This is a genomic window from Flavobacterium pectinovorum, from assembly GCF_022802975.1.
GTDB classification, from domain to species: Bacteria; Bacteroidota; Bacteroidia; order Flavobacteriales; family Flavobacteriaceae; genus Flavobacterium; species Flavobacterium pectinovorum_B.
The window spans coordinates 288,357-519,042 of sequence record NZ_JAFEVZ010000001.1 but is presented as its reverse complement, the minus strand read 5'-3'; the positions used below and the strand labels follow the sequence as shown (position 1 = coordinate 519,042).

The following is a 230,686-nucleotide window of genomic DNA, read 5'->3' as shown; positions in this document are numbered from 1 at the left end:
AGATTATGGATATGCTGAAACATTTACTACAGGTACCTACGGAGATGGAAATGCTTCAATGGCTGCTGCCAGAATTGCAAATCCGAATTACCAATGGGAGGTAACTAAAAAATTTGAAGCGGCATTGGATCTTGGTTTTTTTAATGATCGTCTTTCTTTTACAGCGGCTTTCTATAGAAATGTTTCAGGAAACCAACTGGTTGATGCACCGCTTAGTTCACAAACTGGATTTGAGACCTTTCAGGCAAATTTTCCTGCAAAAGTTGAAAACAAAGGATGGGAATTTACTCTAGCAACAACAAATATAAAAACAAAAAACTTCAATTGGTCTACCTCTTTTAATTTCTCGACCAACTCTAATAAATTACTATCATTCCCAGGGATAGAAAACACAGCTTATTATTCAAGGTATTTGATAGGAAAACCTTTAGCCAGTATCTATTTGTATCACTTTACTGGTGTTAATGAAAAGGGCGAGGCTCAAGTTGAAGATGTAAATGGAGATGGATTTATTAGAAGTAATTTTGCCGCTAATGGGAATGGAGACAGACAATATTACGGAAATTCTTATCCTAAATATTATGGGGGAATATCAAACACTATTAGTTATAAATCATTTTCCCTTGATTTTTTATTCCAATTTGTGAAGCAAAATGGAAGAAGTTTTATGACATCAGTGGCTGTACAGCCGGGATATGTATACGGACTGGCAAATTATCAAGTTGATGAATACAATGATTATTTAGCGCAGGGAAACATCTTAAGTTCTTCCTATCAAAATAGTTTCTTCGATTATATAGGATCAAATGCTTCTATGGTTGACGCTTCTTACATCAAATTAAAGAATGTAAGTGCATCGTATACTGTTCCATTGAGTGAAAAGATGCAGAGAGCCATAAAGAACTTACGACTTACAATTCAAGGGCAAAACTTAGTAACCTTTACCAAATATAAAGGATTTGATCCAGAAACCCCAGGATTGGCATTGCCTCCTTTGCGTACAATAACATTTGGAACTCAGTTTACATTTTAAATCTAGAAACATGAAAAATAAATCTAAAAAATATACTTATATCTTTTCGTTTTTTCTTTTAATAGGACTAACGAGTTGTGATGATATGCTTGAAGCTGAATTGCCAATTAATCAATTGCCTTCATCAGTTATCTTCACTTCAGAACCTACTGCAGAAGCGGCAGTAAATGGAATTTATAGTAGTATGGTAACTGGTACTTATTACAGTTCTATACATTACATTCCCGGACTAACATCAGATGAACTGATTCCTAGTAATCCAACTGTTAACAACACCATTTATGTGACCAATGAGATTTTGGAAACTGATGGTTCTATTGGTTCTATGTGGACTGAGTTTTACAAAACTATTTATAATGCCAATATGGCAATAAGAGGTATAAGTCAAAGTAACACTCTTAGTCCTACAAAATCAGCTGCCTGGATTGCAGAGGCTAAGTTTTTGAGGGCCTTTTCTTATTTTTACTTAACTAATATCTGGGGGGATGTCCCTCTAATGTTAACTACAGATGTTGATCAAACAGCCCTGGCTCCTCGTACAAATCAAACGGAAGTTTACAATCAAATTATTCTTGATTTGACAGATGCAGCAAAAGACCTTCCTGCTGACTATGATAATTATGATCAGGAAAGAATTAGAGCAACAAAGTGGGCAGCCGAAGCCTTATTGGCAAGGGTTAATCTTTATTTAGGAAGATATAATGAAGCATCAACTTTTGCCAGTTCAGTAATAAATGAGACTGGAACTTTCAAGATGGTTACAGGGTTAACAGCTAATAATAGCCCCTTCATTGCAAATAATACAGAGTCAATATTACAAATTCCTTATTCTAATATGGTCTTTGCTTATGAAGGAGCTGCTTTATTTACTTCAGCAGGAAGTTATCTGTTAAGAAAAGGAAATGCCCTTTTTGAAACAGGTGATGATAGAAAAACCAAGTGGACAATCGATATTAGAAATAGAGCTGGCGTATTTTTAGGAATTGCACCCAATAAATATAAAAATAACTTTAGTGATTCTCCTTCAGAACGCTCAACAGTACTTAGATTAGCAGAATTATATCTGATAAGAGCCGAAGCCAGAGTGAGATTAAATGATTTTACTGGCGCTCAGGAGGATATTAATGTAATACGAAATAGAGCTTTATTGCCATCTACTACACTAACTGATCCAACACAATTGTTAGCCTTAATTTCTTTGGAAAGAGAACGTGAACTTTTTGCAGAATTCGGTCACAGATGGTTTGATCTTAAAAGAAGCGGAATGATTGATCAGGTACAAAGTGCTACAGCTGGCAAAATATGGAGCCCAACGGATAGCCTATATCCAATTCCAGAAAATGCAAGACGCTCTAATCCATTTTTAACCCAAAACACAGGTTATTAATATTAATCAAACTCATATTTAAATTAAAAAAAGAACAAGGATGTTGTTATACAAAACATCCTTGTTTCTTATAAAATTACTATGGAAACAACAATTGTAAGAGTTGAGAACTTGTCACATCAATACAGTAAGGATTGGGCAATACAAAATATCAGTTTTGAGATTAAAAAAAACAGGATTTTAGGTCTTTTAGGATCTAATGGTGCCGGAAAATCAACTACAATGAATATTCTTTGCGGGGTTTTAAACCAGACTCATGGAAATATATTTATTGATGGAATCAACCTCAAGGAAAATCCTGTGGAAGCTAAAAAACTTATTGGATTTTTACCTCAAACTCCGCCATTACATCTGGATTTAACGGTGAACGAATATTTAATTCACTGCGCAGAGCTACGTCATGTAAAAAAAGAAGATTTAAAAATTGCGGTTGAAAGAACAAAGGAACAATGCGGAATCTCCCACTTCAGCAATCGTTTAATTCGCAATTTATCCGGAGGATACAGACAACGTGTTGGTATTGCTCAGGCAATTATTCACGAACCAAAACTGGTAGTTTTAGATGAGCCTACAAACGGATTGGATCCCAATCAAATTTTAGAAGTCAGAAATTTAATCAAGAAAATCGCTAAAGATAAAGCCGTAATATTTTCTTCGCACATTCTGTCTGAAGTTCAGGCAACTTGCCAGGACATCAGAATGATTGAGAACGGACACATGGTTTTCTCCGATACGCTGGATGCTTTCAACAATTATATAGAAGCTGATAAATTGACTGCAAGTTTTGAAAATCCGCCGGAAATTGCTGCATTGACAGCCATTGCTGAAGTTTCTCATGCCGTATACCTTTCCCCTAAAAAAGTACAAATTACTTTTAATGGTACACAGGAAGTTGCTGAAAAAATTGTAGCCCTTAGTGTTACTAATAACTGGAAATTACGCGAGATTCAATTCGAAAAAGTATCATTGGATGAAATTTTCGCTCAGTTATCTAAAAAAGCGCCTTCTAAAAATTCTACTCTATCTTAAAAATAAACAAATGAAAACAATATACAGAATAGCTAAAACTGAACTCAACACGATGTTTTATTCGCCGGTTGCTTGGGTAGTTTTAGTCATATTTTCAATCCAGTCCAGCTGGAAATTCTTTGACACTATTGAACGATTTGAAAGAGCACAAAAAATTGGAGAAAATATCGATGATTTGTCAAAAATCATTTTTTCAGGGTTTAGCGGATTGTACACTGAACTTCAAAATTATTTGTATTTGTACGTACCACTTTTGACAATGGGATTGATAAGCCGTGAAATCAACAGCGGATCGATCAAACTTTTACTTTCTTCCCCAATAAAAATTAAAGATATCGTACTGGGAAAGTATTTAGCTATTGCAGCTTATTGTTCCTTATTTATTGCAGTATTAGGCCTGCAGGTCGTTATTGCTTATTTCTCTATTGACCATTTTGATTTAAAATTTGCCATATCGGGACTTATCGGATTGTATCTACTGGTTTGTACCTATGCTGCAATTGGACTTTTCATGTCTTGTCTGACTTCTTATCAGGTCGTTGCAGCCATTAGCACCCTGGTGGTATTGGCAGGTTTAAATTTCATCGGAAAACTATGGCAGGATGTTGAGTATGTAAAAGACATTACCTATTTCCTATCCATAGCAGGTCGTGCCAATGAAATGCTTGAAGGTCTTATTATCAGTAAAGATGTATTTTATTTTATTCTGGTTAGCAGCCTTTTTATTGGACTGAGTATTTACAAACTACAAACAGGCAGAGATGCCCAGACTGCTTCCAAACGAGTTTTAAAATATACTGCCTTGGTAAGTATTATTTTAGCAGCCGGATATATCAGTTCGCGTGCACCCCTTACATTGTTTCATGATATGAGCCGCACCAAAAGCCGCACACTTACGCCAAACAGCTTAAACATAGTTGAGAAAATGGATGGGCCAATTAAGATTACCACTTATGTAAACTTACTGGATATCAACTATTTTACATTTCTGCCTGCTTACCGAAATTATGATATGGCCAGTTTTGAGACCTATACCCGCTTTTTACCTCAAATAGAAATGGAGTATGTGTATTATTATGATACTTCAAACAACGAAGCTTTATATGCACAAAATCCGGGACTAAACGACAAGCAGCTTGCGGAAAAGATGATCGAGACACAAAAGATTAAAATCGATAAGTTATATACTCCTCAAGAGATAAAGAAAATTATTGATTTAAAACCGGAACAAAACCGAGTGGTTCGAACAATAGAATACAACGGAAAGAAAACATATTTAAGAATGTTTGATGATATGTTTAAAGCGCCAAGCGAAAAAGAAATTTCAGCAGCCTTAAAACGTCTAATTGTGCAGGCTCCTAAAATTATTTTCGCAACAGGAAATATGGAACGCAGTATTGAGAAAAAAGGAGATCGAAACTACAAAATAGGATTTAATGAAATATCATTTCGATATTCTCTAATCAATCAGGGATTTGATGTTGCAGCAGTAGATATTAATGCGCAGAATATTCCTGAACAAACAACCGTTTTAATAATTGCCGATCCAAAAACACAATTAAGCCAGGGAGCTGTTGACCGTATTACCAAATATATTGACCAGGGAAAAAATTTAATTCTTCTGGCAGAACCGGAAACCAATTCGGCACTAGCTGCAATCACAGATAAATTAGGTGTAAGTTATACCAAACAAGCTCTGGTTCAGGAAAGTGAAACTAATGCTCCTAATTATTTAGTAACTGATTTTGCAAAAAATATTGATCCGAAAAATTTTAAACTAAGTCAAAATATAAATAGTAATCCAATTCCATTTTTAGGAAGCAGTGGAATCAAAATCACTAAAGATGCAGGATTTAAAGTTACGCCGCTTTTAAAAACGAATAATCAGCCTGCATGGGAATCTCAATCGGGCATTACTTCAATTTCAAACGAACTAAAAAAGCAACCTTCTTTAACAGCTGTTCCTTTAGTTGTGGCCTTAACGAGAAATATTAACGGAAAAACCCAAAAAATAATTGTTGCCGGAGATGCTGATTTTATGGGCAATGCCGAATTAAGCCGAGGGGGCTCAGGAACATTTCAATTTTTCACTGATATTTTCAGTTGGTTCAGCAATTACGAATTCCCAATTGATACCACACGACCGAAAAATACGGATAATAAAATCACTACAAACGCGAATCAGATTTTTATCAATCAAATTCTCTTCATCGGTCTATTTCCTTTGTTGATTATTTTAATTGCTGCTTTTATACTAATAAGAAGAAACAGAAGATAAAAATCCCCCTTTGTTGTCGTTGAAAAGGATATTCGATCTGTTTTTGCCCCAATCAAAAAACACCCGAATTGATTTTTTAACGACAACCATTGGATAAAAAAATAAAAAAATGACTAAAAAAAATATCATCTTTGGGATTCTGCTGCTGTCGTTTAACGGTGTGTTTTCGCAATTCAAAACTAACATTCCTCTGGATGAAAACGTAACGACGGGAAAACTAAAAAACGGATTAACGTATTATATCCTGCACAACGAAGAACCTAAAGACAGAGCCAGTTTTTACTTTGTTCAAAATGTCGGTGCCATACTCGAAGACGACAATCAAAACGGATTGGCACATTTTCTGGAACACATGGCTTTTAACGGTACGGAACATTTTAAAGGAAAAGGAATCATTAAAATGCTGGAAAAAAACGGCGTAAGTTTTGGTAAAGATATCAATGCTTATACCGCTCAGGACGAAACGGTTTATAATGTAAGCGGTGTTCCTGTTACTAACGAAAAACTAATCGATTCTACGCTTTGGGTACTGCACGACTGGTCTGGATCTCTTTCTTTGACAGATGCTGAAATCGATGCGGAACGAGGCGTAATCAGAGAAGAATGGAGAACCAGACGAAACAGCGATTTTCGTTTAAAAATGCAGACGGATCAGGTGGTTTACAAAAATTCAAAATACAGTAAAAGAGATGTTATTGGTGATTTGAATATCATCAACAATTTTAAATATGCTGAATTGCGTAATTACTATAAAAAGTGGTACAGACCAGATTTGCAAGCTGTTATTGTAGTAGGAGATATTGATGTGAAAGCCATAGAGCAAAAAGTCAAAACGATATTCTCCGATATTCCACTGGCCAAAAAAGCAGCCGTGAGAACCTATTCAGATATTCCAAAACACGATGAATTGTATTTTGCAACCGCTACTGATAAAGAAGCTTCATCGACAGTTATCAGCTTAAAATATATTTTAGACGAACCTTTAGAGAAAGACAGCATTATTACACGCAAAAATGTAATGAACTCTTTTTACACGAGTATCTTAAACAATCGTTTTAGAGAATTAATCTTAAAGAATCAAAGTTCAAGTTTAAATTTAAACAGTTATTTTGAACCTGTTTCCAGATTAAATACGTCTTACAATATTTCAGCCAAATCCAAAAAAGGAAAAACGCTGGAAGCTTTTCAAGAAGCCTACACAGAAGCAGAACGTGTAAGACGTTTTGGTGCTGCACAATTAGAATTAGACCGGACTAAAAAGCTTTTTATAAGTTCATATGATGATTTTCTCAGCAATAAAGATAAAGTTGATAATGACAACTGGGCCGATAAACTGACAAATTACTTTTTGAAAGCCAAGCCTTTTCTTTCTCCCGAAGATGATTATAAACTCATTGTCGGGATCATAAAAAGTCTTTCGTTAGAGGAATTAAATAGTTATATAAAAACCATTCAGGTACCAACCAATCAAATTATTACCGTAACAGGTTCTGATCAGGATAAAAGTAATTTCCCTACTAAAGATGACGTTGTAAATACAATGAAAAAGGTCGAAAGTATGACTTTAGAACCTTATACAAAAAAAGAGAACAACACACCATTAATAGATAAGGAATTAAAACCTGCCGCAATCAAAAAAACATTTGATGTGGAAGGAATAAAAGAGGCTAAAGGATATATTTTAGAAAATGATGCAAAAATAATTGTATTGCCAACGACTTATTCCCAAAATCAGATTATCTTCTCGGCTTTTTCTAAAGGTGGAAAATCATTGGTAAAAACAGAAGATTTAGCTTCGGCAGAAGTTGCAACCACAATTGCGAGATCTTCAGGGTTAGGTAATTTTGACAACATTGGTTTAAAAGAAAAACTAACCGGAAAAGTGGCTCAGATTGCTCCTTTTATTGGCGACAATACACAGGGATTTCAGGGTGGCTCAAATAAAGCCGATTTCGAAACCATGCTGCAATTGCTTTACCTTTCTTTTGAGTCGCCACGTTTTGACCCAAACATTTTTAATATTCTAAAAGAGCAATATAAAAACAATTTAGAGAATATTAAACAAGACAACGAAAACACTTTTAAAGATGCCATTGAATTAGCAAATTCCAATAACAACCCGCGTACGTTTATATTCAATGACAAATTCCTAGAAAATATCGATCTAAAAAAAGCGGAAGACATTTACCATGACCGCTTTAAAAATGCTGCCGGTTTCACCTTTATTTTTGTTGGAAATATTCCGGAATCCGCTTTAGCACTAATTCAGAAATACATTGGAAACCTAAATTCTAATCCGGCTTTAAAAGAGAATTTTGTCGATCATAATATCGGGCCTGCAAAAGGAAAAACAGTTATTCATTTTAAACGCCCAATGGAAGTGGCCAAAACAACCGTTTATCTAAGCTTGGCAGGAAAAATGGAATACAGCAAGGAGAATTCAGTTGGAATGTATATTATTGGCGAATTGCTATCGAAACGTTTCCTGCAGACTATTCGTGAGGAAGAAGGCGGAAGTTATGGCGTTAATGTGGGTGGAAATTTAGAACCGATTCCATCGCCTCGCTTTGATCTTTCTTTGACTTTTGACAGCAATCCGGATAAGGAAGAAAAATTAATGCAGATTGTATGGAAAGAATTAAATGATTTAAAATCAAATCCGGTTAGTGCAAATGATCTGGAGGACATTAAAAAATCTTTGCTAAAACTCAGGGAGGAATCAACTAAAACCAATTCTTTCTGGAATAATACAGTTTACGAAAGCAGCTTAAATCAGACTCCTTTTTTACAGGATGACGAATATAAAAATTTAATTTCCAGAATTAACCAAAAAACTATTCAGCAATTAAGTAAGCACGTCTTGGATAGTTCTACAAGTGTCGAGGTAATTATGAGCCCTGATAACCAAACAGGAAAATAAGAACTTTAGACCTCATTTTTTTTATTTTAATTAGTCATTAAAGGTTGTCTTTCCCAGACAGCCTTTTTTGCTAATTTTAAAAGTTGAACATAACAATTACAAAAGAGTAAAATAGTAATGTAATTAATGCTTTTACAGACACTTAATCCCTAATGCATATTTTTTGTACCTTAGCTAAGCAAAGAATTCAAGAAATGAATTCACAGCTATATATACCGCTTTATGAGAGAATTTTTAAAACAAAATATCAAAAAACATATTTCACTTTCAGACAATGAAACTGATCAGTTTTGCAATTTATTTCATCAGAAGCTAATAAAGAAAAAAAGCTTTTTGCTGCAACAGGGAGAAATCTGTAAATTTGAAGGTTTTGTCACCAAAGGTCTTTTTCGGGTCTATTATAATGACAAAAACGGCTTTGATCAGATACTTTATTTCGCAGCAGAAAATTGGTGGATTACAGATATTGACAGTTTTACCAATGCATCTCCCTCACAGCTTTTCATACAAGCACTTGAAGATAGTGTGGTCCTTCTGATTTCAAAAGACGACAAGGAATTTGCTTATAAGAATTTGCCTCAAATAGAAAAACTTTTCAGGGTAATGACCCAAAAGACGCATGTTGCCCTGCAAAGAAGAATGATAAATAATTTGAGTAAACCTGCCGAGGAGCGCTATATGGAATTTATAGAAAAATATCCCCAATTAACCCAACGCCTATCCAATATACAAATAGCTGCCTATCTTGGAATTACTAACGTTTTTTTGAGTAATATCAGAAAAAAAATTGCCCATAAATAATAATTAAGCTGATCATTTATTAAAATAGTTTAATGTATTTGTGGTTCACTCATTATTAACTTTGTATCAAAGAACTAAAGATCAAAAAAGATGAAACTTATTTATATAATGGACCCGCTTTGCGGTTGGTGTTATGGAAACATAGTAAATACGCAAAAAATTTATAACAAATATAAAGATATACTTGACTTTGAACTCCTTCCTGCAGGTATGTGGACCGGTGCAAATACCCGGAGCCAGTCAAAAGCAATGGCGCAGTATTTTAAAAAACATGACCTGCAGGTAGAGCAAACTACTGGAACTGAATTTGGAGAAGATTATTTCATATTAATTGAAGATGAAAATATAGTTTTGGACAGTGAATTACCTTCAAGAGCAATTGTTGCCGTTAAAAAATTATGGCCTGAAAAAACTGTCTCATTTACTGCTGAAGTCCAAAAAGCAAGGTATCTGCACGGAAAAGATTTGAATTCAAATCAAACCTATTTACAAATTTGTGATGACCTAAAACTCGATATAGAACAATTTATTGAAGCCTTTCATTCCGATTTTATCAAAAAGGACACTCTGGAAACATTTGAACAGGCCCGGCAGTATGCTACTTCCTATCCAACCTTGTTGCTTGAAATAAAAAATAAAAAGTTTATTTTAGAACAAGGCTATGCAGGTTTTGAAACTATCGTTGAGAGAATTGAAAAACTGATTTATTAAACTAGTTTAAAGGTTTTATAGGTTTGATTGAACCACCTTTGTAGTATTAATTTTAAACAATATAAAAGATGAAAAAAGTAATTTCTGCCTTATTTTTAATAACATTAATCTCATTTAATATGGAAACACAAGCACAAAATTTCAAAATCATAGAAGCAAATAATCTGAAACTGGAAGTCTTCAACGCATCAGAAAACAGCTTTGGTGTAGCATCAGTAATTGTATCAGGAAAAACAGATGCTGTTTTAATTGATGCACAATTCACTCTTGCAGACGCGGAAAAAGTAGCAGAACTGCTTAAAAAATCAGGTAAAAAGCTTACTACGATCTACATTTCACATGCTGATCCCGATTACTATTTTGGATTGGAAATATTCAAAAAATATTTTCCAGATGTAGTTGCTTATGCTTCACCTGCATCAGTAGAAGCTATCAAGGCTACAGCACAAAAAAAATTAGACGTTTGGGGAGAACGATTGGGTAAAGCCATTACATCAAATGTTGTTTTGCCACAGGTTTTAAAAGGAAACAGCATCGAATTAGAAGGACAGCAACTAGAAATCATTGGTTTGGATGAATTCCCTAAAAAGACCTTTGTTTGGATTCCTTCTATCAAAGCGGTTATTGGCGGGATTAATGTCTTCGGAACTACTTTTAATCTTTGGATGGCTGATGCACAAACCCCAGAAGCTCGCAAAAGTTGGATTACGGTTTTAGATAAAATCTCGGCTTTGAAACCTGAAATTGTAATTCCTGCTCACGCCAATTCCAATTCTCCATTTGATATTACTACTGTAAATCATACCAAAAGTTATATTCAATTCTACGAAGAAGCGTTGAAAACCAACAAAACTTCTGAATCTTTGATCAAAGCGATTAAAACAAAATATCCAACACTTACTTTTGAGACAGCCCTACAAATAGGTGCAAAAGTTAACACAGGTGAAATGAAATGGTAAAACTAAGAATTCTGATAAACCTGGCATTACTTATTGTATTGTCAGGTTGTTCTTTAAACAAAAACAACATGACAAATCTCGAAATTGTAAAAAGCACTTATGAAGGCAAGACTTCAGAAGAAAATGGACAAAATCTGGCTAAGTATGTAGCTGAAGATATTTCCTGGACAGAAGCCAAAGGTTTTCCTTATGCAGGGACTTATATTGGTTTGGAAAACATAACTAAAAATGTTTTCAGCAGATTAGGAAGTGAATGGATTGATTACAAATTCACGCCTGAAGATTATGTTGCCAGTGACGATAAAGTTGTTGCTTTTGGTACCTATACAGGTACCTATAAAATAACAGGAAAACCTGTCGTGGCCAGAGTGGCGCATGTTTGGAAACTCAAAGACGGAAAAATCGTGAGTTTTGAACAGTTTGTAGACAGCCAAGTTGTAAATGATGTAATGAAATAAAACCAGCGTTTTTTTGTATATTTGTATTGGCTTAATTTAACAACCAAAACAATGCACGAAAATCTTTTATCTTATATCAATAGGCACTCCCCTACACCACTGACAAAGGATGAAGAAGCCTTAGTTATAGCAACTTTTCAACCCAAAAAGTTTAGGAAAAAGCAGTACTTTCTACAAGAAGGTGATGTGTGCAAATATGCAGGTTTCATTGTAAAAGGGGCAATGAGGCAATATCGGGTAGATGAAAAAGGAGCAGAACATATCGTACATCTGTTCATAGAAAACTATTGGGCAAACGACCGAGAGAGTTCCACTATGCTTACTGCTTCAAAATACAATATTGATGCTTGGGAAGATACAGAAATACTGGTTATAACAAGAGCCGAAATGCTGGATTTGATGAGTAAAATACCTGCAATGACAGAAATGATCCGTTTAATGGATGAAAGAAATGCCATTGCCAATCAACGCAGGCTAAATTCCACTCTTAGTAATACGGCAGAGAAACGGTATGAAGAATTTGCGACCAATCACCCACAGTTCATTCAACGCTTCCCGCAACATCTCATTGCTTCTTTTTTGGGTATAACCAAAGAGACACTGAGCAGAATTAGAAAACAAGCTTTGAAATAACTTTAAAATTTAATTTTTTATAAAACCGTTGATAAATATCAACGGTTTTTTTTATCATATCTCATTGTCAGAAGGCTTTATATTGATGCAACTTTGCCTTATCAGAATCAATAAAATTATAATAAAAAATAAAACAATGAGTTATTTATCAAAAATGTCAAAAACAGTTGTTTTCCACGAGGCTGGAAAACCGGAAGTATTAAAAGTTGAACAATTGGAAGTCCCGGCTCCAGGTCCGCAGGAAGTAAGGATTCAGGTTAAATCAATCGGAATCAACAGAGCTGATGCGATGTATCGTCAGGGAATGTATATTGAAAACCCTGTTTTCCCTGCTAAGCTAGGCTATGAAGCAGCAGGAATAATTGAAGCGGTAGGCACTGATGTCACTAATTTAACAGTAGGTGATGTTGTAAATGTCATTCCCGGATTTTCATTACATAATTATTCCTCTTACGCTGAATATATCCTTATGCCGTCTTATGCAGTACATAAATACCCAACCAACTTATCTTATGATCAGGCAGCATCTTTATGGACAAGTTACTCAACAATGTACGGAATGATAGTCCATTCAGGAAAATTAAAATCAGGAGAATTTGTGGTTATCAATGCAGCTTCAAGCAGTGCTGGTCTCGCGGCCATTCAAATAACAAATTATGTTGGGGGAATCTCTATCGCCTTAACCACTTCGCCAAAGAAAAAAGAGGCACTATTGAAAGCAGGTGCTTCCCATGTTATTGTAACATCAGAAGAAGATATAGCTGCCGAGGTTTTAAAAATTACAAACAATATTGGTGCGCATCTTATTTTAGACCCGGTTGTAGGGGCTAAATTCAGTAACCTTTTAAGCTCGGTTGCTGAAAACGGGAGAGTATTTGTATACGGTGCACTGAGTCACGAACCCGCCGTTTTTCCTGCGTTTGAGGTTATGCTCAAAACACCAACAATTAAAGGATATTCTGCAATTGAAGTTTTAGGCAATATGGAAGTGTTAATGCAGGCCATTGCTTTTATTGATAAAGGTGTCGCAGAAGGAAAGTTGAACCCGATTATTGACAAAATATTTAATCTGGATGAAATTGTTGTCGCTCACAACTATTTAGAGTCAAACCAGCAATTTGGAAAGATTGTAGTAAAAATATAGTTAGCTCGCTACAACTAAAGAATTGATTTTAACCTTCAGATAAACTATAAACCGTTGCCAATAGCAACGGTTTTTTATAATTCATTAGACAAGCCTTGCTTTTGATTCCTTTTATAAAAACTTAAAATTCACCTTCTTGCTTCTAAATATTGAAAATCTAAGATAACCATTACTCAGTTCTCTATACAATAATTTAAAGTAAATATCTTCCTTTTTAACATCACATCAAAATATTGATAAATATCAATGCTTTTTTTTATCAAATCTCATCGCTTCAAGACTTACCTATAATGCAATTTTACAGTATAATTTTTTGGTAAATAACATTAAAATTAAGCATTATGGAAGTTAAAAAATATCAGTATTATGCAGGAGGGATCTGGCGAGATGCAGAAAACGGAAGAACCTTTGATGATCTTGAACCCTATACTGGAAAAGTATTTGCGAAAGTTGCGGCAGGCGGTAAAAAAGAGATGCAGATTGCACTTACTGCAGCTGCAGAAGCATTTCCTGCCTGGGCTGCTACTACACCAGCACAAAGATCTGAACTATTATTCAAAGCAGCGGCAATTATCAAAAGACGACGCACGGAAATTGCTGAAATCCTGGCCAAAGAAACTGGAAGTACGATTTCATTTGCCACATTTCAGCAGGATCTTCTTGCTCAAAGTCTGGAAATGGGTGCAGGATGGGCATATGAAAATAAAGGAGAAGTATTGCAGAGCAATGTACCGGGTTCTTTTTCAATTGGTTTACGCAGGCCTCTAGGTGTTGTGGCAAGCTTTACTCCCTGGAACGGTGCCAGCATACTTTCCTGGAGAACCGTAATTTCTCCTTTAGTAGCCGGTAATACAGTTGTGGTAAAACCATCGGAATATGCGCCAATTTCTGCGGGCCTAATGATTGCCGAAATTGCGGAAGAAGCGGGATTTCCCCCTGGTGTAATTAACGTTGTAACACATGCACCGGGTGAAGCTGCAGAATTATCCGATGCCATATTTGAAGATTCCAATGTAAGGGTAATCAACTTAATTGGCGGAATAAAAACAGCAAAATACCTTGGAGAGCGTGCTGGGAAAACTTTAAAAAGGACGGTTTTTGAATTAGGAGGCTACAACCCTATGATTATATTGGATGATGTTAATGTAGATGATGTGGTTAAAGCAGCGACTTTTGGATCCTTCTTTCATCAGGGACAAATTTGCATGAATACCCGAAAAATCATCATACAAAGAAAAATCTATGATGAATTTCTTGAAAAATTTATTGCCAGAACCAATTCACTGCCTTTTGGCGACCCAGAGGATCCTAAAACCATAATCGGACCGCTTATCAACCAGGCTGCAGTTGAAACGGTAAACGAGCGTATTAAGGATGCCGTGAACAAGGGAGCTAAAATTCAGGCGGGTGGTTATAATAAAGGCCTGGTTTACCACCCTACTATCTTAACGGACGTACCTTATGATGCCATTGCATCAAATGAAGAAACATTTGGTCCTTTGGTAATTGTAGAGCCAGTGGATACAATCGAAGAGGCTCTGTCCATTGCCAATCGTACTTCTTACGGTTTGGTTTCCTCAATCTTTACCAATAACACTTATAAAGCTTTTGAACTGGCCCCTCAAATCCTCCATGGTGTGGTAAATGTTAATTCACCAACCGTAAACGAAGAAACACATGCACCGATGGGTGGTGTTAAAGATAGCGGATGGGGACGAACAGGCCCTCACAGTATAGAGGATTTTAGTGAGCTGGTATGGATAAACTCACGAAGCACCTCCAAGGAATATCCTTTTTAATGAATTAAATACTTCGTTAACAAAATAGCAGGATTGCTATTTTGTTAACGTTTTTTAAATTAATAATTATGAGCTTAACTATCGATACACATAATCATATGCTGCCCAATTTTTTCTTTGAGGCAACCAATGAAAAAGGAAAACCTGTTGGCGGTTCCAAACCACAGGAATGGACAACCGAAAAATCCCTGGCATTTATGGATCAAATGGGAATTGATATTGCCGTTACCTCCATCAGCACCCCGGGAATACAATTACAGGACAGGAATACTTCAAAGGAACTGGCAAGAAGATGTAATGATTTTGCAGCCTCGCTCATCAGGCAGCATCCTAAACGTTTTGGCGCCTTAGCCAGTGTTCCGATGCCCGATCTTGATGATGCAATTACCGAAATAAGATATGCACTGGATGTATTGAAATTAGACGGCGTGGTGCTTTTTACCAATTCACAGGGTATTTACCTTGGTGATAAACGGATGAAACCTTTGTTCCAGGAATTACAAAAACGAAAAGCAACGGTCTTTATCCATCCAAATCCTTCTCCGGACCCGATTGCCCATACACTTGGTATTACCGATAATCTTATTGATTTCCCCAGTGATACTACCAGGGCTATCGCCCAGATGCATTATGGGGGTACTTTTGCAGAAACTCCCGATGTAAAATATGTTTTATCACACGCAGGGGGAACTGCTCCTTACCTGGCCGGCAGATTTGCCATAGTGGACGAAATGGAAATAATGGGAGACAGTTCCCTTACCGGTACCTTCGCAGAAACCTTCCGCCGTTTATATTGGGATACCGCACTGGCGTGGACCGATCCTGTTATCAATCATCTCAGTGATATTGCAGGTTTGGATAAAGTGGTATTCGGAACTGATTTCCCTTATATACGCAGTGACCTGGCCTTAAAAGGGAAACAGAAAATAGAAAGCAACCCTAATTTGTCCGTAGCCGAAAAATTTCAGATTTTTAGTGGTAATGCGCTTAAATTATTCCCAAGACTTACCTCCCTTTATAAGCAGTAAAGACTGAATTGTAAATTAAAATTTGATTAAGAAACAATAAAATACTATGAAAGATCAGGAGAAAATAGCAATTGCAAAACAATATTTTATCAAAGCAGATCAAGGCAGTCCCGAAATCCTTGATTTATTTCATCAGGATATCGAATTATATTTTCCAAAATTCGGATTTGGGTATGGAAAAGACTCGTTTCTTGAAATGATAAAAGGGTTTGAAGGAAGTCTGGAATCGATACTGCACGATTATGATCAGTTGCATTTTATGCTATCGGGGGATTTCCTAATTGTAGAAGGAACCTCAAAAGGAACAATTGACGGAAAATCATGGGAAGGCGGAAAAACAGCAGGTGGCCGTTTTTGCAACGTATTCAGATTTCGGGACAATCTAATAGCTAGTGTACACGTTTATCTCGACCCGGACTATACAGGAGAAGATCAGGCACGATTCCGATGGGGCAAGAACAATAAATGGTAAACTTTAAACCGTTGACATTTATCAACAGTTTTATTTATCATATCGCATCGTTTTAGAACTCCTTTACAATGCAACTTTGCCTTATCAAATTAATTACAAATAAATATCAAAATTTAAACAATAATGGAAAATTCAAAAAACATCCCTGCAACTCAATTACTTCGCAATACTTTAGATAGATTTCTTGCCAAAGACATGAAAGGCTGGTCAGAACTTTGTGCTGATGACGTAGTAGCAGAATTCCCTTTTGCCCCTGAAGGATCTCAGGCAAGGTTCGAAGGTAAAGAAGCTCTTTACGCTTATTTGAAAGACTACCCTAATTATATAGATGTAAAATCGCTGCCAACTTTAAAAATCTACAGTACTGATGACGTGAATGTTGCCATTGCAGAATGGAGTGCCTCAGGTGTTGTAATAGGTAATGGCAATCCATACGAAATGAGCTATGCAACTTTTGTAACTTTCCGCGACGGTTTGGTTGTAAATTACCGTGAATACTGGAATCCACAAGCATTTCAAAAAGCAATGAGTGGTGGGAATTTTGCAGAATAACAATTCAGATTAAAAAAAACGTTGATAATTTTCAACGTTTTTTTTAATCTATTGCATTGCAGCAAGGTGAAAAATGCAGCCCCGCCTTATAGCCAAAGATACTTTGACAGATAATGTGCCAACGGACAATTTTACAGCAATGCTACTGAGGATCAAACCAAAGGAAGTCTCCCTTGTGAAAAAAATGCGGTATTTATTGATATCGTTTAACAAAAGTGACTTACAAATAGTCATTTAAAACAAAGAATATAAAATGAAAGTAATTGTATTTGGAGCCACCGGATTAGTGGGCAAACAAATTGTAAAAGAGAGTTTAAAACTTGGAAATGAAGTAACCGTTTATACCCGACAAACTGGATTCCCAATTAATGGTGTAAAAATCATTTCGGGAGAATTAGACGATGAAAGTAAAATTGCAGAAATCATTAAGGATTATGATGCAATAGCCTGTGCTATAGCCAATAGAGATCTTGAAGATCCAACACAGGTTCTAACACCATTTGTAAAATTAGTTACCAAGCACATTTCAAAAGAACAAAGATTCATTGTAGTGGCTGGTTCGGGTTTGACACTTTTAAATTTTAATACCTTAAGAAGAGACTTGCCAGGACAGCCGGCATTTTTGAAAAATCCACGAGCGGATCATTGGGATGCTTACACTTATCTTGGAGCTATAGATGTCAATTATTTAGTGGTGTGCCCAACAATGATTATTGAGGGCGATTCTGATGGTAATTATCTTTTTGAAGAAAAATATTTCCCCAAAAGCGAAAGCAAAGAGATCTTTGCAGGTAATGTGGGACATTATATTGCGAAAGAGCTTAATGAGCAAAGTTTTAAACAAACAAAAATTGGTCTTGTAAACAAGGGGTAATCATAATAACTTCTTTAAATAATTTAAAACCGTTGACATTTTTATATCAACGGTTTTTTCATGAATTAAATATTAAAAAATTAGGTATGACATTAACTTTTTAACTAGCAATCTTTTGATAATTGATCATAAATTTCACCCCACTCTGCCATAGCCTCCAGGACAGGTAGTATCATATCATGAAAGTGCTCCAGGGGGTGGCCCTCCGGCTGGCTTTGAATTATCTTCGGGCAGCGGGACAAACTCTTTATTATCTGTGGGAGGCAAAAGAATCCGCCCCTGTTTCCAGTCTTCCTTGGCTTGTTCGATCCGCTCTTTTCGGCTCGATACAAAGTTCCACCAGATGTAACGATCTCCTATATGCTCACCCCCCAACAACATTAAAGTGGTATTTCCCTTTGCAATGAGCAAAGTATCAGCACCCTTGGTAAACACCAATAACTGCCCTTCGTGATAGGTAACACCCTGAACTTCAACACTACCTTTAGCAATGTATGCACCTCTTTCGCTATGTTCCTTAGGCATTGCAAACGGGGTACCATGGTCAAGCACAACGTGCAGGTAAAACAATGGCGAACTGGTTTTAACGTGACTTGTTAATCCATAAGCGTCACCAGCTATCAAACGCATCCAAATACCCTTGTCGGTAAAAATCGGTAATTCTTCTGCCGTATAGTTTTTGAATGACGGATCTGCTTCCTCGTCTTTTTCAGGAAGCGCTACCCAGGTTTGAATCATTTCAAGCCCGCCACCAGCAAGTATTGCAGGGTCTTCAAAACGTTCGCTATGGGCTATGCCTTTCCCAGCAGTCATCCAGTTTACCTCTCCGGGCTTTATTAATTGCTCCACACCAAGGCTATCCCTGTGCGTTAGATTAACATTGCCCCCAAGTAAATAACTTACCGTTGATAGGCCAATGTGAGGGTGCGGCAATACATCTAAATTGGTGGTTGCCGGCACGCTAATGGGGCCACCATGGTCCATAAAGATGAAAGGCCCAAGCATTCTCTTTAATCGAAATGGAAGAATGCGTTTTACGGAAAATCCGGGGCTTATTATCGCCTGTCGGGAATCTATAACTGTCTCAATCATATTATATTTATTTAAAAATTAAAGTTACCACCAAAGACTTGCTTAAAATGATGATAAATGATAATTAAATCTGTTGATTTTCATCAACAGATTTAATGCAATTTTATTTTTTAATAAACTCACTATCCACCCTTATATTTACTTTATCTCCTATAAAAGAGGGAAGGAATTTGGGTCCGATGCCAAAATCAGAACGTTTTAAACTTCCTGTTAATTGAAAACCTGCAGATGTTATTTTGTTCAGTGGGTTTTCAGCCGTACCTCTAAACCATAAATCCATTGTTACAAGCTTTGTAATACCGTGGAGGGTTAGATTCCCTGCCAGCTTGTATTTATTTTTGCTGATTTTCTTTATGGAGGTGCTTTTGAAAGTCATTTTTGGATATTTTTCTACTTCAAAAAAGTTAGCAGACCTTAAATCATCGTCCCTCATTTCCACTTCTGTATTAATGCTTGCAACGTCTGTAGAAAGTTCAAAAACCGCATCACTAAAATCTGCCTTGCCAGTAGTGATGGTTACATCAAATTTCTTGAATAGCCCTGCTACATCAGATATGCCAAGGTGCGTAACGCTAAAAGTTAATTTTGAGTGATACGGATCTACCTTCCAAGTGTTTTGTGCAAAAAGCTGCGTGCTTAATAACGCAACTATTAAAATTGACAATAACTTTTTCATAATTAAATTCTTTGATTTTTGTGTATTGATTCTAAAAAATAATGCATCATCCAAGGAATGAATGCTCTATCTGCAATGTTAGTTGTTAATAGCCTCCAAAATATTTTAGTGGTGACCAAGCCGGAAGTATTGCTGGTAATTTTGGAGCCAGGTTACTGTAATTTCCTGTACCAAAAACTACTCTGCCATCAACAACTGTTAGCGTAGAAGAAATGGTTTTTATTTCATCTTCCGGTATTGTGAAATAGTCTTTATTTAACAATACAAAATCCGCCAGATTACCCGGAACGATTTTACCCATTTCATTTTCAGTTTGCTCAAACCAAGTTGGTCCATAAGTAAACAATTTAAGTGCTTCTTCTCTTGTTAAACGGTTGTCTTTTGCCAGTATTTCAGTTCCTGATACCGATTTCCCAGTAATCATCCAGCTGATACCAACCCACGGATTGTAGGTAGATGCCCTAAATGCGTCGGTGCTCATAGTAAGCGGTATGCCACTGTTTACAAGCTCTCTCAATCTGGGTGTATATAATGCTTTTTCAAGCCCATAAGTCTTAATAAATCCTTCACCGTGAAGTGCCATTTTCGTATCAAGCGAAATACCACCACCTAATTTTTTCACTCTGGCTATATTTTCAGGTGTAATTGTTTCTGCGTGTTCTATGCTCCAACGCAAACCGTCCAAAGGTGTCTTTTTATTGATATTTTCCAAGGCATCTAAAAATGGCGTAATATTTTCATTGTAACTGATGTGCATACGAAAAGGGATTCTTCTCTGTACAAGCTTGGTTATATCTTTTTCGATGTAATAACGCATCGTGTCCTTATCAATAATAATTGCTGGTCGGTCGAAATTTTCGTGGTCGTGCAGTTCCAACCTCAATACTTCGCCTGTACCTTGATACTCGTGCCCGTGTGCCATTGTGGGGTGCAGGTTCTCTCCCGGACTTACGGGCGATTTTTTTGTAATTGCATTAATCTCTGCATCTATCAAAGATGGACTTGTTACATCTCCAAATTGAAGGTCGATAAAAGGAAACCTTAGGTTCAACCTATTTTCACGAGCCAATATATCTATCTGGCTGTGCCCTTGTGGAAATCCAATCATACTGGCGGCATCTACGGCAGAAGTAACACCAAAGCGGTTCATATCGTTTATTGCATAAATGAGTGAATTCAATTGTTCTTCGTCATTAGCCTGTGGCACCATAACTTCAAATGAAACAAAAAAGAAAGTATTGCCTCGTATTACACCAGTATAATTGCCTTTTTTATCTTTTTCAAGCTCCGTTCCCGGCACGGACGGAAAACGGCTGGTTCCTATTCCAAATGCCTTCATAGCCAAATCGTTTAAATATGCCCTGTTGTATGCGTATTGCACGATCGCTGGTCTGTTCGGAACCGCTTTTTTAATCTCTTCTATCGTTGGAAATCGGTTTTCCTTGAACTGGTAGGGCGACCATCCACCAATTACTTTTATCCATTGCCCTTCAGGGGTTCTTGCTGCTTGCTCGGTCAGCATTTCCAATGCCCGCTTCAAGGTTGGCACACCATCCCACCTTACCGTATAGTTGTAACTTCTCTCATTCAGCACGTGGGTGTGGGCATCATTTATACCGGGTATGAGTCGCTTTCCGCCAGCATCTATTAATTTTGTATTGTTGTCTTTTAGAATGAGAATTTCAGCATCGGTTCCTACGGAATAAATCCTTCCTCTTTTAACCGCCAACGCAGAAGCTTCAGGCTGTGAAAGACTTCCCGTAATTATTTTGGCATTAAATACAATCATATCTGCACCTATAAAAGGTTGCGGTGACTGTGCTCTACTACTTGCAATAAACATAATAGCTATTAAAATACTTATTTTTTTCATAATTTAAATTTGTAGTTGTGATTAATAAAGTTCGAATTTAGATAGAATATTATCTGTTAATTCTATGGGTTACAAAAAGAATAGTACTTCTCTTTGCAATAGTATATCGTTTATTTAATATTATAAGGTAAGTTTGTTTATTGTTAAAATAGTAATGAAAATTATAAACTTATAAACTTATAAAAATGAGTAACCTATCAGATGATTTTGAAGAGTGCCAAAAAATACGCGTAGCATTGAATGATACACTTACTGTCATTGGTGGGAAATGGAAATTACCTTTAATAACCGTTTTGCTTAAGGACGGGAAAATGCAGTTTAATCAACTGTCTCGTTTATTAGGAATTTCTCCCCGTATATTATCTAAAGAATTGGCAGAACTTGAAATTAATATGCTAATAATCAGAGAAGCTAAAAATACTAAACCTATTACTGTTGAATATTCTATTACAAAGTATTGTGAATCGCTTGTAGATATAATATTAATGCTTAATGACTGGGGCAAAAAACATAAAGAGACGCTCAAGCAAGGGACTAAATGAGATAAAATAATACTCAATATATTCTGACGATATTGCAAGTACAGTTTTATCAATTCAATAACATCTTTAATGCTTCGGAAATTTTTCTCACACAATTCCTTTGACAAAATATCAATGGTTCGCCTTTAAGCTATAGAATTTGAAAATGAAATTAGGAAATAACCAAAAAATTAAACGAACTTAAAAAGAAAAGCAGTCGCTGATGTCCTGCAACTGCCATATCTTATTTGCTGCCTATGTTATCCGTAATTAGATGAACTTGTCCATCTTCTTAAATGCATTGCACAACTTCGTCTAATTCAAAACGGAATTTTGGATAAGCAGCTTGGTGCATCAGATCATTTGTATCAGCATAGCCTACCGTAACAGCAAACAACGGAGCATATCCTTCTTGTGATAATATCTGTTTATAGGCTTTTCTGTCAATCCCCTCCATTGGCGTAGTATCAAGCCCCATACTTATGCAGGCACTCAAAAAGTAGCCTAAAGAAAGATAAACCTGATTTTCCATCCACGCTTTTGTTGCCGCATCACCATTCGATTTTATCATTGTTTCATAAAAACCCGTCCGCCAAGCTTCGGGCAAAATGGAAATATTGCGTTTTTCGAAATGCCCAATATCTTCCATTACACTAAACACGACTAAAAGACCGGCATCGTTAATCGAATTTTCATTCGAATAAGATTGAGAAGCCAATTCTCTTTTTCTTGCTTCGTCCGTAACAAATGTAAACTTCCACGGTTGACTGTTAATTGAAGACGGACTTAACCGTATAATTTCTTTCAAATCCTCAATTTGCTCTTCTGAAATTTTTTTAGTCGGGTCGTACTTTTTGGTTGCGTATCTACGTTTCGCAAGATCTAAAAACCTCATAATTTTAAAATTTTGATTAAACTATACTTCTTATCATCATAAAACCAGACATAGCATTTTAAACTGTAATAACGCTCAAGAACGATAGTAAATTAAAAACCTATTCTTTATTAAGAAATACGTACAGTGATTTTATTTTTCCGTTTTCAAAAACAACAATGTCTGTACCTGTTGCCACCGGAGGAGCGCCCTCTGGACCAACACCCCACTCTAACTTGCCAATATTGTTATTAATGACAATTGGTTTTAACTGTATAATAGAGAAAACCGGAGGAAGACCATTTAATGTTTTACTTATTTTATGATTCACATCCTCATATCCTGTAAATTTTTCACCAACTTCAAATAAGTCAATATCTTTCGCATATACTCTTTCAATAGCACTAGCCCTAAGTGTTTCGTTACGTTGGTTCCAAATTTCGTTTAAATGCTGAACCAGTAATTGTTCTAATGTATTTTCCATTTTGTTTTATAATGATTTGGTTTAATAACCAATGGTAAATGGTTTGCCTACAAATTGCTGATTATTGATTTCATCAACCAATGCCATCGCATAATCTTCGAATGAAATATTGCTTGATCCGTTTTCGTCTGCAACCAGATTAGTAGTTCCTAATCTAAATTTACCTGTGCGTTCGCCAGCCTGAATCATTGCCGCAGGATTAAAATAGGTCCAATTTTCCAGTCCTGAAGTTTCATATAATTTCTGAACTTCGCCATGTGCAAAAATCGAAGGCTTATATTCTTCCGGGATATTTTTCATTATATCTTCAACATCCAACATTCTTACACCTGGTGCCACCTCATTATTGGTACCTCCGCCAACTGCAATAATTCTTGTTTGCGGTTGTTCCTTCAAGGCATTAATAAGGTTTTGATGCGCTTGTTTAAACTGCTCAGGCGTTAATCCTGCGTAAAGTGATATTGCAGATACAACAACATCTTTACCAGCTATGAGTGAAGGTAATTCTGTCCCGTTCAGCAAGTCGCCTTTAATTACTGTTAAATTTGGATGTTTTAATTCTAGCGCCTCTGGTTTACGTTGTACTGCCGTTACTTCGTACCCTTTATTTAAGGCTTCGTTTAAAATTCTTTGCCCAATATTACCCGTTGCTCCAATTAATAATACTTTCATAGATTTTTACTTTTATTTGATTTTTAATAATACAAAGTTATATTTGCACTATTATAAAAACAAGTACTAACCAAAAAGTAAGTGTGAAATGGCAAAGAGAAAAGAAAATTCAACCAATAGCTTGAACAATAATGTGCTTACTAAATGCCCTATGTCCTTTACCATCGAAATGATTGGAGGGAGATGGAAAACTATAATTCTATATCAACTTCGAAATGAGCCATTGAGATTTGGGCAACTAAGAAAAATATTGATATTAACTACAGAGAAAATGCTGGCTCAACAACTAAAACAGTTAGAACTTGATGGTTTGGTTGTCAGAGATGCAAAAGAAATTATTCCTCCACACGTAGAGTATTATTTGTCCGAAAAAGGTAAAACATTACTACCTGTATTGGAGGCTATGGCAGAGTGGGGTAAAGTTCATAATCAATTATCAAAAGAATGTTAGTTTAAAAAGTTATTACCGGATTATGATTGATAAAAAAAACCGTTGACAAATGTCAACGGTTTTTTTTATCATATCGCATCGTTTTAAGATATGCTTCTGTCGCAATTTTACATTATAAAACAAACAAATAGCTAATCTTCTAAAAACAACAAAAAATGAACAAGAATAAAATTATTTATTGGACTACAACTGGAATTATTACAGCCATGATGCTTTTCAGTGCATTCGGGTATTTTACCAACGCTGACATGAAAGCGGCATTTGTGCATCTAGGTTTCCCTGATTATTTCAGAATTGAACTTGGAGTCCTGAAAATTTTAGGGGCTTTGGCCTTAATCCTGCCAATAGTTTCGGCTAAAATTAAATCCTTTGCCTATTTCGGATTTGCCCTTACCTTTATTACTGCATTTATTGCACATACAGCCAGTGGTGACCCAATTTCTGTATCTTCTGCACCAATAATCTTTTTAGTGCTTTTGGGTATATCTCATTATTACGCAGATAAAATTTAAGTAATGAAATCATCACTAACAAAGAGTTTGCGCAAGCAATCATTTGTAAATATAAAGACGACCCACATTAGCAAAGCACATTCAAACATGGTCGATCAAAAAATAAATCCGACACCTATGAAAAAGGAAACCAATTTCTCAACAAAAGGAAATAAAACAGACCTTGGCCCCTTGGTTATTAATCGAATGTTACCCAATCGATTTGCAAAAAAAGTTGGTCCTTTTGTATTCATGGATTATGTAGCTCCTGCCATTAAAGAAACTATTACAAAAAAAGGCATGGGTGCACATCCGCACAGGGGCATTGCTACACTCACCTATATCCTTGAAGGCGAGGTGGAACATTTTGACAGTGCAGGCAATACGGGAAAAATATATTCGGGCGGTGCACAATGGATGAAAGCTGGTAATGGAATAATGCACGATGAAAATTTTAATTACGACTCTCAAACAAATAGTAAAATTATTCATGGCCTGCAGTTATGGATCAACCTGCCTGCAAAAAACAAAGCAGAAGATCCTGCACACATAGCCATACAGGCGGAAGAAATTCCTAAAAAAACATTGCTTCAGGATGCTGGCTGGATAAAAGCAATTGTAGGGGACTATGAAGAATTAAGCTCGAAAATCCCGAATTATTCCCAGCAGTTTCTCTATCATATACATTTGGAGGCTCACAAAAATTTTTCCATCAATTTGACTGATGATATCGAGGCTGCTGCTTTTCTGACTACCCAAAATGCAATACTAAACGATTCAGAATTTCAAGCGGGCGAGTTGGTAGAATTTGGCAGAAAAGCAGGAGAAATTGAAATAAAAAACGCTTCTAAAAAGTCTGTTGATATAATATTGCTTGGTGGAGAGCAATATACCGAACCTATGATATCGGAAGGTCCCTTTGTGATGAACAGTAAAAAGGAAATAATCCAGGCTTACAGGGATTTTTATGATGGTAAATATGGTAAAATTAAATTTACAATGTAAAATAATTAACTCTTAATAAAAAAACAGGAAATTTTTAGCATTCGCAGCAAGAAACAGCAGCGCCTCAATCAACAAAAAATTGTAAGCCACACCATAATAATCATAGTGTTGAAATTTTGGTTTTAAATGAGTATGAGATACTATTGTTTAACGTGGATAAAACAACAAAAACAGGAATGCCGCAATTGGCACTGGACTTTGCTAAAAAGATAGATGAAGGTGATCTGCTGATTATTTCTCTTGCAGAAAAAAATGGAGTCTACAGTACTGCTTTCAAAAATATTTATAATTGGATTTCGGTTATTCCCGGGCGAAAAGCATTTGGGGACAAACATGCTTTTGTTTTGGCTACTTTGCCAGAAAGAAGAGATGGGGCTGGTCCTTGGCAAAACAGGTATTCGAAACCTGGCATTACAGCTCAGTGGAATTCGCATTAAAAAAGATATATATGTTGGTATTATTAACATTACAGAGAGAGAGAGAGAGAGAGAGAGAGAGAGAGAGAGAGAGAATACTGCCCGAAAGTATTACCCATTCTCTTTAATTGCTTGCAGAAAAATTCTGGATTTTAAATACTCATAGAACTGTAATAGAAGAAACTTATTAAGAATATAAATACTTGAAACATTAAAAAAATGAAATTATTACAAGCAATTAAAATCGGTGATTTATCACTAAAGAATAGCATGGCAATGTCACCGATGACCCGTGCACGCGCCAAAAATGATGGAACAGTAAACGAATCAACCATTCTTTACTATACACAAAGGGCAAGTGCAGGACTTATCATTTCAGAAGGATTAAACATTTCTGAGCAGGCCATTGGAAGTCCTTACACTCCGGGTATTTACACAAAAGCTCAAATAGAAAGCTGGAAAAAGGTCACAGATGCTGTCCATAAAAACGGGGGTACAATTTTCGCACAGCTTTGGCATACCGGTCGTGTTAGTCATTCGGCAGATAAAAATGGCCAATTGCCTGTTGCCCCTTCAGCCCTGGCTATTGCAGGACAACAACATTTTTCTTCACAAGGTCCAAAAGATTATGAAGTTCCAAGAGCATTAGAGACTGCAGAAGTAAAACAAGTTATAATAGACTACAAAAATGCTGCCTTAAATGCAATTGAAGCAGGTTTTGACGGTGTAGAATTACATGCGGCGACAGGATATCTGCCAAACCAGTTCTTAGCGGAAAGTTCTAATATTCGTATAGATGAATACGGCGGTAACATTGAAAATCGCAGCCGCTTTATTTTGGAAGTTATGCAGGAACTAACAAAAGCTGTTGGAAAAGATAAAGTAGGCATTAAATTATCCCCAAGTATTCCTTATAATAGTATTATAGAAAGCGAACCAATAGCCGTTTATTCTTATGTGATAAACGAATTAAACAAGTTGCCTTTGGCTTATATACATTTAATGAATCCTCTATTTCTACCTGAAGAAGGTTTTGACCAATATCCTAAAGATGTAATGGGAACATTGGGTACCTTAACCAAACACTTATTAATTGCCAATGCCGGATATACCCGTGAATCAGGTGAAAAGGAATTGGAAAATGGTATCGCTAAAATGATTTCCTATGGGGTATCATTTATTGCTAATCCTGATTTACCAAAACGATTTGAACTCAACGAACCATTAAATGAACCCGATCGTGCCACATTTTACGGAGGCACTCAAAAAGGGTATACCGATTATCCAAGTTTATAACAATAAAAATTAATAAATGAAAATACTTCATATAATATCAAGCCCAAGAGCGCAAGCTTCCTTTACTATTCAATTAGGTGAAGCTATTATAAAAAAACTGGTCTCTAAAAATAATAACGCTTCTGTTGTGATTCGAAATCTTAATATAGACCCACTACCCTATATTCTTGACAGTACTATTGAATCTTTTAATACACAACCTGAAAACCGTTCTGCTGCGCAATTGGAAGCCGTCAAACTTTCCGACAGTACCCTTGGGGAACTAATTGAAGCTGATGTAATTGTTATTGGTGCGCCAATGTATAATTTTGGGATTCCGGCAGTCTTGAAAAGTTGGATTGATCATCTTGCCAGAGCTGGCGTCTCTTTTAGTTATACAGCTGATGGGCCAGTTGGTTTAATTCATGGAAAAAAAATATTTTTAGCTATCGGAACAGGCGGCGTTTACAGCGAAGGTGATTATAAAGCACTAGATTTTATTGAACCTTATCTAAAAACATCTTTGGGCTTTTTTGGAATGACCGACGTGACTGTATTTCGTGTCGAAGGGGTTTCTGTTTCATCTCTCAAAGAAAATGCAATGCAAATTGCTCTTGAAAAATTAAATGTTTTAGATTAATAAACGATCATGGTACTCAAAATTGAAAACTCATTATTTATATATACATATATATAAAGAGGATTAAGCTATGCTTATAGCTGGTGCTTTACAAAAAAGACAGCCGTTTAGAAATCATTTAGATCTATAACAAAGGTCAGAGATAAATCTCTGGCCTTTGTCATGTATTTATAACTCATTTGGCTGTTACTTCTTTTCGATATTCAATCCCCCAAATAGCAAGCTGTTCAATAACAACCTTAAATTTCTGCCCATATTCTGTAAGTTCATACTGAACAGTTAAAGGCTTAGTGTCTAAGACTGTCCTTTTTAAAAGCTGATTTAATTCCATATCCTTTAATTCTCGGCTAAGCATTTTACCCGACACTCCTTTAACCTCTCTCAAAATATCGGAATACCTTTTTTTATTAAAACAAAGTACAGCTATGATAGGAATCTTCCATTTTCCGTTAAGTACATCCATTGCATCATGAGCTCCCCTAATGACCTCTTTACAACCCTCATCTTCTATTTGATATTCATTCATATATCTGGTTGGTTACCTGATTGTAACCAATACTTTATGTTACTAATAGAACAAAAATAAAGTAATTTAATTTAGATTTGCTTTAAAAAATTAAAGTTAATGTTTAATTTATCACAAACATTATTGATTCCTTTTTTTAGCCAAAAACAAGAACTTAAAAAGTCCGTTCAATATTAATCAATTCAATATTATTGATTATCAAGTATAAATTATAATTAAAAAAGAGATGAAATTAATTTATGTAATAGAGAAAACTTGCCTCTGGTGCATTAAATTTGTTACTCTTAACAAACAATTGAGGACAAAAGCCATTTTAATAAACAGATTCCTTAAAAAGAATCATTCGCACTCAATTAAAAGCAGGTATATAAAAAAACTGTTTGTATCCAACAATACAGGAATCCCCAGCCATTCTCTTCTAACTGAAAAAAGATATTCTAATGTAGCTTTTACAACAAAGTCATGACTCATTGCATGAATCTAAAAATCAGATTGATGTTATTATTTTTTAAAGCAGTTCGTATAGTACCCAAACCTGAATAATCAAATAAAAAATTTAAATTCTAGAATTCTGTAACACCATTTTAATTTAATTATCAAATCAATGCACGAAAATCTTTTATCTTACATTAACCAATATGTTTCTTTGCCGCTTACAGACGAAGAAGAAGCACTGATTGTAGCGAACTTTCAATTCAAAAAATTGAGAAAAAAGCAATACTTCTTACAAGATGGCGATGTATGTAAATATGCTGGCTTTATTGTAAAAGGGGCAATGAGACAATATCGTGTTGACGACAAAGGAGTAGAACACATTGTGCATCTGTTCGTTGAGAACTATTGGGCAAACGACCGCGAAAGTGCCACTATGCTGACACCCTCAAAATACAATATCGATGCTTGGGAAGATACCGAACTCCTTATTATTACAAGAGCCGATATGATGGATTTGATGGAAAAAATACCTACACTTGTAGAAATGATGCGCCTAACGGATGAAAGAAATGCCATTGCCAACCAACAAAGATTAAACTTTACCCTTAATAATAGCGCTGAGAAACGCTACGAAGAATTTGCAGGCAACCATCCAGAATTCATCCAAAGATTTCCACAGCATCTTATCGCTTCTTATTTGGGCATAACCCGAGAAACCCTAAGCAGGATAAGAAAGCAGGCAACAAAATAGCATAGGACTTCTTTTTTTATAAAAACCGTTGACAAATGTCAACGGTTTTTTTTATCATATAGTATCGCTTTAAAGCTCCATAACGATGCAATTTTGCCTTATCAGAATTGATTAAAAAACAACTTTAAAAATGAAAAATTTAAAAATAATTGTATTAGTGGCATTAGCAGTGTTTGGTACAACAGTAACTGGACAAACAAAAAAACCAAAAACTTCAAACAAAGTACCCGCTACCGAGCTTCTTCGCAAGAGTTTAAACACCTTTCTAGCCAAAGATATGAAAGGATGGTCAGAACTTTGTGCCGAAGATGTTGTGGCTGAATTCCCTTTTGCCCCTGAAGGCATGCAGGCACGATTTGAAGGTCGTGAGGCTCTTTTTCAATATTTAAAAAACTATCCTAGTTATATTGATGTAAAATCGCTGCCAACATTGAAAATCTATCCTACCGACGATGCAAATGTTGCCATCGCGGAATGGAGTGCATCTGGAGTTGTAATAGGCAATGGTAATCCCTATGAGATGAAGTATGCTACTTTTGTAACTTTTCGCAATGGCCTTATTGTAAACTATCGTGAATACTGGAATCCACAAGCTTTTCAGAAAGCAATGACTGGTGGCAGTTTTGATAAAAAATAACTTCAGTTTAAAACAATATATAGTAACCATGTCAATAAAAATCATTGATAAAAGTCAATAATTTTTATTATCAAATCGCACCTCTTTTTAGGTTTCTTATTTCTCATTTTTACACTATTCAACTAAAAAAAAATATTATGAAAAATTCAAATAAAAGTACTGCTGATTATGATTTTATCATAGTAGGTGGTGGTTCAGCAGGAGCCGTTATGGCTTCTCGTTTGAGCGAAAATATCAGCAAAAAAATTTTATTAATAGAGGGAGGGAATGCTTATCCGGCCTGGGACTACCCGGATGCTATTTCAAGTGCTGATAATCCTGGTGGAGATGCAGCTCATAACTGGGGATTTCAATCAGAGCCTACTTCCTACGGGAATAAAATAGATCTTCCCAGAGGAAAAGTCCTGGGAGGAAGTTCTGCCATTAATGGTGCAGTTGCTTTGCGCGCACGTCCTGAGGATTTTAAGAAATGGAATCTTCAAGGATGGTCTTTCGAAGAAATGCTTCCCTATTTTAAAAAATTAGAAAAAAGTGATTCAGGAGATAAAGAACTCCATGGATTTGACGGGCCTTTGCCCGTTCGCCAGCTCCTTAGAAGCGATTTAACTTCAGTTCAAAGAGCATTTGTAGATTCAACAATTAATATAGGCTACAAGGCTGTTGAAGATTTTGATAGCGCCCAGGCGAATGGCGTTGGTCCTTACCGAATGAATGTGGTAAATGGTGTACGTGTAAATACCGGCATGGCATATCTTTCAAATGAGGTGCGTGAACGCAAAAATCTTACCATCTTATCACAATCTATAGCTGACAGGGTTTTGTTTAATGGAACAAAAGCAATCGGTATACTTTTAGCCAATGGAGAGGAATTTTTAGCAAATGAGATCATTCTTTCAGGAGGCACTTATGGAAGTGCAGCAGTATTGTTAAGATCGGGTATCGGGCCCAAAAGTCAATTGGAAAAGCTCGGTATACCTTTAATTGCAGAACTTCCTGTTGGGGAGAACGTAAAGGACCACCCTTTTCATTATGCCGCTTTCGCTTTGCACAAAGAAATGGTAGAAACTAAATCACCTCCTATTGCAGCTAAATTATGGACCTCAGCATTTGATTCATCAGAACTGGATATTCATATCACAGCTACCCATCTTTTTCCCGATGAATACAGCCCTACACAAATGGGGTTCGTTTTAGGTGTGGCAGTTACTACCCCGCTTTCAAAAGGAAAAGTTTGGATTGAAACCAAAGATCCAAATATAAATCCAAAGGTAGACCTGAATTTTCTTGATGATAAAGAAGATACCAGAAGAATGATCGAGGGTGCTAAGATAGCAAGACGCATTGCCGCGGCAGCACCTTTTTCTAAATTCATTCACTCGGAAATTGCACCAGGAATTACAGTGCAGACAGATCAGGAACTGGAAGTAGCCATCAAACAAAACATAGCCAGCTACGCCCACCCTACAAGCAGTGCACCAATGGGAGATCTAAATTCTAAAGAGGCAGTTGTTGATTTACAAGGCAGAGTACATCAGGTAGAATCACTAAGGGTAGTTGATGCTTCAATTTTCCCAGACATCATTTCGGCAGCTACCAATATAACGGTAATTGCTGTTGCAGAAAAAATAGCAGAAAAAATAGCTCAGCAAAATGGATAATAATCAATTGAATAAAACAGCTAACCTGACAAGAGTCAAAGGTTATAGTTTGGATACAGAAATAGCAGAGGCAATGTCAAATTTTGCCGATCAACATCCTCCCGGAGAATTTCCGCAAAAGGGCGACTGGCAAATATTAAGAGAAACTCTAAATGGATTTTATGCAAATTTAAGTCAAAACTTCCCATTCCATCCAGAGGTTAGCACCAAGGATTTTAACATCAAAACAAGTACGGGCAATGAGATTAAAGTGCGATGGTACATCCCTCCGGGAAAAGTAGCTTCCGGATCAGCAATTGTTTATGTACATGGCGGTGGCAGGGTCTCCGGATCATTGGAGTTGTACGATCGGATTGTTTCACATTTTGCATATCAATCAGATGTTCCATTTCTTTCTGTGGATTATCATCTTGCTCCGGAAGTACAGGGTGATGCACAGGCTGAAGAAGTTTTTAGTGCTTTAACCTGGCTAAAAAAACAAGCTGTTGCTCTGGAAATAGATGAAGACAGAATTGCTGTTATGGGCGACAGTGCAGGTGGTGGTATTGCAGCTGCAGTGGCTATTTTGGCACGTGACCGTAAAGTTCAGTTGTCACATCAAATCCTGATATATCCTATGTTAGACGATCGAATAATTACTCCTGATGAGCGATTATTACCTTTTGCAGTTTGGACCTATGATAACAACTATACAGGATGGACCGCATCGCTTGGTGAAGACCGAGGAAAAGATGGAGTTTCTGCTATAGCTTCGCCTGCACGTCTTACTGAATTTAAAGGTTTGCCACCGACTTTTATTTCTGTAGGTGATCTGGATATTTTTCGCAATGAGAATTTAGAATATGCCGGTAAATTAGCAAAAGCAGGTGTTCCAATTGAGTTTCACCTGCATCAGGGAGCTCCGCATGGTTTTGAATTTATAGCACCTGATGCTAATGTTTCCAAAAGAGCAATGGCTGACTATATCCGTATTATAAAGTCGGTTTAAAATGTAATTTTCTAATGAATGGAAAATGAATAAAAAATAAAATTATGACAACATCAATAAAAAGAGTGGCCCTGATCACAGGAGCATCTACAGGTATGGGCCGTGCATTTGCAATTCGTTTAGCTAAAGATGGAATTGCGATAGCCGTTAATTATATAGGAGATCCTGAACAAGCTGAGGCAGTAGTAAAGGAAATTAGGGAGGCAGGGGGTACTGCCGTTGGATTTGCGGCAGATGTTAGTAAAGTGGATGCTATTGTCCAACTTTTCAATGACGTTGTCAAAGAATTTGGAGGTATTGATATTGTAGTGGCTAATGCTGGTATAGGAATAATGGGAATCCCTATTATTGATGTTACCGAAGAAGACTTCGACCGTATTAATAGCGTAAATTATAAAGGAACCTTTTTTGTAATGCAACAAGCGGCCAAACATGTTCGCAATGGCGGCCGTATTATTCAGATATCCTCAACAAGTTCTCTTTATCCAGCTGCCGGCCTTGGTATTTATTCACCTAGTAAAGCTCCTGGTAAAGTAATTACTGAAATCTTAGCACAAGAACTTGGTTCTCGCCAAATATCTGTAAATAGTGTTTTTCCCGGACCAACTAAAACTCCATTAATGGAAAAAGAAGTATCAAAAGAAGAATTAGAACGCATCGGAACAACAATGAACTTAGGCAGAATGGGAGAACCGGAAGACATTGCCGGTGTAGTAGCATTCCTTGTTGGCCCTGAAGGCGGTTGGATAAACGGACAACAAATAATTGCCAATGGTGGTGGTAGAATTTAACTTTTAATAAAAAAATAATATGGAAATTGGAATAGACAGTTTTGCATCTGGCACAATTAAAAATGCCGTTGATGGAGCAGATATACTCGAAGATTTATTAACACGAATAGAACAGGCGGATCAGGCAGGTCTTTCCAGTTTTGGTATTGGAGAACACCATCGTGGAGAATTTTTTGATTCAGCACCAGCCGTAATTTTGGCGGCTGCAGCCGCTAGAACAAAACAAATTAGATTAACCAGTGCCGTAACTGTTTTGAGCGCTGCCGATCCAGTGCGGGTTTTTCAGGAATTTGCGACTCTTGATCTTATTTCTAGAGGAAGAACAGAATTAGTTGTAGGAAGGGGTTCGTTTACAGAATCATTTCCTTTATTCGGATTCAATCTTCAGGATTATGATGCCCTTTTCTTGGAAAAATTGGAATTGCTAATCCAAATTCAAAATAATGAAAAACTGACTTGGTCAGGAAAGTTCAGAGCTCCTTTAAACAATCAGCCTATATATCCAAGACCGTTTCAAGATACATTGCCTTTATGGATTGGTGTTGGCGGTACTCCTGCATCCTTTGTAAGAGCAGGTAGACTAGGATTGCCACTAATGATTGCCATTATTGGTGGTGAAACAAGACGATTTCGAGGATTAGTTGATATGTATCGAGAAGCGGGAAGAGAAGCAGGACACTCTCCGGAACAATTAAAAGTAGGCATTCATTCTTTAGGTTATGTTGCTAATGACAGACAAAAAGCTTTTGCTAATTATTATCCTGGCTACGCCGAAACGGTTACCCGAATAGGAAGAGAAAGAGGCTGGCCACCAATGACAGCGGGGCATTTTGAAGCCCAAGTGGGTAAAAATGGTGCTTTATTAGTCGGCGAACCAGAAGAGGTTGCAGATAAAATTATTCGATTTAGTGAAGATTTGGGAGGAGTTTCCAGATTTACTTTCCAGATGGATAATGCAGGTTTAACACATTCACAATTAATGGAATCTATTGAATTGATTGGAAGTAAAGTGATTCCATTAGTAAATAATTATAACAACTAAAAATGAAAAACAGATTAGAAAATAAGGTATGTATTATCACAGGAACTGGAGGTAGTATTGGACGTGCCGCGGCAATCCGTTTTGCGGCAGAAGGAGCTTTGGTGGTTGGTTGTGATTATAATAGCGATGCTGGTCAGAAAACATTAGATTTAATCTTGGCATCCGGAGGCAGTATGATTTCCCTTCACCCAGCCGATTTGACAAAGATAGAAGAGTGTAAAAAGTTAGTAGAACTTGCCATACAAACATACGGACGTATCGATGTACTTTTCAACAATGCTGCAATGGCGCACTTCAACTGGATTGAAGATATTAGTGAAGACGAATGGCATATGAACACCCGTGAAGAGGTTGATTTGGTATTTTTCTTGACTCAATCGGCGTGGCCATATTTAAAGAAAAGTCACGGCACAATTGTAAATACGGCTTCACTTTCGGGACACAGAACATTTAAAACGTTGGGTGCCCTTGCCCACGCAACCGCCAAGATGGGAATTATTGGTATGACAAAACAATTGGCTATGGAAGGTCGTGAACACGGAATGAGAGCCAATTCGATTTCGCCAGGTGTAATAGAAACTAACCAAACGCAGGAACAACTTAAAGATAAAGAATGGGCAGATTATATGATAGGAAAAACATTAGTTAGCCGTCTTGGTAAACCTGAAGAGGTTGCAAATACTGCCTTATTTCTGGCTTCAGATGAAAGTTCTTTCATAACAGGTGTTGATATTAAAGTTGATGGAGGAATGTCTATCTGGTAAAAAAACAAGTACAAAATAGTAAAAAAATGACAAACAATTCAGGTAAAATAGTCTTATTAACAGGTGGAAGCCGTGGACTTGGAAAACAGTCAGCCTTACAATTGGCAAAAAGTGGTTTTGATGTTATCATTACATTCCAATCCAGCAAAGAGTCCGCCCAAGAAGTAGTAAAAGAAATCAGATCCTTAGGCATGAAATCCTCAAGCCTGCAATTGGATTTAGAAAAAGTAGGGACTTTTGATGGATTTGTTTCCAGCTTAAAGGAAATTTTGGAAAAAGATTTTGGAAAAAATAAAATAGATGCATTAGTAAATAATGCCGGGACAGGGCATTATGCACCAATTGCAGAAACTACTGAAGAAGCGTTTGATGCAATGTCTTCCATTCATTTAAAAGCTCCATTTTTTCTTACTCAAAAATTACTTCACCTGATTAACGAAGGGGGAACTATTGTAAACACATCTTCTGGTTTAGCAAGATTTAGTTATCCAAATTACGCTGCGTATGCTATTATGAAAGCCGGTATTGATGCTTTAACCCGTTATCAGGCATTAGAATTTGGTCCTTTAAAAATCAGGGTCAATTCCATAGCCCCAGGAGCCATTGAAACAGATTTTGGCGGTGGAGCCGTTAGGGACAATAAAGCACTTAATGATATGATAGCTGGTAATACTGCACTAGGAAGAGTTGGTATACCTGATGATATTGGAAGCGTTGTTGCCTTTTTGTGTTCGGATGATTCCAAATGGATAAATGCACAAAGAATTGAAGTCTCCGGTGGGATTCACATCTAAGATCTAATATACGGCAAAGTCAGAAGTGTCTTTGCTGTATTTATAAATAATCAACACGGACTAAATTTCAGGTAGTAAAAGCATTTCTTATCAAATGGATTCCCTATTAACAAAGAATTACACAGGATATTTATTCCTTTTTAAATTTCAGTTTTATGATTAAGAATTATAAATATTTAAGCCCTTTTAAAATTTTAATTTCTTTTCACAAATTAATTGAAGGATTAGAACAAACAGCATTATCCGATATTGAGCATAAATCCAGTCATGCCAAGGGCATATTAAATCAAATACAGGATAAACCTGATTTTATTGCAGGTATTGATAATCTTGACCTAATTGAAAATAATCAGGAATTAATAAAAGATTTGCTAGATGACCTGTTCCCGGAAGCATTAACTCATAACGAAATAAAAGCAGCTACTCTGCCTTTTTACGATATTACATTTAATTACTCCGAGCGATTTAAAAAAATTTTAAACGATGCAGGAGTTTCTTTTGACTTCAGTATTAGAAATATGGATGAAGACCAGTTCTACATCATGAACTGTACGCTCATACTAAATGCCTACTACAACCAAAATATTGATTTTGGCCAGCCAATATTCTATGACATTCCTGATAAAAATGGTGTTCTGAAACATTATAAAATATTGTACAATGCTGACTTTTTAGAAATATATCCAACAGAAAACACCCGGTTTTTAACCCATACTGACATCGTAGAATTAATCGATAATTATGATAAAATCGATTTGTGGAAAAAAGCTTTCCCTTATAATTCATGGTTTTTAAAAGGTTTTGCCATACTGTCATTAGTAGATGTAACCATTGAAAATGCCGTTTCAAAACTAAAATCCAACTTACTGAAAACCGATGTGGAAAAATCAAAACTTAACGATAGTTTTGAGTCCCTTTTCAGATCAGTTTTTAAGGTTCCCGATTTAAGAATAGGTCTAACTTTCTATGATCAGGATGAAGCTTCTTTTATAAGACCTCCTTTCAATCAAGGTAATTTGAACAGCTTTTTGCTATTAGATGTTAAGTCCGAAAATTATGAAAATATACCTTACCGATGGCCTTTTGAGAGTTTAATAAAAAGTAACAAGCCTTTTGTAATTCCTGATGTTTTAGAATTTGCCAAAACAAAAGAAAATTATCAATTTGGAGAACATTTGCTGAGCCAGGACATTCAAAGTTTTGTAGTGGTACCTGTCATCAAAGACAATAAATTGTTGGGATTATTTGAATTGGCCTCTCCAACGATCAGGGCTCTAAATTCTGTTAATGCCACCAAGCTGGAAATGATCTTGCCTTATATATCAGAGACTATTGAGAAGAGTAATGCTGATATGGTAAATCAATTGGAGGCTATTATTCAAAATGAATATACTTCAATTCATCCCAGCGTTTATTGGAAATTCAAAAAAGAAGCCAAAAATTATTTCTATTCCAATACTCCCCTTAAAGATTATACTTTCAAAGAAATCATATTCAAAGAGGTTTATCCATTATATGGGCAAATAGATATTAAGAGTTCTTCGGAAAATAGAAATAATGCCATCGTAAGTGATTTGAAAAAACAGATCATTGAAATTATCAGGATAATTGAAATGGTGAACATTGATAAAAAAATGGGAGTTATCGACCAAAAAAAGTTTGAGCTGGAAAACTTTTTATTAGAACTGGACCAACCCCTTAAAAATAATTCTGAACAAAACATCCACTATTACATAGAAACTGAAATTCACTCTATCTTAAAAAGCGCTGAATCCAATCCAAAAACAAGAACACTTGTAAGTCAGTATCTCAAAAAATTGGATCCAAAAACAGAAATGTTCTATCAGACGCGAAAAGATCTTGATGATACTATAATGACTATCAACAAGCAGCTCACTAGCCTATTGGATGAGAAACAAACCAATGCACAAAATATTTTTCCTCATTATTATGAACGCTTTAAAACTGATGGTGTGGAACACAATCTATACATCGGAGCATCCATAGAACCAAATAAAGTTTTCGATACTATGTATTTGCACAACCTGAGGCTTTGGCAGCTGGAAACACTTTGCAAAATGGAATTAGAGCATCATAAAATAAAAAGAACCCTACCATATAATCTTGATGTAACCTCACTTATTTTAGTATTCTCCTCTCCTATTTCTGTTCGTTTCAGAATGGATGAAAAACGCTTTGATGTAGACGGAGCCTATAATGCAAGATACGAAGTAGTAAAAAAAAGAATTGACAAGGCATTGGTAAGAAATTCAGACGAGCGCATTACTGAAAAAGGAAAAATAACAATCGTTTATTCAAATTTTAACGAAGAAAAAGAATACATCAAGTATATCAAATTCTTACAGCATAAAGGTTTACTGGAAACTAATATAGAGAAATTAGATGTCGAAAATCTGCAAGGTGTCTCGGGTTTAAAAGCCCTTAGGGTTAAAATAAAACATAACGACAATATCCTATTGATCGAAGCTCAGGTATTTATAGAGGCACTTTTCAAAGAAAGATTAGACTCAAAATACTCCTATCATAATCTGGAACACACAAAAAATGTTGTTATGGGTATTGAAACCATTTGCAATGCCGAAAAAATAGATCAAACAAAAACAGATATACTCCTTTTGGCAGCCTGGTTTCATGATGCCGGTTACATACATGGAGTTGAAGATCATGAAAAAAACAGTATCAGGATTGCCTTGGATTTTCTATTGGAAAAAAACATCTCGGATAACATTCAGCAAAAAGTAAGTGATTTAATTTTGGCAACCACATTTAATCATACTCCTAAAAACCAACTTGAAAAAATAATTAAAGATGCTGACAATTCACACTTGTCCAGCCAAAATTATCCAGAATCATTAGTGCAGCTAAGAGCCGAATGGGAAAACACGACGGACAGGAAATATCTTGATACAGAATGGTATAACCTCAATATTGAATTTCTTAAAAAACATCAGTATTACACAAAATTTGCACAAAAAGAATGGCAAATTTTAAAGGAAGAAAACCTAAGTTTAATTGAAAAAAAACGGCTAAATCAATTGTAGTATGAAAGAAAGTGGACCTGAAAATGATCAGTTAGAAAAATCATTTTTAACAGAAAATGATAAAAAAATCAAACAACCAAAATTAGAAAAATCAGGTAAAGGTATTGATACTATGTTTCGTATTACACTTAGCAATCACAATAATTTAAGCCGTTTAGTAGACAATAAAGCTCATATCTTATTATCTGTAAATGCTATAATCATTTCTATCTCGCTTTCAAAGATTATTCCAAAACTGGACAATCCGATAAATGTAAATTTAGTCATACCAACATTAATTTTAATTGTCTCCAGTGTAGCTTCAATGGTATTTGCTATTCTGGCCACCAGGCCTAATGTCACAAAAGGCAGTTTTACAAAAAATGAAGTAAAGGAGAAAAAGGTAAATCTTTTGTTTTTTGGAAATTTTTATAAAATGCCTTACGAAGATTATAATTGGGCAATGAATGAATTAATCAAAGATAGTCAGTATATATACAATTCTATGATTAAAGATTTATATCATCTGGGAATAATCCTGGAAAAAAAATATCGATTATTGAGAATCACCTACAACATCTTTATGCTGGGAATTTTTATTTCTGTTCTGGCTTTTCTAATCGCTTTCAAATTTAGATAACAAAAAATAATTATGAGAATACACCCACTCCAATATCTTTTGATAGTAGCATTGCTAATAGAATCATGTGCTACTCTTAAACCACAATACAGTTCTTCCAATACTCAGCAGGAAATTTATCCAAATGACAAAAAATTAGTGCATACTTTTTTTCTTATTGGAGATGCAGGCAACGGTTTGGTAAGCGATAGTATACATCAATCAAATGCACTGGCAGAGAACTTAAAAACAGCCTCAAAAAATAGTACATTGCTTTTTTTGGGCGACAATATTTATCCGGCCGGACTGCCTGAAAAAGAAGACAATAAAGGAAATGAGGCCAAGAAAAAACTGCAGGAACAAATTGATATAACCTCTTCTTTTAAGGGAAAAACTATTTTTATTCCGGGTAATCATGATTGGTACAGCCAAGGTGTTCAGGGACTAAAAAGAGAGCAGGAGTTTGTAGAAAAACAACTGGGTAAAAAATCATTTCTGCCTAAAAACGGCTGCGCAGTAGAGACGGTAGATATAAGCGATGATATCGTGCTGATCATTGTCGACTCGCAGTGGTATATAACCAATTGGGATAAGGAGCCGACCATAAATGAAGATTGTGACATAAAAACAAGAGCTGCTTTTTTAGACGAATTTAGAAGTGAAATTAAAAAAGCAAGAGGAAAAACAACCTTTGTTGCCATTCATCATCCTATGTTCAGCAATGGCCCTCACGGCGGTCAGTACTCTTTTAAAAGTTATTTAAAACCATTTCCTGTTTTAGGAAGTGCAAAGAACTTAATACGGGAAACCAGCGGTATTGCCAATGCCGATATACAGAATAAATTTTATAATGAATTAAAAAAGAATTTAGTCGCTGCAGCCCAACAGAACGATAAGGTGATTTTTATTTCAGGTCATGAACACAGTCTGCAGTATATTGTTCAGGATAATCTGCATCAAATCATCAGCGGCTCGGGTTCAAAAACCTCAGAAACCAGAAATAGAAAAGGAGGCAGGTTTTCTTATGGAGTAAATGGCTATTCGATCGTGGATGTTTTTGATGACGGATCTTCATTTGTACGCTTTATCAACAGTAATAACAGTACAGTGGTTTACCAGTCATGTGTTTTAGAACCTGATACCAAAAAACAGGACAGAACATTTGAATCTAATTTCCCTTCCCAGGTCAGCAGCTGTATATATGATAAAAAAGCAACTGATAAATCCAGCTTTTATAAATTTTTGTGGGGAGAAAAATACAGAGATCTTTACAGCATTCCGGTAACTGTAAAAACAGCAGATCTTGATACGCTTCTGGGCGGACTGACACCGGTTAGAAAAGGCGGCGGAAATCAGTCTAAAACACTGCGGTTAAAAACCAAAGACGGAAGGCAGTATGTGATACGGGCAATGAAAAAAAATGCCAGCCAATTCATTCAGTCCAGTTTTTTCAAAGATCAATATGTAGAGGGTAAATTTAAAAACACAGCCTCAGAAAGTTTTATAATGGATGTTTTTACAGGTTCTTATCCTTATGCTCCATTAGTAATACCCGCACTTTCTGAGGCAATAGGAGTTCACCATCTAAATCCAAAATTGTATTACATACCTAAACAAAAAGCATTAGGCGATTTTAATGACGAATTTGGAGATGAATTATACATTTTGGAAGAGCAGGCTTCAGAGGGTAATATCGAGCTTACAGATTCTAATTTCACCGGTAATGTAATTAGTACGGCAGACCTTTTATTAGAACTACATTCAGATGAAAGTAAAACAGTAGACGAAGCGGCTTATATCAGGGCACGATTATTTGATATGCTCATTAATGACTGGGACAGGCATCAGGACCAATGGAGATGGCTGGAGTTTAATGAAAACGGGAAAACCGTTTTCAGGCCATTGCCCAGAGACCGCGATCAGGCTTTTTCTAAAATGTCAGATGGCTTTATTTTAGGGGCTGCCGTAAAATTAATACCGCCGGCAAAACTACTGCGAAAATACAGTGAAGACTTAAAAGATGTCAGAGGTTTTAATATAGAGCCCTATCCGCTTGACATGGCCTTTATAAAGGCGGCAGATAAAACTATCTGGGACAAACAGGTCCGTTTAATACAAAATAATCTGACCAGTGAGGTAATCGAAAATGCTTTTCAAAACATTCCAAAAGAAGTCAATGATCTAACTACTGCATCTATAAAGCAGCTGCTTTTGGCAAGAAAAGATAACCTGCAGAAAATAGCAGACCGGTATTTTAAATTAGTAAACAAGTATGCTGTTATAACTGCAACCAACAAAGATGATTTCATCACAATAGAATGCGGAGATAGTACCATTGTATCTGTATTCAGAAAAAAGAAAAATGACGTTAGAGAGCTGTCCTTTCGTAAAATTTACGATCCTAAACTCACTAAAGAACTCTGGATTTACGGACTTGACGATAAAGACAATTTTGAAGTTACCGGTAAGAGCAAAAAAATAAAAATTCGTCTTATAGGCGGGCAGAACAATGATGAGTTTATCGTGGAGAATGGCAAAAATATATACATCTACGATTATAAAACGAAAAAGAATACGATTGAAAACGTAGAGAATGCTAGTGTAAAATACAGAGATGACTATAATGTAAATACATATGATTATAAGAAATTAAAACTCAATACCAATCAAATTATTCCACTTCTAGGTGCAAATCCGGATGATGGATTAAAAATTGGGCTGAATGATATTTATACGGGCTATGGTTTTGAACGAAATCCTTTTACGGCAAGACACCAGTTTAAGGGAGCTTATTATTTTGCAACCAATGGATTTGAGCTGGGTTATAAAGGAGAATTTGCTAATGTAATTGGAAAATTTAACCTTGTAATTGAGTCTGATTTTCAAAGTGCCAATTTCAGCCAGAACTTTTTTGGATATGGTAATGAGACTCAAAACAATGACGATATTTATGGCCTAGACTACAATCGCGTAAAAGTACGGAAATTTGGTTTTGCACCGTCACTGGTATGGAGAGCAAATGGCGGTGGCGATCTCGCATTTGGCTTATCCTATAAATCAGTAGAAGTAGATGATACAAAGGGCAGATTTATTGATAACAACAGCGAATTACCCAATACAATTTTTCAAAAAAATCAGTTTGCAGGAATCAATTCAAAATATCAATTTGAAAATTACGACAATAAAGCCTTTCCCACTATAGGAATGAAAACAGCTTTAGAAGTTGGTTTTATCTCAAGTCTTGAAAATAGCAAAAGAAATTTCGTCTATATAATTCCCGAAGTGAGCTTTAATCATAAACTGGATTCCTCGGGAAAATTAGTACTGGCTACGCAAATAAAAAGCCACATTATTTTCAATGATAATTTTGAATTTTATCAGGCCGCTTCCATTGGTGGTAATAACGGCTTGCGAGGGTTTAGAAACGAACGTTTTACAGGACAGCAATCCTTATTTCACAATACTGACATAAGGTATACATTCAGCAGTATGAAAACAACACTTATCCCAATACGATTAGGTATTTATGGGGGTTTTGATTATGGAAGGATTTGGATAAAAGAAGATAATTCTAATAAATGGAACAATTCTTACGGCGGTGGGTTTTTTATCAATGGAGTAGAATTACTCACAGCAAATCTTGGCGTGTTTAATTCTATAGATGGCCTAAGGGTCGCTTTTGCCTTAGGTTTTCAATTTTAAAACCTAATAAATACTTACCATATTCTATCATAGATGTAAAAGGAAGTTGATTTCTCTCAATCATTTAATTAATAAAATAAAAACAATGCACAATACTATAATTCCTTCAGAAATTTCCTGGCTTTCTTTCAACAGCTGCATTTTAGATGAAGCTGCTGACAAGAATAATCAACTGTATGAGCGCATTAAATTCTTAGCCATTCATTCTTCCAATTTAGATGAGTTTTTCAGGGTAAAAGTCAATAAATTACTGGGAGACTCACAAAAAAACGGCAGACTATTGCACCAAATTTTATCAGAAGTTAAGCAGCAACAAAATAAATTCGGGATGATTTGGAAGGATACTATATTACCTGAATTAGCAGAGAATAAAATAGTTTTTTATGAAAATCAGGAAATTATAAACGAGCATTTAACGCAAATCGAATATTATTTTAAGAGTATTATATTGTCCTATATTCAGGTCATTTATATTTCACAAAACAATCCAAAACCTTATTTCCTGGATAACAGAGGATTGTATTTGCTGGTAAAACTAAAAGATACCAATGAAAGGTTTAATTATGCTTACCTGAATATTCCTTCGGACAAAATCGAACGTTATCAACTTTTAAACAGTTTAGAAGATACCCACTATATTATTTCTATTGACACCATTATCAAGAAATGTCTCTCCTTTATATTTCCCTTAGAACAAGTTGTCAGCTGCAATGCTATAAAATTAAATCGGGACGAAAACTATAGAATTGAAGATGAAACTTCGGGGGATTTAATTGCGAAAATTAAAGCGAAAATTGAGCAGAGAAAATCTGGCTCCTCGACACGGTTTCTCTACGATTTTAATATGGATCATGAAACTGTTTTAGTTTGTAAAAAAGCATTTGGGCTTCGGGAAAATGAGATGGTTGAAGGAGGCAGCCATCATAATCTCTTTGATTTGTTTAAATTTCCAAATCCGGTAAAACCAAAACTTCAAGATCAAAGTTACCCTGCTTTAAAGCATCTGGCTTTTGAGAATAACACCTCGATTTTTGAAACCATTGACAAGCAGAGCCAATTAATTCATTTTCCATACCAATCCTATTATTATGTACTGCAATTCTTTAATCAGGCTGCAATTCATAAAAATGTTACCGAAATAAAAATTACCCTATATCGTATCTCCTCACAATCATTGATAGCCAATGCACTGATAAGTGCTGCAAAAAACGGAAAAAAAGTGACCGTTTTTGTAGAAGTAAAAGCCAGATTTGATGAAAACAACAACTTGTTCTGGTCCAAAGAGATGAAAAAAGCAGGCATTAAAATTATTTACAGTATGCCTAATTTAAAAGTTCATGCCAAAGTGGCGATGGTTACAATGAAAAACAAAGATGGCAAAAATAAGTTTTACAGTTACTTATCGACTGGTAATTTTAATGAAACCACTGCCAGTATTTATTCTGATTTTGGTTTTTTTACTTCTGAAAAAAAATACACAACCGATTTAAAAAAAGTATTCCTGTTTTTAAAAACCAAGGAAAAAGCAAAAATGGTAAAAACCCTTTTGGTAGCTGGTTTTAACATGAAAGACGGCATTATTGATCTGATTGAAAATGAAATAAAAAACAAGAAGGCAGGAAAAGCAGCGTCAATACTACTAAAAGTAAATGGAATTGATGAAAAAATAATTATCGCTAAACTTATAGAAGCGAGCCAGGCTGGCGTTGAGATAACACTATTAGTACGTGGAATATGTACGCTGTTGCCTGGAATTAAAGATCAAACCGAAAACATAAAAATCTATCGTATTGTAGATATGTTTTTAGAGCATGGCAGAATTTACAGCTTTGCAAATGATGGAAAAGAAAAAATCTATTTATCATCTGCTGACATGTTGGACAGAAACTTAAACAGAAGAATTGAAGTCGGTTTTCCATTAAAAGAAGAAGAACATATAAAACAGATAAAAACAATACTTAAACTTCAGTTAGAGGATAATTCAAAAAAAAGAACAATAAATGACCAAGGATTTAATGATCCTATTCATATAGACAAAAACAACATTAGACGCTCTCAATCGGAAATTTACCACTGGATTGCACAAAACAACAAAAGTATAGTCTAAACTTCAAGAAATCATCTGCTGGTTTTCTTGAATGTAAAAATTGAGTGCTTGCTAATTCCAGATTTTTCAAATAAAAAAATAATTATAAACCAAAATAATGATCGCCTTACTACTTTATCCGATTTCATTAATCCCATTAAGAATTTTATATATTTTCTCAGATCTATGCGCTTACCTTCTTTATACTTTATTTAAATATCGTCGTAAAGTAGTGGCTGAGAATATTGCTAATTCATTTCCTATCCTAAGTACCTTTGAAAAAAAGGATATTGAAAAAAAATTCTACAAAAATTTCTGTGATAATTTTATTGAAACGATAAAACTGCTTTCAATGTCCCCAAAAAAACTGCAATCCCATATAACAGCAGATTACTCTGAGCTGAAGAAGGTCTTGGAAAAAAATCAAAATTGTCACATTTATCTTGGTCACCAATTCAATTGGGAGTGGGCAAATGCACATATTGCTTCTGCTTTTAAAAATGAAAATATAGTAGTGGCTTATAAACCTTTGAAAAATGCAATGGCCAATGATTTAATGCTGACAATCAGAAATCGTTTTGGATCAAAAATGGTATCTTCAAAAAATATGAGAAGAGATTTAAAAGCCTTTTCAGACAAACGCCATGTATTGATTTTAGTTGCAGATCAGAGCCCCAAGATTCCCGAAAAAAGTTATTGGACTTCGTTTTTATCGCAAAGAACCGCTTTCTTGAGCGGCACAGAACTCAACACCGCACATGATAGGACAACAAGTCTTTTTGCAAAGATAGTTTCTACGCAAAGAGGCCATTATAAATTTGTTCTCGAACCGCTTTTTGATTTTTCAAAAACATATGATACCGGCATTATTACAAAAGTTTTTGCAGAAAAACTCGAAAATGCCATTGTTTTAAATCCTGAAAATTATCTCTGGAGTCATAAACGCTGGAAACACATTTACAAAAATGAATATAAAAAAAGATGGCTGAATAAATCCGTTAAAGCACAAATAAATATTTAAAACATCTCCTAATCCATAATTGACAAGTGGGCAATTTAATTACAAAAGCAAAGCCATCATGAGAGAATCTCTAAAAAAATATATCGAGAGTCATATTAATTCTTCCTCAGCAGAAATTGATTCATTCTGTAATTTATTTCAATTGAAAGAAGTTAAGAAAAAATGCTGTTTATTAAAAAAAGGTGAAATCTGTAAATTTGAAGGTTTTGTAGTTAAAGGAATTTTCAGAATCTACCATATTGATAATAAAGGGGCTGAACAGATTCTTTATTTTGCATTGGAAAACTGGTGGATCACCGATATTGACAGCTTTACTAATGAGAAACCATCCGAGTTTTATATTCAAGCCCTTGAGGATAGTGTGGTGCTAATAATATCAAAAACAGATAAGGAATTCGCTTATCAAAGCATCGCTCAGATTGAAAAGTTATTTAGGATAATGACACAGAAAACCCTGGTTGCGCTGCAAAGAAGAATGATCGATAATTTAAGTAAAACAGCTCATCAGCGCTATATTGATTTTACTGAAAAATTTCCAATACATTACAGGCTTTCCAATCTTCACATTGCTTCATATCTTGGTATTACCCGAGAATTTCTAAGTAAAATAAGAAGTAAAATTGCTATTGAGAAATAAATGGAATGTTATAATAATTTTAGTCCACACCAGGCTTTACATGTCCATTTTTCATAACCGTGGAACAAGCTTCTTTTTTAACTATATCGAAGTATTGGCAGTGCATCCAATGCCTCTACTCTATTTCCTCGAACCCTAGCATTTACTATAATTCCTTGCTTTTAAGTTTTTTTTGCATTGTGAACTTCCAAAAGTCTGTTTCATTGAAAATCTCCAATTATAATCAATTGCATTGGCATTTGTAAAAGTCTATGAAAGAAAAGGAATATACCTAATTTAGTTCAAGTATATTCCTGATCAGAAACTGATATCGTAATCTATATCATACAATGCATCTGTTATTTGTATACTTTAGATTCCTCCGGTTAGAGATATCATAAATTCACCTGCTTTTTTAATTGCATCCCTGCCTTCAGGTAGCATTGAATGCCATAAAGGGAAATTATGAATCATTTTCGGCCACACTTCGAGTCTTACATGGACACCTGCCATAACAGCGTTGTGCGTAAACGTTAATGATTCGCTGAGCATTACTTCGGCTTCTCCAACTATTATATACATCGGAGGAAGACCATGAGGATCTGCATAAATAGGAGAAGCTAATGGAAGTTTTGCGTTAGAACCACCTAAATAAGCTGCTGCTTGTGTCTGAATACCCAAAAGGCTAACCACAGGATCAATACCTTCCCTAGTAGTATAAGTTTCACCACTCTGACTTAAATCAATCCATGGAGAGATTGGTATCCCTCCTGCAGGCAAAGGTACATTCCGGTCACGTGCAAAAAACATTAAATTGATAGTAGCATTTCCACCTGCAGAATCACCAGCAATTATTATTTTTTTAGGATCATAACCCTGGTCTAACAGCCACAAATATCCATCAAAAATATCTTCTAGAGGCTGTGGAAAAGGATACTCCGGTGCTAAACGGTAATCTATGGCAAACGTTTTCATTTTACCAGCTCTTCCAAGTTCACTTATCTCACCACGATGTGTTTCCGGACTTCCAAAGAGAAAAGCTCCTCCATGAATATAATATAAAACATGAGTATCGCGGGCTTCTGGTGAGATTGTCCATTCTCCTTTTATATCTCCTACAGCAACTGTTTCATATTTGATATCGTCCGCTACTGGTAATGTAGCGTACATTTTATTAGCCTGAATACGCAATTCAGGGATTGATGCATCAAAATCAAGATAAGTTTTGAAATAATTTCGAGCAATTTTAAGTTCCTTATACATGCTTTTATAATTAAATTTATAATAGCACAAAGTTCTGAAGGAAAAGGAGCTATATGTTAGGACATAATGGTCGACTATTGGTACTTTTTGTTCCAAACATGGAAACAGCTTTTATTTGTTTAGATATTTTTTAAACATCGATTTACGGTATTCGGTCGGAGAAAGTCCTTCTTGCTTTTTAAACTGACGAGAAAAATAGGAAAAATCCTTGAAACCAAGTTGTTCACTAATGTCCCCTACAGGAAGGTTACAGTAAACCAACATCCGTTTTGCTTCTGTCAATCCACGATCGCGAACCATAACACCTGCAGTTTTACCTGTTAAATTTTTAACGATCTTATTGAGATAGTTGGCAGAAATGTTTAGTTTGTCTGCATAAAATGCCAGATCTGCTTCTTCAGTATAATATTGCTCTATTAACTTTTTGAACTTTTTGTGAATTTGTACATGGAATGAATCCGATATATCTGTATGTGCTTTACTCATTAACCTCTGAATTCGATTAAGTAAAACTAGTAGCAATCCATTAATTATTAATGGTACTTTTACTTCTCTGTTTAACTCTTCAGTAATTGGATCAACAATCGCTCTGAGTTCATCTTTAGCATTTTCATCTAAACATAAGTATGGTTTGGTAAAACTTTCTTCCAAAAATGTAAGTTCAAAAATGGACTCTTGTGTCTGATGTGTCAGCAGAAATTGCTCTGTGAAGGAGATACTATATCCTTTGACCTTTTCCGGTGAACTTAATAAATGAATTTGCCCCGGTGAAGTTATAAGTAGGGTACCTGTTTCAATATGGATATCGTGATAATCTATAGTGTGAGTAAATGTCCCCTCAGTCACCCAGATTAATTCGTAAAAATCGTGTTTGTGCGGCCATTTTAAATCTTTAGGCCATGATAGATTTTCAAATCGTTCTAATTTAAATAAGTTTTCAATTTTTTTATCTGAAGAAAAATCCTCAATCCTATATGTTGGAATCATATCATGTTATAAAATTGTAAAACAAAGATAATCAATTTGAGTTATAGCACTTACAATATTATGTAATCGAAAATGAATTAAAATAGTTCTAAAAAATAACTTCTAAAGACTTCTAAATCTATCTCAACTATATTATTTTTTTTCTTTAAACCTTCTAAGCTGTTTATGGTCAACGTCAGTCCCATAAAGTAATATTTATTTAGTAAAATTAAAAGTATGGGATTCTCAGGCTCTTTTTATTTTAGACTTTAGGATAGTCGTAAAAAAAAGATGAATTAGTTCACATTTTTTGTAATATTTTATACACAAATTTGAAAATTATTTAAACCCAAATTTTTAATTATGAAAATGAAATCTACATTCTCGGTGTTCCTACTAACACTGATGTTCGGTTTTGCAAGCTGCAATAACGAAGAGACTGCTACCCAAAACGATCAAAGCAGTACAGTACAAACCACTACCGGACTTACGGCCAAAGTAGGCAATTGTGACCAAGTTCCCGGCTGGGCATCGCAAAACGGAGGAACCACAGGAGGCGGCAATGCCGCTGAAACCGCGGTTAGCACTTATGCACAGTTAAAGGCCGCAGTTGAGAGCAAAACTGTAAAAGTGATTAAAGTTACAGGTACTATCAGTATTACAACAAGATTAAGTCTAAAAGATCAGACTGGTAAGACAATTTACGGTACCAGCGGTGCTAAATTGGTATCTACCGATCAAACTAAAGCAAACTCAGGCATTATAAGTATTGCAAGATGCCAGAATCTTATCATCAGAAACCTGATTTTTGAAGGACCGGGAGCTTATGATGTGGATGGCTGGGATAGTGCCGTTATTGACAGCAGCCAGAACGTCTGGGTAGACCACTGTGAATTTAGAGATGGAGTCGACGGAAATTTAGACATCAAAAACCAATCTAATTATATTACGATCTCTTATACCAAATTCAACTACCTCAAAGCTCCAAGAGCTGGTGGTTCAGGAGGATCGGATGATCATAGATTCTCTAATTTAATAGGATCTGGTGACAATCGTCCACAAGATCGTGGAACATATAAAGTTACCTTTGCTCGCTGCTGGTGGGCTAGCGGCTGTAAAGCCAGAATGCCAAGAGTTCGATACGGTCAGGTGCATATCATCAATAGTTATTTTAACAGTTCAGCTAGTGCTCAGTGCATTATGGCTGGTCAAGAATCCAGTATTCGTGTAGAAAATAATGTATTTGAAAATGTTAACACACCAATTGATTTAATGGCAGGATATACCGCCGTAACGGCAGTAGGAAATATTTTTACCAACACTACCGGAAATACAGCAGGAAGTAATACCGCATTTACCCCTCCTTATTCGATAGTAACTTTGGATGCATCGGTAGTAAAGGCAGATATTTCTGCTGGAGCAGGAGCTACTTTTTCGGGAAATATTTGTGGTTCGTTTTAATAAGCAATATCTCTAAAAATAGAGCTGCCTTCTCATGGCAGCTCTATTACACTAAAGATAAACACTTTAGTCATGAAAAAATGAAACTTCAATATCAAAAAACAATAAACCTACTACTCCCCTATTTTCTATCAAATACTATTTCTTAACTTCAGTAAAGTCTTAAATTTATACTATTGTTACATTTTATCACTACTTATTTTTTATTAACAAAAAATTAGCATTAATATATGTATATACAAATATAGTATAGAGTATATTTGTATATACAAATTATAAACTTACTGCCATGACAATTGAAGAGGTTATAAAAAGTACAGTTATGATAAATAATGAGAAAAAAGTTATTCTGAATATTATGTACACACAAAATTTGATTCAGGATCATTTCAACGAGTCCATAAAACCATATGCTCTATCGGAAGAGCAATATAACGTATTGCGTATATTGAGAGGCCAAAAAGCAAATCCTGCCAATATGCGTGTGATACAGGAACGTATGCTAGCAAAAACAAGCAATACGACAAGATTAGTAGATAAACTATTATTAAAAAATCTTGTTACAAGAAATGTTTGTTTAGGTAACCGAAGAAAAATAGAAGTAGCAATAACACAAAAAGGATTGGATCTGTTAAAAGAATTAGATCCAAAAATACATGAACACGAACGTTATTTTGCAAAAAACATAAGTTCTGAAGAATTAGAAATATTAAACACATTACTGGAAAAATACCGAACCTAACAAAATAATAAAATATGAGTACACTCTTAGAAAATCAAAATTGGAGATATGCAACAAAACAGTATGATGCAACCAAAAAAATATCAGAGACAGATTTAAATACTATTAAAGAAGCTGTCCGATTAAGCGCTTCTTCATATGGCTTACAGCCATACAAAGTAATTATTGTTGAGAATCCAGACATTAGAGAACAATTGAAAGTTGCTGCTTATGGTCAGACTCAAATTACAGATGCTTCTCAACTATTCATTTTTGCAAATGACTTAAATATTGGCGATGAAGCTATAAGCAATTACATCAATAATATCAGCCAAACTAGAGGTGTTCCTGTTGCTGCTTTAGCGGGATTCAGTGATATGATGAAAGGAGCAATAACTAATTTGCCAACAGATACAAGAAACAATTGGTCAGCTAAACAAACTTATATTGCTTTAGGTAACTTACTAAGCGCTGCTGCTGAATTAAAAATTGACGCAACTCCAATGGAAGGTTTTAATGCAGCTGCATTCAACGAAATTCTAGGTTTCGATAAATTAGGCTTAAACGCTTCTGTTATTGCCACTGTAGGTTACAGACATGAAGATGATGATACGCAACATTATAAAAAAGTTAGAAAATCACAAGAAGAATTATTTATTACACTATAATTATTATTAATCCAAAATCAAATCTTAAAATTTAAACATGAAAAATTTAAAAACTATTGCAATAGCATTATTCATAGCAGCAGCTAGTATTTCAGTAAATGCTCAAACTAAAAAAATCGACGTTAAAGCATCTACTATCAAATGGGTAGGTAAAAAAGTAACTGGAGAGCACTCTGGAACTGTAAACTTTAAAGACGGAGCTGTAGTTTTCAAAGGAAAAAAATTAACCGGAGGAAGCTTTACAGTTGATATGACTTCATTAACTGCAACTGATTTAACTGGTGAATACCAAGGAAAATTGAATGGTCACTTAAAAGCTGACGATTTCTTTGGAACTGATAAATTCCCAACTGCAAAATTAGTTTTCAAAACTATCGGAGCTAAAGCAACTGACGTTTACACTGTAACTGCTGATTTAACTATCAAAGGAATCACTAAACCTGTAACTTTTGATATTACTGTAGCTGGAAACACTGCTACAACAGCTTTCAAAGTTGACAGAACTAAATACGATATCAAATACAACTCTGGTAACTTCTTTGAAAACTTAGGAGACAAAACTATCAATGACGATTTCGAATTGACAGTAGCTTTAAAATTCTAACATTTAAGAATTAGCGATTATATAAAAAACAAAAACAGTCTCATAATGAACATGCCCCAAAAAGTTAGATACTATTTGGGGCATTTTTTATGGAAAGAAAAAGTTAAGTATGATTATGCATTCAATCAAATTGTAAACTCGATAAATCTTTAATTTCTGTCGTTTCTAATTATCCTGATGAATGTTATCAAAATATAGGTTATTGATCATACTATGTATATAAATTAAATATAGAGAAAAGTAAAAACATCACCTCGAATTTTAATTCTCATAATAGTTTCAGTATTTAAAAAAATCTAAATTGAATCAATTTTCATATATTTAATAAAACAAATGTCATGGAAACATCATCAGTAATTTTTGACAAAATTCTCCGAAAACTCGCTGAAAATTATAACAAGAGCTACACTTTAGAATTTAACAATTTTAGTAAATCCATTTGTAATGTTCAGAAAAAAATTGCGAGATAAATCCGCTGAAAGACAAAATCAAGCAAACATACTAGATGAATTAATATTGCTGAATGATATGGGTTATATTTTTTTAAATTCAGATACGACGAAAGCTTTATAACCATAAAAGGTTTAATCAAAATCAATAATAAGGTTTTTTGTAATTAACTTTTTAATCTAAACAAAAAAATAAGAGATGTGGGTAAATGTAAAGATTTGAAAAATTGAAGAGTTATCTCAAACAATAAATTTGTTTTAAATATATTTAAATATTTCAATAATTAATACATTTATGACAATAGCAAAAGTGAGTTTATAATAAAGATATCTTTAATAAAATCTAAACAAAAGAGATTTTAATAGTTGCAACAATAAAATTAAATATTTGATGAGAAAAATTATTTTTTTATTTATTTTACTATTTGTGTCTCATTCGATATTAGGTCAGAATATCTATCAAAAGGATTCTATAGTAAATGATACAGCACATAACATAAGATTCAATTACAAACAGCTTATTATCCCAGGAGTTTTAATAGGATATGGTTTTTGGGGAGCTGAAAGCGGGCAGATTAAAAGTTTTAACTTTCAAATCCGTGACGAATTTACAGAGGACATTGATCAAAAGGTTACAATAGATGATTTTTCAAGATATGTTCCTGCTGTTTCTGTTTATGCGCTTAATGCGTTTGGGGTCAAGGGAAAAAATAATATGCGGGACCGATCTGTAATTCTGGCGACTTCAACAATCATAACCGTTGGATCTGTTTTTGCTTTGAAGTCGGTTACTAATGTAGAACGCCCGGATGGATCTTCCAACAATTCATTTCCTTCTGGTCATACCGCTATCGCTTTTGCAGGCGCTGAATTTTTATATCAGGAATATAAAGACAAATCCATATGGTACGGCGTGGCGGGGTATGCGGTGGCTGCAGGTACTGGGATATTTCGAATGTACAACAACAGGCACTGGCTTACAGATGTAGCTGCAGGTGCAGGAATTGGAATTCTGAGTACCAAAATTGCCTATTGGATGAATCCCTATATTTCAAGAAAATTATTTCATAGTGAACAAAATAAATCGACATCTTTTATAGCCCCGTCATACGACGGAAAGAATTTCACAATCTGCTATTTTAAAACATTTTAAGATGATTTAATTTAAATAAAGAGTCCTTTTATTCAGATTTTCTTCAGAATCGAAGAATTGCTAAAAAAACAAAATAACTAGCAAAAATTTAGATTTTAAACAAAAAACCGATCAAATGTCTAAAAGATATCTGATCGGTTTGGTGAACTGAGAGGGAGCAAATAAAAACCTTTTACTGGAAGATTTGAAAATTTTAGCCGACTGTTTTGACTGATTTTTATTAAGTACAGTTAGTAAATAAAACATTAGCTGAAATTTAATAATTAGCGTTGGAGAAATTTGAAGCGATTTTGTAACCCGACTATAATTTGGGTCTTTATCGCATGCATGAAATTATAACACTCTAAATACTTAAGCATTTTTTGTAAGAATTAAAATATTATTAATTAGTAATTTACTTGCTGATAAAATTTTATTTTTCACAAAATTTATTACTGTTTTTTATGTTTTATGTTTTTTATAATAAAAAAAATACTACATTTGTGCAATCGATTACATTTTTCAAAGCTAGTTTAATGTATTGATAATCAAAAAATAATGATTCCGAATGTTTTAGTACTTTTATCATTTGACCTTTTTGATTGATGATAATAAGGATGTAAAGAAAATTCTAATTTTAAAATAATAGTAGTATAAAGTAGCATGCCTTTAATACTTGAAATGAAATTAGATTGGATTACAAAAACAGACAGATCTATTGTTTTTTATCCCTAACTATTCTTAACCAAAATTGATTATCATGAAAAAAAAATTACAAACATTGTATTTAGCAATGTTACTTTCTCCATTTTGTGTTTTTTCACAAATTTATGTTTCTCCTAATGGTTCAGCCAGCAACCCAGGAACTTTATCAAGCCCTACGACTCTTGAAAATGCCATAACTCAGGTGGCTTCAGGTCAAACTATTTTCATGCGGGGCGGCTCTTATTTTAGAAGTGCTACAATTTTAATTGCACGAACAAATACGGGTTCTGCTAATTCACTTAAACGTATAGAAGCTTATAACGGTGAAATCCCAATTATTGATTTTGCAAGTCAGGCATTAGCAGATTCTAACCGAGGTATTGTACTTGACGGAAGTTATTGGTATTTTAAAGGAATTACGATTCAAAATGCCGGAGATAACGGAATGCTGCTATCGGGTAACAACAATACCATTGACAATTGCATTTTTAAAAAAAACAGAGATTCCGGATTACAATTAAGCAGATACAATACGGCGTTCACAACCATTAGTAACTGGCCTTCAAACAATCTCATCCTAAACTGTGAAGCATTAGACAATAAAGATGCCGCATCAGAAAATGCAGATGGCTTTGCTGCTAAACTAACTTGTGGAAACGGAAACATTTTTAGAGGTTGTATTTCTCATAATAATAGTGATGACGGCTGGGATCTATATACTAAAACAGATACAGGCCCAATTGGAATCATCCTGTTTGAAAATTGTGTTGCCTACAATAACGGTACCCTTACTGACGGAACAACATCAGCTAACGGAGATAAAAATGGATTTAAATTGGGTGGAAGCGGTATTTCTGTAAATCATATTGTCAGACGTTGTGTTGCTTTTGGAAACGGACATCATGGTTTTACAGACAATAATAATTTAGGTTCAATCGAAATGTCAAACAATACCTCTGTAAATAATGCTGATGCTAATTACAGTTTTCGTGAAGGAGGAACACATCAATTTCGAAATAATTTATCCTACAATTGTCCAAATAGTGACAAAAAAACAGGAACTGACGTAGGCAATTCTAATGTTTGGTGGATTAATGATGTGAGTACAAACGGAAAAGGACTGGTCGTAAGCAGTGCCGATTTTGTTTCATTGAGTGTCCCATCAAATATTAAAAACACAGACGGTAGTCCTAATTTAGGAAATTTTGTTGCATTAGCAGCCGGAAGCGATTTAATAAATACAGGGGTAACGGCTACCGGAATTACTTTTAATGGGTCTGCTCCTGATGTAGGTGCAATTGAATATGGAGGAACAACAGTTACAAATTACACCCTTACTACTACTGCTAATCCTACAGCCGGAGGTACCATCTCCCGCAGCCCAAACGCTACAACTTATGCAGCCGGAACTGTTGTAACTCTTACTGCTACTCCGGCAAGTGGCTATACCTTTACTAGTTGGAGTAACGGAGCTACCACTGCCACTACAACCGTTACTATAAATGCAAATACAACGCTTACTGCTAATTTTACTGCAACTTCATCGAATACCTATACTTTGACAACTACTGCAAGCCCTACAGCCGGAGGTTCTGTAAGTCGTAGTCCCAATGCAGCAACTTATGCAGCCGGAACTGTTGTAACACTTACCGCAACTCCGGTAAGCGGGTACACTTTTACAAGCTGGAGCAATGGCGCTACCACTGCCAGTACAACCGTAACAATAAATGCAAATACAACGCTTACTGCTAATTTCACTTCAAGTTCATCGACTACTTATACTTTGACAACTTCTTCAAGCCCAATAGCCGGAGGCTCAATTAGCCGTAGTCCAAATGCAGCAACTTATGCAAGCGGAACTGTAGTAACACTTACAGCAACTCCTGCAAGCGGTTATACTTTTACAAGTTGGAGCAATGGTGCAACAACTGCGACGACCACAGCCACAATTACTGCCAATACAACACTTACAGCTACATTTACAGCAATAACAAGTGGAAGTAGTACATTAAGAATTGATGATAGTACCACTACTACAAATGGCTACTGCGGTGCTGATGGGTCACGTCAAAATAGTTACACAGGTGCCGATGGAGGGTATTATATCAATCTTTCCAATTCTAGTGCAAAAGGGGTGAATTACGCTGTAAATGTACCTCAATCAGGCACCTATACCATTAAATTCAGATATTCTAACGGAGGAAGTTCTTCAGCTACTGTAGCAAAAGTACTGGTAAATGGTACAAATGCAATCGCCAGCTTATCATTTCCAAAAACGACAAATTGGAACACCTGGAATACTACTTCATCTGCAACAATCTCTCTGGCAGGCGGTGTAAATACGATTCGATTAGAAACTACAGTTAATTCAGAATTTGCCATTATAGACTGGCTGGAGGTTACCGGAAATTTACCTTCTACAGCAAGTTGCAGTAGTTCAGGAACCTCAACAAGTCGAATGATTGCCAGTGAAAATACTTCTGAAGCTATTGACAATAGGTATTTAGACGCTACTATCTCACCAAATCCAGTAGAAAGTATTATTAATTTGGTAGTCAACAGTACAAAAAACAAAAAAGCAAATATTGCTTTAATCCGTTTTGATGGACAAAGAGTATCATCTAAAAGTATCGTATTGAATGCCGGACAAAATACAATTAATGTAAATGATTCTAATTTATCATCAGGTATTTATTTCGTTACCATTGAAGCTGAAGGTATTCAAAAAACAATAAAAGCAATCGTTAAATAATTTTAAACAGACTTCAATAAAGCCTCCTAAATTTTTAGACGAGTATTTTTTGGAGAACTTTGAGATAAAGAGAAACCCCGCTAAAATCACTTTAAGCGGGGTTCTTTATTTTCTAACTTTTTAACCGAATTACTTTTTGATAATCTTTTGATTAAAAGTCACTTCGTCGGTTATAACTTTTACCACATAACTTCCCTTTTACAGGCTGCTTACATCTTTGGATTCAACTTCTCCTGAGATCTCTTTTACCAAAGTTCCCGTGAAACTGTAAATCGAAATATTTTTAATTGTTTGGTCAGCTAAAGAAACGTACAGGATAAATATATAAAGAAAGATAAAAAATTATCCGTAAAAATTAAAAAAATAAACTAATAAATTCATTAAAATTTAACAATTTTAAAATATCAATTTCTGGGCGATAATTGCGACAACAATTCTTTATTTCTTATCTTTGCTATTGTAATTTTTAATACGCTGAAAGTTGAGTGACCCTATAGGTGACCCTTTTTTAAGTAATATAATTTAGCCCTTGTATTGACTGGGATTGACATAAAATCAGCGGAACCTCTTTCTCCGCCAGTAGAAGTTTCAGAAGAAACTTTAAAAGTCAAAAGCCTTTAAACACTAGTGTTTAAAGGCTTTTTCGTTTTCTGTACTTTTTCAAAAACACCTATCATAGCTAAGAAGTAAAGCATGACCCTAAAAAAGTCATGCTTTTTTTATACTTAAAACTTATTATTTGTCTTTCCTGTTTACCATCACTATTATCTGAACTGGCTACTCTTAAAAACAGCATTATGACAGCCTCGAAACTGTTCCTGATTATCCAATTATGCAACGCACTACATGCTCTATTTTAAGACCTGTATATTCGCAAAATTCCTGAATTGAAACTAATTGATGATCTTCTTTTTTAAGATGCTTTTTGATCTTCAATAAATACAATCTCGCCTGCGCATATTCTTTGCCCATAATGCACTGTACATCTTTAGGATAAATACAAACCCTTGTACCTTTTGTTATCACGTTTCGTTTTTAATACACTATTCATACACTATCCATGCCTTTGCCATGCTTTAACCCTACCTGTGCAATGCATCGGGACTCATTGAATAACATATTTTCAATACAATCGTTCCTATCATTTCTCCACCCGGAAACAATTCGGGAATTTTGATCAAAAATAACTCGATAATTAAAATCACTATTAAACTAAAACCAAATATTAAGTAAAGATCAAGTCGGAAAGAAGTTAATGTTTTTATCATATCGTCGGTCTAATTTTGGTTCAGTATAACTTATTTATATACGCTACAAAGTAGCACCAATCTACTCGAAATTGAGTGCATATACGAATGTTTGTTTTGTGTTATATATCTTCAAAAATAATCAAAAAAGATTACAAAGCATCAAGGAATATTTAGTTACGTCTACCCCTTCTCTATAAATTAATTGCATAAGCAGTTAGTTATTTAAAGTCGGGAGACTTTCATGAGTTTTGATTTTACAAGAACATTAAAAAAAATACGCAAAGTCAGAGACATTTGCGTAGCGTTAGAATGGAACACTTCGGAGAGCGGGAATTTGTCCAAATGAAACATTCACAAAGATTATAACAATAATAAATTTTAAGTTTTTCATTCTGATGTTCTTCTTTATTTTCAGTTCTGCCAAACTGACCGCCAACTTATATATATATATATATATATATATATATATATACGCTACAAAGCAGCGCCAATCTACACTAAATTGGATGTATATACGAATGTTTGTTACGTTTATATGCATTCAAAAATAATCAAAAAAGATTACAAAGCATCAAAGAATATTTAGTTACGTCTACCCTTCTCAATAAAGAATGGAACGCTTAGGGGAGCTGGGCAACGTTTTTTATTATTTCTTCAATTTCAGAATCTGTTTCTATTTTCTTTCCAGTTTCAGTAAATTCATAAAGTAAAGGTTCTTCTGATATTCTTATAATATAATTTTTGTCAATAAGTAAGTTTAAATATCGTAAAATTTCTTTTTTAGAGTTATAGGTCATCTTCGAAACTTCAAAAATCTGAAATCCCATATTTTCAATTGGTTCAGAACAAATGTTTGATTGTAGCCACAATTGTTTAAACAGGGTTTTCATAGTCTTAAATCTTAATTTGTCCGTTTCTAAATCTTCGATGATTTCATAAGTGTCTGTTATGTATTTTTCATATTTTTCTTTAGAAACTCCGAAAAACCAGCTTCTTTTCGGTTTATCCATAATCTGTTTGTAGAGAAGTCGGATTTTAACATCTTTTTCGTAATCTGGAAAATTATCTATTATTTGATATTTTGAAATTTGCCCACTTAAATATTTTCGTGCCATAGAAGCAGCATATTCTCTGTCGGATATTTGTTGCTTTTCATTCATATGTAAAATGTTGCCTAACTTATTTATATACGCTACAAAGTAGCGCCAATCTACCGAAAATTGGATGTATATACGAATGTTTGTTGCGTTTATATACTTTCAAAAATAACCAAAAAAGATTACAAAGCATCAAATAATATTTAGTTACCTCTACCCTTCTCAATAAAGTAATTGCATAAGTAGTTCCTTATTTAAAGTCGGGAGACTTTCAGGAGTTTTGATTTTACAAGAACATTAAAAAAAATACGCAAAGTCAGAGACATTTGCGTAGCGTTAGAATGGAACACTTCGGAGAGCAGCGTTAATATTGCTGCTAACTTATTTATATGCGAAACAAACATTCGCATATCCACCCCAATTAAGGTAGATTGACGCAATTTCATTTCGTTTTGTATTTACTCAAAAATAACAAAAAAGATTACAAACTATCAAAAGAATAATTGGCTTCCTCTACCCAATTCAATAAAACCAAATTACACAAAACAGTTATTTAAAGTTGGGAGACTTTAAGCGGTTTTGAATTTACAAGAACATTAAAAAATTGTGCAAAGTCGAAGACATTTGCACAGCGTTTCATTAGGAACACTTCGGGGAGCTGGCTGTTGTAAAACGTTTTTCCTTTTTTTTAATTCATTGACCAAACATCATTTTTTCTGGAATTGGTATCTCTACCACCAATAACCCATAATTTATCTTTATATGCTATAGAGGTATGAAGGTCTCTTTTTGAAAAAGGAGCATCAGATGTTACCTGAATCCAAGTTATTCCATCACTACTATTCCATACATCATTGTACATAGTACTTCCGCTTATTCCTCCAATAACCCAAAGTTTATTGTCAAAAACTACTGTGGTATGATAATATCTTTTCGCAAACGGAGCATTTGATGTAACTTCTGTCCAATTAACCCCATCATTACTATTCCAAACGTCATTTGTAAGGCCATTTGGACCTAAACCTGCTATAAGCCATATTTTATTATTGAATACCACTGCGGTATGTCGCCCTTTTCTGGGAGCTCCCAAAGCATTTATTTGTGTCCAATTTATGCCATCAGTACTATTCCATATATCATTTCGAACATCCAGTGAGCCAATCTCACCTCCAATTACCCAAATTTTATTATCGAATACAACAGATGTATGAGCATATCTTGGACTGAAATTTGCATTAGATGTCATTTCTATCCAATTAATGCCATCAGAACTTGACCATACATCATTTTTATTTCCAGAAGAATAACCACCTATAACCCAAATTTTGTTATTATAAGTTACAGTTGAAAAAGAACCACGACCAGAAAATGCTGCATTTGCAGTTATTTCTGTCCATGTTTTGCCATCAGAACTATTCCAGATGTCATTTCTTGAATTGTAACTTGCATCTGTACCACCAATCACCCACATTTTATCATTAAAAACCATAGTGTCATGGTCTAATCTTCCAGCAAATCCAGCATTTGCTGTTACTTGAGAAAATAAAACGTTTGTAGTAAAACTAAAAATACTAGATTCGGTAGAATTCCCAGCTTTATCTTTTGCAATGACTTTCCAGTAAAAAACTGTTGAAAATTGCAAAGAGTTACTTATTGTAAAAGTTGTTTTATGTATGTTAGTTGCAATTACTGTACTTGGGTTAGCATTATTATCCATCACTAAATCATAAGTTATTGGATCGTTTTCTGGATCGGTTGCTGTGCTCCAACTTAATGTTGGTTTCAAAGCAACCTCAATAGCTCCATTACTAACATCTAATAATGAAAACTTATTTGGAGCTGCATTTTTAGGAGGGGAAGTTTCATGATTATTTTCATGATCATTATTACAACTATAGAACATTGTTAATAAGCTAAAAATTAATACAAGGTTTGTTTTGTTCATTACTAAAAGGTGCTATAAATGTTTATTAATAAATCTAAATATGTAATTTAATGTCAAAATGTTTTACAACTTATTTATATGTGTGATAAAATCACACAAAGCCACCATATTTGGCTATAAATGTGTGACAAATACCTACAATATTTATTTACGAATGTATAAATAAATATTTATAAATGATCAACAGTTATTTAAAGTCAGGAGACTTTAAGAGGTTTTGAATTTATAAGAACATTAAAAAAATTGTGCAAAGTCGAAGACATTTACACAGCGTTTCATTAGGAACACTTCGGGGAGCTGGGATAAGATAACGTACAACTTATTTATATACTCTACAAAGTAGCACCAATCTACCCGAAATTGGATGTATATACAAATGTTTGTTACGTTTATATACTTTCAAAAATAACCAAAAAAGATTACAAACTATCAAAAAAATAATTGGTTACCTCAACTCTATAAATAAAACCAAATTATACAAAACAGTTATTTTAAGTCAGGAGACTTTAAGAGGTTTTAAATTTATAAGAACATTAAAAAAAAATGTGCGAAGTCATAGACATTCGCACAGCAATGTAGCTTTTCGCAGGAACACTTCGGAGAGCCTGGTTATTTTATTAATATATCGTCGTATTTCTATGCAATATTTGACTATTTACTAGTTATTTCAATTGCCTTTAAATCAAAAGCATATTTCTTATAACTAATAATATTTCTAGTGTCTTTATTATCAATCCAAGCAGGTTCTAAATGACTAATATTTACTACCTCTGTTGTATTTTTATTTTTAAAAGTACTTACTACATCTTCAAGGACTTTAAGTTCAACTTCATTAAATAAAGTGTTATTGAATTTTAATTGCGGTATGAATTTCTCAGCATAATTATGATCAATCTGGAAATGTTCGATATCTATACTATCTTCATCATACAAATGCTTGAATATTTTTTCATACTCTACTGGAACAGGGCCAAAAGGAATTGCTTTGTATGTAATTCCAAACATTGAGATTCCAAATCTTTGATAATTCAAGAAATCAGAATAAAACAAAAGTTTGTTAACTTTTGTTTTGAAAAGTTCTATTTTGGCAGAGCCAAAATAACTTAATGCGTTAGCAATTTTATCTAAATCTAAGAGTTTAAACCCTGAATTTTGATCAATTGTCCTATAAGCGTATTCCTCTTCGCAGATTTTTCGCCATACATCCTTATCATTATCTATAATTTGATCTATATTTTTAATTAATCTATTATATTCCGTTTCTTTTAATAGATGGGCGCTAAACTCAATTTGCCTCTTAAATTCTTCTGCCTCTTTTATTGATAAAATCAATCTTCCAATAGAAACTGACGGCATTTCGCCACTTTCATATAATCTATATGCATTTGAACCTAATCCTAAAATTTCTGACATCTTTTTTGCTGAGACATCATATTTTTCTCTAATATTTCTAATTTCTTCTGGGAAAGGAATTCCATATTTTTCTCTATACTGATTATGAACCTGATTTATATTAATCAAATCTAATTCATCATCTGTAAAACGTTCTTGTGTATCCTCGCATTCATATGCCTGGTATACAATTTCAAATTCATCTTTTCTGTAAGGTAATATTGTATTCTCCCTAACAATCCTCATTTCCTTACCAGTAAATGGACTTTTCATAATTTATTTTTTAAAGGGATACGTCATGGCAAATTCTGCCTCGTGAAAAGAAATACAAATAACAGGCAGATTTTCTGAACCTATTGTTATTTTAATATACATTTCTTTTGCTTTTATTAGTTTTCCAAAAATCCACATAGGCGACATCTTATACAATAAATCATCAGTAGGACCTTGGCAATAATCTTCCACAGCAAGTTTCTTGAGAACTTCTTTTCTCTCTGCCGGTAATAAATCTAAAGCCAATAATGCCTCAGTATTTTTTTTTACTGTTCTATCATCCCGAAAGATAACACTAAAGATATCTAACTTGGCTTTAAATTCGCTCAAAAACATTCTGACTTCTTGTTCTGTTGCCATGATACGAATAATAAGATTACGAATGTTGTAATCTTATTTGCAACTCGATTAACAACTTTAACATTGCAAAAATATAAAAAAAATACAAATAATTAAACTTTTTAGTTGAATATTAAAATAATTTATTTCAATATTATCCCAAAGCAGAGTAACACTTTTTTTTAATGTAAATATCAAGACTCTTATTCGATAAACGAAAAAGTTGAGAAGAAGCTGCAATCATTTGTCAAGCGGACGAACAAAAATAAACTCATTTCTTCTTTCATGGTAACATTTTGATAAATGGTATGCTCGAAAGAACTTTTTCGAAAAAAGTTGCCATTAGAAGTATTCTGTCTTTTTCTACAAAATTTAAAATAATTGTCATCACAATAATGAAGACAAAAGCATATATTATTATTGACAAGATTGCTTTTTTCATAAATATAATTCTTTATATATTTTTATACTCATTTTTTTAAAAGGTTGATTTCTAAAAAAATATTTTTTATTTGCCATCAAGGTTTTAAACATTAAAACAGGACGCCTTTTAAAAATTTCTAGTGCTTGCAAGGTATTTATTGGGCTCAAAATAAAATAGGACATAAAAAATCATTCTATTAAAACACTTATTTTATTGGTTTTACAAAGAACAGAATAGCGTTTTGAATGTGGTGTGACATCAAAATGACAGAATATTTATTTTTTAAAATAACGATTAAATCATATTCAGAATAGTAGGGATATTTTGTGTATAACAAAAAAACCTCGCCATTACTGACAAGGTTTTCTTTATTTGGTATTTTGTTTTTGGATTATTTTACTTGACGAATCGATTAAATCGCGTTTACTTTTGCTCAAAAATATTTTCAAAATTTTAAAAAGCAGACTTTTGGAATTGAGCTTAAGCAGCGCGTTTTTTTTCGATTTTTCGGGCTTTTTTTGATTTTTTCGACCTTTTTATTTATATATAGTAATATAATAGTTTAAATTCCTTATGGAGAATTCTCTTTGGAATGTGCATAGTGTGTCTCCCCTAAACTGGCTGTCCAGTTTAAGTTCTCACACACTTTCAAGGTTAAAGTTAACTTCTTTCCGGAGCCATCCTCCCCATCACGTGTCTGAAGTAGTCGATTAATGCTCTTCAGATTGGTATCAACTCCCCGGTTATTATCAACCTTCTATACATACTACTCATACCTTAGTGCCATAGCTCTGCTGTGTATAGTCCCCTTGCGGTAGCAGATTTAAATACAAATGCCGAAGTTTCTAACCAACCCATTTGAATCGAGTTATTTTGCTTAAACAAAGTAACACTACAAAGATAAAATGCTAAATATTAATCTCTTAAAAACTCATACGAACTTATAAACCAAGTTATAAACAAGGAATAGTTAAATGACACAACAGTTATTTAAAGTCGGGAGACTTTAAGAGGTTTTGATTTTACAACAACATTAAAAAATTGTGCAAAGTCGAAGACATTTGCACAGCGTTTCATTAGGAAGACTTCGAAGATCTAGGGTTTAGTTTTTTAAGAGAACACTTCGTAGAGCGGGTTCGGTGGGTTTTAAAATGACGCACAACTTATTTATATACGCCACAAAGTAGCGACAATCTACCCGAAATTGGGAGTATATACGAATGTTTGTTACGCTTATATATTTTCAAAAATAACCAAAAAAGATTACAAAGCCTCAAAAGTGTATTTAGTTGTTATATTCTCTTAACTTAGAAACTTTTATTGATATTTATTAAGTTTCACGAGCGAGACGCTCTCTCCAGCCGGGGGATTTGTGTGGGAGGGAGATAAAAAATCGTTGTATGTTTTAGCCATTATAAATTACCATTCTTTATTTTCCTTGAAATACTCAATGCCATTAAACGCTGCCATTTTTGCGTCTTCTAAATCTTTAAAAAATTTATTTCCAATTGTTTTATCAATCATAACTTTATATTTTGAAGTAAATTTATCTTTAAATATAACTATAATATGATCTTCAACTTTTATGTACCAATTTAATTTACTGCTTAATTTCCAAGTTTTCTTTTTCCAATTTTTTCGTCTATTCGCTCGGTTTCTTAACTCTGATTCACGTCTTCCTGGATTAAGGTAATCATTAGTCATTTTTTCAGCGCAAACGCAACCAACTCTAAACTCTTCATTAATTTCACGATGTTCAACAATATGAACATAACGGATTCTTTCGTTACCACACATCATACAGCTTTCGTATTCCGTTTCGTCTTCCGATTGTTCATCTTCTCTAACATCAATTACATCTATCAAGATCCAGCCTTTATGTGGAATTCCCGATTGTTTCCAAAAATTAGTCATATGCTCAATTTTAAAGATGGTTGCTAGTGGGTAACGCATAAGTTGTATATATACGAAACAAATATTCGAATTCCTAACAGTTAAGCTTGATTGGCGTAATTCATTTTCGTTTTATATATTCTCAAAAATAACCAAAAAGATTACAAAGCATCAAAGAATGTTTAGTTAACTCTACCCTTATTAATAAAGTAATTGCATAAGTAGTTCGTTATTTAAAGTCCGGAGACTTTCAGGAGTTTTGATTTTACAAGAACATTAAAAAAAATACGCAAAGTCAGAGACATTTGCCTAGCGTTAGAATGGAACACTTCGGAGAGCAGGGGAAATGTTTTTCAAATTTCATCATTTTGTCTGTTGGCCTGGTTCTCTAAAATTGCCTACAACTTTTTTATATACACTACAAAGTAGCGACAATCTACGCGAAATTGGGTGGATATACAAATGTTTGTTACGTTTATATACTTTCAAAAATAACCAAAAAAGATTACAAAGCATCAAAGAATATTTAGTTACCTCTACTCCTTCTCAATAAAGAATGTAACACTTCGGGGAGCTGGGATCTGTTTTTTTATTTAGATTGTGTGCACGAGTGTGACACTCGTGCCAGCCCGGGGAAGTCATAGACATTCGCCAGCGTTTCATAAAAAAACTTCAGAAAGCGAGTGGGTGCGGTTTCAAAAGCCCACACGAAAGGATTCGTGCGGGAGCGGGGGTGCTAAACATATACAATATTTATGTACGAATATATAAATTATTTTATAAATCATTAACAGGATGATTACGAATAAACTCACGATTTAATTTCATCTTTAGATCTATAATCCAATGGAAATGGAAGTATAGTTGGATATTTATTTAATTTAATCATTAACTTTTGATACTTAATTTCAGAGTTATAATATTTAAAATTTGTTACATCAGATAATTGCAAGATAGGTTTTGGATTATCTATATTTAAGACAAATCCAAATGGCTTAAAAGTAAATTCACACATTGCGCCGCAAAGATTTGTATACATAATATTACCATTCCTAATATTTCCTTCATGATTTAGATACATATAAACTTTGTACCGATCTGATAGTATATTTGAATTTTCATCCATTACAAATTCAATTAAACCATCATATGTTTTGGTAAAATTGGAATTATTACAACAGATAAATATTGCTATAATTTGTTTTATGAACTTTAATAAATTTATATCAGAAACATCAAATTCATAACATTTTGCATCTTGATACTGATTTATTATTCCATATGAAATTTCAGCAAATTTTTTATAATCTCTAACATATTTTTTACCCAAGTAACCGTTACATTCGTCACATAGACAATGATTTCCAAAACCACCTTGTTCTATTCTGGATTTCGGTTTTAACTTCCCTTCTGAGTAATCCATAGCATTTTGATAGTAGTCTTTAGAATTTACTTCGTAAAACTTTGTATTATTATTAAATGCTGATTTTGGAGGAATATGTTCATATGTCAAAGGTTTTTCTTTTTTACACAATTTGCATATCCCAACTATTACTTTTTTCATATGTTAAGAAAAGATTTGAGTTGATTTTGAATTAGTACAATAGTAATGAACTCTATTTTATAGACTCCAGTTTCTCATACTTAAAGTGGATTATCTCATCTGCTTCAACTTGCGCAGAATAATTCATATCATATTTTATTATAGGCAATTGAGATGGATGAATCTCTATTTTTTCTTCTCCTTTAAAATCTAGATTATGTAAAAAAGCTGGATATAAATCATTTACCAATTGATATTCTTTGTAATTAATGTTTTCTGTTTCTGTGCAAAATGGTATAAATAATTGAAAAACTAAAACCCCTGAACAAACTACTAATGAAAGCTTTGGTTCGTACTTGTTATTAGCTATCTCAAACCTTCTTTTGTATAACGATGCAAATGGTTTGTCATAATATTTATTTGCAAATCGTGTTCGATACAAATTTAATGGGATATCGTAAACTATCTCACTTTCACTATCATTTTTAGCTAACCATTCAATTGTCTTTTTATAATCTTCTAATTCATTTCTTGGACATAGAGAAAGACCAATTTTTACTAAACTTTTATACACATTAAGAGGTATAAACTTTTTCTTTTTTAAGTTCATACTAATTAGTTTGTTTGTATAATCATAATGAAAATCTACAAGATTGTTATTAAAATTTATATTTGGTTTTCCATCTATATATTTTATTGTTGTAGATTTTTCAGCTGAATCTTTTCGGCTTTGGAAAATCGGAATCTTGCTCTTAGTTTTTTGTCCAATCAGGGTTTGATAAGGACTAATGTAATTTGATAAGTCTGTTTCGTATGCACCGAATAATTTATTACAGCTATCGCATTCGTCATTGCTTGTATAATTATTTTTACCTAATAATTCTGGAATAACATGCGGGATATTTTTAAATGTATTTTCTTTTGAAGTTTTTAGACAAAATTTACAAACTTTATCAATGGTAACATTAAACTGTCCTCTAAAATCATTTGAAGAGCTTATCAATTCGTATTTATCAAAAAATGTCTTTTCATGCATTTGTTCTATATTAATTACATTGCTTTAACTTTTTATATTTAGAAAACTTTTATTGATTTTGCTTGCGCTCACGATCGATACGCTATAACTAGTTTGAGTTTATGGAATTTCTATTTCTTCATCTTTTTGGTCGTCGTTATTTATTTTTTCCAACAACCCCGTATAACTAACAATTACGAAAAGAGTAAACAAACAGCAGGTTAAAAATATTGTTCCAAGAATCCAATTGAAGTTAAAGAAGATTGATCCAATTCCTGCTATTGATAGGAAACAACCAAAAAAGTTACATATCCATAAATACCAGATGTGAGCTCTAATTTTATATAACTTTTCTAAATAAAGCGCAGCAATACTTCCAACTAAAAGTGGAATTGATGCAGAGAAACAATATAAGGCGATTGATAGTTGTAGTGAATCTATTTTCTCATTAACGAGCTGAATGGTAATTACCATTGACGTGCTTATTAACGCTGTAGCAATAAATAAGTTTTCTTGTTGATGTTTTTCTTTTACGTGATATTTTTTCATCTATAGTTATGACATGATTTAAATGTACTTGCTTAAACACTATACAAACCTTTCGCAAATTCATCTAAATCGGTGAAAACTTGTATTGTTTTATATATTTTCAAAAATAACCAAAAAAGATTACAAAACACTAAAAGAATATTTAGTTATATCTCCCTATTGAATATAACCAAATCGAATAAAACAGTTATTTAAAGTCAGGAGACTTTAAGAGTTTTGAATTTATAAGAACATTAAAAAAAAATGTGCAAAGTCGAAGACATTTGCACAGCGTTTCATTAGCAACACTTCGGAGAGCGGGAGTAGGAGACATTCGAAAAGTATTTCAGGATAACTCGATGAGCGCCATATAATAATTAACACTATGACGGATTTTTAAGTTTTATATCGGATAAATTAGTATTAATACAAAAAGAGAGGTAATATTATTAAGAAATTTATTTCTAAATTTTGTGAATTTATAGATAATTCTTTGAAAATAAAGTATTAATATTTTTCAGACATAAAAATATTTTGTAAAAATAATACAACCAGCAATTATAAAAATAAAATATATAGAAATGCAACTAACTGAAAATGAAATTTTAGATCAAATAGTATTAAAAGAAAATGCTTACTTCTATTCTAATCCAGACGAAGTGAACTTATCAAGATATTTAATTACAAATCTTTTCAAAACAATTTCTACCGGAAGAATAGGGAATTATCTTTTAAGAGTTATTAATAAGGAGATTATAATTGATGAGCAGAATTTCAGTTATTCTATATGTATATTTCGTTATACTGCAATTCCTTCTATTCTCGAAGAGCATTTAGAAAACTGGGAAGAAATAAAACTGGCATACATCCTTATAGTGGATTTTAAAGATTATATAATGATTATTAGGCGCAACGTGGCTAAACTCAATGAATTTATTGAGAAATTTGATCCAATTGACTCCAAGGTTCTTTCCACTCTATACGTTAATGATGATACACAAATCGAAAAGTTAAACATGCAAAACATGAATGTTTCCGATAGAGCTATGCGCCAAAAATCTCTTGAATCTCTTAATTTAAAACAAAATCTTTCTCCCTTAGGGGCAAGTAATTACGTGGTAAATAATATGAGAGTAAAAAATGATGACGAAAAAACTTCACTCTCACTGAATACTTCAAGAATAAATAAATTAGGAAAAAAATGCACCATAAAAGAAATTTCAAAATGGGGATTCTCACAGATTGAAAAATTAAGGGCACATTTAGACCGAGAAACTTTTCTTTCAATATTTTCTGAATCAATTGATTTTAAAGATCACAAGCAGGACCTTATGCCTATTGCAATTTTATTTGTATTCTCAAAACTATATGAAGATTTGGAACAAAATTTAATTCACGAGGCTCGAATTGTTTTAGATGATGGTAGTCAAAGACCAATTAATCTAATTAAACACATATCAAAGGTAGAAACCTTACTTCAGGTTATTAACAATAATACTGTTGGTCTTAATACTTATAGCATTCAAAATCCATATGCGAACGATTTAGAAATAAAGATGAATGAAAAATCTATTTCAATAAGTTCTCGAAAATTAAGAAATATTATACTTTTTAAAGATAATGGCAGAATCCAAAAACTTTTGGATTATATCAATGTATCTAATCAATTCATTGTTAATTTTGATAATTGTGAACTTATCTACACTAACCGAAAATTATTTAAAGACAATAGACTTTTAGGAAACATTGACAATTTTATTAAAATCTTTCGTCCTGATGAACAACTTGTAACTGCAAATAGTGAGAAAGGTACGTTTTCAGCAACTTCTATAAATTTCAGTGCTGGATCAGTTTTTAATATTGTGGAAGACATATTTTTAGAGGATTCCGAATATTTATTATGTGATGATCTTGGAAAAGAGTGGGCTGACCATATCAGTATTAGCGGTAGTAAAATTAAATTTATTCATTCGAAATATAAAGAAGTAAATTTTTCAGCATCTGCATTTCAGGACATTGTGGGACAAGCATTGAAAAATTTAGGAAATCTAACGCCCCAAGATTTTCAATTAGCTTCTAAACAAAATTTTTGGAACAGTAATTACAATAAAGATGGATTTCAAACACAAATAGCAAGATTGCGTAAAGGTAATTCGGTAGCAGATTTTACAGAAAGATTTAAGAGTACAATTTTAGAACCGAATCATCAAAGGGAAGTATGTCTAGTACTGAATTTTATCTCCAAAAGTGCTTTAGAAATTAAACTTCAGCAATTGCGAGATTCAGAATTCTTTATTGAAAGGAATGAGGTTATACAGATTTTATGGTTTATTTCATCATTTATAAACAGTTGTAAAGAAGCAGGAGTCGATAGTGTTTATATTTACTGCAAACCGTAATTTATTTAAAAACAAACAAGAATAATCCGTTTGGCTTTGACATTTTTTGCAGGCACGTTTTCTAAATTAGTACTATCGGATGTGAATTAAATAATAAAATTTGGCGTGAAGTGCTTCCGATTAATAAGAAATTGAAATATTAAACAAAAATGAGCATATAAATAAGAAAAGATTATATTTATTTTATTAAACATTAATAACTATCGAACAAATAAATTGAAAATTCATTTATAAACGCATATCAATGACAAAGGAGCAAATCATGTTCTAATCGCGTTGGAAAAGCTATTAAGTAGGCACTAGTTGCAAACGAGCGCCAGTTGGGAATATTGGTTGCTTCTATCCTATTCAATAAAACCAAATTACACAAAACAGTTATTTAAAGTCGGGAGACTTTAAGAGGTTTTGAATTTACAAGAACATTAAAAAAAAATGTGTAAAGTCGAAGACATTTGCACAGCGTTTAATTAGGAACACTTCGGAGAGCGGGGTAGCGTTAGCATGGAACACCTCGGAGAGCGGGGCATTTTATAAGAACACTTCGGAGAGCTTGGGATGTTTGTTCAATTTTATGAAGAAACACTTAGAAGAGATGAGCAGGTTTCCTTATATCTTTCTATTCTCACGAATGTGGTGAAGCAATTCTAGTCGTCTTAGACCTGCTTTTTTTTGATAGTCGAATTCGTCAATATGATAGTTACAAAGTTCCGTTAATTCCGGAAAAATTTGTTTGACATTTTCTAAGACTTTAATGTTTTCGACCCTTTCAGATCGAGGAAATGAATCTTGTCTTAAAAGTATTATTTGAATTTTAATTTTATTATCTGAAATTATCCAATCGTATATTAATTTTTCAAGTTTTGTACCATTGTCAGGAGTTGACCAAACAAGAATATCAAGAAGAGCTGCAATCTTTGCTAAATCTGTATCATTTTTTAATGAGTTAAAAATAATTTCCGCAAAGTTTTCCTTGAAATAAAGATCAACAAAAATATCAGCTTGATTAAAACCCTTTTCATTTGCTCTTAATTCGCCAGTCATTTCATAATAAATTCCATCAAGAATTGTTTCGATAAGTTTGACATCTGATTTCATTCTCTAATTTTGATATTTGTAATTTTTAAATTATATCTAACGTTGTGGAATTACAAGAAGGTATTTCAGCAGCTAATCTTTTTCTTCAGCATGACTTTCTATTTAAAAGTTATTACTGCTAATCCGGGACTACAACTATGCACATTTTCCACCTTTTCATAGAGTGCAAACTGACTTTTGTTTTTCTCTTTTCTTTTTTTCGAGCGAAACCTCATTTGATGTGCTACAAAGTAGTAATGATCTATCCGAAATTGGGAATATACGAATGTTTGTTACGTTTATATATTTTCAAAAATAACCAAAAAAGATTACAAAGCATCAAAGAATTTTTAGTTACCTCTACCCTTCTCAATAAGTAATTGCACAAGCAGTTAGTTATTTAAAGTCGGGAGACTTTAAGAGGTTTTGAATTTACAAGAACATTAAAAAAAATGTGCGAAGTCTGAGACATTCGCACAGCAATGTAGCGTTTCATTAGGAATACTTCGGAGATCGGGGGTAAGATAAAAAAAGCACAACTTAAAAGTTGTGCCCCGCAGGTATAACTATTATAAATTAAAACAGGTGTTTTTACCTATTTTATTTAACTCGTTCTTTCCTATATTTGAACAAAAACCTGCTGATTATGAAAACTATAGTCCTTAAGTATTTTATTCTTTCTCTTGTTTTGTTAAGTGCACTATATTCATACGGACAGGATGAAAAACCTGCTGCACCGAAAACGGAAACCTTAGAAAATCCGCTTAACAAAACCGCATTCCATAAGAATATAATGCAGGACCTGAACTTTATGGTTCTAGGTGATAATAATACCAAACAAGGGTTTTCATATGAATATAATGAAAAAAAAACCGAACTATCTTTAAGCGGTGCTTTAATAAGCACCAACTATATGCTTTTAACAGTTGACGGTTCTTTTTCCGTAGATGATGGTGCATTTATTTTTGACAATAAAGACGGCAGCAAAAAAGGAAGCTTAGACTTAAATTTTTTCGCCCCTCTCCCATTTGCAAATGGAAAGTATTATCCGGCGGCACAAGGCGATTATGAAAGCGAAAAAGCCAACAGGGCCCGCTATATAAATCACATAACCGAACAGGAGCTGAGAAAAAAAGCAGCAGATACTTTCAGTATCCTCGATAAGATTATTATAGACCTTAAATTCCCACAATCTACAATACAGAATAAGAAACACCGCCTATTCAGCAGGGAATATGAAAGGCAGAGTGAAAATGACAAATCAAACAAAATTTTAAGTGATGCCGGTACAGTGGCAAATGATACAGTTGCACTTTTTAAAGTACTAAAAACTTATTATAAGGGTCCGGATCCCGTAAAACCGTTTGCTGGTTACAACGATATGATCAACAAAATCAAAAAAAACATTGAGACCATTTCAACGATAAAAGGAAAAGAGGATGAGAACGGAAAAACACAGGATGCAGTAATAAATGCGCCAAAAGGGCTTGACTTAGAAAAACTCTTTAAAGATTATGATGAGGCTCTTATCAATGCTCAGAATATTGATGATACAATCAGTGATAGGCAGATCAAATTATTTAAGGACATATGGACTGTTGAGTACAACACTTATTTCGGCCTTTCCGGATTTTATGAAAGAGAAAGCCTGGATATTTACAATAATGACGTTAATATACAGAGTTTTGATGACCGTTTCAAAGATACAAAAGGTGATTTATATGGCGTTAAGGCCAGCCTTAACCATATAACCAGATGGAAATCCGGCACCTTTGTAATGTTCAGGTTACTGGGTGATTTTGGAAGGGGATCTAATTTTGAAGATTTTAAGAAAAAGGATTTCATCTATAACACTAATCCTGAAATTATAGGTGGAGGAACTATGGTTGAGGAAAAGAAAAAAACAGGTTATTATACAGAAAATGGAGTAGCCTACACTTATGGATTTCTTCAGAAATATACCACCGAGCTATATGTTTCCTCAAAAGTTGCCGGAATCTACGGTAAATTTGGATACAGCCAAAATGAAGCACTTGCAAAAAAAGAAACACTACCTTTTGAAACAGGTATAATGATAAATGTCAACTCAGACAAGAAAAATGTGGTAAGTATACTTCTTTTTGTGGCAAGGGAAGATTTAAATGTACATCCTGACCTGGATACAAACTTTGGTTTTAAGATCGGGCTTCCGATCAATGTCAGAAAATCAGATAAGGACAAAGAAGAAGACAAAAGCTGAAAGCATTAGTAAGAATCAATTTTTTTTATCAGTTTTTCTAAAACGGCCTTTACTATTAACTTGTCTCTTTCTTCTGCATGATAAGCTTTGCTTCGGACAGCATCAAAAGACAATTGCTTTTTTAGTGGAGTCGAGATATAGGGTATAATCTGCTTGAATACCTGGATCATCGAGCGGGTATTATACGTTTTGTGTGTTTCTCTTTTTAACTGCATTTCTTCGATATACTTTTGCTCATTAAAAGGAGTGAGCCATTTTGCCGTGTTGTGTTCATCCACACCAAAATGTTCTAAATATATATCATAGTCTTTTAGATAAAAATCAGGACGGTACATGGTCTGTCCATGGGGATACGGTTTTTCATACTCATACTCAATTCCGTTCAGGTATAAAAAATTGGCTATCATGAGTTCTTCCACACTTTTTACCCTTTCACCCTGAATGGTGTCCAGAACAGCTTTTGACACCATATTCAAAGGTTCGCATTTGGATTTTAATGTTTGAAAATCAATTCCTTTCTCTGTATCTAATTTTTCACCCAATGAATCGTAATTGTCGTACTCCTCCGGAATATTCATATAGCAAGCCACATATTGAATGTAGGATTGTAATGCTTCCGCATTATTATAAATGTCCGTTTTTAAATAGGCTTTTATTACTCCGCTTAAAGTGTTTTCATTAGTAACAGCAGGAATCTCTGAAAGATGTTTTTTGATTATACCATAGCCCAATTTATGAAACGTAGTTGCTTCTGCACCCAGTTCCATCTTCTTTAGCCTTTCGTTTAATTCATCGACCGTTTTTTTAGTAAATGATAAAAGCAAAATGTCTTCAGGTTTTACTTTTTTCTGCTCTATTAAATATTTTACTTTACCCAGAATCGTTAAGGTTTTCCCCGAACCTGCACCAGCAATAATCAAGTTTGAATATTCATCTGTTATTAGAGCCGATCGTTGTTGGTCGTCTAATTTTTTGCCTTCAATGTTATCGAAATATTGGTTTAGTTTTTCTTTTTGAGACAGAACGTAGTTTTTATTGTAGTTAATTATGTAATTGTCAAAGTTTTGGAAAACATCATTGAATTTTTTAACACTTTCTTCTTTCTTGTAAAAATAAGTTTTGTTTTTAAAGTATTGTCCAACAGCAGAAAACCTTGTTTTTATCTCGTCTCGTTGAACCCAAGTAACATAGTCGTCAAAATTTTGTGTTGTCTCGAAAAACAAAATAATCTGTTGTAAATTAGACAGGTAAGCAGTGTCCTGATATTTTTTCTTTTCTATTAGTTGTCGGTAAACCAATAGAGCACTAATTATTACGACAGAAATGATACTAATAGTCAATATCATATTTAGCTTGTGTTTTGGGTTTTATTACGACTTATTATAGCCTTCCTTGCCTTACCTAACATGTCACAGCTATTTCTTGTTGCGAAAATCAGAATGAATGTTCTCTGCCTAACGAAAACGAAGTTAAAGAATTAGACGTTCACCTTAACCAAAGCAAGCAATAAAAATAGACACTATAAGCGAGTGCCTCATTTATTTCATATTGTTTTATATCTTCTCAAAAATAACTATAAAAGACTAAATCACAATCAAGTATATTTACCTGTTTTAAAAACAGGGTTTGTTTTATGTAACTATGACCAGAGCAAAAGCAGCTATTTATTTTATTGCAGACTGTTAGCTAGGAGCGGTTGTGGGCACGATTGTGAGTGCGGTTTCAAAAGCCCACACGAAAGGATTCGTGCGGGAGCGGGGCTAAATTAAGTCCATTCTTCGATTTGCCAAATCATCCCAAATACAAAACCAACTTTCCATTAAGACTATTGCCCAAATCCGTTGTAGCTGTTAGTGGTAGTTTTTTATCTTTTCAAATAATTCAAAAATATATTTCTTTAAAAATTCGGTATTAAAAGCTTTGCGATATATTTCGTTATTCTCTTTTTGGTGTTCTACAGCAATTCCATTAATTTTTGAATAATAACTTTCTTTTTGATAAAATATTTTTCCATCCTCAAATTGAAATACATTAGTACGCCAAGTATCTTCAGAATTTTTACTTTTCTCCTGGACTACAATAAGATGAAAAGTTTTATCGTCCTCTAGATAATATATTGTCCTTAATTTGCTATTGCTATTTTTAAAGTAGCTTTCTGCTTCAATACCACCAAATTTTTCATTGTAATTGAATTTTATATCAATACTGTCAAGTGTAATTGTTCGCAAAGTTGTTGACATATAGTTTTGGCTAAATAGTAGTACACTTTTAAAACACAAAATAAATAATATTAGATTTTTCATAATTTGCCTTTTAAGCAGTTAGTTCTTAAAATTACCACTAACTTGTATATATGCGAAACAAAATATTCGCCTATCCACCCCAATTAAGGTAGATTGACGCAATTTCATTTCGTTTTATATTTTCTCAAAAATAACCAAAAAAGATTACAAACGATCAAAGAATAATTGGTTGCCTCTTCCCTATTCAATAAAACCAAATTATACAAAACAGTTATTTAAAGTCGGGAGACTTTAAGAGGTTTTGAATTTATAAGAACATTAAAAAATTGTGCAAAGTCGAAGACATTTGCACAGCGTTTCATCAGGAACACTTCGGGGAACTGGGGGTAGCTTTTCACAGGAACACCTCGGAGAGCGGGGGTTGTTACATATAAACATTTCAACCTCCAAAGTTGCGTGAATATATGGATGATATTTCTTATTTACACTGTCAATAATTACTAAATTCATAGTTTGTTTAATTAAGTTATTTTCTAAAATTCTAACTAACGTTTTTTTTATGTTCTGAAAAACATTGATTTTTTACAATTTAATTTTTAATATTCATCTAATTTTTTACTTTATTACATTAGCTGAAGAAAATAATTACCGCTAACGTCAGTCTGTGAAAAAACTAAAATTAACATCTTGAGAATCTCCTATTTGAGATTTTTCTCCGGTAGCTTTCCGAATACTTTATGAATTTGAATAGGTTTTTTCACAGCCTGACGTTCTGGTATTATAACGGGCTTGGGACTAAATTAATCCCATTCTTCGGATTTGCCAAATCATTCAAATATAAAACCATCTTTTCATTAAGCCTATTGCCCAAATCCATTGTAGCATCTATGTTACAAGATGGTTGCATTGAAGTTATAAGTTTCATATAACACTTTTGTTTTTGGCTTTTTGGTTTCTATCAATTCTCCACATTTGTTGTAAATTTTTAGTGACCCAAATTCATCGTTAAATTTAAATTCTACCTCATGAATTTGGTTATTTGTTATAACGATTCTTCGAAACTTTTTAATGAAAAATTGGTCATGGTCTTGTTTTGATTTCATGGTACATTCTACCAATACTTTTCCGTTCTCATCGATAATTTTATCTACTCGCTGATGTTTTTCAAAGCTTGTTTTCCTAAAAAAGAAATAACGACTTTTAACTGAATGTTCCGAAACTAACTCAATCTGTTTGTTTCCGCAGTTTTCGTTTTGTGCAGCTACTGATAAAGAAGTAAGAAGCAGTAAATATAAAATGATTTTCTTCATAAAGTGTAGTTGTCTTCGGCTTTCTTGTAACTTGTATATGAGGGAAACAAATTCGCATTTCAATCAATTTTATAACAGATTGGCGCAATTTCATTTCGTTTTATATCTTCTCAAAAATAAACCAACAAAAATGATAAACCACAAAAAGAATATTTGCCCTTCTCTACCCTCAGCAAAGCTAAATTAAACAAATAGTTAATTAAAGTCGGAGACTTTTGAGAACTTAGCTTTTACAAGAACATTAAAAAAATGTGCAAAGTCGAAGACATTTGCAGAGCGTTTCATTAAGAACACTTCGGGGAGCTGGCTTTGCTAATTTTCTTCATGATACTTTCTATCAATATGTTCTCCCAAAAAGTCACATTGAAAGAATAGTCTATCTTGCCATTTTTGTACTTTATACTTTTGAATCCTATTTTCTATAAAGCTTCGCAAATGTTTAATTTGAAGTTGTAAAAAATCTTTCCTTTGAGATTCCTGATTTGAAATAAAGAGCTTAAGGATTTGAAATTTAGTTCCGTTGTGTTCTATTACTGTAACCTTATTTTCATAAATTTGATTTACATGGTCAGATAAATTTGGCATAAAACCAAATCTGTCAAGGTAATAATGTAAATATTTTTTCCTGAATAAATCATCATTGTTAAATGCTCCTGTTTTTACCTCACATATAATTCCTGTCATAAGATTTGGATTGAGTTCTCCCATTAATGCTTCATCCCAATCATTATTTTGACCTCCAATTTCTTCAAAAACATATGGTAATCTTATTCCAAGTAAATCTATGTCGGATGAATGCTCAATATCTTCGGTTCTGTGTACAACGAAGTTCTCAATTAGAAAAAAGCCATTCAATCTTAAAAACCAATACGCATTTGTTTCTCCGTAATTCATATTATTTAAGTTATATGTGTTAAGCTTACCGCTAACTTATTTATCTGCGCTACAAAGTAGCGCCAATCTACCCAAAATTGGGTGTATATACGAATTTTTGTTCCGTTTATATACTTTCAAAAATAACCGAAAAAGATTACAAAGTGTCAAAGAATATCTAGTTACCTCTACCCTTATCAATAAAGTAATTCCATAAGCAGTTAGTTATTTAAAGTCAGGAGACTTTAAGAGGTTTTGAATTTATAAGAAAATTAAAAAAATTGTACAAAGTCGAAGACGTTTGCACAGCGTTTCATTAAGAACACTTTGGGGAGCTGGGGAGCGGGTCTTATTTACTGTGATTTTTTTCAAGCTTACTGCTAACTTGCATATATGTCTCACAATATCCGACTTACCCTCCTTGAATTGGGCGGCTACGTCTGAAAAATACATATAATATTTGTTACGAATGTATAAATAAATATTTACAAATAATTAACAGCGATTTTGTTCTTTTATCTTTTAACTTTATAAGTTTTGTTGATTTTTATGTTTCACGAGCGAGACGTTCACGCCAGCTGAGAATCTACGATTTGGTTAAACCGAGTTGCAAACGGTATCTTCTTCCTATCAATCTAAGTAGGCACTCGTTGAAACCTTGAATCCGCATGTCTCAAAATTAGCTTTTATTTTTTGACATTTATATTAATTTTCTTGTTTTAAGAGTGGAATTTCCAGGCTATTAAAGAATTAAAAACGACATCTTTTCTTAACTCACCTAAAATACTTGATATTGGACAATATTTATCCTGAACATATTAATGCTTTTTTGTAAAATCATAATAAATATTTGTTGTGTAATCCTATCTGCTTTTAAGTCTTAAAACACAGATTTCCATAAATTTTCAGTTTGTTTTGTCTGGCATTTCGTATCCATTTGGCAGGGATAGTTATAAATCTAAATATGAATTTCTTTATCCTAAAACTTGCACTCAAATACTTGAATCTTATAGAAAACACTTGAATTATATAGCCATATAAATTTCTACAAATTGCTGTAAATAAAAGAAAAACAGTATTTTGTTCTAATTTTGAAAAAGGAATATTGTTCCATCCAAAATCATTTTTCAAAACATCAAACTCTTTCTCAATTGCTCCTCTTTGATTATAAAAGTGAACTACTTCATCTTTAGTCTTTTCAAAATCATTGGTAAGAATCGCTGAGTAATTACATGACTCATTAGTAAACAAATCTATCTGTTTATCAGTTCTTTCTATTTTTGTAACAATAAGTCTATATGTTTTTAATTTATCCTGTTTTTTGTGTCTTTTCGCTGTATTAATAAATGGTATGAATTCAATCTCACCTCTGTATGCAGTTTCGGTACCTAATTCAACAGCAGTCCAGTTATCAATACTTATAATTTCTCTAGCCAAAGTATCATTCATACGTGCTCTTATGTATAATTTTTCTACATTTTTACTAACAATATCTATAATATCCATATGATAGGAAGCTCCATCAGCTCTAAAAGCATGTACTTTAATGTTTTGTTCTTTCAGCAAAGCAAACATTCTTGCCAAAGTATCATCTTGAAGTGTCTTGGCATCGCTATTACCGTTCCTATTCTCAATAAACACGACATTTTTCCCGATGAATCCTACTCCAGGACAATAACCACTTCTGTTTTTATAACTCCATCGGCTATCTGCTTTATTATTAAACAAAAGGGTATTGTCATAATCCAAAGTAAATTTTTCATTTAGATCAAATTTTAGTTGTTTTAAAATTTCAAGATTGAGTCTGTTAAGTGGATTGTTAAAACTGAATTCATGAGTACTATTACCTCTGGGAGTAGAAAAAATTTCTTTAGGCAAAGAAAGTTTCTTAAAGCGTTCTAATACCCTGTCAGGACTAGGAATATTTATAAAAGGATTTTGCTTTAAGTGGTCATTAAAGTTACCCGATAAATCTTCGATACAATCTCCTCCGCAGAAAAAAACACTCCAAAAGGAATACAAAATATCTTTCCACTTGTATTTAGATTGAGGCGATAAGCAAGGTAGGTTTTCGTTAAGAAGATTCGCTAGATTAAGAGTCTCAAACTCTTTTAAAACAAAATTTAAGCCTCCAAAAGGACTTATTTCTGAAGATTTTAGTACTTTCATAATGGTATTTGTTACATCACCAATTTAGGTGAAAATACTATAAATGCAAAGTGTTTATAATCATATATTTGCGTTTTTTTTATATATAAACATGCGGATTCAAGGTGAAAACGAGCACCGGCTGGGATACTTTTTTCAAACTAGCGTCAATCGGGATCTTTAGGGTTGGTAATAATTTTAAAAACCCTTAAATCATTTACTGTTTAATATTGTAAAACCCTAGTAGATTTTCTTTATTTACAATTAATTTATTTTTGTGTAATGCTTGCTCCCTATCCTTAAACAATCTCTCTAACTCCAATATAATATCCTCACTTTTCCCATAGTGTAGTTTAGAATGACAGGTTGGACATAATACTATTAAATTACACATCTGGTCCAAACTGATTAGTTTATCTCCTAGTACAAACATATCATTCTCCTGCGCATGCATTGGTATCAAATGGTGTACCTCAGCGTAATCCCCATCATATCTTCTAGATGCAAAGGTTCTATGCTCAATTCCTTTCAACTTAGCCATCTCGCAAACATAACCACTTTTTTTAAGTGCGTTGTTTCTCAATTTTAAATCTGCTTTATAGCGCTTTATAACAGCCAATCGCGTTTCTTCTGATTTGTTAATTAATGTTGCGACATCGTTATCTGGATCTTCATAAAGACCATTTTCTTGTTCGGAATTATATTCAATTTCATCAACAATTGATTCGTAGGTAAATCCATTGATGTATTCCAATAAATCTTCTGAAAGATACAAGCGTTTGTCTTCTAAAATTCTAGGAGACCCCGATTGTATATAAGTTTTTGATTGCAATGAGTTTTTCAAAGTATAAAAACCATTACTCTCTAAGAATGAAAACAAGTAAGTTTTAGCATCATGAACGCGAGTCGCAATAGTGCCTAAGTCATTTTCATAAAAGACCTCTAGCACCTTTACTTTATCAGTAAATGTAAAGGTTCTACTATCCTTTATAAGCTCTATGAGTTTATCAAAGTCATTTATTCGATCATAATATTGAACATATGAAATTACCTCAATATGATCCAAATATAAAATAGACTTCTCTTTTAGCAGATTAATTAACAATTCAAAGAAATTGGTTTCCGAATTGTCGAAATATTTATATTTACTCGAAAGAAGTAAATTTAAAAAGCAATTTGGGTCAATTACATTATTTTCAAGGTGATTCACATACTCTTCAAAATACTCATTAAACATTAGCTCACCATTTTCATTTAAATAAACAAAACCGTAAAATTTTAATGATATAAACTTTCTGTCCAGGGCATTAAAGTGTTTATTATCCGGATACTGCTCCTGCAACAAATTTTTGATCTTAGTTTGTTTTATTTTTTTTCCAACAAACTGCTTCAGCCCATAATAGTAACTAATCAATAAATCTTTGTTAAAGGTAAAATCTCTTGGGATTATCATAACCTTTTCTTTTTAAGAGTTTTAAATACATTTTTCATTAACAATGGAGGCACAGACTCACCAATTACATGACGTATAAACCTATCGTTCGCCCATTCTGGTATATTCCAATCAGGAGGTAAAGATGAAACTATTAATGTCTCAAGAATTGTTAGCACTCTAGCATCTGAGTATGTACCATCAGATTTTAAACGTCCCGGATGTACGTTATTGTGTGAGCTTATCTCTCCAGATTTTGTTGTTCTAGCATGGCATGGGCTATCCCACGACAATCTTTTATAAGTATTATGAAAACCTTTGACTTTTTCGCCATCAATTTTTGTAGGATAAAAGACTTCGTTGCGCATCGCACTTTTACCTGTCGGCGTATGCTTCATAGCTAAAACATCTCTTTCTGCATGCGCTTTAGCAAAGTGCCATTGTATAGGAGATTTTTCACCAGCTTCTAAAGATGGTAAATGCCCAATAGAGTCATGTAGTGTAATCTGTTTCTCAATTTTTGGAGATGGCCATAAATAATTAATCTTATACATTTTAATAAAGCATCTTGGCCTACTTTGAGGTACTCCATAATCTTGAGCATTTATATCAATAATATCAATCGTGTATTTTCCACTATATTTTTTGGTGATCAAATCACTAATTTTCAACAATTCCCCCTCAAATGGAAAATACATTTTTAGAAAATTAGAAACGTTTTCTATCAAAACAACATCAAAATCGAAATTGTCTATAAAGTGAAACACGTCAAATATTAGAAAATTTCTATCATCATTTAAAAACTGTTCTTGATTTTTATTTTTACCAACACTACTAACGCCTTGGCAAGGTGGTGTTGCAATTAAAAGCTTAACATCATTGGTTATAAATTTAGAAATTTGTTTCTTCGTTTCTTCTTTACTAATATCACCGATAACTATTTCACTATCAGGATATAGATGTTTGTATAGTTGTGCTCGTTTTTCAATCAACTCCGCACCTACTACTACATCTATTCCTATATCTTTTAGATAAGTTTCACCAACTCCTGCACTTGAAAAAAGAGATATTGCTTTCATTAAATTTGTTCTAATATTTTACGTACAAGCAGTGGAGGAACAGACTCTCCAATGACTTGTCTTACCAATACCTCTGTAGCCCATTCTGGTATATTCCAATCTTCAGGCAAAGAAGACAGAATCATTAATTCTAGAATCGAAAGTACTCTAGCATCTGAATAAGTATTATCATTTCTCAACCTACCGGGATGAACTTTTGAGTTTGATGAAATTGCATCACTCCTAATTGTAATCGTAGGTGCTGGCTTATCCCAATGCATCCTTGCATAAGCATCATGATAACCATTTATTTTTTTCCCAATTTTATTTTTAGGAAAATGTATTTTGTTTTTAAAAGCGCTTTGTCCTGTACTTGCATGCTTCATCCACAAAATATGTTCAGGAGTATGTTTTCTACCAAAATGCCATTTATATTCTGAAATTTCACCCGATTCAATTGATGGTAAATGACCAATAGCATCTTGAACAGTAATTATTTTGTCTGATTTCGCTGGCCAATCCCATTTCAAATCTTTCTTATATATTTTAATAAATGTTCTTTTTCTGCTTTGCGGAATACCATAATCCATTGAATTAAGAATATCAAAGTCTACATTATATTCCTCACCATACTTTTCTTTAAGCAAATCAATAATATTGTATAAATTACCTTTATACGGATAGTTCATTTTCAAAAATCGTGGCACATTTTCAATAAGTATATATTTGGGCTTAATTCGATCAATGGCATCAAAGACCTTGAAAATTAGAAAATTCCTTGCATCTTCTTTCATTTGTTCATGGTTCTTATTTTTACCACTCAGACTGAATCCTTGGCAAGGTGGGGTAGCTAATAATAAATCCACTTTGTTTTCGATTGACTTTTCTATAAAATCATTGAAATTATTTTCGTTACAGATATCACCATAAATCATATGCGAATCAGGGTAAAGATGCTTGTGAAAGTCAGCTCTTTTTATTTCCAACTCATTAGCAACTACGCAATCAAATCCAATTTCTTTTAAATATGTTTCTCCAACACCAGCACTTGAAAACATTATAGAGTACTTCATATTGTTGTTCTTTATATAACTAAGTTCAACAAAATCGCTTCACTTCTTCTATGAATATATTTGTAAAACCGTTTATCTATCTTAATTTAATGGTTGTGTTAATAGTTAAAAATCAAAGCGATTATTATCGTCTTTCGTCGCCCGCCTTTGAAAAAATAGCACAAATTTAGTAAATATATCCCAGCATTACTCTAATATAAATATTACTTATATGATATTTTACTTGGAATATCCATAAAAAAACATAAAGATTTGGCAAACTGGAGGTTCAATGCTCCGCGCGCATTTATGGTAAAAATCGTCTCCTTCGACAATTCGCAATAACAGTAAACTGTACAGCAATAACACTGTTAACAAATCGTTACCTGACTACTTTGAGAATTTTTATAAAGCCTTTTTTTTAGACCATACAGCTTTTTCTGAAAAATTTTATATAAAAAAAGATGCTTATGCATCTTTTTTATATACTTAAACTCTTTTTAATTCTTTCAGAAATGAAAACAGCTTTTTTATCCTTTAGATTGTCGTTCTTTTTCAAGTAGATCAAATTGAATCTTTAATGTCTTTTTTAGAAAATTATAGTAATCGATTTTTTCCTGTGTTAATTTAACTTCTAAATTAAATGAATCCTCAACAATGGATATTAACGATGGTAAACTTTTTAAAACAAATAACGAATTAAAGTCTATTCTTAAATAGCGGCTTATTGTGTAGATTTTGTCCCATCCACTAACGCTTTCAGCACGTTCTACTCTACCTATCATTGTAGAGCTATAGTCAATTTTGATTCCAAGTGAATGTTGGGATAAATTTTGTTTTAATCTAGCTAATCGAAGCATACATCCAATTTGCAAATTAATTAAGTTTAACTCTATTTCACTAGCTATTTCCATTTAGTAAAATTTGAGAAAAAAGATTAATTTATTCGATACAAATTTGTATCAAATAAATTGTTTTGTTATATTTGACAGATATTTTACATACAAAAAATGTAATTTTGCGATTCTTCAATAAAATATTTGAAGCATTCGCTTTGAATCTCGTTTCAGAAAACTGGTAATTTTTAAAACGTACGAGATGATAAGTATGATGCTCACGTCCTTGGCGTGGGCTCACTTATTCGTACGTTTGGTATACCAGTACCTCTGAATCGTTTAAGCTGAGTTCCATGCCTTTTTTTATGCTTATTACTCAGCTTAGCATTCTTAGCAATAACTTCATATTTATTTTTAAAGTTTCGCAGCCAGAACTAACTTATAACTTTTGCTGCCTATGAGAGAATAGTACTTGATGCGGTTTACTATCCGCAAAAAAAATGGCCCTCTACTTCGTCGCCAAACTAGCGTAGAGGACCTTAGCTAACAAAACCAACGTTTCACTAACCAACCCAATATTATGAATAATTTTTCATTCTACAAGGGTGGAAAGGCTCTTTGCTGCCTGTTTTTAATGGGCTTCTTATTGTCTTTTTCATCTGTTTCTGCTAAAATTCCTTTTCGGAAAACCTCTACATTTTTTCAACAACATCACATTCTGGGTATTATTACTGATGGCAATACCCCGCTGCCCGGTGTTACTATTGCTGTAAAAGGCAAAACACATACTACTGCTATATCTGATTATAGCGGGCAGTATTCTATTTCGGCTTCTGCCCAGGATACTTTGGTGGTTTCTTTTATCGGGTTTAAAACGGCTCTTGTTCCTATAAAAGGACGTACCAAAATCGATGTGCCATTGCTTTATGATACCACTAACCTACAAGAAGTTCGGGTAAATGCCGGCTATTATTCGGTTAAGGAAAGCGAACGTACCGGAAGCATTGCCCGGATTACAGCAAAGGACATCGAAACCCAGCCTGTGACTAATGTACTCGCTACCATGCAGGGGCGTATGGCGGGAGTAAGTATTACCCAGACTACGGGAGTGCCCGGAGGCGGATTTGATATTAAGATACGAGGACAAAACAGCCTGCGTACCGATGCTAATGCGCCACTTTATATTATAGACGGGGTTCCGTATGCTTCTGACCCTATTGGGTACAACCAAACGGCTACTACGTATCCGAGTGTTACGAGTCCGCTGAACAGTATTAACCCCGATGCCATTGAGAGTATCGAAGTCCTTAAAGATGCGGATGCTACTGCTATTTATGGTTCCAGAGGCGCTAATGGTGTGGTGCTGATTACCACCAAAAAAGGCAAAGCGGGCCAAACGACTTTTACTGTTAATGCCTCTACCGGAGCAGGCAGGGTGACAAAATTTATGGACCTGATGCACACCGAACAGTATCTTGCCATGCGGAGACAGGCTTTTGTGAATGACGGACTCACGAGTTACGGCGCCACCGATTACGACATCAACGGCACCTGGGACCAAAACCGCTATACCGACTGGCAAAAAGAACTTTTGGGCGGTACTACGCTGCTTCAGGATTTTCAGGGGACTGTATCCGGCGGATCCCAACGGACGCAGTTTTTGCTGAGCGGAAACTACCATCAGGAAACAACGGTTTTTCCCGGGGATTTTCTTTATAAAAAGGGCGGTGCGCAGGTCAATATCAACCATCGTTCTGAAGATGATCGGTTTCGTATTGCCTTTTCCGGCGGGTATACTGCACAGGACAACAACCTGCCTGCTTTTGACCTGACGTATGATGCCCGAGCCCTTGCGCCCAATGCCCCTGCTTTGTATGATGCCAATGGTGAGCTGAACTGGGAAGACGGAACGTGGGACAATCCGCTGCGGAACCTCAATGCGCAGTTTCTGTCTAAAACCAAAGACCTTGTTGCCAACACGGTGCTGTCTTATGTGTTACTGCCCCTACTGACCCTGAAGAGCAGTTTTGGGTATACGGACCTGAATACGGTGGAAACCCGTACTTCGCCATCGACGATTTACAACCCTGCCTACGGTATCACTAGTGACCGATCGACGATTTATGTGAACCATACCTATCGCTCTTCGTGGATTGCGGAACCTCAGCTGAACTGGAAAAAAGAAACGGGCCGGGGTGCTCTGGATGTGCTTTTAGGCGCTACTTTTCAGCATCAGACTACTGAAAAACTGTATGAATCGGGAAGCGGTTTCAGCTCCAACAGCCTGATCTATAATTTGGCGGCTGCCAAATTCCCCAAGGTTTTGCTGGATGAGAGTACCCAATATCAATATCAGGCTTTTTTTGGGAGAATCAATTATGCGTACGCCAGTCGTTATATCCTGAACCTGACAGCCCGACGTGATGGTTCAAGCCGTTTTGGCCCGAGCAATCAGTTTGCCACTTTTGGTGCTGTTGGCGCTGCGTGGCTTTTTCATAAAGAAGGGATTTTTGCTGCGCTGCCGTGGCTGAGTTTTGGTAAAATACGTTCCAGTTTGGGTACGACCGGTAATGACCAGATTGGCGATTATATGTTTCTTAATACCTATACTACTGCCAGTGCCAATTACAGCAATACTGTCGGGATGCAGCCTACGCGCCTGTTTAATGCCAATTTTGGATGGGAGACCAACAAAAAAACCGAGGCTGCACTGGAACTTGGCTTTTTTCAGGACCGGATTTTTGCCACGGCGGCGTGGTACAGCAACCGCTCCTCTAATCAGCTGGTTGGTGTTCCGCTGCCGGGTACTACGGGTTTTAGCGTACTGCAGTCGAATCTTGACGCCACGGTAGAGAATACCGGCTGGGAGCTTAGCCTGCGGACTGTCAACTGTAACACTGCCCATTTTAACTGGACGACCAGCCTGAACCTGACGTTTGCCCGCAACCGCCTAGTTGAATTTCCAGGACTGGCGAATTCTGCCTACAGTCAAAAATACCGGATCGGACAGCCGTTGAATATCCTGCTGCTCTATACTTTTAAAGGCGTTAACGACCAGACGGGCGTGTATGAATTTGAAGATTTGAATCAGGACGGAAGGATCACGGCACCGGAAGACCAGCAAACCATAGCCGACCTGAACCCAAAGTATTACGGCGGGCTGCACAATGAGCTTCGGTACAAGAACTGGAAACTGGATTTTCTTTTTCAGTTTGTCAAACAGGATAATATCCTTTACCCAATGGGCTTTGCTGGCCAGATGTCTAACCAGCCCCTTACAGCAGGAAACAGCTGGGTTAGTGCGGGCGATCCCGCTTCTTACCAGCGGTATACAACGGGTGTAAACAGCAGTGTGGTGCAGGGCGATAATTTGTTTAATAAAAGTACGGCCAGTATCACGGATGCCTCGTTTATCCGACTGAAAAATATTGCGCTCTCGTACGATGTGCCGCTACAGCTTACCCATACCCGATGTACTGTTTTGCTGCAAAGCCAGAACCTGCTGACTTTTACCCGTTATAAAGGCGGTGATCCTGAGTTTACGTTTACCGGATACCTGCCCCCGCTTAAAGTGCTTACTGCCGGAGTACAATTCACTTTTTAATCTGAACAATATGAAAGCTATTTATACGATTACGTCCCCTATCGCCCGTTTCCTGATGGCCTGTTTCGCCTTTGTTTCCTGTGACTCGTTTGTTGAAGTTCCCCTGCCGGATTCGCAGCTGACCGAGGAAACCGTTTTTGGGGAGTACGCCACTGCGAATGCCGCCCTGACGGATATATACGCCAAGATCAGGGACAGAGGCATCCTTACGGGAGTCAACACCGGACTCTCGAACCAACTTGGGCATTACAGCGATGAGCTGACGCCTTACGGCAGTCCGTCTAATGCGAGTTATACCTTTAATAACAATGCCCTGCTGCCCACTAATGCTGCTGTTGCGACGTACTGGAATACCACCTACAATCATATCTATGCTGCCAATTCTATTCTGGAAGCTGTGGATGGAAACGAAAATTTTACCGATGAAAACAAAAGACAATTGCGTGGCGAGTCGTTGTTTATCCGTGCGCTGCTTCATTTTTATCTTGTTAATCTGTACGGTGATGTGCCTTATATTACCACTACAGATTACCGGATCAACAGCAAAGCAACCCGCATGCCTTTGGGTGAGGTGTATGAAAGAATCCTAACAGACCTGGAAAACGCCATTGCCCTGCTGCAGCCCCAATACAGTGCTGCCGACAGAAGCATCCCTAACCAATATGCTGCCAAAGCCCTGCTGGCCCGAGTGTATCTGTACAAGCAGTCGTATGCCGAGGCTGCCAACGCTGCTTCTGCCCTGATCAACGAAAGCGGCTTGTTTGTGCTGACCCCTAAACTGAACGAGGTTTTCCTGATTGGTTCTAAAGAAACCATCTGGCAATTGCAGTCGCCCACAGCAGGACAAAACACGAAGGAAGGCGCCTTATTTATTTTTACTGCCGGACCTCCTTCGCTTGTTGCCTTACATCCTAATCTGGTCAACTCTTTTGCCACTGCAGACGGACGTCGGGTCAACTGGATTAAAATGGTTACCAAAGGGACTTCCAACTGGTATCATGCTTATAAATACAAGGAACGCACCTTTACCACCACCTCTGTTGAATATGCCGTGGTATTTCGTCTTGCGGAACAATATCTGATCCGGGCTGAAGCAAGGGCCAGACAGGGCGACCTGATTGGTGCCAAAGAAGACCTGAATGCTGTGCGCAAACGTGCCGGACTTGGTGATACGGATGCTGTAACACCCGAAGAGCTCGTAACAGCCGTTCTTCAGGAAAGAAGATGGGAGCTGTTTACCGAGCATGGCCATCGTTTTTTTGACCTTAAACGCTCTAGCCTGCTGGATGCGACACTGACGCCCCTGAAACCCGGATGGAATACCACCGATGCGCTGTTTCCTATTCCGCTTAATGAACTGAATGCTAATCCTTTTTTGGGCATCCAAAATCCAGGTTATGAACACTAATCTTAATTCCTCAACCCGTATGAATTTTAAATTTTTACCCCAAATCGCCGTTTTATTTTTTATTTTGCCATTAGTAACCTGTCCCTTATGGGGACAGGGGGCAAAAAAGCACTTAACTCCTGACGATTATCACTTGTGGGGAGAACTTCGTTCTGATCAGCTATCGCGTGATTCCAAATGGATCAGTTATCGGATTCAGTATCAAAATGGCTCCGATAGTCTGTTTGTAAAAAATACCACTACCGCCGTTACTTATAGCTTCGCCAGCTGTGAGCGGTCTGATTTTACGGAATCGAATCACTTTATCACCCAAAAAGAAAATCAACTGACTATTATGGACCTCAACACCGGAAACAAGGAACTTATTCCTGATGTTTTAGCTTATGCCTATTCGAAAAAAGCCGACCGCCTACTGCTCCTGCAGCCAGATGGATCCGACAGCCATGTCTTGCGCAGCAGGCGCCCGTCTGAAAGCCGATTTGAGGAAATCAAGGGAGTGAAACGTTTTTCGGTAAGTCCTGACGGTGCTGCCGCGGTTTTTTCGGTGGTTGCCAACAACCAACAGGCAATCGGACTGCTGCACCTGACCCGCAGTACCCAAATTGAATGGATTACGGGAGAAAGCGATTTTGATTTTGACGGGTTTGTCTGGCAAAAAGACGGCAAATCTGTTGCTTTTCTGGGACAGGGACGCAATTTGAACGAAAACATGCTCCATTATTATATTTTAAAGACCAAAAAATTGTATCGCCTTGATGCAGCTGCCCAGCCTCAATTTCCCAAGGACCGTGCAATCGTTTTAGGTTCTACTTATAAAATTACTATAGCGGACGACCTGCAGAGTGTGTTTGTATCCCTTAAAAAGAAAAACAATCCCGGCGATGCCCAACCAAAAGATGCTGTAGAAATCTGGCATACCAAAGACAAATGGATTTATTCGCAGGAACAGAAAGAGGGTAGATTTGAACGTCAGTCAAAAGTTGCTGTGTGGTTTCCTATTGCAAATACTTTTATGCCTGTTACCAGCAATGAGCTGCCCAAACTTATGCTTACCGGAGATTACCGTTATGCCATCCTGTCGAACCCGAAAGCCTATGAACCGCAATTTGAATATTACGGCAACAGGGATTATTATCTTTTGAACCTTAAGACCGGCCAACAGGAATTGTTTTTAAAAAATCATGCTGCTTCTGCCTACCAGATGATTGTTTCTCCCGGTGGAAAATACATCGCTTATTTTAGCGCCAACCACTGGTGGGTGTATTCGATCAGGGAAAAACGACATACCAATATCACTGCCGCTACAAAGGCCTGTTTTTACGGAAAAGTATTCAAGCTGGTCACTACCTCTGCCTATGGCAATCCGGGCTGGACTGTCGATGACAAGGAAATTGTGCTTTATGACCACTATGACCTGTGGGCCATCAAGCCTGACGGAAGTTCGTACAGAAGAATAACCAAAGGTCGTGAAGCCGGGATTCGTTACCGAATAGCTGATGCTTCGCCTGCCTACAAAACCTCCCTGTATTATGATGGGTTCAGACGTGATGTCCTTGATCTGGAAAAAGAAGTTTTGCTGCGGGCTGAGGGTGATGATGGGAAGACCGGCTATTTTATACGGAATAAACAATCCGAATTGCAAGCTATTGTTTACGGGGATTATTTTATTGACCAGCTGTTCTGCAACGAGAAAAAGGACACTTTTTTCTACAGGCAGCAAAAGTTTGATTTGCCTCCGGCCCTGCTGTCCAAAACGGTATCATCGGCTCCAAAACTGATTTTTCAGAGCAATCCACATCATTTTGATTTTGATTGGGGAAGATCTGAACTGGTACACTACCAAAACTCAGAAAAAGAAAACCTAAAAGGGGTTTTATTGTATCCGGCTCAATGGAGTGCCAGAAAAAAATATCCGATGGTAGTACATATTTATGAATATCTGTCGAATGAACTTCATCTGTATCGTAATCCCTCTCTTTTTTCGGAAGAAGGTTTTAATGCTGCGAACCTTACACAACAGGGGTATTTTGTGTTCCTGCCGGACATTCTACACAAGGAAGGAAATCCCGGTATCTCTGCAACCGACTGTGTAGTGTCGGGTACTAAAAAAGTGATTGAAACCGGTCTGGTCAACCCCAACAAAATAGGACTGATCGGGCATTCGTTCGGGGGCTATGAAACCGCTTTTATCATTACGCAGACCAACCTGTTTGCCGCTGCTATTGCCGGAGCAGCCGTAACGGATCTGAACAGTTTTTTTCTGACCATAGGATGGGACACCGGAAAGCCTGATTTGTGGCGGATGAACAAGGAGCAGTGGAGAATAGGGAAAAGTCCTTTTGAAGACCCTCTGGCCTATGCACGTAATTCGCCTGTATGTAATGCGGAGCACATCACAACCCCTCTGCTGTTATGGACAGGCAAAAAAGACCAGCATGTAGACTGGCATCAGAGTATAGAATACTATATAGCACTCCGGCGGCTTGGCAAAAACAATGTTACCTTGTTTTATACTGACGAAGGGCACAGTCTGCTTAATCCCGAAAATCAAAAGGATTTTACACAGCGTGTCGGGCAATGGTTTGGCTGTTACCTGAAAAATGAAACCCTGCCCTCCTGGATTGAAAAAGGAACAGAGTAATTACAGTGTCTCTTAAAAAAATAATGCAGTTCCGGTATTCGGAACTGCATTACAATTTTGAAAAAAGGATTGGAGAAATTAAGGACGAAACAAAATTTCGGTACAGTTTTCCTGATCGTTTTTACCAAAGGCCTGTGCCCCGCTGTCTCCATTGACGCGACAAACCTGTGCCGGAATGGTGCTACATTCTACTTCAATATTACATGCGCCCTGAGAATTAAGCGTATACCCTATTGCTTGCTCAACCACTGAAGCACTTTGCATGGATGTTGTTGCAAATGCTCCCGCAACTGCCAGTGCTACCACAGCAAAAGGCGTTACTTTTTTTAAAAATAAAGTTTTCATACTATTCTGTATTACGTTACACTTTGACCTACTTTTTTCTACAGGTGTTCGGTCTTTTTCCTGATACCGGCCAGTATATTTTTCGGCATTAAAATTTTTTACTTTCTAATTGCCCGTTATTTCTTTCTTTAAAACCGTACGCAGCTCATACACCACCAGTTCATTGTCCATCAGTGCATATAGATGCGAAGCGGTTACATACAACGCCCTCAACTTTTTATCTCCCACTTTGTAGATTGCAAAACTCAGCAGATAGCGATGCTTTTTGAGATCGTAAACGTCCATGATATATGCATTTTTCCAAAGCTGTTCTTCTTCAAATTGTCCCTGAATATTGGAATGGACAAATAACAGATTTTCGCATAATGCGGCATGTGCATTGACTGTGAGGGGCGGTGCTGCCATTTTTCGGGACGTATTTTTATTGAGATACGCTATTTTTATTTTTGCCTGTGTGATGGTATCTATTGTGTGTCCCCGATATTTTAGGGTAAGTTCTTTATCGGCTACTATAAATTCATTTCGATAGTAATACACATATACCATACGCTGTTTTTTGGGGTCGAAAACCAGTATACCGTCCGTATCAAAAATACCATCGATCTGCTGTTTTAAAAGTGAAGGATTGTAGCTGCTTTCAGGATGCCGGTTTTCCTTGTAAACCCCGAAAACATGTGATCCCTTTTTGCTGTTGTTTGATCTGAATAGTATACTCGTGGTGTCTATGGGTTCTGCTAATGTAAAATAAGGAACTCCTTTGAGCTGGCTGTTGACTTTCCAATTCTTTGTACTGCCTGTAAATACCGCCGGAACACTGCCGTCCATCAGATAAAAGATGGAATCCCTGACTGCTATCCTGACGCTTTTAAAAGGGATGTTTTTGGGTTCAAAAGCAATTTCTATGATTTGCCGGGTTTTTAAACCGGGACCTATAGCAATCATATGGAGTGGTGCGGTGTAGTTGCCCAGATAAAGTTTGTTCCGGGTATAACCTGCTATATAGTAGGAATTAAATTTTAAATCTATGCTGTTTATCAAGGTTATGGGATGCTGTGGATAACGTCTGATAAACGGGTTCTTATACTGCATGATATTTTCTGAAAACAGAAATAACGCAATGATTGCAAGAGTACCTGAAACGGCGGAAAATGGTATGGTCAGAACAGGTGAAATGCTTGCTTTTTTTCTATTCTTTTTAGCCTGCCATACGATTGCCAAAGCTGCCAACAGGACGAATACGCTATTAAAAACGAGATGGACGTTCCATGTCATTTTTTCTAATATTCCTCCACAGGAACAGGGAACAAAGGAACTGTAATGTAGGATGATGAAAATGTAAACGCTGAACATGGTCATTAGTGTGAAGGCTCCCAGAAGTCCTACACTTCTAAACTTTGGCAGCATGAGCGCCAGTGCAATGAGCAGTTCGGTACCCGGAACGAGCCATGCCACCCCAACTGCAAAGGCACTTAGCAAAGGCGACTGCCCCAACTGTACCTGAAAGTTTTCGAAATCCAATAGTTTGCTTACTGCCGCGTAGACAAACAACAGGACATACAGATAACAAATTATTTCTACAATTACACTTTTAAGACTTCCTTTTGACTCCATACCCTTGTCTGTTTGCTTTTTATACACTATTTGTTTCTAACTCTAAACAAATTTAGATGGGTCGTTTTTAAAAAGTGTTGTGAAAAACAGGACAAAAGTTGTGAAAAACGTGCCTTTTAAGGTTTTGAAAAAGGTTCAGGGGTTTTTATTAAAATTTTATCCTTAAAGAGTAGACAAGTACACGAGAAATCATTTTATTGATAAATAGTAGCAGAAAAATTTCGAGAATCGAAAAAACATTTTATCTTTGCACCCGCATTCAGAGCATGATTGCGGTATATTGGAGAAATGGCAGAGCGGTCGAATGCGGCAGTCTTGAAAACTGTTGACTGTAACAGGTCCGGGGGTTCGAATCCCTCTTTCTCCGCACAACTAAAACCCTAATAACTGTTTATCAGATTATTAGGGTTTTTTTTTTAACCTTGGTCAATGCTAAATACACAATCTATTTTTTCGTTTAAGTCCAAAGTTCTAATCCAAATTATTTATATTTATACACTCTATCTTTTGTAAAAATGAAAAATATAGAATTCCCAATACCACATAATGAAACAGAACGTTTAGCCGCATTAAAACGCTATAACATTCTTGACACTTTGCCGGATCATGTTTTTAATGATGCAACAAAATTAGTGTCTTATATATGTGGCGTACCAATTGCTCATATCTCATTTATAGACGAAAGCAGACAGTGGTTTAAATCCGAAATAGGGATTGGCGTATCCGAAGTTCCGCGAGAAATTAGCTTTTGCCAATATACCATTATGGAGACCAAAATGGTTGAAATCCCGGACACCCTATTAAACGATCGGTTTAAAGAAGACCCTAATGTTACAGGTGGATTTAAAGTACGGTTTTATGCAGGTATTCCGCTAACAACACCCGATGGTTACAACATAGGAACAATATGTGCAATAGACCATGTTTCTAAAGAACTCAATGAGAATCAACGAAATGCTTTATCAATTATTGCAAAGCATGTGATAAATCAGCTGGAATTATCAACAAAAAACATTGAACTTAATGCGCAGAAAAAAATTGCAGAACGTGCAGTATTAGTAAAAGATAGTTTTTTGGCCAACATGAGTCATGAAATCAGAACACCCCTGAACGCAATAATTGGCTTCACTGATCTTCTTGCCCAGACAAAATTAGACAACATACAAAGAGATTATATTGACAGTGTTCAAATTGCCGGAGAGAATCTGCTTTTAATCATTAATGACATCCTTGACCTTTCTAAAATTGAATCCGGTAATTTAACTATTGATGAACATCCTTTCAATTTAAAAAAGACCCTTAAACATGTTTATAATTTACTAAAGGTCAAAGTTCATAAGGATGTTGAATTTAATCTCTTTCTGGATGCCGAATTGCCCGAAAATGTAATTGGCGATCAGGGAAGACTAAATCAAATACTGGTTAACCTTGCCGGTAATGCCCTTAAATTTACCGAAGATGGTGAAGTAACAATATCTGTAAAAAAGGTTAGCGAAACTACCGATAATTACTCCCTTAGATTTTCAGTCAAAGATACCGGAATAGGCATACAAGAAGACAAACTCAAAACTATATTTGAGCGATTTACTCAGGCAGAAGAAAGTACTACCAGAAAATTTGGCGGCACAGGACTTGGTCTCAACATTGTAAAACAGCTAGTCGAACTTCAAAACGCTGAAATCCATGTAAAAAGCAAACAGGGACGTGGTTCAGAATTTTTCTTTGTACTTACTTATAAAAAAACAGATCACATTGAAATTCCGACTGAAACATTTTTCGAAGAAGGACTGGGCAAACTTAAAATTCTTCTTTGTGAAGACAATGTTTTAAATCAGAAACTTGCAAAAAGTGTTATCCATAATTTTGGCTTCGAATTAGACATTGCCGAAAATGGCGAAGAAGGAATAGCGTTATTATCAAAAAACACTTATGATTTAGTGTTAATGGATCTTCAGATGCCTGTTAAAGACGGATACCAAACTACAGAATATATTAGGAATGAAATGAATTTAACCATTCCGATTGTAGCCATGACTGCACATTCGCTTGTAGGCGAACAAGAACGCTGTTACAGTGTAGGAATGGATGCTTATGTACCTAAACCTTTTAAGCAGGCAATGCTTCTGGAGACTATAAAAACAGTTGTAAACAAAGATGTCAAACTTCCTCCTAAGAGAAAAATTGATTTGTCCTTTTTAGAAGAGATGTCTTGTGGCGATGTAAACTTCAAGAAGGATATGATTGATTTATTTATACAAAAAATTCCAAATGAAATAAACCAGCTTGAAGCTGCATTTAATAGTAATGATATGGATGTCGTAAAAAAACTGGCTCATAATATGAGATCCAGTTTTGATATTTTCATGCTGGAAGATTTTTCTAATTACTTGTCTATTATTGAACAAGAAGCCAATATTGGACATTTTACCGCTGAAAGCGCCGATAAAATGAATATTTTACATTGTGGAATCATTGAAGTAGTTAAAAACCTAAAGGAACTATGATAAAAGAGAAATATACTATAGCTTTATATTTTATAAATTAATTTTGCTTCAAAACAAATATTTAAACCATGAAAATAGTTTTAGCTGAAGATAATGAAATCCTACGCAAATCATTGTCTTTTTTCTTAACTTCTAAAGGATTTATCGTTGACCAGTTTTCTGATGGTCAGGAGGCCCTTGAGGCTATTGAAAAAAATAGTTACGACCTGATTTTGACAGATATTAATATGCCCGGCAGAAGCGGAATGGAAATTACCCAATATGTAAGACAAAATATTGACTCTCCTATTCCGATAATTATATTTACTTCCTCTGGTGTAGAACAAACCGAACTTGATTCTTTTGACATAGGCGCAAACGAATTTATTGCCAAGCCTATAAGTCCGGCTGTGCTTTTAGTGAGAATTAATAAATTACTTAATATACGTTTGTAATAAATTGATATGACAAAAATCTGGGACCTTTATAGAAACAGCCACTGGGCAGAACCTTTTCTAATTGGTTCAATCTGCTTATTTGTAGGGTTATCAACAGTCCTGTACTTATTAATTATTAAAAGCAGAAGCAGAAAAATAAAACAGGAAAAACTCAGAAATGATTACGAGCAAATCATTGTCGAATTAATGTATTCAGTGGTTTTTATGGACACTCCTTTTTCTACTCTAAAAGAAGAACAGGATTACAGGATGCTTTTAAAAAACACTTACTTCAGAGAAGTACTGGCAGAATCTGTTATTAATCTTCATAAAAATTACGATGGTGTTTATGCGTTAAAACTGGAACACTTTTATAAAGAGTCAGAATTAATAAATAATTCTTTAAAAAAACTTAAAAATCATAAATGGGAAGTAAAATGTAAAGGAATTACAGAATTGGCTGAAATGAATATTACGGATGCTTTTGACAACATCATAACCATTTCTAAATCCAAAAATAAAACTTTAAAAATCACCGCTATAAACGCCTCAATAAAACTAGTAGGAGTAAAAGGAATCATACACCTTACTGAACACCCCTATCCTATTGATGACTGGACGCAATTAAACATTATAAATGCTTTCAAAAAACACGATATTGGCGATACTCAGGGTGTCGAATACTTACTTGAATCGAAAAATACAACAGTCGTAGCACTCGGGTTAAAACTTATCAAAGAACTTAAGCTTACGCAAAAACTCCATCATGTAGAACAATTGACAGAAAAGGCTCCAAACACACTAATACAATATGAAGCACAAAGTGTATTGCAAGCACTAAACGTAAATCTTATAAACGAATGATTTTTTTTAATAGTGAAACAACATGGTTTTTGGATGTTTATATCCTCCTTATTCTTGGATACGCAATCCTAATCATGTCATCCTATCTTATATTGGCCTACCTTTCTACAAAAGCACTAAGAAGTTATCTTAAAAAAAATAGTTTTGTAGATTATGAAGTATTGCTTACAAGCGAATTTGCCCCCAAACTCTCCTTAATTGCTCCTGCCTACAACGAAGGCTTTACTATTGAAGAAAATGTAAAATCTTTACTTTCTTTAAACTACAATAATTATGAGGTGATTGTGGTAAATGACGGCAGTAAAGACAATTCAATGGAAATCCTGATTAGTACTTACGATCTTGTTCTGACAGAATTTAAGGTCGATTTAAAAATCGAAACCAAAAAGATTAGAGGAATATATACTTCCAAAAATACTGCATTTAAAAAACTGATAGTCGTTGACAAAGAAAATGGAGGAAAAGCAGATGCCCTAAACGTGGGACTTAACATAGCACATAATCCTTATGTAGTATGTATTGATGTTGATTGTATCCTTGACAAAGACGCTTTATTAAAGTTAGCAAAACCCTTTTTAGAATCTCATGGTAAACGCATTATTGCTACCGGGGGTGTAGTAAGGATAGCAAACCAATGTGTGATCCGTAATGGACGACTGGTTGAAATAAACATACCCGATGTTTTATTACCCAGAATACAGGTTTTAGAATATCTTAGAGCTTTTCTTTTAGGAAGAATGGCTTGGGGAAGGCTCGACGGACTATTACTTATCAGTGGTGCATTTGGTGCATTCGACAAAGAAATAGCTTTGTTATCAGGAGGATACAGCACAAAAACAGTTGGAGAAGACATGGAACTTGTCGTTCGGATGCGTCGTTATATGGTTGAAAATAAATTACCCTACTCGGTTAGTTACATCCCTGACCCACTTTGCTGGACAGAAGCTCCTGAAGATTTCAAAATATTCAAGAAACAGCGCAGCCGATGGATGAGAGGAACAATTGAAACACTTACACTTCATAAAAAAATGTTCCTAAACCCTAAATATAAACTTTTAGGTATGCTTAGTATCCCTTACTGGACATTTTTTGAATTTCTGGCTCCCGCAATAGAATTTACAGGTCTGATTATAACGCTCCTGTTTATATTTTTTGGTTTCATTAACTGGCATTTCTTCTTATTGCTGGTACTTTTTGTTTATACATTTGCTGTATTCTTTTCAGTTATAGCCTTGTTTAGTGAAGAATTTACTTATCACAAGTATCCTAAACAAACTGATTTTTTTAAGCTTCTACTGGCTGCTTTTATTGAACCGGTATACTTCCATCCTTTAACGGTTTATGCTGCCTTAATTGGTTATAAAGAAAAGGTTATGGGAACAAAAGGCTGGGGCGAAATGACCCGAAAAGGTTTTACAAAGAAGGAATAATTATACTTGATAACACCCAACGGGTTACTTAATTAAATCATCATCAAAAATGGTTCTCGATACAAATTTTCTGAAAAAGCTATTGCATTTTCAGAAAATTCACTACCTATGACGTTTTTATTTAACTAGGGCGTCGACTCTGCTCAGCCTGACAAAACAAACGTCATCTTATATTGCTTTTTTTTGTAAAAAAATTATTCCTCGAACTGACGTCTTAATAATCACTCCCAACGGGTTATCATTAATATATAAACAGCCCGTTGGTGCAATACTATTTTTTTCAAAAATTAAAGCAACTGCTATAGTACCCCTTACTATTTTATAGCGCCAATAATATCATATTTAGTGATAATGTGATGGTTTCCATTTTCTAAATCCACTAAAACAGCATCATTTTCTTTGGTAAACAATTTGGAAACTTCTTCTATTGGAGTCCCTAATCTTACAATTGGAAAAGGTTTTCCCATTACTTCCTTGATTGGTTTTTCGGCAACATTTTTATCAGCTACATAACTTCTGAACAAATCGGTTTCATCAACAGAGCCCACAAAACCATTAATATCTACTACCGGAATCTGCGAAATTTTATATTTACGCATACGCTCAATAGCATGCGAAACCAATTCTTCAGTACGAACCACAATTAATTCTTTGTCAATATGATCTTTGATAACATCTTCTGCTTTTGTAACATTTTCATCAAGAAAACCACGTTCACGCATCCAGTCATCATTAAACATCTTTCCTACATAACGGCTTCCTGAATCGTGAAATAAAACCACAACAACATCATCAGGTTTAAAATGCTCTTTTAGCTGCAATAAGCCTTTTATACAGGCTCCGGCAGAGTTTCCAACAAAAATCGCTTCTTCCATCGCAATTTTTCTGGTATAAACCGCCGCATCCTTATCGGTTACTTTTGTAAAACCATCTATTAGTGAAAAGTCAACATTTTTAGGCAAAATATCTTCTCCGATTCCTTCCGTGATATACGAATAGATTTCGTTCTCATCAAAGATTCCGGTTTCATGGTATTTTTTAAAAACAGAACCATAAGTGTCGATTCCCCAGATTTTAATATTCGGATTTTTCTCTTTTAAATATTTTCCAACACCCGAAATAGTTCCGCCGGTTCCTACTCCTACCACAAAATGAGTTATTTTGCCCTCAGTTTGTTTCCAGATTTCAGGTCCTGTCTGTTCGTAATGCGCAAGAGAATTTGATAAATTATCGTATTGGTTTACATACCATGAATTGGGTGTTTCTTCGGCCAGACGCTTTGAAACCGAATAATAAGATCTTGGATCTGTTGGTTCAACATTGGTAGGACAAACCACTACTTTAGCACCAACAGCACGCAAAATATCCATTTTTTCTTTGGATTGTTTGTCAGAAATCACGCAAATCAGTTTGTATCCTTTTATGATGGCTACAAGTGCCAATCCCATTCCGGTATTTCCCGAAGTCCCTTCAATTATGGTTCCACCAGGTTTCAGTCGTCCATCAGCTTCAGCGTCTTCAACCATTTTTACGGCCATCCTGTCTTTAACAGAATTTCCGGGATTAAAAGTTTCGACTTTTGCTAATACCAAAGCATCAATTTCAGCAACAACTTTATTTAGTTTTACTAATGGGGTGTTGCCAATGGTTTCTAAAATATTATTTGAAAAGTCCATTTTTATATCAATTTAATTTTACTTTAAGATAAAACGAATTTTGTCTATTGAAAGAAATTCCAAACCAAACCAAACCGGATGGTGAAATCACGATATGGATTATTTGGAGCTGAGTAATAAATACTTTCTGAAAAAGCAGCATTAAAATGTTCTGCTTTTAAATAAATTCGGGTTTGACGAATTCTTCCATTCAGGAAAAAATCAAACGTTGGATAACCTCCTATTTTTTTCGTATTCTGAACAAAAAATTCTCCAACTACCGGATTGTAATCATTTCCATAATACTTTGTAAAGTAATTAAAGATGATTCCGGTCTGAATATAAAGTGCTTTTTTAAACAAATAAGTCGAATAATAAAATGTGTTTCTCGTTACAAAATCCGGAACATTTAAAATCAAATCTGACTGGGTTACTTTTTGATACAAAAACGTATTATCTAAACCAAAATCCCCAAATTTAAATTCTCTGTTTGCCTTTACAGACAAGTAATTGATTGTATTTCCGTATTGAAACGGTCGCACAATTTGCTCACGATCCTCAATTTGTTGAGGGGTTGCATCGTCTTTAAAATACAAATGATCAGTTAAAACCGTATAGCTCGCCTCAGCATTCAGCCATGGAGTATATATCTTAGCGCTAAGCAAATTGATTTTTTCATTTTTGAATTTATCTATATTTGACCAATTGTACGCTATATAACTGCTTTGATAAAGAAGATAATTGTTATTAGGCAGCTTGCTAATATTTTTATAACGGAAATCAAATTGGATTTTTTCATTTAAATTGTATCTCAGCTTGGCATCTAAGTCAGAAATTGCTTCTTTTGTGATGGATCTTGATAATAAAAATCGGCCATTCCATTTGTTTTTCTGGTATTCGTATTGTGCTCCAACACTATTAATTTCCCTGAATAAATTATCAGGAATAGTAGTTCCTCCATCATAAACTATAATACGGTTATACTTATAATTTGACCTGTAATCATCAATAAAAAAATTAAATTTCCCTAGTAATGAATTCTCATATGCCACTCCTACTCTATTATATAATTTTTCAAAACGAGTCTGGTCCTTAATGTTACTGGTAACATAAGACTCACCAAATCTCTCAACCAATGTGCTGCCCACCGTTGATAAAACTGTAGGCTGTTTGTATTCGAAAAATTTATTTTCAAAATTAAACTGATGCGTAACGTATAAATTATTGTTTCCTTGTGTCGGATTTATTCTAAAAGCGTGATCGAAAAAAAGTCTTTTCCCTTTGAGGAAAGATTCGGCATCTGTCAGATAAACCTCCAGTCGCTGGCGATTGGTGAAGTTTGGGTCTCCGCTTTCAAAATCTTCTGTCGTTGTAATTCCGCCATTTTCTTCATTTAAAACATCCTGATAAGTATAATGCAAGTATAAAATATAACGTTTATCAGTTGTATTATAACTGGCCCCAATTCTAAAATTTCCAATACTGGTTAACTGGTTAATATATTTTCCTTCAGATCTGAGTCCTCTGTAAGCTGCAAAGAAATTCAGATTTTTTGAAGTATTCAGCGTAATAAACGAATCTACATTTTGTCCTTTGCCTATACTTGTATTAAAAAACAACTCTGTCAATGGTGTTGCTACATGGTAATAATTAATTTCGCTGGCATCCATAAAATTAAAATGCTTTCCCTGAAAACCAATATCCGGATAAGGAGAAAAGTCAGTCAGGCTATATTGCAAAGTATTGTAAGTCTGACCAATATTAGAGAAAGGCAAAAGCCCGAAATTATCCCTTCTGAGGTAATTTTGTCTATAGGCACTTTTTAAAGTCAACGAAGTATCTACAATAGTCGTATCGTGTTCCAACGTAACAATTTGGTATTGCTCAATCTTGGCTACCAGTGCTTTTTTCTTTTTTACGGTATCAGTAATACTCGAATATTGCGAATTCATATCTAAATTCTTTTTAGGAGCTCCTCCCTGAGCAAACAATAAAGATGGTACGACTAATAGGTATAGAAAAAAAAGTATTCTCATTTGATGCGTTATGTAGGTGTAATAATTTCGATAAATTGCCAGAGCAAAGGTAAATTATAAATATGTATAAATAAAAAAACACATCAATTTATACTATTGCTTACCAAATAGAATGAGAACGTATTTTTTTACAGAAAATTTTATAATATTTGTCATTTAAAATTCAAAGAAATGCTTCAGAAAAATTTTTCAGGATTTATTTTTGAAACCGGAACCGATGAAGCCGGCAGAGGCTGTCTGGCTGGCCCGGTAACTGCTGCTGCTGTAATTTTGCCGGCTGAATTTGAACATTCTTTCCTGAATGACAGTAAACAACTTTCTGAAAAAATAAGAGAATCGTTGAAACCAATTATTGAAGAAAACGCCATCTGTTTTGCCGTAACGCATTTGCATCCTGAAGAAATTGATGAAATAAATATCCTGAATGCTTCCATGAAAGGCATGCAGGAATGTATCTTAAAATTAAACCAGACTCCTGAATTTATTATTGTAGACGGGAATCGTGCCCTGAATGCAAAATTGGGTTTAAAAAATACTTTTGGAAAACAGTTTTCTTCTGCAGAAATCGAATTACTAAAATCTATTCCGAATCAGAGCATCATAAAAGGGGACAGTAAATTTTTAAGTATTGCTGCGGCTTCTGTTTTGGCAAAAACCTATCGCGATGACTACATGGACAAAATTCACGAAGAATTTCCTATGTACAACTGGAAGAAAAATAAAGGTTACCCAACCAAAGAACACCGCGAAGCCATTAAAAAATATGGTCCGACAAAATACCACCGAATGAGTTTCAGGCTCCTGCCGGAACAGTTGGAGCTGGATTTTTTTGAATAATAAAAAAGGCTTATCAAAAAAGATAAGCCTCGTTTACTAAAATCTATTAACTAAAACTGAAATTTATATCCAAAATCAGGCGAAAAACCAATTTGGTCTTTCTGGTCTATTGCATTGGTAAGCCTGTTGTATTCGAGTGTAAAAATGTTGGTATGGTTGGTTACATTTTGAAGATCTATGTAAAACTGATGAAATCTCTTCTTCTTTTTACTGTTAAATTTAATTCCGAATTTCACATCCAGCCTTAAATACGAATCATATTGTTTACTAAAGGCGTTGGCATCATCCCTGATTTCATAACCCGTATCATTTGAAGCTTGTAAATCAACCGGTGTATAATAACGACCTCCGGCTGTAGTAAATTTAGTATCAATTGAAAATACGTTTTTCTTCGTCTTTCCGATTTTAAATTCTTTACCTCCCAAAAGATTAAACACATAACCGTTATTAAAAGGTGAATTTCGTTCGATTCCGTCACTTCCTTTATATTTGCTTTCAAACAGAGAAGTCGTACACAAAGCATAATAACCATCGCTGAAGAACTTTTCGGCTGTAAATTCAATTCCCTGATTAAAGCCTTTACCTTTACTTACCAGTGAAGTTTTATCTATCGAATAACCAAAATCTGCTCCTTCTGTCAAGGTTGAATAACTGCTCGGGAAAGATTCTACCCCTGCCTTACTGATATCCTGATAATACACCTCTACTTTCCCCCTCCATCTTTTTCCTACTCGTACATCATACCCCAAAACATAATGCTGGCTCTGCACTAAATCGAGATTTCTGTTGGTCTGAACAGGATTTCCATTTACAAATTCATTGAGGAACAAAATGGGAGCCGGTACACTCTGATGATGCAGACCATACCCAAAATTGATTGTGTTTGATGCATTAAAGGCATACGAAATTGCCGTTCTGGGTTCAAAAACAAACTCTTTATTTATAGAAAAATACTGCCCGTGAATACCCGCATTAAAAGTCAATTTTTCTGTTAATCGAAATTGCCCCTGAGCAAACGGCTGGACAATATTGTAATTTCCATCAATAGCTACTAGCTGTACTAAATCGGCATAACCGTCGCCATCAGCATCGTCTTGTCTGTCTCTTGTCTGCATATCTGCTTTAAGAGAATAATTTTCTAAAAGCAATCCTGCCCTGATGGTCGTTTTTTTGCTCAGTTTGGAATTGAACAAAGTAGAGAATGTCATTCTGTTTTCAGTATTGTCAATATCTGAAAACCTCAGTTTATTTTCAGCAGGTGTGCCAAAATCGTAATAACGGTCATTTTTGTAAGTGTTCCCCGAATTAGAATATCCAATAATTGTTTTTAGGGAAGAATTGCTTCCAATAGACAAATTGTGTTTCAAACCTATTGAACCAAACAGGGACGTTACATATCCATCTTCGTCCTGAGCGGCAAAAGGATCTTCTTTGTCTATGTCTTTGCCCAAAAAGTCAATATCTGAAGTTCCGTAAATTCCAAAAACAGAAAAATTACCTATTTTGCTTTTTCCAAAATCAATATTAAAACTAATATCACTGTAATTGGGCTGCGCATCTGTTCCTGCTAATCCGGTCACTCCAACAAAACCATATCGTGCTGATGCAACAAACGAACTGCCCTTTTTGCCGAGCGGACCTTCTGCCATAAATTCTAATCCGGGATAAGCACCCGCACTGACCATGTACTCATATTCATCCGGATTTCCTTTTCTGAAACCCAAATCAAAAACTCCGGCAATTGCGTTTCCATATTCTGCTGGAAAGGCTGAAGTCATAAAATCAGAATTAGCCAGGAGATTGGGATTCAAAGCCGAAACAGGCCCACCTGTAGTTCCCAAAGTCGCAAAGTGATTCGGATTTGGAACAGGCATTCCTTCAATCCTCCACAGCATTCCCGAAGGCGAATTTCCACGCACAACGATATCATTCCGGCTGTCATCACCAGTTGAAACCCCTGCAAAATTTGAAACCAGACGTGCTACATCGCTTCTTCCGCCTGAGAATCTTGTAACCTCTTCCGGGCTAAACTGTTTCGTAGAAACTACAGCCATTTTATTGATAGCTTTCGCTTTATTAGATCCTGAAACAACTACAATTTCATCCAATGAATTGAATTGTTCCGTCATTGAAATTGTAATCAGGTTATCTTTTCCGGTTGTAATATCAAGATCAGCAACCGACGTACTTTCATATCCCTCTAAACTTATCGAAATACTTTGTCTTCCCAAAGGAATTTCCGATAGTCTAAAATTACCTTCTTCGTCAGAGGTTATTTGCTTTTCATCATTTCCAACAAGCATAATAACAGCTCCCGAAATTGGTTTTTCAGATTGTTTGTCAATTATTTTCCCCTTGACAACTCCAGTCTGGGCGTAGAAACCCAGCGTAAAAAAACTTAAAAAAATCAGAAATATACTTTTCATTTTTATTTTGCATTACAGTTATAGCAAGCAAAAATAAAAAGTCGAAATTTCTTAAAAATTGACTTGAGTTAAGATTTACTATTTAGTGTTATCCGGGTTCTTATCCGGCTTAGGCTTTCCGGTTGAATTCCTAAATAGCTGGCTATGTGTTTAAGAGAAACCCTTTCGACAACTTTTGGGCAATATTTTACAAAACGCAGATATCGCTCTTCATGAGAAAGAAGCGACATTGCCATATTTCTTCCGGTTAAGCCTTTGATGGTTCTTTCCATCATTATCCGAAGAAAGGAATTGAATACAGGATATTCTGAAACCAGCTTTTCAAAATCACTTTTATAAACCAGATAGAGTTCACAATCTTCGAGAGCTTCTATATTTTGTAAAGATGGTTTTCCGTATAAAAAGCTTTCAAAGTCAGCATACCAATCGTTTTCGAAGAAAAAATTACCGGTTGATTCTACTCCGTCAACCAAATAATAATAACGAATACAACCTTCAGCAATAAAAAGACCGAAATTACAAAAATCGCCCTCTACCAAAAGGTGTTCGTTTTTTTTAATTGTTTTTAATCTCAGTATATTTTTAAAAGCTATACTTTCATTTTCATTACAATCAATTAATCGCGATAAATCTGTAATTACGCTTTGCATCGTTTGAAGACTTTAGAAACTTGTTCTTACTATTTAAAAACTTATAACTGAAACTATTAAATAAAATTGTTCCAAAATTTCTTATTAAAAAAAAATATGCAATTTATGTAAATTTATAACTACTGAATAATGAGTATATAACGATATTACTTTTTACTTTTTAAAAATTCTGCAAACTGTTTGGTATCAAAATAAAACGGCCTGATTGCCGTAATTTTTCCATCTTTTAAGTCAAAATGTTCCGAGATTGGCATTGAAAGCGTTTTGCCTGATTTCTTGGCTTTGCACTTTATGGTAAAATAGATAATTACTTCATTTTTAGAAGCATCACTAAAATAAACAGGTTCCTTTTCTATTTCCAATTCAAAAAATTCAGTTGATTTTGCAAACATTTTTGTCCATTCATTAAAACCTTTATAAGTTCCGCTGTATGGAAGTCCTTCTGCCTGATTGTAAATTGCACCGTCTTCGATTAATGTTGCCATCGTATTGAAATCCCTTGTTTTAAAAAGGCATTCGTAATATTGAGCTACTATTTTAAAATTCTCAGCTTCAAGATTTTTTAAAACATCAGCTTCAGACAAAGTTGCATCTTTATCCCAAAAACCGATAATTTTACTGACCTGTCCTTTTCCGTTTAATCGGGCAAAATCACGACCACCCATTATCAGCTTATTTTTAGAATCCTGAATTTTCCACTCCCAGGTTACATAATTGTCTTTTACAATTTTTGGTCCTGATGTTAAAACTGCATCCGGAAATTTTTTATAAAATTCATTGATAACATTATTAAATGCTGTAATTCCTTTTATAGATGCCGAAGGATCTTCAAAAGTACTGTCTTCCAACCAGATTATTTTTATCATTTTCAATCTTGCATCACTATTACGTTCCTGCCAGACTTTTTCATAAACCGTAACTGGATATAATTTATCTTTTTTTTGAGCCAAAAGACCATTAAATACAAAAAGGAAACAGATGAAGTAGATTTTTCTCATAAATCAAGTAGGTTTTATTAAAACTATGACACCAATTTACGCATAAAAACAGTACAAAACTGCTGTTTTTCATAATTTGTCAACAATTCAAAATATTGTCTTTTAACCTCAGTTTGATTATTAGACCAATAAAAAAAGGTTTAATCCGTTGGGTGAAATTAAAAATGAGTGTCAGGCTGAGTCCGTTCGGCTTTGCTCAGGATAAACTTAGTCGAAGCCTTTTCGTCTTCAAAAGCCTTTGACTCCGCTCAGGATGACATCAATTCCTTAAGTTATAAATGATGTTTCACTCCCAATTTTTATACTTTTATAATCAAATCAATCTTTTTAATCAATCTCACCCAAAGGGTTAATAAAAAAGTATATTAATAACCTCCTTTCAGTTGGAGGTTTATTGAGTTTTAGAAAGACAATCTGGCTTTAGCCAAAAAATCAACACTCTTTTTATTTGGCTAAAGCCTTTTTAACTAAACTATAAGTTCTCCAGCTGAAGCTGGAGGCTATTTAATAATAATCGAACTCAGGTTTTTAACAAATCATTTTTACTTTTTCAATAATTTAAACCAAATGAAAATAAAAAAAAGCTGAAGAAAAAGACAATTTCCGGTTGTTATTCTCTTCAGTTTTTTTGATACAGCTTTTTATAAGATGATTTTTTAAACGAATTCTGCTTCGAATAATTCACTCAAATGTTTGATGATTTTAGCTTTCACTTCTTCTTCGTTTACTTTTTCAACACCCAATTCAACGTTTAAGGAAGTAACGCCTTTTCCGCGAATGCCACACGGAATGATATTATCAAAATACCCTAAATCGACGTTTGCATTTAAAGCAAATCCGTGCATGGTAACCCAGCGGGATGCGCGAACACCCATTGCGCAGATTTTACGTGCAAACGGAGTTCCAACACCAAGCCAGACTCCGGTTTCTCCATCGCTTCTGCCCGACTCTAATCCGTATTCTGCTAATGTCAAAATAATTGATTCTTCGAGAAAACGCAGGTATTTATGGATATCAGTAAAGAAGTTTTCCAGATCCAGAATTGGGTAACCTACAATTTGTCCGGGACCGTGATAGGTAATATCGCCGCCACGATTGATTTTATAAAAAGTCGCTCCTTTGGCTTCGAGCTGTTTTTCATTTAAAAGTAAATTTTCCAGATCGCCGCTTTTTCCTAAGGTATAAACATGCGGATGCTCCACATACAATAAATAATTTGGCGTTGGCAGCTCAAGTTCTTCTCTTCTGTTTTTAATTTTTAAATCGACTATATCTTTGAAAATTTCTTCCTGATATTCCCATGTCGATTTGTAATCTTTTTTGCCCAGATCCTGAAGTTGGATTTTTTTATTCATTTTATTTATTTTTCAAACTCAACATCAAAGTTCAGTTTGTCGGGATTCTCCATATAATCCGTAAAAGGGTATTGAATTGTAATTGATTTTCTATCTTCGCTGAATAGCGCATTCGGGTTTGATACTTTTTTAATTTTTTTCGGAAAATGATATTTTACCACATAATTGGATAATACAAAAAACATTTTAGACATATCTGGAGCTGTATCATTTACTTTTTCAGCCACTTTTTGCTGATCGATTACTGCTTTTCGTGTAAATTTCTTTCCGTTGTAAGTATAGTTTAACTTGCTTTTGTTTTCTGCAAAACTGCTCACAAGAGGATTTGTACTTGGACGTCCTTCTAACTTTTGAAGCGTACTGATGGTCTTCAAAATATCCTGAAGTTCGTTTACCTTTTTAAAATCTGTTGAAAGCGTCATTAAAAAAACCTTTTTTTCAGTGCTTATTTCGGTATGTACAACGAAATTTTCTATTTTCTTTAGTTCCTTCTGTATTTCAGGAGAAAGCTTTGCGATGCTGTCTTTTTTCTCTTCAAATAATTGCTTGAATGTAAAACTGGTATCTATGTATTTTTTGGCATTGGCTCCTATTTGTTCGTCCAATTGAGCTCCGGCCATTTCCATCATTGAAGAACCTTCAAGATCTACAGAAAATTTTCCGGTTCCGTTATCATTTATATAAATATTTTCAGTAAAAGTACAACTGGCTAATGTTACCAGTAAAAAACAAAAAACAAGTAATCGATATAATTTCATTAAATTAATTTTTATCAAAGATACGAACTTTTTTAAGCTACTAAGGTTCTGAGATGCTAAGTTGCTTTACAGCTTATTATTCTAAAATCACTTCCAGATTAGTACTTTCAGGATACTGAAGAAAATCTGAAAGACGGAATTCTACAACTAACGATTTTTTATCAGAACTGAGAATTGCTTTTTCATTCGAAACTGATTTTATTTTTCCCGGAAAATTGTACTTTAATGTATAACACTGTATTAATTTTAAAGTTCCATATTTGTTCTCGAACTTTTTACATTCTTCTTTTGCTTTTTCGAGTTCAGCGGTATTTACAATCAGAACATTACGTTTAAAAACTTTTCCGTCAAAATCATATGTTATTCTGTAGTAATGGTTTTCGGCAGATAATGCATAATTATGTGCTATGTCTGATACATAATTTTCAGTTTTATATAAATCGGGAATTTCTGAAGCTTTATTAAAGTGAAGTTCGAATGTGTTTTTATATTCTTTTTCGAAAGAACTCTTTTTGAGATGTACTTTTACATTGGCATATTTTTGAAACAACAGCTGTTCTTCTGGCAGATATTTTGAAAAATTCTCGTTATATTTTTTGATATAATCTTTAAAAACGTACGTAGTATCCTCAAATATATTCTCTTTAGAATATTCTTCCCGTGCGATTTGCATATAACTATTTTCATCTCTGAGTTGCACTACTTCAATATCACCGCTTCCGTCAGGATTGATTGTTATGGTTTCGGTAATTTGGCAGCTTACAACAGAAATCAAGAGTAGCACTATGAATAAGTATTTCATTTTTTTTTGAAAAGATTTTAAGGTTCTGAAAAGCTAAGATACTAAGTTTTTTTTAGTCATTACGAGGAACCAAGCAATGTCATTAAGCTAAGAAATTTTCAGTCGTCACTTCGAGTGATTTTTAATAATAATAATAATAATGCAATAGCTTTATGATTAAAAATTGTATCGAGAAGCTTTTTAATACTAAGGTTCTCGATACATTTTGTTTTTAAAAAAAGCTATCGCATTTTTTAACAAAACACTCGAACTGACGATAATGTCCCTTAACTTAATGACATTGATCGCTCGTGTGCAACAGATAGCGGGACAACAGATAATTAAGAAACGTTTTTTTCTGCTTCTAATAAAAAAACATTCCTCTTTTCTAAAACTTTAGACTTTATGACTTTGCAACTTTGCGACTTAAAAACTATCTTTGCACTCTTAAAAAAAAGCACAAAATGGCATTATCAGAACAAGAAATCATCAGAAGAGAAAAACTTCAAAACTTACGCAACTTAGGAATCAATCCTTATCCTGCTAATCTTTTTCCTGTAAATCATACTTCGAAGCAGATAAAGGAGTCGTTTGAAGAAGGTAAGAAGGTAATCGTTGCCGGACGTTTGATGAGTGTTCGTGATCAGGGTAAAGCTTGTTTTGCTGAATTACAAGACAGCGAAGGACGTATTCAATTGTACGTAAACCGTGATGTTTTGTGTGAAGGCGATGATAAAACGTTGTACAATCAGGTTTTCAAAAAATTAACCGATTTAGGTGATTTTATTGGTATTGAAGGTGAATTGTTTACGACACAGGTTGGTGCAAAATGTATTCGTGCAACTGGTTTTACTTTTTTGAGTAAAACATTACGTCCGTTACCATTACCAAAAGTTGACGAAGACGGAAATATTCACGATGCTTTTAATGATGCTGAATTGCGTTACAGAATGCGTTATGTAGATTTAACGGTTAACCAACATGTTAAAGAAACTTTCATCAAACGTACCAAGTTATTTACTGCAATGCGCGGTTATTTTAACGATGCAGGATATCTTGAAGTTGACACTCCTGTGTTACAGTCAATTCCGGGTGGTGCTTCGGCGCGACCATTTATTACGCACCATAATTCGCTTGATATTCCGCTTTACATGCGTATTGCGAATGAGTTATACTTAAAAAGATTAATTGTTGGTGGATTTGAAGGTGTTTATGAGTTCTCGAGAAACTTCCGTAACGAAGGTATGGACAGAACACATAATCCTGAGTTTACCGCAATGGAAATATATGTAGCTTACAAAGACTACAACTGGATGATGGAATTTGCAGAAGGTTTATTGGAACATTGTGCCATTGCTGTAAACGGTACAAGTGAAGTTACTTTTGGTGAACACCAAATCAACTTTAAAGCGCCTTACGCTCGTGTAACGATGACAGATTCTATCAAACATTTTACCGGTTTTGACATTTCAGGTAAAACAGAAGAAGAGTTGTTTGAAGCTGCAAGAGGAATGGGAATCGAGGTTGACAACACAATGGGTAAAGGAAAATTGATTGATGAGATTTTTGGCGCTAAATGTGAAGGAAATTATATTCAGCCAACTTTTATTACGGATTATCCAAAAGAAATGTCTCCGCTTTGTAAAGAGCACCGTGATAACCCAGATTTGACGGAACGTTTTGAATTGATGGTTTGCGGAAAAGAAATCGCAAATGCGTATTCTGAATTAAATGACCCTATTGATCAGCGTGAGCGTTTTGAAGATCAAATGCGTCTGGCTGCAAAAGGTGATGATGAAGCAAACGGAATCATAGACGAAGATTTCTTAAGAGCGCTTGAGTACGGTATGCCTCCAACATCCGGAATGGGAATTGGAATGGATCGTTTGATTATGTATTTAACAAACAACGCTTCTATTCAGGAAGTTTTATTGTTCCCGCAAATGCGTCCTGAGAAAAAACAAACAGTTGAACTTTCTGATGAAGAGAAATTTATCGTTGATTTATTGAAAGGAAATGAAAATAAAATGGATCTTCAGCAATTAAAAATTACGGCGAATTTAAGCGGTAAAAAATGGGATGCGTCTATGAAAAATTTATCTAAACATGGTTTGACTAAAGTTGCCGTGGAAGGTGAGTTTAAGTTTGTGGAATTGGTGGGGTAATGAATTTTCAATATAATAATACTAGAAAGAGCTTCAAAATTGAAGCTCTTTTTTATTGTTTTTGATTTTCTAAATAAATTACCAATTCATCTACATTAGTAAAAGGATTTAAATTAAATACTTCTACTCCATCATTATTTTGAATAACTGTTGATCTGCTTTTTTCAGCATGAGATTTCGCTGTAGTTATTTTATCTTTTAAAATAGAATAGTGCTTGAAATTATTTTTTTCATAATTCTCCATTCCTGCACATTTTTTCAATTCCTTTTCTAACTCTGCTTCTGAAGTAAAAGCTTTGGTTGAATTTTTAAAGTGGAGCAGGTACCATGTTTCAAAACATATACTAGAAAAAATAACATCTGCGCTTTTTTGAGAAGCAAGTTTGAAAACATCTCCTCTTCGTGGGAAATTATCATGATCAAAAACTACAAATATCTTTTCAAAACCCTCTTTCTTTGCGTTTTTTAAAACATCAGTAACATCACCTTTACAGTCAATTACATTTACAGCTATGGTTTTAGGCAAACCCAAATCCTCCTTCATTGCATTAAAATAATTCTTCTCAGTTAATCCTTCGCAAAGAATCAAAACCTTTGATTTAAACTGTCTCTCTTTAAAATTATTCTTTGGTCTTTTAGCCATATTTATGAATTTATAAATTCAATTAATTCATGTCTAAAAGTTTCTCTTGCAATATTAGGTACTGCTCCTAATCTTCCTTCGGTATACCATTTTTCAAAATTCCCTTCTCTAATCCCTTTAATATCTGAAACTGTATATAATTCAGTTTCCCCTTTTGAATTTTTCTCTACTAAATTGATTTGATCTCTTCGTAAATTATTTTCAGGACTTAATAGAGTAGTATCATGAGTTGCAAAAATAAATTGCGCTCCATTTTTATTAACCTCTGGATCATTGAATAAACTCAATATATATTGCGCAATTTCTGGATGCAAACTTCTTTCAAATTCATCTACAACTAAAATACTTCCACCTCTCAATCTATTTAAAACGATAGGACTAAATGCAATAACTCTCTGTGTTCCAGATGATTCATCTATATATTCAAACTCTATTTTTTCATTTATATCATTCAAGTGAAATGTTTTAATACTACCATCAATTTCTTCAAAATCAACAACTTGAGTATCTATTTTTTGAATTAGAGATTTTGATAATTTTAAAACATCACCCCACACTTGTAAATCTTTAAACATTATTTTACTAAAAATATCATTAAACTTATTGGAATGAAAGCTGTCCGCTGTAAAAACTATAATAAGAATAATCGCTTCATAAGTTTTTTTGGCAATTTCAACATTTTCAAGCGCAGCTTTACCTAAAAATAATTGATTCTCCGTTGTACGTTGTTTTATTGTTTCAAAAATTCCTTCATATCCATTTCCTTTAATGATTTTTTGGCGATTTCTTTCAAAAACTTTTACTTGCACTCCTTTTGGATAAATCATTAATGTTTCATTTAAAATTTCATTACTTGATACTTCAACTGAATAAACATGTAAAACATTATCAATTAACAAGTCAATCGAAAAATAAGACCCTTTTGTTAAATTTTCATTACTTAATCTAAATGGATCATATAAACCAATATTACCATTTGGTTTATTATCTGTAGACATCTCTATAAATGCTCTAAAGTCATATAGCGCTCTTATAATATTACTCTTTCCACTTGCATTAGGTCCATAAATAGCTGCAGAAGTTAAGGCATAATAATCTTTATTTTTAGTAGCATTGGGATTTGTCTTCTTGATTACGTTTATTGGATTTTTTAAATCGCTAGGTATCATAGACAATTCAACCATTTCATTTATAGAACGGAAATTAGAAACTCTAAAATTCAACAACATGATTATTAGCTTTATTTGTAAATATATTGCAAATATATAGTTTATTTATACTCCGCAAATGCAATTAGCAATTACTTTAACATGTTCTAAAACGAATACCGCTCCAATTTCTTCCCCTGAATATCCAAAACCTTTGAACTTTCTTTTGGAAAATCGCCTTTATGTTCGGGCTGAACAGATGGATTTGAAGGATATTTTCCATTTTTGAATTTTATATGATGAAACTTTCCGCCAGTTTCCATGATTAAATCATAAAACTTTTCTGTCGGGATTGTAGTGACATAAATTGGAAAATCGGTTACGGTAAAGGAGTTAATCAGGCTTCCATCATTATTTAAAATATAACCCGAACATCCTCCGCTCCCGCAGAAATACGAATTGGAGAAACCTACAAAATATTCGTTTTTCTGATCGTTATTTAAATCGAAAGCTTCGTAGTAAAAGTAACGGTCTTCTTTTGTCATTGCGGGAAGATCTTTCTTTAATAAAACCTGAAGTTGTTCACGAATCAACCGGACTGCTTTATCATCTTTGAGCGGAGCATCACTTACATCTGCTGTACCGCCAATTGTTTTTGACAAGGTGTCCTGAACAATTGCTTTGATTATATTTTTGTTCTCATTTTTATTTTGACAGGAATAGAATGCTAAAATTGCAATTAAAAACAGAATTTTATTTTTCATAATCGATATTTTTAATTCTTATTTATATTTAAACCCGACAGGTTTTTAAAACTTGCCGGGTTTGCCAATCTAATTCAATTTAAACTAGCAACGCTGCTTTATTTTCGATATCATTATCAGTCAATAATGATTTTATATTATTAAAAGTGACCAAAGCAATCTGAGTTAAAGCTTCGTTGGTAAAAAATGCCTGATGTGCCGTTACCAAAACATTAGGAAAACTCATTAAACGCTGAATCGCATCATCCTGAATAATATCTGCTGATAAATCTCTAAAGAACAATTTTTCTTCCTGTTCGTAAACATCGATTCCAAGGTAACCTATTTTTCCTTCTTTCAGACCTTCGATAACGCAGGATGTTTCTATCAGTCCGCCACGGCTGGTATTGATAATCATAATGTGTTCTTTCATTAAATCAATAGACTTTTTATTGATTACATGCTTCGTCTGATCATTTAATGGGCAATGCAGCGAAATGATATCACTTGTTTTAAAAATGGCTTCTAAACCTACAAAAGAAACGCCGTCTTTGATCATTTCTTCATTTTCGACAATATCATACGCCAATACTTTACAGCCAAAACCTAAAGCAATTTTAGCAAAAGCTTTCCCGATATTTCCGGTTCCGATAATTCCGATTGTTTTTCCGAACAAATCAAAACCCAATAGACCATTTAAGGCGAAATTTTGTTCACGTACGCGATTGTAGGCTTTGTGTGTTTTCCGGTTTAAGGTTAAAATCATCGCCATCGCATGTTCTGCAACTGCCTGTGGAGAATAAGCCGGAACACGGCAGACTTTTATATTGTATTTTTTTGCAGCTTCCAGGTCGACGTTGTTAAAACCGGCACAACGCAAGGCGATAATTTTTACATTTTTTTCTGCCAGTTGCCTGATTACTGATTCGTTGACAATATCATTTACAAAAACACAGACAATTTCAGTATTTTCGATTAGAGTAACTGTCTGCGGATTCAGTTGCGTTTCAAAATAATCCAACTCGTAACTAAATTCGTCATTGTACTTATCAAAGAAAATTTTATCATACGGCTGCGTGGAGAAAAAAGCAATCTTTTTTTTATTGTAAATAGAATTTAAACTCATAAATTATTGTTTTAAAATTTTGATTAACTATCTACCGTTGCATGTAATTAGTTTTTGATGATAATTTTTCGTCAGTTCGAGTGATGCCTATTTTTCATTGGGATTGTATCGAGAACAGAAAATTATCATTAAAAACGGTTCTCGATACATTTTTTGTTTCGTTTCTCTACACAAAAAAAACTCGAACTGACGTTTTTAATAATTATACCCAACGGAAACTATCTGTCATTTTTTAAAATTCCCTTTAGGCAAATAATACAGCCAGCTAAAACCTATCAAAAACAATATTAAAGAAGCGATAAATGCCGGGATAAGAATTTCTTTATTATTTTCTAAAGCATTATTTAGTGACGCATACAGTAACCAAATCTGAATACTTACATTAAGGATTAATATAAAAATTAATGATGAAAGAATTGCATTCAGTTTGTTTGGATTAGATTGATTCTGACTTCTTCTAAAATTACTCATACTGTTTTATTTTAATGATTTACCTTAATTCTTCTTGCTTTGCCGCCTTTACATAAACAGCATCTCCTTTAAAAAAAACATCTAACTTGGGCAAAGCTCTGGGCGGAGGACCTGCAAGAACATCACCTGTTTTGGCATCAAAAGAACCTTCATGACATGGACAATGGATAATTCCGGTTCCAGGTTTGTAAAAAACAGAGCAGGAAAGATGGGTACATTTCTGTTCATACGCCTTAAAATCACCATTTTCCAGATGAATTAATATGTACGGAATTGTACTGCCATCAATTACAAAAGCTCTTGTTCCTCCCACCGGAACTTCCCCTTTTTTACACACGAAATGCTCTCCTTCTACTTCTTCTTTTGGATAAATGTAAGCCTTGGCAGCTACTAAACCGCTGCCTACCATTAATCCACCGGAAACCAATGTCAGGAATTTTGCGAAATCACGTCTGCTTACGCTGGTCGCCTGTTGTTTTTCAATAGGAAAGTCTTTTTTCCAGTTTTTATTTAAATTATCTTCTTTTGACATTTTTTATGGTGTGAAAAGTTTTTGTTTCAGTTTTTAGAAGCCATCTGTAAACTAAAATCTGCCTTCTATTCTCTTTTATTCTATACTCTTAATACTTAATTCTAATCACTTAATAAATAATTAGCTCAGTACTTCCTTTAGGCATCATAATATTAACCTTGGTATTGACTGTTTCGTTTCCGAATATAAAACTGTTTACCGGAGTACTGTTAGGACGCATTTCGTGAATTTGATCTCTTGTGCCAAAAAACAAAGCCCCGCTTGGACAAACCGTTGCGCACATTGGTTTTTTACCCACACTGGTTCTGTCATAACACATGGTACACTTCATCATCAAATCGTAATTCTCCTCTTTTTTGGGTACACCAAAAGGACAAGCCATTACACAATTCGAACAGCCGATACATCTTTCTGTATTGGCCGTATGAACGATTCCGAATTCATCTTTGGATATGGCATCGGCCGGACAAACATTTGCACATACCGGATCATCGCAGTGCATACACACCTGAACGGTTGTCTGTACTGTAGAAGCTCTATCTACATAATTCACATGTATCATTGATTCCTGACCATTAGTTTCGCATTCGGCGCAGGCCATTTCACAGGCTTTACAACCAATACAGCGCTGCATGTCTACAAAAAATTCTTCGTTAGTATTAAAATTGGTATAATTCATTTGATTCTTTTTTTATAGATTAAACACTGGCATAGGCTTTTGATTCACTTGAAGGAGGAGCGATTTCATTAAGCGGTTCTAAATGGCAGGCACAGACTTTAAATTCGGGTATTTTAGAAATAGGATCCAATGTTCCCGGCGTTAATTGATTGGCTGATTTTTTTCCGGACCAGTGGTACGGAATAAATACAGTATCTTCTCTGATGGTTTCCACAATATTGGCAGGAAAAATTCCTTCTCCCCTTCTTGTTGAAACGCGGACTAATTCTCTTTGCTGAATTCCATATTGTTTAGCCATATTAGGATGAATTTCTAACAAAGGCTCCGGAAACTGATCTACTAATTTTCCGATTCTACGGGTTTGTGTTCCGCTTAAATATTGTGAAACCACTCGTCCTGTTGTTAAAATTACCGGATAATCTTCATCAGTTACTTCGCCCGGAAGTCTATAAGGAGCAGGATTAAAATGTGCTTTCCCATCGGGTGTTTTGAACTTTCTGTCTTCCCACAAACGCGGTGTTCCGGGATGTCCTATTGTGGGACAAGGCCAAAAAACGCCCATTTCATCTTCAACTCTTTGATAAGTAATTCCGTAATAATCGGCAGTTCCTCCTTTAGAAGCGACACGCAATTCATTAAAAATCGCCTCGCTGCTTTCATAGGTAAATTTGTCTTTAACGCCCAATCGTTTGGCGATTTCCAAAATAATAGAAGTATCTGTTCTCGCATCACCCGGAGGCGTAACGGCCTGACGGATACGAATAACCCTTCCTTCGGCAGAAGTGGTAGTTCCTTCCTCTTCTTCCTGCAAAGAACCTGCTAAAACAATATCGGCATGGCGGGCTGTTTCGTTCAGGAAAAAATCGATACAAACATAAAATTCTAATTTTTCCAGTGCTTCACGAACATAATTGCTGTTAGGTAAAGAAACCAATGGATTGAAACAAATAGACAACAAACCTTTGATTTCTCCTCTGTGAATGGCTTCGATGATCTCATAAGCAGACAAACCTTTTCCGGGTAGATCTTTCTCGTTGATTCCCCAAACTTCTGATATGTATTTTCGGTGTTCCGGATTTTCTATATCCCTGTTTCCTGGCAATTGATCACATTTATGACCGTGTTCTCTTCCTCCTTGTCCGTTTCCTTGTCCTGTAATGGTTGCGTATCCGCAGTAGGGTTTACCAATTCTTCCTGTTGCCAAAACTAAATTGATACAACCCAAAACGTTATCTACTCCTTTTGAATGGTGTTCGATGCCACGGGCATGAAGCAGAAAACTGGTATTGGCTTTTCCCCACAACTCTGCTGCCTGCTGAATTTTTTCTTTTTTTATTCCGGTAACTTCTTCTGCCCATTCCAATGTATTGTCTTTTACAGCATCCAAAGTTTCCTGAAATCCCGAAGTATGATTATCAATAAAATCATGATCCAGCATATCATGGTCTGCCAAATATTTCAGCATAGCTCCATACAAAGCCGAATCAGTCCCAGGACGCACATCCAAATGAATATCTGCTGTTCTTGCCAACGGAATCATTCTTGGATCAATTACAATCAGTTTTGCACCTCTGTCCCTTGCTTTCCAAATCCAGTGTGTCAGGGTTGGAAACGTTTCGCTAACATTGGCTCCGGCCACAATAATTACCTCAGCATATTCCAAATCCGAATAATTATTAGAACCTCTGTCCAGTCCAAATGCTTTTTTGTTTCCCGCACCGGCACTTACCATACACAAACGTCCGTTGTAATCTAAGTTTTTTGTTTTTAATGCTACCCTCGCAAATTTTCCTACCAAATAACTTTTTTCATTGGTTAAAGAAACTCCCGAAAGCATCGAAAAAGCATCATTGCCATATTTTTCCTGAATACGTTTAATTTCTGAAACCGTTTTGTCCATAGCCTCATCCCACGAGGTTGGTACAAATCCTTGTCCTTCTACTCTTTTCAACGGACTTAAAAGCCGGTCGGGATGATTATTTTGCAAATAACGCTGAACTCCTTTTGGACACAATCTACCCTCGTTGAAAGGAAATTCCATCCAGGGTTCAAAACCAACTACTTTATTATCTTTTACAGATAACTGAATACCACATTGCATACCGCAAAAACAGCAATGGGTTTTAACCAATTCATCCGGTTCGTCTCTTCCTTCGTACCCTTCTTTTGGACTATAATTTTTATGAGGTCCAAAATGAGCGATGATATTTTCTTCTGAAACAGGTAATTTTGCCATGTTTTCTATATTTTTTCTTTACAAATTATCCAAATAAATTTCCTCCAGCCTGTCTTGCTTTTAAGTGGGCCTGAGCCAATCGGGATCTTTTCCCTTCCGGACTTAAATCAAGGTGTGAAGTACCGTCTTCATAAGTAAAATCGAAACCTAACTCTTTAGTCACTATTTTGAGATCGTCAATATGCAGTTTTGTCGTAAACTCTTCACCTGTATGTGGACAAACTGCCATTCCTTTTTTCATCCCCTGCTTCTTATATATATGTGCACCAATTTGTGCAGGACGCTGAATGATGTGAAAAAACTTTCCGAACGGAATCCAAATCAAAAACATAATTACGGTAACAGCATGGAGTACTGCTAAAAAGTCGAAAGCAAAACCTTTCATAAACTGATAAGAGTAAGTCAGTCCTAACCCGGTAACCGAAATTGCTATTAATAAAATAAGCGGTAACAGATCGCCTTCAAAAGTCTGGGTAGCAATTAATCCCGGATTCGTCAATCTTCTTCTTAAATAATATAAAGAACCAAAAATAACGAGGTAAGAAGACCAGTTTAACGCATGAAATGTTAAAAATGCCATGATAGAATCCAGCCTAAAATCCATCACTTTGAAACCAAAAAAATGAGCTTCGTAAACCGAAATACTATTTGGAGCCATTGTAAAATGAATCCAGCCAAAAGTCAATGGAATAGTGATTAAAAAAGCAGATGTACATCCTATTGCAATCATAAAATGCGCCATCCAGCGGTATTTTCCTCTTGGATAAATAAACTTTTGAAACGCAATATTTTCAACCGTTTCTTTGGTAGCAAACCAAAAATGTGAAAACACTTTTCCTGTTACCAAATACGTAATTCCTCTCTTGAAATATATCCATGTTGGAGGTCTTTGCAGCCATACAGTATAGCGATACACAATACCAAAAAAAGCAAATACGGTTCCAAAGAGGTAGGTAATTAATGCAGCATCAAAATTTTGCAATTTCCTTGATCCGTAAAACACCAATACAATCATAAATATTGAGAGTAATGTTGCAATGAGCAATGCTTTTGTATTAAAAGTTCTATTTTTCATTTTAACTTATATTAAATACACACTTAATATTATTTATACTTTTCAATCTATTTTTAAAATTAAAAAGAAAGGTTTTCTTTGGCAGTAAAATTAAATCAAATAAAAACTAAGTAAAAATACCTACGTAAGTTTTCATACACAATAATGCTTAAAAATGTTATAATGTAAGTAATTTTCACTATTCCAAATCAAAAAGCAACACAATTGCTCGAACTTCTACTTATTAGAAAATACGCAGTTTATTCTTTTCGGTCTATATCCTGTGCAAATTCAGGTAATTTTTCCCTTGTCATTTTTACAATTACACGGTGCATCCAAATCAGACAAACTATTGATAATGCAAAAATAAAGAGCCATGAACTTGTCCAAAAACCAGTAAATGAAAGCAGGTATCCAAATACTATTGGCCCTATAAATCCTCCTAAACCGCCGATCATTCCTACCATTCCTCCTATGACACCTACCTGAGTAGGAAAATATTCAGGAATATGTTTATAAACTGCCGCTGAACCAATTCCCCAGCAGGCACCTATTAAGATAACCAAAACCAAATACACCCACATATTAGCTTCAAAATGAATTTGAGTAATTCCTTCTGCAATTAGTTCTTTTTTCTGAACTTTTTGATTTTCGGCAACCACTATTTCCTGCCAGGTAGTTTTAGACGGAAAAAAATCACTGTGTACTGCCTTAGCATCTTTTTGAACGATTGGGTACTCTTTTTCACCGATAACTACTTTTGATGGAGACACCTGTGTTACCGTTCCTTCATTTCCTGCCAATAATCCACTTCCTGAAGTAGTGATATCCATTTTAGGAAATAGCAATAAAAAACTTAAAACTACTGAACAGCTCAGTACCCAATACATTACTTTTCGGGCACCAAATTTATCCGACAGAAATCCTCCAAAAGCACGAATTACACCTGCCGGCAAACTAAAACAAGTAGTAAACAAACCACCTAAAATTAAACTGGTATGATAGACATTCATAAAATTAGGCAGCAGCCATTGGGAGAATGATACAAAAGAACCAAACAATAAAAAATAATAGGTTCCAAAACGCCATACACGCACCTGTTTAAGCGGTTGCAAAAGTTCTGCTACTGATTTTGGTTTAGCTTCTATTTTTTTTGTTTTGGAAAAAAGAATAAAAACAATCCCCATAATTAACAAAGCAGAAGCATAAATCACCGGCAGGTACTTCCAGCCATTTACCGGATCTGATTCTGAAAAATATTTTAGAAGACTTGGCGCTATAAAAGGAGTAATTGAAGCACCAGCTGTTCCCATTCCGAAAATACCAAGAGCACGTCCCTGCCATTCTTTTGGATACCAAAGCGAGGTGTACGCTACTCCAACAGCAAAACTGGTACCCACCATTCCGAATAAAAAACTCAGCAAAGCAAACATCCAGAAATTAGCAGCAAAAGGAAGTAAAAACAAAGGAATTGAAGCTAAAATAAGTAAACCAGAATATACTATGCGCCCTCCAAATTTATCGGTTAGAATTCCCATTGGCAATCGCATCAATGAACCTGTAAGTACGGGGATCCCTAAGAGCCAGCCTATCTGAACAACATCCCAGTCAAAAATTTTCTGGTCTGTCAAAAAAGTCACCAATACCCCGTTTAAAGTCCAACAGGCAAAACAAACTGCAAAGGCAAGAGTATTTAAAAATAGTATTCTGTGTGATTGTGATAAATTACTCATAAATTTTTAAAATTTAATCTTATTATAAAGATAATCAGTTCTTCTATAGCAAAATATGATATAAGTCATTTTTATTCTATCATTGTAAAATTCAGATTCATTTTAGATAAGAAAAATCCAACGAATTGAATGGTTTTATTGTTTTAAAGTTAATATCCGGGGGTTAAAAGAAACCATTACCCAAGCCCAATTATTGGTATTGGAGGCGTCTGTGCTATTTTTTATTCTTTCTAAAGTTTTGGAAGCAAACATTTGAGAGTATCCTGCCGAAACTACAATGTCTTTTTGAATTGTATACCCTAATGTAAAATCGAGTTCTGTTCCTAAATAACTATCCATTTTTTTATTAGAAGCATCTAAAACCCTGTTTGGAGCATTGAAAACATGTGGAACTAAATTAAACTGCCATTTTTTAACAAAATAATTCAATTTGAGATAGGCATCCTGTAATCCTACACTATTTTGGTGATTTCCCACATAAAAATAATCCATGAGACCATTAAAAGCATGATTGGTTCCAAAAACAGGGCTGAATGATTTGATAACAGGATCGGTATCATCCTGATCTTTTCCCGATAGGAATTCATATCCCAAAGAAGCTTTAAAAGCAGCTGTAAAAATGTAACCAAAATTTGCTCCGGCATACCAGGCACTGACTTTTTTATCGCTACTTTTACCTGTTTGTCCGTACAAACCCAAATCAATATCCCATTTGTTATTTTTAAAAGTTAAGTAAGTTCCAAAAGTCTGCTTATAATCAACTTCTAAATTGTTTGGCGTTTTTTCAAATTCATAACCTGTATTCAATACTAAAAAGCTGGTATTTATTTTATCAAATGCCGTATGATACCAGACATATTGCATGGATTTATAATTAGTAGTGTACGGAGTTTTTGGTTCTAATAAATTTTCGGCATTGGCATTTAAAACAACACCTAAATCGAGCTGATGATTTTTAGGATGAAAAGAAAACACAGCAGCATCATGACTTTCTGCTTGCTGTGCCCAGTCAATTTCTCCAAAAATACGCTGATTATCATACGAAATTACCTGGCGTCCCAGTCGCGCCGTCCAATTCGGACTAAATTCATACTGCCCCCAGGCCTCAAAAACAGCAATTCCATTTTTATCAGCCGTAGAAGTTGTTGTCACATCACCCCAGGTACGGATGTTTTGTAAAGTCAGTTTCAATTTTATTTTTTCCTGCTTGAAATTGAAATTCAGCCGTGAACGCTGCGAAACAAATGAAGCCGCATTTTCTCCATTTACCATCGGACTTTTATATCCGTTTCGGTATTCGTAACGAGGCCTGAATTGCAAATTAGCATCCAGTTCCTGAGCATAACTTCCAAGGTTTACCATTAGAATTAAAATTAAACCTACCGATTTTAGCGTTTTCATCTTAATTTAGTTTGTGAGCTTCCTCCGTTATTTTAGCAATGGTCGAATCTGAATTTACTCCTAATCCTTCCTGTTGATAAACCAGTTCTCCATCAGTATTAAAAACGCTTATGATATTTGAATGAGAAAAATCCATAGGAGATATTTTTTTATAATTGACCGCCAAAACTGCTGCGAACTCCCTCGTATTTTCTTCTGTTGAACGCAAAAAAAGCCATTGGTCGCTTTCCATTTTATTTTCAACAGAAAAATCTTTTAAACGCTTTGGCGTATCCGTTTCGGGATCAATGCTTACCAGAACCAGTTTGACATTCTTCTTGACATTTTCCGACAGGCGCGATTCAATATTTCGCATATCAGCTACCAAACGCGGACAGGCAGATTTGCACGAAGTGTAAATCATGACCATAACCAGTACGTTCCCTTTCAGGTCTTTCAATTCTATATCCTGATTGTTTTGCGTCGTCCATTTTGAAGGAAGATTATAAATTGACAAGTCAGATATCGGTTTTTCTTTTACAGCTGATTTTTCTTTTTGTTTACAAGATTGAAGTGCTAATATCATTGTAAAAATTCCTGTAAAAAGAAAAATTAAACCTCTATTACTTATTTTTTGATATTGTGTTTTTGATTTCATTGTCTTGTTTTTTTAGTGGTATTTACTACAGTTTTTTCGTCCTGGGCACAGCGAAATCCAAGGTTTCTTGTCGTATATCTGGCTTTTAAACTTCCGCGAAAAGCATAGCGCATAAAAGCAGCATAATTCATCAAATCGGTTGCATTAAATGATCCGCTTCCGCAAAAGAGATTCTTATCGGTATCTTTATCTTTTCTGGATTCACCCGAAAGAAAAATACTGTTGAAGTCTGCAGTCCATTCCCAGACCAATCCATGCATGTCATAAACTCCCCAGTAATTTTTGAAGGTTTTCCCAATCGGATTTGCATACGTATTCGGTTTTTCATACCAGGACATGATGTATTTATTAAATTCTTCTTTGGTCCGGGCATCAATTCGTTTTTCATCGGCCATACCCACAAACTCCCATTCATCCATTGTTGGCAGTCTTTTTCCCTGACATTCGCAATATTTTTTGGCAGCAAACCACGAAACATTAGTTACGGGAGCATTACTCAAATTATTTTTTCCGTAATTAAAATCACTTTCCCATTGAGACAGATAACTCTTATCTGCAAAAACACCTTTAATTTTAGAACGGCTGTAGTCAGGATATTTTTTTAAAAAAGCTAAATATTGCGCATTTGTAACCGGATATACGTCCAATTTGAATGACGCAACTCTGACAGGCTTTTTATTTACAGCGCCATAGAGGGGAACAAAAGTCCCCCCACTTACAGCCACTGCCTTAACCTCCTGAGCACTAATCGTATTCAGAAATAATAAAAAGAGAATTATTGCTGTTTTTTGCGTAAACATTGTTGTTGTTTTTAATGTACTACCGAATTCTACAATCCGGAAATTAATGCTCTGCTGTTACTTTTGGTACTGGTTTTGCCCTTACTGTTTTTACTTTTGCCGGAGTAATTACAGTTTTATTATTTCCCCAGCTGTTATACACATAAGTTAAAACATCAGCAACTTCCTCATCGCTCAAATGCTGGCTGGTCATAACGTTATTAAATTTTTTACCGTTTACCGTAATTTCTCCGCTCAATCCATGTAATACGGCACTAATTGCTCTGTCCGGATTTGCATTTAAGAAATCTGATTTGGCTAATGGTGGAAAAGCGTTTGGAATACCTTGTCCGCTTGGCTGATGGCAGGCAAAGCAGGTTCTTCCGTAGAGTTCTTTTCCTGATTTTATCTGTTCTGGAACAGTTTTAGCTACAACACTTTTAGCAGCACCTTTTTCTTTAGGCATATTTTGGATAGTTCCCCCTTCAGGCAGATAAATCCCTTCCTGCGTAGTTCCGGAGTGTACTTTTTTATTCTCTTCTCCTTCCACTTTCAGCATTCCGAGAGCTCCTTTGTTGAACGCCCTGAAAATGGAATGATCTACCAAAATAAAAGTTCCGGGAACCTCCACTTTAAATTCGACTATTGCAGAACCTCCTGCAGGAATCAGGGTGGTTTGTACATTCTCGTTAATCATATCTCCTCCTTCTATATGTACTTTATCGAAAATTTCACCGATAACATGGAATGACGAAACAAGATTTGGCCCACCGTTACCCATAAAAATACGTACCGTTTCTCCCACTTTTGCCGTGATTGATTTATCTCCTGTTACAGCGCCAACTTTTCCGTTAAACACCACATAATCGGGTTCTTCTTTGATGGCTTTGTTCATATCAAAGGGCTGGTTTCCGGGCTCTCCGTAGCTGCCCTTTGTATAAAAATCACCCTGCATGATGTAATATTCTTTGTCTACCGGCGGTAATCCTCCTTCGGGTTCTACCAAAATCAAACCGTACATTCCGTTGGCAATGTGCATTCCTACAGGCGCTGTAGCACAGTGATACACATATAACCCGGGATTGATTGTTTTGAATTTAAAGACTTTTTCATGTCCCGGTGCTACCAATGAAGAAGTTGCCCCGCCACCCGGTCCGGTTACAGCATGCAAATCAATATTGTGTGGCATTTTATTATCCGGATGGTTTTTTAAATGAAATTCGACTTCATCGCCCACTCTGGTTCTAATAAAACTCCCCGGAACAGAACCACCAAAAGTCCAATAGGTATATTTTACTCCGTCTACCATTTCGCCTTCTTCTTCTTTAATTTCCATATTGACGATCAAATTCGTCGCTGCGCGGTCTCCAACCGGTTTAGGAACAAATGGCGGTGCAGTAAGTTCTGCTTCTTTTTTACCATTTACTTCAATACTCTGATAATACTGAGCATCTTTTTTTTCATTTTTGGTACAGGAAAACATACCAAAAATCAATGCAAAAGCGACAGCAGTCCTTATGCTTTGCTTCTTTAATTGTAGTTTAGGTTTCATAATTGTCTTGGTGTTAATTCTATCGCCTTTTAATAATAAAAGACTTTTTTATCTTTTATTTAATTACAACAAAATAATACTATTAAAAAAAAGTAAAACATGATAAAAATCATTCCACCTTCTTTTTTAAAATCATAAAATTACATTCCCAAAAAAACGTATTACAATTCACGATAAACATCATGAAAACAATACAATAATTAAAGATAAAAACATCTTTAATAAAATTATAATTGCTTTTGAATACTAAAAAACGAACCAAAAAAATCGAACTCTCATGGAAAAATATGTTATCAAAAGAAACGGACAATACAAACCTTTTGAATCTTTTAAAATCAAGGATGCTATCGAAAAAAGCTTTCTGAGCGTTTCCATACCAACTGATCAGTCTGTTTTTACAAAGGTTATCGGGGCTCTGCAAACCAAAGAAACCTGGGCTGTTGAAGAAATTCAGGACTTAATTGAAAAGATTCTTTTCGAAAAAAGGTATTTTGACGTGATGCGTTCGTTTATGTTGTTCCGTCATACCCGTAAAATGCAGCGAGAGCATGTTCATGGCCTAAATCAGGACACCACTTATGTAGACAGTACCCAAACTATCGAAGAATATATAGAGCAAACCGACTGGCGCATCAATGCCAATGCCAATACCTCCTACTCCAACGCAGGTCTTGTGAACAACGTAGCCGGTAAAATCATCGCCAATTACTGGCTGGATAAAGTTTACAGTAAAGAAGAAGGTTATGCACACCGTAACGGCGACATTCATATTCATGATTTAGATTGCCTGACAGGATATTGCGCCGGCTGGAGCTTACGTGCCTTATTAAACGAAGGTTTTAATAGGGTTCGCGGACGTGTAGAAAGCAAGGCGCCATCGCATTTCAGGGAGGCTCTGGGACAAATGGCTAATTTTCTCGGAATTTTACAAAGTGAATGGGCCGGTGCTCAGGCTTTTAGTTCTTTCGATACCTATCTGGCTCCGTATGTTTTTAAGGATGATTTGTCTTTTGATGAGGTACTGAAAGCTGTACGAAGTTTTGTTTATAACCTCAATGTTCCCGCACGCTGGGGACAGTCGCCTTTTACGAATATTACGCTGGACTGGGTGGTTCCCGAAGACTTGAAAACGCAGATTCCAACGAAGAATGATTTGCATTTTTTTGAAGGAAACTTTAGTCATGGTCTTTTGGTTCGGGCTCAGGAAAGAGGCGTTGCAAAACTAACTGATTTGCGTTACGAGCATTTTCAAACTGAAATGAACCTCATCAACAAAGCCTATTATACGGTGATGACGGAAGGTGATGCCAATGGTCAGCCCTTCACTTTTCCTATTCCAACAGTGAATATCACCGAAGAATTTGACTGGAATGGCGAAAATACCGACTTGCTTTTCGAAAATACAGCCAAAATTGGTTCTTCTTATTTTCAGAATTTTATTGGAAGCCAGTATATTTTGGATGAAGAAGGAAACAAAACTGAAAATCCAAATGCCTATAAACCCAACGCTGTACGCAGTATGTGCTGTCGTTTGCAACTGGATTTACGCGAATTGTTAAAACGCGGCAACGGTCTTTTTGGAAGTGCCGAAATGACCGGAAGTATTGGTGTTGTTACTCTAAATATGGCTCGTTTGGGGTATTTGTTTAAAGGTGATAAAACGCAGTTATTTAAAGAATTAGATCAGTTATTATACATTTCTAAATCGACTCTGGAGAAAAAAAGAGTCTTTGTTCAGGAGATGTATGATCGTGGTTTGTATCCCTACACAAAACGTTATTTACAGCATTTTAGAAATCATTTTTCTACGATTGGCGTAAACGGAATGAACGAATTGATTGTAAACTTCACAGAGCATCAGGATACGATAACTTCTGCATCCGGAATTGCGTTTGCTTCCGAAATTTTAGATCATATCCGAAACCGAATGAAGGAATTTCAGGAAGAGACCGGAAACCTCTACAATCTCGAAGCCACGCCAGCCGAAGGTACAACCTATCGTTTTGCAAAAGAAGACAAGAAACGATTTACCGACATTTATCAGGCAGGACAGGAGGAAAATATCTATTACACCAACAGTTCTCAAATTCCGGTAGACCACACCGAAGATCCTTTTGAGGCCTTGTTTTTACAGGATGAACTGCAATGCAAATACACCGGAGGAACCGTTCTGCATTTATACATGAGCGAAAAAATAAGTTCTCCCGAAGCCTGCAAGCAATTTGTAAAAAAGGTTTTATCGAATTTTAAACTGCCTTATATCACCGTTACACCTGTCTTTAGTGTGTGTCCTGTACACGGCTATCTGAACGGAGAGCATGAATATTGCCCCAAATGCGATGAGAATATTATTGCCGAAGAAGCAAAATTAGTTCAGCATCTATAAAATTAACAACAAACTATAAACAATCATGAAAACAGTCACAGCAATTTTAGAAGAAAAACAGCATTTAAGAACCAAATGTCTGGTGTACACCAGAGTAATGGGGTATCACCGTCCCGTAGAGAGTTTTAACATTGGTAAAAAAGGAGAACATCAACAACGCACTCATTTCAATGAAGGAAAATACAAGTAATCCAATTTACAGCGTAACCCCATTTACTTTATTGGATTATGCGCATAAATCAGCCTGCATTCTGTGGTTTGCAGGCTGTAATATGCGTTGTTTGTATTGCTACAATCCTGAAATTGTACAGGGCAAAGGAACTATTTCATTTTCTAAAGTGATTTCTTTTCTTCATACCCGAAAAAATTTGCTTGATGCCGTTGTTTTTAGCGGAGGCGAATGTCTTTTGCATAAAAACATTTTAGAACTCATTATAGAAATAAAAAAAATGGGGTTCCATATTAAAATCGATACCAACGGCTCAAGGCCAAATGTCATTAAAACACTGATTAAAAACCGGCTGATTGATTATGTAGCTTTGGATTTTAAAGCCTTACCGGAAAATTTTAAACGCATAACCCAGTCAGAACTTTTCGATAAGTTTGAGACCTCTTTGCATTTATTACTCGAAAGCAAAGTTCCGTTTGAAGTTCGTACCACCGTGCATTCTGAACTGATTCCCGAAAAAGACATTCTGCAAATGATTGCTTATTTAGAAAGCAAAAATTACAGCGGCAATTATTACCTACAGCATTTTGTAAACGGCATACCAACCTTAAAACCGTTAGGTCATTCGTATCAAAAATTAGACAGTCAGAAACTTTCCTCTGCCAGAATAAAAGTTTGTTTAAGAGGATAATTTGTAAAACATAAAACTATGAATCACCATTTTCTTTTAATCATTCATCTCTTGTGCGCAGCCATTTGGGTTGGCGGGCATATACTGCTTTGTGTGGCCTATCTGCCTAAAGCACTAAAAGAAAAAGACCCGGACATTATTCTGAATTACGAAAAAAAATACGAACCTGTAGGCATGACTTCTTTGTTTTTGCTGGTCATAACAGGCATTTTGATGGCTTATAAATATGGCGTAACTATAGATTATTGGTTTCAGTTTGCCACTCCAATCGAAAGAGTAGTTTCTTCAAAATTAGTTTTATTGTTCCTGACTGCTGGGTTTGCATTAAGCGCTCAATTTCGGGTTTTGCCCAAACTGAAAACCAATCCGGATACATTACCCGAAATGGCTTTTCATATCGTATCGGTTACGACAATCGGTATTGTAATGCTGATTTTTGGATCCTTCATCAGGTTTGGAGGTTTCTGATTATTAGAAAAAAAATCTTTAAAAAAAATGAATACAATCGAAATACAAAATTTAAAAGAGCAGATTATAAAACTAAAAAAGGAAAAAAATGCGGTTCTTTTAGCACATTATTATCAGCAGACCGAAATTCAGGAAATTGCAGATTATGTTGGCGACAGCTTAGGATTATCTCAGGAAGCTGCAAAAGCCGATGCCGATATTATTCTTTTTGCCGGAGTACATTTTATGGCCGAAACCGCCAAAATTTTAAATCCTTCCAAAAAAGTGATTCTTCCGGATGCAAACGCCGGATGTTCATTGGCGGAGTCGTGTCCTCCTGATTTATTTAAAAATTTTATCGATCAGCATCCCGACCATCTTGTGATTACGTACGTGAATTGCTCTGCAGAAGTAAAAGCCCTGACAGATATTGTAGTCACTTCTGCCAATGCCGTAAAAATAGTAGAATCTGTTCCAAAAGACAGACCGATAATTTTTGCCCCCGATAAAAATCTGGGAAAATATGTGATGAGCAAAACAGGAAGAGAGATGATATTGTGGGATGGTTCCTGTGTGGTTCATGAAGCTTTTTCATTGGATAAATTACTTGAATTGTATAAAGAAAATCCGGATGCCAAAATCATTGCCCATCCCGAATCTGAAACTCATATTTTAGCTGTTGCCAGTTATATCGGCTCTACTTCCGGAATGATTGATTATGTAAAAACGGACTCAGCAAATAAATTTATTGTCGCTACAGAATTTGGAATTTCACATAAAATGCAAGAAGAAGTTCCTGAAAAAATATTGATTCCTGCCCCTGCAAAAGAAGACAATACCTGCGCCTGCAGCGAATGCGGTTACATGAAAATGAATACCCTCCAAAAAGTGTACGACTGCTTAGTGAATGAAAGCCCTGAAGTTACCGTACCCGAAGATATTATCAAAAAAGCATTAATTCCGATTGAAAGAATGCTTGAATTATCAAAATAATGACAAATACCAATTACTTAATTATTGGTTCAGGCGTTGCCGGACTAACACTTGCGCTTCGATTGGCAGAACAATTTCCGAACAAAAACATCACCATCGTTACCAAATCCAATGCTGACGAATCGAACACCAAATATGCTCAGGGTGGTATTGCCATTGTGATTGACAAAAACGAAGATTCGTATCAAAAACATATCAGCGATACACTTATTTGCGGAGACGGATTATGTAATGAAGCCGTCGTAAAAATGGTCATTACCGAAGGCCCAAAACGATTAAAAGAACTGATCGAATGGGGTGCCAAATTTGATAAAAATCCCGACGGAAATCTGAATTTAGGCAAAGAAGGCGGTCATTCTGAAAATCGCGTGGTGCATCATAAAGACCAGACGGGTTACGAAATTGAACGGGCTATTTTGAAGCAGGTGTATCACAAAGACAATATCACTGTGCTCGACCATCATTTTGCAGTCAATTTGATTACTGAAGAAAACTGCTGTCTCGGAATTACTGCTTTAGATGAAAAAACAAAACTCTTGCAGACTTACAAATCAGACGTTACAATATTGGCCACCGGCGGAATCGGTCATCTTTACGGGCATACGACCAATCCTGTAATCGCAACGGGTGACGGAATTGCCATGGCGTATCGTTCGGGTGCAAAAATTAAGGAAATGGAATTTATACAATTTCATCCTACCGCTTTTTATGACACATCCACCGAATCTAAATTTTTGATTTCTGAGGCGGTTCGGGGTTTCGGTGCTTATCTGCGTACTAAGCGAGGTTATCGTTTTATGATCGATTATGATTCAAGGCAGGAATTAGCTTCCAGGGATATTGTATCGCAAAGTATTGATTTAGAACTAAAAAAATCCGGCGACGATTATGTGCTTTTAGATTGCACTCATCTTGATACAGAAGCTTTTAAAAAGCATTTCCCAATGATTTACAAGCACTGTTTAACATCCGGAATTGACATTGCAAAAGACTGGATTCCGGTGGTTCCTGCGCAGCATTATCTTTGTGGGGGAATTGTGGTGGATACTAATGGAAAAACATCTGTAACCAATTTATTTGCCTGTGGCGAATGTTCTCAGACAGGTCTGCATGGTGCAAATCGATTAGCCTCGAATTCATTATTGGAAGCTTTAGTGTATTCCGGCAGAATTTATGAGTATTTAGCCCATCCAGATGTAGAAATAAAAACAGCTGACTATAAAATTTCAGAAAAAGAAAAAACAGATCAGCCTGAAATTGATTCTGAGTCTCTCGCTGAATTAAAAACCAAACTTCAGTATTTAATGAGACAAAATGCAGGAATTGTAAGAGTCGACAATGATTTACAAAATGCTAAAGAACAGCTTTTAAGCTGGAAGAAAGAAATGGATCAGATAGAAAAAACACATCTAGTTAGTGTGTCTTTTTACGAATTGTTAAACATGATTACTATTGGAAGTTTAATTGTATCACAATCTATTGAACGACATGAAAACAGAGGTGGGTTTGTTAAACTTAAAAGGTCTTCTTTTGTTTAAAAAATATTTATTGTAGCCGTTGTAAGTGTCAGGCTAAGTCAGTTCGGCTTTGCTCAGGATAAACTTAGCCGAAGCCCTTCCGAATTCATAAGCCTTCGACTCCGCTCAGGACGACATTAATTATTGTAAAGGATGTTCTACTTTCAATTTTTACATTTTTGATTGATTTTTTTAGTCAATTTCACTTAACGAGTTTTATTATATTCTTTCCAATTAATAAATATCCCAATCAAAAAAGCAACCTGAATCAATTTCGAATAAATAAAACAACAAAATTGTGTTAAATAATTAAACCTTTTACACAATCCATTGTCTTATAGCTGTAAATCAATTAAAAAAAACAAATCATGAAAAAATTATTTATCGCAGCTTTATTATTCGTTGGAATAACAAGTTTTGCCCAGGATGGAGAAATGGATGCTAATCAGAGACCACCTCGTGAACAAAGAGAAAGATTAACTCCTGAACAGCGAAATGAAAAACAACTGAAAAAATTAACTGCTGATTTGACATTAGATGCAAAACAACAGGAACAGGTAAAACAACTTTTGGCAGAAAGAAACACTAAATCTGAAAAATTAAGAGAGACCCGAAAAGAGCAAAGAGAAAAAGGTACAAAACTAACGGATGCTCAGAAAGAAACTTTCAAAAAAGAAATGACTGCAGAAGTAGAAGCAAATGATGCCAAAATGAAAGGGATTTTAACTGCCGACCAATACATCAAATGGAAAAAAAACCAGGAGGAAAACAAAGATAAGGCAAGGGATAAAATGAGAGAAAGAAGAAACGATAATGACTAATTTTATAATAAAAAAGAGGCTTTTTAGAAGCCTCTTTTTGTTATTAGAAAGTTTTTGAAACTTTATCAATTGCATTAATGGTAAAATCTAAATCCTCATACGTTAACGCATCCGTAATAAACCAGGTTTCGTATGCCGATGGCGCAATGTAAACGCCTTCCTGCAATAATCCGTGGAAGAATTTCTTAAAGGTTTCATTATCACCTTTAGCAGCCGTTTGAAAGTCGGTAACAGGATCTGCATCAAAATGTACCGAAATCATAGAACCAACTCTATTGATTGTAAACACAACATTATTTGCTTTTAAAACCCTGTCGATTCCTGCTTCCAAATAAGCTGTTTTTTCTTCTAATCGGGTAAAAATTTCAGGATCATTATTTAAAGATTGCAGCATCGCTAATCCGGCAGCCATTGCCAGCGGATTTCCTGATAATGTTCCTGCCTGATAAACCGGGCCAAGGGGTGCTAAATGATTCATGATTTCTTCACGGGCAGCAAAAGCTCCAACCGGAAGTCCTCCTCCAATTACTTTTCCGAAAGTTACAATATCAGCATCAATACCGTATAATTCCTGAACTCCACCTTTTGCTAAACGAAAACCTGTCATAACCTCATCAAAAATCAGTAAAATTCCGTTTGCCGTACACAATTCTCTTAGCCCTTCTAAAAAACCTTTTGCAGGCGGAATACACCCCATATTTCCTGCAACTGCTTCAATAATAATGGCTGCGATTTCGCCTTTATTCGCTTCAACCAATGTTTTTACGTTTTCTAAATCATTGTATTTTGCCAATAAAGTATCTTTTGCAGTTCCTTCTGTAACTCCCGGACTGTTTGGTGAGCCAAAAGTTACCGCTCCACTTCCGGCCTGAATCAAAAAGGAATCTGAATGTCCGTGGTAACAGCCTGCAAATTTGATGATTTTATCTCTTTTTGTAAACCCACGAGCCAGACGAATCGCACTCATACAAGCTTCTGTACCTGAATTTACAAAACGAATTTTATCAATATTCGGAACCATTGAAACGGCTAAAGCTGCTATTTGTGTTTCCAGTTCTGTTGGCATTCCAAATGAAGTTCCCAGTTTTGCTTTTTCGATTACCGCATTCACAACCGGCTGATAGGCATGACCTAAAACCATTGGTCCCCACGAGTTGATATAATCGATTAATTTATTTCCGTCTTCATCAAATAAATAAGCCCCTTTGGCACTTTTTACAAAAATCGGGGTTCCTCCAACTGCTTTAAATGCCCTTACCGGCGAATTTACGCCTCCAGGAATTACTTTTTCTGCTTCAGCAAAAAGCTGACTACTTCTTTTATATATCATTATAATTTTAGATTATTAGATCTTAGACTTCTTAGATTTTTTCTAATTAACAATTGTTAATTATCAATTGTTAATTAATTATTTCACTTTCAGTTTTTGCCCTATCGAAAGCGCATTATCCATCAGGTTATTTTTTTGTTTTAATTCGTCAACCAGGATGTTGAATTTTTTTGAAATCGAATACAAAGTATCTCCTTTTTGGACTTCGTACAAATTCGGATCGTTTGAGTTTGAAACTGAACCCGAAGAAGAGCTTCTTACCGGTGCCGATTTATTAATTGCTGTATAGGTTTTCCCCGTTACCTGACAATCGTACTGATGCAGATTATAACGTTCAATATAGCTTATTAATTTATCCGGATAATTGGGATCTGTCGCATAACCGCAAGCTCTCAATCCCTTTGACCAGGCTTTGTAGTCGTCTTTTTCGTATGTAAATAAAACAGCGTATCTGTTTTTACCAACCAAAAACAAGGCATGATCCCGGTAGGATTCTGAAGGTTCCCTGTATTTCCTGAAACATTCCTGAGCCGAATCATCATCATGGCGAACACTTTCACCAAGCCAGTCTTTATGACATTTTATTCCGAAATGATTATTTGCAGTCACAGCCAGATCTCCTTTGCCCGCACCGGATTCTAATATTCCCTGAGCGAGAATGATACTTGCAGGAATGCCATATTTCTGCATATTTCCGATGGCAATATCTTTGTACTGCAAAACATAATTATGGATTAAATCGCTGGTGACAACTGTTTTTGAAGTCGACTGAATAACTTCAGTCGTATTATTTGTAGAAGAGTATTTTTTACCAATTGGTTTAGCATCAGTTGTTCTTTTTGCCGAAGCCGTTCTTGGTTTCTGCATTGCTGCTTTTTTGGTCGTTGCAATAACCGGTTTACTCGAAGAACAGCCAGCCAAAGCTGCTATAATGAGGAGTATTATAATTTTTTTAATCATCAATTTTGAGTATTGGTATTTTTTTCTGCTTCAATTTCAAATTCATCCCTTCAATTCCCTGCAGTCCGCCGGTATGAATGAGTAAAATTTTTGAATGCGCAGGAAAATAGTTTTTACGGATTAAATCTATAACGCCAAAAACCATCTTTCCCGTATAAATTGGATCTAAGGGCACTTTATTTTCTTCAAAAAAAGCATTGATAAATTCGATTAATTCTAAATTTATCTTGCCATAACCTCCAAAATGATAGTCAGAAATTAAATTCCAGTTATCTTTTTTTGCAAAAATACGAATTTCATCGGTTAAAAAGTCACCTTTTAATGCCGGAAAACCCAAAACTTTCTGATTTTCCTTAGAACTATTTATTAATCCCGAAATGGTTCCGCCTGTTCCAACGGCACAGCAAACGTAATCAAAAGCGACATCTTCATCTGTTAAAATCTCTTCGCAGCCTTTTACAGCCAATTCGTTTGTGCCTCCTTCGGGAACTAAATAAAAATCGCCAAATTTTTCCTTTAAATTTTCTATAAAAGAATCTTCATTTTTTAAGCGATACGCTTCTCTGGAAATAAATTCAAATTGCATTCCGTTTTCCTGAGCAAATTTAAGCGTTGGATTTTCCTCGATTTTATCAAAAAGTTCATCACCGCGGATAATGCCAATTGTTTTTAATCCCTGCTCTTTTCCGGCATAAGCCACAGCCGCAATATGATTGGAAAAAGCGCCGCCAAAAGTCAATAACGTTTGTTTATTTTCGGCTTTCGCCTGAAGTAAATTGTATTTTAGTTTTCTGAATTTATTTCCTGAAACAAACGGATGAATTAAATCTTCACGTTTTATTGTCAAAGAAATATTATTGAGAAAATCAATAGAAATATGTTGGTTGAAGACTGGATTCATTTTAATTTAAAGTTCAAAGTCGAAAGTCAAAAGTGATATTCGTATCTTAATATATTTAGTGCTTAAAGCTTAAAGCCTATTGCTTGTTGCCTATTTTAATGTAATGCAGAAACTGAAAAAAAGATCGGTTTTTCAGATAATTAAAATCGGTTTCTTTTGCGTAGGCTTCTCTTTCAAGGCTAATATTTCGGTAGGCTAAAGCCGCATTTTTATATTGAATTAAACGAATTAGATATTCTAAAAAATACCAGATAAAAAACGGAATTACAAGCATTTCCAACTGCTGTCTCAAATGAATTTTTTCATGATTTAAAAAAACAGCATTTACCAGGTCTTTATAATATTTTATTAAAATAAATGGGAATACAGCCATTCCACGATATCCTTTCGGAATTAAATATTTGGCAACAATCAGAAACATTGGCTGTAAAATTTATAAATTTGTAGACACAAAATTGTTCGATTTCATTAATATCACAATCAAAACATTTGTTTTTGAGTTAAATTAATCGAAGTCTGACCCAAAAGTAGGTTTATGAAAGAGCAAAGTAATGAAAATAAATTAATCGAAGGCGAAGATTTTTATTATACGCCCGAAGGTTATAAATGCTTTACTGAAAAACACCATTTAAAACGTGGTTATTGCTGCAAAAGCGGATGCCGCCATTGTCCTTACGGTTTTGACAAACGAACCGGGGAAATTAGAAAGTGAACTAATTAATCAATTAGAGAATGTGTCAATTTGATAATTAAGCAATTAGGTAAATTCCAATTTTTTAAATTACAAATTCCAATCTAAACTCTTAAATCTAAAATTATAAATGGATATTCGTTCACGAAAATTTAGGATTAAAATCCACAAATCTTATCATAGGTCGGATATCCGTTATCCTTAGTCATTTTAATTAGATAATGTGCCAATTTGAAGATTAGATAATTTAAATAAATTCCAATTGCATTAATTAAATAATTGGTCACATTTGAACCAAAGAACAAAAAATTAATCTGTTGTTAATCTAACTAAAATACCTTAGCATCTTAGAACCTTAGCAACTTAGCATCTCTAAAAAAAATGACTTTCAAAGAACAAATACAACAAGGAATTCCATCCATATTGCCGCCAAAGCAAGCATACGATCCGGCTATTAACCATGCTCCAAAACGAAAAGAAATTCTTTCGTCAGAAGAGAAAAAACTGGCGCTGAAAAATGCTTTGCGCTATTTTGAACCAAAACACCACGCTGAGTTAATTCCTGAATTTTCAGAAGAATTAGAGAAATACGGCCGTATTTATATGTATCGTCTTCGTCCTGATTATAAAATGTACGCACGACCAATTGATGAATATCCCGGGAAATCATTGCAGGCAAAAGCCATAATGCACATGATTCAGAACAATCTGGATTATGCCGTGGCACAGCATCCGCACGAATTGATTACGTATGGAGGAAACGGAGCTGTTTTTCAAAACTGGGCGCAATATTTACTGATGATGCAGTATTTGTCTGAAATGACAGACGAACAAACTTTAACCATGTATTCCGGACATCCGATGGGATTATTTCCTTCTAATAAAGAAGCACCGAGAGTTGTCGTAACCAACGGAATGGTAATTCCCAATTACTCCAAACCGGACGACTGGGAAAAAATGAACGCTCTTGGCGTTTCGCAATACGGGCAAATGACCGCAGGAAGTTATATGTACATTGGCCCGCAAGGAATTGTACACGGAACTACGATTACGGTTTTGAATGGTTTTAGAAAAATAAAACAAAATCCGGAAGGCAATTTATTTGTAACTTCGGGACTTGGCGGAATGTCTGGTGCACAGCCAAAAGCGGGAAATATTGCAGGTTGTATTACGGTCTGTGCTGAAGTAAATCCGAAGATTACTAAAATCCGTCATGAACAGGGCTGGATTAATGAAGTCGTAACTTCTACCGATGAATTGGTTGCCAGAGTTGCTTTGGCGAAGGCCAATAAAGAAACCGTCTCAATCGCATATTTAGGAAATGTGGTTGATGTTTGGGAGCGTTTCGATGAGGAAAATATCAAGATTGATTTGGGATCCGATCAGACTTCGCTTCATAATCCGTGGGCTGGAGGTTATTATCCGGTTGGAATTTCTTTTGAAGATGCCAACAAAATGATGGCTGAAAATCCGGATTTATTCAAAGAAAAAGTTCAGGAAACTTTACGTCGTCATGCAGATGCCATAAATAAACATACCGCAAAAGGAACGTATTTTTTTGATTACGGAAATGCCTTTTTACTGGAAGCTTCTCGTGCAGGAGCCGATGTAATGGCCGAAAATAATATCGATTTTAAATATCCAAGTTACGTTCAGGATATTATGGGACCAATGTGTTTTGATTACGGATTTGGTCCTTTCCGCTGGGTTTGTACTTCGGGAAAACCTGAAGATTTACTGAAAACGGATGCAATCGCTTGTGAAGTTTTAGAAAAAATGGCAGAAACTGCTCCAAATGAAATTCAGCAGCAAATGCAGGATAATATCAAATGGATAAAAGGGGCTCAGGAAAACAAACTGGTTGTAGGTTCTCAGGCCCGTATTTTATATGCAGATGCCGAAGGTCGAATCAAAATCGCCGAAGCGTTTAATCAGGCAATTGCCAAAGGTGAAATTGGCACTGTTGTTTTAGGACGCGATCATCATGACGTTTCAGGAACTGATTCACCTTACAGAGAGACTTCTAATATTTATGACGGATCCCGTTTTACTGCCGATATGGCAATTCACAACGTGATTGGAGATAGCTTTAGGGGAGCAACCTGGGTATCGATTCATAACGGTGGCGGCGTTGGCTGGGGAGAGGTTATAAACGGCGGGTTTGGTATGGTTCTTGATGGTTCTAATGAGGCTTCAAAACGTTTAGCATCAATGCTTTTTTGGGATGTTAACAACGGAATTTCAAGAAGAAGCTGGGCTCGAAACGAAGGCGCTGTTTTTGCAATAAAACGTGCAATGGAGGTTCAGCCATTATTAAAAGTAACTTTACCAAATCTGGTTGATGAAAGCTTGCTATAAATAAAACAAAACATTTAATTCTAAAAAATTATGAAAACATTCAAATTAGTTCCGATTTTGCTGTTATTGATTTTTACTTCATGTAGCAGTGTTACTGTTTATTCTGATTACGACAAAAATGTCAATTTTGCGCCATATAAAACGTATGCTTTCTTTAAACCCGGAATTGATAAAGTCGAGATTTCTGATTTGGATAAAAGAAGAATTCTACACGCAATTGATGCCGAAATGCAGGCAAAAGGTTTTACAAAAAGTGAAAATCCTGATTTATTAGTAAACATCTTTACCAAATCGAGAGAGCAGGTTAATGTAAACCAATTTAATGCCGGATGGGGTTACGGTTGGGGATGGGGATGGAATCCTTGGATGATGTACGGAGGTAATCAAACAAGTGTTTCAACTTCTACAGAAGGCACTTTATACATCGATTTGATCGATGCCAAAAAGAAAGAAATGATCTGGCAGGGTGAAGGTCAGGGAACACTAACCCGAAACATTGATAAAAAAGATGAAAAAATTGCTGATTTTGTAAACAAAATTTTGGCACAATATCCTCCACAGGCAAAAAAATAATTAATACATTTGCCTATCAAACATCAAAAATGACAAACTATACTAACATTATAATCGCTATTATCAGCATTATTGCAATTCAGCAGTAATGGCGAGGTGTTATATAAGTTTGTAAAATATAATTTATAGAAACCTCCCAAAACGGGAGGTTTTTTTATTTTAAGAAAATTTAAATCAACTATTTTTTGCCACAGATTTAAAAGATTAATATGATTTTTAATTTGTGAGAATCTGTAAAATCTGTGGCTAAAAAATAAAACCAAAAAAATATGACTTTATTTAACGAAGTACTGAATGCAAAAAAACAACTCGAAAATGTTGTTGCTGCCACACCTTTGACACAAAACCTAAATCTTTCGGACGAATTTAAATCGACTATTTTATTAAAAAGAGAAGATTTGCAAATTGTCCGTTCGTATAAAATCAGAGGGGCGTATAATAAAATTTCTTCGTTAACCGATGCTGAAAAAAAAATTGGAGTAGTTTGTGCCAGTGCGGGAAATCATGCTCAGGGTGTTGCTTATTCCTGTAATTTACTTAAAATTAAGGGCAAAATTTATATGCCCAAAACGACTCCAAAACAAAAAGTAAAACAAGTGCAATTATTCGGAAAATCGTTTGTCGAAATTGTACTTACCGGAGATACTTTTGATGATGCTTACACCTCGGCAACTGCAGACGCTATCAAAAACCACAAAATATTCATTCATCCCTTTGATGATGAAAAAGTAATTGCAGGACAAGGAACTGTTGGTTTAGAGATTCTGGAAAGTTACAAAGAACCAATAGATTATGTTTTTGTTCCGATTGGCGGCGGCGGACTGGCTTCCGGTTTATCGGAGGTTTTTAAACATTTAAGTCCGAATACCAAAATTATTGGAGTTGAGCCAAAAGGAGCTCCTTCGATGAAAACTTCGATTGAAGAAAATAAAAACACGGTCTTAAAAACAATTGATAAATTTGTTGACGGCGCTGCTGTAAAACAGGTAGGCGACAAAACTTTTGAAATTTGTAAACATAATTTACACGATATTATCCTGGTTCCCGAAGGAAAAGTCTGTACCACCATTTTACGATTATACAATGAAGAAGCGATGGTCGTTGAACCTGCCGGAGCATTAACAATTGCCGCTTTAGATTTTTACAAAGACAAAATTAAGGGCCAAAAAGTAGTTTGTGTGGTTAGCGGAAGCAACAATGATATTGAAAGAACAGCCGAAATAAAAGAGCGCTCCTTACTTTACGAAGGACTGATGCATTATTTTATGATTCAGTTTCCACAGCGTCCGGGGGCTTTAAAAGAATTCGTAAACAATATTCTGGGACCTGATGATGATATTACTTATTTTCAGTTTACCAAGAAAACGAGCCGTGAAATGGGCTCTGTTGTGGTTGGATTAGAATTAAAAAACAAAAAAGACATTCTGAATATTAAACTAAATATGACCAAAAACGGTTTTGAATTTCAATATCTGAATGACAATCAGGATTTGTTTACGCAGTTAATTGGATAATAAACCTCTTGTTATGATAAATATCAGCAAATAAAAAAGACGTTATATCGTATTTTTGCAACTCAAAATTCAATTTTAAAAACATGGCAGCGCTTAAAGATATTTTAAACATAGAAGACATCAAACAGATGGTGGATACTTTTTATGACAGTGTCAAAAAAGACGATTTACTGGGACCAATTTTCAATGATAAACTGCAGGGTCGCTGGCCTGAGCATTTACAAAAAATGTATGGCTTCTGGCAGACTATTTTATTTGATGTTCGTGCTTATTCCGGAACCCCATTTCCTCCGCATAAGCAATTGCCTGTAGACAAAACTCATTTTGACCGTTGGGTAATCCTTTTCAACACTTCAATAGATGCCCAGTTTTCAGGAGTAATTACCGAAGAAGCCAAAATGCGCGCAACGAATATGGCCTTTATGTTTAATCATAAAATTGAATATTTTAGGGGTTTGAAGAATGAGTAGAATATTTGCTACGACTCGAACCGTAGTGAACAGGCGAAGCAATTTTACTAATTTGCTCGAATTATAAGTTGAATATAAAATGATGAAAACTTTAAAGGGAATAATTTCTATAATTTTTGCTATTTCCGGAATGTTAACTGTATTGTATTTATTAGCAACTTATGAAAGACAACAAGAATTAAAGGATAAAAAATTCATTAATAAAGACTATAAAACTACACGTGGAATTGTTACTAAAAAATCTACCTATAAAGGTCATTCTATTTCAATTAGGGTAAAATATTATGTGAATTGGGTTTTTCACGAAGAAAGTGCTCGTTTAAAAAAAAATGATAAAATTTCTAAAGGAGATAGTCTGACTATAAAATATTCTCGAACAAAACCTGAATTAATGATGACAGAATTTGATGATGAATTTTAACTAAAAATTTCTACATTCCCAATAGCCCTAGCCCTGATGGAAGCGACATCCTTTTGTTTTTTTCTTTAAAAAACAAAAGATACAGCGGACAGCAGGAACAAGCTTCTGAAAATTTTTAAAACCAAAATTTAAAGAAACCGCAATAAAAAATCATTTCGAACAAAAAAATTACGATAATTAACAAAAATTAGCACCTTAAATACGTAATTTTACATTTGTAACCTACAAAGATTTCGAAATGAATTCAAATATTGAAACAAATCCATTATTAGAAAGATTGCCTAAACATTTAAAGCAATTCATCAAACCTCAGGATTATGGTGATTACACACCTATTAACCAGGCGGTATGGCGCTATGTGATGCGTAAAAACGTGGATTATTTGTCGAAAGTTGCACATCACTCCTATCTGGATGGTTTAAAAAAAACCGGAATCGAAATTGACGCTATTCCGAGCATGTATGGTATGAACCGCATTCTGACCGAAATTGGCTGGGCTGCCGTTGCCGTTGACGGGTTTATTCCGCCCAATGCTTTTATGGAATTTCAGGCCTATAATGTTTTGGTTATTGCATCAGATATCAGACAATTAGAACATATCGAATATACTCCAGCGCCGGATATCATTCACGAAGGTGCCGGCCACGCTCCTATTATTGCCAATCCGGAATATGCAGAATATTTAAGACGTTTTGGCGAGATTGGATGCAAGGCGATATCCTCTCACAAAGATTATCAAATGTATGAAGCGATTCGACTGCTTTCAATTTTAAAAGAAGCCGAAGATACGCCTCAGGAAAAAATAGACGAAGCAGAAAAAGCGGTTGCCGATTTGCAAAACAATATGGGCGAATTGTCTGAAATGGCACAAATTCGAAATCTGCATTGGTGGACAGTTGAATATGGTTTAATAGGAACCATTGAAAACCCTAAAATATATGGTGCCGGACTTCTTTCCTCTATTGGTGAAAGTGCCTGGTGCATGACCGATAACGTAAAGAAAATTCCTTATGATATTTCGGCTGCCAATCAAAATTTTGACATTACACAATTGCAGCCTCAGTTATATGTAACACCTACTTTTTCGCATCTGAGTTTGATTTTAGAAGAATTTGCTAATAAAATGGCTTTGCGAACAGGAGGTCTTTCAGGTATTCAAAAACTAATTCAATCTAACGCTTTGGGAACAATTGAATTGAGTACCGGTTTACAAATTTCAGGAGTTTTTACTAATGTTATTGAAGAAGAAGGAAAACCGGTTTACATTCAGGCCACAGGAAAAACAGCTTTATCCTATCGTGAAAAAGAATTGGTAGGTCACGGAACTTTAACACATCCACACGGATTTGGAAGTCCGATTGGGAAACTGAAAGGTTTTAATCTGGCAATTGAAGATATGAGCCCGAAGGATTTACAGGCTTACAATATTATCGAAAGCGAAACCGTTAAACTGGAATTTGAAGGCAATATTATCGTTGAAGGCGAAATCATTACCGGCTCCCGAAATTTACACGGTGAAATCATTCTAATCAGTTTCAGAAATTGTACTGTAACACATGGAGAAACAATTCTGTTTCAGCCGGAATGGGGAAATTACGATATGGCGATTGGCAAAAAAGTGGTTTCGGCATTTTCCGGTCCAGCCGATGTGAATAGTTTTGATTTGATTAATAATGTTCCGAAAACGACTACCATAAAAGCAAAACATTCTGCAGAACGTGATGATTTGGAAATTTTATATTCGACTGTTCGAAATATCCGAAATAATAAAGATTCTAAAGCTGAACTAAAAGCTGTTTTTGAAAAACTAAAAAAAGATCATCCTGCTGATTGGTTACTTTCTGTTGAAATTACCGAACTTTTAAAAGATTCCGAAGAAAAACAACTTTTACAGGAAGTATTGGTTTATCTGGATCAACTGAAAGAAAAACGTCCTGAAGTGGCACATTTAATCGCTGGCGGACTGGATTTAATTTTTGAAAAAGTATTATAAATTAATTTCGCAAAGACGTACCAGTTTTTTGCCAAGCAACATTCACATTGCTTGTCACTTCGACGAAGGAGAAGTCACACTCGGAATTCGACAAAGATTGGCGATTTTGATTAAGGAGTTTCTAGTGTGATTTCTCCTTCGTCGAAATGACAAAATAGACTAGTTAAATTGAGTCGAAATGATAATTTAGAAATTCTAATTTTGGATTAAAATCCTTTATTAGTGCAATTTTCTTTTCTCTTCTCCATTTTTTTAATTCTTTTTCTCTGGAAATTGCTTCCTGAATCCAAACAAACTTTTCATAATAAATCAAGAATTCTAAGCCATATTTTGAAGCAAAACTTTTATTAGCAATTTCTAAATTTTCTTTATGTTGTTGCAGTCTTAATTTTAAATTATTGGTAACTCCAATATAAAAAGTAGAACGGTAACTATTGGTGAGGATATAAACATAATAAGTGTGAAAACCTTCCTGAGTATTAAACATAGTTTTTATTAATTGTATAATTTTCTAAGTTTTTTTGTCACTTCGACGAAGGAAAAATCACACAAAGCATTTACAGCTCGTTGCTCTATGTATTTGATTTCTCGTTCCTCGAAATGAAAGATTGCCGAAAACCCCTCAACCTTTGAACATTAAATTACAACTTCAAATCCTCATTAAACTCACTCTCCGATTCAATCGTTTTTCCATTGTATTGCAATTTCCAGCCCATTGAATTGGTCATAATTAAAATCTTAGACAATTCACTGATTAATCTGTTTTGAGCGTTTGATTTAAGTGTAGATTTCTCAATTTTCTTAGCCAGATTCGCTTTTACTGATTTATTGATTTTATTATAATCATCACCAGTAAACGGATTCAGTTTACTTTGCTCTACATCATAAAACTGAATATCGGGATTAATCGTAATTTCTTCTTTCGGAATATTGAGAATGGTTATGGTTTTATTTTTCTCATCAATATCATATTTCATTTTGTGCAAATCGTAGGCAACGGTAACATTGGCGTTTACGACCACAAGCGCCTTCTTTTCAAAAGAAATCATGTCCATCAAATATTTCTCCTGATTCTTATACGTAATGACTTCCGAGAAATGTCCTTCGGTAACGACCAATTTGCCTACATTCAGAATTTGCTGCTGTATTAAATTCGTATTATAATCGATTGTTGAGTCATCGTCTTTTTTGAATTCGCAATATTTGAAAGCCAGAATAATGGCAACTACAATTCCGGCACCCACTAAAATTCTCTTAAGCATAATTTGGATTTATGTTTTATAATGGTAGCTAATTTAATACTTTTTTGAGTAAAACACTCTAGTATTTCTGAAACGATTTTAATAGCAATTATTTACAAACATTGGAATTATGTAAGATTATCAGCTTTTTACATAAACAAAAAAACAGGTCTTTCGTATATATTTGTAAAAATGGATGTAACCTGCAAAATTTAAATGTTATGATTGAAAAAATTAAGGAATTACCCGAAAATATGATTGGTTTTAAAACAGCCGGTCACGCAGTTAAAGGCGATGTTGATTTTGTTAAATCAGAAGTACGTCTTTTAATAGATGATACACAGAAACTTAATTATTTATTCTTTTTCGATAATTCTCCAACCGATTTTGCATTAGGTACCTGGCTTCATGAAGCTTTGTTAAGCATTAAAAACATTACAAAATGGACAAGAGCTGCTATTGTAACGGACTGTCAGAGAATCATTAATTTTACTAAAGTTTTCAATAAAATTATGCCGGGAGAGTTTAAAGGATTCAAAAAAGAAGATTATATGCTGGCTATAGACTGGACATCAGAAAAAATAGACTTGGATTAAAATATTTCTAATTAATTCATATACAAATTGCCATTTCGCAGGAATCTAAATTTAGATTTTTCGGAATGGCAATTTATTTTATCTTCATTGTTTCTTAAAAAAATTCTACAAATCCTTATTCAATTCATCTATTACTTCTTTAGTCAATTGCAGGCTTTTTAATTTTGCTTGATGATTAAAAATTGGGCTGGTAATCATTAACTCGTCAATTTTAGCATAATCAATAAATTTTTTCAAATCTTCTACGAGTTGTTTTTTGCTTCCTACAAAAGAGCAGGCCGTCATCTGATTGACGTGAAAACGTTCTTCTTCGCTCATAATATCATCCAGAGAATCGACAGGCGGCTGAAGCCCTTTGCGGTCATTCCGAATTAAATTTAGAAACATTTGGTACAAACTTGTTGACAGCTTTTCGGCTTCTTCATTTGTATCGGCAGCAATAATATTTACGCATGCGATAGTTTTCGGTTTGTCTAAAGCCGCTGAAGGCTGAAAATTATCACGATAAAACTCAAATGCCTGCAGCATTTGGCGTGGTGCAAAATGTCCGGCAAAAGCATACGGAAAGCCGTACGAAGCGGCCAAAGAAGCACTTTCCATACTGGAACCTAAAATCCAGATAGGTACTTTAGTTCCTTCGGCAGGGAAGGCACGCACTTTTGCAGTAGCATTTTCTTCAGAAAAATAATCCTGAAGTTTTGATACGTTCTGTGGAAATCGCTGTGCCTGTTCGAAGAAATCTTTTCGAATCGCTTCGGCAGTTGGCTGATCGGTTCCGGGAGCTCTTCCAAGACCTAAATCAACTCGGCCAGGGTACAATGTTTCTAAAGTTCCAAATTGTTCTGCCACGATTAAAGGAGAATGATTGGGCAGCATAATTCCGCCGGACCCCACACGGATATTTTTTGTCTGACTGGCAACATATCCAATCAAAACCACCGTTGCGGTACTGGCTACATGAGCCATATTGTGGTGTTCGGCAAGCCAAAACCTTTTGTAGCCTAAAGCATCTGTTAATTGGGCAATTTCTTTTGTTTTATGTAATGTTTCAGCTGCATTGCTGTCATTATTGATAATAGCGAGTTCTAATATGGAGAGTGAAATTGGATTTTTCATGTAAATAAATATCTTTTTACAAAATTAATTCATTTAAAATGAAAGCATAAATTCTGTGATGTTAATTGAATTATAATATTTCAATTCAGACAAAAAAAGAAGTAACTCAAATGATTTAAAACCTAAATTTGTACATCAAAACACCCATTCGGTTTTAGCTTATCTGCAAATGACACACAAAATTTTAATTATAGACGACGAGGAAAAACTGAGAAGTCTGTTGGCGCGTATTATAAAATCAGAAGGATTTGAAGTTTTTGAAGCCAAAGATTTAAAATCGGGTTTTAAGAAACTGGAACAAACTGATATTGATGTTGTTTTGTGTGATGTAAAACTTCCTGACGGAAACGGTGTTGATTTTCTGCAGAACATAAAAGGAAGTTTTCCGTTGACAGAAGTTATTCTTTTAACGGCTTTCGGAAATATTCCAGACGGCGTTCAGGCGATGAAAAATGGTGCTTTCGATTATATTGTAAAAGGCGATGATAACGATAAAATTATTCCACTTCTTTATAAAGCGGTCGAAAAAGTGCATTTGCAGAAAAAAGTACAACAACTTGAAAAACGTATTGGAGATAAATATTCCTTTTCCAGCATAATTGGGAAATCAAAAGGAATCGAACAAGTCATTGATCTTGCCCAAAAAGTCGCCAAAACTGATTCGACTGTTTTATTAACCGGAGAAACTGGAACCGGAAAAGAAGTTTTTGCACAGGCGATTCACGAAAACAGCAATCGTACAGGAAAATCTTTTGTGGCATTAAACTGCAGTACTTTTAGTAAGGAAATTTTAGAAAGCGAACTTTTTGGTCACAAACAAGGTGCTTTTACAGGAGCTTTAAAAGATAAAAAAGGTTTTATTGAAGAAGCCAATGGCGGTACTTTATTTCTGGATGAAATTGGTGAAATGCCAATTGATCTTCAGGCAAAATTATTGCGTGTTTTAGAAACTTCTGAATATATTCCGGTTGGCGACACGACTCCAAAAAAATCAAATTTCAGATTAATTGCTGCTACAAACCGAGATTTAAAAACAGAAAGTGATGAACATCGTTTCCGTTCTGATTTGTATTTTCGTTTGAATATCTTCGAAATAAAATTACCTTCTTTAAGAGAACGAATTAAAGATATTGCGGTTTTGACGCATCATTTCGTAAAACAATTTTCTGAAAAAACAAATAAAAAAACTTTACATATCTCAGATGATTTTTTGCAGAAATTAGAAAACTATTCCTGGCCGGGAAATATCCGTGAACTGAAAAACATTATTGAACGATCGGTTATTTTGAGTAATGGCGATACTTTAACTTCCGATGTTCTGCCTTATGAAATGCAGCATCAATCTCAAAACAATTCAAAACCAATGTCAGCTTTTTCGATGCAGAGTGTTGAAAAACTTCATATACAGAAGGTTTTGAATTATACCAAAGGAAATAAAGCGGAAACCGCAAGATTGTTAGAAATTGGAATTGCGACTTTGTATCGAAAACTAGAAGAATATAATATACAGCCGTAATCCTGCAAGGTTTTCAAAACCTTATAGGTTTAGATTTTAAATAATTTGAACTTTAGACTTAAAAATAGGATACCTACAAGGTTTTGAAAACCTTGCAGGAAACGGTAATAATCGAAATAACCTTATCATTTCAATAAAAGCTTATCATTTTGATAGGCTTTTATTATGCCTAATTTTTGGCACAAAACTACATTCCTTTTATTGACAGCACTTTAGCTGTAACTTGATTTTTTCGGAACATATTTTGGCATAAGGAGAGAGAACATTAAAAATTCATTCTCATGAAAAACCAAGTCTCCTCAATCTACAAACAAGCCGAACGGTTTGCTGAGATAACCAAAAAATCTATTATTTCCGGAAATATCGTTCGGGCAAAAAAATGCTTGGCACTTGCTGAACGCCTATTTGTAACCGGAAGCATCGAAACCAAAAATGCCATTTCTAATGTGTATGTTTTTTCGGTTTCTTCTTTTATGGAAGTGCGTCACTGCAATATTTCACACCTATTTCCTCAAACGCTTAAAGCGGAATATATAAAGCAGGTTAATGCTTCGGGAGTTTAATGTGAAATGTTGTTTGTGAGATATAAGATGTACTGATCACTCTTCACAAATAACATTTTACTTCTCACATTTCACAAATCTAAAATCATCTAATATGTTAATCACTTTTCTCTTACTCGCATTGGCTGTTGTACTTTTTGCCATTTGCTTTAAATCAGTTGAATTCTTTGAAAAAATCTAAATCATGACCGCACTATTTATTATTTCAATCGCCGTTTTCGTGTATTTGGTTTATGTATTAATCAAACCCGAAAAATTTTAATCTAGTGAAAAGTTATAAGTGAGAAGTTAGATGTTATGCGTCAATTCTTTTTACAAATCACATCTCACATCTTACAATTTCACATCTCACAAAATATAAAAAATTATGAACACAGAATTATTAGGCGTCATTGGTATTTTTCTCCTCACCATTGTTTTAGCTATTCCTTTAGGAAAATATATTGCTAAAGTTTATTTGGGAGATAAAACACTTCTTGATCCGATTTTCAATCCAATTGAAAAATTTATTTTTAAAATCAGCAGTATTAATTCGGCTGAAGAAATGAACTGGAAACAACACTTAAAAGCACTTTTAAGTATCAATATGGTTTGGTTCTTTCTTTGCTTTTTTGTCTTATTGTTTCAGGGTTCTTTGCCCCTTAATCCGGATAACAACCCTTCTATGACACCTGATTTGGCATTTAACACCGCTATTTCATTTTTAGTCAATTGCAACTTACAGCATTATTCAGGCGAAAGCGGGGTTTCTTACCTTTCACAAATCGTCTTGATGTTCCTTCAATTTGTTTCTGCCGGTATCGGGATGGCTGCTGCTGCAATGATTTTTACCGCAATGAAAGAAAGAACGACAGAACAATTGGGTAATTTTTACAATTATTTCATCAAAAGCTGTACTCGTATTTTATTACCGCTTTCAGCAATCGTAGCTATTGTATTAGTTTTCAGTGGCACTCCAATGACTTTTGAAGGCAAAGATGCTATTACAACGCTTCAGGGCGATCATGTCGAAGTTTCTCGCGGACCTGCTGCGGCATTTATTGCGATTAAACATATAGGTACAAACGGTGGTGGATTTTTTGGAGCCAACTCAGCGCATCCATTAGAAAACCCAACCTATCTTACGAATGGAGTTGAGCTTTGGGCACAAATGATTATTCCGTTTGCAATGATTTTTGCTCTTGGGTTTTACCTCAACAAAAGAAGATTATCGAATATCATTTTTGGTGTAATGACGGTTGGTTTTTTACTTCTGGTTGTTCCAACAGTTATGAGCGAAATCAACGGAAATCCTGCCATCGAAAAAATGGGAATCGCACAGACAACCGGATCGATGGAAGGAAAAGAAGTTCGGTTTGGTCCCGCAATGTCAGGCTTTTGGAGTATCGCTACAACGGTAATTTCGACAGGTTCTGTAAACAGCATGCACGATAGTTCGATGCCGATTTCTGGCGCAATGCAATTATTATCAATGATGGTAAATGCCTTTTATGGCGGATGCGGAGTTGGTATTTTAAACTACTATATTTTCATTATTCTGGCTGTATTTATCTCCGGATTAATGGTTGGTCGAACTCCCGAATTTTTAGGCAAGAAAATCGAAGCGCGGGAAGTCAAAATTGCTGCTTTTATTGCCATTCTTCACCCTTTATTAATATTATCAGGAACTGCTTTAGCATCTTATTTTGCCGCACATGATACCGCAATGGGTTACTGGTTTAACGGAAATGCAACAGGCTGGTTAAACAATCCCGGTAATCACGGATTCTCAGAAATGTTATACGAATATACTTCAAGCGCTGCTAATAACGGTTCTGGTTTTGAAGGATTGGGAGATAATAATCCGTTCTGGAATATCACTACGGGAATTGTATTACTGTTAAGCCGTTTTATTCCAATCATTGGTCCATTAGCAATTGCAGGTTTACTGGCAGGCAAAAAATACATTCCGGAAAGTGCAGGAACTTTAAAAACGGATACTTCAATTTTCGGAATCATGACTTTTGCCGTAATCGCAATTATCGCTGCTTTATCGTTCTTCCCAGCGTTGGCTTTAGGTCCATTGGCTGAATATTTTGGAATGTAAAATGTGATTTGTAAAAAGTGAGATGTGAAATGCGAAAAAAAGAAATCAAATTAACTCTCATAATATCAACTTACAACTCACTTTTCACATCTCACAAAAAACAAATCATAAACGTGCTTCTAGGTTCTTGATTAATCCATAAATAAGTTTTCCTATGATATCTAATTTTTCAATCAATTGTCCGCATTCTTTTTCATTGAAAAAATCTAACTCTTTGCTTAATAAAATTAAAGTATCGAGTTCTGATACAGATCCTAGTGAAATATGTAAAAAATGGATAAATTCTTTTGTTCCTTTTCGTGCTGCTCCTTCAGCAATGTTAACAGGTACTGAAACAGAAGCTCTGCGGATTTGGGAAGTAATTCCAAACTTTTCCTCAGAAGGGAATTGCCTCGTAACTAAATAAATTTCTTTAACGAATTCAAAACTTTTAATCCAGGAATTCAATTTTTTGTGTGGTTTCATATTTAAAATAATTATTTACAAAAGTAAGAAATTTCACATTTTACATCTAACATTTTACACAAAGAAAAATGACAACTAATAAATCAACATCATTGTTTGAAAGTAAACAGGTAAAAGAAGCCTTAGCGCAGTCTTTTGTGAAACTGAATCCAAAAATGATGATCAAAAATCCGGTAATGTTTACCGTAGAAATTGGAACTGCCATTATGTTTGCTGTCTGCATTTCGATATTAATGGGAGCAAATGATCAGGGAAGTTTTATTTACAACCTAATAGTGTTCTTGATTTTACTGGCAACGCTTTTATTTGCCAATTTCGCCGAAGCAATTGCCGAAGCAAGAGGGAAAGCACAGGCAGATAGTTTAAGAAAAACCAGAGAAGAAACATCTGTGAAAAAAGTAAAAAGTGAAATGTCAGATGTCTCAGTTCACAATCTTCAAACATCTCACTTTTTACATCTAACCTCTTCACAATTAAAAAAGGGCGATGTTTTCGTTTGTGAAGCCGGTGATTTAATTGCTGCCGATGGTGAAATTATCGAAGGTCTGGCTACAATCGACGAAAGTGCCATTACCGGAGAAAGTGCTCCTGTAATTCGGGAAGCTGGCGGAGATAAATCTTCAGTAACCGGAGGAACAAAAGTATTATCTGATAAAATTAAAGTAAAAGTAACTTCTGAACCAGGTGAAAGCTTTTTAGATAAAATGATTGCTTTGGTTGAAGGTGCGAGCCGTCAGAAAACACCAAACGAAATTGCCTTAACCATTTTATTAGCCGCATTTACTTTAATCTTCGTGATTGTGTGCGTTACGCTAAAACCGTTTGCCGACTATGCCAACGCACCCATCACGATTGCGGCTTTCATTGCTTTGTTCGTTTGTTTAATTCCTACTACAATTGGCGGATTGCTTTCTGCGATTGGTATTGCTGGAATGGACAGAGCTTTGCGCGCAAACGTAATTACAAAATCTGGTAAAGCGGTTGAAACTGCCGGAGATATTGACGTATTGCTTTTGGATAAAACAGGAACTATTACCATTGGAAACAGAAAAGCAACCAATTTTTACCCAACAAAAGGAATTTCTTTTGATGATTTTGTAAAATCGGCTGTTTTGAGTTCACTTGCAGATGATACTCCGGAAGGGAAAAGCATCATTGAGCTTAGTAAAATGTTAGATGTAAGTAGTAAAATGCAATCAGACATTTCACATTTCACAGATAACATTTTACACACAATCAAATTTACTGCCGAAACCAGAACTTCCGGAGTCGTATTAAAAGATGGAACTAATATTCGAAAAGGAGCACAAGACGCTGCAAAGAATATTGCACAACAAGCCGGAAATGCTTTTCCTGAAGATACTGCCCAACACGTAATTACCATTTCGTCTAACGGAGGAACTCCATTAGTAGTAATCAAAAACAATGAAGTTCAGGGTGTTATCGAACTTCAGGATATTATCAAAACCGGAATGAAAGAACGTTTTGAGCGCTTACGCAGAATGGGAATCAAAACGGTTATGGTTACAGGAGATAATCCGCTTACGGCTAAATTTATTGCCGAAGCTGCCGGTGTTGATGATTTTATTGCCGAGGCTAAACCTGAGGATAAAATGAATTACATCCGAAAAGAACAGGCTGAAGGAAGATTGGTTGCCATGATGGGTGACGGAACAAATGATGCTCCTGCTCTTGCCCAAGCAAATGTTGGAGTTGCGATGAACAGCGGAACTCAAGCGGCAAAAGAAGCAGGAAACATGGTCGATCTTGACAATGACCCAACCAAACTAATTGAAATTGTTGAAATTGGAAAACAGCTTTTAATGACTCGAGGCACTTTAACTACTTTTTCTATTGCAAATGACGTTGCGAAATATTTTGCTATTGTTCCTGCTCTTTTTATTACTGCAATTCCTGCGCTGCAAGGTTTAAACATTATGCAATTGCATAGTCCTGAAAGTGCGATTTTATCGGCTGTAATTTTCAATGCGATTATCATTCCGATATTGATTCCGCTTGCGCTGAAAGGGGTTGATTATCGACCAATTGGAGCTAGTGCCATCTTAAAAAGAAACCTTTTGATTTATGGCCTTGGCGGATTGATTGTTCCTTTTATCGGAATTAAAGTAATTGATTTGCTGGTAGCACTATTTATGTAAGATGCTAAGGCGCTAAGTTGCTAAGATTCTAAGTTTTTTTCTTAGAATCTTTAAAACTGATTTATCACAATTAAAAAAACTTAGAAACTTAGAGACTTAGTCTCTTAGAAACTTTAAAGAAATGAAAAATCTATTTTCTATAATAAAACTTACTGCGGTTACACTCATCTTATTCGCAGTTATTTATCCTTTAGCGATTTACGGAATCGCACAAATTGCTCCAAATCAAGGAAAAGGAGAAACGATTTCGGTTAACGGAAAAGTGGTTGGTTATCAAAAAATCGGACAGAAGTTCGATAAATCTAATTATTTCTGGGGAAGACCTTCGGCTGTTGATTATAACGCAGCGGGAAGTGCCGGAAGCAATAAAGGTCCAGGCAATGCTGAATATTTGGCTTTGGTTCAAAAAAGAATTGATACTTTTTTAGTGGTTCATCCTTATTTGAAAAAATCTGAGATTCCATCCGATATGGTAACGGCTTCAGGAAGTGGTTTAGATCCTAATATTTCTCCGCAAGGCGCTTTGATTCAGGTTAAACGTGTGGCTAAAGAAAGAAATTTAGCTGAAGCTAAAGTAAAAGCTTTGGTAGAATCTAAAATTAATTCGGCTGTTGTTGGTCCTGAAACTGTGAATGTTTTGGAGTTGAATGTGGCGTTAGATGCGCTTCGCTAAAGCTCTAAGTTGCTAAGGTTCTAAGATACTGAGATTCTAAGTTTTTATCCTGCAAGGTTTTTAAAACCTTGTAGGTATGAAAAATCTGCATCAACTATTATCATGAAGTAACCGCAAAGTTTGTCATTCCGAGGAACGAGGAATCTCCACGAGTAGCTCGACAAAGATTGGCGAATTTCTATACGGAGTTTCTTGTGGAGATTCCTCGTTCCTCGGAATGACAAACAAAGCGCAAAAATTAAATACCTACAAGGTTTTGGAAACCTTGCAGGAAACGAAAAAGCCTTTTTTACCCCAAATGCCCTAGCCCCGATAGAAACGAAAATCCTTTTGTGTCTCGTTTCTTTAACGAGACACAAAAGATTGTAGTGGATAGCGGGATTAGCTCCTAAAAAATCTACTAATAAATAATTTAATTCAGAGGATGAGATTAGCTTACGCTCAGTTCGCTGGCGCTCGAGTGCTTCGTTCCTCGCAATGACAAAATGAAAAAAATAATACTTACTGCTTTAATCGCTTTTGGTTTTAGCAATTTACATGCACAGCAAGAATCTATAAGTCCATTTACGTTTTCAGGATATGTAGACGCTTATTACAGTTATGATTTCGGGAAACCGGAAAATCATACACGGCCGAACTTTTTTTACAGCTATAATAAAAGCAACGAGGTAAACCTGAATTTAGGGATGGCAAAAGTGAATTATTCGAAAGAAAATATTCGGGGGAATTTTGCCTTAATGGCAGGAACTTATGCCGAGTATAATATGTCGGCTGAGCAAGGTTTATTGAAAAATGTTTACGAAGCAAATGTTGGTATAAAGATTTCTAAAAACCATAATTTATGGATTGATGCCGGAATCATGCCTTCGCATATTGGTTTTGAAAGTGCGATTGGAAAAGACTGTCAGACTTTAACGAGAAGTATTCTGGCTGAGAATTCGCCTTATTATGAAACGGGAGTTAAAATTGGTTATACTTCTGAATCTGGAAAATGGTATTTGGCCGGAATGTACTTAAATGGCTGGCAGAGAATTGAGAAAGTTGAAGGCAATCAAACGCCTGCTTTTGGAACTCAGGTTACTTACAAACCTTCTGATCGGGTTGCTTTGAACTGGAGTACTTATGTTGGAAATGAACAGCCGGATATTGATAAAAAGTGGCGTTATTTTAATAATTTCTATGGACAATTTAAAGTAACGGAGAAAACAAACGTAACGGCTGGTTTTGACGTTGGATCTCAGCAATCGGCTAAAAGCAGTAACAAATATGACACTTGGTTTTCGCCAGTTTTGATTCTGCAATACAAACCAACAGATAAAATTCAGCTGGCAGCACGAGGCGAATATTATAGTGATGAAAAAGGTGTAATTATCCCGATAGCTATTGGGACTGAAACCCCAAACGGTTTTAAAACTTACGGATTTTCAGCTAACTTTGATTACTTAGTCACTGATAATGTTATGTTTAGAATTGAAGCTAGAAATCTTTCAAGTAAAGACAAAATCTTCAGCAATAAAGATAATCTTCCAACGGATACGAATACGTTTGTAACGACTTCGCTGGCGATTAGTTTCTAAAAAAAATATTTCACGCAGATTCTACAGATTACAGCAGATTTAAATGGATTTTTAATTAAATAATCTGCGAATATCTGCTTAAATCTTTTAAAATCTGCGTGAAACAAAAAACTTTGTGACTTAGCGCCTTCATGGCAAAACTATGAAAGAAGAAAAAGAAAATAACGCACAGCACTTTCTCAATTTAATTCAGAAATCACGAAAGGGAAAGTTTAAAATCTACATTGGAATGAGCGCCGGTGTGGGCAAGACTTTTCGTATGCTTCAAGAAGCGCATTCGTTATTGAAAAACGGAATCGATGTAAAAATCGGCTACATCGAAACACACATGCGAAAGGAAACGCATGAATTATTATCGGGTTTGCCAATTATTCCAAGACGGACCATTTTCTATAAAGGAAAAGAACTGGAAGAACTCGACGTTCAGGCAATTATTAATCTTCGTCCGGAAGTGGTTATTGTGGATGAATTAGCACACACTAACGTTGAAGGAAGCAAAAACGAAAAACGCTGGCAGGATGTTTTGGAAATTCTGGAAGCTGGAATTAATGTAATTTCAGCAATAAATATTCAGCATATTGAGAGTTTAAATGAAGACGTAAAACGTATTACAAATATTGATGTTCAGGAACGCATTCCTGATAATGTCTTGCGATTAGCGGATGAAGTCGTCAATATCGACTTAACATCTGAAGATTTGATTGTGCGCTTGAAAGAAGGAAAAATTTATACTCCGGATAAAATTCAGACGGCCTTAACGAACTTTTTTAAACCGGAACAGATTTTACAACTTCGGGAACTGGCTTTGAAAGAAGTAGCGAGTCAGGTCGTTCGAAAAGTTGAAAATGAAGTTCCGAATCTTCATGCTTTACGACATGAGAAATTGTTGGCCTGCATTAGCAGTAATGACAAAACAGCTAAAATTGTAATTAGAAAAGCAGCACGATTAGCCAGTTATTACAACGGATCGTGGTATGTTTTGTATGTGGAGACACCTCAGGAAAGCAGTACAAAAATTGCTTTGGACAAACAGCGACATTTAATTAATAACTTTAAACTCGCCGTGCAATTAGGTGCAGAAGTGATTAAATTAGAGAACAAAAATATAGCCGATGCTATTTTACTTGCCGTTGAAGAAAAACAAATTACAACGGTTTGTATCGGCAAACCGCATTTGAATTTATTTAAAGTAATTTTGTCTACAACAATTTTTAGACGTTTGCTAAACAAATTGTCATTGTCAAATGTTGATCTTGTTATCCTCTCGTGAAATGTAAGAGGTTTTATGTAAAATGAAAAACAACATTTTACCTTTTACAAATAACATTTTACACAAAAAAATATGAGAATTAAAACCAAATTGAATCTGGGTGTTGGATTATTATTTTTAATGATCATCATTCTCTCGTTAGTGAGTGCTTATTCTGTTTTTTTGATTAAACAGGACACTGAGAATATTCTGAAATCAAATTATAATACGCTGGAATATTCGCGAAACATGATTTTTGCTTTGGATGGAATGAAATCAGGTTCAAAAGGAACGGTTCATAGTTTTGAAGAAAATCTTGAAAAACAAACCCATAATATTACAGAGCCAGGTGAAAAACAAGCCACTGAAAAACTGAAAGAAAGCTTTGCTCTTTTAGCTAAAAACAATGCTGATGAAGCTGTAAAAACGCAAATCCGTCAGGATATTTTTGCTATTATGAAACTGAATCTTGATGCCATAAAACAAAAAAGTGACATTGCTAAAAAAACAGCAGAAACATCAAATTTCTCAATTGCTATTATAGGAACACTGTGTTTTTTGATTGCTTTTAATTTATTAGTTAACCTGCCAAATAATATAGCCAATCCGATTAAGGAATTAACCCTGAGTATTAAGGAAATTGCCAATAAAAATTATTCTGAACGTGTTCATTTTACAAGTCATAGCGAATTTGGAGATCTAGCAAAATCATTTAATACGATGGCACAGAAACTTCAGGAATATAACGATAGTAATTTGTACAAATTATTCTTCGAAAAGAAACGACTGGAAACTTTAATCAATAATATGCACGATCCTATTATTGGCTTAGACCATGAAAATATTGTTTTGTTTGCCAATGATGAAGCGCTTAAAATTATTGGTCTGAAACTGGAAGATGTTATCGGAAAATCAGCATCTACTCTAGCTTCGACCAATGATTTGATTCGATCTTTGATTTTGAAAGATGAATCAGATTCTCCTAAAAAACAACCCCTTAAAATTTATGCCCACGGAAAAGAAAGTTATTTCGAAAAAGAAATTCTGAATATTACGATAATTCCAACGGGAGAAGAAAAAGAAATCAATATTGGCGATGTAATTATTCTGCGAAATATTACGCTTTTTAAAGAATTGGATTTTGCCAAAACCAATTTTATCGCAACCGTTTCGCACGAACTAAAAACACCAATTGCCTCTATAAAATTAAGCCTTAAATTGCTTGAAAATGACAAAACTGGCGACATGAACGACGATCAGAAACAATTGGTCGAAAGTATAAAAGAAGACAGTCAGCGCTTGTTGAAAATTACAGGCGAATTGCTCAATTTATCACAATTGGAAACCGGAAATATTCAGTTGAATATTGAAAAAAGCAATCCCCATGAAATTATAAATTATGCCGTTGAAGCCGTAAAAGTTCAGGCAGACCAAAAACAGATTCAATTAATTATTGATACCGATGAAAACCTTACCGAAGTGAAAGCCGATGCTGAAAAAACAGGCTGGGTTTTGATTAATTATTTGTCGAATGCAATAAGATATTCTTCTGAAAAAAGCACGATTCACATCAAATTAAAAAAAGAAAATTCACAGATCGTCTTTCAGGTAATCGACACCGGAAAAGGAATTGACACACGATACAAAAACAAAGTTTTCGATAAATATTTCCAGGTTCCGGGAAGCCAGAAATCCGGAACGGGATTAGGTTTGGCCATCAGCAAAGAATTTATTGAAGCCCAAAACGGAAGTGTTGGTGTAGAAAGTAATTTGGGATTAGGAAGCACTTTTTGGTTTAGTTTGAAGGCTTAATTAGTTTGTTTTTTTAATGAAATTTATATTTTAATTCATTAAAAAACAAAAAATGCCTTGCTAAAAAACAAGGCATTGTATATTCAATTTATTCTGGTGTGTTATTCTTTTGGCTTGGTCAGATAATAAACCGGAATTCCGATTAACATAATCAAAATTCCCCAGCCGCAAGTCGAAAATTTGGTTATTAACAGTGAAACACTTATTGCCGAAGCTACAACAATATATAACAATGGTAAAAACGGGTATCCAAAAGCTTTATAAGGTCTTTCTGCATCCGGCATTTTTTTACGCAATATAAAAATTCCGCAGATGGTCAAGATGTAAAAAATCAAAACGATAATAATTACAAAATCTAATAAATCACCATATTTTCCTGTAAGACATAAAGCCGAAGCCCAAATACATTGTGCCCACAAAGCCCACGCAGGCACACTAAATTCATTAAGAACAGCTGCTTTTTTAAAGAACAAACCATCATTTGCCATGGTATAATACACTCTCGCACCTGCCATAATCAATCCGTTATTACAGGCAAAAGTCGAAATCATAATCATGATAGCAATAACCAATGTTCCGATATCGCCAAAAATATACTGAGAAGCAACTACCGCAACCCTGTCTGATTTTGCTGTTGCAATTTCATCCATTGGAATTACCGCCAGATACATCAGGTTTGTCAGTACATAAATAATGGTCACAATAAAAGTTCCTAAAAATAAACTTAAACCCACATTTCGCTTTGGATTTTTAATTTCTCCGGCAATGAAAGTTACACCAACCCAGGCATCGCTTGAAAATAATGACCCAACCATTGCCGCTGAAATACCTGTAATTAAAGCTTTTCCGCTAATAGGCAGCCATGTACCGTGGTCTGCATTATAAGAATGAGGTGTCCAGGCTGCAGTCCAGTTGGCATTCCAAACCGAGGCTTTTGCCGCAAGAGTTAAGCCAAAAACAATCAAACCAAGTAATGATAGTATTTTGATAATGGTTAAAACGGTCTGAAGAGTCTTCCCGTTTTTTACACCACGACTGTTTATGTAGGTTAAGAAAACAATTGTAACAATCGACACAATCTGGGCTGCATTTAGTTTAAAAAAACCTAATTCAAATAAGATATTTTCATCACTCAGCGGTTCGTAAAGATAAGCTGCGAATTTAGAGAAAGCCACACCAACCGCAGCAATTGTTCCGGTTTGAATTACAGCAAAAAAGCTCCAGCCATACAAAAAAGCAATCAGTTTGTTATAGGCTTCTTTCAAATAAACATATTGTCCGCCTGCTTTTGGAAACATGGCACTCAATTCTCCATAACTCACAGCAGCAATAATGGTAATTAATCCTGAAATTAGCCAAATCAATGTCAGCCATCCGGCTGAACCTACTTGTCTGGCAATATCTGCACTCACTATAAATATTCCGGAGCCAATCATAGAACCTACCACAAGCATGGTTCCGTCTAATAATCCGAGTTCTCTTTTAAAATTTTCCTGGTTATTTTCCTGCATTATTTTTGGTTTTTTGGTTGGTTAAAGATATACTTTTTTCTGAAACTTTAGATTACGGTAAACTTTTTTGGGCGTATCCCTGCGGGTCGGGTTTTCGGCTATATCTTTTGCTTTGCTCCGCCGGCAAAAGGATACCGCCTCTACCCCTTACGCAAATTCTGATTTCATAAGACCTTTTGATTACAGTTAGAATTACAAAAAAAACAACAAACTCATAACCAATGATTTAAATCAATTCCAGAACCCTTTATTTAAGTTCTAAAATTTAACAAGAAAAAATAGACCATCCGTTAAACGGAATTCTTTTTTTATTAAATTTATCTATGATTTTTTAGCTAATAAATCCAAATTAATGAGTTACTAATAATTTATTAACTAAAAAAAATGAAAATAACAGAAAACCTGTTACATAATATACATTAGCAGACAGAATTTAATATTAACTACAAATTCCAAAGTTATGTTTCAGGGCTATTATTTTAGAAATTTACGTTTTACTAACGGCTATATATTGTTACTAATTGTATTTATTTCTTGTGCGCTACTAATTTGTATAAACCTTTTTACAATCAAAATATTATCTGCCAACAGGGCTTACATCAACGGTGAGTCTCATTATTCAAAAGGACAAAAAGATGCTTCCCGTTTTCTTATCCATTATCTCTTTACAAAAGACAACCTTAAATGGAAATTGTTTCAGGAAGAACTAAAAGTACCACAAAGTGCATGTACTGCCAGAGAAACATTAATAAAGTTTGGCGACAATGAAATAGCCCGAAAAGCATTAGTTACCGGAAGAAATCACCCGGAAGACCTGGATGACGTAATTTGGTTATTTGAAAATTTTAAGAAGGTTTCTTTTTTATCTAAAGCTATCATTGAATGGGAACAGGCTGATAAACTAATCGTAAAATTATCTGCACTTGGCAAAGAAATTAATCTTAAAATAAATAGTAACATTTTAAGTTCTGATGATCAAAAAAAATACCTTCACGAAATTGGTTCGCTAAGTGATGAACTAACCATTAATGAACGTAACTTTTCAAATACGATTGGCGAAGGAACCCGTAAAATTAAAAACGTACTAATCCTTATTAACGTTGTTTTTATATTGATTATAGCATGCAGCGTTTCTTTTTATTACTCCATAATGGTAAAAAGATTACTGGCTTCAAAAAAAGAAACAGAGATTAAAAACGAAAATCTAATATTAGTCAATCACGAACTGGATCGCTTTGTGTATAGCGCCTCACATGATTTACGCTCTCCTATAACATCGTTAAAAGGATTAATTGAAATTGCACAACTGGAAGATGACATGGAACAGATAAAAGATTATTTAGGGCTAATGTATCAAAGTCTTGTGAGACAGGATCAATTTATTAGTGATATTATTGATTACTCAAAAAACAAACGAAAACAAATCATAATAGAACCTGTAAGTCTTCAGGAAATATTTAACGAATCAATTTCAGAGCTGATGCATATTGAAAATGCAGGCCGAATAACTTTTACAAAAGAATTATTTACAGACCAAATTCAGAGCGATGGTTTACGCTTAAAAATTATTATTAGCAATTTACTTTCTAATGCCATAAAATATGCTGATATTAACAAACAGCAAATGTTTATTGCTATAAAAACTTATAGTCATGATGGCTTTACCAAAATTGAAATTGCTGATAATGGAATAGGCATTAAAAATGAATTTAAAGATCATATTTTTGAAATGTATTTTGGAACAAACAAAAATAAAGGGTCAGGTTTAGGCCTTTATATTGTAAAAGAAGCTGTAGAAAATATTAATGGAAATATTTCTGTTGTAACAGAAAGCAATACAGGAAGTACATTTATAGTAACAATCCCTAACCATTATGGAATTTAAACCTTTATTTTTATTAATTGAAGATAATTTGATCGATCAAATTGTTACACAGCAGCTACTTAAAAAAGTATTCAATGCTGATGAGATAATTATTGCCAATAACGGAAAAGAAGGTATCCAATGGCTTAATGAAAATCAAAGAAATCAACCAATCATCATTTTGCTTGACATTCAAATGCCTATTATGAATGGTTATGAGTTTTTGGAAGAGTTTCACAAACTCAGTGAAGAAATCAAAAAAAAGATTCAAATTTATGTGCTCTCTTCGACTTTAGATTCTGCTGAAATTAATTATATAAAAGAAAATCAATATGTAATCGACTTATTTAGCAAGCCGTTTCCGGTTGAAGAATTCAAAAATAGATTTTTTACACTATTCTAAAACACGATTTACTTGTGAAAAAGTCCTTTCATAATAAGGCTCTTTAGTTGACGAAATGATAACTCCTCCATGAGTTGAAGAATGAACGAATTTAATTTCTCCCTCTACAACTTCTACTACCATTCCAACGTGATTGATTTGGTGTCTTCCGTTGGTTTTAAAAAAGATCAAATCACCTTTTTGTGCTTCTTCTGTGTTGATTTTTGTGCCAATTCGGGATTGTTCTATGGAACTTCTTGGAAGTTTAATATCAAAATTACCAAAAGTACAATACATTAGCCCTGAGCAATCAAAACCTGCTTTTGTGGTTCCTCCGGAACGATAACGAGTACCAATGTTTTCAGTTGCATTTATAACCAGCTGATTAATTAAATCAGAATGATTACTAACTCTTATTACTGTTGTTGAATCTTTTTTAACAGCAAAATTATCAGCTATCTGAACCGTTTCAGTAACCATTTCTTTTATTTCCTGATTAGTCTTTGAAGCCTGAAAGCTATCTGCTTTTTCTTTAGAAGTAAGAATTTTTAGTTGATAACCAATAGGCAATTTATTCTTGATTTCCGGATTTTGTTTTTCTAATTCAGCTACCGTAATTCCGAATTCTTTGGCGATTGCATATTTTGTTTCTTTTGGCATCACTTCTCTCGAAACTTCAACTCGTTCTGGTTTGTTATTTTCAACCTGATTTTCTGCCGTTGAAATTGCATTGGAAGGAATAATAATCTGCTGTCCTATTTTAAGCCCTTCTGTTTCTAACAAAGGATTTGCTTTTTTTAAATCTTCAACAGAAACTTTATATTTTTTGGATATCCCCCAAAGTGTTTCTTTGGCTAAAACTTCATGTGAACCGGGATTTGTCTGAGTAACGGATTGATTGGATTTTATTTCCTGAGACGGATTAGAATTGGGAATTAATAAAACCGAATTCAATTTTAAAATTTTCGGTACATCAGGATTGGCATTTTCAATATCTTTTGGCTTAACTCCGTATTTCTTAGCAATATTGTAAAGGTTATCACCTTTTGAAATGGTATGTTTAATATAATTTTCCTGAGAAAAAACACTTACACTAAAAAGTAAAAATATAAAGACAAATCTGAAAATCATTATTTGGGGAAATTTTAATTTTATACTACTTCTTTCTTATAATTTTAAACTCAAAAAAGAAAATAATATTACCAGAAAAGCGAATTTAACTTTTTAAAGTAAAAAAAACACTTTTTTTAACATCAAATTTGTTTCAGTTTGACAGACATAAATAGTTCCCTAAGCTAACCTAAAGTTTTTGTGTGAGTTACAATTTTATTTCAAGATCTTAAAATTTTACTCCAGACGTTATTTTGAAAACTAAAGTCCTAGCCCGGATGGAAGCGACATCCTTTTGTTTTTTTCTTTAAAAAACAAAAGATATAGCGGACAGCCGGAATAGCTACAAATAAAAAACGCCCTGTTACAACAGAGCGTTTTGAGTATAATTGATTTTTTGAAATTATGCTTTTCCCGCTGCAATTAAATTTAATGCAGAACCAGCAACAAACCAGCCAATCTGACCTTCATTGTAAGTATGGTTTGCCAAAATAATATCTTTTGAACCATCTTCATGAACAAATTCTAATGTTAACGGTTTTCCCGGAGCAAACTCAGTCAAATCAGTAAAGTTGATGGTATCATTTTCCTGAATTTTATCGTAATCTGCTTCGTTAGCAAAAGTCAGCCCTAAAAGACCTTGCTTTTTAAGGTTTGTTTCGTGGATACGGGCGAAAGATTTTACCAATACCGCTTTAACACCCAAGAAACGTGGTTCCATAGCTGCGTGTTCACGAGAAGAACCTTCTCCATAATTATGATCTCCCACAACGATAGATGGAACTCCGGCTGCTTTGTAAGCGCGGGCAACAGCAGGAACAGCATCATATTGTCCTGTCAATTGATTTTTTACCGAGTTTGTTTTTTGGTTGAATGCATTTACGGCACCAATCAGCATGTTGTTAGAAATATTATCTAAATGTCCGCGAAAACGCAGCCATGGTCCTGCCATAGAAATATGATCGGTAGTACATTTTCCGAATGCTTTGATTAGTAATTTAGCACCTGTAATATTTTTACCATCCCATGCCTCAAACGGAGCTAACAATTGCAAACGCTCTGAAGTAGGACTAACAACTACCTGAACTCCTGAACCGTCTTCGGCAGGAGCCTGAAATCCCGGATCTTCGGCATAGAAACCTTTTTCAGGCAATTCATCTCCTGTTGGTTCATCAAGCATTACTTCTTCGCCATCTTCATTAATTAATTTGTCCGTCAACGGATTAAATCCTAAATCACCGGCAATAGCTAAAGCTGTTACAAGCTCTGGAGAACCTACAAAAGCTAGAGTATTCGGGTTACCATCTGCACGTTTTGAAAAATTACGGTTGAAAGAGTGAACGATTGTGTTTCTTTCTTCCTTCTCTGCTCCTTCCCTGTCCCACATACCAATACAAGGTCCGCAGGCGTTAGCAAAAACTGTTGCGCCAATTTTATTAAAAGTATCGATAAATCCGTCTCTTTCGATTGTAGAACGAACTACTTCAGATCCCGGAGTGATTGTAAATTCGGCTTTTGTTTTTAAGTTTTTCTCTGAAACCTGTTTTGCTAAAGAAGCGGCACGGGAAATATCTTCGTAAGATGAGTTTGTACAAGAACCAATTAAACCTACCTGAATTTGTAATGGCCAGTTATTTTTAATTGCCTCTTCTTTCATTTTAGAAATTGGAGTCGCTAAGTCCGGAGTAAAAGGCCCATTTAAATGCGGCTCTAACTCAGACAAATTGATTTCGATAACCTGATCAAAATATTTTTCAGGGTCAGCATAAACTTCCTGGTCTCCAGTTAGATAAGAAGCTATTTTATCTGCAGCATCTGCAACATCAGCTCTGTTTGTAGAACGCAGATAACGACTCATAGAATCGTCATAACCAAAAGTTGAAGTGGTTGCTCCAATTTCGGCTCCCATGTTACAAATCGTTCCTTTACCTGTACAGGACATTGCTGTAGCTCCTTCTCCAAAATATTCTACGATTGCTCCGGTACCTCCTTTTACAGTAAGAATACCGGCAACTTTAAGAATCACATCTTTTGGAGCAGTCCAGCCTGATAATTTGCCTGTTAATTTAACTCCGATAAGCTTAGGGAATTTCAATTCCCAGGCCATTCCGGACATAACGTCTACAGCATCAGCACCACCGACACCAATGGCTACCATTCCTAAACCTCCTGCATTTACAGTGTGAGAATCCGTACCAATCATCATTCCGCCAGGAAATGCATAATTTTCCAGTACTACCTGGTGAATAATTCCGGCTCCAGGTTTCCAGAAACCAATTCCGTATTTATTAGAAACAGACGACAAGAAGTCGAATACTTCATTACTTTGTGTTTTTGCTCTGGCCAAATCGGTTGCTGCATCTACTTTTGCCTGAATCAAATGATCACAGTGCACTGTTGTTGGAACTGCTACTGTTTTCTTTCCGGCATGCATAAATTGTAATAATGCCATTTGCGCCGTTGCATCCTGACAAGCTACACGATCCGGTGCAAAATCTACATAATCAACTCCTCTTCCAAACGCCTTCGTCGGATTTCCATCCCAAAGGTGGTTGTACAAAATTTTCTCTGTTAAAGTAAGTGGACGACCAACAATCTGACGTGCTGCATCAACACGACCGGGCATGTTATCATACACTTTTTTAATCATTTCTATATCAAATGCCATACTTATATATTAATTATGTTAGTGTAAATCAGCTTAAATTTAAGGATTTTATTATGGTTTATACTAAAATAATTGTTAATACTATTATTTAAAACTATTCTATTTTTCTTGAAAGACAGTAAATTGAAAATCAATCTAATATAATTATTTAGCCTTTACAATAACCTATTGCAATTACACCTTCTACCTTAAAAATTTGATTTAGCAAATCATGCAACGGTAATCCAGCAGAGATAGAAGCTTTAACCCGCAGCGAAAAACGAATGAATACTATACACGAATAGCCCGATGCTTTAGCAACACCAAAATATAAATAAAAAGAGGCAACCTATTACTAGATTGCCTCTTTTAGAAATTATGAAATTCTTACTATTATAATTTAGTAGAGATTGGTTTGAATTTTGTTAAGTTGATACCTTCAACCGAAGCTTTATACTCTTCGATAGATGGCATTCTTCCTAAAATTGCAGAAAGTACAACTACTGGCGTTGATGCTAATAAAGATTCTCCTTTTTTACCATCTCTATCCTCTACTACACGTCCCTGGAACAAACGAGTTGAAGTAGCTAATACAGTATCTCCTTTTTCAGCTTTTTCCTGGTTACCCATACATAAGTTACAACCAGGACGCTCTAAATACATAATGTTTTCGTATTCTGTACGTGCTGTTGATTTAGGTAAGGCATCTGAGAATTCGAAACCTGAATATTTTTGTAACATTTCCCAATCACCTTCAGCTTTTAATTCGTCGATGATGTTATACGTAGGAGCTGCAACTACTAAAGGGGCGTTGAATTTAACTTCCCCATTTTGTTTTTCAACATTACGTAACATTTGAGAAACAATTTTTAAATCGTCTTTATGAACCATGCAAGAACCTACGAAACCTAAATCTACTTTTTTATCTGTTCCATAGAAAGATAATTCGCGAATGGTATCGTGTGTATAACGTTTAGAAACATCAACATTGTTAACGTCTGGGTCAGCAATCATTGGTTCCTCGATTAAACCTAAATCGATAACAACTTCAGCATAGTATTTTGCATTATCATCTGGAGTTAAAGCTGGTTTAGCACCTGTTTTAATTTCCTCGATACGTTTGTTTGCTTTATCAATTAAACCTTGTAAAACTTGGTTTTTGTTGTCCATACCTTTATCAATCATGATTTGGATACGAGACTTAGCAATTTCTAACGATTGAATTAATGTTTCGTCCTGAGAAATACAGATAGAAGCTTTCGCTTTCATTTCGGCAGTCCAGTCTGTAAATGTAAACGCCTGGTCAGCTAATAAAGTTCCGATATGAACCTCAATAATACGACCTTGGAAAACGTTCTCACCATCAAATTGCTTCAACATTTGAGATTGCGTCGCATGAACTACATCACGGAAATCCATGTGTTGTTTCATCTCACCTTTAAAAGTAACTTTTACAGATTCTGGAATTGGCATAGAAGCTTCACCTGTTGCTAAAGCTAAAGCTACAGTTCCTGAATCGGCACCGAAAGCAACCCCTTTAGACATACGTGTATGTGAATCTCCACCGATGATAATTGCCCACTCATCAATTGTAATATCATTTAACACTTTGTGAATAACGTCCGTCATTGAATGATATTCACCTTTAGGGTCTCTCGCTGTAATAACACCGAAATCATTCATGAACTTCATTAATTTAGGAATATTAGCTTGTGCTTTTTTGTCCCAAACTGAAGCTGTGTGACATCCTGATTGGTAAGCACCATCAACAACTGGAGAAATAACTGTAGCAGCCATCGACTCTAATTCCTGAGCAGTCATCAAACCTGTAGTATCCTGAGAACCTACGATGTTAACTTTCACACGTACGTCTGATCCTGCATATAATGTTTTACCCGGAGTTACACCAACTGCATTTTTGTTGAAGATTTTTTCAACAGCAGTTAATCCTTGACCTTCTATAGAAACTTCTTTAGCCGGTGCAAATACTGTTGGAGCAGTAACTCCTAAAGTTTGTGCAGCAAATGTTTGGACTTTTTTACCAAAAACGATAGCATAAGACCCACCCGCTTTGATAAACTCTAATTTTTGAGGAGTGAAAGATTTAGAAATATCTTTTAATTCTTTCTCACCATTGTATAATTTTTTAGTTTTTGTATTGATTGTTAATACAGTTCCTGTAGCTACAGAATAAACTTCTTCTAAAACAGGATCACCAGCTTCGTTACGAACTACGTTTCCTTCTGTATCTGTTTTCTTTACCCAGTTTTGTAAGTCGATACCGATACCACCCGTTACATCTACAGTCGTTAAGAAGATAGGAGAGATTCCGTTAGTACCTGCTACAATTGGAGCAATGTTCACGAAAGGAATGTATGGAGATGCTTGCTTACCAGTCCATAAAGCTACGTTGTTTACACCTGACATACGAGAAGATCCAACTCCCATTGTTCCTTTTTCAGCGATTAACATAACAGAAGCATCTGGATGCTGTGCCTGCAATGCTTTAATTTCTGCCTGAGCTTCAGGAGTGATCATACATTTTCCATGTAATTCACGGTCAGAACGAGAGTGTGCCTGGTTACCCGGAGATAATAAATCAGTAGAAATATCACCTTCTGCAGCGATGTAAGTAACCACTTTAATTTCTTCAGCAACTTCTGGTAATTTTGTAAAAAATTCAGCTTTTGCGTAGCTTTCTAAAATTTCTTTTGCAACTGTGTTACCAGCGCTGTAAGCTTCTGCTAAGCGAGCTGTATCAGCATCATATAAATAAACTTGAGTTTTTAAAACTTCAGCCGCTTGATTAGCAATTGCAGTATCATTGCCCAAAGCTAAATCAAGAAGTACTTCAATAGAAGGCCCCCCTTTCATATGTGACAATAATTCGAAGGCAAAAGCAGGTGTAATTTCTTTTACTTCAGATTCACCAAGAATGATTTCTTTTAAAAACTTAGCTTTCTCACCAGCTGCGCTAGTGGTCCCAGGCAAAGTGTTGTAAATAAAAAACTTAAGAGAGTCCTCTCTGTATTCATTATTTAAATCTTTAATTTGCGCAATGATTTCGCTTAGTAATTCAGCACCATCAATTGGTTTCGGATGAAGACCCTGGGCTTTTCTTTCTTCAATCTCTTGAATGTAATCCTTGTAAATATTCATAATAGAAGTCTTTATAAATAGGTATTTTTATTTTTTTGTACGCAAATTTAGGAATTAAAGCTGAGAATTAAAAAAAATATAATGGATGGAGCTTTTTCAAAAAATATTATTACAAAAAAACAACTATAACCTTTAAAAATTGACAAAAAATCAATTTTACATTAAAAAAATAAATTATCAATAATTTAAAAACTTTTCTTTAACAAAGTAAAAATTTAATGTTATAAAGGAAGTCGGATTTTACCTCGATTTTAAAGAAGAACTCTTCTAAACAAGTATTTATATCGTTGTAGTTTTCGCATAAACTTCTATCAATAAGTAGTTTTACTTATTTTTAAAAAGGAAATAAAATTTATATTTTTTGACATTCACACATAAAAAAGCCAAACTAATTTTAATCAGTTTGGCTAAAATATAATTATTAATCTTATCACATCAACTTCTGAATAATAATTTCCTCTGTTATTCCCTCAGCATCTGCTTTGTAGTTTTTGATAATTCTGTGACGCAAAATTCCGGTTGCAACTGCTTTTACATCTTCAATATCAGGTGAAAATTTACCATTAAAAGCAGCATGAGCTTTGGCTGCCAAAATTAAATTCTGAGAAGCTCTGGGTCCTGCACCCCAATCCAGATAATTTTTAACAAAATCATTTGACAAAGGATTATCAGGTCTTGTTTTACTTACCAAAGTTACAGCATATTCAATAACATTATCTGCTACAGGAATTCTGCGAATCAAGTGTTGAAAATCTATGATTTCCTGTGCCGTAAACAAAGGGTTTATCACAGTCTTCACATCCGAAGTGGTTTGTTTTACTACCTGAACTTCTTCTTCAAAAGTTGGGTATTCTAATTTTATCGCAAACATGAAACGATCTAACTGAGCCTCTGGCAGAGGATATGTTCCTTCCTGCTCAATAGGGTTCTGGGTTGCCAACACAAAATAAGGCAGATCTAATTTATAGTTCTGACCTGCAATTGTCACAGAACGTTCCTGCATTGCTTCTAATAAGGCAGCCTGAGTTTTTGGAGGAGTTCTGTTGATCTCATCAGCCAAAATGATATTCGAAAATATTGGCCCTTTGATAAACTTAAATTGTCTGTTTTCATCCAAAATTTCACTTCCTAAAATATCTGAAGGCATTAAATCAGGAGTAAACTGAATTCGTTTAAAATCCAGACCCAAAGCCTGAGAAAGCGTATTTATCATTAAGGTTTTTGCTAAACCCGGAACACCAATTAAAAGCGCATGCCCTCCGGAAAATATGCAAAGTAAAATTTGATCTACAACGGCATCCTGCCCTACAATGATTTTTGCTATCTCGGTTTTTAATTCGTTTCTTTTTTGAACTAAATTATGAATTGCTGCTACGTCAGACATTTATGAATATATTTTAAATTAAAAAGAGTTAGCTCTATGAATTCATAAAACTAACTCTTTTCTTTATTTAATAAAAATTATTTTTTCAACCAGTTATTAGTAAAAGTACAATCTCTGTACTCGCCAATAATCTTAATGTATGTATCTTTAATTTTTGTATCAAACCATTTTGCAATTGCATTGATTTGTTTTTCTTTTAATGCTAACTCTTTAATTTTAGTGTAATCTTTTGCATAATCAGCTACGTGCTCATCAATTCTGTTTGTTACAGTAATCAGTTTATACGTTTTTTTACCTTTATCATCTGTATCCAAAAGTGGCTGAGAAACTTCATCATCTTTCAAATTTGAAACCTGGCTGTATAATGCCGCATCCATTTTAGTCAGTTCAAAACGTGTATCCTGAGTATTCGGATTAACCAAAGTACCTCCGTTTGCTCTAGTTTCTTTTTGATCAGAATCATTTCTTGCAGCATCAGCAAAAGAAATTTCTTTGTTTACGATCTTATTTCTAATGTTTGTAATTCTTTCCTTTGCTTCTTTTAGAGCGGTTTCAGAAACGGTTGGAGATATTAAAATATGACGTAATTCAACTTCCTGACCTTTTATTTTATCGACCATTATAATATGGTATCCATAAATAGTCTCAAAAGGCTCAGAAATTTCCCCTTCAGCCAAACTAAAGGCCACATCTTTAAATTCTTTAACAAAAGGAGTTTTTCTTGTCATTTTATAATATCCTCCTGCGGGAGCAGACCCCGGATCCATTGAATATAAAACTGCTTTTGTCGCAAAACTCGAACCTTCTAAAACATCTTTTCGAATAGAGTTTAACCTGTCAATTACTTTTTGTTTGTCTTCTTTTGAAACTTTAGGTTCTACAACGATTTGGGCAACTTCCATTTCTGCTCCAAAAGTCGGCAACTCATCTTTAGGTATTTTTTTAAAGAAATTACGAACTTCTTCAGGAGTGATTTCAACGGCATCAACAATCTTTTTCTGCATTTCAGAAGATAGCTTTTGCTCTTTTAGTATATCTGCAAAATAGGTTTTAAATTCTTCAACCGAACTCTTTTTATAAAATTCTACAATTTTATTTATATCTCCCCCAGTTTGTCTCAGCATATAAGTCATCCTTTCATCCATCATACTTTTTACTTCGGCATCGCTAACAATGATACTATCCTGAATAGCCTGATGTGCATACAATTTATCTTCTAAAAGCTTTCCTAACATCTGGCATCTTGTAATATCTTTTACTGACCCTCCCTGAGCAGTGATTTCAAGATATCCTTTATCAATATCTGAATCTAAAACAATATAATCTCCTACTGTCGCAATAATACCATCAACCTTTTGTTTATTAATCGAAGCCGCTTCGACCGGTTTCTCAGCTACAACATCTTTAATAACTTCCTGAGCAGAAATAATTGTGTTGAAAAAAAGTAAAAAACAAATTGTTAGCATTAACTTGTAATCAATCGTTTTTAGCTGTAATTTTTTTAATAACATTATTTTAAATTTAATTTGAATGTAAGGCCTTGTTTTAGTCTTTTATTTAAAACTGAAATTAATTAAATCAATATTTTCAAAACATTAGAAAATACAAAAAAATTGCATTCGTTTTTTTACAACTTATAACGAACAAAAATAACAATTCAATTACATAATCCAACTATCTGTTATACTATTAACAAAAAATTATACACAATACCAACAGTTCAAAACATCTTAACGATTTTGACCAATATAAATAACAAAAAACAAAATCACCTAAACCAAAACAGAATCGCATTTATTTTTAAATCGTATTAATTAGTAGTACTTTTGCAAACCTATTTACACAAAATATGAGCTTTTTAAAAGAAATACAACGCAGAAGAACTTTTGGAATTATATCGCATCCCGATGCCGGTAAAACAACATTAACGGAAAAATTATTGTTATTTGGAGGAGCTATTCAGGAGGCTGGAGCTGTAAAAAACAACAAAATCAAAAAAGGAGCAACGAGTGACTTTATGGAAATCGAACGTCAGAGAGGTATTTCGGTTTCAACTTCTGTACTTGCTTTTAATTATAAAGACAAAAAAATCAATATCCTTGACACTCCTGGACACAAGGATTTTGCTGAAGATACTTTTAGAACCTTAACCGCTGTTGATAGCGTTATTGTTGTAATTGACGTTGCAAAAGGGGTTGAGGAACAAACTGAAAAACTGGTTGCTGTTTGTAGAATGCGCAACATTCCGATGATTGTTTTTATCAACAAATTAGACCGTGAAGGAAAAGACGCTTTTGACTTAATGGATGAAGTAGAGCAAAAATTAGGCTTAAAAGTCACTCCTTTAAGTTTCCCTATCGGAATGGGATATGATTTTCAGGGAATTTATAATTTATGGGAAGAAAACATAAACCTTTTCAGTGGAGACAGCCGTAAAAATATTGAAGAAACGATTGCTTTTTCTGATGTTCAGAACAATCCCGAATTAGATAAAATTGTAGGGCAAAAAGCAGCTGAAAAACTTCGTGAAGAATTAGAACTAATCGATGAAGTATATCCAAAATTTGAACGTCAGGATTATTTAGATGGAAAAATCCAACCTGTGTTTTTTGGTTCTGCTTTAAATAATTTTGGAGTTCGCGAATTATTGGATTGTTTCGTTTCAATTGCTCCATCACCAAGACCTAAAGATTCTGAAACTCGTTTGGTCGATCCTGCCGAAGAAAAAATGTCTGGTTTTGTTTTTAAAATCCATGCTAATATGGATCCTAAACACCGCGACCGTTTAGCTTTTATTAAAATTGTCTCCGGAACTTTTGAAAGAAACAAACCTTACTATCATGTTCGTCAAAAGAAAAATTTAAAATTCTCCAGTCCGAATGCTTTTTTTGCCGAAAAGAAAGAAATTGTAGATATTTCATATCCTGGAGATATTGTGGGTTTACATGATACCGGAAACTTTAAAATTGGAGACACTTTGACTGAAGGCGAATTAATGAGTTTTAAAGGAATCCCAAGCTTCTCTCCGGAACACTTTAGATACATTAATAATGCTGATCCAATGAAAGCAAAACAACTGGATAAAGGAATTGATCAGTTGATGGATGAAGGTGTCGCTCAGTTATTTACATTAGAAATGAATAATCGTAAAATTATCGGAACTGTTGGAGCGCTGCAATACGAGGTAATTCAATATCGTCTGGAGCATGAATACGGAGCAAAATGTACTTACGAAAACTTCCCTGTTCACAAAGCATGCTGGGTAAAACCTAACGATCCTAAAAGTGAAGAATTTAAAGAATTTAAGAGAATCAAACAAAAATTCCTGGCTCATGATAAATATGGTCAGTTAGTATTTTTAGCTGATTCTGATTTTACGATTCAGATGACACAAAGCAAATATCCAAATGTAAAACTATTTTTTACATCAGAATTTGAATAAAAACATATCACACTTATATAAAAATTAAAAAGCGCCAACTTTAAAAGTTGGCGCTTTTTTAAGAATTAAATTAACCTTTATATGGAAAATTAATTTTCTTTATTTTATGTTAAGCCAAAAGTATAATTAAACATCAGACTATTAAAATATATTCGTTGAAAGCGAATTAAATCAGATTAAATACACTTTTTGCTAATTCACTTTATAAAAAAAGCTCCATTTCTGGAGCTTTTAAAATTTTATGCTTGTCCTGCCGGACCAAAATTAAGCGGAATTGGTGCCTGTTCAGTTTCTTTGATTTCACCATGGGCTGCCTCAAATCGATGAATATTTTCTCCAATTGCTCTCAATAATCTTTTAGCATGTTGTGGCGTCAGGACAATTCTTGATTTCACCTTAGCTTTTGGAGTACCCGGCATAATATTTACAAAATCTAAAACAAATTCTGATGATGAGTGATTAATAATCGCAAGATTAGAATAAATTCCTTCTGCAATAGTTTCGTCTAACTCAATATTAATTTGCTCTTGTTGTTTCGGATTACTCATAATTTTAATGTTTTTTCAATTTCCCTCTTTCGAAAAAGAGGGAATTGATAAGAATTAATAAATATATTCTTCTTTATTTGCCATCATTTCATTGTAATCGTCTTTAGAACCTACGATTGTATTATCGTATTCTCTCATACCAGTTCCCGCAGGAATTCTGTGTCCAACAATTACATTTTCTTTCAATCCTTCAAGATCATCAACTTTACCTGCTACTGCAGCTTCGTTAAGTACTTTAGTCGTTTCCTGGAATGACGCAGCCGAAATGAATGATTTAGTTTGTAACGAAGCTCTGGTAATACCTTGTAAAACTGGCGTTGCAGTTGCAGTAATTACATCTCTTGCTACAACAAGATTTTTATCATTTCGTTTCAATAATGAATTTTCATCACGTAAATCACGAGGAGTAATAATCTGACCTGGTTTCAATACTGAAGAATCTCCAGAATCTTCAACTACTTTCATACCATATAATTTATCATTTTGAACGATAAAATCTTTAGTATGAATCAATTGATCTTCTAAGAATAAAGTATCTCCCGGATCCTGAACTCTAACTTTACGCATCATTTGACGGATAACTACCTCAAAGTGCTTATCGTTAATTTTCACCCCTTGCAAACGGTAAACTTCCTGAATTTCATTTACCAAATACTGTTGTACAGCAGCTGGACCCTGAATTCTTAAGATATCATCCGGAGTAATCGCTCCGTCAGACAATGGAACACCCGCTCTTACAAAGTCATTTTCCTGAACCAGGATTTGACTTGATAATTTTACCAGATATTTTCTAACATCGCCAAATTTAGATTCGATTACGATCTCACGATTACCTCTTTTGATTTTTCCAAAAGAAACAACTCCGTCAATTTCAGAAACTACAGCCGGGTTAGAAGGATTACGAGCTTCTAACAACTCCGTAATTCTTGGTAAACCTCCTGTAATATCCCCAGATTTAGAAGAACGACGTGGAATCTTAACTAATACTTTACCCGCTTTAATTTTCTCACCGTTTTCAACCATTAAGTGTGCACCTACTGGTAAGTTATAAGAACGAATCAATTCTCCTTCTTTACCGTAAACCAATAAAGTTGGAATTAATTTTTTGTTTCTTGCTTCAGAAATTACTTTTTCCTGGAAACCAGTCTGCTCATCAATTTCAACCATGAATGTTTGTCCTTGTTCTAAATCTTCGTAAGCAATCTTACCAGTAAACTCAGAAACAATTACACCATTATATGGATCCCATTTACAGATTACAGTACCTTTAGTAACAACGTCTCCGTCATTTACAAAAATACTGGATCCGTAAGGAATATTATGTGTATTTAAAACAATTCCGGTTTTCTCGTCAACCAATTTCAATTCAGTTGAACGTGAAACCACGATATCAACAGAATTTCCTTCGCTGTCTTCTCCTTTTACTGTTTTTAAATCTTCGATTTCAAGTCTACCGTTGAATCTTGTAACAATACTAGACTCTTCTGAGATACCTCCGGCAACCCCTCCAACGTGGAACGTACGAAGTGTTAACTGTGTACCTGGTTCTCCAATAGACTGGGCTGCAATAACTCCGACAGCTTCACCTCTTTGTGTCATCTTACCAGTAGCTAAATTTCTACCGTAACATTTAGCACAAATACCTTTTGTTGCCTCACAAGTTAATGGAGATCTAACTTCTACTTTTTCAATTGGAGAAGCTTCGATAGTTCTCATAATTGCTTCAGTAATTTGTTGACCAGACTGAACTAATACTTCATTAGTAAGTGGATTAATTACATCTTGCAATGCAACACGTCCCAAAATTCTTTCTCCTAATGATTCAACGATTTCTTCGTTTTTCTTCAATGCAGCAACTTCAACACCTCTAAGAGTACCACAATCCTCGATATTAACAATAACATCCTGAGAAACGTCATGAAGCCTTCTTGTTAAGTAACCAGCATCGGCCGTTTTAAGAGCCGTATCCGCAAGACCTTTACGAGCACCGTGAGTAGAAATAAAGTACTCAAGGATCGAAAGACCTTCCTTAAAGTTAGAAAGAATCGGGTTTTCAATAATCTCACCACCACCGGCAGTAGATTTTTTAGGCTTAGCCATCAAACCACGCATACCAGTTAACTGACGAATCTGCTCCTTAGAACCCCTCGCCCCAGAGTCAAGCATCATATATACAGAGTTGAAACCTTGTTGGTCTTCTCTAATATTTTTCATTGCTAATTCTGTTAACTGAGCATTTGCTGAAGTCCATACGTCAATAACTTGGTTATAACGTTCGTTATTGGTAATAAGACCCATGTTATAATTTACAGAAATACCTTCAACTTGCTCTCTGGCATCTGCAATTAATTTTGTTTTTTGTTCTGGAATTCTAATATCACCTAAAGAGAATGACAAACCTCCTCTAAATGCGAATTTATACCCCATATCTTTCATATTATCCAAGAAAGCTGCAGTAGTAGGTACATCAGTCACACTTAAAATGTGTCCAATAATATCTCTAAGGTTTTTCTTAGTCAATACGTCATTGATATACCCAGCTGCTTCAGGTACTACTTCGTTAAATAATACACGCCCCGCAGTTGTTTGAATAATTTGATACACTAATTCTCCAGCATCATTAAAATCTTTTGCTCTAATTTTAACACGAGCATTCAATTCTAATCTTCCTTCATTTAATGCAATGTTTACTTCTTCAGCAGAATAGAAAGTCAAATCCTGACCTAAAATTATGTGTTCTGGTGTTGAGATGCGTTCTTTGGTCATATAATATAGACCCAAGACCATATCCTGAGAAGGTACAGTAATTGGAGCACCATTTGCAGGGTTCAGGATATTGTGAGAAGCCAACATTAATAATTGTGCCTCTAAAATAGCCTCTGGTCCTAATGGTAAGTGAACCGCCATCTGGTCACCATCGAAATCGGCGTTGAAAGCCGTACATACTAATGGGTGTAACTGGATCGCTTTTCCTTCAATTAATTTTGGCTGGAAAGCTTGAATACCAAGTCTGTGTAACGTAGGAGCACGGTTAAGTAATACCGGGTGTCCTTTAATTACATTTTCAAGGATATCCCAAACTACAGGCTCTTTTTTGTCTATGATTTTCTTAGCAGATTTTACTGTTTTAACAATACCTCTTTCAATCAATTTACGGATAACGAAAGGTTTGTATAACTCAGATGCCATATCTTTTGGCAATCCGCATTCGAATAATTTTAATTCAGGACCAACAACAATTACCGAACGAGCAGAATAATCCACACGTTTTCCAAGTAAGTTTTGACGGAAACGTCCTTGCTTACCTTTTAAGGAATCAGATAATGATTTTAATGGTCTGTTAGATTCTGTTTTAACAGCAGAAGCTTTACGAGTGTTATCAAATAATGAATCTACCGACTCTTGTAACATACGTTTTTCGTTTCTTAAGATAACTTCCGGAGCTTTAATCTCCATTAATCTTTTCAAACGGTTGTTACGGATGATTACACGACGGTATAAATCGTTCAAATCTGAAGTTGCAAAACGACCTCCATCTAGCGGTACAAGCGGACGTAATTCTGGTGGAATAACAGGAACCACTTTCATAATCATCCACTCAGGACGATTTTCGCGGTTTAAGTTAGACTCACGGAAAGACTCCACAACTTGTAATCTTTTTAAAGCTTCAGTTTTACGTTGTTTAGATGTTTCGTTATTAGCACTGTGTCTCAATTGGTAAGACAACTCATCTAAGTCAATACGTGCTAATAAATCCATAATACATTCTGCTCCCATTTTGGCAACAAATTTATTAGGATCCATATCATCTAAATATTGATTTTCTTGTGGAAGAGTATCTAAAATATTCAAATATTCCTCTTCAGTTAAGAAATCCAATCTTTGCAATGATTCACCATCTGCATTTTTAGCAATACCTGCCTGGATTACTACGTATCTTTCGTAGTAAATAATCATATCTAATTTCTTAGATGGAAGACCAAGGATATAACCAATTTTGTTTGGAAGAGAACGGAAATACCAGATGTGAGCAATTGGCACAACAAGGTTGATGTGTCCTACTCTGTCTCTACGTACTTTTTTCTCAGTAACTTCAACACCACAACGGTCGCAAATGATACCTTTGTAACGAATTCTTTTATACTTACCACAAGCACATTCGAAATCTTTTACCGGTCCGAAGATTCTTTCACAGAAAAGTCCGTCACGCTCTGGTTTGTGCGTTCTGTAGTTAATAGTTTCTGGCTTTAAAACCTCTCCTCTTGATTCTTTCAGGATAGATTCTGGCGAAGCCAATCCAATAGAAATTTTGTTAAATCTTTTAACTGGATTTTTATCCTTATTATTGTTTCTATTATTCATCATAGTTTTTACTATTGATTTATTTTGCAATTAAAAAATTGATTCTCATTTAAGTCGAAAGTTATAAAGTCGAAAATCAAAAGCCATTTCTGGACTTTAAAACTTTAAGACATTTGACTTTAGACTAAAAACACTACCTCGGGTTACTTCTCTAAACCTCAAAATTAAATTTGAAGTGCTAGTTATAAAATGCCTTGCATTGTTATAAAAAATCGGAACGGTTTACGGGTATAAATCTTTAAAAAACTGATATAAATGAGTAATCAGTCCCATTAAAAAATGAGACTGATTACAAAACTTTTATTTATTCTTCCAAACGAAGATCTAATCCCAGACCTTTCAATTCGTGCATTAATACATTGAATGATTCCGGTAAACCTGGTTCTGGCATAGTTTCACCCTTAACGATAGCTTCGTAAGTTTTAGCTCTACCAATAACGTCATCAGACTTAACAGTTAAGATTTCACGTAATGTACTAGAAGCTCCATAAGCCTCAAGTGCCCAAACCTCCATCTCTCCAAAACGCTGACCTCCAAATTGAGCCTTACCTCCAAGTGGTTGTTGCGTAATCAATGAGTATGGTCCGATAGAACGTGCGTGCATCTTATCATCAACCATGTGTCCTAATTTAAGCATGTAAATTACACCCACAGTTGCTTTTTGTGCAAAACGCTCTCCAGTTCCACCATCATAAAGATAAGTATGTCCGAAACGTGGTACGTTAGCTTCATCAGTTAAAGCATTGATCTGATCAAGAGAAGCACCGTCGAAAATTGGAGTAGCAAATTTTCTACCCAAGTTCATACCAGCCCATCCAAGAACAGTTTCATAAATCTGACCAATGTTCATACGTGAAGGTACCCCAAGTGGATTCAATACGATATCTACAGGTGTTCCATCCTCTAAGAAAGGCATATCTTCATGACGAACGATTCTTGCAACAATACCTTTGTTACCGTGACGTCCCGCCATTTTATCACCAACTTTTAACTTACGTTTTTTAGCGATATAGATTTTAGCCAATTTCAAGATTCCGGATGGTAATTCATCACCAACTGTAATAGTGAATTTTTCTCTTCTTAAAGCTCCTTGTAAGTCATTCAGCTTAATTTTATAGTTATGAATTAAATCATTAACCATTTTATTTGTAGCATCATCAGCAACCCATTGACCTTTGCTTAAGTGAGCAAAATCTTCTACTGCGTAAAGCATTTTTTGAGTATATTTTTTACCTTTTGGTAAAACTTCTTCACCCAAATCATTCATTACACCCTGAGATGTTTTTCCGTTCACGATCAGGAATAATTTTTCAACCAATCTGTCTTTTAATTCAACAAATTTAGTTTCGAATTCCATTTCTAAAGCGCCTAAAGCATCTTTATCCTGAGTACGTTTACGTTTATCTTTTACCGCTCTTGCAAATAATTTTTTGTCAAGAACTACACCATGTAAAGATGGAGAAGCTTTTAATGAAGCATCTTTCACATCACCTGCTTTATCTCCGAAGATTGCACGAAGCAATTTCTCCTCTGGAGTAGGATCTGATTCTCCTTTTGGTGTAATTTTTCCGATCAAAATGTCGCCAGGTTTAACCTCTGCTCCAATTCTAATCATACCGTTTTCATCTAAATCTTTAGTAGCTTCTTCAGAAACGTTAGGAATATCGTTTGTTAACTCTTCATTTCCTAACTTAGTATCTCTAACCTCTAATGAATAATCATCAACGTGGATAGAAGTAAAAATATCATCACGAACTACTTTTTCAGAAATTACAATCGCATCCTCGAAGTTGTACCCTTTCCATGGCATGAACGCTACTTTTAAGTTTCTACCTAAAGCTAATTCTCCATTTTGAGTAGCATATCCTTCAGACAATACTTGACCAGGAATAACTCTGTCACCTTTTCTTACGATTGGTTTCAAGTTAATACTTGTACCTTGATTGGTTTTTCTAAATTTAATAAGGTTGTATGTTTTCTCATCAGCATCAAAACTAACCATTCTCTCGTCTTCTGTACGATCGTATTTAATAGTAATGATATTTGCATCAACATATTCAACAGTACCATGCCCTTCAGCATTGATTAATACTCTTGAATCTGAAGCTACCTGACGCTCTAAACCTGTACCAACAATTGGTGCTTCAGGACGGATCAAAGGAACTGCCTGACGCATCATGTTTGATCCCATCAACGCACGGTTCGCATCATCATGTTCCAGGAAAGGAATCAATGAAGCAGAAATCGAAGCGATCTGATTAGGAGCAACGTCTGTATAATGAACTACAGATGGTTCAACAACCGGGAAGTCACCTTCCTCACGAGCAATAACATTGCTTGCAGTAATTTTACCAGTTTCATCCATTTCAATGTTTGCCTGAGCAATCATTTTACCTTCTTCTTCTTCAGCACTTAAGTAAACCGGAGTACTTTCTAAATCAACTACACCATTTGTTACTTTACGGTATGGAGTTTCAATGAATCCCATTCCATTAACTTTTGCATAAACACCAAGAGATGAAATCAAACCAATATTTGGTCCCTCAGGAGTTTCAATCGGACATAAACGACCATAGTGCGTATAGTGAACGTCACGAACCTCGAAACCAGCTCTCTCTCTCGAAAGTCCACCTGGTCCAAGTGCAGAAAGTCTTCTTTTGTGCGTAATCTCAGCTAATGGATTCGTTTGATCCATAAATTGAGATAACTGGTTAGTACCAAAGAAAGAGTTGATAACTGATGATAATGTTTTAGCATTAATCAAATCAATTGGTGTAAACACCTCGTTATCTCTAACGTTCATTCTCTCACGAATAGTTCTGGCCATACGTGCTAAACCAACACCAAATTGTTGAGACAATTGTTCACCAACTGTTCTAACACGACGGTTTGATAAGTGATCAATATCATCAATCTCTGCTTTAGAGTTGATCAATTCTATCAAATACTTTACAATTGTAATGATATCTTCTTTGGTAAGCACTTGCTTATCCATAGGGATATCTAAATTCAATTTTTTGTTCATTCTGTAACGACCAACTTCACCTAAGTTATAACGTTGATCGGAGAAGAATAATTTATCTATAATACCACGAGCAGTTTCCTCATCAGGCGGTTCAGCATTACGCAACTGACGGTAAATGTGCTCTACAGCTTCTTTTTCAGAGTTTGTTGGATCTTTTTGTAACGTGTTGTGAATAATAGCATAATCTGCCTGATTGTTATCCTCTTTATGTAACAAAATAGATTTAACGTTAGAATCAATGATTTCTTCAACATTATCTTTGTCGATAATAGTATCACGATCAAGGATGATTTCGTTACGTTCGATAGAAACTACTTCTCCAGTATCCTCATCTACGAAATCCTCGTGCCATGTGTTCAATACACGCGCAGCAAGTCTTCTTCCAATATATTTCTTAATACCCGTTTTAGAAACTTTAATTTCTTCAGCTAAGTCGAAAATTTCAAGGATATCCTTATCTCTTTCGAACCCGATAGCACGGAACAAAGTTGTTACAGGTAATTTTTTCTTTCTATCGATATAAGCATACATTACGCTGTTGATATCTGTAGAGAATTCTATCCAGGAACCTTTAAAAGGAATTACTCTGGCAGAATAAAGTTTAGTTCCATTTGCATGGAATGACTGTCCAAAGAAAACCCCTGGAGAACGGTGTAATTGAGATACTACAACACGCTCGGCACCATTGATTACAAAAGTACCACTTGGAGTCATATAAGGTATTGTTCCAAGATAAACATCTTGCACAATTGTTTCAAAATCTTCGTGTTCCGGATCTGTACAATATAGTTTTAATCTGGCTTTTAAAGGCACACTATAAGTAAGACCTCTCTCTATACATTCTTGAATGGTATAACGTGGCGGATCTACAAAATAATCAAGGAATTCCAATACGAAGTTGTTTCTCGTATCTGTAATTGGGAAATTTTCCATGAAGGTATTGTACAATCCTTCGTCGCCTCTTTCGTCAGATTTTGTTTCCAATTGGAAGAAATCTTTAAACGATTTAACCTGAACATCCAGAAAATCTGGATATTGGGGTATGTTTTTTGTAGAGGCAAAATTCAATCTTTCAGTCTGATTTGTTATCATCAATGGACAAAATTTTGATTAAAAAAAAGTAATTTTTTTGTGTAAAAACACACTGCGTAGTTTATACTTTCTTTTTAAAATCAATACATCTTTAAAAACGAACTCATCAATTCAGCTCAATTTTCTTTCTTCGTATTGATCAAAAACTCTTTCGTATATTAAACTATTTGATAATAAAATTTAATGTATTTTATTATACGAAAAATGGTTTAGGCCTTTGAGTGTTAACTCAGGACCTAAACCTAGTTCTTAAAACCGAGTTGAATTATTTTAATTCAACAACAGCTCCAGCTTCTTCTAATGATTTTTTAAGACCTTCAGCCTCTTCTTTAGAAACACCTTCTTTAACGTTGCTTGGAGCTCCGTCAACTACATCTTTAGCTTCTTTCAAACCTAAACCTGTAAGTTCTTTTACTAATTTTACAACTGCTAATTTAGAAGCACCAGCTTCTTTCAATACAACTGTAAATTCAGTTTGTGCTTCTTCAGCAGCACCTTCTCCACCACCTGCAGCAACTACTACAGCTGCAGCAGCAGGCTCGATACCATACTCGTCTTTTAATATTGTTGCTAATTCGTTAACTTCTTTAACTGTTAAGTTAACTAATTGTTCTGCGAATTGTTTCAAATCTGCCATTTTTTCTATCGTTTAAAATGATTTGTAAAAATATAATTTATTTATTGTGCGCTAATTAAGCAACAAGGAAATAAATTCCTTGTTTCGAATTATTATGCTTCAGTTTCTTCTTCGCTTCCTGCGAATTTGTTTTGTAAAGCAGAAATAATTCTTTGAGCTGGAGATTGTAATAATCCAATAAGTTCTCCAAGTAACTCTTCTTTAGATTTAATAGTTGCTAATGCATCTAATTGATTATCTCCAATGTAGATTTCATTATTAATGAAAGCACCTTTTAAAACTGGTTTATCAGATTTCTTACGGAAATCTTTGATAATTTTTCCAGGAGCATTAGCTACATCAGAAATGAAAATAGCACTATTACCAGCTAAAACTGTAGGTAAATCACCATAATCATTAGCAGAAGCCTCCATTGCTTTTGCAAGCAAAGTGTTCTTTACAACTTCTAATTTGATACCTGCTTTAAAACAAGCTCTACGTAAGTTTGAAGTTGTCTCTGCGTTTAAACCAGAAATATCAGATATATAAATGATATTTGTACCAGCTAACTGCGCAGTTAAATTTTCAATCGCGATTGATTTTTCTTCTCTAGTCATACTAAAAATTTTTAACTACCAATTATACTGCTTTTGGGTCTAATGCAATAGCAGGACTCATAGTGCTTGTAAGGTGAATACCTTTAATGTATGTACCTTTAGCAGCAGTTGGTTTAAGTTTTATTAATGTTTGAATAATTTCGTGTGCGTTGTCAACAATTTGCTCAGCTCCAAAAGAAACTTTACCAATTCCTGCGTGAACGATACCAGTTTTATCAACTTTAAAGTCAATTTTACCAGCTTTTACCTCTGCAACAGCTTTAGCAACATCCATAGTTACTGTACCTGTTTTAGGGTTTGGCATTAAACCTCTAGGTCCTAAAATACGACCTAATGGACCTAATTTACCCATAACAGCCGGCATAGTGATGATAACATCAACATCTGTCCAACCATCTTTAATTTTTTGTAAGTAATCGTCAAGACCTACATAATCAGCTCCAGCTTCTTTAGCTTCCGCTTCTTTGTCCGGAGTAACCAATGCTAATACTTTAACATCTTTACCTGTTCCATGAGGTAATGTAACTACACCTCTAACCATTTGATTCGCTTTTCTTGGATCTACACCCAAACGTACTGCGATATCAACAGACTCATCAAATTTTGCAGAAGCAACAACTTTCAATAATGCCGCAGCATCTTTAAGAGAGTATAATTTGTTCTTTTCAATTTTTGAAGCAGCCTCTTTTTGCTTTTTTGTTAATTTTGCCATTTCTTTTTCTTAATTAAAAAGGAGCATCTCCTGATACAGTTATACCCATAGATCTAGCAGTTCCAGCGATCATACTCATTGCAGATTCGATTGTGAATGCATTTAAATCTACCATTTTATCTTCAGCAATTGCTTTGATAACATCCCAAGTAACACTAGCTACTTTTTTACGATTTGGTTCACCTGATCCAGACTTTAGCTTTGCTGCTTCCATTAACTGTACTGCAGCCGGAGGAGTCTTAACAACAAAATCAAATGATTTGTCTTTGTACACAGTGATTTGCACTGGACAAATTTTGCCAGGTTTATCCTGAGTTCTAGCATTAAATTGCTTACAAAACTCCATGATATTAACCCCAGCAGCTCCTAAAGCAGGTCCAACCGGTGGCGACGGGTTCGCAGCACCTCCCTTAACTTGTAGTTTAACTACCTTACTAATTTCTTTAGCCATTTTTTAAAAAATTTAACACCATAATCATTTGGAAGCGATTACGGTGGATATTATAGATGTAACAAAAAATTATACTTTTTCAACTTGCATAAAACTTAATTCTAATGGCGTTTTTCTTCCGAAAATCTTAACCATAACCTCAAGTTTACGCTTTTCTTCATTAATTTTTTCAACCGTACCATTAAAACCATTAAAAGGACCATCAATCACTTTTACAGTTTCACCTAAACTGAAAGGAATAGAACGTGTATCTGTATTCACAGCTAACTCATCTACTTTTCCTAACATACGATTTACTTCAGAAAGTCTCAAAGGAACAGGCTCTCCACCTTTAATTTCTCCTAAAAAACCAATCACACTAGTTATTGACTTAATAATATGAGGTATCTCACCAACTAAATTGGCCTCTATCATAACATATCCAGGAAAATAAACTTTATCCTTAGACATTTTTTTCCCTTCTTTTACAGTTACCACTTTTTCAGTAGGAACCAAAACCTGAGAAACATAATCCTCCATACCTAATCTGGCAATTTCAGTTTCGATATAAGCTTTAACCTTATTTTCCTGGCCGCTTACAGCTCTAACCACATACCATTTTTTCACATTATTATCTGCCATCACAAAAAAATTATCCTTTTAACCAGTTAAAAAATCCAGCCAAAGCTTTTGCAAAAAATTCGTCTACTCCCCAAGTTGCCAAAGCAAATAGAATCGAAAATACAGCCACAACAATTGTCAATTTTTGAACCTCAGCCCAAGCTGGCCAAGTAACATTTGACTTTAACTCTTCGAAAGCCTCTGATAAATAATTAGTAACTTTTGTCATTTGATATATTTTTTTATTGCACGGGCGGAGGGATTCGAACCCCCATCAACGGTTTTGGAGACCGCTATTCTACCCTTGAACTACGCCCGTAATTAAAAGCCAGTGATTTCAGTTAAGAAAATCAGCTGGCTTTTTATAATTTTTATAGGATTATCCTACGATTTCAGTAACCTGACCTGCACCTACAGTTCTACCTCCTTCACGGATAGCAAAACGTAAACCTACGCTCATTGCGATTGGACTTAATAAAGATACATTGATAGTTAAGTTATCTCCTGGCATTACCATCTCTACTCCTTCTGGTAAAGTAATAACTCCTGTTACGTCAGTTGTACGTACGTAGAACTGTGGACGGTAGTTATTATGGAATGGGGTATGACGTCCACCTTCTTCTTTTTTCAAGATATAAACCTCAGCTTTGAAAGTAGCGTGTGGTTTTACTGATCCTGGCTTAATGATAACCATTCCTCTTTTGATAGATTCTTTATCAATACCTCTTAACAATAAACCTACGTTATCTCCAGCTTCACCTCTATCAAGGATTTTACGGAACATCTCAACTCCTGTAATAGTAGAAGTTAATTTATCAGCTCCCATACCAATGATTTCAACTGGATCTCCTGTATTAGCAATACCTGTTTCGATACGACCTGTAGCAACAGTTCCACGACCAGTAATTGTAAATACATCTTCAACCGGCATCAAGAATGGTTTTGCAACGTCACGCACTGGCTCTTCGATCCAAGCATCAACAGCTTCCATTAATTCAATGATTTTTGGTACCCAAGCAGGATCATTATTCAATCCTCCTAAAGCAGAACCCTGAACTACAGGACCATTATCTCCATCATATTCGTAGAAAGATAATAAATCTCTAATTTCCATTTCAACAAGCTCTAATAACTCAGCATCATCAACCATATCCACTTTGTTCATAAAAACAACGATTCTTGGAATACCAACCTGACGTCCTAAAAGGATGTGCTCACGAGTTTGTGGCATTGGACCATCTGTAGCAGCAACTACTAAGATAGCTCCGTCCATTTGAGCAGCACCAGTAACCATGTTCTTTACGTAATCCGCGTGACCAGGACAGTCAACGTGAGCGTAGTGACGGTTAGCTGTTTCATACTCTACGTGTGATGTATTAATAGTAATACCTCTTTCTTTCTCCTCTGGAGCGTTATCGATTTGATCAAACGATTTTGCTTGACAGTAACCAGCATCTGACAATACTTTTGTAATTGCAGCAGTTAATGTAGTTTTTCCGTGATCCACGTGTCCAATTGTACCTATGTTTAAGTGCGGTTTGGAACGATTAAAATTCTCCTTTGCCATTTTACTTAATTTTTAATCTTAGTTATATATTAATTCAATTTCCTACTTACTTGAGCCAATGTCGGGATTTGAACCCGAGACCTCTTCCTTACCAAGGAAGCACTCTACCCCTGAGCTACACCGGCAGAGAGTTCTGATTTTAGATTTTTGAATTTAGATTTTTGTTTTTTTTTTCAAAACTAAAACCTTCAGCCCAAAACCTTAACTTCTTTTTTTTGTGGGGAGAGCAGGATTCGAACCTGCGAAGTTCACACAGCAGATTTACAGTCTGCCCTCGTTGGCCGCTTGAGTATCTCCCCTAATAATTTATACTTTTAAATTTTAAACTAAATTACTCTAGCTACATTTAAAAACCACAAATCATTGTTTTTCAATATTTTAAAAGAGCAAATTTCAAATCGCATTTGAAATATTTCTGAGCCGATAGAGGGACTCGAACCCACGACCTGCTGATTACAAATCAGCTGCTCTAGCCAGCTGAGCTACATCGGCGAATGCATTAAAAAAGTCCGCTATTTCTAACGGACTGCAAATGTAGCTATTTTATCTTTGTATCAAAACATTTTTTGAAAAAAAATTTCAATTATATATGAGCTCTTACCTTTTCTTTCCTTTTTACCAGCAAACGTTCCAATGATTCAGCCGAAAGCTCAACTGCTTCTTCAAAAGTCTTACATTGTTTTTTAACTAAAAAATCATCTCCAGGAACATTAATCTTAATCTCAACAACCTTATTCTCTTTATCACTTGTTCTTTCAACTTTTAAAAAAACATCTGCCGAGACAACCCGATCGTAATATTTTTCCAACTTATCCATTCTTTCCTGAATAAAATCTACCAACTTTCTATCAACAGTAAAGTTAACAGCATGAACATCTACCTTCATAATACTAATTTTAGGATTAAACATTTCAGAATCATTATTCACTTCTAGGATGCGCACCAGCATATACCTTTTTAAGCTCAGCTAAACTATTATGAGTATAAACCTGCGTAGACGCCAAACTAGAATGCCCTAACAATTCTTTAACTGAATTTAAATCTGCCCCGTTATTCAATAAGTGAGTCGCAAAAGTATGCCGAAGCACATGCGGACTCTTTTTTACCTTTTCAGAGACCCTACTAAAGTATGAATTTATTAAACGATACACAAAAGATTCACTCAATTTTAACCCTTTTTGAGAAATAAAAAAATAATTCTCACCTATTCCACCAACTCGCTCCCGTTCTTTCAAATAACACTCAATTTGTACTGCAATGATTGGCAAAATCGGAATAATCCTCTCCTTATTTCTCTTTCCCAAAACCTTCAAAACACCCGAAGACAAATCAACACCCTTTACCAACAACCCTATAAGCTCCGCCCTACGCATCCCTGTTGTATAAAACATATCCACAATAAGCCTGTCACGAATTTCTACAAAACCAACAGGATTACCTACAACCCTCATTAAATCCGCAAGTTCTTTTTCAGAAAAAGGAACCTGAACAACTTTAGGAATCTTCAACGACCTATGTTTCAACATTGGACTAACCTCTATTTGTTTTGTCTTCAAAAGAAATCTATAAAAAGACTTTAAAGAAGCCATCTTCCTATTAACCGAAACATTTGAAACACCTTCGTCAACTAACGAAACAATCCAACTCCTAACCTGACTATAATTCACCCCCTCAATACCTTTCTGACCAAAATTAGCCTCATTAAACATCTCAAAAAATGAAACATCATTTAAATACGCATTAACCGTATGAGGAGAATATTTTTTCTCCAATTGAAGATAATCACGAAATGCTTCCTTATTTGATTTCATATTAAAATCCTTTCTATAAATAAAAAACACTTACTAACACACCTCAAAATTAAGCATAAAAAAACCGTTAGCATCAAAATTGATAACTAACGGTAATTATTTTTAAAAGCTTAATATTAACTTTCTAAACTATCTCTCAAGTTTTGAATGTAAGCCGCTTTTTGAATTTGAGCTCTTTTGATAACAGAAGGCTTAATAAAAGCAGTACGTGCTCTTAATTGACGAACAGTTCCTGTTTTATCAAATTTTCTTTTATAGCGCTTTAATGCTCTATCGATATTTTCTCCGTCTTTAATTGGTATAATTAACATAATATAGACACCTCCTCTCGTTAAGGCTGCAAAAGTATGTATTAATTATGAATTATGAATTATAAATTGTGATTTTTTTTAGGTGAAATATAAAACTGTAAAAAGTGAGCTGTTTACTAAGCGAAATATCCAACGTACCTCTTATCTTTTACATTTTACAATCCTCTATAATCTATTCTTTTAGCAAGTTCCTTGAAATAACTAATTTTTGAATTTCAGTCGTTCCTTCACCAATGGTACATAATTTAGCATCCCTGTAAAATTTCTCTACCGGAAAATCCTTTGTATAGCCATATCCTCCGTGAATCTGAATGGCTTCATTGGCGATTTTTACACAGGCCTCAGACGCATACATTTTTGCCATTGCACCCAGAGTTGTAACCGGTTTGTGCTGTTGCTTTAAGAAAGCTGCTTTGTGTAGCAACAATTCTGAAGCCTCTATTTCTGTCGCCATATCAGCCAGTTTAAATGAAATCCCCTGAAAACTACTAATTGGCTGACCAAACTGATGCCTTTCTTTTGAATATTTTAAAGCTGCTTCGTACGCACCTTTTGCAATTCCAAGCGATAATGCTCCTATTGAAATTCTCCCACCATCCAGTATTTTCATCGCCTGAACGAAACCCTGACCTACTTCACCCAATCTATTTGCATCCGGAACCCTACAGTTATCAAAAACCAGTTCAGCAGTTTCGCTGGCACGCATTCCTAATTTATTTTCTTTCTTTCCTGAAGTAAATCCTGGCATCCCTTTTTCAAATACAAAGGCTGTCATACCTTTTGAATCTCCTTTTTCTCCGGTACGAACCACTACAACAGCAATATCTCCTGAAATCGCATGTGTTATAAAGTTTTTTGCGCCGTTTACAATCCAGAAATCACCCTCTTTAACAGCTGTTGTATTCATCCCTCCAGCATCAGAACCTGTATTATGTTCAGTTAATCCCCATGCCCCGATATGCTCTGCAGTTGCTAATTTTGGCAACCATTTTTTCTTTTGTTCTTCATTTCCGAAAGTCAAAATATGATTTGTACACAATGAATTATGTGCTGCAACCGACAATCCAATCGATGGATCTACTTTTGAAATTTCTTCGACTACTGTAATGTATTCATGATATCCTAAACCAGATCCTCCATATTCTTCGGGCACCAAAACCCCCATAAAACCCATTTCTCCTAACTTTTTAAACAATGGAACTGGAAAAATTTGTGCTTCATCCCATTCCATTATATAAGGTCTTATATTTTTTTCAGCAAAATCTTTTATAGACTGGGCAATCATAGATTGCATTTCATTATAATCAAAATTCATTTGTAATCTGTTTTTAGAACTCCAAATATAAACCAATTATATTTGCTTTTTCAACAGGAAAGCCTTTAATATTTATCAAATCCTCAATATTTTTAATATCTCCCTTCATACTCCTGTAGGTTACAATCTGTTTTGCTAAAGCATATCTAAAATACGGAAATTGAGACAATTCCTTTAAAGACGCATCATTTACAGGGATTTTTTTAATTTTCGGAAAAGACGAAATCTTAAAATGCTTTTTCAATTCAAGCACAACTTCCTCAGAAAGCCCCCAAACATCATTTATTTGTTCCATTGAAACAAAAGCCTCCAAACTTTCTTTTTGTTTTAAAATTCGCTGTGATAAACCTTCCCCGATTCCATTAATTTTCATAAAATCTTCCTTACTCGCCTGATTAATATCTAAAACTATGATATTTTCTTTTTTAAATGATTTTGATTCATATCTCTTAGCATAAGTTTTAAAATTCCTTTTGTTCTGAATCCAATTTGGAAATTTAAAATAGGGAGAAATGACCGCTAATAAAGAATCTGAAATCTTAGTCACTTTTTGAAACTCTTCAGCTGAATTGACGTATTTATTCTCTTTTCTATAAGCAAACAATCTATCAATTTCCTGAACTGACATTCCTAATTTATATCCTTTATAATCTGAAATGAAATTTGGGTTAAAAGAATAGATTTTGGGCTTTTCATTATATTTAATTGCTTTTAATGAATCAACTTCAGATTGCAGAGCCAGCCATTGTTCCTTTTCGGGATGATTTTTTTCAGTTTGACTAAAATCAGAAAAAAAACAAAACAATTGCAGTCCAATAATTATAATCAGAAGAAAAAAAATTCCTTTCCGTTGTTGGTTTGTGAAGCTAAAATAGGAGGCTGTATTTCTAAATTTCATTTTTGAACACTATTTTTTAATCATAAAAATATAAATTTATTAGGAAAAATACCTAATATTTTATTTTTTATAAAAAACATTACTCCTAATTATTATTTGCTGAAAACGTAATACATTTCAGATGACACCAAACTTTTCTTATCGTTTCCTTCTAAAAATTAAATATTTTATAACTTAAAACAGCATAATTGTTTTTATTTTTTATAAAAAACAATACATTTGGAGCTTAATAACAATAAACCAATATAATTATATGTCAATTTGGAAAACTAAACCACTTTCGGTATTGCTTGACGAAGCATCCGAATCTGAAAAAGGCTTAAAAAGAACCCTATCTTCGAGGTCTCTTGTTGCACTTGGAGTTGGAGCCATTATTGGAGCCGGATTATTCTCGTTAACAGGAATTGCAGCTGCAGAACATGCCGGGCCAGCCGTTACACTTTCTTTTATTTTAGCAGCTGTTGGTTGTGCTTTTGCAGGACTCTGTTATGCTGAATTTGCATCGATGATTCCAGTTGCAGGTAGTGCTTACACCTATTCTTATGCTACGATGGGAGAATTCATGGCTTGGATAATTGGCTGGGATTTAGTTTTAGAATACGCTCTTGGAGCCGCCACAGTTGGTGTTAGTTGGTCTCGTTATTTATTAGAATTACTCAATAAATATGGAATACATCTCCCTCACGAATTTATATGTTCGCCTTGGGAATCTCTTAAATTAAGTGACGGAACAGTTGTAGATGGCGGAATAATAAATTTACCTGCTATCTTTATAGTATCTCTATTATCATTATTATTGATAAGAGGAACAAAAGAATCGGCATCGCTAAATAACTTTTTAGTTGTGGTAAAAGTTGCAGTTGTTATTATTTTCATTGCTCTTGGATGGAGTTTTATTGACACCTCTAATTATACTCCTTACATCCCAGAAAACACTGGCGTTTTTGGCGAATTTGGATGGTCAGGAATTGCAGCAGGTGCGGGAACAGTATTTTTTGCTTTTATTGGCTTTGATGCAGTATCCACAGCTGCTCAAGAAGCAAAAAACCCACAAAAAGGAATGCCAATTGGTATTTTAGGCTCATTAGTAATCTGTACTTTATTATATGTATTCTTTGCTCATGTAATGACTGGTCTTGTTAATTATAAAGAATTTGCCGGAGATGCAAAACCAGCTGCCACTGCATTTGCGAAAACAGGATATGACTTTTTACAAACAGGTTTAATCGTAGCAATTTTAGCAGGTTACACTTCTGTAATGCTGGTAATGCTAATGGGACAAAGTCGTGTGTTTTATACCATGAGTAAAGACGGTTTATTACCTCCGTTTTTTAGTTCAATTCACCCAAAATTCCGTACTCCCTGGAAAACAAATCTTTTCTTCTTAGTTTTTGTAAGTTTATTTGCAGGACTTGTTCCGGTAAGTGATTTAGGACACATGGTAAGTATTGGGACTTTATTGGCGTTCGTATTGGTTTGTATTGGGGTTATGGTAATGCGTAAAAGAATGCCTGACGCTCCAAGATCATTTAGAACACCTCTAGTTCCTTTTGTTCCAATTGCAGGAATCATAATTTGTTTGGCATTAATGTATTCATTGCCTAATGAAAGCTGGGCAAGACTTGTAATCTGGATGGCTTTGGGAGTAGCTATTTACTTTATTTACGGAAAGAAAAATAGTAAATTAAACAATACAGGAGAATAAATTTTTCCATATAATAAAAAACAAAAAAGGATCAGAAGTAAACAATTTACTTTCTGATCCTTTTTTTATGTTTTAACTAAATTACAAGTCAAAAACGGATGTTCGTTTTGCCCGAATTAAATCTTTCAGCCTAATCCAAAAAGCTAAAGTCAGATAAACTCCAAAACCCAAACCAGCTGTAACAAATGAAATGTAAATAAAAAATAATCGTACACTGGTTACACGCATTCCCAGTTTATCTGCTAATCTGGATGAAACATGAAAACCGTATTTTTCGAAAAAGAATTTCAATTTTAAAATTAGTGACATCTTTTAAGTATTAATTATGGACAAAAATACAAAATTATACAGTTAACCTATTTTCTAATTGTTTTTTAACAACTCTATCCCAACTGCACATTTCATACAACCGTTAACATCACAATATTGACTTTTAAGCTGTAGTAAAGACTGTGTTTCAAAAGCATTTTCTGAAGAAATTCCAAAAGATTTAAATTTATCGATAATTGAGTTTCTCTCTGGATTTATATCGTTCAAAATCGAAATTAAATCTTCTGCAATTGATTCGTCTACAGTTTTGGCATAAGCAAATTGTAAAGGAATAATGGTGTTTATAACCAATAAATCTATAAATGAATTAGATAATGATTTTGTTTTCTTTGTACTTTCCTTGTCAAATTGATAATGATTTTGCCAATATAAACTGGTTGAAATATTAAATACTTTATAAATACTATCAATAGATTTCAATTCAATAATTTTAGAAAATAAGTTTTGATGCTGATGATATAAGCCTGCTAATTGCGAAAGACGAATCGTTGGGAAATTATCCGGGCGGTGCTTAAAAAAATGGACCGGTTCTGCATAAATTTTTTCGATCTGATATTTATGCAAAAGATAAAAATACCTAAATTTCAAGTCCTTAAAATAAACATCTTCTTTATCAAAATCTAATAAGCCTGAAGCTCCAAAAAATAAGGCTTCCAGATTTTCTGCTTCAAAACTTTCTTTTCGAATAATTGAAAACGGAATTGCTTTTGCCAATTGCAAAAATGAATTTCCGTTAGTATTTAATCCAAAATTCTTTGCTAACAAACAAAATAAAACCGCTTCCCAATCCTGATTGGTTTCTTTAAGTAAATCATAAATAATTTGTGACTTTCTTTCCAAACGCTCAAAAAACAAACGTTCCTGCCAATTTTTAAAAACAAATCCTTGAATTTGGGAAATTTGTTTTTCGCAATATATCCATGATTTAGGTGACTTCAGATTATTATAATTTGAAACCGTTTCAGATGACACATATTTCTTTAAAACCAATACCGGAATTTCTGTATTATTTTGTCTGTAAATATCTGCATCATATTCCCAGACAACATGCAAAATAACATTTTCATAAGCTGTATCTTTTTCATGAAGGTGTAAATACCAGTCTGAAGCTTTTAAATGCATTTCAACATTTCCTGCCCATTTTTGGTTTCCAATTTTTATCTGCGCATTAAAAAAATCAGGTCCGGCAATTTCTAAATAATTTCCGGTGTTAATAATCGTAACATCTTCCTCATTTTCTGTTTTCAAATTGAGAGTGTCAAATTTTTTAAACTTCCAGAGATAATGAAGGAAATCTTCTTTCATTTTTTAGACTTTTATATTGATTTTTACAATATTTTAAAAGTACAAAAAATAGTATTAATATTACAAAAAAATAAGTTAAATTAAAGAAAATCATTTCATTAAATATAATTTAGCACAAGCTCTCGCATCAGACAATGCTTCATGATGATTCAGCTGAATTTTCATTTCTCTGCAGCAATCACTTAGTTTTGTGGGTTTTATTCCTTTAGCCTTGTAGATTTTTACGGTACATTCCCACCTGTTGGCAATATTCAAATCTTCGTAATGGAGTCCATTAATAGCCATTGTCTTAATTAAAACATTACGATCAAAACTTTCGTTATGCGCTACTACTACCCTGTTTTTTAAACGTTTTTCAATTTCGGGATAAACCTGCAAAAAAGTTTTTGCATTTATGGTATCTCGCGGATATATCCCGTGAACCTGAATTGTATAAGGATTATATTCATTATTGGGTGGTTTGATTAAAGTAACAAACTCATCTGTAATAATTCCGTTTTCAACAGTCACTATCCCAACAGAACATGGATGATAGGCTGTTGCTGTTTCAAAATCTATAGCGGTAAAAGTCATGGAGTTGTAATTTTTAATCTACAAAAATAAAGACTGAGGCAGCATTTTCAAAAAAGACAGTGCTTTCGAATAATCTAATGATTCATATTCGAAACCCAAAATCCTTAAATTGTTATAATATAATTGATGATTCTGATAATAATTTTTCTCACTTTGAATAAACCATGCTTTTTCTCCTAGCTTTTCAGATAAAAACCATTTTTCAAGTAATCTTCCAGTCCGTCCGTTACCATCATTCCAAGGATGTATTTTAACGAAAACTAAATGAAGAAAGCTGGCAAAGTAAAAAACTTCAATGAAACTCAATTTCATCTTTAATAAATGTGCCACATCTTCATAAAACTTATTCATCTCAGCATTTACTTCTTGCGGAATTGTAGCAACATATTCAATTTTACCATCATCAGTAGTAATAAACATATTCTGAATACGATGTTTGCCTTGTAATTGTTTTGCAACAATATTTTTACTTAGTAATTTATGAGCCTCAGAAATATTTTTTTTATCTAAAAAATTGGACTTAGCAAAAGAATAAGCATCATATAAATCGTCTATTTTTTTAGTATAATCAGGTAAAAATTCTATGCCAAATCGTTTATGATTTATATAAGAATTCAATTCTATTTCTTCTCCTTCTATTTTACTGGAAAACACAGAAGCAACAGAAGTATAAAAACTAAACGAATTATTCGAAATTTCGGCATCACAAAGTGCTTCAAATTTTTCTTCTAATCCTAAAGGAAAGTTTTTTTTATATTCTTCTAAAAGTATTTCCGGAATTATTTTCATTAAAAAGCAGTTATGACACAAAGATAAAGTTTATATTAATGAGAAAAATTATTTATCTAAATAACTTCATTTTCAATTGAAAACTTACAGATACCCAAAAATTCTAAAAAGGATAACCAATCGCAATATTTAAAATCAGATTTTCTTTTCTCCATGATCCGCTTCCAAAATCAATATCCTTAATTACCCATCGCTCGCCTTCTGGTAAATAAGGTTTTCGGAGTGGAAATGCTAAATCTGTACGTAAAATAAAGAAAGAAACATCAAATCGCAAACCAACTCCGGCACCTACCGCAATTTCTTTCATAAAATCTTTAGAAAACTCCGCACCGGGTTTATTTGGATCTGCGTTTACAAGCCAAATATTTCCGGCATCAATAAATGCAGCTCCTCTTACGATGCTAAAAAGCTTCGCTCGATATTCGGTACTGAATTCTAATTTTAAATCTCCTGATTGGTCCGGCAGATAATTATTTGTTGTCACTGTATTGAAATAACTTCCGGGGCCAATGGATCTCGCCCTAAAAGCCCTGATACTATTTGTTCCTCCCACCACAAACTGTTTAGATGTTGGCAAAATAGCAGAATTTCCATATGGCAATCCAAGACCTACAATGATCCGACTGGCCAATTCACTTTCTTTACTCAATTTCAAATAATGTCTGAAATCAGTTTTGAGTTTCGCATATTGACTAAACGGAACATCAAATATTTCTTTTGTATCGTTCTTTTTTACATTTGCACCTGAAATCAAACCCGTTACATTTCCGGCCAAATCTAATTCTCCATTAAAGTAAAAAGTATTTTTTTTACGTTTCTGCATCGTATTGGTGAATGTATAGGAATATGTTGGCCCAAAAATCAATTGCTTTTCAATTACTTTTCCTAATGTCTCATCTTCTTTAATATCATCAAGATATTCTTGTGTGACATGATTGGGACTGACATAAGTAATATCAAACACGTTAAGCTGATGTTCTTTACGAACATTTTCTTTCCACAAATAACCAAATGAACCTTTGAATGAATTTAAAGCATACAATTGCGTCCTATTTTGATATTCATATCTTACAGCTGCTTTTGTTCTTGGGATATATTCACTGGAACCTTCTACATGAAAAAATGGCACAATAAATCTTGGCCAGGTTAAACTCGTTTCTGTTCCTAATCTGTAAATATTTTTGCCATTATTCGCTCCTGAAAGCTGAAAATCGGCTCCGCCAAAAACAGAAACTGTCAATAATTCGGCACCTCTGAATAAATTCCTGTTGTTCCAATTAACATTAATTTCAGTTCCGGTATAACTTGCCGAATTTGTTTTTCCCAAAACCTCCACTCTAATAAATTTCTTCGGCAAAAGCGTCAGATAATAATAAGAATCTAAGGTCTTTGGCAAACTATCTGAAGGTTTAAATTCATTTTTTACAAAACTAAATGTACCCAGATTTACAAATCGGTTTAAAGTCAGATTATGGTCTTTTCGGTTGTACAAATCCCCTTTTTTAAAATATATTGTTCGGTCAAAAACTCTTGGTTTAAATGTATCTGCCGTGTCAATAATTGTAAAATCTTTGTACTGCACCACATCTTCGGGCTTGTATTTTACACTGTCTTTTGAAATGGAGAAATTTGGATAAACAAAAATTTTATCAATTTTATAAGAGGTAAGCGCTTTTGGTGGTGCATCGTCTTTGATTACCAGTCTGATTTTTACTTCATGATCGCCTTTGCTGCTATCTACTTTTGCTAAAATATAATCGGGATTAAAATAGTAATAGCCGCGTTCTTTCAGTCTTGCGTCGATTCGTTCTCTTTCGGCTTTTATGAGATCCAGATCATAAGGATTTCCAACTTTCAATAAACTTCTTCGGCTTGATCGTCCAATAATTCTGGACATTGCCAATGAATCATCCGGAAAAGTAACGCTTTTAATGATGTATTGTTTTTTGGGCACTACAATATATTCTGCCGTGGCTCTCTTGTTTCGAACTGTAGAATCAGCGCTTATCCGGGTTTTGAAATAGCCTTTGTTTTCGGTAAAATTTCTTAAAACGGAAGCATTATAATCTAAATCGACTTTGCTAAAGAGTACAGGTTCTTCGCCTACTTTTGTTCGAAGCCAATATCTGAATCCTTTTTCTTTTTTAGGTTGACCGGCAATATTGTAAATCCATAATTTCGGACGAAGCCCCAAAAATTGTTTATTGGGTTTTGGACGAAGGAGTCCTTCCAGTTCTTTTTCTAATGCTTTACGATCTTTCTTTTTAATAACTGAATCTTCAACTTTTACAGAACCGCCCGTGTACAATAGTTCTCCTTCCGGCAAATATTTGGTATTGCTGCATCCAAAAACAAAAAATATCGATAACGCAACACAATATTTCATATAGCAGTTTCTCCTATTTTTATGTCTTAATTTCATTTCCTTCGATTTGATTTTCTTCCTGTAAATCCTCTTTTTCCTTTGCTTCTTTGTCCTTCTGTTTTTTTCTTTCCTTTCGAAGTCTTTCTTCTTGTATTATTTCTTTTTCTTTGGCACTTCGATGAAAAAGTTCACGGAATTTATTGTAACTCATCGTAATTATAAAAGCTATTCCGGTTTCGATTACCTGACCTTCTACCGCTACCTGATATTGATTTTTTCTATAAGCCCGAAGCATATATCGGCCGTCTTTGGTAAGCTGATAATCTAGCGCCACATCACCGGCAATATTGGTACTTTCCTCGTTGGCACGTTCCTGGCCTTCGACCGCAAAACTGCTTCCAACAGTTACTTTCAAACGATCATCTAAAAGTTTTTTAGAAACACCAACATTCAAATCGGTTCTGTTTTCCATGGTTCCGGTGGTGTAATCTTCGGTGGATTCCAAATCAAATTCCAATTGAACACCACTGATTAATTCTCCTGCAAAGTCATTCAATTGCTGCGAAAGTATTTTACTCACACTTTGTCTGGCCAACGATTCTGCATTTGTACCGCCGCTTTCGCTCGCAAATGGATTTTCGCCAATAAATCTGTTCAGTAATAAAAGTGCAAAAACCTGTTTATTCAACTCAGCCGGCTCTTGTCTCAATTGTTCCAGTTTTGTACGGGCCATGTCTACAACATTCGAAGAAACCCCATAATTACCTTCCGGAAGTACAATATCAAAAGTGATTTCGGGCTTTAATAATTCGCCATTCATTTTTAAATGTGTCTCAAACGGTATTTTTTGTTTATAAGTATTTTTTTCGGCCGGAGATTTATCCCCTAACTGATTTCCAAGCAAATCAATCGGTGCGGTATTCACATTATAAATTGCCGTAATATTCAAACTTGCCATTGTCGGCTCACCGTTCCATATAATAGAACTGCCCTTTTGAATATTAAATTTTCGACGAATCATGTTGAAATTCATTTCATAGGCTCCGCCTGTAAATTCATACTTACCTGTCAAAGTTGTTTTTCCCGAAGGATCAATTCCACCTGTCAATTGTGCTTCACCTTTCAGATTCAGGTAATCACCGTTTCCTTTATCGATAATCAGGGTAAGTTCTGCTTCTTTATCAATCGAAATAGCAACGCTGACATCCATTCCAATTAATTGGGCCTGATTTAGTTTTTTCTCCATTTCAGCAGTTTGTCTCAAATATTGATTGTCTTCGTCAACAAATTCTACAATACCTTCTCTATCAGCAATTGAAGGATCTGACTGCGGTAAAACGACCGTAAACTTTGTTTCTTTATTTACTTTAATAGTACCGCCAATCACAGGATTTTCTAATGTTCCTTTTACATTTAGTTTGGTATCCAAAAACAAATCTCCGTAAAACAAATCATTGTCAGCGGCTTTAGAATGTATCGCTCTAAAATCGTCAGCAGTAATGGTTAATCCAAAATTATATTTCCTAAAATCAGGTGACTGAATTGTACCATCAAGTGACAATTCGTTATCGTTCTCATCCTGAAACGTAAACTTGTCAAAAGTGATGGTACCATTATCAAAAGTGATTTTTTCCTGATTTGTTTTAAAATAAGAATTTAGCTGTGTAACTCTGAAAGCGGCATCATTAAAATTAAGTTCTCCATTAATTTTAGGCGCAGCGGCAGTACCCTGAATTTTAAAATTTCCTGACAAATAACCGGTTCCGTCAGAAATGTTATCCATACTGAAACCCTGGATACTTTTTATATTGAGTTTATTTATTGCAACATCAAAATCAAAAGTTCCTGCTGTAATTGCATAATCACCTGTAAGATTCACATCATTTCCTTCGTCACTCAGCTGAACGTTGGCGGCAAGCAAATTGGCTGTTTTATTGTCTACTTTTATTTCTAAATCGCCTACTTTTTCGCCTTTAAAAGTAAAATCATCAATTTTTAGATCAGAAGTAAAAGTTGGATTTGTCATTACATTTTCGACCACTGCGTTTCCGTTAATCAAACCCTGCATCAGCAATTTGTCTTTTTTGACAATATTCATGATGGTTTCTATTTTGAAATTGGCAAAATCAACCTGAATCGGAGCATTATTCTGAGTTCCCTGCGACTGAATCTTTAATTCATTGCCTGCATTTTCCAGAAAAAATTTGTTGACATACAATTGATTTTTACCCAATTCAACTGCATTTTCAGGATCGATATTCCACTTCTCATAATTTAAAACGAAATTTTCTGCATCGATTTTGAAGATATTTTTTGAATCTTCGGCCTTAAATTCACCGCCAACGAAATACTGTTGTTTGTCTTTTGCATCTTTTACTTCGAGTGCATAATCCAAAATATTATTTTCTACTTTTCCTGATAAGCTTGTAAACGGGATTTTCAACGAACCGCTTTCAATTGTAGCAACAGAAATCAAATATTCCAATGCATTTTCTTTAGCCTCAATATTTATTTTTCCATCAGCAATTGTATTTTCTGCGTAAACAATTCTCGGAATGGTTCCTTTTATTTCTAAAGAATCGGTTACATTATTATATTTTCCGGTAATTTTAAGAGGCTCCAAACCTGTCAGTTTCGGAATCAGTTTAAACAAAATCGGGTCATTATCAACAGAAATGGTGAAAGCCAGTCTTTGCTCGTCTGATTCTCCGTTCACTTTCGGATTTTTCAGATCAATATATTTAGACAATGATTTTTTTATTGCCGATGTCAAAGTTGTCAATTTGTATTTTCCATCAACTTCAGCTTTTATAAACTGAGATGAAATTTTAATATTGTTTCGCGTGTTATCTGAAAAAGCAATTACGCGAACCGAATCTAAAACAATTGGTTCATTGTCCTGCAAGATCTGAATGTTGGACAGAAATACTTTTCCATTTAAAAAATCGGGATTGCTATCAGCCACATCAGCATCTATATTTCCTCTTAGTTTCATTGGTCCCGCATGAAGATTCAACTTTTCCAAATCGGCAATATCCAGATTCATTTTTAATTTTATTGAAGGATATTTTTTCTGCGTATTCCCGCTTGCAGTCAAATCAAAATTCAAATTTGGATCTTTCATTCCGGATTTTATGGCAAAAGATCCGTTTGCGATATTTCCTTTTAAGGCTAAATCTTTATAAGTATATCGGTTAAAAACCGCTTTTTGAACTAATCCGTCAATTGCTGCATTTGCCGTTTTTGGATCTAAACCATTTCCTTTTACTTTCGCTTTAAGCGTAATTTTTCCTATTGAATCATTTTTAATTAATCTGCCTAAATCAAAATTCATTAAATAAACGGTTGCATCATATTTCTCTCTTTTTTTAATACGCTGATCAAATAAAGCATCGACTTTTACATTTCCAAAACTACTGTTTAAAGCCAAGTTTGTTTTGAAATTCTGAACTGAACCTTTGAATTTTCCTTGTAAATTTAGCTGCGAAGGAATTTGAATAGTCGCAGGAATTGTACCCGCCGGGACAAACGCATAAATATCTTTTGAAGTACTCGAAATCCTTTTGATATTCAAATCGTAATAGGCTTTTTGAGCATCAGGAAGCCCTTTTATTTTTCCGGAAAGCGAAACTCTTGTTGTCCCGATTCCGCTCATTTCAAACTGTGAAATATCCAAATCTTTTACTTTCCCGTTCACACGAGCATTGATAGCCAAAACAGCATTTGGATTACTTTTAAACGGATTTGCCTTTTGCAGATCAGGTACAAAAAGTAAAATGTCTTTGAAACCAATTTTGGAATCTTTTAAATTAGCATCGATTGATAAATTAGCAATATCTTTTTGAAGCGCTTCAAGTGATTGGTACTCTACTTTAACTTTATTCTGAAGAAGTGTCTGCGGTGTTTTTAAATATAAATTGTTCAGATAAGCCGTTTTTGGTCCGTAGAAAAAATCAGTTTTTAAAGACTGAATATTCAAACCGCTTTTTTCATTCGCCGCAAGTGATTTTATATTTCCCGAAATCGTATCATTTCCATAATATAATTTCTCTGCTTTAAGATTGAATTTCTGTAAATCTAAATGACTGTAATCAATTCCTTTTAAAAGTAGTTTTGACTGCATATCATCAAATTTAAAAGCAACATTTTCTATATTGGTTTCTTTTAATTTGACTTTCCAGCCCGATTGTTTAATAGCAGTTGAATCTAAATTCGGAGTCTGAATTTGTTTGTCTTTGACACCTAATCTTAAATTTCCGCTTAAATTTTTAAGTTCGAAAGTTTCAAAATCTAATAGCTGTTTATTTAAATCAATTTTGTTTACCGATAAATTCAGATTGCCCAAACGAATTCCTGAATTCAGTTTTGAATCTTTATTATCGTATAAAATATCAATTTTTGAGAGACTAATTTTTCCGAGATCCAAATTAAAATCTTTTCGCTTCGAAATTGTATCTACGGTTTTCATCGAAACTTCAGCAATTTTCTCTACAACATCCTGATCTAAAACCAATTTTAATCCATTCAGATTTATATTCGGGATATTAAAATCCATTTTATCCAAATCGAATTTCTTAAAATTCGTATCAAAATGCGTCAGGTTTACGCGAATATTGTTTTTAGAAAAATCATCTTTAAAATTGAATTTAACATTATCCAGATTTACTTTTACAACGGATATTTTGAAAGGCTTGCTGTCAGGATCTTCCGCTTTTGGTTCTTTAGATTCAAACGCTTTTATAATGTAATCAAAATTAAAAACGCCGTCTTTGTTTCGTGAAATATTCGCTTTTACATTTTCAAGGGAAACCGAATTGATTTCGAGCTCACTGCTTACCAATTTGAATAAATCAACGTCAACTTCTAATTGTTTTCCTGCCAATAGTGTATCCTTTTTTTGATCTTCAAAGTAAAAACCTTCCAGCACTACATCTTTTGGGAATTTTATCGAAATATGATCTAAAGAAACTTTCGTTTTGATTTTTTTATGCAGATAGCTTACCGCTTTGTCCTTAACAAAATTCTGAACTGACGAAACCTGAATTAAAATAATAAGAAGTAATAAAAGCGCAACCACAGAACCCACGCACCATAACAGAATACGCAGTGTTTTTTTTAAATAATGAATGGTCTTTTTATTCATACGTTAATAAAACACATTAGATTAATTGCAGTTTCTATAAAGCAGAATTATAGATTTTACAAAAATGTAAATTTTTACACTTTAACAATTTACATAATTACGGGCAATTATTCTAAAATTTTACGTACAAATAGTTAATTACTTCTTTATCCAATAGAAGTTAAAATGTAATATGAGGCAGTCTTTCTTCTAAAAGATTGATTTTTTGCTGAAGTTTTACAAGAAATTTTTGATGCTGATCTGAGTCTGGATTGAAACTTCGATGACGAAGACTCTTCTGGATTTCATCAACTTCTTTCATTATAGATAAGCTGCTCTCAGAAATATAATTTTCACTAAAAAGCTTCCAGATATAATCAATGGCGATTGGGTTGGGATGAAGCATATCTTCACTATAAAAACGATAATCCCGAAGTTCATCCATCATGATTTCGTAGGAAGGGAAATAGTTGATGGTTGATAGTTGATAGTTGATGGTTTTGTGCAAAGCTGTAAACAAGTGCGATTTACTCAATTGATTTTCTGTAAAACCATCCTTAATATGACGCACTGGCGAAATGGTAAAAATGATTTTTATATTTGGATTTAAAATCTGAACCAATTCAATCGTATTTTGAATACTTCTCTCAATAATTTCAACCGCTAATAATTCTTTTATAAACTGTTTTTGCGGAACTTTATGGCAATTGGCAACAATTTGATCACTTTCAATATTTCGATAAATCCAGGAAGTTCCGTATGTGATAATTATATGTGTTGCTTCCTGAAGCTTTTTATAAGTCTCGGCAATGGCTTTATTTAATGTTTCCAGTAATTCTTCTCTGTCAGAATTACTTAAATCCGAATGGACTTCAAAACTATGCCAGCGTTCATTGTGAAAAAAAACATCTTTTTCCTCAAAAAAATGCTGCTCACAAACTCTTCGAAATAAATTCTCAATCGAAACCGGATTAAAAATTATCCCAAATGGATTTGTTATATTTTGAAACTTAAAATAATCGAATTTAGTAGCCATGTTTTCTGCAAAACAGGAACCAACAGAAAGTACTTTCGAATTATAATCGATTGGATTGTTACTTTTTGAGACTGGAATTTGGGTTCTGAATTGCATAATTTCTATTTTAAACAAATTTCGCTCATTTCTTATAAACAAAAAAATTAACTTTTAAATACAACAAAATCCGCTAAACGAAGCCTGTCTATTTTGTACTTTTGTATTCCTTTCCTATTTAATTATAACTCTTCTATGAAATTATTATACTCCTATATAATCAAACATAAAATGCTTTTGTTTTTCGCTTTGATTATGGCTACTATAAACATTTGTTTCAGTTTATCAGATTCTATTATTACCGGTAAATTAATGCAGGACTGTGGTGTTGGACTTCACAAATATGACGGAAACGCAAGTGGCTTTATTAAATCGTTATCGTTCTGGCTAGGGCTTTCACTTGGTGCTGCGATGATTTCGAGAATCACCAAAAACTTTCAGGATTATTTTACCAATGTTGTGATTCAGCGAACTGGTGCTCAAATGTACACCGATGGAATTAAAAAATCACTCGATTTGCCTTATGCGGAATTTGAAGACCAACGAAGCGGAGAAACTCTAAGTAAACTGACCAAAGTACGTACTGATTCTGAAAAATTGATTACACTTTCGATTTCATTAATCTTTCAGACTATCATTGGATTTATTTTCGTCATTATATATGTTGCCCGAATTGATTTTCGCATTTCACTTATCTTTTTAGTTACTGCACCAATTATTGCTTTGGTAAGTTCTTATCTGGGTAAAAAGATTAAAATAGTTTCTAAAAAAATTGTCAATCAGACCAATGCTTTGGCAGGCTCCACAACTGAAAGCTTGCGAAATATTGAACTTGTAAAAAGTCTTGGTTTGACGTATCAGGAAGAAAAGCGTCTGAACTTAAATACCTTTAAGATTCTGCATCTTGAATTAGAAAAAGTGCGTTACATTCGAAGTTTGAGTTTTATTCAGGGAACGACCGTTCACTTTTTAAGAACCTGTGTGGTTTTTACCTTGTACTATTTTCTATTTGGCGGAAAAATCATTGTAGGCGATTTATTAACCATGGTATTTTTTACCTTCTTTATTTTTGGTCCTTTACAGGAATTAGGAAATTTTATTATCGTAGTAAACGAGACGAAAGTTTCGATGGAAAATTTCAAAACTTTATTGAGTGCCCCAAAAGAATTTCGCCCTAAAAATCCAAAACATGTTGGTGCCATTCAGTCGTTATTATTTTCGAATGTTAGTTTCAAGCATAAAACAGCAAAATTTAAAGCAGTTGAGAATATTAATTTTGAAATCAAACAAGGTCAGACAGTCGCTTTTGTTGGTCCCTCAGGTTCAGGCAAAACTACTTTGGTTAAATTATTAGTCGGATTGTATATTCCTGAAGAAGGCCAGGTTTTATACAACGATATTGATTCTGCCGAAATTGACTTATTGGATCTAAGAAAACAATTAGGCTTTGTAACTCAGGATGCCCAATTATTCTCAGGAACAATCCGCGAAAATTTATTATTCGTGAAACCAAACGCAACCGATGAAGACTTATATGATGCACTAAAAAGAGCCAGTTGTGATAAACTTTTAAGACGTGCCGAAGACGGATTGAACACCACAATTGGAGAAGGCGGAATCAAAGTGTCTGGTGGAGAAAAACAACGTTTATCTATCGCCAGGGCTATATTAAGAAATCCGAATTTATTGATTTTTGATGAAGCAACATCTGCCTTGGATTCTATTACCGAAGAAGAAATAAATGCTACAATCAGAAATATTTCAGATCAAAACAGAATCACGGTTTTAATCGCACATCGTTTGTCAACCGTAATGCATGCTGACAGAATTTTTGTTCTGGAACAAGGAAAAATAATCGAACAAGGAAAACATGATGATTTAATTGCAGAAAAAGGATTGTATTACGCTATGTGGCGCCAGCAGATTGGGGAACGTAAATAATTTTCTTGCCGCTAAGTCTCTAAGATACTAAGGTTCTGTTTTTTAAAACAATCAATAAACGTACTATTTGTCATTTCGACTGAAAGGAGAAATCACACTAGCATATCGACAAAGATTGGCGACTTCCTTTGCGGATTTCCACGTGTGATTTCTCCTTTCAGTCGAAATGACAAAATACTATAAATACAAACCCCGACAGGTTTTAAAAACCTGTCGGGGTTAATTTTGAAATATTATAAAAAAACTTAGAACCTTAGTATCTTAGCAACTTAAAATTACTTCACGAAATCAACCGCTTTCGCCAAAGCCTCCGCAATTCCATCAACATTTTTACCTCCCGCAGTTGCGAAGAAAGGCTGGCCTCCTCCGCCTCCCTGAATATATTTTCCTAATTCACGAACAACTTGACCTGCATTTAGTTTTTTATCAGTAACTAATTCTTTAGAAATATAACACGTTAACATCGGTTTTCCTTCTTCGGCTGTAGCCAAAACTAAGAATAGATTTTTATAAGAATTACCTAATTCATATGCTAAATGTTTTGCACCTTCTGAATTTAAGTCCACTTGTTCTGCTAAAAAATTCACCCCATTTATTTCTTCTAATTTAGACGCTAATGCTGTTTTAAGTCCTTTTGCTTTTTCAGCTAATAGAATCTCCAATTGTTTTTTCAACTGCGCATTTTCATCTTGTAAAACCAAAATCGATTTTACCGGATCCTGAGCATTTTTAAGTGCTTCTTTAATTTGGTTTAAAGAAACAGCCTGAGACTCAAAATATTCTTTTGCGGCATCGCTTGTAATCGCTTCAATCCTTCTGATTCCAGATGCAACAGCACCTTCGGAAACGATTTTGAAATGCCAGATATCTGATGTATTCGCAACGTGTGTTCCTCCGCATAATTCAACAGAATCACCGAATTTAATCATACGTACCAAATCACCATATTTCTCTCCAAATAATGCGATTGCTCCTTCTTCAATAGCCTGATCTTTTGGAATGGCTCTTTTTTCGATTAAAGGAAGGCTTTCACGAATCCTTGCATTTACAAAGTTTTCTACTTCTGCTAATTCTTCATCTGTAACTTTAGAGAAGTGAGAAAAGTCAAAACGTAATGAAGCATTACGAACCATCGAGCCTTTTTGCTCGATATGTGTTCCTAAAATCTTACGCAATCCCTGGTGCAACAAGTGTGTCGCCGAGTGGTTTGACGAAGTTTTAGCTCTTTGGTTTGCATCAACAACCGCATTAAACGTTGCTGTAATATTATCAGGCAACGACTGTGTTAAATGTATCGTTTGGTTGTTTTCTTTTTTAGTATCAATGATATAAATAATATCTCCGTTTTGAGATTCCAAATATCCTTTATCACCCGTTTGTCCTCCGCTTTCTCCGTAAAAAGGAGTCGCGTTGAAAACTAACTGATAAATTTCACCATCTTTTACACTATCAACTCTACGGTATTTAGTGATTTTTACCTGATGTAATAATCGGTCATAACCAATAAATTCCTGAATATCATCTTCAACAATTACGTTCCAGTCTCCAGCCGTAACTTTTGATGCAGCACGTGATCTTTCTTTTTGTAATTGCAATTGTTCCTGAAATCCTTTTTCGTCCAGTTTCAATCCTTTTTCAGAAAGAATCAAAGCTGTTAAATCGATTGGAAATCCGTAAGTATCATACAATTCAAATGCTTTTTTACCATCGATTGTGTCTCCGCTATTGTTTAAAATTACGGCATCCAAAAGAATTAATCCCTGATCTAAAGTACGTAAAAAAGAGTTTTCTTCTTCACGAATCACATTTGAACAAAGTGCTTTTTGAGTTCTGATTTCCGGGAAAGAATCTCCCATTTGCTCGCTCAAAGTTTCAACCAATTTATATATAAACGGTTCTTTAGTTCCTAAGAATGTAAATCCGTAACGAATTGCACGACGTAAAATTCTACGAATTACATAACCAGCTCCGGTGTTAGATGGCAATTGTCCATCGGCAATAGCAAAAGCTACAGCACGAACGTGGTCTGCAATAACACGAATCGCAATATTTACTTTTTCTTCTGCTTCATTTGAAGCTTTAACAGTATAATTTGCTCCTGTAATCGTTTCGATTTCTCTAATTAAAGGCATGAAAACATCCGTATCATAGTTGGATGTTTTTCCTTGTAAAGCCATACACAAACGCTCAAATCCCATTCCGGTATCTACGTGTTGTGCCGGAAGTTTTTCAAGAGAACCATCAGCCTTACGATTGAATTCCATAAATACATTATTCCAGATTTCAACTACCTGCGGGTGATCGTTGTTTACAAGGCTTTTTCCAGAAACCAACGCTTTTTCTTCTGCAGAACGTAAATCAACATGAATTTCAGAACAAGGCCCGCATGGTCCCTGATCTCCCATTTCCCAGAAATTATCTTTTTTATTTCCTAAAATAATTCGGTCTTCATCAATTAATTCCTTCCAAAGATCCCAGGCTTCCTGATCAAACGGGACATTATCTTCTTTGCTTCCTTCAAAAACAGAAACGTACAGATTTTCTTTTGGTATTTTATAAACTTCTGTCAGCAATTCCCAAGCCCAGTTGATGGCTTCTTTTTTGAAATAATCTCCAAAAGACCAGTTTCCAAGCATTTCAAACATGGTGTGGTGATACGTATCAATACCAACCTCCTCTAGGTCATTATGTTTTCCTGAAACACGAAGACATTTTTGCGTATCGGCTATTCTTGGACTTTTTGGAGTTCCGTTTCCTAAGAAAAATTCTTTAAACTGGGCCATTCCCGAGTTGTTGAACATTAAGGTTGGATCGTCTTTAAGTACAATAGGAGCAGATGGGACAATAGTATGTCCTTTGCTCTCAAAAAAATCTAAAAATTGCTTACGTACGTCTTGTGATTTCATGTTATTTAATGAGATAATTTGAAAATGTGTCGATTAGATAATTCATCAATCTGAAAATATGATCGTTAGAAAAATTCAATTAAAAACTTAAAATTTAAGACAATAAATTTCGCATTTAACACATTATCTAATTATCAAATTGACACATTATCTAATTATTTTATTCTTGAAAAAAAGCTACGAACAACTGAAACATTTATTAAATTTGTTCGACTAACTCTTTTACGAGCTGCAAAAATAGGGTATTTTAAAATATGGCGAAAGTAAAATATTATTACGACTCAGAAAATCTGGCTTATACGAAAATAAAAACAAAAAAAAGAATCAAATTTGGTTACGGATTACTGTTTTTATTGGCTTCATCATTGTTTGGGTTTTTAATATTTGTGCTTTTAATTAATACACCCTATTTTGAAACACCAAAAGATCGTTTACAGGCACGCGAAATTGAGAATTTAAAATTGCAATATGCCATTTTAAATAAGAGGATGGATGAAATTGATGAAGTAACTGAGGCTCTGGAAGACCGGGACAATAATATTTACAGGGTTTATTTTAACAAAACCGAAATCCCGGATTCTATTAGAAAATCAGGATTTAAAGACATTAAAAGATATAAGGATTTAGAAGGATATAATAATTCGCAATTGGTATTAAATACCACTAAACGAATTGATCGACTTTCAAAAGAACTGGTTATCCAGTCAAAATCATTAGATGATATTTTGAAGCTGGCCAGCACAAAAAAGAATTTGTTAGCCGCAATTCCTGCCATTCAGCCAGTACAAAATGAAAATTTAAAACGTGTGGCATCGGGTTTTGGATACAGAATTGATCCTTTCACGAAAGTGCGAAAAATGCATAACGGAATGGATTTTACAGCCAATACAGGGGCACCAATTTATGCTACCGGAGATGGGGTTGTGTCAAGAGCTGACAATTCGGCATCAGGGTTTGGCAACCATGTAGTCATCAGGCACGGTTTTGGATATGAAAGTTTGTATGCGCATTTAAGCAAATACAATTGCAGACCCGGACAGCATGTAAAACGTGGCGACGTTATTGGATATGTAGGAAGTACCGGAAGATCAGAAGGCCCACATTGTCATTATGAGGTACATAAAGATGGTAGAGTTGTAAATCCGTTGAATTTTTATTACGGAAATATTTCGGCGGTAGAATATGTTGCGATTTCACATCTGGCAAATCAGGAAAACCAATCATTAGATTAATCCTGCAAAAAGTAGTAAGTTTGAATAAAATAGAAAAAACAGATCATGCATATTGAGCTTTCTAAAGACAAAAGATATTTCAGCATTGGCGAAGTAGCCAAAGCTTTTAATGTCAATGCCTCATTGATACGATTTTGGGACAGCGAATTTGATATCCTGAAACCAAAAAAGAATGCTAAAGGCAACAGAATGTTTACGCCTGAGGATATTACCAATTTACAATTAATTTACCATCTGGTCAAAGAGCGCGGTTTTACACTCGAAGGAGCAAAAACCCATCTAAAGGAAGGACAAAAGAAAACATTAGATAAATTCGAAATAATACGTAAATTAGAGACCATAAAAACACAATTAACAGATATAAAAAACGAATTATAACATTTTATTAAACTTTAAATTAAAACAAACATGAAAAGATTTTTGCCTTGGATTATTGGAGCTGTAATTATTTTTGCAATATATAGCTGGGCTTCCGGAATTTACAACAAAGCAGTTACACTTGATCAAGACGTAAAGGAAAGTTGGGGAAATGTTAACACTTCATACCAAAGAAGAAATGACCTTATCCCAAATATAGTGAGCACCGTAAAAGGATATGCAGAACATGAAAAAAGTACTTTAACAGCCGTTATTGAAGCTCGTGCTAAAGCTACCGGAATTACAATTGACCCAAGTAATGTTACTCCGGAACAATTAGCTGCATTCAACTCGGCTCAATCAGGAGTTTCTTCTTCTTTATCAAAATTACTGGTAAGTGTAGAGCAATATCCTAACCTGAAAGCTGATGCAAGCTTTATGAAATTACAAGATGAATTAGCAAGTACTGAAAATCAAATTTTAACAGCAAGAACTCGTTTTAATGAAGCTGTTAAACCTTATAACAACAACATCAATACTTTTCCAAGAAATATATTGGCAGGACTTTATGGCCTTAAAGAAAAACCATATTTCGAGGCTTCTACAGGTGCTGATAAACCCGTTGAAGTAAAATTCTAATTAAAAAGCTATAACTCTAAAACAATTCAAATGTCAAAAGTAGAAGATTTTTTAACCAAAGAAGAAGAGCAGGAAATCGTTGAAGCTATTCGCGTGGCTGAAAAAAACACTTCTGGAGAAATTAGAGTACATATAGAAAAAACAACTTCTAAAGTTCATTTTGACAGGGCTTTAGAAGTTTTTCATGAATTGCGAATGGATGAAACCCAACTTCAAAATGGTGTTTTGTTCTATTTTGCAGTTGATGATAAAAATTTTGTTGTTTGTGGAGACAAAGGCATAAATGATCTTGTAACTAATGATTTTTGGGATTGTACCAAAGATAAAATGACTGAACAATTTAAAGCCGGTAAATTTAAACAGGGTATTGTGGATGGTATTTTAAATGCCGGCGAGCAATTAAAAAAATATTTCCCATGGTCTGAAGGCGATACAAACGAATTATCTAACGAAATCTCAAAAGGATAAATAATGAAAATTTCCAAAAACAAAATATCAAATTCCAAAGGAGTTTTTCAATTTACCTTTTTACTAATTGCTTTTTTAATCTGTACTTCAGGATTTTCACAATTTACAATTCCTGAAAAACCAGGTTTTCAGACTTCTGTTTATGATTATGCTAACATTCTAAGTGCTTCCGAAAAAACACAATTAGAAGAAAAATTAGTTCGTTATTCTGATTCTACTTCTACACAAATTGTTGTTATTACCATTGAAAGCTTAAAAGGAGAAGACATTGGAATCCTTACTCCAAAATGGGCACATCAGTGGGGCATCGGACAAGCAAAAGAAGATAATGGTGTTTTAATTTTATTGGCCAAAACCGAAAGAAGAATCTGGATTTCACCCGGATATGGATTAGAAGACCGATTAACCGCCGGAATTGGTGGCGAAATCACCAGAAACATCATTATTCCCGAATTTAAAGCCGGAAGTTATTACAAAGGTCTTGATAAAGGTGCAGATGCTCTTTTTGATGTTTTTAAAGGAAAATATAAAGGAGAAAGAAAACAAAAAGCCAAAGGAAAAGATTTCCCAATACTTCCTTTTATTGTTATTGTCGTAATTGTATTAATTTTATTATCCCGAAATAAAAGAGGCGGTGGAGGAAATTCCGGTAACAATAGCGGCGGTGGCCCAAGCTTGCTTGATGTTATCATTCTGAGCAACCTTGGAAGAAGCGGCGGAGGAGGATTTGGAGGCTTCGGCGGAGGATCATCCGGTGGCGGTTTTGGCGGAGGCGGTGGCTTCGGAGGAGGATTTGGCGGAGGCGGATTCTCTGGTGGAGGTTCCGGCGGAAGCTGGTAAATTAATTTGTTTCAAGTTTTCTTAATTTTAGGTTTCAAGTTTAAAAAATCTTACTTTTACAAATCACAATTTTATATAGATGTTATCACATAAAGCAAAATACGCCCTTAAGGCTCTACTTTATTTAGCAGAACAAGACGAAAATCACATTTCTAAAACTATAGAGATTGCTGATGGTGCTAATATTCCTAAAAAGTTTTTAGAACAAATTTTATTAGACCTCAAACGTGGACGTTTTGTGAGCAGTAAACAGGGAAAATTTGGCGGTTATTACCTGATAAAATCCAAAAATGACATCACTTTGGCAGAAATTCATCGTTTATTTGATGGTGCAATTGCACTTTTGCCGTGTGCTTCATTAAATTTTTATGAGCGTTGTTTAGATTGTAAAACCGAGGAAGAATGCAGTCTGCGCCATGGTTTAATGATTATTCGGGATGAAACTTTAAAGGCAATGCAGAACATTACAATCGCCTCATTGATAAAAAAATAAAAAAATATTTTCAAAACCCTACCAAATTGATAGATTTTATATATATTTGCCAAAAATATTTAACAAATCATTTACAAATTTTTAACCGATGAAAGAAAAATTAAGTAAGTCTTATGTATCAAAAAGTCTTTTGGAAAAAAGTAATTATAAAAATTTCACAGCAGTGAAAAACAATTCTTCTATGATGTGTATGTGCTGGTAAAAAAAATTTAATTTAAATTCTACTAATTACATATACATAATATAAAAATGAAAAATCCAATCAAAAACATATTCACAATACTATCCGTTTTAGCCTTCTCAATATCCTTTGCACAAAATGTTGAAGGTACAATCACCGATTCGCAAAAAAATCCTTTAGGAGCAGCCAATATTGTCATAAAAGGTACTACTATAAGTACTACTACAGATGAAAGCGGAAAATTCAGCCTTGACACAAATGGTAAAAAACTTCCTTTAACCCTTTTAGTACAATACGTAGGTTATAAAACTACTGAAATAGAAGTTACCGTATTACCTGCACCACTTTTAGAAGTTGCCTTAAAAGAAGAAAACGAACTTATTGAAGTAGTAGTTTCCTCTCGACGTAGAATTGAAAAAGTACAGGATATTCCAATTGCAGTATCAGTTGTAACAGGAAAACAAGCTGAACAAGCCGGTGCTTTTAACGTAAATCGTATCAAAGAGTTGGTTCCATCCGTACAATTATATTCATCTAACCCAAGAAATACCGGAATTAATATTCGTGGTCTAGGATCTCCTTATGGCCTTACTAATGACGGTATTGATCCTGGTGTTGGGTTCTATGTAGATGGCGTTTATTATGCTCGTCCGGCAGCAACAACTTTAGATTTTATTGATGTGGAGCAAATTGAAGTATTACGCGGACCACAAGGATCATTGTTTGGTAAAAACACTACCTCTGGTGCTTTTAACATCACATCTCGTAAACCAAGTTTCACAACTGGTGCTGACTTTGAATTAAGCTACGGAAATTATGGTTACCTGCAAGCTAAAGCTTCTGTTACAGGCGCTTTAAGTAAAAAAATTGCCGGCAGAATATCTTTTTCAGGAACTCAACGTGACGGATTAATTGATAATATTGCAACAGGAAGAGCTACAAACACACTTAACAACCAAGGCTTTAGAGGACAATTACTTTATACACCTTCAGAAAACACCAACATTATATTAGCAGCGGATCTTACTACGCAGCGTCCGGATGGATATGCACAGGTAATTGCAGGTGTTGCTCCTACTAAAAGAGCTCCTTACCGTCAGTTTGATGCCATTATTGCTGATTTGAATTATCAGCTTCCAAGCCGAAATGCATTTGACCGCAAAATTGACCAGGATACCCCATGGCGTTCAGGACAAGATTTAGGAGGTGCTTCTCTTAATATTGATACAAAAATTGGCGGAGGAACACTTACCTCAACAACTGCCTGGAGATTCTGGACATGGGATCCGTCTAATGACAGAGATTTTACAGGATTACAAGTACTTGCTAAATCACAAAATCCTGCAAGACATACACAATTTACTCAAGAAGTTCGTTATGCAGGAAATATTTCATCAAAATTAAGTGGTGTGGCCGGTGTTTTCTTTATCGATCAGGAAGTAAAAATCAGAGGTACAGAAGAATCTGGTAATGCACAATGGAGATTTTCTCAAACCTCTGTAAGTTATAATAACAATGGTACTAATACTTCTGTACCGTTATCAAAATGGGCAACTCCAGGCCTTCTTGAAGGATATGGAATAAAAACAAATGCCGGAATCAAATCTACAAGTGCGGCAGTATTTGGACAATTAGACTGGGCAGTTACAGAACGTTTACATGTTTTACCAGGTTTAAGATTCAATTACGATAAAAAAGATGCTACTTATCTTCGTGAAACATACGGAGGTCTTCAAACTACTGACCCTGACTTATTAGCTATTAAGAGAGCTGTTTATACCAATCAGTCTTTTGCAGCAGACAAAGATAAAACAGACTTTTCAGGAAATATAACAGTATCTTATAAAGCAACTGATAAAATCAATGCTTATGTAACTTATGCAAAAAGCTATAAGCCGATTGGTGTAAATGTTGCAGGACTTCCAACTCCTCCGGCAGATAAAACACTGGCTGATCTTGCGGTAATTAAACCAGAAGATGTAAATCATTATGAAGTAGGCGTAAAAACTTCTCCATTTAGAAATGCTATATTAAACCTGACATTATTCAATACAGACATTAAAGACTTCCAAACAAACGTTCAGGCTGCTGAATTAGGTGTTAACCGTGGATATCTTGCGAATGCTGACAAAGTACGAGTAAGAGGAGCAGAATTAGATGCGAGTTTTGTAATCAACAGACACTTTAGCGTTTACGCAGCTGCAACTTATACTGAAGGTACGTATGTTAAATTTACAAATGCACCGCTACCATTAGAACTAACCGGTCTTGTCGTTGATGGAAAAGCTGTAAACTACAAAGATGTTTCGGGCTCTGATTTACCTGGTGTTTCAAAATGGGCAGGATCTTTGGGTGGCGAATATACTAAAGATGCAAGATTCTTTGGAAATGTAGGGAAATTTTTCATCGCACTTGATAGTTATGCCCGTTCAGAATTCTCTTCAAGCCCATCAGCTTCAAAATATTTAGTAGTTCCGGGTTATGCAATCTTTAACGGTCGTTTAGGTTTCCGTGTAGCAAATGGTTTGTCTGCACACATCTGGGGACGTAACCTTTTAAACAAAGATTATTACGAGCAATTATTGCCTGCAGGTGGAAATGCAGGACATTATGCCGGAGTTCTTGGCGATCAAAGAACTTACGGAGTTACACTAAAATATTCGCTATAATAAAAATAAGTACAGTTAGTTTGGTTAATCGAGCTACGTTTTTTCAAGAAACGTAGCTCGATTTTTTTATGACCTTATAAATTATAAATCACAAAATAGAATTTAAACCAAATTTAAAAAACGTAATCCTTCACTAAAAATCATCTTTCATTTGTATATATTCGCAGCCTGAATTTATAGGGCACGGATGAAATTTTTCAAATTCATACTTTTTTTTACATTTTTAAGTCAATTTTCTTTAGCACAAAGCAAAAAAAATATCGAAAACCAAACTCTCACATGGATTCGATATTACAATATTTTGCCATTAACCGAAAAATGGTCAATACACACTGAATTTGATAACCGCAGCTTTATTAATCCGGTTCATGAAAACGTATTTGTCTTCAGGACTCAGGGAAGATACCGCACCAATAAATTAGTAGATTTAGGTAGCGGATTTGCTTATTTTAATGTAAACACACAAACACCTGATACCGATCCTGAATTTTCTGTTCCTGAATATCGAGGCCAACAAGATATGACCCTTATCAATGATATTGCAAAAATTACTTTTCATAACCGCTTTCAGCTTGAAGAACGGTTTATACAAAAAGCGGATAAATCAGGATTATTGAATGATTTCTCTTTTTCCTTCCGATTCCGATATCGTCTGCAATCGACTTTTACACTTTGGGAAAAAGAAAAACAAAGCTTAAAAGGAACTATTTCTGATGAAATTTTATTGAATTACGGCAAAGACAATAAAAGAAATACTTTTGATCAAAACCGAATTTACGCTGCGTTACGTTACCATTTCAATCCCAATGTTGGTCTGGAATTAGGATATTTAAAAAACTTTCAGAGACGGGCAAGCGGTGTTGATTTTTATAATCGGGATATTATTCGTTTTACTGTTTATCACAGAATTAATCGTAAAATAAAATCGTAAGACTAAATTTCAATTATTCAAATTCCAAATTCCTTATTGAAATTAATTTAGATAAACAAAAAACCAACAAGACTGAACTTGTTGGTTTTTTTTTAGATATCATTTTTTAAACTAAAAACTTAGAAACTTAGTATCTCAGAGCCTTTAGATTTAGTCTTCTCTTTCTCTTCCTCCACGTTCTCCTCTTTCACCACCGTCACCACGCTCTCCTCCTCTTCGTTTCGAGCCTTTTTCAGTAGCAAAATTTCCAATTTTATAAGCTACCGAAAACATTACATAACGCTTTAAAACAGTACTTTCTTCGTCACGGATTGAGGTTGCAGAAATGCTTCTGGTCGCACTTTGATTTTGATTCAAAACATCATAAACTTTTATCTTAGCGTACAATTTTTTATCTAAAAAACCATACGACAAACTGGTATTCCACAAATAAAAATCTTTTTTAAAATCATCAGATATATTTGAATTGTAAGTATATCCAAAATCATTTCCAAAAATTAAATTTGTAGGCCAATACGTTGTTGTTTGCAAATTAGCTCTGTGTATTACAGTAGAATTCGCATCTCTTGAGGTATTTTCATATTTGGTTTGACTAAAAGTTAATCCATAAGAAGGAGAAATCGTCAGTATTTCGCCGTATTCATACGTAAAATAGGCTTTTGGTGAAATACTGGTCGATTTGGCATTATACATAATAGTATTCGTAAACCCTTTATCAAAAGAATATCTACCATTAAGCCCTAAACCATATCGTAATGTATGTGCATCTTTTTTTATAGATTGGCTCCAATTTCCATTCGCTGTAGCGCTATAGGTTCCCGAAATATTGATATAAGTTGTAAATCTTTTTCCTGTATCTTCATCAAAAACAGAAGTCGATACAACATCGTTACTAAAATAATCTCCTCTTAAGGATAAACTATAGCCGGAACGTGTGCGGAAATCAAAATTCTTAAAATCAAAATTTACGCTGTTTTTCTCAATCGGATTTAAATCTGGATTTCCGGTAACCGTATTTAATGAATTGTTCAAATCTGTAACAGGCATTAATTGAGTTGCTGATGGAAGTGCATTTGAATAATCATACTTGAAAGTAAAAAATTTAGATCTGCTGAATTTATATCGCAACTGAAGATTTCCAAAGGCAAGCGCATATCTTTTTTCTAAGTCGGTTGACTTGCCTTCATATAACGAATGATTATCAAAATCAATAATAGCAGTTCTCGTATTCAGGTTGAATGTAAATTTATTTTTTTTCAAAGTAAGCCCTACTTTTGGACTTACCGTATTTCGCTTCGAACTCATATAATTACTTACCGAATCGACCAAACTTCCATAAAATTCAGAACCCAATTTATTATCAAAAGTTTTCAAATCATTTGCTGTGTTTTGCCAGTCAAAATCGGTACCGAATCTTATTCGCAAAGAATCTGTAATAGGCTCTGTATATTCAAGATCCAGAGAATAGGAATCTGAGATATTTCGCCCTTTTGTTTTTTGTTCTCTCTTATCTATAAATTCACCCTCAACCTTATTCAAAACAGTTGTTGAGTTTACTATACCATCAGAATCCGTACCTGAATTATTATTGGTAAATACAAGACTGACGTTTCTTGCCTTTTTTTCGAAAGCCTTATTAAAATTAATTGTATTAGAAAAATTCGTTGACGTGCTTTCTCTATAGGGATGTGATTCACTTGTATTTAAAATCGCTCCGTTTACATCTTCTTTTCGAGTCTCACTGAAAGAATCTGAACCTGCATTAGAGCGTGTCTGACTTGCATTTGGCGTAATAACAAGACGTGTTGTTGGATTAATTTTATATTCTAACTCAAAATTTGCTTTATTAATCGTGCTCTCATTTCTGGTTTTCGAATCTGATTTTGTATAATTATTTCCGGTTGGTAAAATACTGGTTTCACGAACTGTACTCTCGTTATTATTAATTTTATTATCAAAATTATAACTTCCTGTAGCACTCAAATATTTATTCCAGTCATCAGAATAGTTTATCCCCAGTAAATTAGACTGTGTAATTCCTTTACCGGTATTACCTCCGCCCCCCTGACTGTTTCTTCCTCCTCCCATATTATCAAATACCTCATCCTGCGCAAAACCTGTTGAGTTAATATTGTTTGAAGATCCCAGGATACTAATTTTCTGTTTATTATTAAAAAAATTCATGATAAGACTGCTTTCATAGCGGTCATCAGAACCATATCCGGCAAGAATTTTACCAAAATAGCCTTTGTTTTTCTTTTCATCAATAGTCAGGTTGATACTCGAATAATCTGAAGTAGATTCTTGTTTGGATAATTCTTCTTTTTTGGTTTTAAAATCTGACACCTGAACTTTTTGGATAATTTCAGAAGGCAGATTTTTCAGTGCAATTGCACCGTCTCTGTCAAAAAAAGGTTTTCCGTTGACCAAAAGCTGATTTACTTCTCTACCGTTAACAGTAATTTTTCCGGCCTCATCGATATCAAAACCTGGCAATTGTTTCAATAAAGTTTCTACATTTGAATCCGGACGAACTTTATAAGAAGCGGCATTGTACTCTAAAGTATCCTGTTTCATTCGGATTGGCGGCGCCTCACTTTTTACCACAACTTCATTTAAAGCATTTACACTTTCGAGCAGGTATAATTTACCAAAATCTTTACTTTCCAAAAGACCATTTTGCTCTTCTGTGTAAGTTTGATATCCCAAATAATTTATTTTTAGGAAAACCGGTTTATCCAGCTTTTTAGTGTTTAATCTAAAGAATCCGTTTTTATCTGTTGTAGCGTAATCAATAACTGTAGAATCTTTAACAGTGGTAAAATAAACGGTAGCCAATTCGACCGGCAGCTGCGTATTTATATCAACTACAGTACCTTTAAGAACAATATCATTCTGAGCACTAGCCGAATAAGCAAAAATAAAAAGTAATAAAACGTAATATAATCTGGTCATAAAAATGTTGGTTAGAACGATAAGACTTCTAAAGAAGTAAATGGTTTAATTGTGAATTCTACATTTAACCAAATATGATGCCATTTCGTAAAACCAAATGTATTTTCAATTAAAAAAAGACATAAAAAAAAGTCCCAAAACGGGACTTTCAAATTTTTATTTTTCTCTGATGTAAATGTCTATTGGCACTCCTGCAAAGTCCCAATTTTCTCTAATCTTATTTTCCAAATAACGCTTGTAAGGTTCTTTTACATACTGTGGCATGTTGGCAAAAAACACAAACTGAGGCACATCTGTTGGCAACTGCATACAATATTTAATTTTTACATATTTTCCTTTTGTTGCCGGCGGCGGATACGCCTCAATCACTTTCAACATATATTCGTTGAATTTTGAAGTCGGAATCCTTTGTTTTCTGTTTTCAAAAACCTGAACTGTAGCTTCCAGTGCTTTCAACAAACGTTGTTTCGTTAAAGCTGAAACGAACAAAATTGGCACATCTGTAAAAGGCATTAATTCTTTTTTGATTTTTTCTTCGTAATCACGAGTCGACATGGTATCTTTTTCAACTAAATCCCATTTGTTTACCAGAATTACAACCCCTTTACGGTTTTTCTCAGCCAGCCAGAAAATACTCTGGTCCTGACCTTCAAATCCGCGGGTTGCATCGATAACCAAGATACAGATATCTGCATGCTCAATCGCTCTTACAGAACGCATTACAGAATAAAATTCTAAATCTTCCTTAACCTTAGCTTTACGACGGATTCCCGCAGTATCAACCAAATTAAATTCGAAACCAAAACGGTCAAACTTCGTATCAATAGCATCACGGGTCGTTCCTGCAATATCGGTTACGATATAACGATCCTGGCCAATTAAAGCGTTAATAAAACTGGATTTACCAGCATTCGGACGTCCTACAACGGCAAAACGAGGTAAATCTTCCTTGACCTCAACTTCTGGTTTTTCAGGAAATGCATCGATTAAAGCATCTAATAAATCTCCCGTTCCACTTCCTGAAATACTTGCAAATGTGTAATATTCTCCTAATCCAAGGTTATAAAACTCTACAGCGTCTTTCTCACGCATTGCGTTATCTACTTTGTTTACTGCCAATAAAACCGGTTTTGTCACTTTACGCAACAATTTTGCAACCGTTTCATCCATTGGTGTAATACCTTCTTCTACATCAACTACAAAAATAATAACATCGGCTTCGTCGATAGCAAGTTCTACCTGTTTACGGATTTCACCTTCAAATACGTCATCAGATCCGCGAACATATCCTCCGGTATCAATGACAGAAAACTCTTTTCCATTCCACTCGCTTTTACCATAGTTTCTATCACGGGTAACCCCAGATACCGAATCTACAATAGCTTCTCTTCTTTGTATCAGCCTATTAAAAAGGGTTGATTTCCCCACATTAGGTCTTCCTACTATCGCAACAATGTTATTCATTTTTTTGAATTTTAGATTTTAGATTCCAAATTTTAGATTTTAAAACCTAATCACTTGTAATCCAAAATGCTTTATTTTAATTTTTTGCAAAGGTAGTTAAAAAAAGTTGCTAAGCTACTAAGTTTCTGAGTACCTAAGATTTTATTGTTTTTTGTTTCAAGTTTTTTGTTTCAAGTTTTTTGTTTCAAGTTTCAGGTTTCAAGTTTCAGGTTTCAGGTTTTAGAACCCAGAAAGTATAATCAAAAAATTGAAAACTCTTTATTTTTTCAGGAGCTATTTCCTGCTATCCGTTTCAATCTTTTGTTTCGCTAAAGCTTCACAAAAGGATTTCCACTTCTATCAGGGCTAGGGCAATCGTTTTCAAAAGACCATTTCGCTTTTTATTACACAACCTTAAGCAACATAATCGTTCTAATTTCGCATTTCAACTTGAAACCTGAAACCTGAAACCTGAAACTTGAAACCTGAAACCTGAAACAATTAAAACCCTATTGATTATACCCAAATCGTTTCAGCATATTGGCGTTACTTCTCCAGTTTTTATTCACTTTCACGACTAGTTCAATATGAATTTGTTTTCCAAAGAATTTCTCTAAATCGGCACGGGCATCAGTGCCTACTTTTTTCAGTGCTGCACCTTTATGACCGATGATGATTCCTTTTTGAGTTTCACGCTCTACCATGATTATAGAACGGATTCTGATGATTTTTTCGTCTTCAAAAAACTCTTCGGTTACGATTTCAACCGCATACGGAATCTCTTTGCTGTAGTTCAACAAGATTTTCTCACGAATGGTTTCGTTTACAAAGAAACGTTCCGGTTTGTCTGTTAACTGATCTTTTGGATAATAAGCTGGTGATTCCGGCAATAATTCTATAATTCTTCCAAAAACTTCCGGAACATTAAAATTCTGTAAAGCCGAGATTGGAAAAATCTCCGCATTTGGCACTTTTTCTTTCCAAAAAGCCACTTGCGTTTCTAATTGCTCCTGGTTTGAATTGTCAATTTTATTCAACAATAATAAAACCGGAATTTTAGCGTAAATGATTTTATTAAAGAAAGCTTCATCTTTTAAGTCCTGCTCCCCTATTTCGACCATGTAAATCAAAATGTCAGCATCTTCAAAAGCCGATTTTACAAAGTTCATCATCGACTCCTGCATTTCGTAAGCCGGTTTGATGATTCCGGGTGTATCAGACAAGACCAACTGAAAGTCTTCTCCGTTTACGATTCCTAAAATTCTATGACGTGTAGTTTGTGCTTTTGAGGTAATAATGGATAATCTTTCTCCAACGAAGGCATTCATTAGTGTTGATTTTCCAACATTTGGATTCCCGATGATGTTTACAAAACCTGCTTTATGTGACATTTGTGTATTATTTTAGTCTGCAAAGGTAGTCATATCAACTCAATACAGAAAATAAAACATTTTTTTAAGTTTTCGTTGGATTTCTCAAAAATGGGCGTATCTTTGCACCCGAAACATCGCGGGATAGAGCAGTAGGCAGCTCGTCGGGCTCATAACCCGAAGGTCACAGGTTCGAGTCCTGTTCCCGCTACAAAGATAAAAGCTTCAGAGAAATCTGGAGCTTTTTTTGTTTATAACAACTCATATTGTTGTCATGTGCAGCGAAGTCAAAAGACTAATTTATTACTTCATAAACTTTCGTCTTTTCGGCATCATTTTAATGGTTCTTTTTCATGCATTATTCATGCACTATCTATGCTTTATCTATGGCTTTGCTATATGGTTGACTCGTCCTATGACTCGTCCTAAAATAACTATACAGATTCCTTGCAGGATAATTTATTCCGTTCCTTTTTCAGCCTAATCCGTTTTGCTGATTCTCTCACTAAAATCAGATATACAGAATTGAATCTGTACATTTTTTAATAATTAATAAAAAAGAACTACATTTGTAACAGAATTTAAAACTCTACAAACAATAAAAGTTACATCACCTTTTCAAAAAAAATGTATTTATGGAGACAACCACTGGATTAATAATTAAAGGATTACGGGATAAATATGGATATACACAAGATAAGGTAGCTGAATTTCTTGGCATAAAAAGAGAAATGATCAGTTTTTATGAAAATAATGAGAGAGAAGTACCTTTAGAAATATTAGAAAAATTATCCGATTTATTTGGAATTGATCTTGATGTCTTTTTTGTAGACAATGTTGATGAAGCACTAGCGGAAGTGGTTTTTGCATTTAGAAAAAATGATTTGGATAATAATGACATGGATGCAATGGCTGATTTTGGAAAAATTGTAAAAAACTATTTAAAGATTAAAAATTTGCATGATAACGGTTAATGATAAAATACTTGAAGTAAGAGCTAATAAATTTAGACGTCATTGCGGCATTGGAAATGAAAATACTATAGATTTCGAAAAACTGCTTCGATCTCTGGATGTATTAACTTATTTTCGACCACTTGATGGTGAATTTTCAGGCATGGCATTGAAAACAAAAAACAGCAATTTCATGTTGATAAACACCAATAATTCAATTGGCAGGCAACACTTTACAATTGGTCATGAATTATACCATCTTTTTATTCAGGAAGGTTTTAGTTTTCAAATGTGTAATGCAGGAAAGTTTGACAAGAAAAATCGCGAGGAATATAATGCTGATATATTCAGTTCTTACTTATTAATGCCAGAAGCAGGAATTATGAAACAGATTCCGGAAGAAGAATTAGCTTGGGGAAAAGAGATTTCATTGGCTACAATTATCAAATTAGAACAGTATTTCGGGGTATCCAGATCCGCTATGCTAATTCGTCTGGATAAGATAGGTTTGTTGCGTGGAGACTATAGTCAATTTAAAGTAAACATCAAGAAAAGCGCAATTGAACATGGCTATTCACCTGCATTATATGAATCTCCAGAAAAGAAAAATCCATATGTTATAGGAAACTATGGTAGTAGGGCAAAAGAATTGTTTGATCGGGATAAAATTTCAGAAAGTCACTATCATTCCCTAATGTTTGATATCGGAATCGATGTTGACGCTCCTAATATAGATGATGATGACCAGGATATCTAGTAAAACAAAAATATTATTGGATTGCGATGTTATCATCCATTTCGTAAAGGCAGGTCAACAGTTGCTGCTTGCTAAAATATTTCCAGAGCAATTTGTTATACTGGATAAAGTTAAAGCGGAATTGGATAAACACAAGAGCAGTAAAACATCAATCGATAATTTTATCACATGGTCAAAAATTCCAATTATTCCGATGCCTCGAAATGTTGAAATTATTAAAGAATATAGTTTTCTAAAAAAGAGTTTAGGCGATGGAG

At 34.8% G+C, this 230,686-nt stretch carries 186 protein-coding genes, 6 tRNA genes and 2 pseudogenes (2 of these 194 only partly in view); 97 read left to right on the top strand and 97 right to left on the bottom strand.

The window, feature by feature from the left end; genetic code table 11:
* The 16 genes from FLV_RS02155 to FLV_RS02080 all read left to right on the top strand — a co-directional run.
* On the top strand, nt 1-1,033 hold the 3' portion of the coding sequence (locus tag FLV_RS02155) for a TonB-dependent receptor (RefSeq protein ID WP_243230413.1). Its footprint begins 2,396 nt before the window's first position; only the last 1,033 of its 3,429 coding nucleotides appear in the window; its start codon lies beyond the left edge, outside the window; it ends in the stop codon at nt 1,031-1,033.
* Nucleotides 1,034-1,043: 10 nt separating this feature from the next.
* Nucleotides 1,044-2,420, top strand: coding sequence for a RagB/SusD family nutrient uptake outer membrane protein (locus FLV_RS02150; RefSeq protein WP_243230410.1), 1,377 nt, complete (start codon nt 1,044-1,046; stop codon nt 2,418-2,420).
* 81 nt (nt 2,421-2,501) lie between these two features.
* Nucleotides 2,502-3,449: an ABC transporter ATP-binding protein gene (locus FLV_RS02145; RefSeq protein WP_243230408.1), complete on the top strand. Its 948-nt coding sequence runs from the start codon at nt 2,502-2,504 to the stop codon at nt 3,447-3,449.
* Nucleotides 3,450-3,459: 10 nt separating this feature from the next.
* Complete coding sequence (locus tag FLV_RS02140; protein WP_243230407.1) at nt 3,460-5,727, top strand: Gldg family protein; 2,268 nt, start codon at nt 3,460-3,462, stop codon at nt 5,725-5,727.
* Between the two features lie 109 nt (nt 5,728-5,836).
* Nucleotides 5,837-8,647 carry a M16 family metallopeptidase gene (locus FLV_RS02135; RefSeq protein WP_243230406.1) on the top strand — a complete coding sequence of 937 codons (2,811 nt, stop codon included), beginning with the start codon at nt 5,837-5,839 and terminating at the stop codon, nt 8,645-8,647.
* Nucleotides 8,648-8,869: 222 nt separating this feature from the next.
* Nucleotides 8,870-9,448 carry a Crp/Fnr family transcriptional regulator gene (locus FLV_RS02130; RefSeq protein ID WP_243230405.1) on the top strand — a complete coding sequence of 193 codons (579 nt, stop codon included), beginning with the start codon at nt 8,870-8,872 and terminating at the stop codon, nt 9,446-9,448.
* Nucleotides 9,449-9,538: 90 nt separating this feature from the next.
* Nucleotides 9,539-10,159 carry a DsbA family protein gene (locus tag FLV_RS02125; RefSeq protein WP_243230404.1) on the top strand — a complete coding sequence of 207 codons (621 nt, stop codon included), beginning with the start codon at nt 9,539-9,541 and terminating at the stop codon, nt 10,157-10,159.
* Between the two features lie 68 nt (nt 10,160-10,227).
* Complete coding sequence (locus FLV_RS02120; RefSeq protein WP_243230403.1) at nt 10,228-11,118, top strand: MBL fold metallo-hydrolase; 891 nt, start codon at nt 10,228-10,230, stop codon at nt 11,116-11,118.
* A 68-nt stretch (nt 11,119-11,186) separates the two neighbouring features.
* Nucleotides 11,187-11,576 (top strand): nuclear transport factor 2 family protein, encoded by a 390-nt coding sequence (locus FLV_RS02115; protein ID WP_243230401.1) that lies wholly within the window; start codon nt 11,187-11,189, stop codon nt 11,574-11,576.
* A 51-nt stretch (nt 11,577-11,627) separates the two neighbouring features.
* Nucleotides 11,628-12,209 carry a Crp/Fnr family transcriptional regulator gene (locus FLV_RS02110; RefSeq protein WP_243230399.1) on the top strand — a complete coding sequence of 194 codons (582 nt, stop codon included), beginning with the start codon at nt 11,628-11,630 and terminating at the stop codon, nt 12,207-12,209.
* A gap of 136 nt (nt 12,210-12,345) precedes the next feature.
* Nucleotides 12,346-13,353, top strand: coding sequence for a zinc-dependent alcohol dehydrogenase family protein (locus FLV_RS02105; protein WP_243230397.1), 1,008 nt, complete (start codon nt 12,346-12,348; stop codon nt 13,351-13,353).
* Between the two features lie 341 nt (nt 13,354-13,694).
* A complete protein-coding gene (locus FLV_RS02100; RefSeq protein WP_243230396.1) occupies nt 13,695-15,152 on the top strand; it encodes an aldehyde dehydrogenase family protein in 1,458 nt (485 codons plus the stop codon).
* A 68-nt stretch (nt 15,153-15,220) separates the two neighbouring features.
* Nucleotides 15,221-16,180, top strand: coding sequence for an amidohydrolase family protein (locus FLV_RS02095; RefSeq protein WP_243230395.1), 960 nt, complete (start codon nt 15,221-15,223; stop codon nt 16,178-16,180).
* Between the two features lie 46 nt (nt 16,181-16,226).
* Nucleotides 16,227-16,652 carry a nuclear transport factor 2 family protein gene (locus FLV_RS02090; protein WP_243230394.1) on the top strand — a complete coding sequence of 142 codons (426 nt, stop codon included), beginning with the start codon at nt 16,227-16,229 and terminating at the stop codon, nt 16,650-16,652.
* 123 nt (nt 16,653-16,775) lie between these two features.
* On the top strand, nt 16,776-17,204 hold the full coding sequence (locus tag FLV_RS02085; protein ID WP_243230393.1) for a nuclear transport factor 2 family protein: 429 nt from the start codon (nt 16,776-16,778) through the stop codon (nt 17,202-17,204).
* 253 nt (nt 17,205-17,457) lie between these two features.
* Nucleotides 17,458-18,078, top strand: a complete 621-nt coding sequence (locus FLV_RS02080; RefSeq protein WP_243230392.1) for an NAD(P)-dependent oxidoreductase — start codon at nt 17,458-17,460, stop codon at nt 18,076-18,078.
* A gap of 177 nt (nt 18,079-18,255) precedes the next feature.
* Here the strand turns inward: FLV_RS02080 and FLV_RS02075 are convergent, their stop codons facing one another.
* The 3 genes from FLV_RS02075 to FLV_RS02065 all read right to left on the bottom strand — a co-directional run bounded on the left by FLV_RS02075 (nt 18,256) and on the right by FLV_RS02065 (nt 21,689).
* Nucleotides 18,256-19,170: a pirin family protein gene (locus FLV_RS02075; protein ID WP_243230391.1), complete on the bottom strand. Its 915-nt coding sequence runs from the start codon at nt 19,168-19,170 to the stop codon at nt 18,256-18,258.
* A 103-nt stretch (nt 19,171-19,273) separates the two neighbouring features.
* On the bottom strand, nt 19,274-19,846 hold the full coding sequence (locus tag FLV_RS02070; protein ID WP_243230390.1) for a YceI family protein: 573 nt from the start codon (nt 19,844-19,846) through the stop codon (nt 19,274-19,276).
* A gap of 85 nt (nt 19,847-19,931) precedes the next feature.
* Complete coding sequence (locus FLV_RS02065; protein ID WP_410745948.1) at nt 19,932-21,689, bottom strand: amidohydrolase; 1,758 nt, start codon at nt 21,687-21,689, stop codon at nt 19,932-19,934.
* A gap of 215 nt (nt 21,690-21,904) precedes the next feature.
* Here FLV_RS02065 and FLV_RS02060 point away from each other — a divergent pair, with 215 nt between their 5' ends.
* Nucleotides 21,905-22,261 carry a winged helix-turn-helix transcriptional regulator gene (locus FLV_RS02060; RefSeq protein WP_243230389.1) on the top strand — a complete coding sequence of 119 codons (357 nt, stop codon included), beginning with the start codon at nt 21,905-21,907 and terminating at the stop codon, nt 22,259-22,261.
* A 271-nt stretch (nt 22,262-22,532) separates the two neighbouring features.
* Here the strand turns inward: FLV_RS02060 and FLV_RS02055 are convergent, their stop codons facing one another.
* From FLV_RS02055 to FLV_RS02045, 3 genes are all read right to left on the bottom strand, one after another.
* Nucleotides 22,533-23,135, bottom strand: coding sequence for a nitroreductase family protein (locus FLV_RS02055; RefSeq protein ID WP_243230388.1), 603 nt, complete (start codon nt 23,133-23,135; stop codon nt 22,533-22,535).
* 100 nt (nt 23,136-23,235) lie between these two features.
* Nucleotides 23,236-23,598, bottom strand: a complete 363-nt coding sequence (locus tag FLV_RS02050) for a nuclear transport factor 2 family protein (protein ID WP_243230386.1) — start codon at nt 23,596-23,598, stop codon at nt 23,236-23,238.
* Nucleotides 23,599-23,619: 21 nt separating this feature from the next.
* The gene (locus tag FLV_RS02045; RefSeq protein ID WP_243230384.1) at nt 23,620-24,270 is read right to left on the bottom strand and encodes an NAD(P)-dependent oxidoreductase; all 651 of its coding nucleotides are present in this window, start codon (nt 24,268-24,270) and stop codon (nt 23,620-23,622) included.
* Between the two features lie 88 nt (nt 24,271-24,358).
* Between FLV_RS02045 and FLV_RS02040 the strand changes: the two genes are divergently transcribed.
* The 6 genes and pseudogenes from FLV_RS02040 (at nt 24,359) to FLV_RS02015 (ending at nt 28,548) form a co-directional block, all read left to right on the top strand.
* Nucleotides 24,359-24,721, top strand: coding sequence for a winged helix-turn-helix transcriptional regulator (locus FLV_RS02040; protein ID WP_243230383.1), 363 nt, complete (start codon nt 24,359-24,361; stop codon nt 24,719-24,721).
* Between the two features lie 155 nt (nt 24,722-24,876).
* The gene (locus FLV_RS02035; RefSeq protein WP_243230382.1) at nt 24,877-25,233 is read left to right on the top strand and encodes a DoxX family protein; all 357 of its coding nucleotides are present in this window, start codon (nt 24,877-24,879) and stop codon (nt 25,231-25,233) included.
* A 3-nt stretch (nt 25,234-25,236) separates the two neighbouring features.
* Nucleotides 25,237-26,217 carry a pirin family protein gene (locus FLV_RS02030; RefSeq protein WP_243230381.1) on the top strand — a complete coding sequence of 327 codons (981 nt, stop codon included), beginning with the start codon at nt 25,237-25,239 and terminating at the stop codon, nt 26,215-26,217.
* 92 nt (nt 26,218-26,309) lie between these two features.
* A pseudogene (locus FLV_RS02025) lies at nt 26,310-26,654 on the top strand (NAD(P)H-dependent oxidoreductase); the annotation flags it as partial.
* A gap of 198 nt (nt 26,655-26,852) precedes the next feature.
* Nucleotides 26,853-27,929 carry an alkene reductase gene (locus tag FLV_RS02020; protein WP_262916375.1) on the top strand — a complete coding sequence of 359 codons (1,077 nt, stop codon included), beginning with the start codon at nt 26,853-26,855 and terminating at the stop codon, nt 27,927-27,929.
* Between the two features lie 16 nt (nt 27,930-27,945).
* Nucleotides 27,946-28,548, top strand: coding sequence for an FMN-dependent NADH-azoreductase (locus tag FLV_RS02015; RefSeq protein WP_243230378.1), 603 nt, complete (start codon nt 27,946-27,948; stop codon nt 28,546-28,548).
* A 175-nt stretch (nt 28,549-28,723) separates the two neighbouring features.
* Here FLV_RS02015 and FLV_RS02010 read toward each other — a convergent pair whose 3' ends face one another.
* Complete coding sequence (locus tag FLV_RS02010; protein WP_243230377.1) at nt 28,724-29,074, bottom strand: winged helix-turn-helix transcriptional regulator; 351 nt, start codon at nt 29,072-29,074, stop codon at nt 28,724-28,726.
* 604 nt (nt 29,075-29,678) lie between these two features.
* Between FLV_RS02010 and FLV_RS02005 the strand changes: the two genes are divergently transcribed.
* The 14 genes from FLV_RS02005 to FLV_RS01940 all read left to right on the top strand — a co-directional run bounded on the left by FLV_RS02005 (nt 29,679) and on the right by FLV_RS01940 (nt 48,040).
* Nucleotides 29,679-30,260 carry a Crp/Fnr family transcriptional regulator gene (locus tag FLV_RS02005; RefSeq protein ID WP_243230374.1) on the top strand — a complete coding sequence of 194 codons (582 nt, stop codon included), beginning with the start codon at nt 29,679-29,681 and terminating at the stop codon, nt 30,258-30,260.
* Between the two features lie 157 nt (nt 30,261-30,417).
* On the top strand, nt 30,418-30,897 hold the full coding sequence (locus FLV_RS02000) for a nuclear transport factor 2 family protein (protein ID WP_243230372.1): 480 nt from the start codon (nt 30,418-30,420) through the stop codon (nt 30,895-30,897).
* 137 nt (nt 30,898-31,034) lie between these two features.
* A complete protein-coding gene (locus FLV_RS01995) occupies nt 31,035-32,555 on the top strand; it encodes a GMC family oxidoreductase (protein ID WP_243230370.1) in 1,521 nt (506 codons plus the stop codon).
* On the top strand, nt 32,548-33,543 hold the full coding sequence (locus FLV_RS01990) for an alpha/beta hydrolase (RefSeq protein WP_243230369.1): 996 nt from the start codon (nt 32,548-32,550) through the stop codon (nt 33,541-33,543). Before FLV_RS01995 ends, FLV_RS01990 begins: the two co-directional genes overlap by 8 nt.
* A gap of 44 nt (nt 33,544-33,587) precedes the next feature.
* Nucleotides 33,588-34,334: an SDR family oxidoreductase gene (locus FLV_RS01985; RefSeq protein ID WP_243230368.1), complete on the top strand. Its 747-nt coding sequence runs from the start codon at nt 33,588-33,590 to the stop codon at nt 34,332-34,334.
* Nucleotides 34,335-34,353: 19 nt separating this feature from the next.
* A complete protein-coding gene (locus FLV_RS01980; protein ID WP_243230367.1) occupies nt 34,354-35,376 on the top strand; it encodes an LLM class flavin-dependent oxidoreductase in 1,023 nt (340 codons plus the stop codon).
* A gap of 2 nt (nt 35,377-35,378) precedes the next feature.
* The gene (locus FLV_RS01975; RefSeq protein WP_243230365.1) at nt 35,379-36,140 is read left to right on the top strand and encodes an SDR family NAD(P)-dependent oxidoreductase; all 762 of its coding nucleotides are present in this window, start codon (nt 35,379-35,381) and stop codon (nt 36,138-36,140) included.
* 26 nt (nt 36,141-36,166) lie between these two features.
* Nucleotides 36,167-36,934: an SDR family NAD(P)-dependent oxidoreductase gene (locus FLV_RS01970; protein WP_243230363.1), complete on the top strand. Its 768-nt coding sequence runs from the start codon at nt 36,167-36,169 to the stop codon at nt 36,932-36,934.
* A 155-nt stretch (nt 36,935-37,089) separates the two neighbouring features.
* Nucleotides 37,090-39,996 (top strand): HD domain-containing protein, encoded by a 2,907-nt coding sequence (locus FLV_RS01965; RefSeq protein ID WP_243230362.1) that lies wholly within the window; start codon nt 37,090-37,092, stop codon nt 39,994-39,996.
* 1 nt (nt 39,997) lies between these two features.
* Nucleotides 39,998-40,615, top strand: a complete 618-nt coding sequence (locus FLV_RS01960; protein ID WP_243230361.1) for a Pycsar system effector family protein — start codon at nt 39,998-40,000, stop codon at nt 40,613-40,615.
* Between the two features lie 12 nt (nt 40,616-40,627).
* Nucleotides 40,628-44,296, top strand: a complete 3,669-nt coding sequence (locus tag FLV_RS01955; RefSeq protein WP_243230360.1) for a metallophosphoesterase — start codon at nt 40,628-40,630, stop codon at nt 44,294-44,296.
* An 85-nt stretch (nt 44,297-44,381) separates the two neighbouring features.
* Complete coding sequence (gene ppk1 / locus FLV_RS01950) at nt 44,382-46,403, top strand: polyphosphate kinase 1 (protein WP_243230359.1); 2,022 nt, start codon at nt 44,382-44,384, stop codon at nt 46,401-46,403.
* 97 nt (nt 46,404-46,500) lie between these two features.
* Nucleotides 46,501-47,403, top strand: a complete 903-nt coding sequence (locus FLV_RS01945) for a lysophospholipid acyltransferase family protein (RefSeq protein ID WP_243230358.1) — start codon at nt 46,501-46,503, stop codon at nt 47,401-47,403.
* Nucleotides 47,404-47,461: 58 nt separating this feature from the next.
* On the top strand, nt 47,462-48,040 hold the full coding sequence (locus tag FLV_RS01940) for a Crp/Fnr family transcriptional regulator (protein ID WP_243230357.1): 579 nt from the start codon (nt 47,462-47,464) through the stop codon (nt 48,038-48,040).
* A gap of 351 nt (nt 48,041-48,391) precedes the next feature.
* Here the strand turns inward: FLV_RS01940 and FLV_RS01935 are convergent, their stop codons facing one another.
* A complete protein-coding gene (locus tag FLV_RS01935) occupies nt 48,392-49,282 on the bottom strand; it encodes an alpha/beta hydrolase (protein ID WP_243230356.1) in 891 nt (296 codons plus the stop codon).
* Nucleotides 49,283-49,393: 111 nt separating this feature from the next.
* Nucleotides 49,394-50,269, bottom strand: coding sequence for a helix-turn-helix domain-containing protein (locus FLV_RS01930; protein ID WP_243230354.1), 876 nt, complete (start codon nt 50,267-50,269; stop codon nt 49,394-49,396).
* A 342-nt stretch (nt 50,270-50,611) separates the two neighbouring features.
* Between FLV_RS01930 and FLV_RS01925 the strand changes: the two genes are divergently transcribed.
* From FLV_RS01925 to FLV_RS01900, 6 genes are all read left to right on the top strand, one after another.
* The gene (locus FLV_RS01925; protein ID WP_243230353.1) at nt 50,612-51,709 is read left to right on the top strand and encodes a polysaccharide lyase family 1 protein; all 1,098 of its coding nucleotides are present in this window, start codon (nt 50,612-50,614) and stop codon (nt 51,707-51,709) included.
* 289 nt (nt 51,710-51,998) lie between these two features.
* On the top strand, nt 51,999-52,451 hold the full coding sequence (locus tag FLV_RS01920; RefSeq protein WP_243230352.1) for a MarR family winged helix-turn-helix transcriptional regulator: 453 nt from the start codon (nt 51,999-52,001) through the stop codon (nt 52,449-52,451).
* A gap of 14 nt (nt 52,452-52,465) precedes the next feature.
* Nucleotides 52,466-53,098, top strand: coding sequence for an NAD(P)H-dependent oxidoreductase (locus tag FLV_RS01915; protein WP_243230351.1), 633 nt, complete (start codon nt 52,466-52,468; stop codon nt 53,096-53,098).
* A gap of 37 nt (nt 53,099-53,135) precedes the next feature.
* Complete coding sequence (locus tag FLV_RS01910) at nt 53,136-53,702, top strand: YceI family protein (protein WP_243230350.1); 567 nt, start codon at nt 53,136-53,138, stop codon at nt 53,700-53,702.
* Between the two features lie 840 nt (nt 53,703-54,542).
* Nucleotides 54,543-55,304 carry a phosphatase PAP2 family protein gene (locus tag FLV_RS01905; RefSeq protein WP_243230349.1) on the top strand — a complete coding sequence of 254 codons (762 nt, stop codon included), beginning with the start codon at nt 54,543-54,545 and terminating at the stop codon, nt 55,302-55,304.
* A gap of 739 nt (nt 55,305-56,043) precedes the next feature.
* Nucleotides 56,044-58,740: an InlB B-repeat-containing protein gene (locus tag FLV_RS01900; protein WP_243230348.1), complete on the top strand. Its 2,697-nt coding sequence runs from the start codon at nt 56,044-56,046 to the stop codon at nt 58,738-58,740.
* Between the two features lie 822 nt (nt 58,741-59,562).
* On the opposite strand, the gene FLV_RS01895 is transcribed toward FLV_RS01900, so the two are convergent.
* The 9 genes from FLV_RS01895 to FLV_RS01855 form a co-directional block, all read right to left on the bottom strand.
* Nucleotides 59,563-59,766, bottom strand: coding sequence for a hypothetical protein (locus FLV_RS01895; protein WP_031453673.1), 204 nt, complete (start codon nt 59,764-59,766; stop codon nt 59,563-59,565).
* An 844-nt stretch (nt 59,767-60,610) separates the two neighbouring features.
* On the bottom strand, nt 60,611-61,150 hold the full coding sequence (locus tag FLV_RS01890; protein WP_243230347.1) for a hypothetical protein: 540 nt from the start codon (nt 61,148-61,150) through the stop codon (nt 60,611-60,613).
* 625 nt (nt 61,151-61,775) lie between these two features.
* Nucleotides 61,776-62,990, bottom strand: a complete 1,215-nt coding sequence (locus FLV_RS01885; RefSeq protein WP_243230346.1) for a kelch repeat-containing protein — start codon at nt 62,988-62,990, stop codon at nt 61,776-61,778.
* 693 nt (nt 62,991-63,683) lie between these two features.
* The gene (locus FLV_RS01880) at nt 63,684-64,697 is read right to left on the bottom strand and encodes a type II toxin-antitoxin system antitoxin SocA domain-containing protein (RefSeq protein ID WP_243230345.1); all 1,014 of its coding nucleotides are present in this window, start codon (nt 64,695-64,697) and stop codon (nt 63,684-63,686) included.
* Between the two features lie 3 nt (nt 64,698-64,700).
* Complete coding sequence (locus FLV_RS01875; RefSeq protein ID WP_243230343.1) at nt 64,701-65,057, bottom strand: hypothetical protein; 357 nt, start codon at nt 65,055-65,057, stop codon at nt 64,701-64,703.
* A gap of 1,822 nt (nt 65,058-66,879) precedes the next feature.
* Nucleotides 66,880-67,413, bottom strand: a complete 534-nt coding sequence (locus FLV_RS01870) for a hypothetical protein (protein WP_243230342.1) — start codon at nt 67,411-67,413, stop codon at nt 66,880-66,882.
* Nucleotides 67,414-68,164: 751 nt separating this feature from the next.
* On the bottom strand, nt 68,165-68,917 hold the full coding sequence (locus tag FLV_RS01865) for a hypothetical protein (RefSeq protein ID WP_243230341.1): 753 nt from the start codon (nt 68,915-68,917) through the stop codon (nt 68,165-68,167).
* 52 nt (nt 68,918-68,969) lie between these two features.
* On the bottom strand, nt 68,970-69,932 hold the full coding sequence (locus tag FLV_RS01860; RefSeq protein WP_243230340.1) for an HNH endonuclease: 963 nt from the start codon (nt 69,930-69,932) through the stop codon (nt 68,970-68,972).
* Between the two features lie 99 nt (nt 69,933-70,031).
* Entirely contained in the window at nt 70,032-70,460 is a 429-nt protein-coding gene (locus FLV_RS01855; RefSeq protein ID WP_243230339.1) for a hypothetical protein, read from the bottom strand.
* A gap of 560 nt (nt 70,461-71,020) precedes the next feature.
* Here FLV_RS01855 and FLV_RS01850 point away from each other — a divergent pair.
* Complete coding sequence (locus FLV_RS01850) at nt 71,021-72,838, top strand: hypothetical protein (RefSeq protein WP_243230338.1); 1,818 nt, start codon at nt 71,021-71,023, stop codon at nt 72,836-72,838.
* A 606-nt stretch (nt 72,839-73,444) separates the two neighbouring features.
* Here the strand turns inward: FLV_RS01850 and FLV_RS01845 are convergent.
* A complete protein-coding gene (locus FLV_RS01845) occupies nt 73,445-73,933 on the bottom strand; it encodes a hypothetical protein (protein ID WP_243230337.1) in 489 nt (162 codons plus the stop codon).
* A gap of 625 nt (nt 73,934-74,558) precedes the next feature.
* Here FLV_RS01845 and FLV_RS01840 point away from each other — a divergent pair.
* Nucleotides 74,559-76,151, top strand: a complete 1,593-nt coding sequence (locus FLV_RS01840; RefSeq protein ID WP_243230336.1) for a hypothetical protein — start codon at nt 74,559-74,561, stop codon at nt 76,149-76,151.
* Between the two features lie 5 nt (nt 76,152-76,156).
* On the opposite strand, the gene FLV_RS01835 is transcribed toward FLV_RS01840, so the two are convergent.
* From FLV_RS01835 to FLV_RS01795, 9 genes are all read right to left on the bottom strand, one after another.
* Nucleotides 76,157-77,497 carry a UvrD-helicase domain-containing protein gene (locus FLV_RS01835; protein ID WP_243230334.1) on the bottom strand — a complete coding sequence of 447 codons (1,341 nt, stop codon included), beginning with the start codon at nt 77,495-77,497 and terminating at the stop codon, nt 76,157-76,159.
* Nucleotides 77,498-78,001: 504 nt separating this feature from the next.
* The gene (locus FLV_RS01830; protein WP_243230333.1) at nt 78,002-78,454 is read right to left on the bottom strand and encodes a hypothetical protein; all 453 of its coding nucleotides are present in this window, start codon (nt 78,452-78,454) and stop codon (nt 78,002-78,004) included.
* A gap of 830 nt (nt 78,455-79,284) precedes the next feature.
* Nucleotides 79,285-79,704: a hypothetical protein gene (locus tag FLV_RS01825; protein ID WP_243230332.1), complete on the bottom strand. Its 420-nt coding sequence runs from the start codon at nt 79,702-79,704 to the stop codon at nt 79,285-79,287.
* Nucleotides 79,705-80,016: 312 nt separating this feature from the next.
* Complete coding sequence (locus tag FLV_RS01820) at nt 80,017-80,598, bottom strand: hypothetical protein (RefSeq protein WP_243230331.1); 582 nt, start codon at nt 80,596-80,598, stop codon at nt 80,017-80,019.
* Between the two features lie 852 nt (nt 80,599-81,450).
* Nucleotides 81,451-82,746 (bottom strand): IS1380 family transposase, encoded by a 1,296-nt coding sequence (locus FLV_RS01815; protein WP_243230330.1) that lies wholly within the window; start codon nt 82,744-82,746, stop codon nt 81,451-81,453.
* 196 nt (nt 82,747-82,942) lie between these two features.
* On the bottom strand, nt 82,943-84,178 hold the full coding sequence (locus tag FLV_RS01810) for a hypothetical protein (RefSeq protein ID WP_243230329.1): 1,236 nt from the start codon (nt 84,176-84,178) through the stop codon (nt 82,943-82,945).
* On the bottom strand, nt 84,175-85,236 hold the full coding sequence (locus tag FLV_RS01805; protein WP_243230328.1) for a DNA cytosine methyltransferase: 1,062 nt from the start codon (nt 85,234-85,236) through the stop codon (nt 84,175-84,177). The genes FLV_RS01810 and FLV_RS01805 overlap by 4 nt, the downstream gene beginning before the upstream one ends.
* Nucleotides 85,236-86,288, bottom strand: a complete 1,053-nt coding sequence (locus FLV_RS01800) for a DNA cytosine methyltransferase (protein ID WP_243230327.1) — start codon at nt 86,286-86,288, stop codon at nt 85,236-85,238. Before FLV_RS01800 ends, FLV_RS01805 begins: the two co-directional genes overlap by 1 nt.
* Nucleotides 86,289-86,797: 509 nt before the next feature.
* Nucleotides 86,798-87,181 carry a helix-turn-helix domain-containing protein gene (locus tag FLV_RS01795; protein WP_243230326.1) on the bottom strand — a complete coding sequence of 128 codons (384 nt, stop codon included), beginning with the start codon at nt 87,179-87,181 and terminating at the stop codon, nt 86,798-86,800.
* Nucleotides 87,182-87,683: 502 nt separating this feature from the next.
* On the opposite strand from FLV_RS01795, the gene FLV_RS01790 reads away from it, so the two are divergent.
* Genes FLV_RS01790 through FLV_RS01780 form a run of 3 tightly spaced genes read left to right on the top strand, consistent with a single transcriptional unit; the run spans nt 87,684 to nt 94,756 of the window.
* Nucleotides 87,684-90,707, top strand: a complete 3,024-nt coding sequence (locus tag FLV_RS01790) for a SusC/RagA family TonB-linked outer membrane protein (protein WP_243230325.1) — start codon at nt 87,684-87,686, stop codon at nt 90,705-90,707.
* Nucleotides 90,708-90,717: 10 nt separating this feature from the next.
* A complete protein-coding gene (locus tag FLV_RS01785) occupies nt 90,718-92,115 on the top strand; it encodes a RagB/SusD family nutrient uptake outer membrane protein (protein WP_243230324.1) in 1,398 nt (465 codons plus the stop codon).
* Nucleotides 92,105-94,756: a S9 family peptidase gene (locus FLV_RS01780; protein WP_243230323.1), complete on the top strand. Its 2,652-nt coding sequence runs from the start codon at nt 92,105-92,107 to the stop codon at nt 94,754-94,756. Before FLV_RS01785 ends, FLV_RS01780 begins: the two co-directional genes overlap by 11 nt.
* Before the next feature lie 78 nt (nt 94,757-94,834).
* On the opposite strand, the gene FLV_RS01775 is transcribed toward FLV_RS01780, so the two are convergent.
* Together FLV_RS01775 and FLV_RS01770 are read right to left on the bottom strand one after the other, a co-directional pair.
* Entirely contained in the window at nt 94,835-95,101 is a 267-nt protein-coding gene (locus FLV_RS01775) for a DUF6520 family protein (RefSeq protein ID WP_243230322.1), read from the bottom strand.
* Nucleotides 95,102-95,206: 105 nt separating this feature from the next.
* Entirely contained in the window at nt 95,207-96,190 is a 984-nt protein-coding gene (locus FLV_RS01770) for a hypothetical protein (protein ID WP_243230530.1), read from the bottom strand.
* Nucleotides 96,191-96,218: 28 nt separating this feature from the next.
* On the opposite strand from FLV_RS01770, the gene FLV_RS01765 reads away from it, so the two are divergent.
* The gene (locus tag FLV_RS01765) at nt 96,219-96,419 is read left to right on the top strand and encodes a hypothetical protein (RefSeq protein ID WP_243230529.1); all 201 of its coding nucleotides are present in this window, start codon (nt 96,219-96,221) and stop codon (nt 96,417-96,419) included.
* Here the strand turns inward: FLV_RS01765 and FLV_RS01760 are convergent.
* A pseudogene (locus tag FLV_RS01760) lies at nt 96,371-96,712 on the bottom strand (MauE/DoxX family redox-associated membrane protein); the annotation flags it as partial. The gene FLV_RS01765 and the pseudogene FLV_RS01760 overlap by 49 nt on opposite strands.
* 282 nt (nt 96,713-96,994) lie before the next feature.
* Between FLV_RS01760 and FLV_RS01755 the strand changes: the two are divergent.
* The 5 genes from FLV_RS01755 (at nt 96,995) to FLV_RS01735 (ending at nt 101,926) form a co-directional block, all read left to right on the top strand.
* A tRNA-Ser gene (locus tag FLV_RS01755) sits at nt 96,995-97,079 on the top strand.
* A gap of 148 nt (nt 97,080-97,227) precedes the next feature.
* The gene (locus FLV_RS01750) at nt 97,228-99,216 is read left to right on the top strand and encodes an ATP-binding protein (RefSeq protein ID WP_243230321.1); all 1,989 of its coding nucleotides are present in this window, start codon (nt 97,228-97,230) and stop codon (nt 99,214-99,216) included.
* A gap of 68 nt (nt 99,217-99,284) precedes the next feature.
* Nucleotides 99,285-99,650 carry a response regulator transcription factor gene (locus tag FLV_RS01745; protein ID WP_243230320.1) on the top strand — a complete coding sequence of 122 codons (366 nt, stop codon included), beginning with the start codon at nt 99,285-99,287 and terminating at the stop codon, nt 99,648-99,650.
* Nucleotides 99,651-99,659: 9 nt separating this feature from the next.
* Entirely contained in the window at nt 99,660-100,496 is an 837-nt protein-coding gene (locus tag FLV_RS01740; protein ID WP_243230318.1) for a hypothetical protein, read from the top strand.
* Nucleotides 100,493-101,926: a glycosyltransferase family 2 protein gene (locus FLV_RS01735; protein ID WP_243230317.1), complete on the top strand. Its 1,434-nt coding sequence runs from the start codon at nt 100,493-100,495 to the stop codon at nt 101,924-101,926. Before FLV_RS01740 ends, FLV_RS01735 begins: the two co-directional genes overlap by 4 nt.
* A 314-nt stretch (nt 101,927-102,240) precedes the next feature.
* Here the strand turns inward: FLV_RS01735 and FLV_RS01730 are convergent, their stop codons facing one another.
* Together FLV_RS01730 and FLV_RS01725 are read right to left on the bottom strand one after the other, a co-directional pair.
* Complete coding sequence (locus tag FLV_RS01730) at nt 102,241-103,602, bottom strand: pyridoxal-phosphate dependent enzyme (RefSeq protein WP_243230316.1); 1,362 nt, start codon at nt 103,600-103,602, stop codon at nt 102,241-102,243.
* Between the two features lie 44 nt (nt 103,603-103,646).
* Entirely contained in the window at nt 103,647-105,617 is a 1,971-nt protein-coding gene (locus FLV_RS01725) for a putative porin (protein ID WP_243230315.1), read from the bottom strand.
* A 171-nt stretch (nt 105,618-105,788) separates the two neighbouring features.
* Between FLV_RS01725 and FLV_RS01720 the strand changes: the two genes are divergently transcribed.
* Nucleotides 105,789-106,454, top strand: a complete 666-nt coding sequence (locus tag FLV_RS01720; RefSeq protein WP_243230314.1) for a ribonuclease HII — start codon at nt 105,789-105,791, stop codon at nt 106,452-106,454.
* A gap of 50 nt (nt 106,455-106,504) precedes the next feature.
* On the opposite strand, the gene FLV_RS01715 is transcribed toward FLV_RS01720, so the two are convergent.
* From FLV_RS01715 to FLV_RS01690, 6 genes are all read right to left on the bottom strand, one after another.
* Nucleotides 106,505-108,880 carry a TonB-dependent receptor gene (locus FLV_RS01715; protein ID WP_243230313.1) on the bottom strand — a complete coding sequence of 792 codons (2,376 nt, stop codon included), beginning with the start codon at nt 108,878-108,880 and terminating at the stop codon, nt 106,505-106,507.
* Nucleotides 108,881-108,948: 68 nt separating this feature from the next.
* Complete coding sequence (locus tag FLV_RS01710; protein WP_243230311.1) at nt 108,949-109,530, bottom strand: Crp/Fnr family transcriptional regulator; 582 nt, start codon at nt 109,528-109,530, stop codon at nt 108,949-108,951.
* 146 nt (nt 109,531-109,676) lie between these two features.
* Nucleotides 109,677-110,528, bottom strand: a complete 852-nt coding sequence (locus tag FLV_RS01705; RefSeq protein ID WP_243230310.1) for a nuclear transport factor 2 family protein — start codon at nt 110,526-110,528, stop codon at nt 109,677-109,679.
* 656 nt (nt 110,529-111,184) lie between these two features.
* Complete coding sequence (gene lipB, locus FLV_RS01700) at nt 111,185-111,883, bottom strand: lipoyl(octanoyl) transferase LipB (RefSeq protein ID WP_243230309.1); 699 nt, start codon at nt 111,881-111,883, stop codon at nt 111,185-111,187.
* Nucleotides 111,884-111,888: 5 nt separating this feature from the next.
* Nucleotides 111,889-112,641: a hypothetical protein gene (locus FLV_RS01695; protein ID WP_243230308.1), complete on the bottom strand. Its 753-nt coding sequence runs from the start codon at nt 112,639-112,641 to the stop codon at nt 111,889-111,891.
* 76 nt (nt 112,642-112,717) lie between these two features.
* Nucleotides 112,718-113,443 carry a hypothetical protein gene (locus FLV_RS01690; RefSeq protein ID WP_243230307.1) on the bottom strand — a complete coding sequence of 242 codons (726 nt, stop codon included), beginning with the start codon at nt 113,441-113,443 and terminating at the stop codon, nt 112,718-112,720.
* Between the two features lie 443 nt (nt 113,444-113,886).
* Here FLV_RS01690 and lysS point away from each other — a divergent pair, with 443 nt between their 5' ends.
* Nucleotides 113,887-115,587 carry a lysine--tRNA ligase gene (gene lysS, locus FLV_RS01685; protein WP_243230306.1) on the top strand — a complete coding sequence of 567 codons (1,701 nt, stop codon included), beginning with the start codon at nt 113,887-113,889 and terminating at the stop codon, nt 115,585-115,587.
* Between the two features lie 52 nt (nt 115,588-115,639).
* Here lysS and FLV_RS01680 read toward each other — a convergent pair whose 3' ends face one another.
* The 14 genes from FLV_RS01680 to nirK all read right to left on the bottom strand — a co-directional run bounded on the left by FLV_RS01680 (nt 115,640) and on the right by nirK (nt 130,321).
* Nucleotides 115,640-116,230: an RloB family protein gene (locus FLV_RS01680; protein WP_243230305.1), complete on the bottom strand. Its 591-nt coding sequence runs from the start codon at nt 116,228-116,230 to the stop codon at nt 115,640-115,642.
* Between the two features lie 2 nt (nt 116,231-116,232).
* Nucleotides 116,233-117,459 (bottom strand): AAA family ATPase, encoded by a 1,227-nt coding sequence (locus FLV_RS01675; RefSeq protein ID WP_243230304.1) that lies wholly within the window; start codon nt 117,457-117,459, stop codon nt 116,233-116,235.
* An 86-nt stretch (nt 117,460-117,545) separates the two neighbouring features.
* The gene (locus FLV_RS01670; RefSeq protein WP_243230303.1) at nt 117,546-118,142 is read right to left on the bottom strand and encodes a hypothetical protein; all 597 of its coding nucleotides are present in this window, start codon (nt 118,140-118,142) and stop codon (nt 117,546-117,548) included.
* Between the two features lie 79 nt (nt 118,143-118,221).
* Nucleotides 118,222-119,247 (bottom strand): 2-hydroxyacid dehydrogenase, encoded by a 1,026-nt coding sequence (locus FLV_RS01665; RefSeq protein ID WP_243230301.1) that lies wholly within the window; start codon nt 119,245-119,247, stop codon nt 118,222-118,224.
* Nucleotides 119,248-119,472: 225 nt separating this feature from the next.
* Nucleotides 119,473-119,718, bottom strand: a complete 246-nt coding sequence (locus tag FLV_RS01660) for a DUF6755 family protein (protein ID WP_243230300.1) — start codon at nt 119,716-119,718, stop codon at nt 119,473-119,475.
* A 19-nt stretch (nt 119,719-119,737) separates the two neighbouring features.
* Nucleotides 119,738-120,250 carry a ubiquinol-cytochrome c reductase iron-sulfur subunit gene (locus FLV_RS01655; RefSeq protein WP_243230299.1) on the bottom strand — a complete coding sequence of 171 codons (513 nt, stop codon included), beginning with the start codon at nt 120,248-120,250 and terminating at the stop codon, nt 119,738-119,740.
* Nucleotides 120,251-120,359: 109 nt separating this feature from the next.
* Nucleotides 120,360-120,929 carry a 4Fe-4S dicluster domain-containing protein gene (locus FLV_RS01650; protein WP_243230298.1) on the bottom strand — a complete coding sequence of 190 codons (570 nt, stop codon included), beginning with the start codon at nt 120,927-120,929 and terminating at the stop codon, nt 120,360-120,362.
* Nucleotides 120,930-120,948: 19 nt separating this feature from the next.
* A complete protein-coding gene (locus FLV_RS01645; protein ID WP_243230297.1) occupies nt 120,949-123,165 on the bottom strand; it encodes a molybdopterin oxidoreductase family protein in 2,217 nt (738 codons plus the stop codon).
* 25 nt (nt 123,166-123,190) lie between these two features.
* Nucleotides 123,191-124,240, bottom strand: a complete 1,050-nt coding sequence (locus FLV_RS01640; RefSeq protein WP_243230296.1) for an MFS transporter — start codon at nt 124,238-124,240, stop codon at nt 123,191-123,193.
* A gap of 239 nt (nt 124,241-124,479) precedes the next feature.
* Complete coding sequence (locus FLV_RS01635; protein ID WP_243230295.1) at nt 124,480-125,952, bottom strand: MFS transporter; 1,473 nt, start codon at nt 125,950-125,952, stop codon at nt 124,480-124,482.
* Between the two features lie 135 nt (nt 125,953-126,087).
* On the bottom strand, nt 126,088-127,353 hold the full coding sequence (locus FLV_RS01630) for an alginate export family protein (RefSeq protein ID WP_243230294.1): 1,266 nt from the start codon (nt 127,351-127,353) through the stop codon (nt 126,088-126,090).
* Between the two features lies 1 nt (nt 127,354).
* The gene (locus tag FLV_RS01625; protein WP_243230523.1) at nt 127,355-127,918 is read right to left on the bottom strand and encodes an SCO family protein; all 564 of its coding nucleotides are present in this window, start codon (nt 127,916-127,918) and stop codon (nt 127,355-127,357) included.
* Between the two features lie 68 nt (nt 127,919-127,986).
* Nucleotides 127,987-128,790 carry a formylglycine-generating enzyme family protein gene (locus FLV_RS01620; RefSeq protein WP_243230293.1) on the bottom strand — a complete coding sequence of 268 codons (804 nt, stop codon included), beginning with the start codon at nt 128,788-128,790 and terminating at the stop codon, nt 127,987-127,989.
* A gap of 43 nt (nt 128,791-128,833) precedes the next feature.
* Nucleotides 128,834-130,321 carry a copper-containing nitrite reductase gene (nirK, locus tag FLV_RS01615; protein ID WP_243230292.1) on the bottom strand — a complete coding sequence of 496 codons (1,488 nt, stop codon included), beginning with the start codon at nt 130,319-130,321 and terminating at the stop codon, nt 128,834-128,836.
* A 277-nt stretch (nt 130,322-130,598) separates the two neighbouring features.
* On the opposite strand from nirK, the gene FLV_RS01610 reads away from it, so the two are divergent.
* From FLV_RS01610 to FLV_RS01585, 7 genes are all read left to right on the top strand, one after another.
* Nucleotides 130,599-132,707: a ribonucleoside triphosphate reductase gene (locus FLV_RS01610; protein ID WP_262916370.1), complete on the top strand. Its 2,109-nt coding sequence runs from the start codon at nt 130,599-130,601 to the stop codon at nt 132,705-132,707.
* A gap of 25 nt (nt 132,708-132,732) precedes the next feature.
* On the top strand, nt 132,733-132,897 hold the full coding sequence (gene nrdD / locus FLV_RS19935; protein ID WP_262916369.1) for an anaerobic ribonucleoside-triphosphate reductase: 165 nt from the start codon (nt 132,733-132,735) through the stop codon (nt 132,895-132,897).
* On the top strand, nt 132,878-133,567 hold the full coding sequence (locus FLV_RS01605) for an anaerobic ribonucleoside-triphosphate reductase activating protein (RefSeq protein WP_243230290.1): 690 nt from the start codon (nt 132,878-132,880) through the stop codon (nt 133,565-133,567). The genes nrdD and FLV_RS01605 overlap by 20 nt, the downstream gene beginning before the upstream one ends.
* 18 nt (nt 133,568-133,585) lie before the next feature.
* Nucleotides 133,586-134,035 (top strand): CopD family protein, encoded by a 450-nt coding sequence (locus FLV_RS01600; protein WP_243230288.1) that lies wholly within the window; start codon nt 133,586-133,588, stop codon nt 134,033-134,035.
* A gap of 27 nt (nt 134,036-134,062) precedes the next feature.
* Entirely contained in the window at nt 134,063-135,007 is a 945-nt protein-coding gene (gene nadA, locus FLV_RS01595; RefSeq protein WP_243230286.1) for a quinolinate synthase NadA, read from the top strand.
* On the top strand, nt 135,007-136,545 hold the full coding sequence (gene nadB / locus FLV_RS01590) for an L-aspartate oxidase (protein WP_243230284.1): 1,539 nt from the start codon (nt 135,007-135,009) through the stop codon (nt 136,543-136,545). The genes nadA and nadB overlap by 1 nt, the downstream gene beginning before the upstream one ends.
* 347 nt (nt 136,546-136,892) lie before the next feature.
* Entirely contained in the window at nt 136,893-137,345 is a 453-nt protein-coding gene (locus tag FLV_RS01585; RefSeq protein WP_243230282.1) for a hypothetical protein, read from the top strand.
* Nucleotides 137,346-137,388: 43 nt separating this feature from the next.
* Here the strand turns inward: FLV_RS01585 and hemL are convergent, their stop codons facing one another.
* From hemL to FLV_RS01565, 4 genes are all read right to left on the bottom strand, one after another.
* Nucleotides 137,389-138,675, bottom strand: a complete 1,287-nt coding sequence (hemL, locus tag FLV_RS01580) for a glutamate-1-semialdehyde 2,1-aminomutase (protein ID WP_243230280.1) — start codon at nt 138,673-138,675, stop codon at nt 137,389-137,391.
* Between the two features lie 78 nt (nt 138,676-138,753).
* The gene (locus tag FLV_RS01575; protein WP_243230278.1) at nt 138,754-139,635 is read right to left on the bottom strand and encodes a glucosaminidase domain-containing protein; all 882 of its coding nucleotides are present in this window, start codon (nt 139,633-139,635) and stop codon (nt 138,754-138,756) included.
* Nucleotides 139,628-140,536: a 1-aminocyclopropane-1-carboxylate deaminase/D-cysteine desulfhydrase gene (locus tag FLV_RS01570; protein ID WP_243230277.1), complete on the bottom strand. Its 909-nt coding sequence runs from the start codon at nt 140,534-140,536 to the stop codon at nt 139,628-139,630. The genes FLV_RS01575 and FLV_RS01570 overlap by 8 nt, the downstream gene beginning before the upstream one ends.
* Before the next feature lie 76 nt (nt 140,537-140,612).
* Nucleotides 140,613-140,957 (bottom strand): hypothetical protein, encoded by a 345-nt coding sequence (locus tag FLV_RS01565; RefSeq protein WP_243230276.1) that lies wholly within the window; start codon nt 140,955-140,957, stop codon nt 140,613-140,615.
* A 114-nt stretch (nt 140,958-141,071) separates the two neighbouring features.
* On the opposite strand from FLV_RS01565, the gene FLV_RS01560 reads away from it, so the two are divergent.
* The 7 genes from FLV_RS01560 to FLV_RS01530 all read left to right on the top strand — a co-directional run bounded on the left by FLV_RS01560 (nt 141,072) and on the right by FLV_RS01530 (nt 148,556).
* A complete protein-coding gene (locus FLV_RS01560) occupies nt 141,072-141,248 on the top strand; it encodes a DUF5522 domain-containing protein (protein WP_165830187.1) in 177 nt (58 codons plus the stop codon).
* Nucleotides 141,249-141,608: 360 nt separating this feature from the next.
* Nucleotides 141,609-143,585 carry a urocanate hydratase gene (locus FLV_RS01555; RefSeq protein ID WP_243230275.1) on the top strand — a complete coding sequence of 659 codons (1,977 nt, stop codon included), beginning with the start codon at nt 141,609-141,611 and terminating at the stop codon, nt 143,583-143,585.
* Between the two features lie 30 nt (nt 143,586-143,615).
* Nucleotides 143,616-144,158 (top strand): DUF4136 domain-containing protein, encoded by a 543-nt coding sequence (locus tag FLV_RS01550; RefSeq protein WP_243230274.1) that lies wholly within the window; start codon nt 143,616-143,618, stop codon nt 144,156-144,158.
* Nucleotides 144,159-144,427: 269 nt separating this feature from the next.
* Nucleotides 144,428-145,672, top strand: coding sequence for a threonine ammonia-lyase IlvA (gene ilvA / locus FLV_RS01545; protein ID WP_243230273.1), 1,245 nt, complete (start codon nt 144,428-144,430; stop codon nt 145,670-145,672).
* Nucleotides 145,673-145,755: 83 nt separating this feature from the next.
* A complete protein-coding gene (locus FLV_RS01540) occupies nt 145,756-146,142 on the top strand; it encodes a group III truncated hemoglobin (protein ID WP_243230272.1) in 387 nt (128 codons plus the stop codon).
* 79 nt (nt 146,143-146,221) lie between these two features.
* Nucleotides 146,222-146,563 (top strand): hypothetical protein, encoded by a 342-nt coding sequence (locus FLV_RS01535; protein WP_243230271.1) that lies wholly within the window; start codon nt 146,222-146,224, stop codon nt 146,561-146,563.
* Nucleotides 146,564-146,801: 238 nt separating this feature from the next.
* Nucleotides 146,802-148,556 (top strand): aromatic amino acid hydroxylase, encoded by a 1,755-nt coding sequence (locus FLV_RS01530; RefSeq protein ID WP_243230270.1) that lies wholly within the window; start codon nt 146,802-146,804, stop codon nt 148,554-148,556.
* 163 nt (nt 148,557-148,719) lie between these two features.
* Here FLV_RS01530 and FLV_RS01525 read toward each other — a convergent pair whose 3' ends face one another.
* Nucleotides 148,720-149,043, bottom strand: coding sequence for a GIY-YIG nuclease family protein (locus FLV_RS01525; protein ID WP_243230268.1), 324 nt, complete (start codon nt 149,041-149,043; stop codon nt 148,720-148,722).
* Nucleotides 149,044-149,197: 154 nt separating this feature from the next.
* A complete protein-coding gene (locus FLV_RS01520) occupies nt 149,198-149,818 on the bottom strand; it encodes a DUF4230 domain-containing protein (RefSeq protein ID WP_243230266.1) in 621 nt (206 codons plus the stop codon).
* Between the two features lie 200 nt (nt 149,819-150,018).
* Between FLV_RS01520 and FLV_RS01515 the strand changes: the two genes are divergently transcribed.
* Nucleotides 150,019-150,393: an STAS/SEC14 domain-containing protein gene (locus tag FLV_RS01515; protein ID WP_243230264.1), complete on the top strand. Its 375-nt coding sequence runs from the start codon at nt 150,019-150,021 to the stop codon at nt 150,391-150,393.
* A 105-nt stretch (nt 150,394-150,498) separates the two neighbouring features.
* Here FLV_RS01515 and FLV_RS01510 read toward each other — a convergent pair whose 3' ends face one another.
* A complete protein-coding gene (locus tag FLV_RS01510; RefSeq protein ID WP_243230262.1) occupies nt 150,499-151,509 on the bottom strand; it encodes an LLM class flavin-dependent oxidoreductase in 1,011 nt (336 codons plus the stop codon).
* 169 nt (nt 151,510-151,678) lie between these two features.
* On the opposite strand from FLV_RS01510, the gene FLV_RS01505 reads away from it, so the two are divergent.
* From FLV_RS01505 to kdpA, 4 genes are all read left to right on the top strand, one after another.
* Nucleotides 151,679-153,025 carry a sigma-54-dependent transcriptional regulator gene (locus tag FLV_RS01505; protein WP_243230261.1) on the top strand — a complete coding sequence of 449 codons (1,347 nt, stop codon included), beginning with the start codon at nt 151,679-151,681 and terminating at the stop codon, nt 153,023-153,025.
* Between the two features lie 281 nt (nt 153,026-153,306).
* Nucleotides 153,307-153,588: a hypothetical protein gene (locus tag FLV_RS01500; RefSeq protein ID WP_243230260.1), complete on the top strand. Its 282-nt coding sequence runs from the start codon at nt 153,307-153,309 to the stop codon at nt 153,586-153,588.
* A 184-nt stretch (nt 153,589-153,772) separates the two neighbouring features.
* Entirely contained in the window at nt 153,773-153,850 is a 78-nt protein-coding gene (gene kdpF / locus FLV_RS01495; protein ID WP_081909388.1) for a K(+)-transporting ATPase subunit F, read from the top strand.
* Nucleotides 153,851-153,955: 105 nt separating this feature from the next.
* Nucleotides 153,956-155,674 (top strand): potassium-transporting ATPase subunit KdpA, encoded by a 1,719-nt coding sequence (kdpA, locus tag FLV_RS01490; protein WP_243230259.1) that lies wholly within the window; start codon nt 153,956-153,958, stop codon nt 155,672-155,674.
* A 105-nt stretch (nt 155,675-155,779) separates the two neighbouring features.
* On the opposite strand, the gene FLV_RS01485 is transcribed toward kdpA, so the two are convergent.
* Nucleotides 155,780-156,139: a four helix bundle protein gene (locus FLV_RS01485; protein ID WP_243230258.1), complete on the bottom strand. Its 360-nt coding sequence runs from the start codon at nt 156,137-156,139 to the stop codon at nt 155,780-155,782.
* 68 nt (nt 156,140-156,207) lie between these two features.
* On the opposite strand from FLV_RS01485, the gene kdpB reads away from it, so the two are divergent.
* From kdpB to FLV_RS01460, 5 genes are all read left to right on the top strand, one after another.
* A complete protein-coding gene (gene kdpB, locus FLV_RS01480; protein ID WP_243230257.1) occupies nt 156,208-158,298 on the top strand; it encodes a potassium-transporting ATPase subunit KdpB in 2,091 nt (696 codons plus the stop codon).
* A gap of 121 nt (nt 158,299-158,419) precedes the next feature.
* Nucleotides 158,420-158,971, top strand: a complete 552-nt coding sequence (locus FLV_RS01475; protein ID WP_243230256.1) for a K(+)-transporting ATPase subunit C — start codon at nt 158,420-158,422, stop codon at nt 158,969-158,971.
* A gap of 485 nt (nt 158,972-159,456) precedes the next feature.
* On the top strand, nt 159,457-160,548 hold the full coding sequence (locus FLV_RS01470; RefSeq protein ID WP_243230255.1) for a porin: 1,092 nt from the start codon (nt 159,457-159,459) through the stop codon (nt 160,546-160,548).
* Nucleotides 160,549-160,690: 142 nt separating this feature from the next.
* The gene (locus tag FLV_RS01465; protein WP_243230254.1) at nt 160,691-161,818 is read left to right on the top strand and encodes a universal stress protein; all 1,128 of its coding nucleotides are present in this window, start codon (nt 160,691-160,693) and stop codon (nt 161,816-161,818) included.
* Between the two features lie 72 nt (nt 161,819-161,890).
* Nucleotides 161,891-163,609: an ATP-binding protein gene (locus FLV_RS01460; RefSeq protein ID WP_243230253.1), complete on the top strand. Its 1,719-nt coding sequence runs from the start codon at nt 161,891-161,893 to the stop codon at nt 163,607-163,609.
* 101 nt (nt 163,610-163,710) lie between these two features.
* Here FLV_RS01460 and FLV_RS01455 read toward each other — a convergent pair whose 3' ends face one another.
* On the bottom strand, nt 163,711-165,120 hold the full coding sequence (locus tag FLV_RS01455; protein WP_243230252.1) for an APC family permease: 1,410 nt from the start codon (nt 165,118-165,120) through the stop codon (nt 163,711-163,713).
* A 511-nt stretch (nt 165,121-165,631) separates the two neighbouring features.
* Here FLV_RS01455 and FLV_RS01450 point away from each other — a divergent pair.
* Together FLV_RS01450 and FLV_RS01445 are read left to right on the top strand one after the other, a co-directional pair.
* Nucleotides 165,632-167,005 carry a sensor histidine kinase gene (locus FLV_RS01450; protein ID WP_243230251.1) on the top strand — a complete coding sequence of 458 codons (1,374 nt, stop codon included), beginning with the start codon at nt 165,632-165,634 and terminating at the stop codon, nt 167,003-167,005.
* A complete protein-coding gene (locus tag FLV_RS01445) occupies nt 166,995-167,387 on the top strand; it encodes a two-component system response regulator (RefSeq protein ID WP_243230250.1) in 393 nt (130 codons plus the stop codon). The genes FLV_RS01450 and FLV_RS01445 overlap by 11 nt, the downstream gene beginning before the upstream one ends.
* On the opposite strand, the gene FLV_RS01440 is transcribed toward FLV_RS01445, so the two are convergent.
* The 5 genes from FLV_RS01440 to FLV_RS01420 all read right to left on the bottom strand — a co-directional run bounded on the left by FLV_RS01440 (nt 167,379) and on the right by FLV_RS01420 (nt 177,177).
* Nucleotides 167,379-168,497, bottom strand: a complete 1,119-nt coding sequence (locus FLV_RS01440; protein ID WP_243230249.1) for a peptidoglycan endopeptidase — start codon at nt 168,495-168,497, stop codon at nt 167,379-167,381. The genes FLV_RS01445 and FLV_RS01440 overlap by 9 nt on opposite strands.
* A 382-nt stretch (nt 168,498-168,879) precedes the next feature.
* Nucleotides 168,880-171,144 (bottom strand): aconitate hydratase, encoded by a 2,265-nt coding sequence (locus FLV_RS01435; RefSeq protein ID WP_243230248.1) that lies wholly within the window; start codon nt 171,142-171,144, stop codon nt 168,880-168,882.
* Between the two features lie 372 nt (nt 171,145-171,516).
* Nucleotides 171,517-174,282 (bottom strand): bifunctional aconitate hydratase 2/2-methylisocitrate dehydratase, encoded by a 2,766-nt coding sequence (locus FLV_RS01430; protein WP_243230246.1) that lies wholly within the window; start codon nt 174,280-174,282, stop codon nt 171,517-171,519.
* Between the two features lie 430 nt (nt 174,283-174,712).
* On the bottom strand, nt 174,713-175,666 hold the full coding sequence (locus FLV_RS01425) for an AAA family ATPase (RefSeq protein WP_243230245.1): 954 nt from the start codon (nt 175,664-175,666) through the stop codon (nt 174,713-174,715).
* Nucleotides 175,667-175,743: 77 nt separating this feature from the next.
* Nucleotides 175,744-177,177, bottom strand: coding sequence for a peptidylprolyl isomerase (locus tag FLV_RS01420; RefSeq protein ID WP_243230244.1), 1,434 nt, complete (start codon nt 177,175-177,177; stop codon nt 175,744-175,746).
* Nucleotides 177,178-177,515: 338 nt separating this feature from the next.
* On the opposite strand from FLV_RS01420, the gene FLV_RS01415 reads away from it, so the two are divergent.
* Entirely contained in the window at nt 177,516-179,108 is a 1,593-nt protein-coding gene (locus FLV_RS01415; protein ID WP_243230243.1) for a peptide chain release factor 3, read from the top strand.
* 239 nt (nt 179,109-179,347) lie between these two features.
* Here the strand turns inward: FLV_RS01415 and FLV_RS01410 are convergent, their stop codons facing one another.
* From FLV_RS01410 to FLV_RS01320, 19 genes are all read right to left on the bottom strand, one after another.
* A complete protein-coding gene (locus tag FLV_RS01410) occupies nt 179,348-179,656 on the bottom strand; it encodes a DUF3467 domain-containing protein (protein ID WP_025572408.1) in 309 nt (102 codons plus the stop codon).
* 54 nt (nt 179,657-179,710) lie between these two features.
* Nucleotides 179,711-184,021, bottom strand: coding sequence for a DNA-directed RNA polymerase subunit beta' (rpoC, locus tag FLV_RS01405; protein WP_243230242.1), 4,311 nt, complete (start codon nt 184,019-184,021; stop codon nt 179,711-179,713).
* A 301-nt stretch (nt 184,022-184,322) separates the two neighbouring features.
* The gene (rpoB, locus tag FLV_RS01400) at nt 184,323-188,135 is read right to left on the bottom strand and encodes a DNA-directed RNA polymerase subunit beta (RefSeq protein ID WP_243230241.1); all 3,813 of its coding nucleotides are present in this window, start codon (nt 188,133-188,135) and stop codon (nt 184,323-184,325) included.
* A gap of 265 nt (nt 188,136-188,400) precedes the next feature.
* Nucleotides 188,401-188,772: a 50S ribosomal protein L7/L12 gene (gene rplL / locus FLV_RS01395; RefSeq protein WP_007807437.1), complete on the bottom strand. Its 372-nt coding sequence runs from the start codon at nt 188,770-188,772 to the stop codon at nt 188,401-188,403.
* A gap of 92 nt (nt 188,773-188,864) precedes the next feature.
* A complete protein-coding gene (gene rplJ / locus FLV_RS01390; protein WP_243230240.1) occupies nt 188,865-189,368 on the bottom strand; it encodes a 50S ribosomal protein L10 in 504 nt (167 codons plus the stop codon).
* Between the two features lie 22 nt (nt 189,369-189,390).
* Complete coding sequence (rplA, locus tag FLV_RS01385; RefSeq protein WP_017496725.1) at nt 189,391-190,080, bottom strand: 50S ribosomal protein L1; 690 nt, start codon at nt 190,078-190,080, stop codon at nt 189,391-189,393.
* A gap of 13 nt (nt 190,081-190,093) precedes the next feature.
* A complete protein-coding gene (gene rplK / locus FLV_RS01380; RefSeq protein ID WP_110308668.1) occupies nt 190,094-190,531 on the bottom strand; it encodes a 50S ribosomal protein L11 in 438 nt (145 codons plus the stop codon).
* Nucleotides 190,532-190,600: 69 nt separating this feature from the next.
* Nucleotides 190,601-191,152 carry a transcription termination/antitermination protein NusG gene (nusG, locus tag FLV_RS01375; RefSeq protein WP_012024012.1) on the bottom strand — a complete coding sequence of 184 codons (552 nt, stop codon included), beginning with the start codon at nt 191,150-191,152 and terminating at the stop codon, nt 190,601-190,603.
* A 10-nt stretch (nt 191,153-191,162) separates the two neighbouring features.
* Entirely contained in the window at nt 191,163-191,360 is a 198-nt protein-coding gene (gene secE / locus FLV_RS01370) for a preprotein translocase subunit SecE (RefSeq protein ID WP_008466927.1), read from the bottom strand.
* Between the two features lie 19 nt (nt 191,361-191,379).
* A tRNA-Trp gene (locus tag FLV_RS01365) sits at nt 191,380-191,450 on the bottom strand.
* 60 nt (nt 191,451-191,510) lie between these two features.
* Nucleotides 191,511-192,698, bottom strand: coding sequence for an elongation factor Tu (tuf, locus tag FLV_RS01360; protein ID WP_007807448.1), 1,188 nt, complete (start codon nt 192,696-192,698; stop codon nt 191,511-191,513).
* A 53-nt stretch (nt 192,699-192,751) separates the two neighbouring features.
* Nucleotides 192,752-192,823: transfer RNA gene (locus tag FLV_RS01355), tRNA-Thr, on the bottom strand.
* A gap of 93 nt (nt 192,824-192,916) precedes the next feature.
* A tRNA-Tyr gene (locus tag FLV_RS01350) sits at nt 192,917-192,997 on the bottom strand.
* Nucleotides 192,998-193,116: 119 nt separating this feature from the next.
* Nucleotides 193,117-193,190 (bottom strand) — tRNA-Thr (locus tag FLV_RS01345).
* 91 nt (nt 193,191-193,281) lie between these two features.
* The gene (gene hpf, locus FLV_RS01340; RefSeq protein ID WP_243230239.1) at nt 193,282-193,584 is read right to left on the bottom strand and encodes a ribosome hibernation-promoting factor, HPF/YfiA family; all 303 of its coding nucleotides are present in this window, start codon (nt 193,582-193,584) and stop codon (nt 193,282-193,284) included.
* Nucleotides 193,585-193,618: 34 nt separating this feature from the next.
* Nucleotides 193,619-194,509 (bottom strand): tyrosine-type recombinase/integrase, encoded by an 891-nt coding sequence (locus tag FLV_RS01335; RefSeq protein WP_243230237.1) that lies wholly within the window; start codon nt 194,507-194,509, stop codon nt 193,619-193,621.
* A gap of 116 nt (nt 194,510-194,625) precedes the next feature.
* Complete coding sequence (rpsU, locus tag FLV_RS01330; RefSeq protein WP_035684969.1) at nt 194,626-194,820, bottom strand: 30S ribosomal protein S21; 195 nt, start codon at nt 194,818-194,820, stop codon at nt 194,626-194,628.
* A gap of 172 nt (nt 194,821-194,992) precedes the next feature.
* On the bottom strand, nt 194,993-196,135 hold the full coding sequence (locus FLV_RS01325) for an acyl-CoA dehydrogenase family protein (protein ID WP_243230236.1): 1,143 nt from the start codon (nt 196,133-196,135) through the stop codon (nt 194,993-194,995).
* Nucleotides 196,136-196,148: 13 nt separating this feature from the next.
* Nucleotides 196,149-197,033, bottom strand: a complete 885-nt coding sequence (locus FLV_RS01320; protein WP_243230235.1) for a ComEA family DNA-binding protein — start codon at nt 197,031-197,033, stop codon at nt 196,149-196,151.
* A gap of 253 nt (nt 197,034-197,286) precedes the next feature.
* On the opposite strand from FLV_RS01320, the gene FLV_RS01315 reads away from it, so the two are divergent.
* A complete protein-coding gene (locus FLV_RS01315; RefSeq protein ID WP_243230234.1) occupies nt 197,287-198,738 on the top strand; it encodes an amino acid permease in 1,452 nt (483 codons plus the stop codon).
* Nucleotides 198,739-198,819: 81 nt separating this feature from the next.
* Here FLV_RS01315 and FLV_RS01310 read toward each other — a convergent pair whose 3' ends face one another.
* From FLV_RS01310 to FLV_RS01280, 7 genes are all read right to left on the bottom strand, one after another.
* Nucleotides 198,820-199,047 (bottom strand): PspC domain-containing protein, encoded by a 228-nt coding sequence (locus FLV_RS01310; RefSeq protein WP_163410578.1) that lies wholly within the window; start codon nt 199,045-199,047, stop codon nt 198,820-198,822.
* Between the two features lie 54 nt (nt 199,048-199,101).
* Nucleotides 199,102-200,373 (bottom strand): DUF2851 family protein, encoded by a 1,272-nt coding sequence (locus FLV_RS01305; protein ID WP_243230233.1) that lies wholly within the window; start codon nt 200,371-200,373, stop codon nt 199,102-199,104.
* 90 nt (nt 200,374-200,463) lie between these two features.
* A complete protein-coding gene (locus FLV_RS01300; RefSeq protein ID WP_243230232.1) occupies nt 200,464-200,946 on the bottom strand; it encodes a 3'-5' exonuclease in 483 nt (160 codons plus the stop codon).
* Nucleotides 200,947-200,964: 18 nt separating this feature from the next.
* Nucleotides 200,965-201,735, bottom strand: a complete 771-nt coding sequence (locus FLV_RS01295) for a Fic family protein (protein ID WP_243230231.1) — start codon at nt 201,733-201,735, stop codon at nt 200,965-200,967.
* A 103-nt stretch (nt 201,736-201,838) separates the two neighbouring features.
* Nucleotides 201,839-204,121 carry a BamA/TamA family outer membrane protein gene (locus FLV_RS01290; protein WP_410745946.1) on the bottom strand — a complete coding sequence of 761 codons (2,283 nt, stop codon included), beginning with the start codon at nt 204,119-204,121 and terminating at the stop codon, nt 201,839-201,841.
* A 19-nt stretch (nt 204,122-204,140) separates the two neighbouring features.
* Nucleotides 204,141-209,243 carry a translocation/assembly module TamB gene (locus FLV_RS01285; RefSeq protein ID WP_243230227.1) on the bottom strand — a complete coding sequence of 1,701 codons (5,103 nt, stop codon included), beginning with the start codon at nt 209,241-209,243 and terminating at the stop codon, nt 204,141-204,143.
* A 160-nt stretch (nt 209,244-209,403) separates the two neighbouring features.
* Nucleotides 209,404-210,354 (bottom strand): GSCFA domain-containing protein, encoded by a 951-nt coding sequence (locus tag FLV_RS01280; RefSeq protein ID WP_243230226.1) that lies wholly within the window; start codon nt 210,352-210,354, stop codon nt 209,404-209,406.
* A 135-nt stretch (nt 210,355-210,489) separates the two neighbouring features.
* Between FLV_RS01280 and FLV_RS01275 the strand changes: the two genes are divergently transcribed.
* Nucleotides 210,490-212,235, top strand: a complete 1,746-nt coding sequence (locus FLV_RS01275; protein WP_243230225.1) for an ABC transporter ATP-binding protein — start codon at nt 210,490-210,492, stop codon at nt 212,233-212,235.
* A 275-nt stretch (nt 212,236-212,510) separates the two neighbouring features.
* On the opposite strand, the gene alaS is transcribed toward FLV_RS01275, so the two are convergent.
* Nucleotides 212,511-215,141: an alanine--tRNA ligase gene (gene alaS, locus FLV_RS01270; RefSeq protein ID WP_243230224.1), complete on the bottom strand. Its 2,631-nt coding sequence runs from the start codon at nt 215,139-215,141 to the stop codon at nt 212,511-212,513.
* A 254-nt stretch (nt 215,142-215,395) separates the two neighbouring features.
* Between alaS and FLV_RS01265 the strand changes: the two genes are divergently transcribed.
* From FLV_RS01265 to FLV_RS01230, 8 genes are all read left to right on the top strand, one after another.
* Nucleotides 215,396-216,373, top strand: a complete 978-nt coding sequence (locus FLV_RS01265; protein WP_243230223.1) for a M23 family metallopeptidase — start codon at nt 215,396-215,398, stop codon at nt 216,371-216,373.
* 45 nt (nt 216,374-216,418) lie between these two features.
* The gene (locus FLV_RS01260) at nt 216,419-216,751 is read left to right on the top strand and encodes a MerR family transcriptional regulator (protein WP_163392963.1); all 333 of its coding nucleotides are present in this window, start codon (nt 216,419-216,421) and stop codon (nt 216,749-216,751) included.
* 30 nt (nt 216,752-216,781) lie between these two features.
* Nucleotides 216,782-217,369 (top strand): LemA family protein, encoded by a 588-nt coding sequence (locus FLV_RS01255; RefSeq protein ID WP_243230222.1) that lies wholly within the window; start codon nt 216,782-216,784, stop codon nt 217,367-217,369.
* A gap of 30 nt (nt 217,370-217,399) precedes the next feature.
* On the top strand, nt 217,400-217,837 hold the full coding sequence (locus FLV_RS01250) for a TPM domain-containing protein (RefSeq protein WP_243230221.1): 438 nt from the start codon (nt 217,400-217,402) through the stop codon (nt 217,835-217,837).
* A gap of 3 nt (nt 217,838-217,840) precedes the next feature.
* Complete coding sequence (locus tag FLV_RS01245; protein ID WP_243230220.1) at nt 217,841-218,677, top strand: TPM domain-containing protein; 837 nt, start codon at nt 217,841-217,843, stop codon at nt 218,675-218,677.
* 79 nt (nt 218,678-218,756) lie between these two features.
* Complete coding sequence (locus FLV_RS01240; RefSeq protein WP_243230218.1) at nt 218,757-219,170, top strand: RrF2 family transcriptional regulator; 414 nt, start codon at nt 218,757-218,759, stop codon at nt 219,168-219,170.
* A 249-nt stretch (nt 219,171-219,419) separates the two neighbouring features.
* Complete coding sequence (locus tag FLV_RS01235; RefSeq protein ID WP_243230216.1) at nt 219,420-222,020, top strand: TonB-dependent receptor; 2,601 nt, start codon at nt 219,420-219,422, stop codon at nt 222,018-222,020.
* 187 nt (nt 222,021-222,207) lie between these two features.
* Nucleotides 222,208-222,951, top strand: a complete 744-nt coding sequence (locus FLV_RS01230; RefSeq protein WP_243230214.1) for a DUF2490 domain-containing protein — start codon at nt 222,208-222,210, stop codon at nt 222,949-222,951.
* A gap of 150 nt (nt 222,952-223,101) precedes the next feature.
* Here FLV_RS01230 and FLV_RS01225 read toward each other — a convergent pair whose 3' ends face one another.
* The 3 genes from FLV_RS01225 to era form a co-directional block, all read right to left on the bottom strand.
* Nucleotides 223,102-225,906 carry an outer membrane beta-barrel protein gene (locus FLV_RS01225; RefSeq protein WP_243230212.1) on the bottom strand — a complete coding sequence of 935 codons (2,805 nt, stop codon included), beginning with the start codon at nt 225,904-225,906 and terminating at the stop codon, nt 223,102-223,104.
* A 156-nt stretch (nt 225,907-226,062) separates the two neighbouring features.
* Nucleotides 226,063-227,370, bottom strand: a complete 1,308-nt coding sequence (der, locus tag FLV_RS01220; protein WP_243230210.1) for a ribosome biogenesis GTPase Der — start codon at nt 227,368-227,370, stop codon at nt 226,063-226,065.
* Nucleotides 227,371-227,858: 488 nt separating this feature from the next.
* Nucleotides 227,859-228,740, bottom strand: coding sequence for a GTPase Era (era, locus tag FLV_RS01215; RefSeq protein WP_031456731.1), 882 nt, complete (start codon nt 228,738-228,740; stop codon nt 227,859-227,861).
* A 117-nt stretch (nt 228,741-228,857) separates the two neighbouring features.
* Between era and FLV_RS01210 the strand changes: the two genes are divergently transcribed.
* The 4 genes from FLV_RS01210 to FLV_RS01195 all read left to right on the top strand — a co-directional run.
* A tRNA-Met gene (locus FLV_RS01210) sits at nt 228,858-228,930 on the top strand.
* Nucleotides 228,931-229,354: 424 nt separating this feature from the next.
* Nucleotides 229,355-229,693, top strand: coding sequence for a helix-turn-helix domain-containing protein (locus FLV_RS01205; protein WP_243230209.1), 339 nt, complete (start codon nt 229,355-229,357; stop codon nt 229,691-229,693).
* Nucleotides 229,680-230,429, top strand: a complete 750-nt coding sequence (locus tag FLV_RS01200) for an ImmA/IrrE family metallo-endopeptidase (protein WP_243230207.1) — start codon at nt 229,680-229,682, stop codon at nt 230,427-230,429. The genes FLV_RS01205 and FLV_RS01200 overlap by 14 nt, the downstream gene beginning before the upstream one ends.
* Nucleotides 230,413-230,686: the 5' portion of a hypothetical protein gene (locus FLV_RS01195; protein ID WP_243230205.1), read on the top strand. The gene runs 260 nt beyond the window's last position; only the first 274 of its 534 coding nucleotides appear in the window; its start codon is at nt 230,413-230,415; the stop codon falls past the right edge of the window. Before FLV_RS01200 ends, FLV_RS01195 begins: the two co-directional genes overlap by 17 nt.

Coding starts and splice junctions, on each gene's coding strand:
- ppk1 (WP_243230359.1), top strand. CDS start 44,382: ATGCACAATACTATAATTCCTTCAGAAATTTCCTGGCTTTCTTTCAAC.
- FLV_RS01930 (WP_243230354.1), bottom strand. CDS start 50,269: ATGATTCCAACATATAGGATTGAGGATTTTTCTTCAGATAAAAAAATT.
- FLV_RS02095 (WP_243230395.1), top strand. CDS start 15,221: ATGAGCTTAACTATCGATACACATAATCATATGCTGCCCAATTTTTTC.
- FLV_RS01265 (WP_243230223.1), top strand. CDS start 215,396: ATGGCGAAAGTAAAATATTATTACGACTCAGAAAATCTGGCTTATACG.
- FLV_RS02110 (WP_243230399.1), top strand. CDS start 11,628: ATGCACGAAAATCTTTTATCTTATATCAATAGGCACTCCCCTACACCA.
- FLV_RS01860 (WP_243230340.1), bottom strand. CDS start 69,932: ATGCATGAAAAGACATTTTTTGATAAATACGAATTGATAAGCTCTTCA.
- der (WP_243230210.1), bottom strand. CDS start 227,370: ATGAATAACATTGTTGCGATAGTAGGAAGACCTAATGTGGGGAAATCA.
- FLV_RS01840 (WP_243230336.1), top strand. CDS start 74,559: ATGAAAACTATAGTCCTTAAGTATTTTATTCTTTCTCTTGTTTTGTTA.
- FLV_RS01520 (WP_243230266.1), bottom strand. CDS start 149,818: ATGCTTAAGAGAATTTTAGTGGGTGCCGGAATTGTAGTTGCCATTATT.
- FLV_RS01815 (WP_243230330.1), bottom strand. CDS start 82,746: ATGAAAGTACTAAAATCTTCAGAAATAAGTCCTTTTGGAGGCTTAAAT.
- rpoB (WP_243230241.1), bottom strand. CDS start 188,135: ATGATAACAAATCAGACTGAAAGATTGAATTTTGCCTCTACAAAAAAC.
- FLV_RS01875 (WP_243230343.1), bottom strand. CDS start 65,057: ATGGCAACAGAACAAGAAGTCAGAATGTTTTTGAGCGAATTTAAAGCC.
- FLV_RS01440 (WP_243230249.1), bottom strand. CDS start 168,497: ATGATTTTCAGATTTGTCTTTATATTTTTACTTTTTAGTGTAAGTGTT.
- FLV_RS01300 (WP_243230232.1), bottom strand. CDS start 200,946: ATGACTTTTACCGCTATAGATTTTGAAACAGCAACAGCCTATCATCCA.
- FLV_RS01780 (WP_243230323.1), top strand. CDS start 92,105: ATGAACACTAATCTTAATTCCTCAACCCGTATGAATTTTAAATTTTTA.
- FLV_RS01715 (WP_243230313.1), bottom strand. CDS start 108,880: ATGAAAAGTATATTTCTGATTTTTTTAAGTTTTTTTACGCTGGGTTTC.
- FLV_RS02105 (WP_243230397.1), top strand. CDS start 12,346: ATGAGTTATTTATCAAAAATGTCAAAAACAGTTGTTTTCCACGAGGCT.
- FLV_RS01640 (WP_243230296.1), bottom strand. CDS start 124,240: ATGAAAAATAGAACTTTTAATACAAAAGCATTGCTCATTGCAACATTA.
- FLV_RS01645 (WP_243230297.1), bottom strand. CDS start 123,165: ATGGCAAAATTACCTGTTTCAGAAGAAAATATCATCGCTCATTTTGGA.
- FLV_RS01610 (WP_262916370.1), top strand. CDS start 130,599: ATGGAAAAATATGTTATCAAAAGAAACGGACAATACAAACCTTTTGAA.
- FLV_RS01290 (WP_410745946.1), bottom strand. CDS start 204,121: ATGAAATATTGTGTTGCGTTATCGATATTTTTTGTTTTTGGATGCAGC.
- FLV_RS01435 (WP_243230248.1), bottom strand. CDS start 171,144: ATGGCATTTGATATAGAAATGATTAAAAAAGTGTATGATAACATGCCC.
- rplJ (WP_243230240.1), bottom strand. CDS start 189,368: ATGACTAGAGAAGAAAAATCAATCGCGATTGAAAATTTAACTGCGCAG.
- FLV_RS01565 (WP_243230276.1), bottom strand. CDS start 140,957: ATGTTTCTGATTGTTGCCAAATATTTAATTCCGAAAGGATATCGTGGA.
- FLV_RS02120 (WP_243230403.1), top strand. CDS start 10,228: ATGAAAAAAGTAATTTCTGCCTTATTTTTAATAACATTAATCTCATTT.
- FLV_RS01585 (WP_243230282.1), top strand. CDS start 136,893: ATGAAAAAATTATTTATCGCAGCTTTATTATTCGTTGGAATAACAAGT.
- FLV_RS01620 (WP_243230293.1), bottom strand. CDS start 128,790: ATGTTTACGCAAAAAACAGCAATAATTCTCTTTTTATTATTTCTGAAT.
- FLV_RS01830 (WP_243230333.1), bottom strand. CDS start 78,454: ATGAAAAATCTAATATTATTTATTTTGTGTTTTAAAAGTGTACTACTA.
- FLV_RS01505 (WP_243230261.1), top strand. CDS start 151,679: ATGACACACAAAATTTTAATTATAGACGACGAGGAAAAACTGAGAAGT.
- FLV_RS01785 (WP_243230324.1), top strand. CDS start 90,718: ATGAAAGCTATTTATACGATTACGTCCCCTATCGCCCGTTTCCTGATG.
- FLV_RS01675 (WP_243230304.1), bottom strand. CDS start 117,459: ATGTTGTTGAATTTTAGAGTTTCTAATTTCCGTTCTATAAATGAAATG.
- FLV_RS01625 (WP_243230523.1), bottom strand. CDS start 127,918: ATGATATTAGCACTTCAATCTTGTAAACAAAAAGAAAAATCAGCTGTA.
- FLV_RS01560 (WP_165830187.1), top strand. CDS start 141,072: ATGAAAGAGCAAAGTAATGAAAATAAATTAATCGAAGGCGAAGATTTT.
- rplK (WP_110308668.1), bottom strand. CDS start 190,531: ATGGCTAAAGAAATTAGTAAGGTAGTTAAACTACAAGTTAAGGGAGGT.
- FLV_RS02115 (WP_243230401.1), top strand. CDS start 11,187: ATGACAAATCTCGAAATTGTAAAAAGCACTTATGAAGGCAAGACTTCA.
- FLV_RS01630 (WP_243230294.1), bottom strand. CDS start 127,353: ATGAAAACGCTAAAATCGGTAGGTTTAATTTTAATTCTAATGGTAAAC.
- ilvA (WP_243230273.1), top strand. CDS start 144,428: ATGACTTTATTTAACGAAGTACTGAATGCAAAAAAACAACTCGAAAAT.
- FLV_RS01915 (WP_243230351.1), top strand. CDS start 52,466: ATGAGTACACTCTTAGAAAATCAAAATTGGAGATATGCAACAAAACAG.
- FLV_RS01570 (WP_243230277.1), bottom strand. CDS start 140,536: ATGAATCCAGTCTTCAACCAACATATTTCTATTGATTTTCTCAATAAT.
- FLV_RS01235 (WP_243230216.1), top strand. CDS start 219,420: ATGAAAAATCCAATCAAAAACATATTCACAATACTATCCGTTTTAGCC.
- FLV_RS01985 (WP_243230368.1), top strand. CDS start 33,588: ATGACAACATCAATAAAAAGAGTGGCCCTGATCACAGGAGCATCTACA.
- FLV_RS01575 (WP_243230278.1), bottom strand. CDS start 139,635: ATGATTAAAAAAATTATAATACTCCTCATTATAGCAGCTTTGGCTGGC.
- FLV_RS01485 (WP_243230258.1), bottom strand. CDS start 156,139: ATGAAACCACACAAAAAATTGAATTCCTGGATTAAAAGTTTTGAATTC.
- lysS (WP_243230306.1), top strand. CDS start 113,887: ATGGCATTATCAGAACAAGAAATCATCAGAAGAGAAAAACTTCAAAAC.
- FLV_RS01970 (WP_243230363.1), top strand. CDS start 36,167: ATGACAAACAATTCAGGTAAAATAGTCTTATTAACAGGTGGAAGCCGT.
- FLV_RS01730 (WP_243230316.1), bottom strand. CDS start 103,602: ATGGACTTTTCAAATAATATTTTAGAAACCATTGGCAACACCCCATTA.
- FLV_RS01445 (WP_243230250.1), top strand. CDS start 166,995: ATGGAATTTAAACCTTTATTTTTATTAATTGAAGATAATTTGATCGAT.
- FLV_RS01835 (WP_243230334.1), bottom strand. CDS start 77,497: ATGATATTGACTATTAGTATCATTTCTGTCGTAATAATTAGTGCTCTA.
- lipB (WP_243230309.1), bottom strand. CDS start 111,883: ATGAATAAAAAAATCCAACTTCAGGATCTGGGCAAAAAAGATTACAAA.
- FLV_RS01845 (WP_243230337.1), bottom strand. CDS start 73,933: ATGAAATCAGATGTCAAACTTATCGAAACAATTCTTGATGGAATTTAT.
- nadB (WP_243230284.1), top strand. CDS start 135,007: ATGACAAATACCAATTACTTAATTATTGGTTCAGGCGTTGCCGGACTA.
- rplL (WP_007807437.1), bottom strand. CDS start 188,772: ATGGCAGATTTGAAACAATTCGCAGAACAATTAGTTAACTTAACAGTT.
- hemL (WP_243230280.1), bottom strand. CDS start 138,675: ATGATATATAAAAGAAGTAGTCAGCTTTTTGCTGAAGCAGAAAAAGTA.
- FLV_RS01245 (WP_243230220.1), top strand. CDS start 217,841: ATGAAAATTTCCAAAAACAAAATATCAAATTCCAAAGGAGTTTTTCAA.
- FLV_RS01430 (WP_243230246.1), bottom strand. CDS start 174,282: ATGAATATTTACAAGGATTACATTCAAGAGATTGAAGAAAGAAAAGCC.
- FLV_RS01935 (WP_243230356.1), bottom strand. CDS start 49,282: ATGTATAAGGAACTTAAAATTGCTCGAAATTATTTCAAAACTTATCTT.
- FLV_RS01705 (WP_243230310.1), bottom strand. CDS start 110,528: ATGAGAAAAATCTACTTCATCTGTTTCCTTTTTGTATTTAATGGTCTT.
- FLV_RS01525 (WP_243230268.1), bottom strand. CDS start 149,043: ATGTTTAATACTCAGGAAGGTTTTCACACTTATTATGTTTATATCCTC.
- FLV_RS01990 (WP_243230369.1), top strand. CDS start 32,548: ATGGATAATAATCAATTGAATAAAACAGCTAACCTGACAAGAGTCAAA.
- FLV_RS02030 (WP_243230381.1), top strand. CDS start 25,237: ATGAAATCATCACTAACAAAGAGTTTGCGCAAGCAATCATTTGTAAAT.
- FLV_RS01795 (WP_243230326.1), bottom strand. CDS start 87,181: ATGGAAATAGCTAGTGAAATAGAGTTAAACTTAATTAATTTGCAAATT.
- FLV_RS01420 (WP_243230244.1), bottom strand. CDS start 177,177: ATGTTATTAAAAAAATTACAGCTAAAAACGATTGATTACAAGTTAATG.
- FLV_RS02085 (WP_243230393.1), top strand. CDS start 16,776: ATGGAAAATTCAAAAAACATCCCTGCAACTCAATTACTTCGCAATACT.
- FLV_RS01965 (WP_243230362.1), top strand. CDS start 37,090: ATGATTAAGAATTATAAATATTTAAGCCCTTTTAAAATTTTAATTTCT.
- FLV_RS01885 (WP_243230346.1), bottom strand. CDS start 62,990: ATGTTCTATAGTTGTAATAATGATCATGAAAATAATCATGAAACTTCC.
- FLV_RS01540 (WP_243230272.1), top strand. CDS start 145,756: ATGGCAGCGCTTAAAGATATTTTAAACATAGAAGACATCAAACAGATG.
- FLV_RS01260 (WP_163392963.1), top strand. CDS start 216,419: ATGCATATTGAGCTTTCTAAAGACAAAAGATATTTCAGCATTGGCGAA.
- FLV_RS01945 (WP_243230358.1), top strand. CDS start 46,501: ATGATCGCCTTACTACTTTATCCGATTTCATTAATCCCATTAAGAATT.
- FLV_RS01855 (WP_243230339.1), bottom strand. CDS start 70,460: ATGAAAAAATATCACGTAAAAGAAAAACATCAACAAGAAAACTTATTT.
- FLV_RS01225 (WP_243230212.1), bottom strand. CDS start 225,906: ATGACCAGATTATATTACGTTTTATTACTTTTTATTTTTGCTTATTCG.
- FLV_RS01800 (WP_243230327.1), bottom strand. CDS start 86,288: ATGAAGTACTCTATAATGTTTTCAAGTGCTGGTGTTGGAGAAACATAT.
- FLV_RS01740 (WP_243230318.1), top strand. CDS start 99,660: ATGACAAAAATCTGGGACCTTTATAGAAACAGCCACTGGGCAGAACCT.
- FLV_RS02020 (WP_262916375.1), top strand. CDS start 26,853: ATGAAATTATTACAAGCAATTAAAATCGGTGATTTATCACTAAAGAAT.
- FLV_RS01605 (WP_243230290.1), top strand. CDS start 132,878: ATGAAGGAAAATACAAGTAATCCAATTTACAGCGTAACCCCATTTACT.
- FLV_RS02140 (WP_243230407.1), top strand. CDS start 3,460: ATGAAAACAATATACAGAATAGCTAAAACTGAACTCAACACGATGTTT.
- FLV_RS02090 (WP_243230394.1), top strand. CDS start 16,227: ATGAAAGATCAGGAGAAAATAGCAATTGCAAAACAATATTTTATCAAA.
- FLV_RS01315 (WP_243230234.1), top strand. CDS start 197,287: ATGTCAATTTGGAAAACTAAACCACTTTCGGTATTGCTTGACGAAGCA.
- nrdD (WP_262916369.1), top strand. CDS start 132,733: ATGAAAACAGTCACAGCAATTTTAGAAGAAAAACAGCATTTAAGAACC.
- FLV_RS01635 (WP_243230295.1), bottom strand. CDS start 125,952: ATGAGTAATTTATCACAATCACACAGAATACTATTTTTAAATACTCTT.
- FLV_RS01750 (WP_243230321.1), top strand. CDS start 97,228: ATGAAAAATATAGAATTCCCAATACCACATAATGAAACAGAACGTTTA.
- rpsU (WP_035684969.1), bottom strand. CDS start 194,820: ATGTTAATTATACCAATTAAAGACGGAGAAAATATCGATAGAGCATTA.
- nadA (WP_243230286.1), top strand. CDS start 134,063: ATGAATACAATCGAAATACAAAATTTAAAAGAGCAGATTATAAAACTA.
- FLV_RS01820 (WP_243230331.1), bottom strand. CDS start 80,598: ATGAATTACGGAGAAACAAATGCGTATTGGTTTTTAAGATTGAATGGC.
- FLV_RS01295 (WP_243230231.1), bottom strand. CDS start 201,735: ATGAAAATAATTCCGGAAATACTTTTAGAAGAATATAAAAAAAACTTT.
- era (WP_031456731.1), bottom strand. CDS start 228,740: ATGTCACATAAAGCAGGTTTTGTAAACATCATCGGGAATCCAAATGTT.
- FLV_RS01880 (WP_243230345.1), bottom strand. CDS start 64,697: ATGAAAAGTCCATTTACTGGTAAGGAAATGAGGATTGTTAGGGAGAAT.
- FLV_RS01500 (WP_243230260.1), top strand. CDS start 153,307: ATGAAAAACCAAGTCTCCTCAATCTACAAACAAGCCGAACGGTTTGCT.
- FLV_RS01325 (WP_243230236.1), bottom strand. CDS start 196,135: ATGAATTTTGATTATAATGAAATGCAATCTATGATTGCCCAGTCTATA.
- FLV_RS02055 (WP_243230388.1), bottom strand. CDS start 23,135: ATGAGGTTTTTAGATCTTGCGAAACGTAGATACGCAACCAAAAAGTAC.
- hpf (WP_243230239.1), bottom strand. CDS start 193,584: ATGAAGGTAGATGTTCATGCTGTTAACTTTACTGTTGATAGAAAGTTG.
- FLV_RS01455 (WP_243230252.1), bottom strand. CDS start 165,120: ATGCAGGAAAATAACCAGGAAAATTTTAAAAGAGAACTCGGATTATTA.
- FLV_RS02100 (WP_243230396.1), top strand. CDS start 13,695: ATGGAAGTTAAAAAATATCAGTATTATGCAGGAGGGATCTGGCGAGAT.
- FLV_RS02035 (WP_243230382.1), top strand. CDS start 24,877: ATGAACAAGAATAAAATTATTTATTGGACTACAACTGGAATTATTACA.
- FLV_RS01745 (WP_243230320.1), top strand. CDS start 99,285: ATGAAAATAGTTTTAGCTGAAGATAATGAAATCCTACGCAAATCATTG.
- FLV_RS01550 (WP_243230274.1), top strand. CDS start 143,616: ATGAAAACATTCAAATTAGTTCCGATTTTGCTGTTATTGATTTTTACT.
- FLV_RS01465 (WP_243230254.1), top strand. CDS start 160,691: ATGAAAGAAGAAAAAGAAAATAACGCACAGCACTTTCTCAATTTAATT.
- FLV_RS01995 (WP_243230370.1), top strand. CDS start 31,035: ATGAAAAATTCAAATAAAAGTACTGCTGATTATGATTTTATCATAGTA.
- FLV_RS02125 (WP_243230404.1), top strand. CDS start 9,539: ATGAAACTTATTTATATAATGGACCCGCTTTGCGGTTGGTGTTATGGA.
- FLV_RS01900 (WP_243230348.1), top strand. CDS start 56,044: ATGAAAAAAAAATTACAAACATTGTATTTAGCAATGTTACTTTCTCCA.
- FLV_RS01285 (WP_243230227.1), bottom strand. CDS start 209,243: ATGAATAAAAAGACCATTCATTATTTAAAAAAAACACTGCGTATTCTG.
- FLV_RS02150 (WP_243230410.1), top strand. CDS start 1,044: ATGAAAAATAAATCTAAAAAATATACTTATATCTTTTCGTTTTTTCTT.
- FLV_RS01200 (WP_243230207.1), top strand. CDS start 229,680: ATGATAACGGTTAATGATAAAATACTTGAAGTAAGAGCTAATAAATTT.
- FLV_RS01280 (WP_243230226.1), bottom strand. CDS start 210,354: ATGCAATTCAGAACCCAAATTCCAGTCTCAAAAAGTAACAATCCAATC.
- FLV_RS01850 (WP_243230338.1), top strand. CDS start 71,021: ATGCAACTAACTGAAAATGAAATTTTAGATCAAATAGTATTAAAAGAA.
- FLV_RS01310 (WP_163410578.1), bottom strand. CDS start 199,047: ATGTCACTAATTTTAAAATTGAAATTCTTTTTCGAAAAATACGGTTTT.
- FLV_RS01475 (WP_243230256.1), top strand. CDS start 158,420: ATGAAAAATCTATTTTCTATAATAAAACTTACTGCGGTTACACTCATC.
- FLV_RS01710 (WP_243230311.1), bottom strand. CDS start 109,530: ATGCAAAGCGTAATTACAGATTTATCGCGATTAATTGATTGTAATGAA.
- FLV_RS01320 (WP_243230235.1), bottom strand. CDS start 197,033: ATGAAATTTAGAAATACAGCCTCCTATTTTAGCTTCACAAACCAACAA.
- rpoC (WP_243230242.1), bottom strand. CDS start 184,021: ATGATGAATAATAGAAACAATAATAAGGATAAAAATCCAGTTAAAAGA.
- FLV_RS01655 (WP_243230299.1), bottom strand. CDS start 120,250: ATGTCAAAAGAAGATAATTTAAATAAAAACTGGAAAAAAGACTTTCCT.
- FLV_RS01920 (WP_243230352.1), top strand. CDS start 51,999: ATGACAATTGAAGAGGTTATAAAAAGTACAGTTATGATAAATAATGAG.
- FLV_RS01530 (WP_243230270.1), top strand. CDS start 146,802: ATGAATTCAAATATTGAAACAAATCCATTATTAGAAAGATTGCCTAAA.
- FLV_RS01805 (WP_243230328.1), bottom strand. CDS start 85,236: ATGAAAGCAATATCTCTTTTTTCAAGTGCAGGAGTTGGTGAAACTTAT.
- secE (WP_008466927.1), bottom strand. CDS start 191,360: ATGACAAAAGTTACTAATTATTTATCAGAGGCTTTCGAAGAGTTAAAG.
- FLV_RS01665 (WP_243230301.1), bottom strand. CDS start 119,247: ATGAGTTTAAATTCTATTTACAATAAAAAAAAGATTGCTTTTTTCTCC.
- FLV_RS01335 (WP_243230237.1), bottom strand. CDS start 194,509: ATGAAATCAAATAAGGAAGCATTTCGTGATTATCTTCAATTGGAGAAA.
- FLV_RS01960 (WP_243230361.1), top strand. CDS start 39,998: ATGAAAGAAAGTGGACCTGAAAATGATCAGTTAGAAAAATCATTTTTA.
- FLV_RS01735 (WP_243230317.1), top strand. CDS start 100,493: ATGATTTTTTTTAATAGTGAAACAACATGGTTTTTGGATGTTTATATC.
- kdpA (WP_243230259.1), top strand. CDS start 153,956: ATGAACACAGAATTATTAGGCGTCATTGGTATTTTTCTCCTCACCATT.
- FLV_RS01725 (WP_243230315.1), bottom strand. CDS start 105,617: ATGAGAATACTTTTTTTTCTATACCTATTAGTCGTACCATCTTTATTG.
- FLV_RS02010 (WP_243230377.1), bottom strand. CDS start 29,074: ATGAATGAATATCAAATAGAAGATGAGGGTTGTAAAGAGGTCATTAGG.
- FLV_RS02135 (WP_243230406.1), top strand. CDS start 5,837: ATGACTAAAAAAAATATCATCTTTGGGATTCTGCTGCTGTCGTTTAAC.
- FLV_RS01695 (WP_243230308.1), bottom strand. CDS start 112,641: ATGAAATTATATCGATTACTTGTTTTTTGTTTTTTACTGGTAACATTA.
- FLV_RS02050 (WP_243230386.1), bottom strand. CDS start 23,598: ATGGAAAATACATTAGAACAATTACTGGTTCAGCATTTAAACGAAATT.
- FLV_RS01905 (WP_243230349.1), top strand. CDS start 54,543: ATGAGAAAAATTATTTTTTTATTTATTTTACTATTTGTGTCTCATTCG.
- FLV_RS02080 (WP_243230392.1), top strand. CDS start 17,458: ATGAAAGTAATTGTATTTGGAGCCACCGGATTAGTGGGCAAACAAATT.
- FLV_RS01810 (WP_243230329.1), bottom strand. CDS start 84,178: ATGATAATCCCAAGAGATTTTACCTTTAACAAAGATTTATTGATTAGT.
- FLV_RS01865 (WP_243230341.1), bottom strand. CDS start 68,917: ATGAAAAAAGTAATAGTTGGGATATGCAAATTGTGTAAAAAAGAAAAA.
- FLV_RS02145 (WP_243230408.1), top strand. CDS start 2,502: ATGGAAACAACAATTGTAAGAGTTGAGAACTTGTCACATCAATACAGT.
- FLV_RS01240 (WP_243230218.1), top strand. CDS start 218,757: ATGTTATCACATAAAGCAAAATACGCCCTTAAGGCTCTACTTTATTTA.
- FLV_RS01470 (WP_243230255.1), top strand. CDS start 159,457: ATGAAAAAAATAATACTTACTGCTTTAATCGCTTTTGGTTTTAGCAAT.
- FLV_RS02015 (WP_243230378.1), top strand. CDS start 27,946: ATGAAAATACTTCATATAATATCAAGCCCAAGAGCGCAAGCTTCCTTT.
- FLV_RS01790 (WP_243230325.1), top strand. CDS start 87,684: ATGAATAATTTTTCATTCTACAAGGGTGGAAAGGCTCTTTGCTGCCTG.
- rplA (WP_017496725.1), bottom strand. CDS start 190,080: ATGGCAAAATTAACAAAAAAGCAAAAAGAGGCTGCTTCAAAAATTGAA.
- FLV_RS01770 (WP_243230530.1), bottom strand. CDS start 96,190: ATGCAGTATAAGAACCCGTTTATCAGACGTTATCCACAGCATCCCATA.
- FLV_RS01205 (WP_243230209.1), top strand. CDS start 229,355: ATGGAGACAACCACTGGATTAATAATTAAAGGATTACGGGATAAATAT.
- FLV_RS01425 (WP_243230245.1), bottom strand. CDS start 175,666: ATGTCTGACGTAGCAGCAATTCATAATTTAGTTCAAAAAAGAAACGAA.
- FLV_RS02045 (WP_243230384.1), bottom strand. CDS start 24,270: ATGAAAGTATTATTAATTGGAGCAACGGGTAATATTGGGCAAAGAATT.
- FLV_RS02065 (WP_410745948.1), bottom strand. CDS start 21,689: ATGTTTATTGCAAGTAGTAGAGCACAGTCACCGCAACCTTTTATAGGT.
- FLV_RS01670 (WP_243230303.1), bottom strand. CDS start 118,142: ATGAAAAATAAAATTCTGTTTTTAATTGCAATTTTAGCATTCTATTCC.
- FLV_RS02060 (WP_243230389.1), top strand. CDS start 21,905: ATGAGTAACCTATCAGATGATTTTGAAGAGTGCCAAAAAATACGCGTA.
- FLV_RS01535 (WP_243230271.1), top strand. CDS start 146,222: ATGATGAAAACTTTAAAGGGAATAATTTCTATAATTTTTGCTATTTCC.
- FLV_RS01980 (WP_243230367.1), top strand. CDS start 34,354: ATGGAAATTGGAATAGACAGTTTTGCATCTGGCACAATTAAAAATGCC.
- FLV_RS02005 (WP_243230374.1), top strand. CDS start 29,679: ATGCACGAAAATCTTTTATCTTACATTAACCAATATGTTTCTTTGCCG.
- FLV_RS01870 (WP_243230342.1), bottom strand. CDS start 67,413: ATGCGTTACCCACTAGCAACCATCTTTAAAATTGAGCATATGACTAAT.
- FLV_RS01230 (WP_243230214.1), top strand. CDS start 222,208: ATGAAATTTTTCAAATTCATACTTTTTTTTACATTTTTAAGTCAATTT.
- FLV_RS01925 (WP_243230353.1), top strand. CDS start 50,612: ATGAAAATGAAATCTACATTCTCGGTGTTCCTACTAACACTGATGTTC.
- FLV_RS01650 (WP_243230298.1), bottom strand. CDS start 120,929: ATGAATTATACCAATTTTAATACTAACGAAGAATTTTTTGTAGACATG.
- FLV_RS02075 (WP_243230391.1), bottom strand. CDS start 19,170: ATGATTGAGACAGTTATAGATTCCCGACAGGCGATAATAAGCCCCGGA.
- nusG (WP_012024012.1), bottom strand. CDS start 191,152: ATGGCAGATAATAATGTGAAAAAATGGTATGTGGTTAGAGCTGTAAGC.
- FLV_RS01765 (WP_243230529.1), top strand. CDS start 96,219: ATGATTGCAAGAGTACCTGAAACGGCGGAAAATGGTATGGTCAGAACA.
- FLV_RS01460 (WP_243230253.1), top strand. CDS start 161,891: ATGAGAATTAAAACCAAATTGAATCTGGGTGTTGGATTATTATTTTTA.
- FLV_RS01910 (WP_243230350.1), top strand. CDS start 53,136: ATGAAAAATTTAAAAACTATTGCAATAGCATTATTCATAGCAGCAGCT.
- FLV_RS01255 (WP_243230222.1), top strand. CDS start 216,782: ATGAAAAGATTTTTGCCTTGGATTATTGGAGCTGTAATTATTTTTGCA.
- nirK (WP_243230292.1), bottom strand. CDS start 130,321: ATGAAACCTAAACTACAATTAAAGAAGCAAAGCATAAGGACTGCTGTC.
- FLV_RS01940 (WP_243230357.1), top strand. CDS start 47,462: ATGAGAGAATCTCTAAAAAAATATATCGAGAGTCATATTAATTCTTCC.
- FLV_RS01600 (WP_243230288.1), top strand. CDS start 133,586: ATGAATCACCATTTTCTTTTAATCATTCATCTCTTGTGCGCAGCCATT.
- FLV_RS01825 (WP_243230332.1), bottom strand. CDS start 79,704: ATGAAGAAAATCATTTTATATTTACTGCTTCTTACTTCTTTATCAGTA.
- tuf (WP_007807448.1), bottom strand. CDS start 192,698: ATGGCAAAGGAGAATTTTAATCGTTCCAAACCGCACTTAAACATAGGT.
- FLV_RS01680 (WP_243230305.1), bottom strand. CDS start 116,230: ATGGCTAAAAGACCAAAGAATAATTTTAAAGAGAGACAGTTTAAATCA.
- FLV_RS01775 (WP_243230322.1), bottom strand. CDS start 95,101: ATGAAAACTTTATTTTTAAAAAAAGTAACGCCTTTTGCTGTGGTAGCA.
- FLV_RS01955 (WP_243230360.1), top strand. CDS start 40,628: ATGAGAATACACCCACTCCAATATCTTTTGATAGTAGCATTGCTAATA.
- FLV_RS02130 (WP_243230405.1), top strand. CDS start 8,870: ATGAGAGAATTTTTAAAACAAAATATCAAAAAACATATTTCACTTTCA.
- FLV_RS02070 (WP_243230390.1), bottom strand. CDS start 19,846: ATGAAAAAGTTATTGTCAATTTTAATAGTTGCGTTATTAAGCACGCAG.
- FLV_RS01975 (WP_243230365.1), top strand. CDS start 35,379: ATGAAAAACAGATTAGAAAATAAGGTATGTATTATCACAGGAACTGGA.
- kdpB (WP_243230257.1), top strand. CDS start 156,208: ATGACAACTAATAAATCAACATCATTGTTTGAAAGTAAACAGGTAAAA.
- FLV_RS01515 (WP_243230264.1), top strand. CDS start 150,019: ATGATTGAAAAAATTAAGGAATTACCCGAAAATATGATTGGTTTTAAA.
- FLV_RS01305 (WP_243230233.1), bottom strand. CDS start 200,373: ATGAAAGAAGATTTCCTTCATTATCTCTGGAAGTTTAAAAAATTTGAC.
- FLV_RS01660 (WP_243230300.1), bottom strand. CDS start 119,718: ATGAGTAATTTTAGAAGAAGTCAGAATCAATCTAATCCAAACAAACTG.
- FLV_RS01410 (WP_025572408.1), bottom strand. CDS start 179,656: ATGAGTAATCCGAAACAACAAGAGCAAATTAATATTGAGTTAGACGAA.
- FLV_RS01890 (WP_243230347.1), bottom strand. CDS start 61,150: ATGAATGAAAAGCAACAAATATCCGACAGAGAATATGCTGCTTCTATG.
- FLV_RS01275 (WP_243230225.1), top strand. CDS start 210,490: ATGAAATTATTATACTCCTATATAATCAAACATAAAATGCTTTTGTTT.
- kdpF (WP_081909388.1), top strand. CDS start 153,773: ATGACCGCACTATTTATTATTTCAATCGCCGTTTTCGTGTATTTGGTT.
- FLV_RS01720 (WP_243230314.1), top strand. CDS start 105,789: ATGCTTCAGAAAAATTTTTCAGGATTTATTTTTGAAACCGGAACCGAT.
- FLV_RS01250 (WP_243230221.1), top strand. CDS start 217,400: ATGTCAAAAGTAGAAGATTTTTTAACCAAAGAAGAAGAGCAGGAAATC.
- alaS (WP_243230224.1), bottom strand. CDS start 215,141: ATGAAATCACAAGACGTACGTAAGCAATTTTTAGATTTTTTTGAGAGC.
- FLV_RS02040 (WP_243230383.1), top strand. CDS start 24,359: ATGGCAAAGAGAAAAGAAAATTCAACCAATAGCTTGAACAATAATGTG.
- FLV_RS01415 (WP_243230243.1), top strand. CDS start 177,516: ATGAGCTTTTTAAAAGAAATACAACGCAGAAGAACTTTTGGAATTATA.
- FLV_RS01510 (WP_243230262.1), bottom strand. CDS start 151,509: ATGAAAAATCCAATTTCACTCTCCATATTAGAACTCGCTATTATCAAT.
- FLV_RS01555 (WP_243230275.1), top strand. CDS start 141,609: ATGACTTTCAAAGAACAAATACAACAAGGAATTCCATCCATATTGCCG.
- FLV_RS01690 (WP_243230307.1), bottom strand. CDS start 113,443: ATGAAATACTTATTCATAGTGCTACTCTTGATTTCTGTTGTAAGCTGC.